Annotated in this window: 197 protein-coding genes, 1 tRNA gene, 4 pseudogenes and 1 riboswitch (2 of these 203 running past the window's edge); of the genes and pseudogenes, 104 read left to right on the forward strand and 98 right to left on the reverse strand. The window is 66.3% G+C overall.

All coding sequences use genetic code 11. The annotated features are described in order from the left end of the window. The 6 genes from tauR to ACTTAI_RS09085 all read left to right on the forward strand — a co-directional run. Positions 1–156 carry the final stretch of a MocR-like taurine utilization transcriptional activator TauR gene (gene tauR / locus ACTTAI_RS09060; protein ID WP_444455406.1) on the forward strand. It extends 1299 nt beyond the left edge of the window, so the window shows 156 of its 1455 coding nt (coding positions 1300–1455); its start codon lies off the left edge, out of view; the stop codon is at positions 154–156. 84 nt (positions 157–240) lie between these two features. Beyond that, positions 241–2004 carry a sulfoacetaldehyde acetyltransferase gene (gene xsc, locus ACTTAI_RS09065; RefSeq protein ID WP_444455407.1) on the forward strand — a complete coding sequence of 588 codons (1764 nt, stop codon included), beginning with the start codon at positions 241–243 and terminating at the stop codon, positions 2002–2004. Positions 2005–2433: 429 nt separating this feature from the next. Beyond that, positions 2434–3660: a radical SAM protein gene (locus tag ACTTAI_RS09070; RefSeq protein ID WP_444455408.1), complete on the forward strand. Its 1227-nt coding sequence runs from the start codon at positions 2434–2436 to the stop codon at positions 3658–3660. A 48-nt stretch (positions 3661–3708) separates the two neighbouring features. Next, on the forward strand, positions 3709–4578 hold the full coding sequence (locus tag ACTTAI_RS09075; RefSeq protein ID WP_444455409.1) for a nucleotide-binding protein: 870 nt from the start codon (positions 3709–3711) through the stop codon (positions 4576–4578). Position 4579: 1 nt separating this feature from the next. Then, complete coding sequence (locus ACTTAI_RS09080; protein ID WP_444455410.1) at positions 4580–5935, forward strand: nitrogenase component 1; 1356 nt, start codon at positions 4580–4582, stop codon at positions 5933–5935. Further along, positions 5935–7257, forward strand: a complete 1323-nt coding sequence (locus ACTTAI_RS09085) for a nitrogenase component 1 (protein WP_444455411.1) — start codon at positions 5935–5937, stop codon at positions 7255–7257. The genes ACTTAI_RS09080 and ACTTAI_RS09085 overlap by 1 nt, the downstream gene beginning before the upstream one ends. A 64-nt stretch (positions 7258–7321) precedes the next feature. Here ACTTAI_RS09085 and ACTTAI_RS09090 read toward each other — a convergent pair whose 3' ends face one another. From ACTTAI_RS09090 to ACTTAI_RS09110, 5 genes are all read right to left on the reverse strand, one after another. After that, positions 7322–7870 carry a hypothetical protein gene (locus tag ACTTAI_RS09090; RefSeq protein ID WP_444455412.1) on the reverse strand — a complete coding sequence of 183 codons (549 nt, stop codon included), beginning with the start codon at positions 7868–7870 and terminating at the stop codon, positions 7322–7324. 250 nt (positions 7871–8120) lie between these two features. Then, positions 8121–8414, reverse strand: a complete 294-nt coding sequence (locus ACTTAI_RS09095; RefSeq protein WP_444455413.1) for a hypothetical protein — start codon at positions 8412–8414, stop codon at positions 8121–8123. A 2-nt stretch (positions 8415–8416) separates the two neighbouring features. After that, on the reverse strand, positions 8417–9460 hold the full coding sequence (locus ACTTAI_RS09100) for an FAD/NAD(P)-binding protein (RefSeq protein ID WP_444455414.1): 1044 nt from the start codon (positions 9458–9460) through the stop codon (positions 8417–8419). A 232-nt stretch (positions 9461–9692) separates the two neighbouring features. Then, positions 9693–10241, reverse strand: coding sequence for an RBBP9/YdeN family alpha/beta hydrolase (locus tag ACTTAI_RS09105; RefSeq protein ID WP_444455415.1), 549 nt, complete (start codon positions 10239–10241; stop codon positions 9693–9695). Positions 10242–10372: 131 nt separating this feature from the next. Continuing rightward, on the reverse strand, positions 10373–10846 hold the full coding sequence (locus tag ACTTAI_RS09110; RefSeq protein ID WP_444455416.1) for an Lrp/AsnC family transcriptional regulator: 474 nt from the start codon (positions 10844–10846) through the stop codon (positions 10373–10375). A gap of 289 nt (positions 10847–11135) precedes the next feature. On the opposite strand from ACTTAI_RS09110, the gene ACTTAI_RS09115 reads away from it, so the two are divergent. The 8 genes from ACTTAI_RS09115 to xth all read left to right on the forward strand — a co-directional run bounded on the left by ACTTAI_RS09115 (position 11136) and on the right by xth (position 17012). Beyond that, positions 11136–11384 (forward strand): hypothetical protein, encoded by a 249-nt coding sequence (locus ACTTAI_RS09115; RefSeq protein ID WP_444455417.1) that lies wholly within the window; start codon positions 11136–11138, stop codon positions 11382–11384. Then, the gene (locus ACTTAI_RS09120) at positions 11381–11572 is read left to right on the forward strand and encodes a hypothetical protein (RefSeq protein ID WP_444455418.1); all 192 of its coding nucleotides are present in this window, start codon (positions 11381–11383) and stop codon (positions 11570–11572) included. The genes ACTTAI_RS09115 and ACTTAI_RS09120 overlap by 4 nt, the downstream gene beginning before the upstream one ends. A 49-nt stretch (positions 11573–11621) precedes the next feature. After that, on the forward strand, positions 11622–11945 hold the full coding sequence (locus ACTTAI_RS09125) for a hypothetical protein (RefSeq protein WP_444455419.1): 324 nt from the start codon (positions 11622–11624) through the stop codon (positions 11943–11945). A gap of 196 nt (positions 11946–12141) precedes the next feature. Beyond that, positions 12142–12489 carry a hypothetical protein gene (locus ACTTAI_RS09130; protein WP_444455420.1) on the forward strand — a complete coding sequence of 116 codons (348 nt, stop codon included), beginning with the start codon at positions 12142–12144 and terminating at the stop codon, positions 12487–12489. Positions 12490–12695: 206 nt separating this feature from the next. After that, complete coding sequence (locus tag ACTTAI_RS09135; RefSeq protein ID WP_444455421.1) at positions 12696–12962, forward strand: hypothetical protein; 267 nt, start codon at positions 12696–12698, stop codon at positions 12960–12962. Between the two features lie 177 nt (positions 12963–13139). Then, positions 13140–14060, forward strand: coding sequence for a CehA/McbA family metallohydrolase (locus ACTTAI_RS09140; protein WP_444455422.1), 921 nt, complete (start codon positions 13140–13142; stop codon positions 14058–14060). A 232-nt stretch (positions 14061–14292) separates the two neighbouring features. Continuing rightward, positions 14293–15957 (forward strand): EAL domain-containing protein, encoded by a 1665-nt coding sequence (locus tag ACTTAI_RS09145; protein WP_444455423.1) that lies wholly within the window; start codon positions 14293–14295, stop codon positions 15955–15957. Positions 15958–16232: 275 nt separating this feature from the next. Continuing rightward, positions 16233–17012, forward strand: coding sequence for an exodeoxyribonuclease III (gene xth / locus ACTTAI_RS09150; RefSeq protein WP_444455424.1), 780 nt, complete (start codon positions 16233–16235; stop codon positions 17010–17012). A 3-nt stretch (positions 17013–17015) separates the two neighbouring features. Here xth and ACTTAI_RS09155 read toward each other — a convergent pair whose 3' ends face one another. Beyond that, the gene (locus ACTTAI_RS09155; protein ID WP_444455425.1) at positions 17016–18224 is read right to left on the reverse strand and encodes an FAD-dependent oxidoreductase; all 1209 of its coding nucleotides are present in this window, start codon (positions 18222–18224) and stop codon (positions 17016–17018) included. Positions 18225–18380: 156 nt separating this feature from the next. Next, positions 18381–18803 (reverse strand): RNA polymerase-binding protein DksA, encoded by a 423-nt coding sequence (gene dksA, locus ACTTAI_RS09160; RefSeq protein WP_444455720.1) that lies wholly within the window; start codon positions 18801–18803, stop codon positions 18381–18383. A 196-nt stretch (positions 18804–18999) separates the two neighbouring features. On the opposite strand from dksA, the gene ACTTAI_RS09165 reads away from it, so the two are divergent. The 3 genes from ACTTAI_RS09165 (at position 19000) to ACTTAI_RS09175 (ending at position 22278) form a co-directional block, all read left to right on the forward strand. Further along, positions 19000–19842, forward strand: coding sequence for an AAA family ATPase (locus ACTTAI_RS09165; protein WP_444455426.1), 843 nt, complete (start codon positions 19000–19002; stop codon positions 19840–19842). A 288-nt stretch (positions 19843–20130) separates the two neighbouring features. Next, the gene (locus tag ACTTAI_RS09170; RefSeq protein ID WP_444455427.1) at positions 20131–22158 is read left to right on the forward strand and encodes an ASKHA domain-containing protein; all 2028 of its coding nucleotides are present in this window, start codon (positions 20131–20133) and stop codon (positions 22156–22158) included. A gap of 46 nt (positions 22159–22204) precedes the next feature. Next, positions 22205–22278 (forward strand) — tRNA-Gly (locus ACTTAI_RS09175). A gap of 131 nt (positions 22279–22409) precedes the next feature. Here ACTTAI_RS09175 and ACTTAI_RS09180 read toward each other — a convergent pair. Continuing rightward, positions 22410–22739: a HesB/IscA family protein gene (locus ACTTAI_RS09180; protein WP_444455428.1), complete on the reverse strand. Its 330-nt coding sequence runs from the start codon at positions 22737–22739 to the stop codon at positions 22410–22412. A gap of 73 nt (positions 22740–22812) precedes the next feature. Between ACTTAI_RS09180 and ACTTAI_RS09185 the strand changes: the two genes are divergently transcribed. Together ACTTAI_RS09185 and ACTTAI_RS09190 are read left to right on the forward strand one after the other, a co-directional pair. After that, the gene (locus ACTTAI_RS09185; protein ID WP_444455722.1) at positions 22813–23961 is read left to right on the forward strand and encodes a deoxyguanosinetriphosphate triphosphohydrolase; all 1149 of its coding nucleotides are present in this window, start codon (positions 22813–22815) and stop codon (positions 23959–23961) included. Between the two features lie 394 nt (positions 23962–24355). After that, positions 24356–24958, forward strand: a complete 603-nt coding sequence (locus ACTTAI_RS09190; protein ID WP_444455429.1) for a VPLPA-CTERM sorting domain-containing protein — start codon at positions 24356–24358, stop codon at positions 24956–24958. A 58-nt stretch (positions 24959–25016) separates the two neighbouring features. On the opposite strand, the gene ACTTAI_RS09195 is transcribed toward ACTTAI_RS09190, so the two are convergent. Then, complete coding sequence (locus ACTTAI_RS09195; RefSeq protein ID WP_444455430.1) at positions 25017–26612, reverse strand: peptide chain release factor 3; 1596 nt, start codon at positions 26610–26612, stop codon at positions 25017–25019. A 206-nt stretch (positions 26613–26818) separates the two neighbouring features. Between ACTTAI_RS09195 and ACTTAI_RS09200 the strand changes: the two genes are divergently transcribed. Continuing rightward, positions 26819–27037 carry a hypothetical protein gene (locus ACTTAI_RS09200; protein ID WP_110805724.1) on the forward strand — a complete coding sequence of 73 codons (219 nt, stop codon included), beginning with the start codon at positions 26819–26821 and terminating at the stop codon, positions 27035–27037. Between the two features lie 6 nt (positions 27038–27043). Here ACTTAI_RS09200 and ACTTAI_RS09205 read toward each other — a convergent pair whose 3' ends face one another. The 4 genes from ACTTAI_RS09205 to ccmI all read right to left on the reverse strand — a co-directional run bounded on the left by ACTTAI_RS09205 (position 27044) and on the right by ccmI (position 30427). Then, positions 27044–28039 (reverse strand): Hint domain-containing protein, encoded by a 996-nt coding sequence (locus tag ACTTAI_RS09205; RefSeq protein WP_444455431.1) that lies wholly within the window; start codon positions 28037–28039, stop codon positions 27044–27046. A gap of 111 nt (positions 28040–28150) precedes the next feature. Then, positions 28151–28402, reverse strand: coding sequence for a DUF1289 domain-containing protein (locus tag ACTTAI_RS09210; RefSeq protein WP_444455432.1), 252 nt, complete (start codon positions 28400–28402; stop codon positions 28151–28153). Next, positions 28395–28838 carry a Holliday junction resolvase RuvX gene (ruvX, locus tag ACTTAI_RS09215; protein WP_394341930.1) on the reverse strand — a complete coding sequence of 148 codons (444 nt, stop codon included), beginning with the start codon at positions 28836–28838 and terminating at the stop codon, positions 28395–28397. The genes ACTTAI_RS09210 and ruvX overlap by 8 nt, the downstream gene beginning before the upstream one ends. 32 nt (positions 28839–28870) lie before the next feature. Next, positions 28871–30427 (reverse strand): c-type cytochrome biogenesis protein CcmI, encoded by a 1557-nt coding sequence (ccmI, locus tag ACTTAI_RS09220; protein WP_444455433.1) that lies wholly within the window; start codon positions 30425–30427, stop codon positions 28871–28873. A 235-nt stretch (positions 30428–30662) separates the two neighbouring features. On the opposite strand from ccmI, the gene ACTTAI_RS09225 reads away from it, so the two are divergent. The 6 genes from ACTTAI_RS09225 (at position 30663) to ACTTAI_RS09250 (ending at position 36909) form a co-directional block, all read left to right on the forward strand. Then, entirely contained in the window at positions 30663–31907 is a 1245-nt protein-coding gene (locus ACTTAI_RS09225) for a sarcosine oxidase subunit beta family protein (RefSeq protein WP_444455434.1), read from the forward strand. Between the two features lie 87 nt (positions 31908–31994). Beyond that, entirely contained in the window at positions 31995–32318 is a 324-nt protein-coding gene (locus ACTTAI_RS09230; RefSeq protein WP_110805717.1) for a sarcosine oxidase subunit delta, read from the forward strand. Beyond that, entirely contained in the window at positions 32315–35269 is a 2955-nt protein-coding gene (locus ACTTAI_RS09235) for a sarcosine oxidase subunit alpha family protein (protein WP_444455435.1), read from the forward strand. The genes ACTTAI_RS09230 and ACTTAI_RS09235 overlap by 4 nt, the downstream gene beginning before the upstream one ends. After that, entirely contained in the window at positions 35262–35816 is a 555-nt protein-coding gene (locus tag ACTTAI_RS09240) for a sarcosine oxidase subunit gamma (protein ID WP_444455436.1), read from the forward strand. The genes ACTTAI_RS09235 and ACTTAI_RS09240 overlap by 8 nt, the downstream gene beginning before the upstream one ends. 201 nt (positions 35817–36017) lie before the next feature. Then, positions 36018–36194, forward strand: coding sequence for a hypothetical protein (locus ACTTAI_RS09245; protein WP_181420841.1), 177 nt, complete (start codon positions 36018–36020; stop codon positions 36192–36194). A gap of 112 nt (positions 36195–36306) precedes the next feature. After that, positions 36307–36909 (forward strand): superoxide dismutase, encoded by a 603-nt coding sequence (locus ACTTAI_RS09250; protein WP_444455437.1) that lies wholly within the window; start codon positions 36307–36309, stop codon positions 36907–36909. A gap of 288 nt (positions 36910–37197) precedes the next feature. On the opposite strand, the gene ACTTAI_RS09255 is transcribed toward ACTTAI_RS09250, so the two are convergent. Continuing rightward, positions 37198–38562, reverse strand: a complete 1365-nt coding sequence (locus tag ACTTAI_RS09255) for a tryptophanase (protein WP_444455438.1) — start codon at positions 38560–38562, stop codon at positions 37198–37200. Between the two features lie 224 nt (positions 38563–38786). On the opposite strand from ACTTAI_RS09255, the gene rarD reads away from it, so the two are divergent. Beyond that, a complete protein-coding gene (gene rarD, locus ACTTAI_RS09260; protein ID WP_444455439.1) occupies positions 38787–39671 on the forward strand; it encodes an EamA family transporter RarD in 885 nt (294 codons plus the stop codon). Positions 39672–39817: 146 nt separating this feature from the next. Here the strand turns inward: rarD and ACTTAI_RS09265 are convergent, their stop codons facing one another. Beyond that, the gene (locus ACTTAI_RS09265; protein ID WP_444455440.1) at positions 39818–40378 is read right to left on the reverse strand and encodes a TIGR00730 family Rossman fold protein; all 561 of its coding nucleotides are present in this window, start codon (positions 40376–40378) and stop codon (positions 39818–39820) included. Between the two features lie 139 nt (positions 40379–40517). Here ACTTAI_RS09265 and ACTTAI_RS09270 point away from each other — a divergent pair, with 139 nt between their 5' ends. The 11 genes and pseudogenes from ACTTAI_RS09270 (at position 40518) to proB (ending at position 52250) form a co-directional block, all read left to right on the forward strand. After that, complete coding sequence (locus ACTTAI_RS09270) at positions 40518–41807, forward strand: LysM peptidoglycan-binding domain-containing protein (protein ID WP_444455441.1); 1290 nt, start codon at positions 40518–40520, stop codon at positions 41805–41807. Between the two features lie 120 nt (positions 41808–41927). Continuing rightward, the gene (locus ACTTAI_RS09275) at positions 41928–43766 is read left to right on the forward strand and encodes an ABCB family ABC transporter ATP-binding protein/permease (protein ID WP_444455442.1); all 1839 of its coding nucleotides are present in this window, start codon (positions 41928–41930) and stop codon (positions 43764–43766) included. A gap of 214 nt (positions 43767–43980) precedes the next feature. Continuing rightward, a complete protein-coding gene (locus ACTTAI_RS09280; RefSeq protein ID WP_444455443.1) occupies positions 43981–44625 on the forward strand; it encodes a hypothetical protein in 645 nt (214 codons plus the stop codon). Positions 44626–44688: 63 nt separating this feature from the next. Next, positions 44689–45996: an outer membrane protein assembly factor BamB family protein gene (locus ACTTAI_RS09285; protein WP_444455724.1), complete on the forward strand. Its 1308-nt coding sequence runs from the start codon at positions 44689–44691 to the stop codon at positions 45994–45996. Between the two features lie 61 nt (positions 45997–46057). Further along, complete coding sequence (gene der / locus ACTTAI_RS09290; RefSeq protein WP_444455444.1) at positions 46058–47491, forward strand: ribosome biogenesis GTPase Der; 1434 nt, start codon at positions 46058–46060, stop codon at positions 47489–47491. Positions 47492–47952: 461 nt separating this feature from the next. Then, positions 47953–48399, forward strand: coding sequence for a 50S ribosomal protein L21 (gene rplU / locus ACTTAI_RS09295; RefSeq protein ID WP_444455445.1), 447 nt, complete (start codon positions 47953–47955; stop codon positions 48397–48399). Positions 48400–48405: 6 nt separating this feature from the next. Continuing rightward, positions 48406–48675 (forward strand): 50S ribosomal protein L27, encoded by a 270-nt coding sequence (rpmA, locus tag ACTTAI_RS09300; protein ID WP_013068008.1) that lies wholly within the window; start codon positions 48406–48408, stop codon positions 48673–48675. Positions 48676–48889: 214 nt separating this feature from the next. Beyond that, entirely contained in the window at positions 48890–49429 is a 540-nt protein-coding gene (locus tag ACTTAI_RS09305; protein ID WP_444455446.1) for a GNAT family N-acetyltransferase, read from the forward strand. After that, positions 49426–49821: pseudogene (locus ACTTAI_RS09310) on the forward strand (GNAT family N-acetyltransferase); the annotation flags it as partial. The gene ACTTAI_RS09305 and the pseudogene ACTTAI_RS09310, both read left to right, overlap by 4 nt. A gap of 300 nt (positions 49822–50121) precedes the next feature. Next, the gene (obgE, locus tag ACTTAI_RS09315; RefSeq protein WP_444455725.1) at positions 50122–51147 is read left to right on the forward strand and encodes a GTPase ObgE; all 1026 of its coding nucleotides are present in this window, start codon (positions 50122–50124) and stop codon (positions 51145–51147) included. Beyond that, entirely contained in the window at positions 51135–52250 is a 1116-nt protein-coding gene (proB, locus tag ACTTAI_RS09320) for a glutamate 5-kinase (RefSeq protein ID WP_444455447.1), read from the forward strand. Before obgE ends, proB begins: the two co-directional genes overlap by 13 nt. Before the next feature lie 103 nt (positions 52251–52353). Here proB and ACTTAI_RS09325 read toward each other — a convergent pair whose 3' ends face one another. After that, positions 52354–52551: a PLDc N-terminal domain-containing protein gene (locus ACTTAI_RS09325; RefSeq protein WP_444455448.1), complete on the reverse strand. Its 198-nt coding sequence runs from the start codon at positions 52549–52551 to the stop codon at positions 52354–52356. Positions 52552–52811: 260 nt separating this feature from the next. Between ACTTAI_RS09325 and ACTTAI_RS09330 the strand changes: the two genes are divergently transcribed. Continuing rightward, the gene (locus ACTTAI_RS09330; RefSeq protein ID WP_444455449.1) at positions 52812–53375 is read left to right on the forward strand and encodes an NADPH-dependent FMN reductase; all 564 of its coding nucleotides are present in this window, start codon (positions 52812–52814) and stop codon (positions 53373–53375) included. Between the two features lie 98 nt (positions 53376–53473). Here the strand turns inward: ACTTAI_RS09330 and ACTTAI_RS09335 are convergent, their stop codons facing one another. Continuing rightward, entirely contained in the window at positions 53474–53953 is a 480-nt protein-coding gene (locus ACTTAI_RS09335) for a hypothetical protein (RefSeq protein WP_444455450.1), read from the reverse strand. A 157-nt stretch (positions 53954–54110) separates the two neighbouring features. Next, positions 54111–54920, reverse strand: coding sequence for a response regulator (locus tag ACTTAI_RS09340; protein ID WP_444455451.1), 810 nt, complete (start codon positions 54918–54920; stop codon positions 54111–54113). 93 nt (positions 54921–55013) lie between these two features. Between ACTTAI_RS09340 and ACTTAI_RS09345 the strand changes: the two genes are divergently transcribed. The 4 genes from ACTTAI_RS09345 (at position 55014) to ACTTAI_RS09360 (ending at position 57766) form a co-directional block, all read left to right on the forward strand. After that, complete coding sequence (locus tag ACTTAI_RS09345) at positions 55014–55184, forward strand: NepR family anti-sigma factor (protein ID WP_444455452.1); 171 nt, start codon at positions 55014–55016, stop codon at positions 55182–55184. Further along, positions 55181–55738: an RNA polymerase sigma factor gene (locus ACTTAI_RS09350; protein WP_444455453.1), complete on the forward strand. Its 558-nt coding sequence runs from the start codon at positions 55181–55183 to the stop codon at positions 55736–55738. The genes ACTTAI_RS09345 and ACTTAI_RS09350 overlap by 4 nt, the downstream gene beginning before the upstream one ends. Beyond that, a complete protein-coding gene (locus tag ACTTAI_RS09355) occupies positions 55735–57504 on the forward strand; it encodes a sensor histidine kinase (protein WP_444455454.1) in 1770 nt (589 codons plus the stop codon). Before ACTTAI_RS09350 ends, ACTTAI_RS09355 begins: the two co-directional genes overlap by 4 nt. A gap of 88 nt (positions 57505–57592) precedes the next feature. Then, positions 57593–57766: a DUF1328 domain-containing protein gene (locus ACTTAI_RS09360; RefSeq protein ID WP_444455455.1), complete on the forward strand. Its 174-nt coding sequence runs from the start codon at positions 57593–57595 to the stop codon at positions 57764–57766. A 56-nt stretch (positions 57767–57822) separates the two neighbouring features. Here the strand turns inward: ACTTAI_RS09360 and ACTTAI_RS09365 are convergent, their stop codons facing one another. Next, a complete protein-coding gene (locus ACTTAI_RS09365) occupies positions 57823–58830 on the reverse strand; it encodes a sensor histidine kinase (RefSeq protein WP_444455456.1) in 1008 nt (335 codons plus the stop codon). Positions 58831–59029: 199 nt separating this feature from the next. Beyond that, complete coding sequence (locus ACTTAI_RS09370) at positions 59030–60406, reverse strand: M20/M25/M40 family metallo-hydrolase (protein ID WP_444455457.1); 1377 nt, start codon at positions 60404–60406, stop codon at positions 59030–59032. Between the two features lie 236 nt (positions 60407–60642). Here ACTTAI_RS09370 and hemA point away from each other — a divergent pair, with 236 nt between their 5' ends. From hemA to ispG, 3 genes are all read left to right on the forward strand, one after another. After that, entirely contained in the window at positions 60643–61872 is a 1230-nt protein-coding gene (gene hemA / locus ACTTAI_RS09375) for a 5-aminolevulinate synthase (RefSeq protein ID WP_444455458.1), read from the forward strand. A 106-nt stretch (positions 61873–61978) separates the two neighbouring features. Beyond that, positions 61979–63199, forward strand: coding sequence for a helix-turn-helix domain-containing protein (locus ACTTAI_RS09380; RefSeq protein ID WP_444455459.1), 1221 nt, complete (start codon positions 61979–61981; stop codon positions 63197–63199). Between the two features lie 83 nt (positions 63200–63282). Beyond that, positions 63283–64404 carry a flavodoxin-dependent (E)-4-hydroxy-3-methylbut-2-enyl-diphosphate synthase gene (gene ispG / locus ACTTAI_RS09385; RefSeq protein WP_444455460.1) on the forward strand — a complete coding sequence of 374 codons (1122 nt, stop codon included), beginning with the start codon at positions 63283–63285 and terminating at the stop codon, positions 64402–64404. Between the two features lie 54 nt (positions 64405–64458). Here ispG and serS read toward each other — a convergent pair whose 3' ends face one another. Then, positions 64459–65748 (reverse strand): serine--tRNA ligase, encoded by a 1290-nt coding sequence (gene serS / locus ACTTAI_RS09390; protein ID WP_444455461.1) that lies wholly within the window; start codon positions 65746–65748, stop codon positions 64459–64461. A 193-nt stretch (positions 65749–65941) separates the two neighbouring features. Here serS and ACTTAI_RS09395 point away from each other — a divergent pair, with 193 nt between their 5' ends. Both ACTTAI_RS09395 and ACTTAI_RS09400 read left to right on the forward strand, forming a co-directional pair. Then, positions 65942–66919, forward strand: a complete 978-nt coding sequence (locus tag ACTTAI_RS09395; RefSeq protein WP_444455462.1) for an efflux RND transporter periplasmic adaptor subunit — start codon at positions 65942–65944, stop codon at positions 66917–66919. Further along, positions 66912–70142, forward strand: a complete 3231-nt coding sequence (locus tag ACTTAI_RS09400) for an efflux RND transporter permease subunit (RefSeq protein WP_444455463.1) — start codon at positions 66912–66914, stop codon at positions 70140–70142. The genes ACTTAI_RS09395 and ACTTAI_RS09400 overlap by 8 nt, the downstream gene beginning before the upstream one ends. Before the next feature lie 533 nt (positions 70143–70675). Here the strand turns inward: ACTTAI_RS09400 and ACTTAI_RS09405 are convergent. Beyond that, a complete protein-coding gene (locus ACTTAI_RS09405; RefSeq protein WP_444455727.1) occupies positions 70676–71050 on the reverse strand; it encodes an ArsR/SmtB family transcription factor in 375 nt (124 codons plus the stop codon). A gap of 84 nt (positions 71051–71134) precedes the next feature. Between ACTTAI_RS09405 and ACTTAI_RS09410 the strand changes: the two genes are divergently transcribed. Beyond that, positions 71135–71494, forward strand: coding sequence for a hypothetical protein (locus ACTTAI_RS09410; RefSeq protein ID WP_444455464.1), 360 nt, complete (start codon positions 71135–71137; stop codon positions 71492–71494). A 9-nt stretch (positions 71495–71503) separates the two neighbouring features. Further along, positions 71504–72472, forward strand: a complete 969-nt coding sequence (locus ACTTAI_RS09415) for a magnesium transporter CorA family protein (RefSeq protein ID WP_444455465.1) — start codon at positions 71504–71506, stop codon at positions 72470–72472. Positions 72473–72648: 176 nt separating this feature from the next. Here ACTTAI_RS09415 and ACTTAI_RS09420 read toward each other — a convergent pair whose 3' ends face one another. Genes ACTTAI_RS09420 through ACTTAI_RS09430 form a run of 3 tightly spaced genes read right to left on the reverse strand, consistent with a single transcriptional unit; the run spans position 72649 to position 74313 of the window. Further along, positions 72649–73224: a retropepsin-like aspartic protease family protein gene (locus tag ACTTAI_RS09420; protein WP_444455466.1), complete on the reverse strand. Its 576-nt coding sequence runs from the start codon at positions 73222–73224 to the stop codon at positions 72649–72651. A gap of 54 nt (positions 73225–73278) precedes the next feature. Continuing rightward, on the reverse strand, positions 73279–73911 hold the full coding sequence (locus ACTTAI_RS09425) for a MarC family protein (RefSeq protein ID WP_444455467.1): 633 nt from the start codon (positions 73909–73911) through the stop codon (positions 73279–73281). A 42-nt stretch (positions 73912–73953) separates the two neighbouring features. Next, positions 73954–74313, reverse strand: a complete 360-nt coding sequence (locus ACTTAI_RS09430) for a helix-turn-helix transcriptional regulator (protein ID WP_444455468.1) — start codon at positions 74311–74313, stop codon at positions 73954–73956. A 155-nt stretch (positions 74314–74468) separates the two neighbouring features. Between ACTTAI_RS09430 and tatA the strand changes: the two genes are divergently transcribed. The 4 genes from tatA to ACTTAI_RS09450 are packed head-to-tail and all read left to right on the forward strand — an operon-like array spanning position 74469 to position 76815. Continuing rightward, the gene (gene tatA / locus ACTTAI_RS09435; RefSeq protein ID WP_444455469.1) at positions 74469–74675 is read left to right on the forward strand and encodes a twin-arginine translocase TatA/TatE family subunit; all 207 of its coding nucleotides are present in this window, start codon (positions 74469–74471) and stop codon (positions 74673–74675) included. A gap of 24 nt (positions 74676–74699) precedes the next feature. Further along, complete coding sequence (tatB, locus tag ACTTAI_RS09440) at positions 74700–75140, forward strand: Sec-independent protein translocase protein TatB (protein WP_444455470.1); 441 nt, start codon at positions 74700–74702, stop codon at positions 75138–75140. Further along, complete coding sequence (gene tatC / locus ACTTAI_RS09445) at positions 75137–75979, forward strand: twin-arginine translocase subunit TatC (RefSeq protein WP_444455471.1); 843 nt, start codon at positions 75137–75139, stop codon at positions 75977–75979. The genes tatB and tatC overlap by 4 nt, the downstream gene beginning before the upstream one ends. Beyond that, a complete protein-coding gene (locus ACTTAI_RS09450; RefSeq protein WP_444455472.1) occupies positions 75976–76815 on the forward strand; it encodes an ATP-binding protein in 840 nt (279 codons plus the stop codon). The genes tatC and ACTTAI_RS09450 overlap by 4 nt, the downstream gene beginning before the upstream one ends. A 159-nt stretch (positions 76816–76974) precedes the next feature. On the opposite strand, the gene ACTTAI_RS09455 is transcribed toward ACTTAI_RS09450, so the two are convergent. The 5 genes and pseudogenes from ACTTAI_RS09455 to ACTTAI_RS09475 form a co-directional block, all read right to left on the reverse strand. Next, positions 76975–78654 (reverse strand): putative transporter, encoded by a 1680-nt coding sequence (locus ACTTAI_RS09455; protein ID WP_444455473.1) that lies wholly within the window; start codon positions 78652–78654, stop codon positions 76975–76977. Between the two features lie 147 nt (positions 78655–78801). Next, positions 78802–80052, reverse strand: coding sequence for a peptidoglycan DD-metalloendopeptidase family protein (locus ACTTAI_RS09460; RefSeq protein ID WP_444455474.1), 1251 nt, complete (start codon positions 80050–80052; stop codon positions 78802–78804). Positions 80053–80148: 96 nt separating this feature from the next. Continuing rightward, positions 80149–80796, reverse strand: coding sequence for a protein-L-isoaspartate(D-aspartate) O-methyltransferase (locus tag ACTTAI_RS09465; RefSeq protein WP_444455475.1), 648 nt, complete (start codon positions 80794–80796; stop codon positions 80149–80151). Continuing rightward, a pseudogene (gene surE, locus ACTTAI_RS09470) lies at positions 80793–81582 on the reverse strand (5'/3'-nucleotidase SurE). Before surE ends, ACTTAI_RS09465 begins: the two are co-directional and overlap by 4 nt. Before the next feature lie 256 nt (positions 81583–81838). Continuing rightward, the gene (locus ACTTAI_RS09475; protein ID WP_444455476.1) at positions 81839–82495 is read right to left on the reverse strand and encodes an SDR family NAD(P)-dependent oxidoreductase; all 657 of its coding nucleotides are present in this window, start codon (positions 82493–82495) and stop codon (positions 81839–81841) included. 252 nt (positions 82496–82747) lie between these two features. On the opposite strand from ACTTAI_RS09475, the gene ACTTAI_RS09480 reads away from it, so the two are divergent. Beyond that, positions 82748–84499 (forward strand): ABC transporter ATP-binding protein/permease, encoded by a 1752-nt coding sequence (locus ACTTAI_RS09480; protein WP_444455477.1) that lies wholly within the window; start codon positions 82748–82750, stop codon positions 84497–84499. On the opposite strand, the gene ACTTAI_RS09485 is transcribed toward ACTTAI_RS09480, so the two are convergent. The 8 genes from ACTTAI_RS09485 to ACTTAI_RS09520 all read right to left on the reverse strand — a co-directional run bounded on the left by ACTTAI_RS09485 (position 84479) and on the right by ACTTAI_RS09520 (position 92403). Beyond that, positions 84479–85681: a glucoamylase family protein gene (locus tag ACTTAI_RS09485; RefSeq protein ID WP_444455478.1), complete on the reverse strand. Its 1203-nt coding sequence runs from the start codon at positions 85679–85681 to the stop codon at positions 84479–84481. The genes ACTTAI_RS09480 and ACTTAI_RS09485 overlap by 21 nt on opposite strands. Further along, positions 85678–88023 (reverse strand): glycoside hydrolase family 3 N-terminal domain-containing protein, encoded by a 2346-nt coding sequence (locus ACTTAI_RS09490; protein WP_444455479.1) that lies wholly within the window; start codon positions 88021–88023, stop codon positions 85678–85680. The genes ACTTAI_RS09485 and ACTTAI_RS09490 overlap by 4 nt, the downstream gene beginning before the upstream one ends. Positions 88024–88091: 68 nt before the next feature. Continuing rightward, entirely contained in the window at positions 88092–88406 is a 315-nt protein-coding gene (locus tag ACTTAI_RS09495; protein ID WP_444455480.1) for a hypothetical protein, read from the reverse strand. Between the two features lie 66 nt (positions 88407–88472). Then, positions 88473–88808 (reverse strand): dihydroneopterin aldolase, encoded by a 336-nt coding sequence (locus ACTTAI_RS09500; RefSeq protein WP_181420837.1) that lies wholly within the window; start codon positions 88806–88808, stop codon positions 88473–88475. Continuing rightward, on the reverse strand, positions 88801–89571 hold the full coding sequence (locus tag ACTTAI_RS09505; protein WP_444455481.1) for an SDR family oxidoreductase: 771 nt from the start codon (positions 89569–89571) through the stop codon (positions 88801–88803). The genes ACTTAI_RS09500 and ACTTAI_RS09505 overlap by 8 nt, the downstream gene beginning before the upstream one ends. Before the next feature lie 96 nt (positions 89572–89667). Next, the gene (locus tag ACTTAI_RS09510) at positions 89668–90765 is read right to left on the reverse strand and encodes a TRAP transporter substrate-binding protein (RefSeq protein WP_444455482.1); all 1098 of its coding nucleotides are present in this window, start codon (positions 90763–90765) and stop codon (positions 89668–89670) included. 227 nt (positions 90766–90992) lie between these two features. Continuing rightward, positions 90993–91814 carry an arginyltransferase gene (locus ACTTAI_RS09515; protein WP_444455483.1) on the reverse strand — a complete coding sequence of 274 codons (822 nt, stop codon included), beginning with the start codon at positions 91812–91814 and terminating at the stop codon, positions 90993–90995. A gap of 142 nt (positions 91815–91956) precedes the next feature. Next, positions 91957–92403 (reverse strand): DUF2852 domain-containing protein, encoded by a 447-nt coding sequence (locus ACTTAI_RS09520; protein ID WP_444455484.1) that lies wholly within the window; start codon positions 92401–92403, stop codon positions 91957–91959. 223 nt (positions 92404–92626) lie between these two features. On the opposite strand from ACTTAI_RS09520, the gene ACTTAI_RS09525 reads away from it, so the two are divergent. Both ACTTAI_RS09525 and ACTTAI_RS09530 read left to right on the forward strand, forming a co-directional pair. Next, entirely contained in the window at positions 92627–95398 is a 2772-nt protein-coding gene (locus ACTTAI_RS09525; protein ID WP_444455485.1) for a glutamine-synthetase adenylyltransferase, read from the forward strand. A 16-nt stretch (positions 95399–95414) separates the two neighbouring features. Next, entirely contained in the window at positions 95415–95684 is a 270-nt protein-coding gene (locus ACTTAI_RS09530) for a hypothetical protein (RefSeq protein WP_444455486.1), read from the forward strand. On the opposite strand, the gene eda is transcribed toward ACTTAI_RS09530, so the two are convergent. Together eda and edd are read right to left on the reverse strand one after the other, a co-directional pair. After that, positions 95685–96338, reverse strand: coding sequence for a bifunctional 4-hydroxy-2-oxoglutarate aldolase/2-dehydro-3-deoxy-phosphogluconate aldolase (gene eda, locus ACTTAI_RS09535; RefSeq protein ID WP_444455487.1), 654 nt, complete (start codon positions 96336–96338; stop codon positions 95685–95687). 94 nt (positions 96339–96432) lie between these two features. Continuing rightward, entirely contained in the window at positions 96433–98253 is a 1821-nt protein-coding gene (edd, locus tag ACTTAI_RS09540) for a phosphogluconate dehydratase (protein WP_444455488.1), read from the reverse strand. Between the two features lie 231 nt (positions 98254–98484). Here edd and ACTTAI_RS09545 point away from each other — a divergent pair, with 231 nt between their 5' ends. From ACTTAI_RS09545 to pgi, 5 genes are all read left to right on the forward strand, one after another. Further along, the gene (locus ACTTAI_RS09545) at positions 98485–99693 is read left to right on the forward strand and encodes an RSP_2647 family RNA methyltransferase (protein ID WP_444455489.1); all 1209 of its coding nucleotides are present in this window, start codon (positions 98485–98487) and stop codon (positions 99691–99693) included. Next, positions 99693–100253: an RSP_2648 family PIN domain-containing protein gene (locus tag ACTTAI_RS09550; RefSeq protein WP_444455490.1), complete on the forward strand. Its 561-nt coding sequence runs from the start codon at positions 99693–99695 to the stop codon at positions 100251–100253. Before ACTTAI_RS09545 ends, ACTTAI_RS09550 begins: the two co-directional genes overlap by 1 nt. 161 nt (positions 100254–100414) lie before the next feature. Then, positions 100415–101890 (forward strand): glucose-6-phosphate dehydrogenase, encoded by a 1476-nt coding sequence (gene zwf / locus ACTTAI_RS09555; RefSeq protein WP_444455728.1) that lies wholly within the window; start codon positions 100415–100417, stop codon positions 101888–101890. Continuing rightward, positions 101887–102558, forward strand: coding sequence for a 6-phosphogluconolactonase (pgl, locus tag ACTTAI_RS09560; RefSeq protein ID WP_444455491.1), 672 nt, complete (start codon positions 101887–101889; stop codon positions 102556–102558). Before zwf ends, pgl begins: the two co-directional genes overlap by 4 nt. Continuing rightward, entirely contained in the window at positions 102558–104168 is a 1611-nt protein-coding gene (gene pgi, locus ACTTAI_RS09565) for a glucose-6-phosphate isomerase (RefSeq protein ID WP_444455492.1), read from the forward strand. Before pgl ends, pgi begins: the two co-directional genes overlap by 1 nt. 161 nt (positions 104169–104329) lie before the next feature. On the opposite strand, the gene ACTTAI_RS09570 is transcribed toward pgi, so the two are convergent. Continuing rightward, positions 104330–105547, reverse strand: coding sequence for an MFS transporter (locus ACTTAI_RS09570; RefSeq protein ID WP_444455493.1), 1218 nt, complete (start codon positions 105545–105547; stop codon positions 104330–104332). Positions 105548–105628: 81 nt separating this feature from the next. On the opposite strand from ACTTAI_RS09570, the gene ACTTAI_RS09575 reads away from it, so the two are divergent. From ACTTAI_RS09575 to ACTTAI_RS09585, 3 genes are all read left to right on the forward strand, one after another. Beyond that, positions 105629–106261, forward strand: a complete 633-nt coding sequence (locus ACTTAI_RS09575) for a DNA-3-methyladenine glycosylase family protein (protein WP_444455494.1) — start codon at positions 105629–105631, stop codon at positions 106259–106261. Continuing rightward, a complete protein-coding gene (locus ACTTAI_RS09580; RefSeq protein ID WP_444455495.1) occupies positions 106258–106920 on the forward strand; it encodes an alpha/beta hydrolase in 663 nt (220 codons plus the stop codon). The genes ACTTAI_RS09575 and ACTTAI_RS09580 overlap by 4 nt, the downstream gene beginning before the upstream one ends. 420 nt (positions 106921–107340) lie before the next feature. Then, complete coding sequence (locus ACTTAI_RS09585) at positions 107341–107907, forward strand: HNH endonuclease (RefSeq protein WP_110805661.1); 567 nt, start codon at positions 107341–107343, stop codon at positions 107905–107907. Positions 107908–107962: 55 nt separating this feature from the next. On the opposite strand, the gene ACTTAI_RS09590 is transcribed toward ACTTAI_RS09585, so the two are convergent. The 7 genes from ACTTAI_RS09590 to ACTTAI_RS09620 form a co-directional block, all read right to left on the reverse strand. Then, positions 107963–110458: a putative bifunctional diguanylate cyclase/phosphodiesterase gene (locus tag ACTTAI_RS09590; protein WP_444455496.1), complete on the reverse strand. Its 2496-nt coding sequence runs from the start codon at positions 110456–110458 to the stop codon at positions 107963–107965. Between the two features lie 111 nt (positions 110459–110569). After that, the gene (locus ACTTAI_RS09595; RefSeq protein WP_444455497.1) at positions 110570–112234 is read right to left on the reverse strand and encodes an amidohydrolase; all 1665 of its coding nucleotides are present in this window, start codon (positions 112232–112234) and stop codon (positions 110570–110572) included. 74 nt (positions 112235–112308) lie between these two features. Further along, complete coding sequence (locus tag ACTTAI_RS09600) at positions 112309–113334, reverse strand: extracellular solute-binding protein (RefSeq protein WP_444455498.1); 1026 nt, start codon at positions 113332–113334, stop codon at positions 112309–112311. A 32-nt stretch (positions 113335–113366) separates the two neighbouring features. Then, positions 113367–114173, reverse strand: a complete 807-nt coding sequence (locus ACTTAI_RS09605; RefSeq protein ID WP_444455499.1) for an ABC transporter permease — start codon at positions 114171–114173, stop codon at positions 113367–113369. Beyond that, complete coding sequence (locus ACTTAI_RS09610) at positions 114166–115074, reverse strand: ABC transporter permease (protein WP_444455500.1); 909 nt, start codon at positions 115072–115074, stop codon at positions 114166–114168. Before ACTTAI_RS09610 ends, ACTTAI_RS09605 begins: the two co-directional genes overlap by 8 nt. Position 115075: 1 nt before the next feature. Further along, on the reverse strand, positions 115076–116137 hold the full coding sequence (locus tag ACTTAI_RS09615; RefSeq protein ID WP_444455501.1) for an ABC transporter ATP-binding protein: 1062 nt from the start codon (positions 116135–116137) through the stop codon (positions 115076–115078). A gap of 87 nt (positions 116138–116224) precedes the next feature. Then, positions 116225–116530, reverse strand: coding sequence for a hypothetical protein (locus ACTTAI_RS09620; RefSeq protein WP_444455502.1), 306 nt, complete (start codon positions 116528–116530; stop codon positions 116225–116227). Between ACTTAI_RS09620 and ACTTAI_RS09625 the strand changes: the two genes are divergently transcribed. Further along, a complete protein-coding gene (locus ACTTAI_RS09625; protein ID WP_444455503.1) occupies positions 116477–117868 on the forward strand; it encodes an aspartate aminotransferase family protein in 1392 nt (463 codons plus the stop codon). The genes ACTTAI_RS09620 and ACTTAI_RS09625 overlap by 54 nt on opposite strands. A gap of 24 nt (positions 117869–117892) precedes the next feature. On the opposite strand, the gene ACTTAI_RS09630 is transcribed toward ACTTAI_RS09625, so the two are convergent. From ACTTAI_RS09630 to ACTTAI_RS09640, 3 genes are all read right to left on the reverse strand, one after another. Next, positions 117893–118555, reverse strand: a complete 663-nt coding sequence (locus tag ACTTAI_RS09630) for a GntR family transcriptional regulator (protein WP_444455504.1) — start codon at positions 118553–118555, stop codon at positions 117893–117895. A gap of 64 nt (positions 118556–118619) precedes the next feature. Then, positions 118620–118958: an AzlD domain-containing protein gene (locus ACTTAI_RS09635; protein WP_444455505.1), complete on the reverse strand. Its 339-nt coding sequence runs from the start codon at positions 118956–118958 to the stop codon at positions 118620–118622. Continuing rightward, complete coding sequence (locus tag ACTTAI_RS09640) at positions 118955–119647, reverse strand: AzlC family ABC transporter permease (protein ID WP_444455506.1); 693 nt, start codon at positions 119645–119647, stop codon at positions 118955–118957. The genes ACTTAI_RS09635 and ACTTAI_RS09640 overlap by 4 nt, the downstream gene beginning before the upstream one ends. 200 nt (positions 119648–119847) lie before the next feature. Here ACTTAI_RS09640 and ACTTAI_RS09645 point away from each other — a divergent pair, with 200 nt between their 5' ends. After that, complete coding sequence (locus ACTTAI_RS09645; RefSeq protein ID WP_444455507.1) at positions 119848–120738, forward strand: bestrophin family protein; 891 nt, start codon at positions 119848–119850, stop codon at positions 120736–120738. 232 nt (positions 120739–120970) lie between these two features. Here the strand turns inward: ACTTAI_RS09645 and ACTTAI_RS09650 are convergent, their stop codons facing one another. The 3 genes from ACTTAI_RS09650 to ACTTAI_RS09660 form a co-directional block, all read right to left on the reverse strand. Beyond that, positions 120971–121600, reverse strand: coding sequence for a DUF1638 domain-containing protein (locus ACTTAI_RS09650; RefSeq protein WP_444455508.1), 630 nt, complete (start codon positions 121598–121600; stop codon positions 120971–120973). Then, the gene (locus ACTTAI_RS09655) at positions 121597–121764 is read right to left on the reverse strand and encodes a hypothetical protein (protein ID WP_444455509.1); all 168 of its coding nucleotides are present in this window, start codon (positions 121762–121764) and stop codon (positions 121597–121599) included. Before ACTTAI_RS09655 ends, ACTTAI_RS09650 begins: the two co-directional genes overlap by 4 nt. A 116-nt stretch (positions 121765–121880) precedes the next feature. Further along, the gene (locus ACTTAI_RS09660; protein WP_444455510.1) at positions 121881–122579 is read right to left on the reverse strand and encodes a corrinoid protein; all 699 of its coding nucleotides are present in this window, start codon (positions 122577–122579) and stop codon (positions 121881–121883) included. Between the two features lie 169 nt (positions 122580–122748). Here ACTTAI_RS09660 and ACTTAI_RS09665 point away from each other — a divergent pair, with 169 nt between their 5' ends. Beyond that, positions 122749–123852, forward strand: a complete 1104-nt coding sequence (locus tag ACTTAI_RS09665; RefSeq protein ID WP_444455729.1) for a PA0069 family radical SAM protein — start codon at positions 122749–122751, stop codon at positions 123850–123852. A 95-nt stretch (positions 123853–123947) separates the two neighbouring features. Here ACTTAI_RS09665 and bmt read toward each other — a convergent pair whose 3' ends face one another. The 3 genes from bmt to ACTTAI_RS09680 form a co-directional block, all read right to left on the reverse strand. Further along, positions 123948–124964, reverse strand: a complete 1017-nt coding sequence (gene bmt / locus ACTTAI_RS09670) for a betaine--homocysteine S-methyltransferase (RefSeq protein WP_444455511.1) — start codon at positions 124962–124964, stop codon at positions 123948–123950. A 69-nt stretch (positions 124965–125033) separates the two neighbouring features. Next, positions 125034–127046 carry a bifunctional lysylphosphatidylglycerol flippase/synthetase MprF gene (locus tag ACTTAI_RS09675; protein WP_444455512.1) on the reverse strand — a complete coding sequence of 671 codons (2013 nt, stop codon included), beginning with the start codon at positions 127044–127046 and terminating at the stop codon, positions 125034–125036. Between the two features lie 225 nt (positions 127047–127271). After that, positions 127272–127586: a DUF1476 domain-containing protein gene (locus ACTTAI_RS09680; RefSeq protein WP_444455513.1), complete on the reverse strand. Its 315-nt coding sequence runs from the start codon at positions 127584–127586 to the stop codon at positions 127272–127274. Between the two features lie 221 nt (positions 127587–127807). Between ACTTAI_RS09680 and purC the strand changes: the two genes are divergently transcribed. Continuing rightward, complete coding sequence (gene purC / locus ACTTAI_RS09685) at positions 127808–128569, forward strand: phosphoribosylaminoimidazolesuccinocarboxamide synthase (RefSeq protein ID WP_444455514.1); 762 nt, start codon at positions 127808–127810, stop codon at positions 128567–128569. Between the two features lie 50 nt (positions 128570–128619). Here the strand turns inward: purC and ACTTAI_RS09690 are convergent, their stop codons facing one another. Next, a complete protein-coding gene (locus ACTTAI_RS09690) occupies positions 128620–129567 on the reverse strand; it encodes a calcium-binding protein (protein WP_444455515.1) in 948 nt (315 codons plus the stop codon). Between the two features lie 245 nt (positions 129568–129812). On the opposite strand from ACTTAI_RS09690, the gene purS reads away from it, so the two are divergent. The 5 genes and pseudogenes from purS (at position 129813) to ACTTAI_RS09715 (ending at position 137362) form a co-directional block, all read left to right on the forward strand. Then, a complete protein-coding gene (purS, locus tag ACTTAI_RS09695) occupies positions 129813–130052 on the forward strand; it encodes a phosphoribosylformylglycinamidine synthase subunit PurS (RefSeq protein ID WP_444455516.1) in 240 nt (79 codons plus the stop codon). Between the two features lie 69 nt (positions 130053–130121). Then, a pseudogene (purQ, locus tag ACTTAI_RS09700) lies at positions 130122–130792 on the forward strand (phosphoribosylformylglycinamidine synthase subunit PurQ). Between the two features lie 111 nt (positions 130793–130903). Then, positions 130904–132637 (forward strand): sensor histidine kinase, encoded by a 1734-nt coding sequence (locus ACTTAI_RS09705; protein ID WP_444455730.1) that lies wholly within the window; start codon positions 130904–130906, stop codon positions 132635–132637. Between the two features lie 3 nt (positions 132638–132640). Further along, positions 132641–133966 (forward strand): sigma-54-dependent transcriptional regulator, encoded by a 1326-nt coding sequence (locus ACTTAI_RS09710; protein WP_444455517.1) that lies wholly within the window; start codon positions 132641–132643, stop codon positions 133964–133966. A 567-nt stretch (positions 133967–134533) separates the two neighbouring features. Next, positions 134534–137362 carry an Rne/Rng family ribonuclease gene (locus ACTTAI_RS09715; protein WP_444455518.1) on the forward strand — a complete coding sequence of 943 codons (2829 nt, stop codon included), beginning with the start codon at positions 134534–134536 and terminating at the stop codon, positions 137360–137362. A 58-nt stretch (positions 137363–137420) separates the two neighbouring features. On the opposite strand, the gene ACTTAI_RS09720 is transcribed toward ACTTAI_RS09715, so the two are convergent. After that, entirely contained in the window at positions 137421–137678 is a 258-nt protein-coding gene (locus tag ACTTAI_RS09720; RefSeq protein WP_444455519.1) for a sulfurtransferase TusA family protein, read from the reverse strand. A 92-nt stretch (positions 137679–137770) separates the two neighbouring features. On the opposite strand from ACTTAI_RS09720, the gene ACTTAI_RS09725 reads away from it, so the two are divergent. Then, complete coding sequence (locus ACTTAI_RS09725) at positions 137771–138529, forward strand: cytochrome c biogenesis CcdA family protein (protein ID WP_444455520.1); 759 nt, start codon at positions 137771–137773, stop codon at positions 138527–138529. A 111-nt stretch (positions 138530–138640) separates the two neighbouring features. Then, positions 138641–141202, forward strand: a complete 2562-nt coding sequence (locus ACTTAI_RS09730; protein WP_444455521.1) for a penicillin-binding protein 1A — start codon at positions 138641–138643, stop codon at positions 141200–141202. A 170-nt stretch (positions 141203–141372) separates the two neighbouring features. Here the strand turns inward: ACTTAI_RS09730 and ACTTAI_RS09735 are convergent, their stop codons facing one another. The 5 genes from ACTTAI_RS09735 to purB form a co-directional block, all read right to left on the reverse strand. Next, on the reverse strand, positions 141373–141999 hold the full coding sequence (locus ACTTAI_RS09735; protein ID WP_444455522.1) for a MarC family protein: 627 nt from the start codon (positions 141997–141999) through the stop codon (positions 141373–141375). A gap of 429 nt (positions 142000–142428) precedes the next feature. After that, positions 142429–143430 (reverse strand): type I glyceraldehyde-3-phosphate dehydrogenase, encoded by a 1002-nt coding sequence (gene gap, locus ACTTAI_RS09740; RefSeq protein ID WP_444455523.1) that lies wholly within the window; start codon positions 143428–143430, stop codon positions 142429–142431. Positions 143431–143568: 138 nt separating this feature from the next. Further along, the gene (locus ACTTAI_RS09745) at positions 143569–143712 is read right to left on the reverse strand and encodes a glyceraldehyde-3-phosphate dehydrogenase (protein WP_444455524.1); all 144 of its coding nucleotides are present in this window, start codon (positions 143710–143712) and stop codon (positions 143569–143571) included. 101 nt (positions 143713–143813) lie between these two features. Further along, entirely contained in the window at positions 143814–144860 is a 1047-nt protein-coding gene (locus tag ACTTAI_RS09750; RefSeq protein ID WP_444455731.1) for a flagellar motor switch protein FliG, read from the reverse strand. 210 nt (positions 144861–145070) lie between these two features. Then, positions 145071–146375 carry an adenylosuccinate lyase gene (gene purB, locus ACTTAI_RS09755; RefSeq protein ID WP_444455525.1) on the reverse strand — a complete coding sequence of 435 codons (1305 nt, stop codon included), beginning with the start codon at positions 146373–146375 and terminating at the stop codon, positions 145071–145073. Between the two features lie 81 nt (positions 146376–146456). Between purB and ACTTAI_RS09760 the strand changes: the two genes are divergently transcribed. Both ACTTAI_RS09760 and mprF read left to right on the forward strand, forming a co-directional pair. Next, positions 146457–146861: a DUF6314 family protein gene (locus ACTTAI_RS09760; protein WP_444455526.1), complete on the forward strand. Its 405-nt coding sequence runs from the start codon at positions 146457–146459 to the stop codon at positions 146859–146861. Positions 146862–147108: 247 nt separating this feature from the next. After that, positions 147109–149715 carry a bifunctional lysylphosphatidylglycerol flippase/synthetase MprF gene (gene mprF / locus ACTTAI_RS09765; protein WP_444455527.1) on the forward strand — a complete coding sequence of 869 codons (2607 nt, stop codon included), beginning with the start codon at positions 147109–147111 and terminating at the stop codon, positions 149713–149715. On the opposite strand, the gene ACTTAI_RS09770 is transcribed toward mprF, so the two are convergent. The 4 genes from ACTTAI_RS09770 to acnA all read right to left on the reverse strand — a co-directional run bounded on the left by ACTTAI_RS09770 (position 149716) and on the right by acnA (position 154716). After that, the gene (locus tag ACTTAI_RS09770; protein WP_444455528.1) at positions 149716–150030 is read right to left on the reverse strand and encodes a TM2 domain-containing protein; all 315 of its coding nucleotides are present in this window, start codon (positions 150028–150030) and stop codon (positions 149716–149718) included. 74 nt (positions 150031–150104) lie between these two features. Beyond that, positions 150105–150680 (reverse strand): CAP domain-containing protein, encoded by a 576-nt coding sequence (locus ACTTAI_RS09775; RefSeq protein WP_444455529.1) that lies wholly within the window; start codon positions 150678–150680, stop codon positions 150105–150107. A 138-nt stretch (positions 150681–150818) separates the two neighbouring features. Then, positions 150819–151838 carry a methyl-accepting chemotaxis protein gene (locus tag ACTTAI_RS09780; protein WP_444455530.1) on the reverse strand — a complete coding sequence of 340 codons (1020 nt, stop codon included), beginning with the start codon at positions 151836–151838 and terminating at the stop codon, positions 150819–150821. A 169-nt stretch (positions 151839–152007) separates the two neighbouring features. After that, positions 152008–154716 (reverse strand): aconitate hydratase AcnA, encoded by a 2709-nt coding sequence (gene acnA / locus ACTTAI_RS09785; RefSeq protein WP_444455531.1) that lies wholly within the window; start codon positions 154714–154716, stop codon positions 152008–152010. Between the two features lie 227 nt (positions 154717–154943). Between acnA and ACTTAI_RS09790 the strand changes: the two genes are divergently transcribed. Next, positions 154944–155957, forward strand: a complete 1014-nt coding sequence (locus tag ACTTAI_RS09790) for a DUF1223 domain-containing protein (RefSeq protein WP_444455532.1) — start codon at positions 154944–154946, stop codon at positions 155955–155957. Between the two features lie 10 nt (positions 155958–155967). Here ACTTAI_RS09790 and ACTTAI_RS09795 read toward each other — a convergent pair whose 3' ends face one another. Genes ACTTAI_RS09795 through tkt form a run of 3 tightly spaced genes read right to left on the reverse strand, consistent with a single transcriptional unit; the run spans position 155968 to position 159841 of the window. After that, positions 155968–156852: a lysophospholipid acyltransferase family protein gene (locus ACTTAI_RS09795; protein WP_444455533.1), complete on the reverse strand. Its 885-nt coding sequence runs from the start codon at positions 156850–156852 to the stop codon at positions 155968–155970. Positions 156853–156857: 5 nt separating this feature from the next. Further along, positions 156858–157826, reverse strand: coding sequence for a DMT family transporter (locus tag ACTTAI_RS09800; RefSeq protein WP_444455534.1), 969 nt, complete (start codon positions 157824–157826; stop codon positions 156858–156860). Beyond that, the gene (gene tkt, locus ACTTAI_RS09805) at positions 157823–159841 is read right to left on the reverse strand and encodes a transketolase (RefSeq protein WP_444455535.1); all 2019 of its coding nucleotides are present in this window, start codon (positions 159839–159841) and stop codon (positions 157823–157825) included. The genes ACTTAI_RS09800 and tkt overlap by 4 nt, the downstream gene beginning before the upstream one ends. Positions 159842–160106: 265 nt before the next feature. On the opposite strand from tkt, the gene ACTTAI_RS09810 reads away from it, so the two are divergent. Both ACTTAI_RS09810 and ACTTAI_RS09815 read left to right on the forward strand, forming a co-directional pair. Beyond that, positions 160107–160688 (forward strand): hypothetical protein, encoded by a 582-nt coding sequence (locus tag ACTTAI_RS09810; protein ID WP_444455536.1) that lies wholly within the window; start codon positions 160107–160109, stop codon positions 160686–160688. Continuing rightward, on the forward strand, positions 160681–161064 hold the full coding sequence (locus ACTTAI_RS09815; RefSeq protein ID WP_444455537.1) for a cell division protein ZapA: 384 nt from the start codon (positions 160681–160683) through the stop codon (positions 161062–161064). Before ACTTAI_RS09810 ends, ACTTAI_RS09815 begins: the two co-directional genes overlap by 8 nt. A gap of 78 nt (positions 161065–161142) precedes the next feature. Here the strand turns inward: ACTTAI_RS09815 and ACTTAI_RS09820 are convergent, their stop codons facing one another. Together ACTTAI_RS09820 and ACTTAI_RS09825 are read right to left on the reverse strand one after the other, a co-directional pair. Continuing rightward, positions 161143–161334, reverse strand: coding sequence for a hypothetical protein (locus ACTTAI_RS09820; protein ID WP_444455538.1), 192 nt, complete (start codon positions 161332–161334; stop codon positions 161143–161145). A gap of 187 nt (positions 161335–161521) precedes the next feature. Continuing rightward, positions 161522–161974 carry an Rrf2 family transcriptional regulator gene (locus ACTTAI_RS09825; protein WP_444455539.1) on the reverse strand — a complete coding sequence of 151 codons (453 nt, stop codon included), beginning with the start codon at positions 161972–161974 and terminating at the stop codon, positions 161522–161524. 229 nt (positions 161975–162203) lie between these two features. Between ACTTAI_RS09825 and ACTTAI_RS09830 the strand changes: the two genes are divergently transcribed. The 4 genes from ACTTAI_RS09830 to ACTTAI_RS09845 all read left to right on the forward strand — a co-directional run bounded on the left by ACTTAI_RS09830 (position 162204) and on the right by ACTTAI_RS09845 (position 167067). After that, the gene (locus ACTTAI_RS09830; protein WP_444455540.1) at positions 162204–162782 is read left to right on the forward strand and encodes a hypothetical protein; all 579 of its coding nucleotides are present in this window, start codon (positions 162204–162206) and stop codon (positions 162780–162782) included. Positions 162783–162916: 134 nt separating this feature from the next. Further along, entirely contained in the window at positions 162917–165661 is a 2745-nt protein-coding gene (locus ACTTAI_RS09835; protein WP_444455541.1) for a methyl-accepting chemotaxis protein, read from the forward strand. Between the two features lie 141 nt (positions 165662–165802). Continuing rightward, positions 165803–166597 (forward strand): threonine/serine exporter family protein, encoded by a 795-nt coding sequence (locus tag ACTTAI_RS09840; protein ID WP_444455542.1) that lies wholly within the window; start codon positions 165803–165805, stop codon positions 166595–166597. A gap of 2 nt (positions 166598–166599) precedes the next feature. Continuing rightward, positions 166600–167067 carry a threonine/serine exporter family protein gene (locus ACTTAI_RS09845; RefSeq protein WP_444455543.1) on the forward strand — a complete coding sequence of 156 codons (468 nt, stop codon included), beginning with the start codon at positions 166600–166602 and terminating at the stop codon, positions 167065–167067. Between the two features lie 12 nt (positions 167068–167079). Here ACTTAI_RS09845 and ACTTAI_RS09850 read toward each other — a convergent pair whose 3' ends face one another. From ACTTAI_RS09850 to ACTTAI_RS09895, 10 genes are all read right to left on the reverse strand, one after another. Continuing rightward, positions 167080–167982 carry a hypothetical protein gene (locus tag ACTTAI_RS09850; RefSeq protein WP_444455544.1) on the reverse strand — a complete coding sequence of 301 codons (903 nt, stop codon included), beginning with the start codon at positions 167980–167982 and terminating at the stop codon, positions 167080–167082. Between the two features lie 268 nt (positions 167983–168250). Continuing rightward, entirely contained in the window at positions 168251–169909 is a 1659-nt protein-coding gene (locus tag ACTTAI_RS09855) for a urocanate hydratase (protein ID WP_444455545.1), read from the reverse strand. Next, the gene (locus tag ACTTAI_RS09860; protein ID WP_444455546.1) at positions 169902–171002 is read right to left on the reverse strand and encodes a DUF917 domain-containing protein; all 1101 of its coding nucleotides are present in this window, start codon (positions 171000–171002) and stop codon (positions 169902–169904) included. The genes ACTTAI_RS09855 and ACTTAI_RS09860 overlap by 8 nt, the downstream gene beginning before the upstream one ends. Beyond that, the gene (locus ACTTAI_RS09865; RefSeq protein WP_444455547.1) at positions 170999–172240 is read right to left on the reverse strand and encodes a Zn-dependent hydrolase; all 1242 of its coding nucleotides are present in this window, start codon (positions 172238–172240) and stop codon (positions 170999–171001) included. Before ACTTAI_RS09865 ends, ACTTAI_RS09860 begins: the two co-directional genes overlap by 4 nt. Further along, complete coding sequence (locus ACTTAI_RS09870) at positions 172237–173619, reverse strand: dihydroorotase (protein WP_444455548.1); 1383 nt, start codon at positions 173617–173619, stop codon at positions 172237–172239. Before ACTTAI_RS09870 ends, ACTTAI_RS09865 begins: the two co-directional genes overlap by 4 nt. Before the next feature lie 9 nt (positions 173620–173628). Then, complete coding sequence (locus tag ACTTAI_RS09875) at positions 173629–174372, reverse strand: ABC transporter permease (protein ID WP_444455549.1); 744 nt, start codon at positions 174370–174372, stop codon at positions 173629–173631. Continuing rightward, the gene (locus ACTTAI_RS09880) at positions 174369–175295 is read right to left on the reverse strand and encodes an ABC transporter ATP-binding protein (protein ID WP_444455550.1); all 927 of its coding nucleotides are present in this window, start codon (positions 175293–175295) and stop codon (positions 174369–174371) included. The genes ACTTAI_RS09875 and ACTTAI_RS09880 overlap by 4 nt, the downstream gene beginning before the upstream one ends. After that, entirely contained in the window at positions 175292–176473 is a 1182-nt protein-coding gene (locus ACTTAI_RS09885; protein ID WP_444455551.1) for an ABC transporter permease, read from the reverse strand. The genes ACTTAI_RS09880 and ACTTAI_RS09885 overlap by 4 nt, the downstream gene beginning before the upstream one ends. A 109-nt stretch (positions 176474–176582) precedes the next feature. Continuing rightward, positions 176583–177494, reverse strand: coding sequence for a glycine betaine ABC transporter substrate-binding protein OsmF (gene osmF, locus ACTTAI_RS09890; RefSeq protein WP_444455552.1), 912 nt, complete (start codon positions 177492–177494; stop codon positions 176583–176585). Position 177495: 1 nt separating this feature from the next. Beyond that, the gene (locus ACTTAI_RS09895; RefSeq protein WP_444455553.1) at positions 177496–179130 is read right to left on the reverse strand and encodes an aromatic amino acid lyase; all 1635 of its coding nucleotides are present in this window, start codon (positions 179128–179130) and stop codon (positions 177496–177498) included. A gap of 102 nt (positions 179131–179232) precedes the next feature. Between ACTTAI_RS09895 and ACTTAI_RS09900 the strand changes: the two genes are divergently transcribed. Beyond that, on the forward strand, positions 179233–180408 hold the full coding sequence (locus ACTTAI_RS09900) for a LysR family transcriptional regulator (protein WP_444455554.1): 1176 nt from the start codon (positions 179233–179235) through the stop codon (positions 180406–180408). Between the two features lie 227 nt (positions 180409–180635). On the opposite strand, the gene ACTTAI_RS09905 is transcribed toward ACTTAI_RS09900, so the two are convergent. The 4 genes from ACTTAI_RS09905 to ACTTAI_RS09920 all read right to left on the reverse strand — a co-directional run bounded on the left by ACTTAI_RS09905 (position 180636) and on the right by ACTTAI_RS09920 (position 186569). Continuing rightward, positions 180636–181538: a bifunctional 5,10-methylenetetrahydrofolate dehydrogenase/5,10-methenyltetrahydrofolate cyclohydrolase gene (locus tag ACTTAI_RS09905; protein ID WP_444455555.1), complete on the reverse strand. Its 903-nt coding sequence runs from the start codon at positions 181536–181538 to the stop codon at positions 180636–180638. 95 nt (positions 181539–181633) lie between these two features. Further along, a complete protein-coding gene (locus ACTTAI_RS09910; RefSeq protein ID WP_444455556.1) occupies positions 181634–182470 on the reverse strand; it encodes an SbcC/MukB-like Walker B domain-containing protein in 837 nt (278 codons plus the stop codon). Further along, on the reverse strand, positions 182388–185348 hold the full coding sequence (locus ACTTAI_RS09915; RefSeq protein WP_444455557.1) for an AAA family ATPase: 2961 nt from the start codon (positions 185346–185348) through the stop codon (positions 182388–182390). Before ACTTAI_RS09915 ends, ACTTAI_RS09910 begins: the two co-directional genes overlap by 83 nt. 3 nt (positions 185349–185351) lie before the next feature. Then, positions 185352–186569, reverse strand: coding sequence for an exonuclease SbcCD subunit D (locus ACTTAI_RS09920; RefSeq protein WP_444455558.1), 1218 nt, complete (start codon positions 186567–186569; stop codon positions 185352–185354). 295 nt (positions 186570–186864) lie between these two features. Here ACTTAI_RS09920 and rplM point away from each other — a divergent pair, with 295 nt between their 5' ends. Next, positions 186865–187329 carry a 50S ribosomal protein L13 gene (gene rplM, locus ACTTAI_RS09925; RefSeq protein ID WP_013066607.1) on the forward strand — a complete coding sequence of 155 codons (465 nt, stop codon included), beginning with the start codon at positions 186865–186867 and terminating at the stop codon, positions 187327–187329. A gap of 2 nt (positions 187330–187331) precedes the next feature. After that, positions 187332–187820: a 30S ribosomal protein S9 gene (gene rpsI / locus ACTTAI_RS09930; RefSeq protein ID WP_444452294.1), complete on the forward strand. Its 489-nt coding sequence runs from the start codon at positions 187332–187334 to the stop codon at positions 187818–187820. A 75-nt stretch (positions 187821–187895) separates the two neighbouring features. Here rpsI and ACTTAI_RS09935 read toward each other — a convergent pair whose 3' ends face one another. The 3 genes and pseudogenes from ACTTAI_RS09935 to ACTTAI_RS09945 all read right to left on the reverse strand — a co-directional run bounded on the left by ACTTAI_RS09935 (position 187896) and on the right by ACTTAI_RS09945 (position 191716). Continuing rightward, on the reverse strand, positions 187896–188417 hold the full coding sequence (locus ACTTAI_RS09935; RefSeq protein WP_444455559.1) for a hypothetical protein: 522 nt from the start codon (positions 188415–188417) through the stop codon (positions 187896–187898). A 323-nt stretch (positions 188418–188740) separates the two neighbouring features. Beyond that, a pseudogene (locus ACTTAI_RS09940) lies at positions 188741–189589 on the reverse strand (calcium-binding protein); the annotation flags it as partial. A gap of 273 nt (positions 189590–189862) precedes the next feature. Then, on the reverse strand, positions 189863–191716 hold the full coding sequence (locus tag ACTTAI_RS09945; RefSeq protein ID WP_444455560.1) for an O-linked N-acetylglucosamine transferase, SPINDLY family protein: 1854 nt from the start codon (positions 191714–191716) through the stop codon (positions 189863–189865). Positions 191717–192099: 383 nt separating this feature from the next. Between ACTTAI_RS09945 and ACTTAI_RS09950 the strand changes: the two genes are divergently transcribed. Further along, the gene (locus ACTTAI_RS09950) at positions 192100–199617 is read left to right on the forward strand and encodes a hypothetical protein (RefSeq protein WP_444455561.1); all 7518 of its coding nucleotides are present in this window, start codon (positions 192100–192102) and stop codon (positions 199615–199617) included. Between the two features lie 490 nt (positions 199618–200107). Here the strand turns inward: ACTTAI_RS09950 and ACTTAI_RS09955 are convergent, their stop codons facing one another. The 3 genes from ACTTAI_RS09955 to ACTTAI_RS09965 are packed head-to-tail and all read right to left on the reverse strand — an operon-like array spanning position 200108 to position 204240. Further along, on the reverse strand, positions 200108–200728 hold the full coding sequence (locus tag ACTTAI_RS09955; RefSeq protein WP_444455562.1) for a class I SAM-dependent methyltransferase: 621 nt from the start codon (positions 200726–200728) through the stop codon (positions 200108–200110). Between the two features lie 21 nt (positions 200729–200749). Continuing rightward, positions 200750–202066 (reverse strand): HlyD family type I secretion periplasmic adaptor subunit, encoded by a 1317-nt coding sequence (locus tag ACTTAI_RS09960; RefSeq protein ID WP_444455563.1) that lies wholly within the window; start codon positions 202064–202066, stop codon positions 200750–200752. Continuing rightward, entirely contained in the window at positions 202063–204240 is a 2178-nt protein-coding gene (locus tag ACTTAI_RS09965) for a peptidase domain-containing ABC transporter (protein WP_444455564.1), read from the reverse strand. Before ACTTAI_RS09965 ends, ACTTAI_RS09960 begins: the two co-directional genes overlap by 4 nt. A 281-nt stretch (positions 204241–204521) precedes the next feature. Here ACTTAI_RS09965 and ACTTAI_RS09970 point away from each other — a divergent pair, with 281 nt between their 5' ends. From ACTTAI_RS09970 to ACTTAI_RS10000, 7 genes are all read left to right on the forward strand, one after another. After that, positions 204522–206366, forward strand: coding sequence for a cation-translocating P-type ATPase (locus ACTTAI_RS09970; protein WP_444455732.1), 1845 nt, complete (start codon positions 204522–204524; stop codon positions 206364–206366). Positions 206367–206814: 448 nt separating this feature from the next. Beyond that, positions 206815–209529, forward strand: coding sequence for a M10 family metallopeptidase (locus tag ACTTAI_RS09975; protein WP_444455565.1), 2715 nt, complete (start codon positions 206815–206817; stop codon positions 209527–209529). Continuing rightward, positions 209459–209731, forward strand: a complete 273-nt coding sequence (locus tag ACTTAI_RS09980) for a hypothetical protein (protein ID WP_444455566.1) — start codon at positions 209459–209461, stop codon at positions 209729–209731. Before ACTTAI_RS09975 ends, ACTTAI_RS09980 begins: the two co-directional genes overlap by 71 nt. Next, on the forward strand, positions 209661–209891 hold the full coding sequence (locus ACTTAI_RS09985; protein ID WP_444455567.1) for a hypothetical protein: 231 nt from the start codon (positions 209661–209663) through the stop codon (positions 209889–209891). The genes ACTTAI_RS09980 and ACTTAI_RS09985 overlap by 71 nt, the downstream gene beginning before the upstream one ends. 77 nt (positions 209892–209968) lie before the next feature. Beyond that, the gene (locus tag ACTTAI_RS09990; RefSeq protein ID WP_444455568.1) at positions 209969–211207 is read left to right on the forward strand and encodes an Hsp70 family protein; all 1239 of its coding nucleotides are present in this window, start codon (positions 209969–209971) and stop codon (positions 211205–211207) included. A gap of 169 nt (positions 211208–211376) precedes the next feature. Beyond that, a complete protein-coding gene (arsN2, locus tag ACTTAI_RS09995; protein ID WP_444455569.1) occupies positions 211377–211907 on the forward strand; it encodes an arsenic resistance N-acetyltransferase ArsN2 in 531 nt (176 codons plus the stop codon). Positions 211908–212035: 128 nt separating this feature from the next. Further along, entirely contained in the window at positions 212036–214021 is a 1986-nt protein-coding gene (locus ACTTAI_RS10000) for a Hint domain-containing protein (protein ID WP_444455570.1), read from the forward strand. Positions 214022–214025: 4 nt separating this feature from the next. On the opposite strand, the gene ACTTAI_RS10005 is transcribed toward ACTTAI_RS10000, so the two are convergent. From ACTTAI_RS10005 to cobU, 3 genes are read right to left on the reverse strand one after another with little or no spacing between them, the layout of a single operon-like run. Next, positions 214026–214793, reverse strand: coding sequence for an adenosylcobinamide-GDP ribazoletransferase (locus ACTTAI_RS10005; protein WP_444455571.1), 768 nt, complete (start codon positions 214791–214793; stop codon positions 214026–214028). After that, on the reverse strand, positions 214793–215797 hold the full coding sequence (gene cobT, locus ACTTAI_RS10010) for a nicotinate-nucleotide--dimethylbenzimidazole phosphoribosyltransferase (RefSeq protein WP_444455572.1): 1005 nt from the start codon (positions 215795–215797) through the stop codon (positions 214793–214795). Before cobT ends, ACTTAI_RS10005 begins: the two co-directional genes overlap by 1 nt. 2 nt (positions 215798–215799) lie before the next feature. Beyond that, entirely contained in the window at positions 215800–216303 is a 504-nt protein-coding gene (gene cobU, locus ACTTAI_RS10015; protein WP_444455573.1) for a bifunctional adenosylcobinamide kinase/adenosylcobinamide-phosphate guanylyltransferase, read from the reverse strand. A 72-nt stretch (positions 216304–216375) separates the two neighbouring features. Here cobU and ACTTAI_RS10020 point away from each other — a divergent pair, with 72 nt between their 5' ends. From ACTTAI_RS10020 to bluB, 5 genes are read left to right on the forward strand one after another with little or no spacing between them, the layout of a single operon-like run. After that, positions 216376–216963 carry a histidine phosphatase family protein gene (locus tag ACTTAI_RS10020; protein WP_444455574.1) on the forward strand — a complete coding sequence of 196 codons (588 nt, stop codon included), beginning with the start codon at positions 216376–216378 and terminating at the stop codon, positions 216961–216963. Next, positions 216960–217757, forward strand: a complete 798-nt coding sequence (locus ACTTAI_RS10025) for a propanediol utilization protein (protein WP_444455575.1) — start codon at positions 216960–216962, stop codon at positions 217755–217757. The genes ACTTAI_RS10020 and ACTTAI_RS10025 overlap by 4 nt, the downstream gene beginning before the upstream one ends. Further along, the gene (gene cbiB / locus ACTTAI_RS10030; protein ID WP_444455576.1) at positions 217754–218698 is read left to right on the forward strand and encodes an adenosylcobinamide-phosphate synthase CbiB; all 945 of its coding nucleotides are present in this window, start codon (positions 217754–217756) and stop codon (positions 218696–218698) included. Before ACTTAI_RS10025 ends, cbiB begins: the two co-directional genes overlap by 4 nt. Next, on the forward strand, positions 218695–219660 hold the full coding sequence (gene cobD / locus ACTTAI_RS10035; protein ID WP_444455577.1) for a threonine-phosphate decarboxylase CobD: 966 nt from the start codon (positions 218695–218697) through the stop codon (positions 219658–219660). Before cbiB ends, cobD begins: the two co-directional genes overlap by 4 nt. After that, positions 219650–220273 (forward strand): 5,6-dimethylbenzimidazole synthase, encoded by a 624-nt coding sequence (gene bluB, locus ACTTAI_RS10040; RefSeq protein WP_444455578.1) that lies wholly within the window; start codon positions 219650–219652, stop codon positions 220271–220273. Before cobD ends, bluB begins: the two co-directional genes overlap by 11 nt. Here bluB and ACTTAI_RS10045 read toward each other — a convergent pair. Then, positions 220270–221715, reverse strand: a complete 1446-nt coding sequence (locus ACTTAI_RS10045; RefSeq protein ID WP_444455579.1) for a cobyric acid synthase — start codon at positions 221713–221715, stop codon at positions 220270–220272. The two genes, bluB and ACTTAI_RS10045, sit on opposite strands and share 4 nt — an antisense overlap. Before the next feature lie 271 nt (positions 221716–221986). Continuing rightward, positions 221987–222637: a cob(I)yrinic acid a,c-diamide adenosyltransferase gene (gene cobO / locus ACTTAI_RS10050; RefSeq protein WP_444455580.1), complete on the reverse strand. Its 651-nt coding sequence runs from the start codon at positions 222635–222637 to the stop codon at positions 221987–221989. A gap of 39 nt (positions 222638–222676) precedes the next feature. Then, positions 222677–222896: riboswitch (cobalamin riboswitch) on the forward strand. Positions 222897–222976: 80 nt separating this feature from the next. Between cobO and ACTTAI_RS10055 the strand changes: the two genes are divergently transcribed. The 3 genes in view from ACTTAI_RS10055 to cobN are tightly spaced (at most 3 nt apart) and all read left to right on the forward strand, a layout consistent with a single transcriptional unit that may run on beyond the window. After that, complete coding sequence (locus ACTTAI_RS10055) at positions 222977–223390, forward strand: DUF1636 family protein (RefSeq protein ID WP_444455581.1); 414 nt, start codon at positions 222977–222979, stop codon at positions 223388–223390. 3 nt (positions 223391–223393) lie between these two features. Next, positions 223394–224440 (forward strand): cobalamin biosynthesis protein CobW, encoded by a 1047-nt coding sequence (cobW, locus tag ACTTAI_RS10060; protein WP_444455582.1) that lies wholly within the window; start codon positions 223394–223396, stop codon positions 224438–224440. Beyond that, a protein-coding gene (cobN, locus tag ACTTAI_RS10065; RefSeq protein WP_444455583.1) for a cobaltochelatase subunit CobN crosses the window boundary here: on the forward strand, positions 224440–225563 show its beginning. Its footprint extends 2113 nt past the window's final position; the window shows 1124 of its 3237 coding nt (coding positions 1–1124); its start codon is at positions 224440–224442; its stop codon lies off the right edge, out of view. The genes cobW and cobN overlap by 1 nt, the downstream gene beginning before the upstream one ends.

Here is a 225563-nt window from a genome sequence, read left to right on the forward strand (position 1 = left end):
CTGGGCCTGCGCGCCGAGGGGGTGCTGATTGAACCCGGAAGGGTGTTCTTTGACCCGGCCCGCGAACGGTGCAATTTCTATCGCCTCGCCTATTCCTCGATCGGCCCCGGCGCGATCCCCGAAGGCATCGCCCGAATCGCCCGGGCGATGCGCTGATCTGGCCTCATCCGAAGCTGCGCTCTGGACCTAAGATTTCGCACCGCTCCGCGGTTGATTGGCCGAAAAGCACAGGAGCGACCGATGCGGATGACCACGGAAGAAGCCTTCGTTAAAGTCTTGCAGCGCCACGGGATCGATACGGCCTTCGGCATCATCGGCTCTGCCTTCATGCCGATCTCGGATCTCTTTCCCCGTGCAGGCATCCGCTTTTTCGACTGCGCGCATGAGGGCTCGGGCGGCATGATGGCCGACGGCTTCACTCGTGCCTCGGGGCGGATGGCGATGATCATCGCGCAAAACGGCCCCGGGGTGACGAATTTCGTCACCGCCGTGAAGACCGCCTACTGGAACCATACGCCGATGCTGGTGGTGACGCCGCAGGCCGCGAACCGGACAATCGGGCAGGGTGGCTTTCAGGAAGTCGAGCAGATGGCGCTGTTTCGCGACATGGTCTGCTGGCAGGAGGAGGTGCGCGATCCTTCTCGCATCGCCGAGGTGCTGGACCGCGTGATCCGCAAGGCGCGTCGGGCCTCCGCCCCCGCGCAGATCAACGTGCCGCGGGATCTGTTCACGAAGATCATCGACATCGACCTGCCGCAGGCCATCGATCTGCCGCCCCCCGCGCCCGATCCCGAGGCGCTGGATCAGGCGGCGGCGCTGCTGTCGGGCGCACGGTTTCCGGTGATCCTGAACGGGGCGGGGGTGGTGCTGGCGGGGGCAATCCCCGACACGGTGGCGCTGGCCGAGCGTCTCGCCGCTCCGGTCTGCGTCGGCTATCAGCACAATGACGCCTTTCCGGGCGCCCATCCGCTTTTTGCCGGGCCTTTGGGTTACAATGGCTCGAAAGCGGCCATGCAGTTGATTGCAAAGGCCGATGTGGTGCTGTGTCTGGGCACGCGGCTCAACCCGTTCTCGACCCTGCCGGGCTATGGCATCGACTATTGGCCGAAAACCGCCGCGATCCTTCAGGTGGACATGAACCCCGACCGGATCGGCCTGACGCGGCCGATCACGCTTGGCATCGCGGCGGATGCCGGGGCGGTGGCGCGGGGCATTCTGGCGCGGCTCGCACCCGAGGCGGGCGAGGCCGACCGGGCCGAGCGGCAGGCGCTGATCGCCACGACGAAAAGCCGCTGGGCGCAGGAACTCGCCTCGATGGATCATGAGGACGACGACCCGGGCACCAGCTGGAACGAGCGCGCCCGCGCCGCGAAGCCCGAGTGGATGAGCCCGCGCATGGCCTGGCGGGCGATCACGGCAGCCCTTCCGCGCGACGCGATCATCTCCTCGGACATCGGCAACAACTGCGCCATCGGCAACGCCTATCCAAGCTTTGCAGCGGGGCGGAAATATCTGGCGCCGGGGCTGTTTGGTCCCTGCGGCTATGGTCTGCCCGCGATTGTCGGTGCCAAGATCGCCTGCCCCGAGACCCCGGTCGTCGGCTTTGCGGGCGATGGCGCCTTCGGGATTTCGGTCACCGAATTGACGGCCATCGGCCGCGCCGAATGGCCTGCGATCACCATGGTGGTGTTCCGCAACTATCAATGGGGCGCCGAAAAGCGCAATTCCACGCTCTGGTATGACGACAATTTCGTCGGTACCGAGCTGGATGTGCAGGTCAGCTATGCCGGTATTGCCCGCGCCTGCGGTTTGCAGGGCGTCGTGGCACGCACGATGGAGGAGCTGAGCGCGGCGTTGCGAGAAGCGCTTGACGCCCAGAAGGCGGGCAAGACGGTGCTGATCGAGGCGATGATCAATCAGGAACTGGGCGAGCCGTTCCGCCGCGATGCGATGACGAAGCCGGTTGTCGTGGCGGGCATCGATCCGGCCGATATGCGGGTGTAGCCGGTCTGACCGGGGCGCCGGTCCCGGGCTTCAGCTTGGCCCGTGATCGGGGCTGAGCAAACCCCGTTTCAAATCCTCATCACGCTGGGATCGCCCGCCGCGAACGCAGGACTGTTCGGCGGGCGATCTTGTGTCGGCGCCCTGATGCAAACACCTTTGCGCGGCGCCGTCGATGCGGCCCGCCGGGTGGCTCCGTGCCGCCGCCGGAAAAACCATCCTCTGCAACGGGTTTCGCGCAGGGCGATCCTTCCCCGAGGGGCGGGCAACTTGGAATGGAATCGGGCCGGGTTCCGTGGCATCTAAATGACGACGGAATTAGCCGTGTATCGGCGCCCGCCTGACCCTGCAGACCGACTCCTCCCGCGCACACGGCCAACCGGCCGTCGGATTCGCGCATCTTGTTGCAACCGCTTTTCCAAGGATGACCCGATGAATGCTCCCGTGATCCCCCGCCAGCCTGGCCTCAAGGATCGGCTCTGGGCCGAACTCGCGCTGAAGGCGCGGCTCAACACCGATGGTGTCTCGATCAGCCCCGAGGCGCTCGCCCACATCGCGCCGGGGATCAAGACGCAAGAGCAGGTCCACACGCTCTTCGAGATGGATTTCGTCGTCCATGAGGACGAGCAACCCAGTTACTTCCGCCTTGATCACGGCCTTGTCGTGCCGTTCCGCTACAATCCCGAGGCCCGCGACCGGATCGAGCTTGACGGCACCCGCACCGTTGTCGTGCGCGATGGCCATCAACTGGCCGAGGCGTTCTTCCCCGACCGGCCCGCCTTCTACGGCAAGAAAACCTCAGACGGGGTGGCGATGTCCACCATCGCCACGCTGGGGTCCGAACGGCAGTTCTTCGTCGCCTATTCGAATGAGTGCTCCTACAAGGCGAAGGGCGAGGACTGCCTGTTTTGCAACATCAATTTCACCAAGGACACCTACGGCGAAAAGACCGGGATCTTCTGGAAAACCGCGAAGCAGATCGGCGAAACCTATGCCGAGGCGCATCGCGCGGGGCTGGTCGATCATGTCAACATCACCGGCGGGGTGATCCCCGAGCGGCGCGAGTTGGAATATTACCTCGATGTCGCGGATGCATTGCGCAAATATGCGGGCGTCGAGGATTTCAACGGCACCGCCGTCGTCGCCGCGCCGATCGATCTGCGCAATCTCGACCGCTTCAAGGAAGCGGGCTACCGCACCGTCGGGCTCAACCTCGAATTCTGGGACAAGGGCATCTACAACGCCATCTGCCCCGGCAAGGCCCGGGATTCGGGCGGTTGGGATCACTGGCTGAAGGCGATCGAATATTCGGTCGGCGTCTTCGGACATGGCAATGTGCGCTCGAATTTCGTCGGCGGCATCGAACCGAAGAAAAGCCTTCTCGCTGGCATCCAGTATCTGGCCGACAAAGGCGCGGTGGGCACGGCCTCGATCTGGTGCCCGAACCCCGGCTCGGACCTTGAGGGCCACCGCGCACCGGAACCCGAGTGGTATCTCGACCTTGGCCACAAGATCGCGGCGATCTGGCAAAAGGCCGGGTTCACCTGGGCGAACCTTTACGACTCGAACGCCGATGTGACGAGCCTGCAGCACGACATCTGGCGGATCGAGGCGGAAACGCTGCCGATCTTCAAGGGCGCCGCCGTCGCCGCCGAATGAGTTCGGGGGCGGCACCGCCCCCCTTTCCGCACCCGAAAGGACTAGACCGTGAGCCTTGAACATCCCCGCCACATCGCCATTTACGGCAAGGGTGGCATTGGCAAATCCACCACCACCTCGAACATCGCGGCCGCTTTGGCCGAAGCGGGCCACCGCGTCATTCAGGTGGGCTGCGACCCGAAATCCGACTCGACCACGATCCTGCGCGGCGGCGCGGAACTGCCCACCGTGCTTGACAGCCTGCGCGACCGCGCCCGCAAACCAAAGCTCGAAGATATCTCGGCGCTTGGCTTCGGCGGGGTTTTGTGCATCGAAGCGGGCGGGCCGGTGCCGGGGGTGGGCTGCGCCGGGCGCGGCATCTCGGCCGCGGTCGATCTGCTCGAAGAGTTGCGCGTCTTCGAAACCTTCGCCCCCGACTATGTGCTTTATGATGTGCTGGGCGATGTCGTTTGCGGCGGTTTCGCCGTGCCGATCCGTGACGGCATTGCTGATCGTGCTTTCGTTGTGACCAGTTCCGATTTCATGGCGATCTTTGCCGCCAACAACCTCTTCAAGGCGATCGACAAATATGCGCCCTCGGGCGGCGCGCGGCTCGGCGGCATCATCGCCAACTCATTGCAGCTCGATCATGCGAAGCCACTGATCGACGATTTCGCCCATCGCACCGGCACCGAGGTCGTGGGCTATGTGCCGCGCTCGGTCGAGGTGGCGCAGGCCGAGCTGTATGGGCAAACCGTGATCGAGGCCGCGCCCTATTCCGAGCAGGCCGAGGTTTACCGCAAACTTGCGCGCCGGGTGACGGGGGATCTCGAAACCCGCCTGCCCAAACCCCTCAACGGCCCCGATCTGAAGGACTGGGCGCGGGACTGGGGCGACCGGATCTTTGGCGCCGAACGCGCCGCGGCGCGGAGCGCGTAACATGGCCCGTCGTCCCAGACTGGAACCGCGCGAGACGCGGCTTGACGCGACGCAGGCCTATCTCGGCCGCGCTGCCGATCTGGCCGCCGAATTCGCCGCAGGGATCCCGCCGCGCCGCATCCGCACCTTTTCCGAGGCCGCGCCCGATGATCTGCGCACCGCGCTGGCGATCTTGTCGGAAATCCCGGATCTTGGCCTTGTCGTGCACGGGCCGCGCGGTTGTGCCGTCCGCGCCCCCGGCGTGGCCCCCCTTGCGGTGACCGATCTTGACCAGCGCGACACCGTGCTTGGCTCGGGCGAGGTGCTGGCCGAGACGGTGCGGGCGCTTGATGCCGCTTATGCCGTGACGGCCATAGCCGTGCTGGGCAGTCCGGTCATTGCGATCAATTCCGATGATATCCGGGCCACGGTGGCGACGCTTGGTCTTGAGTTGGACAAGCCGGTGGTCTGGGTCCGCACCGAGGGGTTTCGCTCGGCCGTGCCCGCGACCGGCGGCGATGCGGCGGCGGATGCGCTGTTGCAGCTGGTCGATGCCGAGGAAACCGAGCGCGAGCCGGGGCTTCTGAACCTGCTCACGAGCACCCGTGGTCCCGAGCTTGCGGCACTGGCACGGCAGATCGAGGGGCTGGGCTGGCAGGTCAACATCCTGCCCGCGGGGGCGAGCGTCGCCGATATCGCGCGCGCGGGCCGGGCCGAGGCGAGCCTGGTTCTGGCGCCCGATCTGCTCGATCTCTTTGCCGAGGGGCTGGAAACCCGGTTCGGCGTCACCCGGCTTGATGTGGCGCTGCCCTTGGGCGCGCAAGCGACGACGGCGGTCTTGCGCCGGGTGGCGGCGCTTGGCGGCGCCGCGGCCCCGCCTGCGCCGCCGCGCAGTGTGTCGAAACCGCTTGCGGGGCGGCGCATCGCCCTGGCCCTGCCGACCTCCTGGGGGCTCGCGACCGCGGAGCTGATCGGCGATCTGGGCGGCGACGTGGCGGCGCTGTCGGTGCCGCATCTTGACCGCAGCCATGCCGCTGCGTTGGCCAGTCTGGCCGAGCGCTGGCCCGATCTGCAGATTCATGTGGGCGAGGGGCAGGGCTTTGAACGGACGGGGTTCCTGCGTCGCAACGCGCTGGATCTGCTGCTTGGCGCCAGCGATGCCGTGGCGGGGGCGCTGCGGCAGGGTCTGCCCGCCGCCGTGCTTGACCCCGCGCGGCTGATTGGCGCGGGCGCGGCCGAGGCGGTGACCGCGGCCGTCGACAGCGCCTTTGCCCGGCTGGCGCTCGCCCGCAGCGCTGCGCAAAACGCGCGGCCGGGCTACACCCCGGGCTGGCTGAAACGCAGCCCCGACTGGCATATCAAACAGGAGGTGCGCTGATGAGCCACCCGACACTTTTTCCCTTTGGCGGCTGCGCTTTGCACGGCGCAATTCATGCGGCGGCGGCGATCCCGGGGCTCACGCCCGTTGTGCATTCCACCCCCGGCTGCGCCCTGCGTGCGGGGCTTGCCGCCGGGGGTGGGCGTTACGGTGCGCCGCCCGGCTTGCCGCGGATCGCCTCGACCAACATGGCCGACAAGCATGTGGTCTTTGGCGGCACCTCGCGGCTGCGCGAAGAGATGAAGAACGCCCTTGCGGTGATCGAGGGGGGCGCGCTCGTCGTGTTGACCGGCTGCCCTGCCGAGATGATCGGCGATGATGTGGGCGCAATGGTGAAGGAGCTGACCGGGCAGGGCGAGCGCGTCGTGGCGGTGCAGACGGCAGGGTTTCACGGCCCCGCGCATGAAGGCTACGCGCGGCTGCTGGCGGGTCTTCTGGCCCATGTCGCGCCCGTGCCGACCCGCGCCGACCGGCCCCTGGTCAACCTTTTCGGCATCGCCCCGGGGCTGGATCCGGGTTGGTTGTCCGAATTTGAGACCCTGATGCGGCTTCTTGAGGGGGTCGGCCTTGCGGCCAATCCGATCTTCGGCCCCGAAGGGGGGCTGGCCGCGCTCGACGCGACGGCGGGGGCGGCGCTGAGCCTTGTGCTCTCGCCCTGGGGCGCGGCGCCTGCCGAGGTGCTGGCAGCGAAACACGGAATTCCGGTGCTCGTGGCGGACGGGCTGCCGGTTGGGGCCGAGGCGGCGGAGGCTCTGGTGCGGAGGCTCTCCGACCGTCTCGGCCATCCGCTGGACGCCACGGCCGAGGCCACTTTGGCGCGCGAACGGGCGCAGCAGGGTTGGCGTTTCGATGCGGTGCTGGAGCGGCTGGCGGCGCTTTCGCCGCGTCGGGTCGTGGTGGCCGATGGCAGCCTGCGCGCCGGGTCTTTGGCACGGTTTCTGGTCGGGACACTGGGGTGGCAGGTGAAGGTGATCCTGACCGACACCCCGCCAGAGGGGCACCGCGCGGCCTTGGCCGAAGCAGGCGTGACACTGGCTGGGGACGGGGCGGAGTTGGCGCGGCTTTTGTCCGAAAGCGGGGCCGATCTCGTGCTTGGCGGCTCGGCTGCGGCGGCGATCGCGGCGGCGCGCGGGATTGCTGCGGTCGATCTGGGCGCGGCTTCGGGGCTCGAGGTTCTGGGCGGCGGTCTGAGCGGGCGCGGCGGGGCAGAGCGGGTCTTTGCGGCGCTTCTCGCGGCGCTCGAGCCGGTGCCGCAGGTGGCGCCTGTGCCGTTGATCCGGGCCGCTGCGCCCGCCGTTTCCTTCGCACAGGTGGCCGAGTAATCCCGCCGCAGAAATGTCAAAACACCCCCCTTCCTGACTGGGAAGGGGGGTGTTTCGTGATTTCTCAATGCAGCCGGGTCCGGCCCGGGGCGGTTTTGGCGGCGCTGTGCAGCTCTGCCAGCGTCCGGGTCTGGCTGGCGACGGCGCCGATCTGCTCGGCCAGCTCGCCGATCCCCTCAGGGCTCCAGCCGCCGGTGGTCAGCGCCAGAAGGCTTTCGCGGCGCAGATCACCCGGGTGCATCACCAGCAGATAGGCGAATTCAAGCGCCACCGAGAGCCGCTCGCCCACCCGCGCACAGAGGGCAGGCGGGATGCGCCAGGGCGGGCCGTCCAGATCCTCGGCGCGCAGCGGGCCGGGGGGGAAGCGGCCATAGGGCCCGGGCCGGGCCGCCGCTGCGGCCTCAGCGCCGATCAGGGCGGCGAGCGCGGCATCGGTCTGGCGCAGCAGGGTGAAGAAGGGGGCAGGCTGGCCCTCGGCGATCAGCAGCCGTTCGACGAAGGCAAGCACCGTGCGACGCTCCAGTTTCGACAGCGCCGGCAGGGCCGAGGTCGCGGCCTCGCCATGCAGATCGGGAAGATGGAGCTGTGGGGGCAGGATTTCCTGACGGGACATGGCGTACCTTTCCTGAACTGTCGAAGCCTGTGTAAGTCCAGAGTGGCAGAGCTTTGCAAAAAAGACGATAAAGTAAGGCGTGTTTTTTGGGGCTGTTGGCGGGCAGGAAATTCCCTTTTGCGCGGCTTTTGGAGAAGGGGATTTCCCGGCCTCGAATCGGGGCAAATGAAACCGCCGCCCCGGAGGGATCGGGGCGGCGGGAACCGGACGGCGGGCGGCGCGGGGGCGCTGTGGTGCTGGCCCGTCCGTCTCAGCGGTTGGCAGGGGTTTGCGCCAGTTCGGCGGCGATCCGGGCGGTCTGGGTCCGGATGTCGGGAATGGCGGTGATCTCCCACAAGGCGGCGCGGGCGGCGGGGCCGATCGCCTGCAGAACCTGGCTCGTGTCGCCCGCGCGGTTGACGATGCGGCCGCTGCGGTCGGTGACAAGGCCAAGCCGGAGCGGGTCGATCTGCGCCAGCCCGTCGTCCAGCAAGTTCCGCAGCAGCGGACCCGCGCCGATTTCCGGATCGCGCCGCACGCCGCGGCAGTCGATGACGGCGGCCACATTCAACACGGCGATGCCGGTTTGCCGATAGGGGCGGTAATGCAGCCAGACGCCGCGCTTGTGCGGCTCGACCCGATCGAAGGCGCCGCGCAGCAACCGCAGCTGACCGCTTTCCTGCGCGGTGGTGATGTGGCTGGCGGTTTCGGGCGGCATGCGGTGGCGATGCACCTCCCACCAGGCGGCGGCGTGGCGCAGGGCGCGGGCGCGCTCGGGGCCGGGCAGGGCGCTCCAGATCCCCTGAATATGCGGACGCAGCCCGTCGATCGCATCGCGCCAGCTGTGCCGCCCGCGATCTCGGCGCGGCGCACCTGACGGCGCAACCAGTGCAGCAGAACCGAGGCCGGAGCGCCGAGCGGCACCTCGCCGAGCGAGGTGGCAAGAGGCGTTCCCGGGCCGTGCACGCGTGGCAGCAGCCCCCGGCGCGACAGGGCAAATATCGTGCCGCGATGCCCGGATTTGAGCAGCGTCGTGACCTGATCCACCATGCTCAGCCCGGTGCCGAGGATCGCCACCGGCAGGTCGGGATCAAGCGGCACCTGCGTCACATCGGCCTGCAGCCCACGCACCGCGACGGGGCGCGGGTGCCCGGTGGCCAAGATCGCGTGATCAGCAATCACCGTTTGCCCATCGTCCAGCGTCAGCGTCACCCGGCCCGGCGGGGCTTCGGTCAGCCGCACCGCCTCGGCTTGCACCAGCCGCAGCCGCGGCCCGGAGGCCCAAGGCGCAAGAAGGCTTTCCAGATAGCGCCCATAGGTCGCGCGCGACACGAAGGAGGCGCCCGAAACCGCCCGGTTCGCCTGCCAGAGCCAGCGCAGGAAATGCTCGGGATCTTCGGGCAGGGCGCTCATGTTGATCACCCGCGTGTTCAGCAGATGGTCCGGATCCTCGGTCGCATAGGCCAGACCGATGCCGATGCCCGGGCTGCGCTCGATCAGGGTGACACGGGTCTCGGAGGCGGCGCGCAGCACATGGAAGGCCATCAGCACGCCCGAAGCCCCGCCGCCGATGACCAGCACATGCCGCCGCAGTGGCGGTTGCGCGGTCATCCCCGCCACCAGCCGGTCAGCAGTCGGCCCAGCCAGCGCGGCAGCGGGCGGATGTCCTCGGCGCGCGGGGCGAGAAGACGGATCAGATCGGGGTCGAGGCGTCCATCGAGCATGTCGGTCTCCTTTCGGGGTCAGTTCAGGAAGATCGCGGCGATCAGGCTGGCCCAACCTGCCAGAAGCAGGCCAAGCACCAGCCAGTCGCGCAGGGTGGGCGGGCGCCAGAACAGTTGTTTCATGCGCTTTTCTCCACCGCTTGGGGCAGACGGCTGAGCAGCCGGTCGCGCAGCGCCTTGCCCGCGGGCCAGGGGCCGAAGCCGGCGGCGACATTGATGTGGCCGGCCGCGCCCAGATCGACGAGATCCGAGCCCCAGGCTGCCGCCAGCTCCGCGGCACGGGCAAAGCTCATCCAGGGATCATTGCGCGAGGCGACGAGCATGCTCGGCACCGGCAAGGGGCGGCGTGAGGGCGCGCCGAAATGGCCGATCCGGCGGGCGCCGCGGGTGTCGGCGGGCGCCACGAACATCGCCGCCCGGACCTCGATCTGCGGCCATTTCGCCAGCATCCGGGCGACCAGCACCGCTCCAAGACTGTGGCCCACCAGCACGGCATTCGGGTGTTGCAGCACCATCCCCGCCAGTTCCGCCTCCCACAGATCGGGCATCGGCCGGTCGGGGCAGGGCAGGTCGACCATGAGCGCAGTCGGGTCGGTGGCGGCCCACCAATCCTGCCAGTGCGGCGCGGGGGAGCCGTCAAGGCCCGGGACGAGCAGCGTCTTGATCATGGGAACCTCTGCGGTCGGGTTGTTGTTCCCTAATATCTATCACGTCTGTCGTGATTGCGGCTTCCAAAGACCCCCGAGGAAAGAGAAGATCCTGCCCTTTTGTGGTGTTTGTGCAGGAGGTTGTTCCTGGCTCACCAGCTTTTGGTGTCGATCGGGTAGGCGGTAGAGAATCTGAGCCGCTCCATGGCGAAATGCGAGGTGATGTTGCGGATCGGCACGGCATCGGTGAGGCGGCGATAGAGCAGGTCATAGGCCGCCATGTCTGGGACCGAGACGCGCAGCAGGTAATCCATCTCGCCCGCCATGCGCCAGACCTCCATGATTTCGGGCAGTTTTGCGACTTCTGTGGCAAAGGTCTCGCGCCAGTCCGGGCTGTGATCGGGGGCCTCGATCGCCACGAAGACCGTCAGCCCCAGCCCCAGCGCCTGCGGATTGGCGAGTGCGACGCGCTTTTCGATCACGCCCGAGGCCTCGAGCTTCTGGATGCGTTTCCAGCACGGCGTCTGCGACAGGCCCACCCGGTCGGCGATCTGCGCCACCGGCAGCGTTGCGTCGCGCATCAGTTCCGCGACGATCTTGCGGTCGATCAGGTCAAGCTGGCTCATCGGGGTCTTCCTTCCGTCTGTGCGACGAGAATGACAGCAAAGAACAAAATGTCTACCGCCATTATAGACAATAGAATGGATTCTGCGCGGGGTCGCCTGAAAGGTCGGTTTCCCCCTGTTGTGTGGCGTGTGCCGCGGCGGGTGTCGCGCGTCGGGCCGGGGGGGCTTTCGGGCTGCGGAGAAGAATTCCCTCAAAACACGATAAACATGGACGAGAATATTCCCTTGAAAACACGACTTCATAAGTAGAGTATTGTCTTCGGATCCGTCCTCAAGGAAAGGAAACGCCATGACCTATGTCCTGCCGATGTCCGTGACCGCCCCGATGCGGGGGCGCCGTCCGTTGCAGATGCAGTTTGCCGCACCGTTTCTGGGGGCGGAGGCCTGTGAGGTCGAGGCCGAGCCCGTGATCCTGCATCGCAGCCGCCCCGTTGCGCGTGCCGCCGACCGTGGCGTGCCCTTCGGTCCTGCCGTTGTCGGGGCAATTTCACTTGGCCTGTTGATCGGGTCCGGGGCGCTTTACTGGGGGGTCGCATGAGATCCTCGGCGCTTTTTGCGGTCACGATGATCGACACCCGGACCGAGGAGCCGCATCGGGTGAATGGTTCCGTGCTCCGCAAGATCACCCATGACCCCGAGACGGCGCGTCAGGAATTTCTGCGCCATCGCGATCCGCAGATCTGGCGGATTGTGGTGCGCTCGATTTCCGGCTCGGGCGCGGCGTGATCGGGTTTGCCGCGCCTTTTGGGGGCCAGGAGTTGCAAAGGAGAAGGTCATGCTGTCGCGTCTGCTTCTTACGTTGAGCACGCGCCGTCCGCGGTATTGGGAGCTGGTGGAGACCGGGCTGAACGGTCTTGCCGCCGATCTGGCGCGTGAGGGCTGGCGGGTGCGCTTTGCCGGACCGCGCTGGGATCTTGTCTGGACGCGGGAATGGCAAATCCCGCAGGCGTGCCGGGTTCTGGTCCTGCCCGATCCGGGGCAGGGGGGCTGGGGGCATGCGCGATGGGCGAACCACTGCCTGCCGCCGCTGCGCACCGGGTGGCAATGGCAATCGCTGGTCAGCCAGCGCCTGCGCTATCGGTCTTTTGCCGCCGTCTGAGACCAACAAGAATGTGCCGCAGAAGGTTTTGCCTGCGGTTTTCGGGAAAAGGGGAGCATGCTGCACGCTTGTCCGGGGAGGGCCGACGCGGCATCAGTGCCCGCCTGTCATCATAATGTCATGAAAACGTTACACTAATTCCGTTGCGCCTTGCGTGTGCGTCCTTACATTGTCGTTACATTTTCAGGAGATCGTGATGGGCAAGAGCAAGGAAAAGAAAAAGGAAAGCCAGCTGGTGATCCGGGTGGAGAAGGCCGAGAAGACTGCCTTCCTTGCCCTGTGCGAGGCGCTCGACACCACTGCCGGGCGTGAAGTGCGCCGCTTCATGCGTGCTTTCGTTGCCGCGAAATCCGCGATCGCAGAGGCCGAAAGCGACCCGGCCGTGCCCTCCAAAAGGGCGAAGAAAACTGCGGTGATCGCGACTGTGCCGGGGGACTCGGCTGCGCCTGACGAAGCCGAGGAGACTTCGGCAGAACCCGAGTCGACGCCGGAAGCGCCGAAATCCGCCAAACGCAGCAGGAAGCGGGCGGCTGATCGCGGCTGATCGTTCAGAAAACGCGTGCCGCTTTTGCAAGCCGGGGTCATCCTGAGGAAAAAACCGGCACGTGTCTTTCGTGTTCCAAGGGCGGTCCGAGTTTGGACCAAGTGTCGCAGCAAAACGAAAATCCTCATTGTGGACAGGACGTTGGTCGTCGCCTTACGGTTCGTGAGGGGAAGGCAAAACGGTTCAGTTCATTTTGTGGGGTGGAAATGAAGAAGCCACGGCCCGCGGTTGCGGCCCTTGTTGCGCGGTTCGCGCGGATGACCAAGATCGACATGGAACGCGCCATTGGCGAGGATGCGGTCGGCATGCTGGTGCGTCTCAAGGAAGAGAGCGCGGCGCTTGACGAGACCGAATGTGTCATCGTCGAACTCAAGCGCGACGGCAGGATTTCAGCGCAAAAGATGGTCGAACTGCTGCGCCGTCACCAGAAGGAAGTCTTCGGGCGCTGCGAACGCCCGATGTCGTTTCGGTGATGGTGATCTTTTGAACGCTGCTGTGCTGGCCCTCCGCGCAGGCTTGCGCGCGAAATCCGCGCGCCGATGCGGGGCGGGCCTCGCCGATGGGGGCATGGCAGGGCTATCCTGCTGGTGCGCCGTGATCCGGTCCATCCCGAAACAGCACGCGCGCCGCAAGATCGAAGGAGCAAGACCATGATCGACACCTTCACCGTCCCCGGCCGGTTCTGGCGGGGCAATCTGCACAGCCATTCCGACCGCTCCGACGGGGCGCTCTCGCCGGAAGAGGTCTGTCGCCGCTATGCCGCCGAGGGGTATGATTTTCTGGCGCTGACTGATCATTTCATCGGGCGTTACGGCTATCCGATCACCGATACCCTGCCGTTTCGCACGAACCGCTTCACCACGCTTCTTGGTGCCGAGCTGCATTCCGGCGCGCTCGAAAACGGCGAGCTGTGGCACATTCTGGCGGTCGGCCTGCCCGCCGATTTCGCGCCCTCGCAGAGTCCTGATTTCAAGCCGGTCGCGGGGCAGGAAACCGGGCCAGACCTGGCCGCGCGGGCGGTGGCGGCAGGGGCCTTCGTCGCGATTGCCCATCCGCATTGGTCGGGGCTGACGTTGGCGGATGCCCGCAGCCTTGCCGCCGCCCATGCGGTCGAGATCTACAATCACGGCTGCGCCATCGGCGCCGACCGCGGCGATGGCGCGGTCATTGCCGATCTGCTGCTGACCGAGGGGCGCAGGCTGAGCCTGATCGCCACCGACGACGCCCACTTCACCGAACCCGATCATTTTGGCGGCTGGGTGATGGTCAAGGCGCCCGAAAACACCCCCGAGGCGCTTCTGGCCGCGCTGAAGGCGGGGCATTTTTATGCCTCGCAGGGGCCGGATTTCCGCGCCATCCGTTTTGACGGTGCCGCGATCGAGGTCGACAGCAGCGCCGTCGTCAGCGTGATCGTGCAGGGTCAGGCCTCGACCGCGGTGGCGCGGCACGGCGCCTCGATGACGCGGGCGCGGGTCGATCTGGACGCCCGGCTTGCCGCCTCGCCCTGGTTGCGGGTGACGCTCATCGATGCGGCAGGTCGTCGCGCCTGGTCGAATCCGCTCTGGCGCTAGGCCGAAGCCCGTCCGGGTTCACCGCTCGTTAAGACGGAACGGCTATCGCGGATGAGATTTTGCGCGGAACGAGAGGCGGGATGAGGGGACGATCTGCCGATCTGGCTTCACAATTTCGACTCTGAGCAGTTCCTCAAAGATGTGGAGCACCATCTGGTCGTTGCGTTGCAACCGATCGTGGAGGCCGGCACAGGGGCTGTCGTGGCGCATGAGGCGCTCATGCGTGGCTTCGATGATCTGGGCTTTCCCAACCCCGGCGCGCTGCTTGAGGGGGGCGGCTGAACGCAAGCGGTTGTTCGAGGTCGATTGCTGCGTCGTCGCCAAGGCCATGGCGGCCCGCGCGCGCCTGCGCGAGATCGAGAGCGGTTCCCTGTTTCTCAATCTCGACGGGCGCAATCTGGAGCATTGGCGGTCCTTGCGCACCTTTCTGGAGCTGCGCTGCGACCAGCTCGGCCTTGGGCCGCATGACATTTGCATCGAGCTGTCCGAAGCGCATCAGCCGCTGGAACCGCTGGCCTTCGAAGAGGCGGTGCACGGTCTGCGCGCCGCCGGGTTCCAGATCGCCATCGACGATTTCGGCACCGGCGTTTCGGGCATGCAGATGCTCTATCAGGCCGCACCCGATTTCATCAAGATCGACAAGTTCTTCATCAAGTCGATGCCGAGCGATGCGAAGAAGCGGCTGCTTGTCGGTTCGATCGTGGATCTTGCGCATACGCTGGGCAGCCGGGTGATCGCCGAAGGCGTCGAAACGGTCGAAGAGCTGAGCTGTTGCCGCGACGCCAATTGCGATCTCATTCAGGGCTATCTGATCGCGCGTCCCGCGGTGGATCCGAGCGAGCTGGAATCCGGTTATGCCGACCGCATCAAGGCCGGTGCTGCGACCGTCGACCCCGGCGACAGTCTGATGATCGAAAAGTTCATCGAGGACGTGCCGACCCTGCAGGAAGATACGCTGCTTGCCGTCTTCTTCGATCAGCTGACGCGCCATCCGGGGCGTAATGTCTATCCGGTGCTCGGGCCAGACGGGCTGCCGCGCGGGGCGGTCCGCGAAAGCGACGTGAAGCAACTGTTGCATTCTCCCTTCGGGCGGGATCTGGCGCGCAACCGGTCGATCGGGATGACGATCAATGATTTCATTCGGCCGATCCCGACGCTCGAAAGCACCTCGCCGATCGCGCAGCGCCTTGATCTGATCGCCGATCGCGCCGAGGATGGCGTCGTCGTCACGAAATCGTTGTGCTATCAGGGCTACCTGTCCTCGGGCGCCTTGCTGAAGCTTGCAAATGAAGTGCGGCTGCAGCAGGTGGCCGCGCAAAATCCACTGACGCGCCTGCCCGGAAACAGCGCCATTGCCGGGTTTCTGGAGCAATGTCTGACGCATGCTGCCGTGCCGCGACTTGTTGCCTATATCGACATCGATCATTTCAAGCCCTTCAACGACCGCTACGGGTTCGAGATGGGGGATCGGGCCATCCTGATCCTGGCCTCGATCCTGAAATCGCTCGAACGCGATCACGCCGCCTTCGTCGGCCATATCGGCGGCGATGATTTCTTTCTGGGAGCAGAAGGCGCGGCCTGCGGCCCTCTGGGCAGGATCCTCGAAACGATCGGGGGACGGTTTGGCCATGTTGCCGAAAGCCTTTACAGCCCCGAAGACCGTGCGGCCGGGTTCATCGAAGGCTGCACGCGCGACGGAAGCTTGACCCGGTTTCCGCTCTTGTCCTGCACCGTTGCGGCGCTGCGGCTGGAGCCGGGATACCGGCCGCAGACGACGCTTGAGCTGACAACGCGGCTGACCACGCTGAAATCGCTCGCCAGAGAGCACAAGGCGAGCCTGCAGATGGAAACTCGAGGCGAGGCATCCGACCCGGCCCTTGCGGGCACGCTCGGCTAGGCTCCCGACTCATTGCGTTTCACAGCCAGAACAAGACGGCCGCACAGGATCTCGATGCGGTTGCGCCGTTTGCACATTCCACCGGAAAGGGCTCGACAAGGCCGATCCATTCCTGTCGCAAAAAGTGGCGAACTTGCCCAAAAATTGAAGCTATGAACAAGCCTTCTGTGAGTGCCCATAGCGCCGCCTGGGCCGGAGGCCGGGCTTCGCGCTTCTCCAACCCGGTTGCGCCTTGCGGGGCTTTCCCCCTACAACCCTTGCAAAGGGAGACGCCCATGAAAATCGCCACGTTCAACATCAACGGCATCAAGGCCCGGGCCGAGGCCTTGCCCGCGTGGCTGCGCGTGGCCGAACCCGATGTCGTGCTGTTGCAGGAAATCAAATCCACCGATGAAGCCTTTCCGCATGAGGTGCTCGACGGCACCGGCTACAGCGTCCACACCCACGGGCAGAAAAGCTTCAACGGCGTTGCGATCCTGTCCCGTCTGCCAGTCGAGGATATCACCCGCGGTCTGCCCGGCGACGACAGCGACGAACAGGCCCGCTGGATCGAGGCGACGGTGATCGGCACCCGCGCGGTGCGGGTCTGCGGGCTTTACCTGCCGAATGGCAACCCCGCACCGGGGCCGAAATACGACTACAAGCTGGCCTGGATGGCGCGGATGCAGGCGCGGGTCGAAACCCTGCTGAAAACCGAGGAACCTCTGGTTTTCGCGGGCGATTACAACGTGATCCCGCAAGACGAAGATGCGGCCAAACCCGAGGCGTGGCGCGAGGATGCACTCGCCTTGCCCGAAACGCGCGCGGCCTTCCGGCGGATCGTCAACCTTGGTCTGACCGATGCCTTCCGCGCCCGCGTGTCTGGGCCGGGGCAGTATTCGTTCTGGGATTATCAGGCGGGCGCCTGGCAAAAGAACAACGGCATCCGCATCGACCATTTGCTTTTGTCGCCACAGGCGGCGGATCTGTTGCGCGATACCGGCATCGACAAGGACGTGCGCGCGGGCGAGAAGCCCTCGGATCACGTGCCGGTCTGGATCGATCTGGACGCCTGAGCCTTACTTGTGCGGCCCCTGCGGATGCGGAGCCGTCACGTCGTGGCCATAGACCCAGTCGAACCGGCCAAGGATCTTGCCCGGCGCGATCGCCGAGGCCGTGCGCAACGCCAGATGGCCGATCACGCGGGCCGGACCCGAAAGGTGATAATTGCGGGCGTTCTCATTCGCCGCCTCGACGATCGCCTCGCAGCGGGCCCGGCGCGCGGATTGATAGGCGGCCAGCCCCGCGGCCTCCGTCTCGGCCTCGGCAAGGCAAGCCGCCAGCACCCAGGCATCTTCGAGCGCCATCACCGCACCCTGCGCCATGAAGGGCAGCGTCGGATGGGCGGCATCGCCGAGGATCGCCGCGCCGCGGCCCTGCCAGACCCGGGCGACGCGGTGGCGGAAGAGACCCCAGAGCCAGGGCTCCTTCACCGCTTCCAGCCAGTCCTGCACCTGCGGGCAGAAGTCTTCGAAGGCGGCCAGAAGGCTCATCGGATCGTCGCGGTGGAACCAGCCCTCGGCCGTCCAGCGCTGGCGTTCTTCGACGGCCACGATGTTGCGCAAGCCCCGCCCGATCGGATAGCTGACCAGATGGCGCCCGTTGCCCATGAAGACCTGCGCCACCTTCGGCTCGCTGTCGTCACAGGGGATCAGCGTGCGCCAGGCAACCTGATGGGTGAAGAAGGGCCGCCCCTCGCCATTCAGCGCGCGCCGCACCCGCGATTGCAGGCCATCGGCGCCGATCAGCAGGCTGGTCTCGATTTCCTCGCCCTTGAGCATCTTCAGCCGCGGCGGATGCATCCCGAGCGTGACCTCGCTCACCCGCTGCTGCAGCTTGATCTCGACGCCCGCCGCGCGCGCACCCTCGGCCAGAAGCTCGATCAGCCGGGCGCGATGCACCAGCCGGTATTCCTCGCCCGGACGCAGTTTCGCCAGATCAAGCCGGGTGACCTGCTTGCCGGTCTCGCCTTCGCGCAGCTCGATCGCCTCGGCCTGCGGACCCGCCTTGGCCAAAGCCTCGCCCAGACCAAGCGCATGCAGCACCCGCGCGCCATTGGGCGAGATCTGCAGACCCGCGCCGACTTCGCGGATCGCATCGGATTGCTCGAGCACCGTCACCTGCGCGCCCCGAAGCGCGAGTGCCCGGGCCACGGCGAGCCCCGCAACTCCCGCACCAAGCACCGTCACCTGCCGACCGATCAACACGACCAGACCCTTTCCGACCAACGGCCCCCGTCCGACCCGGAGACCTCTTTCCAAATAAAAGCACCGGCCCCTACAGGTGCCGGTGTCCCATGTCCTTGCGCGGAATCAAACCCCCTGAGGTGGGGCGTCGCGTCGCACCCCCCTTGAACCGACGCCGCGGCCCCGTGGGCGCGGACGTCAGTCGTCGCGGTGCACGCGCTCGCGGCGCTCGTGTTTTTCCTGTGCTTCCAGCGTCATCGTCGCGATCGGGCGGGCATCAAGCCGCTTGAGCGAGATCGGCTCGCCGGTCATCTCGCAATAGCCGTATTCGCCATTCTCGATCCGCCGCAGCGCCGCGTCGATCTTCGAGACCAGCTTGCGTTGCCGGTCGCGGGTGCGCAGCTCAAGCGCGCGGTCGGTTTCCTCGCTGGCGCGGTCGGCCAGATCGGGCACGTTGCGCGCCGATTCGGCGAGGCCCTCAAGCGTCTCAAGCGACTGTTCGAGCAGTTCCGACTTCCAGGCCATCAACTTGCGGCGGAAATATTCGAGCTGCCTTTCGTTCATGAAAGGCTCGTCCTCGGCCGGGCGGTAATCGTCGGGAAGGAAGGTCTCGGCTTTCATCGCGTCACTCACTGTCGGGCCCTCGGTCGTGTCGGGGTTGCCCCCCGGCACCGCTGGGCGCTCCCATACCCTAACCCGCATGGGTTGTCACCCCCGCTTTGCGGTTGCGGCATCTTTCCTGCGCCCGGGCCGCGCGACGCTTGCGGCGATTTCGGGGCGCGGCTAGGCTTTCGACCAAGCCCGCAAGGAGATGCCCGTGCAGTTCACCTCGACCAAGGATTATGTCGCGCCGCCCGATCTGATCGTGGCGGTCAATGCCGCCGTGCGGCTCGAACGGCCGCTTCTGGTGAAGGGCGAGCCGGGCACCGGCAAGACGGAACTAGCGCGGCAGGTCTCGGCGGCGCTCGGGTTGCCGATGCTCGAATGGGCGGTGAAATCGACGACGAAAGCGCAGCAGGGGCTTTACGAATATGACGCGGTGAGCCGCCTGCGCGACAGCCAGCTGGGCGATGCGCGGGTGAACGAGGTCCGCAATTACATCCGCAAGGGCAAGCTCTGGCAGGCCTTCGAGGCGCCGGGAAAAGTCGTGCTGCTGATCGACGAGATCGACAAGGCCGACATCGAATTTCCGAACGACCTGCTGCAGGAACTCGACCGGATGGAGTTCCATGTCTACGAGACCGGCGAGACGATCCGCGCCGCGCACCGTCCGATCGTCATCATCACCTCGAACAACGAAAAGGAACTGCCCGACGCCTTCTTGCGCCGCTGTTTCTTCCACTACATCCGCTTCCCCGATGCCGAGACACTTAAGGCGATCGTGAAAGTGCATTTTCCGGGCATCAAGGAGGCACTTCTGGCCGCCGCGCTGACCCGGTTTTACGAGATTCGCGAGACGCCGGGGTTGAAGAAGAAGCCCTCGACCTCGGAAGTGCTCGACTGGCTGAAGCTGCTTCTGGCCGAGGATCTGACGCCCGAGGATCTGAAGGCCGATCCCGCGAACCTTCTGCCGAAGCTGCACGGGGCGCTGTTGAAGAACGAGCAGGATGTGCATCTGTTCGAGCGGCTCGCCTTCATGGCCCGGCGGCAGACGCGCTGAGGCGCATTTCGCCCGCTGACGCGGGCGACCCGGAGGGGGGCGCTGCCCCCTCTTGGCCTGCGGCCAATTCACCCCCGGGATATTTGGCGCAAGGTAAGAGCAGGCCCCGCCATCTGTTTTACCTTGCCTCAAATATCTCGGGGGAGTCCCGCAGGGACGGGGGCAGAGCCCCCCTGTTTCGACGGTTGCAGTCTTCACATGCCGCAAAGCTGCGACCCGCTGTCGCACCCGGGCTTTGCCTTCGGGCCCGGTTGCCCTAGAACAGGGGGCGGACAAGGGAAGCGCGCGATGAGTGACGATGCACTGGTGATTTTCACGCCCTCGGGCAAACGCGGTCGGGTGGCGAAGGGCACGCCGGTTCTGGCGGCGGCCCGCGCGCTGGGGGTCGATCTTGATTCCGTCTGCGGCGGGCGGGGGATCTGCTCGAAATGCCAGATCGCGCCCGGTTATGGCGAGTTTCCCAAGCATGGCGTCACCGTCGGCGCGGATGCGCTGAGCCCGATCAACGCCGTCGAGGAACGCTACGACCGCATCCGCGGGTTGAAGGAGGGCAGGCGTCTCGGCTGTCAGGCCTGTGTCATGGGCGATGTGGTGATCGACGTGCCTGCCGAAAGTCAGGTGCACAAGCAGGTGATCCGGAAATCCGCGACGGAGCGGGTCATGGAGATGGATCCCGCGACGCGCCCGCTTTACGTCGAAGTGGCCGAGCCCTCGATGCACGAGCCTTCGGGTGATCTGGAGCGGCTCGCCGCCGCATTGGAAAGCCAATGGCAGATCAAGGGCCTGCAGGCCGATCTTGCGGTGATGGCGCGCCTGCAGCCGGTGCTGCGCAAGGGCAACTGGCAAGTCACTGCCGCGGTGCAGGAGGCGGGCGACGGCACCGCCCCGCGTCTGGTCGCGCTCTTTCCCGGCTACCGCGAGGCACCGCTTTACGGCCTTGCGATCGACCTTGGCTCGACCACCATCGCCGGGCATCTGGTGGCGCTGGACGATGGTCGGGTGCTCGCCTCCTCGGGGCTGATGAACCCGCAGATCCGCTTTGGCGAAGATCTGATGAGCCGCGTCAGTTACGCGATGATGAACCCGGGCGGCGCGGCCGAGATGACCTCGGCGGTGCGCGGCGCACTGGCCACGCTGGCCGAGGCGCTGGCGACGGAGGCCGAGATCGACAAGGCCGCGGTGGTCGAGGCGGTGATCGTCTGCAACCCGGTGATGCACCATCTGCTGCTGGGTCTTGATCCGGTCGAACTGGGGCAGGCGCCCTTCGCGCTCGCGACTGGTCATGCGCTGAACCTGTCAGCTGCCGAAATCGGCCTGACGCCGATCGCCGCTGGGGCGCGGGCCTATCTCCTGCCGCTGATCGCGGGCCATGTGGGGGCAGACTGCGCCGCCGTTGCCCTGTCGGAAGCACCCGAAACGCGCGAGGATCTGTCGCTCATCGTCGATGTCGGCACCAATGCCGAGATCCTTCTGGGCAACAGCACCCGGGTTCTCGCCTGTTCCTCGCCCACCGGTCCGGCCTTCGAGGGGGCGCAGATCTCCTCGGGCCAGCGCGCCGCGCCGGGCGCGATCGAGCGCATCGAGATCGACCCGGTGACCAAGGAGCCGCGCTTCCGCATCATCGGCAACGCGCATTGGTCGGATGATCCGGACTTCGGCACGCCCACGATCACCGGCATCTGCGGCTCTGGCATCATCGAGGCGGTGGCCGAGATGCGCCTTGCCGGGATCGTCGATCCCTCGGGCCTGATCGGCTCGGCCGAGCAGGTGGGCACCGCGCGCTGCGTGCCGATGGGGCGGACGCATGAATATGTGATCCATGACGCCAGCGCCGAGGGCGGGCCGCGCATCACCGTGACCCAGGGCGATATCCGGGCGATTCAGCTTGCGAAATCCGCGCTTTACGCGGGGGCGCGGCTGCTCATGGACGAGATGGGGGTGGACAAGGTCGACCGCGTCGTGCTGGCCGGGGCCTTTGGCGCGCATATCAGCCCGAAACATGCGATGGTTCTGGGGATGATCCCGGATGTGCCGCTTGCGGCCGTCACCTCGGCCGGGAACGCGGCGGGGACCGGGGCGCGGATGGCGCTTTGCTCGGTCGCGGCGCGGCGGGGGATCGAGGCGCAGGTGCGGCGGATCATCAAGATCGAGACCGCGATCGAGCCGCGCTTCCAGGAGCATTTCGTCGCCGCCAATGCGATTCCGCATGCGACCGACCCGTTCCCGGAACTGAGTGCGGTTGTCACGCTGCCCGAGGTCAACTTCAACGCGGGCGGCTCGGGCGATGGCGGCGGGCGACGCCGTCGGCGCGGCTAGATCGGCGCTTGACGACGGGGGTGGCATCGCTTATCTCACCCCCAACGCGGGTGTAGCTCAATGGTAGAGCCGCAGCTTCCCAAGCTGATGACGAGGGTTCGATTCCCTTCACCCGCTCCATCTGACCCCTTTGGGTCAAGCTTTTCCCGTTATCATAGTCGCACGGCCCTTCAGGAGGGCTGACCCGACGTGTCTCGGGCACACCAAGCCACGCCGCCCGTCAGATCGGCGGCAGTGGCAGGGCAGCCGCCTTACATCGAGAAGGAAATCCCGCAGCCGCAGCTTGCCGTCGCATTCGGATTGTTCACCACGAACCGCGCGCCGATCAGTTCTTGCGTGTAGTCGATCACCGCATCTTGCAGGAAGGGCAGGCTCACCGGGTCGATCAGCACCCGCTGGCCTTCGCCCTCGATCACCAGATCATCGGGCGCGGCCTCGGCCTCGAGCTTCAGATCATATTGAAAGCCCGAGCAGCCGCCGCCCTCGACGGCAACGCGCAAGGCTTTGGGCGTGGCTTCCTTTGCGTTCAGCTTCGCCAGACGCTCGAACGCGCGGGGGGTGACTTTCGGCGGCAAAAGCATCGGGTTGGACCTGTTCTGTTGTTCCCTATAGAGTATAGGAGGGGGCATGCCCTGCGACAAGGTGAGGTTCAAGATGCTGCAGCCCTATGCCTGCAATCCCGAGGCCAGCCGCGGTCGGCTGCATGCCGAAAGCTATTCCACCTTTCGCACGCCGTTTCAGCGCGACCGCGACCGGATCATCCATTCCTCGGCGTTCCGGCGGCTCAAGCACAAGACCCAGGTCTTCGTCGAACACGAGGGCGATTATTACCGCACCCGGCTGACCCATACGATCGAGGTGGCGCAGGTGGCGCGCACGATCGCCGGGGCGTTGGGTCTGAACACCGATCTGGCCGAGGCGGTGGCGCTGGCGCATGATCTGGGCCATCCGCCCTTCGGCCATACCGGCGAGGATGCCTTGGCGCTGTTGATGGAGCCTTACGGCGGCTTTGACCACAACGCGCAGGCGCTGCGGATCGTCACCCGGCTTGAACGTCATTACGCCGATTTCGACGGGCTCAATCTGACTTGGGAAACGCTCGAAGGCATCGCCAAGCATAATGGGCCGGTGGAGCAGCCCTGGTCCTATGCGCTGGCCGAGGTGAATGCGGCGTGGAACCTTGAGCTGACGACGAATGCGAGCGCCGAGGCGCAGGTCGCGGCGGTGGCCGATGATTGCGCCTACAACCACCACGACCTGCACGACGGTCTGCGCGCGGGGCTCTTTACTGAAGCCGACCTTTGTGAATTGCCGGTGCTGGGCGAGTGTTTCGCGACGGTGGACAAGCTTTACCCGGGGCTTGATCCGATGCGGCGGCGCCACGAGGCGCTGCGGCGGGTCTTTGGCGTCATGGTCGAAGACGTGATCGCGGTGGCGAAGAACCGGCTGGAAAGCCTGCGCCCGCGGCACGTGGACGAGATCCGCGCCATGCAGGGACCGATCATCCGGTTCTCGAAACCGCTTTATCAGAACATCAAGGCGATCAAGGGCTTCCTGTTCACCCGGATGTATCGCGCGCCGACGGTGGTGGTCGAACGCAAGCGGGTGACGGCGATGGTCAATGCGCTGTTCCCGCTCTTCCTCGAACGCCCCGAACTCTTGCCCGAGGATTGGCAGGCCGATGTGGCCCGCGCGCGGCTGAAGGGGAATTCGGAACTGGCGCGCACGGTGCTGGATTACGTGGCGGGCATGACCGATCGCTTCGCCATTCAGGAATACCACCGGCTTTTCGGCGCGGAATAAGGGGTGCGTAAGCCCGCGCCCGCCTGCGTGGCGCAGGGTCTTTCTGCGCCTTCTTTTGCAGGTCTTCGCTGCGTCTGTGTCGAGTGATTCGCGCATTTTCGCCGAGGGCGGGCGTTTTGGCGTCGCGGCTGTGAAATTCTGTCAATCATATTCTGGAAACAATTGCGGAGCATTGTCATTCCTCTGTAAATCCAAAGCGCTTTAGTTGCGCCTTGGTTGTTTTTTCTGGGCCGAGTAGCCTAAAGAATGAGCTTCGCGTGGCGGTGTCGTTAATTCACTGTTTTGAGATGTGTCAAATTTGTGGCACGTTTGTCCCGTTCGGCAACAGGCGCGCCTGACCCGGATTGGCATTATTTTCGGTGTTCGCAGGTGGGGGCGAGCGCAAGGAGGCGAGATGAAAGTGAATTATTTGGCAACGGCCGCCATTGTTCTGGCCGCAGCAGGTTCGAGTGCTGGTGCAACCACTGTGACTTTCTCCGGCGGAACCACAGCCGGGTCTACATATACGGAAAGCGGGTTCGCCTTTGCGAACTTTACCAGTACAAACGGGCAATGTGGACCTGATGCACCTTGCATGATGCTCAATCCTCAGGCGTCGACCACGATGACCCTGGTCGGTGGTGGAACGTTTTCGCTGACGCAGCTTGGGGTGAACTTTCAGGGCACCGGTGGTCGCAACCCCAGTTCCTTCTCGATCACGGGATACGTCGACTCCACGGTTCAGTCCGTTATCACCATCACTGAGTCGCTGTTTTCTCAGCATCATTATCGCGACATCGATCTTGCGTCGGTATTCAATACCTACTTCTCGCACGTCACGAGTGTCGTCTTCGCAGGTTTGGTGAACGCCAATGTGCGGGTCGACAATATCTTGGCTGAGGCCGATGATAACGACAACAACGTTCCCGAGACGCCGCTGCCGGCGACGGGGCTGCTGCTTGTGGGCGCGCTCGGCGCCGCCTCCGCGCTGCGTCGGCGGCAAAAGACACAAGGCTGAGATCGTTCAGCAGAAAGATCGAAAAGGCGGCCTGCGGGGCCGCTTTTTTAATTCCGTCTTACTGCATCATTTCTTTCGTCGCGCTGAGCTTCACGCCTTCATAGTCGCGCACGACGCGGTCGATGTCCCATTGCAGCCGCGTCAGGAAGACGATGTCGCCATCATGGTCCGTCGCGATATGCTGCTTGTTCACGTTGACGAGCTTCTCGACCAGATCTTTCGGCCCCTGCACCCAGCGGGCCGAGGTGAATTGCGAGGATTCAAACCGCACCGGAATGCCGTATTCGACCTCGATCCGGCTTGCCAGCACGTCAAATTGCAGCGCGCCGACGACGCCGACGATGAAGCCCGAGCCGATCATCGGTTTGAAGACCTTGGCAGCCCCTTCCTCGGCGAATTGCATCAGCGCCTTTTCGAGGTGCTTGCCCTTCATCGGATCGGTCGAGCGCACGGCTTGCAGCAGTTCCGGCGCAAAGGACGGAATGCCGGTAAAGCGCAGCTTTTCGCCCTCGGTCAGCGCGTCGCCGATGCGCAATTGGCCGTGGTTCGGAATGCCGATGATGTCGCCCGCCCAGGCCTCCTCGGCCAGTTCGCGGTCGGCGGCCAGGAACAGCACCGGGTTCGTCACCGCCATCGGCTTGCCGGTGCGGACGTGCTGCAGCTTCATCCCGCGCTCGAAATGCCCCGAGGCCAGACGCACGAAGGCCACGCGGTCGCGGTGCTTCGGGTCCATGTTCGCCTGCACCTTGAAGACAAAGCCGGTCACCGGCTTTTCCTCCGAGGAAATCTGCCGCTCGGCCGCGCGCTGCGGCTGCGGCTCGGGGCCGTATTCGCCCATGCCGTCCATCAGCTCCTTGACGCCGAACGAGTTGATCGCCGAGCCGAACCAGATCGGCGTCATGTGACCCTCAAGGAAGCTTTGGCGGTCGAAAGCGGGCAAGAGCTCGCGCGCCATCTCGATTTCTTCGCGCAGCTTCGCCAGCAGATCGGCGGGCACATGGTCTGCCAGCTTCGGATCGTCGAGCCCGTCGATCTTGATCGATTCCGCAACGCGGTTGCGGTCGGCGCGGTCCATCAGTTCGAGCCGGTCGTGCAGGATGTCGTAGCAGCCGACGAAGTCGCGCCCCATCCCGATCGGCCAAGAGGCCGGGGCCACGTCGATCGCCAGGTTTTCCTGAATCTCGTCGATGATCTCGAACGTGTCGCGGCTTTCGCGGTCCATCTTGTTGCAGAAGGTCAGGATCGGCAGGTCCCGCAACCGGCAGACCTCGAACAGCTTCCGCGTCTGGCTTTCGACGCCCTTCGCCCCGTCGATCACCATGATCGCAGCGTCGACCGCGGTCAGCGTGCGATAGGTGTCCTCGGAAAAGTCCGAGTGGCCGGGCGTGTCGACCAGATTGAAGCGGTAATGGCGGAAATCGAAGCTCATCGCCGAGGCGGACACCGAGATCCCGCGCTCCTGTTCGAGCTTCATGAAGTCCGAGCGCGTGCGTCGCGCTTCGCCCTTGGCCCGCACCTGACCGGCCATCTGGATCGCGCCCCCGAACAGCAGGAATTTTTCAGTGAGCGTCGTTTTCCCGGCGTCGGGGTGCGAGATGATCGCAAAGGTCCGGCGGCGGGCGATTTCGGGCGGGAGGGGGGCACGGTTGCTCATGCGCGGCCTTTACCGCAAGGCGGGATTGCGGGCAAGAAGGACAGGATTTTTCGCACCCAGCCTGCGGCAAATTGATCCGGATCATGGCGGGTTGCGTAGAATCGTTCCAATCTTTGGGGAACGTCGGGCGGGCTTCGTGGGGGAGCCTGTCTTCGGCGGGCAGGGGTCGTTTACGCGCCCGACCCCGATCGGAACAGGAGGCTGCCATGGCAAGGGTCGATCCCGCTGCCGGGTCTTTGGATGTGCGCGAAACGGTTTTGTGCCCCTATTGCGGGGTGCCGCTTTTCACGGCCAAGGACCGCGCCGAGCATCTGGAACTGAAGCTCTGCCGCCATGAAGGGGAGGCGGCTTGGGATTGTGCTGATTGCACCGACCCGCATGCGCGCCCGCAAGGCCGCTGCGACTGCGGGCGTGCGGCGGAATAGGGGGCCTCAGTCCTTCTTGCGAAACAGAGCCTCGCGGCCGACCTGATCGAGCATCTCGCGCCCGGCCTCGGTGCCGAAATGCGGCGTGTGGTTCAGATCAGGTAGCCGCGCCTTGATTTCGGTGCTCAACTCTTCGGGCATCAAGTTCAGCGTTGCTTCGCTGACCTGCAGGCTTTCGACCGGCACGCCCTCGGCATAGACGATCTCGTGGCGGTCGAAGACCAGCGCGAAATAGTCGACATAGCCGCCCTCGCGCCGCCAGACATGTTCGCCATCGACCAGATGCTTGGCCTGCACAAGGATTTCGGCCGTGTCGCCCAGCCGCTTTTCGCCGCGCCGATACAGGAACACGCGGTGATGCGGCGCGACGACGAGATCGCTTTCGTTGCCGAGCGTGCCCGCCGAAATCACCACCGGGGCAAAGGAGCCGAGCGCCCGCAGCGTCGCGCGCGCCACCAGCCGCACCGGCTGGGGTCCGCTGTCGCGCGTCAGCACGCGGTCACCCGGGGCGAGCGTCTCGATCGGGCGCTGTGCGCCGCCCGCCATGGTGATCAGCGTGCCGGTGGTGAAGGCGATGCAGACCAGATCCGACAGCCGCACATCGCCCGGGTCGTCGGTGGCTTCGAGCAGCGTGTAATCGACCCGCGGCGCGATCGGCGACAGCGGCAGGGCATAAAGCGCCTGCGTTTGCTCGTTCCGGATCAACAGGATATCGACCGTATCGCCGTCCGGGGTGATGAAGACATGCCGCGCCATCAGCGCGATCCGGTCGCCCGCCGTGCCCAGTTCCGAGCCCGCGCAGATGCTTTGCCCGGTCTCGGGGTCAGACGCGATCAAGAGCCGCAGCGCCCGTGCTTCGCGTTCCATCTGATAGATGTCGCCGGGCTGGCACAGCCCCGCCAGATCGAGCCCGTCACCCTGATTGGCGCCCGAAGTCACCCAGATCAGATCGGCGTCGTAGACATGAACGACCTGAGGCGGCAGGGAACGCGAGGCAGTCATGGCGGGTCCGGGGAACGAAGGGTTGAGCGACTATTGCAGCATCTGTTGCAAAATCGGTTAATGCCCGCGCCCCCCTTACGTCAACCCGCGGGGCAGGGGGGAGCAGCCCCCTTACTCGGCCTGCCGGGCCGCGCGCCCGCCGCGGCGCTGGCTTAACCGCGGCGCGCGGGCGGGCAATTCGGCCATCACCGCGCGGCGGTCTTCGGGCGTCATCCGCGACCAGTTGCCGATTTCGTCGAGCGTGCGCAGGCAACCGACGCAGATCCGCTCGGTCGGGTGGATCTGGCAGATCTTCACGCAGGGCGTTTCGATTTCCGCCCGTTTCCAGATGCCGTCGGTATTTTTCGGCGTGTTCTCAGCCATTCGCGCGCCCCAGATGCGCAAGGCGGTCCAGTGCGCCTTGCAAAATGAACCCGGCTGCGACGTGATCGACAAGTTCGGCACGGCGCTTGCGGGACAGATCAGCCTCCAGCATGGCGCGTTCGGCGGCCACCGTCGAGAGCCTCTCATCCCAGAAGGTTATGGGCAGCGGCGTCAGTTTTTCAAGGTTGCGCGCGAAAGCCCGGGTCGATTGTGCGCGCGGGCCTTCGGAGCCGTCCATGTTGACGGGCAGGCCCAGCACCAGCCCGATGATCTGCCGCTCGGCGACGATCTTCAGCAATTCCGCCGCATCAAGGGTGAATTTCTCGCGCCGGATCGTGCGCAGGGGCGTCGCGATGCTGCGCAACGTGTCCGAGACCGAAACCCCGATCGTCTTCGTGCCGAGATCGAGCCCCGCCAGCGCGCCGACGCGCGGCATCAGGGCGGCAAAGTCGATGATGTCGGGGCAGATCACGGCGCCACCCCGGCGGATTTCGCGGCGGCCTCGAGCGTGGCCAGCCCGGCGGCGTCGCCGGCCAAGGCCGCCTGACCCTTGGCGAGCATCTCCTTCGCCTGATCTGCCTTGCCGAGCGTCGCCAAAGCCCCCACCGCGCGCGCCCATTCCTCGGCCGAGCCACCCTGCGTGGTCAGCCGGTCGATCAGACGGCCCACCATCCCCTCGATCATCGCCTGACGGTCACTGTCGGACATCTGCCCGGCGGCTTCCACCTGATCGGCGCTCGGCCCCGGCATCGCAGGGGCCGCGGCTTCGGGCGTACCGAGCGGCGTTGCCGCCGCCGCATCGATCTTTGCCAGATCCTCGGCGCGGCCGGTGAATTTCGTCCGGGCTTCGGTCGCAATCACCTCGGCGCGGTCCTTGTCGCCCAGCACCCGCAGCGAGGAGATCAGCTTCGCCCAATCGTCGGACGCGCCGCCCTCGTTCGCCAGCCGCGCGTTCAGGTTCTCGACCATGCCGCGGATCATCGCCATCCGATCGCCCGGGGCCATGCCTTGGGCCGCCTGCATCTGTTCGGCCGAGGGGCCGTTCGGCACCGGCATCGGCGCGGTGTAATCCTGCTCGCCCGCAAGCCAGGCCAGCGCGTCGATGCCCTGCGCGATCTCGGGCACCCAGGGGTCATCGGGGCTCGACACCCGCAGCGCCGCATCCCAAAGCCGGAAGGCGCGGTCGGGGCGGTCGTTCTGCCCCATCATCATGCCGACATAAAACAGCGCCCGCGCGTCTTTCGGGTCCATCTCCAGCGCCTTGGCAAAGGCGGCTTCGGCATCGGCGGTCACCAGCCCCCCGGCCGCGACGGTCTGAAACTCGCCCAGACGGGTGTAATCCTCAGCCTCGGCCTTGTCGCCCTTGAGCGCGATCAGGCGCCGCTGCGCCTCCCAGCCGGCATGGTAATTGCCAAGCGCCATTTCGTTTTGGGCAAGCAGCACAAGGCCTTGCGGATCGTTCGGCCGTTCCGACACCGCCTTGCGCAGCCGCTCCATCAGTTCGACGAATTTCGGATCGGGCTGCGGCACCGGGTGGCCCGCAGCCGCCGCCTTGGCTTCGGCATCCTTGCGGTCGGCCTCGGCCGTCTTCTCGGCGCTCGCCTGATCGGGACGGGCGCGATAGAGCGCATCCGCATCCGCAAGGCGCTTGGCCAGCGGCGCATCGGGCTGACCCGCCGCGCCAAGCTGGTCATAAAGCACGAAGGCCCCCGCCAGCATCGCCACTGTCAGCACCGCCGCGGCCAGCGTTGCCCGCCGCGGCGCATCGCCCCCCGCCACCGCCGCCTGCAACGCCCGGTCCGCCTCGAGCAGACGGCGCGAGATCTCGACCCGGGTGCGCGCGGCCTCGTCGGCCGTCAGCACGCCCCTGGCAAGGTCTTTCTCGATCTCGGCCAGTTGGGCGCGATAGACCTGCAGATCCTGCGCCTCGGCGGGCAGGGCATCGCCGCGCGGGCGGATCAGCGTCAGGGCAAGGGCGAAGGCGATGGCCGCGACCAGCGTCGCGCAGATGATCCAGAACAGCATGGGGTCTCCTATCCTGCATCTCCCATAAGGCTTTTGACCGTCTGCAGAAAGAGACAAGAGCGTGAAAAGACGCCTCACGCCTCTGTGTTGGGCATGTCGGTAACGATGTCGCTTTTTGCTGCCGATTGCCGCATGAGGGGGGCTTTCGGCGCGCGTCCCGGTTCATCTAAGGTGAGAAGAGCCAGACTCGGGGACGCTGCCTTTGGCACCCCCAACCCGAAGCGAGAGAGGGCCGATGAGACGCTATTCGATCTTCGCCGTGGCGCGCGAGGCGCTGCGCTACCACAGCGGTTGGGAAAAGGCCTGGGCCTCGCCCGAGCCGAAGAAACGCTACGACGTGATCGTCGTCGGCGCGGGCGGGCATGGTCTCGCCACGGCCTATTATCTGGGCAAGGTCCACGGCATCAAGAACGTGGCGATCATCGAAAAAGGGTGGCTGGGCGGTGGCAACACCGGGCGCAACACCACGATCATCCGCTCGAACTACCTGCAGGACCCCTCGGCCGCGATCTATGAAAAGGCGCGCTCGCTGTATGAGGGCCTGTCGCAGGATCTGAACTACAACGTCATGTTCTCGCCCCGCGGCCTCTTGATGCTGGCGCAGTCGGAACATGAGATGCGCGGCTACAAGCGCACCGTTTATGCCAACAACCTGCAAAACGTCGAAACCCGCTGGATCGAGCCGAAGGAAGTCAAGAAGCTCGTTCCGATCCTGAACATCGCTGGCCCGCGCTATCCGGTGCTGGGCGCGCTGCTGCAGGAAAAGGGCGGCACCGCGCGGCATGACGCCGTGGCCTGGGGCTATGCGCGGGCCTGTTCCGACATGGGCATGGACCTTTTGCAGAACACCGAAGTCACCGGCGTGCGCACGGCGGGCGGCAAGGTCGTTGGCGTCGATACCTCGCGCGGCTCGATCGATTGCGGCAAGCTCGCGATCGTCGTGGCCGGGCATTCCTCGGTTCTGGCGGGCATGGCGGGCTTCCGTCTGCCGATTGAATCGATGGCGCTGCAGGCCTGGGTGTCGGAACCGATCAAGCCCACCATCGACGTCGTGGTGATGGCGAACCTCGTGCACGGCTACATGTCGCAATCCGACAAGGGGGAACTCGTGATCGGCGGCGGCACCGACGGGTTCAACAACTATTCGCAGCGCGGCTCCTGGCACCATGTCGAGGAAACCACCCGCGCGCTGATCGAGACCTTCCCGGTGATCTCGCGGCTGAAGATGCTGCGGCAATGGGGCGGCATCGTCGACATGACCGGCGACCGCTCGCCGATCCTGTCGAAAACCCCCGTGGACGGCATCTTCGTCAACTGCGGCTGGGGCACCGGTGGCTTCAAGGCGATCCCGGGCTCGGGCTGGGCGATGGCGGAACTCGTGGCCAAGGGCTACTCGCCGCTTGCCGCCGAATTCGGCATGCACCGCTTCAAGGAAGGCCAGTTCATCGACGAAAGCGTCGCCGCCGGGGTGGCGCACTGATGTCCTTCGCCCTTTCATCTTGCCCGAAATATCTCGGGGGTCCGGGGCGCGCAGCCCCGGCGCCCGTCACCAAAAAGGCCTGCTGACATGCTGACACTGACCTGCCCCTGCTGCGGCGTCACCGTCGAGGAAACCGAACTGGCCCCCGGCGGCGAAGCGCATCTGAAGCGTTTCGGACCGGGCTCGACCGATGCCGAATTCGAAACCTACATGTTCGCCCGGAAAAACCCGAAAGGCGTGCATTTCGAGCGCTGGCGCCATGCCTATGGCTGCGGCAAGTGGTTCCTGGCCGCCCGCTGCACCGTCAGCTGGGAAGTCTTCGGCACCTATCCGGCGCAGACCACCGAACCGCCCGCAGAGCTGATTGCCAAAATCAAAGAGAAACGTCCGGGCTGGGAGGGCTGGAAATGAGCCATCGTCTGTCTTCGGGTGGCCGTCTGATCGACCGCTCCAAACCGCTCTCCTTCAAGTTCAACCGCGCCAAGGCCAAGGGTTTTGCCGGTGACACGCTCGCCTCGGCGTTGCTTGGCTCGGGCCGCACGCTGCTCGGGCGCTCGTTCAAATACCACCGTCCGCGCGGCCTTGTGGCCTCGGGCGCGGAAGAGCCGAACGTTCTGGTCAACCTCGGCAAGGGCAACCGCCACGAGCCCGACCAGCGCGCCACCACCACGGAGCTGTTCGAGGGCGCCTGGGCGACTTCGCAGAACCACTGGCCGACGCTTGGCTTCGACATCGGTGCGGTGAACGACTTCGCCTACAAGCTGATGCCCGCGGGCTTTTACTACAAGACCTTCATGCATTCGCTCGAAGCCTGGCACAGCCTCTTCGAGCCGATCATCCGCCGTGCGGCGGGTCTGGGCAAGGCGCCCACCAAGGCCGACCCGGATCGCTACGAGCAGGCCTATGCCTATTGCGACGTGCTTGTTGCGGGCGGTGGCGTGGCGGGTCTTGCCGCGGCGCTGAAGGCCGGGAAAGAAGGCAAGCGGGTGATCCTCGCCGAGCAGACCGCGCATTGGGGCGGCCGCGCCCCGGTCGATGGCGGCCTGATCGATGGCCTTTCGCCCGAGGTCTGGGTGAAGAACGCCCTCGAAGCCCTTGGTGCGATGGAGAATGTTCGCCTGATGACCCGCACGATGGTCGCTGGCCTGCATGACCACGGCTATGCGATCCTTTACGAGCGCGTCGCCGATCACACCCCGGGCGATGGCCGTCCGCGGCATCGTCTGTGGCGCACCCGCGCCGGGATCACGCAAGTCGCGACCGGCGCGATCGAGCGTCCGTTGGCTTTTGCCGGCAACGACGTTCCGGGCGTCATGCTCGCCTCGGCGGTGCGCGATTACATCGTGAACTGGGCCGTCGCGCCCGGGCAGCGCATCCTTGTCGTGACGAACAATGACGACGCCTACCGCACCGCGCTTTCCGCGCTCGATGCCGGGCTGACGGTCGCCGCCGTGGTCGATGCCCGTCCGGCGCCGATGGGCGCGCTGGTCGATGCAGTGCGCGCGCGCGGCGTCAAGGTGCTCGAAGGCCGGGCCGTGGCGAAGGTCAAGGGCGGCAAGGCGGTGAAGGCGGTCGAGATCGCCAGCCACGCCACCGAAGGCAGCGCGGTTGAGGTGATCGACTGCGATTGCGTCGCGATGTCGGGCGGCTGGTCGCCGGTCGTGCACCTTTATTCCCATGCCGGTGGCAAGGTGAAATGGGACGAGGCGGCGGTGATGTTCCGCCCTGATGCCACGAAACCGCCGACCGGTGACAAGGGCCAGCCGATCGCCGCCGCCGTCGGCGCCGCGAATGGTCACCTGACGCTTGACGCGATCTGCGCCGAAGCCGGGATGGTGGGCACGGTCGAAGCCGAAGCGCCGCTGATGCCGGTCTGGGTCATGCCCGCCAAGGCCTCGGAAGCGCTGAAGTTCAAGGCCTTCCTTGACTATCAGAACGACGTGAAAGTCTCGGACGTGCAGCTGGCGGCGCGCGAAGGCTATGCCTCGGTCGAGCATACCAAGCGCTACACCACGCTCGGCATGGCCACCGATCAGGGGAAACTGAGCAACATCAACGGTCTGGCGATCCTTTCGGAGGCGCTCGGGCAAGCGATCCCGCAGACGGGCACGACGACCTTCCGTCCGCCCTACACGCCGATTTCCTTCGGTGCGATCACCGGCGAAGCCCGCGGCGAGATCTTCCAGCCGCTGCGCAAGACCCCGATGCACGCCTGGCACGAGGCCAAGGGCGCACATTGGGAGCCGGTGGGCCTGTGGCGCCGTCCCTATACCTATCCGCGCAAGGGCGAAAAGCACCGCGAGTCGGTCAACCGCGAGATCACCAACACGCGCACCAATGTCGGGCTTCTGGATGCCTCGACGCTGGGCAAGATCGTGGTCAAGGGGCCGGATGCGGGGCGTTTCCTCGACATGATGTATACCAACCTCATGTCCACCCTGCCGGTCGGCAAGTGCCGCTATGGTCTGATGTGCTCGGACAACGGCTTCCTGATCGACGACGGCGTGGTTGTGCGTCTGTCCGAAGATACGTGGCTGTGCCACACCACCTCGGGCGGCGCGGACCGGATGCACGGTCACATGGAAGACTGGCTGCAATGCGAATGGTGGGACTGGAAGGTCTACACCGCCAACCTGACCGAGCAATATGCGCAGGTCGCGGTGGTCGGCCCGAAGGCGCGCAAGCTGCTCGAGAAGATGGGCGGGATGGATGTCTCGAAAGAGGCGCTGCCCTTCATGACCTTCAAGGATGGCGAGTTGGGCGGTTTCCCGGTCCGCGTCTACCGGATCTCGTTCTCGGGCGAGCTGTCCTATGAAATCGCGGTCCCCGCAAACATGGGTCTGGCGTTCTGGGAAGCGGTGAACACCGCGGGCGAGGAATTCGGCGCCATGCCCTACGGCACCGAAGCGCTGCACGTGATGCGGGCCGAAAAGGGCTTCATCATGATCGGCGACGAGACCGACGGCACCGTCATTCCGCAAGACCTCGGCCTTGGCTGGGCGATCAGCAAGAAGAAGGCGGATTACCTTGGCAAGCGCGCGCAGGAACGCGTTCACATGACCGACCCAGACCGCTGGACGCTGGTCGGCCTTGAAACCCTTGACGGCTCGGTTCTGCCCGATGGCGTCTATGCGGTGGACGAGGGCGTGAACGAGAACGGCCAGCGCAAGGTGCAGGGCCGTGTAACCTCGACCTATTACTCGCCGACGCTGAAGAAGGGCATCGCCATGGGTCTGGTCCGCAAGGGGCCGTCGCGCATGGGCGAAGTGCTCGAATTCCCGGCCGATGGCGGCAAGGTCATTCAGGCGCGGATCGTCGATCCGGTGTTCTACGACAAGGCAGGGGAGAAAGCCGATGTCTGAAGCGGTTTCTGCACTGAACGGCGAAAGCCATGTCGGTTTCGCCACCGTGACCGAGGCGGGCGTGACCGGCATGATCACCCTGCGCGCCGATCTGGCGGCGACGGCCACGCGGATCGCGCTGGCGGGGCAGGGGCTGAAGCTGCCCGGCGCCCGCGAGATCGTGGCGGGCGACAAGGGCCGGTTCACCGCCTGGATGAGCCCGGACGAGCTTCTGGTGATCTGTTCCTATGAGGACGCGCCTGGCGTTGCGGCGGGGCTCGCGCATTCGCTGCACACCGAACATGCGCTGGTGGCGAACGTCTCCGACGCGCGGGCGCGCTTCACCATTGCGGGCGCGAAGGCGGATCAGGTGCTGACCAAGCTCTGCCCGGTCGATTTCGCCGCGCTCAAACCCGGCGAGATGCGCCGCACCCGCGCCGCGCAGGTCGCCGCCGCGATCTGGCGCTCGGGCCCCGAGGAGCTGAGCCTGGTCTGCTTCCGCTCGGTCGCGGGCTATGTGATGGGGATCCTTGAGGTCTCCTCGCGGCAGGGCGGCGAGCTTTCCTGACCGGGCAGGGGGGCGCTGCCCCCCGTCCTGCGGACTCCCCCCGAGATATTTGAGGCAAGATGAAAGGCAGACGAGTTTTGTTTCGTCTTGCCTCGAATATCCCGGGGGGAAATGACCGGCACGGGCAAGAGGGGGCTGCGTCCCCTTTTTGCTTGCCTTGCGGCCGGGCTTGCCGCAGATCGGAGGGAAAGGAGACCTGCCATGGACTATTCGAAATCCGGGGGCGCGCGGCCCGACAAGAACAACCCGCGCCATTCCGAACACAATGCCAAGGGCTCGGCAAAGAACCCCTATGGCAAGGGCGCGGCCAAGGACGATCTGATTGCGCGGATGAAGGCCGCCGCCGAGGCGCGCAAGGATGCTGCCAAGAAGCCGTGATGTGCACTTCGGGCAGGGGGGCTGTGCGGGAAAATCTGCCGCCAACCCTTGACCTTGGGGCTTTCAGTGCTTCAATTGGTCGCAACAGAACCCGAGTAAAAGGATCGCTCAAATGGCTTTCGAACTTCCCGCCCTTCCTTACGCGCATGACGCCCTTGCCGCGCTTGGCATGTCGAAAGAGACGCTCGAGTATCACCACGACCTGCACCACAAGGCCTATGTCGACAACGGCAACAAGCTGATCGCGGGCACCGAGTGGGAAGCGAAGTCGGTCGAGGAGATCATCAAGGGCACCTATTGCGCGGGCGCTGTGGCGCAGTCGGGGATCTTCAACAACGCCTCGCAGCACTGGAACCACGTGCAGTTCTGGGAAATGATGGGCCCGGGCGAAGACAAGAAGATGCCGGGCGATCTGGAAAGGGCGCTGGTCGAGGCCTTCGGCTCGGTCGCGAAGTTCAAGGAAGATTTCGCCGCCGCGGGTGCCGGTCAGTTCGGTTCGGGCTGGGCCTGGCTCGTCAAGGACACCGATGGTGCGCTGAAGATCACCAAGACGGAAAACGGCGTGAACCCGCTTTGCTTCGGGCAGACCGCGCTTCTGGGCTGCGACGTCTGGGAGCACAGCTATTACATCGACTTCCGCAACAAGCGTCCGGCTTATCTGACGAACTTCCTCGACAAGCTGGTGAACTGGGAAAACGTCGCCTCGCGCCTGTGAGGCTGAATGAGGGATGAAAGAAACCGGCCCCCGCGGGGGCCGGTTTTGTTTTGACCAACGGGGTTCGGGCGGATCAGGAAAGGCACTGCCTTTCCCCGCCCGGTGCGATCCCGGTGCGGCACGACCGTTTCGGCCCGCGCGACAGAGGCCTGCGTCCCGCCCCGGCGGCGCGGATGCGCCCGCCGATGGCGGGGCGGGCGCAGGCCGAGGGCCTTTGGGCCCTCGGCGGTCATGGGGCAAATGCCGCGTGTGGCCTCGGCGATGGCCTCGGCCAAGTCGACCTGCGCCTCAGAGCTTCTCGAACCGGCAGGTGAAGTGCCGCATCAGCTTCGGCTCCTTGACGATTCTGTAGCCGCGCAGGCTGTCCTTCGTCGCCGCCAGCTCCTCGAAGGCCTCAACGATGTAATCGGCATGGCTCTGCGTATAGGTGCGCCGCGGGAAGGCGAGCCGCACCAGATCCATCGCCGCCGGTTTCTCGGACCCGTCCGGCTGACGGCCGAACATCGCCGTGCCGATCTCGCACGACCGCACACCCGCGATTTCATACAGCGCGACCGCCAGAGCCTGCCCCGGATAGTCCAGCGGCGGAATATGCGACAGCCACGCCCGCGCGTCGATGAAGACCGCATGTCCGCCCGCGGGCTTCACCACCGGAACCCCCATCGCATCCAGCCGCTCGACGATATATTGATGCGTGCGGATGCGGTAGCGCAGGTAATCCTCGTCGACGATCTCGATCAACCCCTGCGCCAGCGCGTCAAGGTCGCGGCCCGCCAGCCCGCCATAGGTCGGGAAGCCCTCGGTCCGGATCAGATGGCCCCGCGCTTCCTCGGCCAGATCATCGTCGTTCAGCGCCAGCCAGCCGCCGATATTGCCAAAGGCGTCCTTTTTCGCCGACATCGTCATGCCATCCGCCACCGCAAAGCAATCGCGCACGATCTCGGGGATCGAGCGCTCCGCCTGACCCTCCTCGCGGGTCTTGATGAACCAGGCGTTTTCGGCAAAGCGGCAGCCGTCGATCACGAAAGGTTTGCCATGCCGATGCGCCAGATCGGCTGTGGCGCGGATATTGGCAAGGCTGACGGGCTGCCCGCCGCCCGCGTTGTTGGTGATGGTGATCATCACCAGCGGCACGCTTTCATGATGCTCGGTCAGATAGGCCTCGAGCCGGGCCAGATCCATGTTGCCCTTGAACGGATGCAGGCTCTGCGGATCTTTGCCTTCCGCAATCACCAGATCGTCGCCAATGGCACCCGAGGCCTCGATATTGCCGCGGGTGGTGTCGAAATGCGTGTTCGAGGGGATGCGCTTGCCCTTGCCCCCGAAGATCGAGAACAGGATCGCCTCGGCGGCGCGGCCCTGATGCGTCGGGATGATGTGCTTGAAGGGCATCAGATTCTGCACCGCCGCCTCGAAGCGGAAGAAGCTGGGCGAGCCGGCATAGCTTTCGTCGCCCTTCATCACCGCCGCCCATTGCAGCGACGACATCGCGCCGGTGCCGGAATCGGTCAGCAGATCGATCAGCACGTCGTCCGAGTGCAGGCCGAAGAGGTTGTACCCGGCTTCGCGCGCCAGTCGCTCGCGCTCGGGGCGCGAGGTGAGGCGGATCGGCTCGACGGATTTGATGCGGAAGGGTTCGATGATGGTTTTCATCGTGGGGCTCCTGACAATGACCCCATGAAACCGTGGCAACCGTCGCACGATGGGGCCGCAGCGTCGCGGTTGCCCGGAGATCCGGACCGCGCTCGACGCCCAAAGAGGTTGCAAGGCCGAATTTCGCAGCTTGCGTCGTTTCCGTCAAGTCAGGCGGTGAGATCAGGATTGACGGGCGCGGCGGGGCGGGGTTCTGTGGCCGCCTTGGCTGACGGGAGACGGGCATGAAGGACGCCACGAAGGGCTTTCTGGCGATGGTGGCGACCTGCTGTGTCTGGGGGCTGTCGGGGATCTATTACAAGGCGCTGTCCGAGGTGCCGCCCTTGGAGGTGCTGGCCCATCGCACGCTCTGGTCGGTGGTGTTTCTGGGCGCCGTCGTCGCGGTGCAGGGACAGTGGTCGACGCTCGCGCGCGCGCTCACGGGGCCAAGCCTGCGCATCCTTGCCGCCGCCGCGGTGGTGATTTCGCTCAATTGGTTCGGCTTCATCTGGTCGGTGCAGAACGGCCGCGCGGTCGAGGCGTCGCTTGGCTATTACATCTTCCCGCTCGTCGCCGTGGCCCTTGGCATGGTGTTTTACGGCGAACGGATGCGGCGCGCGCAGGCCGTGGCGGTGGCGATTGCCGCGATGGCGGTGGGCTATCTGACCTGGGCGCTCGGCGCCGCGCCCTGGATCGCGCTGATGCTTGCGGGCACCTTTGGCTTCTATGGCCTTCTGAAGAAAAAGCTTTCCGTTCCCTCGGTCGTCTCGGTTCTGGCCGAGGTGGTGCTTCTGGCCCCGCTCGCGGCCCTTGTGCTGGCGGCGGCGCATTTCGGCTGGTTCGGCCGCGTGCCCGGCTCGGGGCATTTCGGCAATGACCTTGGCCATTCGCTGATGCTCGCCTTTTCCGGGGTGATGACGGGCGGGCCGCTGATGCTGTTTTCCTACGCCGCGCAACGGGTGCGGATGGCGACGATCGGGCTTGTGCAATATCTCAACCCGACGCTGCAATTCATGGTCGCCGTCGCGGTCTTTGCCGAGCCCTTCACCCGCGCGCATGGCATCGCCTTCGCGATGATCTGGGGGGCGCTGGCGCTTTACTCGGCCGCGGCGCTCCGGACGAAAGGCTGAAGGGGGCGCCGCCCCCTCTGGCTTCGCCATTCACCCCGGGGCGTATTTCGACCAGGAAAAGTGCCGGTTTTTTCTTGGCTCAAATACGCCGGGGGGAGTCCCGCAGGGACGGGGGGCAGAGCCCCCCTTTGCTTCGGTCGGGGCCCTCAGCCGAGGGCGGTTTCCAGCGCGGCTTCAAGCTCGGCCACCGTCGCCACCGTCATCACGCCATCGAGCAGGCTTGCGCCCGCAAAGCCCTCGGCCACGACATGGGCATTCAGCGCCAGAAGCGGATCCCAATAGCCCTCGGTGTTCAGAAGCAGGATCGGCTTCGCATGCAGGCCGAGCTGACGCCAGGTCAGCACCTCGTAAAACTCGTCAAGGCTCCCCGCGCCGCCCGGCAGCACGACAATCGCATCCGAGTTCATGAACATCACCTTTTTCCGCTCATGCATGTTCTCGGTGACGACGAAGGTGGTCAGATCGCGCTTGCCGACTTCGAGCTTGAACAGATGCTCGGGGATCACGCCAAAGGTTTCGGCGCCCGCCGCCTGCGCCGCGCGGGCGACCTCGCCCATCAGTCCCACATCCCCTGCGCCGTAAACCAGCCGCCAGCCGCGCGCGGCGAGCATTTCGCCGGTCGCCCGGGCGTCCTTTGCATAGGCGGGGCGGTGGCCGGGACGCGAGCCGCAGAAGACGCAGACCGAGGGGGCGGGTTTGGCGGACATGGCGTTGCTTTCGTGCTGGAAATCATTGGGGAGGTGTTGCTTTTGGCAGGGATACCGGGTCAGATGGTCGCAAGCAAGCGGCGGACAACGCCGGGGCCGCAGGTTCGCAGGGGCCGGGCCGAAGGGAAGGAAGGACAGCATGGCCGAGGGCAACAGGACGCTGGGCATCGTGGTGGGCGGCGGGGCCGCCTTGGTCGTGGTCGCCGCAGTTGCTTCCTTCTGGTCGCTCGGGCAGGAGGCGCCGAAACCCGAGGCCGCTCAGACGCCAGAACCGGCTGTTGCCGCCCCCGCGCCGGAGACCGCATCCACGCTGGTGACAGAGGCCGCCAAGACGGCGCCGTCCCCGCCTGCGCCCGTCACCGCCGCGCCTGTCACCGCCGCGCCTGTCACCGCCGCGCCCGTCCCCGCCGCGCCCGTCCCCGCCGCGCCCGTGACGCCTGCGCCGGAACCGGCCGCGCCGGTTGCCGAGGTGGTGCCTGCCGCCATTTCCGCCCATGCGGCGCCCCCAACGACACCCGCGCCGCCTCCCGTTGCCCGTTTCGACACGCTGCGCGTCACCCCTGCCGGGGCGCTGACGCTGGCGGGCGATGTTGCCCCCGGCGCAAAGGTCGAGCTGCTGCTGGATGGCCAGGTCATCGACACTGTGACCGCGAATGAGCAGGGCGCCTTTGCCTCGGTCACCTCGGCCGAGCCCTCGGCCGCGCCGCGGTCGTTGCAGCTGCGGGTGACCGGGGCCGATGGCGTGGCGAAGATGTCCGAAGAAAGCCTGACCGTCGCGCCGAGCCCCTTGGCCGTGGCCGAGGCTGCCACCGCCAAGGGCGCGGCCCCCGCGACCGTCGCCGCCGAGGTCGAGGCGGCGCAGGTTCTGGCCGACAAGCCGTTGGTCACCGACGCGACGGGAACGCCGCGCGTTCTGGCGGGCGCCTCTGAGACGCTTGTCATCGACACCCTCTCGCTTGCGCCCGATGGCAAGATCACCATCTCGGGCCGCGGCGCGCCGAAGGGGGCGCTTCTGCGCGCCTATGTCGACAATGCCGAGGTGGGTCTGGTGCAGGGCGGCGCCGAAGGCGGCTTCACCATGCAGCTGCCCGCCGCGAAGCCCGGGCCGCACAGCCTGCGCGTCGATGCGCTGGATGCCGCGGGCAAGGTGCTTTCCCGCGCCGAGCAGGGTTTCGAAGGCATCGCCCCGCCGCCTGCGCCCGCTGCCGCCCCGTTTATGAAAACGGCTGCCGCTGCCGCCCCGGCATCCGCAGCGGTTCCCGCGCCCAGCCGCATCGTTACCATTTCCAGCGGCAACACGCTTTGGGCCATCGCCCGCGAGACCTACGGCGATCCCTATCTCTACGTGCAGATCTTCGAGGCGAACCGCGATCAGATCCGCGATCCCAACCGGATCTATCCGGGGCAGGTCTTCACCCTGCCGAACTGAGCCCGCTTCGGGTCAAATGCGCGCGGGGGCTGGACAATCGCGTCCGACCTCCTAGTTTGCCCGCACGGTCGGGCATTCGCCCCGGCATTCCGGACACTCGAGACTTGGAAGGAGGGGCAGATGGCGCCCTCTCAGATCACGCAGGCGGGCAAGCCCGATTCTTCCGAACGCGCGCGCGGGATGCGCACGATGAAGGCGGTGGCGCCCTATCTGTGGCCCGAGGGCATGCCCTGGGTCAAACAGCGCGTCGTGCTGGCGATGGCCTTCCTTGTCGCGGCCAAGGTGATCTCGGTTCTGACGCCGTTCCTCTACAAGGCGGCGGTGGACAGCCTTGCGGGGCAGTCGCGCGACGAAACCTGGCTGCTGGGGCTGGGCGCGGTGTCGCTGACCGTGGCTTACGGGATGGCGCGGCTGATGTCGGTGGCCTTTGGCGAGCTGCGCGATGCGGTCTTCGTGCGCGTGGCGCAACGCGCGCTGCGGGCGCTGGCGCTCGAAACCTTCCAGCACATCCATGCGCTCTCGCTGCGCTATCACATCACCCGCAAGACCGGGGGGCTGTCGCGCATCGTCGAGCGTGGCGTGAAGGGCGTCGATTTCCTGCTGCGCTTCATGCTCTTTTCGGTCGGGCCGCTGATCCTTGAACTGACGCTTGTCACGCTGATCTTCGCCTTCCTCTTCGACTGGCGCTATGCGCTTGTCGTCGTCGGCACGATCTGGACCTATGTCACCTTCACCTTCCGCATCACCGAATGGCGCGTGGCGATCCGCAAGAAGATGAACGACGCCGATACGGCGGCGAACCAGAAGGCGATCGACAGTCTTTTGAACTTCGAGACGGTGAAATATTTCAGCGCCGAAAAGCGCGAGGCGGCGCGGTATGACGCCTCGATGGAACGCTATGAGGGCGCGGCGGTGAAGACCGGCCAAAGCCTCGCCGCGCTGAACGCGGGGCAGACGCTGATCATCACTGCGGGGCTGGTGGCGGTGATGGTGATGGCCGCGCTCGAAGTGAAGTCGGGCAAGCTGACGGTGGGCGACTTCGTCATGGTGCAGGCCTACATGATCCAGATCACCATGCCGCTGTCGTTCCTCGGCACGGTCTACCGCGAGATCCGGCAGGCGCTGGTGGACATGGGCGAGATGTTCGATCTGCTGCATCAACCGGCCGAGATCACCGACAAGCCGGGCGCGAAACCGCTGGCGGTCTCGGGCGGCGCGATTGCCTTCAAGGGTGTCGATTTCGCCTACAGCCCGGAACGGCCGATCCTGAAGCGCATCGATCTGACGGTGGCGGCGGGGCAGAAGGTGGCGCTGGTCGGGCCGTCGGGCTCGGGCAAATCCACGATCGGGCGGCTGATGTTCCGCTTCTACGAGGTTACGGGGGGCGCCATCACCATCGACGGTCAGGATGTCCGCGAGGTGACGCAGGAAAGCCTGCATGCCGCGATCGGCGTCGTGCCACAGGACACGGTGCTTTTCAACGACACGATCCGCTACAACGTCGCCTATGGCCGGGCCAATGCCACGCAAGACGAGATCGAGGCGGCAGCACGGGCGGCGAAGATCCATGACTTCGTGATGTCCCTGCCCGAGGGCTACGACACTCAGGTCGGCGAGCGCGGGCTGAAGCTCTCGGGCGGCGAAAAGCAGCGGGTTGGCATTGCCCGGACGCTGTTGAAGAACCCGCCGATCCTGCTTCTGGACGAGGCGACTTCGGCGCTGGATACCCAGACCGAACGCGACATTCAGGAAAGTCTGGATGCGATGGGGCGGGGCCGCACGGTGATCGTGATCGCGCACCGGCTTTCGACGATTGCCGATGCCGACCGGATCGTCGTGCTCGAAGCGGGCGAGATCGTCGAGGAAGGCACGCATGAGGCGCTTCTTGCGCGCTCGGGCCGCTATGCCGCGATGTGGGCCGCGCAATCGGCCGAGGAAGCGGCGGCCGCAGCCGAGTAGGGGGGCGCCGCCCCCCTCTGCTTCGCATTCACCCCCCGGCGTATTTCCACCAGGAAAAGGCGCCGGGTTTTTCCTGGCTGAAATACGCCGGGGGGAGTCCCGCAGGGACGGGGGGCAGCGCCCCCCTCCTTTTTCGTGACTGCGGCAATGGTTTCCCGGCCTTGGCAATGGGGCGCCCTTGCGTATAGATAGGCCAAAGACGAGGAGCCCGCGCGTGGATCACACCGACAGTTTCATCGATGAAGTCACCGAGGAAGTCCGCCGCGACCGGCTGTTTGCGGCTTTCCGCAAATATGGCTGGATCGGCGTGGTTGCGATCCTGGGCCTTGTGGGGGGCTCGGCCTATGTCGAGTGGAACAAGGCGCAGGTCCGCGCCCGGGCCGAGGCTTTCGGCGATGGCGTGCTGAGCGCGCTCGAGGCGGAAAACCCCGCCGAGGCCGTGGCGGCGCTGCCCGTCGAAGGGCCGCAGGTCGGGGTGGTCAAGCTGCTGACGGCGGCGCAGGCGGCCGAGGATGGCAAGGCAGAGGCGGCGCTGGCCGATCTGCGCGCGGTGGCCGACGATGCGACGCTGCCCGACAGCCTGCGTCAGCTGGCGCGGCTCAAGGCGGTGCTGGTTGCGGGCAAGGCGATGAGCCCCGAGGAGCGCAAGGCCGAGCTTGAGGCGCTGGCGCAGCCCGGCGCGCCGTTCCGGCTGATGGCGATGGAGCAGCAGGCGCTTGATGCGCTGGCGGGGGGCGACAAGCCGGGCGCCATTGCCAAGGCGCGCGAGATTCTCGCTGAAGACGGCGTGACCTCGGGCTTGCAACAACGCGCGACAGAGTTGATTGTGGCGCTCGGCGGCGATCCGGCCGCGAAATAAGGCGCTGCGGGCGCTTTTGCCCGCGCACGGAAACGACAACAAGGCAGGGAGTTTGCGGTGAAGCTGAGGTCGTCGATCGCCGTTCTGGGCGTCGCCATGGTGCTGGCTGCCTGCGAAAAAGAAGTGCATCTCGAAGGCGAGCGGCTGGATCCGCGCGCGGTGCTGGACGGGGCCACGGTGCCCGGTCCGGTGGTGAACGAGAGCAAGCCGGTGAGCCTGCCGCGTGTCGTCGGCAATGCCGACTGGCCGCAGCGGGCGGGCGGGGCGAGCCACAGCCTGATCAACGCCAGCCTTGGCGCAGGCCAGACGCTGGTCTGGTCGGCGCCGGTCGGCGAGGGGCAATCCTACCGCTATCGAATCGCGGCTGCGCCGGTGGCGGCGGGCGGGCGGATCTTCACGCTCGACAGCCGGGCGCGGCTGACCGCGACGGGCACGAATGGCGCGACGCTCTGGGCGACCGATGTCGCCAAGCCCGGCGATCGCGATGATGACGCGACCGGCGCGGGCCTTGCGGTCGAGGGCGGCCGGGTCTTTGTCACCACCGGCTTTGCCGAGCTGATGGCGGTCGAGGCCGCCTCGGGCAAGGTGCTCTGGCGGCAGGATTTCGACGCGGGCGTCGGTGGCGCGCCCACCGTGGCCGATGGCGTCGTCTATGCGCTGGCGCGGGATGGCTCGGCTTGGGCGATCGATGCGCAGGATGGCAAGGTGATCTGGCAGGTGGCGGGCACGCCCGCCGTGGCCGGGATGTCGGGCGTTTCCGCCCCGGCGATCGCAGGTCCATTCGTGATCTTCCCCTTTGCCTCCGGGCAGATGCTGGCAGTTGATCGCAAGACCGGTCTGGCGGCCTGGGACGCGCAGGTGGCAGGTGGCCGTACCGGGCGCGGCTATGCGATCGTTTCGGATCTGACCGGCGATCCGGTGGTGGTTGGCGGCACGGTCTATGCCGGGTCCTCGGCGGGCAAGCTGGGGGCCTTCGATGCGACCACGGGCGAGACCCGCTGGATGGCCGACGAAGGCGCGGTGAGCCCGGTGCAGGTGGCGGGCAATGCGATCTTCCTGATTTCCGATCAGGCGCAGCTGGTGCGGCTTGATGCGGCGACGGGCGCGACGGTCTGGAAGCAGGACCTGCCCTATTACGTCAAGGAAAAGATCAAGAAGCAGCTGGAAATCCACGTCAACCTTGGTCCGGTTCTGGCGGGCAACAAGCTCTTCGTGGTCTCCTCGGACGGGCTCGTGCGCAGCTTCGATCCGGCCTCGGGCGCGCTTCTGGGGCAGGCCGATCTGCCGGGCGGCGCGGCGACCGATGCCATCGTTGCCGGGCAGACGCTTTACGTCGTTTCGCGAAAGGGTCAGCTTCTCGCTTTCCGTTGACCGAAAAGCGGTGTAAGGGGGCGGCTTCGCGGGCGGCCAATGGCCGCGTCAGGAGCATGCCATGAGTTTCACCCTTGCCATCGTGGGCCGCCCGAATGTGGGCAAATCGACGCTGTTCAACCGGCTCGTCGGCAAGCGGCTGGCCTTGGTGGACGACACGCCCGGCGTGACCCGCGATCTGCGCGAGGGCGACGCGCGTCTGGGCGATCTGCGCTTTGTCGTGATCGACTCGGCCGGTCTGGAACTGGCCGAGGATGACAGCCTGCAGGGCAGGATGCGGCGTCTGACCGAGCGCGCGGTCGAAGAGGCGGATGTCTGCCTGTTCCTGATCGATGCGCGGGTGGGGGTGACCCCGGCCGACGAGATTTTCGCCGATATCCTGCGCAAGAAGAATGCGCATGTGATCCTCGCCGCCAACAAGGCCGAGGGCAATGCGGGTGCGGCGGGCGCGCTTGAAGCCTGGAACCTTGGTCTGGGCGAGCCGATCGCGCTTTCGGCAGAGCACGGGCAGGGGCTTGATGATCTTTACGACGCGCTGCAGCCGCTGGCCGATGGCTTTGCGGCCAAGAACGTCGCGCAGATGCCCGAGGTCGATGTCGATCTGCCCGAGGATATGGAAGACGAAGATGCCCCGATCCGCATGCCGACCGAGGCGCGGCCCTTGCAGCTGGCCGTCATCGGCCGCCCGAATGCCGGGAAATCGACGCTGATCAACAAGATCCTCGGCGAGGACCGGCTGCTGACCGGCCCCGAGGCCGGGATCACCCGCGATGCGATTTCGGTCAGCAAGACCTTCATGGGCACGCCGATGCGGATCTGGGACACGGCGGGCATGCGCAAGAAGGCGCGGGTGTCGGACAAGCTCGAGAAGCTCTCGGTCGCCGATGGTCTGCGCGCCGTGCGCTTTGCCGAGGTCGTCGTCGTGCTGCTTGACGTGAACATTCCCTTCGAGGTGCAGGATCTGCGGATTGCAGATTTCGCCGAAACCGAGGGGCGGGCGGTTGTCGTCGCGGCGAACAAGTGGGATCTTGAAGAAGAGAAGACCGAGAAGCTGAAGGAGCTGCGCGAGAATTTCGAGCGCCTGCTGCCGCAGCTGCGCGGCGCGCCGCTGGTGACGGTCTCGGCCAAGACCGGCAAGGGGCTTGATCGTCTGCACAACGCGATCATGAAGGCCTATGAAGTCTGGAACCGCCGGATTTCGACGGCGAAACTGAACAACTGGCTCGGCGCGATGACCGAGGCGCACCCGCCGCCCGCACCGGGCGGGCGCCGGATCAAGCTGCGCTACATCACCCAGGCGAAGACCCGTCCGCCGGGCTTCGTGATCAAGGCGACCCATACCGACCAGATCCCGGAAAGCTACAGCCGCTATCTGGTGAACGGTCTGCGCGCTGATTTCGACATGCCGGGCACGCCCATTCGGCTTTACTTCCGCGATCAGGGGTCCACCAACCCCTACAAGGAACGCAAGAAGTCGATCCCCTCTCGCGGCTGACGAAACATGTCGAGGCGAAGAAGCACGCAGTGCGCAAGGACAAGGGCCTGCCCTCGAAACCGAAGGGGTGAGTTCGCCCCGGCTTTGCCGGGACGACCCGCGGGGGGCTGCGCCCCCCGCACCCCCCGCCTTGCGTATTTTGCCAAGGAAAAGCGAGGCGATGCGCTTTTCGCTTTATCTTGCCCCAAATATCCCGGGGGGCCGAGGCATCGCCTCGGCGGGGCGGAGCCCCAAGGACGCTTCGGGGTAACCGATGCGTGCGGCTCCCCCGAAATTCCTTGACAGCCCCGGTGCCGCCCCGCATAAGCGCGACACCCGGCGGTGAGTCTGCTCTCCGCCGGGGTATCATTTGCAACAACACCCGATGGGGTGCGCTGTCCGAGGCGGGGAAACCCGGCAACACCGATACGGGGCGAAAGCCTCCGGGGGCCACAGGGCGCGGATGAAAAAGGGAAGAACGCATGTTTGCGGTCCTCAAGACTGGCGGCAAGCAATACAAGGTTCAGGCGGGCGACGTGCTGCGCGTGGAACTGATTGCCGCCGTGGCTGGTGAAAAAATCCAGTTCAACGAGATCCTGATGGTTGGCGGCGATGCCGTGACCGTGGGCGCCCCCACCGTGGCCGGTGCCGCCGTGGTCGCCGAGGTGATCGACACCATCAAGGCCGACAAGGTCATCACCTTCCACAAGCGCCGCCGGAAGCATTCGTCGCAGCGCACCCGTGGCCACCGTCAGCAACTGACGCTGGTGCGCGTGACCGAGGTTCTCGCCTCGGGTGCCGAGAAATCGGGCGTGAAGGAAGCCGTGGGCACCGCTGAAGCCCGTCGTGCCGCTCATGGCGCTGCGGCTCCGGCCGAAGTCCCCGCGAAACCGAAGCGCGCCAAAAAAGCCGCTGAAGCTCAGGAGTAATCCCCCATGGCACACAAGAAAGCTGGCGGTTCTTCCCGTAACGGCCGCGACTCTGCTGGTCGTCGCCTTGGCGTGAAACTATACGGTGGCCAGGCGGCCATTCCGGGCAACATCATCATCCGTCAGCGCGGCACCACCTGGTGGCCGGGCGAAGGCGTCATGATGGGCCGTGACCACACGCTCTTTGCCGTCGTCGAAGGCAAGGTGACCTACAAGAAGGGCCTCAAGGGCCGCACTTTCGTTTCGGTTCTCCCGGTCGCGGAGGCCGCCGAGTAAGCCGAACCGGAACCCGGATCAGTTTGGGGGGGATCGGCCACAGGGCCGGTCCCCCTTTCCGTTTCGAGTGTCGCCGCCGGGCGGCCATCGCGGGGAGGGCGGTGGGCCAATCGGTCGCAGTTCAAAAGGGCCGACGGGACGCCCAAATCCTGTCACATGGCTGTCGAGTTTTACGGTTAAAGGGCCAAAACGGCCGGCGTTTGAGGAGAACGCGATGTTTCAGACGACCATATACAACCAGCCGGTGATCGAGGCCGAGCGGTTCATCCTGCGCCCCTTGCGTCGTTCCGATGCCGGGCTGATTTCCATGTATACCGCCGACAAGCGCCTGGCCGAAGGCACCCGCGCGATTCCGCATCCGCTTCCGCCCGGCACGACCGAGAATTTCATCGAACGCTCGATGGCTGACACCCGCACCGAGGATGTCTGGGCGCTGGACGGCTCGGCGCATGGGCTGGCCGAGGTGCTGGGCCTTGTCTCGCTCACCCGCCACGAGGGCGCGCAATCCGAGGTCGGCTTCTGGGTCGGCCCGGGGTTCTGGAACACCGGCTTCGCCTCGGAGGCGGTGGCGGCGCTGATCGCGGCCAATCCGCATCGCGCCCGCACGCTGATCGCCGAAGTGTTTCAGGACAGCCCCGGCTCGGCCCGTGTCCTGACCCACAACGGCTTTGCCTATCTGGGCGATGCCGAGGCCTGGTCGCTGGCGCGCGGCGCCCGCGTGCCGACCTGGACCTACGTCAAGAAACTCGGGTGAACCTGCCCGCGCATCTGACCACGGAACGGCTCGTCCTGCGCCCGCTTGCTGCCGATGACGAGGCCGCCTGTGTGGCGGCATTGGCCGATTTCGAGGTGGTGCGCTGGCTTGCTCCCGTGCCCTGGCCCTATCGGGCCGGGGATTTCCGGATCTTTCTCGCTGATCCCGTCCCGGCCGCGCGATGGGCGATCACTCGCGAGGGCGTTTTCCTTGGCATGATCGGGCTTGATCAGCAGTTCGGCTATTGGCTCGCGCGTCCGGCCTGGGGGCAGGGGCTTGCCTGCGAGGCCGCGCGGGCGGTTCTGTCGGCCCATTTTGCCGATCCGGCCGCCGAGCCGGTGCGCGCGGGCTATTTCGAGGGCAATACCCGCTCGGCGCGGGTGCTGGCGAAGCTCGGGTTTCAGGACCTCGGCAAGGGGGCCTGTGCATTCGCTGGCGCTGGATGCGGTGCTGCCGCATGTCGAGCTCGAACTGAGCGCCGCCGCCTTTCACGCCGCCTGCGCGGGCTGAGAGGGCGGACGGGAGGGCGCTGCCCTCCCGCACCCTCCCGGGATATTTGCAGCAAGATAAAAGCATGTCCCTTTATCTTGCTGCAAATATCCCGGGGGTTTGGGGGCAGAGCCCCCATGCTTCGCTTGCAGATTGGCGCGCGCGCGCGCGTAATCAGACGCCTTGCGAAAGGGGCCTTTACGATGAAATTCCTCGACCTTGCGAAAGTCTATATCCGCTCGGGCGGCGGTGGCGGCGGCTGCGTCAGCTTCCGGCGCGAGAAATTCGTCGAATTCGGCGGCCCCGATGGCGGCGATGGCGGCAAGGGCGGGTCGGTCTTTGCCGAGGCGGTCGAGGGGCTGAACACGCTCATCGACTTCCGCTATCAGCAGCATTTCTTCGCTCAGTCCGGCCAGCACGGCATGGGCAGCCAATGCACCGGCCGCGATGGCGATGACATCGTGCTGAAGGTCCCCGTCGGCACCGAGATCATCGACGAGGACGAGGAAACCGTGATCGCCGATCTGACCGTGCCGGGCCAGCGCGTGCTGCTCGCCAAGGGCGGCAATGGCGGCTGGGGCAACCAGCGCTTCAAGACCGCAACGAACCGCGCCCCGGCCCATGCCAACCCCGGGCAGGAAGGCGTCGAGCGCACGCTGTGGCTGCGGCTCAAGCTCATCGCGGATGCCGGGCTTCTGGGTCTGCCGAATGCGGGCAAGTCGACCTTCCTCGCTGCCGTCTCGAATGCGCGGCCGAAGATTGCCGATTACCCCTTCACCACGCTTGTGCCGAACCTTGGCGTCGTCGGCATCGACGGCAAGGAATTCGTCATGGCCGACATTCCCGGTCTGATCGAGGGTGCCTCGGAAGGCCGCGGTCTGGGCGATCAGTTCCTCGGCCATGTCGAGCGCTGCTCGGTGCTGTTGCATCTGGTCGATGGCACGTCGAGCACGATCACCAAGGATTACCGCACCATCATCGGCGAGCTGGAAGCTTACTCTGAAGAGCTGTTCGAGAAGCCGCGCATCACCGTCTTGAACAAGGCCGATGCGCTGGACAGCAAGACCCTGTCGAGCCGCAAGCGCGCCTTGGAAAAGGCCTCCGAAGGGCCGGTGCTGGTGATGTCGGGCGTCTCGAAAAAGGGCGTGACCGAGGTTCTGCGCGCGCTCTGGGCCGAGATCGAGGAAGACCGCAAGGGCGAAGAAGAGGTGAAGCCGTGGCAGCCGTGAAACCGCAGGTGGGGCAGGCGCAGCGGCTGGTGGTGAAGATCGGCTCGGCGCTGCTTGTCGGGGCCGAGGGGCTGAAAACCGACTGGCTCACGGCGCTGGCGATGGATGTTGTGGCCGCGAAGAAACGCGGCGCCGATGTGGTGCTGGTGTCCTCGGGTTCGATCGCGCTGGGGCGGCGGGTGCTGGGGCTGCCGCTCGGGCCCTTGCCGCTGGAACAGTCGCAGGCCGCCGCTGCGGTCGGGCAGATCCGTCTTGCCCGCGCCTATGAGGAAATTCTCGCTCCGCATGGTGTGACCACCGCGCAGGTTCTGGTGACGCTTGAGGACACCGACGACCGCCGCCGCTATCTGAACTCGCGGGCGACGATGGAGACGCTGCTCTCGATGGGCGTCGTGCCGATCGTGAACGAAAACGACACCGTGGCGACCGACGAGATCCGCTTTGGCGACAACGACCGGCTGGCGGCGCAGATCGCCGTCACCGTCGGCGCCGATCAGCTGATCCTGCTGTCCGACGTCGACGGCTTCTATTCCGCGAACCCGAAGGAAGACCCGACCGCGGTGCGTTTCGAGGTGGTCGAGCACATCACCCCCGAGATCGAGGCGATGGCGGGCGATCCGATTTCCGGCCTGTCCAAGGGCGGCATGAAGACGAAGCTTCTGGCCGCCAAGACCGCCGTGGCGGGGGGCTGCGCGATGGCGATCATGGAGGGTTCGGTCTCGCGCCCGCTGACCGCGCTTTCCGAGGGGGCGAACTGCACCTGGTTTCTGCCCGAGGGCGACCCGCAGGCGGCGCGCAAGCGCTGGATCGCGGCGATGAAACCGCGCGGCGAAGTGATCGTCGATGCGGGGGCCGTGGGCGCGCTGGCACAGGGCAAATCGCTTCTGCCTGCGGGCGTGACCAAGGTCACCGGCCGTTTTGGTCGGGGCGAGCCCGTGACCATCGCGGGGCCGGATGGCGCTGCACTTGGCAAGGGGCTGGTGCGCTACACCGCCGAGGAGGCCCGCACCATCGCCGGGCATCGCTCGGGCGAGATCGAGGCGCTTCTGGGCTATCCGGGCCGCGCCGCGCTTGTCCATCGCGACGACATGGTGATCGGCTGAAGCCTTGGCCCGTGCCTGCCATGACAAGAAAGCACCGCGGGCAGGGCAAGCCTGCCAGCGGCAAGGGCAGGACGGCGGCAAGCCCGCCTGAATTGTCCGGGGCTCAGGCCGAGGCAGAGGCGGCGCGCGGTCCGGCCAACAGCCAGGCGAAGAAGCCGAGCAGCGGCAGCACAAGGATCAGCAGCACCCAGACGAGCTTCTTGCCCGTCGAGACGCGCGATCCCAGAACCGAGATCAGCGCCCAGAGATCGAGCACCAGAACCAGAAGGCCGCCCAGGCCGGTGTAGGTGATGTGATCCATTTCCCCTCCCTCAGGTGGTTTTGGGACCAACGCAGGGAGCCGCGAAAAGGTTCCGGCATGGTTAAGAAGAAAGCCGAGCGGCGGGTGAATTTTGCGCTCACGGCGAAACTGTTCCCTCTGGCGCCGTCGCGGCCATGCTGCCCGCGCAGCCACATGTTGCCATCCGCATTTTTATGCCGTTCTCTTGAGGTTCGGATATCGCAGAGTATCTGCCTTGAAAGTGTCGCCCCTCTTCGCAACCGTCTCCGAAGGAGCCCCTCATGACCAAGTCCCATGACATCGCCGTCCTTGTCGGTTCGATCCGCAAGGGGTCGCTGAACCGTCAGCTGGCCGAAGCGTTGATCGCGCTTGCACCGGAAAGCCTGCGCCTGCGCCTTGTCGAGATCGGGGATCTGGCGCTGTTCAACCCGGATCTGGACGAGGGTACCCCGCCCGAGGCCTGGACCCGCTTTCGCGCCGAGATCGCCAGCGCTGACGGTGTTCTCTTTGTCACCCCCGAGCATAACCGCTCGATCCCGGCGGCGATGAAAAACGCGCTGGATATCGGCTCGCGGCCCTGGGGCAAGAACGCCTGGGCGGGCAAACCTGCGGCGGTGGTCTCGGGCTCGCCGGGCGCGCTTGGCGGTTTTGGTGCAAACCATCATCTGCGCCAGATCCTTGTCGTGCTTGACATGCCCGCGATGGCGCAGCCCGAGGCCTATGTCGGCCATCTGGGGCAAGCCTTCGATGCGGAAGGCAACCTTGTTTCGGAAAATACCCGCGCGCATCTGAGCGCGCTGATGCAGGCCTTTGCCCACTGGGTTGCCCGTCACCCCGCCCCGTGAGGGAGCCCGGGGGGCTGCAATGATCGTCCCGGTGCAATGAAAAGGGGGGAGAGCCTCGCTCTCCCCCCCGCCGCTGTTTCAGGGTCAGGGCTGCCCGCTTAGTCCAGCCGCGCGGCCACCTGATCCGCGAAGGTGTTGACCATCGCGAGGTAATAGGCCTTGGCATCGGTGAAGGCCCCCTTCTTCAGCTTGCCCTCGGCGTCGAGCGCATTCAGTGTCGTCGCATCCACCGTCAGATCGAAGCTGTCGAACTTCGAATTGTCGGTCTGGCTGGTGATATGCACCTTGCCCGACAACCGGGCCTCGGCCACGTCGGTGATTTCCTCGAAGGTGTTGGCCATCGACAGCTCGTCGATGTCGACGGTCACCTTGGCCCCCTGATCGGCCAGCTGACCGACCAGCCGCGCGGTGATCGCGGCCTTCAGATCCTCGGCCAGATGGCCCCAGTACAGCGCGGCCTTCGGGTTCGAGATTGCGGTCAGATCGGCCTGGACGTCGATTTCCTGCACCGGGGTCGCGGCGATGGCAGCGGTGCCCAGAAAGAGCGCGGTGGTGGCGGCAAGAACCTTGCGGATCATGTTCAGTTTCCTTTCGCATGAATGCCGATGTCTTCGGCGTCAGTGAAGACAGAACGCCTCAACCCCGATCTGGTTCCGGATTTTCTTGCAACTCATTGCCAAAAAACAAAAAACCCGCCGCAATCGGGCGGGTTTCGTGGTCGGTGCAAGGGCACTGTCAGCTGGTCAGCGTCTCGGTCGAGGCAAAGAACATCGCCTGGCTGACGGCCGAACGGACCTGTTCCTCCGAGAAGGGTTTGGTGATCAGGAAGGCAGGTTCGGGCTTTTCGCCGGTCAGCAACCGCTCGGGAAAGGCGGTGATGAAGATCACCGGCACCGGCCCGATTTCCTTCAGGATGTCGTTGACCGCATCGATCCCCGAGGAGGCATCGGCCAGCTGGATGTCCGACAGGATCAGGTCAGGGCGTTGCTTTGCGGCCAGCGTCACGGCTTCGGCGCGGGTGCGGGCGATGCCGGTGACAGAATGCCCGATGCCCGCGACGATATCGGCCAGATCCATCGCGATGATCGCCTCGTCCTCGATCACCATCACCCGGCCCGATATCGCCGCTGTCATCTCGCGGTTGGCGGCGGCGATGAGCTGGGCCACTTCCTCGGGCTCGACCTGCATGATCGCGCCGATCTCGGTGGCATTGAAACCCTCGATCGTGTGCAAAAGCAGCGCTTCGCGCGAGTTCGGGGTCAGCCCCGCCATCAGCGCCTGCGCCCTTGCGGCCAGACCCTCGTCCTGCAGGCTGGTCGGTGCCCCGGCGCTCGCCCAGACCAGATGGAACGCGTGAAACAGCCCCAGCTTCGGACGGGCGGCCGCCTCGATCACCGCCGGATCGAACAACAGGCTTTCGAGCGTTGCCACCGCATAGGCATCACCGCTTTGTTGGTTGCCGGTCAACGCGCGCGCGTAACGACGCAGATAGGGCAGTTCGGCGGCAATCGCCTGCGACAGGTCGAGAGGGGCGGTGCTCGTCATCGTTTTCTCCCAAAAAACGCGGTCTTTCGGGGAACCAACGCTGGTCCCCCGCGTTTGGTTCCGTGAAGACTGGCGCAGGCGGCGAGAAAGAGCATGGCAGAGGACAAGAACACGCAAAAGGGGCGCGAAGTGATGGCCGAAGGGCTGCGCCGCGACATTGACGAGAATCTGAAGCGCGTCTTCGAGTCCGCGCTCGATCCGGAAATTCCTGATCGTTTCAAGGATTTGCTGGCGCAACTTAAAGCGCGCGGAACAAGCCGATGACCCCGGCCGATCCGCGCGACGAGCTGGCCACCCATATCCCGGCACTGCGGGCCTTTGCGATTTCGTTGACCCGCAATGCCACCGAGGCCGACGATCTGGTGCAGGAGGCGATCCTGAAGGCTTGGGGCAACTTCGACAAGTTTCTTCCGGGCACCGACATGCGGGCCTGGCTCTTCACCATCCTGCGCAACACCTTTTATTCGGCGCGGCGCAAGACCCGGCGCGAGGTGGCCGATCCCGACGGGCTGCATGCGGCGCAGCTGGTCAGCCTGCCTGCGCATGACGGGCGTCTTGCGATGGCCGATTTCACCCGCGCCTTTGATCAGCTGTCGCCCGAGCATCGCGAGGTGCTGATCCTCGTCGGCGCGAACGGCTATTCCTACGAGGAGGCGGCGCAGATGATGGGCGTAGCCACCGGCACGGCGAAGAGCCGCGCCAACCGGGCGCGGGCGCGGCTGTGCGAGCTGCTTGGTCTGGCCGAGGGCGAGACGGTGTTGATCCCCGCCTCTGCCAGCGGGGCGGCTGCACCGGGGATGGGGCCGCAAGCGGTATGATCCGGTGGCGCCGCGGTACGGGCGGCCTTGGGCTGCGTCTGACGGTGATCATGGGGGCGGTGCTGACACCGCTCGCCGTGCTCAGCTATGCGCAGACGCTGGCCACCGAGCGCGCCGCCGAAAACCGGCTGCGCGCGGCGATCCTGGGGGAAACGCTGATGGCCGCCACGCCGCAGGTCGATCTGCTGATGCAGGCGCGCGGCACGGTGATGGCGCTGGCCGCCAGCCTGCCGCAACTCGCCGCCGATCCGGAGGCGTGTTCCGCCTATCTGCGCCATGTCGCCGAAGAGGCCGGGCGGGATTATTCCTTTCTCGGCTTCGTGCCGCTGGATGGGCATATCACCTGCGCCTCGACCGGAGCGCCCTATGATCTACACAACAGCGACTGGCTGTCCGACCTGCGGCAAAACCCGCGGCCAAAACTGACCGTGAACCGCGACGGACCGCTTTCGGGCACTGCGATCCTGAACCTGTCGCTGCCCGTCACCGATGCGGCGGGGCGGTTGATCGGCTTTTCCTCGATCTCGATGCCGCAATCCGAATTTCAGTCCCGCGGTCTTGGCCCCTCTGGCAGTGTCGGTCAGCCGCTTGCCGTGGTCACTTTCGACGCGGCTGGCACGGTGCTGACGGCCACGACCGGGCTTGATGACGCCGCGCAGATGGTTCCGGTCGATCACGCATTGGCGGATCTGGCTGCCGACCGGGGCCAGAGCTTTCTTGACCGCGCTCCCGATGGGCAGGAGCGTGCCTTTGCCGTCGTGCCGCTGTGGGAGGGCGAGTTGTATCTGCTCTCCTCCTGGCCCGCCAATGCGCTGGAGGAAGCGCGGCTGCTTTCGGGCTGGCCGCCTTTCGCCTTTCCGGCGCTGATGTGGGCCGCGAGCCTGGCCGTGGCCTGGATCGCCGCGCACAGCCAGGTCTTGGGCCAGATCCGGGCGCTGCGCGCCTCGATCACCGCCTTTGCCGAGGGCGAACGGCGCTTGCCGCCGCTGCGTCTGACCGGTGCCGCGACCGAATTGCGCGACGTCGCCGAGGCTTACGAGCGGATGACACGGGCCGTGCTGCAAGACGAGGCGCATCTGGAAAACGTCATTCACCAGAAGGAGGTGCTGCTGCGCGAGGTGCATCACCGGGTGAAGAACAACCTGCAACTGATCGCCTCGATCCTGAACATGCAGCTGCGCCGCGCCCGGACCGACGAGGCCCGCGCGGCGATGCGCAACGTGCAGGAGCGCGTGCTGAGCCTCGCCACGATCCATCGCGAACTTTACCTGACCTCGGGGCAGACCGATATCCGCGCCGATGAACTCTTGCCGCGGATTGCGGCGCATATCCTCAAGATCGGCACGACGCCCGAGCGGCGCTTCGATCTGGATCTGCGCGTGGACGAGATCCGGCTGGTCCCCGATCAGGCGGTGGCGGTGGCGCTGTTTCTGGCCGAGGGGCTCGACAATGCGCTCAAGCACGCCTGGCGCGGCCCGCGCGGCATCGCCTCGGTGGGTGTCAGCTTCACCCGTGCCGCCGAAGGGCGGGTTGCACTGCGGGTGACAAACACGCTCGCCCCGCCCGCGGAGGGCACGGTGCCGGATCTGGGCGCGCTGCTGCCCGCCTCGGACGGCTTTGGCGAGAAGCTTCTGGCGGCCTTTGCCAGCCAGCTCGACGGCAGTTTCACCCGTGGTCCCGAGGCGGGCCAATATGTGCTGCGGCTGAGTTTCATCCCGGCCGCACTGGAGGCGGGTGAGGAACGCCATCGCCGCGGCGAGAGCTGACGGGAACCCGAAGGCCCGTTGCGCGTTTCCTTCCTGCAGGCGTCAGGGCACGGCGCTGCGGCAACCACCACATCACGGGAGAGACATCATGCTGGGTTGGGCCCTGACATTCATGGTGCTGGCGCTGATCGCCGGTGCGCTTGGCTTTGGCGGGATCGCGGGGGCCTCGGCCTCGATCGCGCAACTGCTCTTCGTGCTGTTCCTGATCCTCTTCGTCGTGGCGATGATCGCGCGTGCCCTGCGTGGTCAGCCGCCGCTCTGACGCGGAATCGGAACCTTGCGAAGGACGCCTCTCCGGCCCCCCGGAGAGGCGTTTTATCAGGCCGAACGGTCGAGCGGGAAGCGCAGCACGACCCGCGTTCCGCCCCCCGCACAGGCAGAAAAGTCAAGCGTTCCATTCAGTTGTGCGCTGAACTGTTGCGCAAGTCGCAGCCCCAGACTTTGCGACTGTGTGGCATCGAACCCTTCGGGCAGACCGCGGCCATCATCGCGGATCTCGACCTCGGCCTGGTCCCCGGCGAGCCGCGTCGACAGGGTGATGGTGATCCGCCCGCCCGCGGGCAGACCATGTTCCAGCGCATTCGACACCATCTCGACCGCGATCAGCGCCACCGGGCTGGCCTGATCGGCGGGCACCGGCAGCATCCCCGGATCGAAGACCAGCCGCACCCGATCCTGCAGGTTCGATGCCGCGACGATCTCGGGCAGCGTCGCCTGCATCAGCGCGCCGATCTCGGTCACTTGCCGCGCCGGATCATGCAATTGCCGCTGCACCGAGGCGATCACGCTCAGCCGCGCGGCGGCCGATTGCAGCGCCCGCCGCCCCTCGGGGTCGCGCATCTTGCGCTCTTCCATCCGCAGGATCGAGCTGATCACCTGAAGGTTGTTCGATACCCGGTGCTGAAGCTCGTGGAACATCAGCCGGTTCTGTTCTGCCATCTTCGCCGAGGCCGCGCGTTCCTGATCAAGCTTGCGCAGCGCAAGGCGCGTCAGATGGATCAGCAGCAGTTCCGTGGCGACGATGAAACCATAAAAGGCCATCGCCACCAGATCTGGGCCGCTCGGCGTCCGCAACCCGCCGGGGGCGACGAAAAACACCCAGGCGACGAGCCCCGAGAACAATGCGGTCACGACGGCCGCGCGGGTGGAAAGGAAAAAGCCGACCAGAAAGATGAGCGGGAAGAAGGTCAGGAACGGATAGCCGGGCGGCAGGCTGCCTTCGAGGGCAAAGCGCAGCGCTACGGCGAGCGCAAATCCCCCTGCGCTGCCGCCCCATTCGACGGATGGGCCGCGTGGTCGGGCCATCAGAGCACGCAGAAGTTTCATTGCACCGATCAAAAGATGTTTTCTCGATGCTTATTCACTTTCTTGCGAAAGTAAATGCTCTCCGGGCCTTGTCGTGGCTGTCCGATTTTCCGGCTGCGCGTGCAGCGCCGGAAACTTCTCCGCACACCCAGACGAAGCGATCGATCGAGACGATCTTCCTCAGCGGGAAACGGAGGCCGGTGGCCTCCGTTTTCTTTTTTCAGCCGACGATCCGGTCCAGAATCCGGGCCCAGCTGCGGATGCCCTTATGGAAGCTTTCGAGGTCGTATTTCTCGTTCGGGCTGTGGATCTGGTCGTCGTCCTTGCCAAAGCCGATCAGCATCGCATCCATGCCAAGGATGTCCTTGAAATAGCCCGCAATCGGGATCGAGCCGCCGCAGCCGACGAAGGCCGCCGGGCAATTCCATTCCTCGGTCAGCGCGGCGCGGGCGGCCTCGAAGGCGGGGTCACTGATTTCCATCACCGAGGCGGGCGAGCCGTTCGGCGCCTTCCAGTCGAGCGTGACGTCGGGGGGCAGTTGTGCCTCGATCCAGGATTTGAACGATGCAAGGATCTTCTCGGGGTCCTGGTTCGACACCAGACGGAAGCTGACCTTGGCCGAAGCCTCGGCAGGCAGCACGGTCTTGAAGCCCGCGCCGGTATAGCCGCCCCAGATGCCGTTGATCTCGGCGGTCGGGCGCGACCAGATCTGTTCAAGCGGCGTGCGGTCGATCTCGCCTGCGGGCGTGGTCAGGCCGACCCCGCCCAGGAAGGACGCGTGATCGAAGCCAAGGCCCTGCCACTGCGCGCGCACGGCCTCGGGCAGGTCCGCCACATCGTCATAAAAGCCCGGCACGGTGACGCGCCCCTGATCGTCGTGCAGCTGCCCGAGGATGCGCGTGAGCACCCGGATCGGGTTGATCGCGGCACCGCCGAACATGCCCGAATGCAGGTCCTTGTCGGCCGCCTTCAGGGTGAATTCGATCTTGGCGAGACCGCGCAGCATCGTCACCACGGCAGGCACCTTGTCGGCGAAAAGCCCGGTGTCGCAAATGAGCGCGAGCGAGGCTTCGCCCAGTTCCTCGGCATTGTCCTTCATGAACGGGATGAGCGAGGGCGAGCCCGACTCTTCCTCGCCCTCGAAGAAGATCGTCAGGTTGCCGGGCAGGGTGCCATGCACCTCTTTCCAGGCGCGGCAGGCCTCTAGGAAGGTCATCAGCTGGCCCTTGTCATCGGCGGCGCCGCGGCCGCGGATCACCACGCCTTTCGATGTCTCCTCAAGCGCCGGATCGAAGGGGTCGCGGTCCCAAAGTTCAATCGGATCAACGGGCTGCACGTCGTAATGACCGTAGAAAAGGATATGCCGTCCGGGGCCCGCGTGCCGCGCCACCACCATCGGATGACCGGGGGTGGGCCGCGCCGAGGCGGTGAAGCCCAGCGATTTCAGCTCCTGCACCAGCCAGGCGGCGGCGCGGGCGCAATCGCCCTCAAAAGCGGGGTCGGTCGAGATCGAAGCGATGCGCAGAAGGTCGAGCAGCCTGTCGCAGGCGTCGGGCAAAGTGTCGTCGATACGGGCAAGAACGGCGTCGAGTGTCATTGAAGGGCCTCCATTCGGCGAAAAGCCTAACAGCCACGGGGGGCGATGGCCAGAGCGGCAGGCGGGGCCGGGAGCCGGATTTCGGCCGTCTTCGCGCAAGAATATTATGCACCGGGATGCGACAATTTAGAACTCCCCTTTCCGGCCGGATCGGACTAAACCTGTGCGCGCCGGACAGGGCCGATGAGCCGACCCGGCGATCCACAACCAAGTGCTAAAAGCCAGGGGTGACAGACATGGACTACAATCTCGCGCTCGACAAAGCGATCCAGAAGCTTCACGACGAGGGACGTTATCGCACGTTCATCGACATCGAACGCGAGAAGGGCGCCTTCCCCAAGGCGCAGTGGAACCGTCCCGATGGCGGCAAGCAAGACATCACCGTGTGGTGCGGCAACGACTATCTGGGCATGGGTCAGCACCCGGTCGTTCTGGCCGCGATGCATGAAGCGCTGGAAGCGGTTGGGGCCGGTTCGGGCGGCACTCGCAACATCTCGGGCACCACGGCCTATCACCGCCGTCTGGAAGCCGAGATCGCCGATCTGCACGGCAAGGAAGCCGCGCTCGTCTTCTCGTCGGCCTATATCGCCAACGATGCCACGCTGAGCACCCTGCGCGTGCTTTTCCCCGGCCTGATCATCTATTCCGACAGCCTGAACCACGCCTCGATGATCGAGGGGATCAAGCGCAATGCCGGGCCGAAACGGATCTTCCGTCACAATGACGTCGCCCACCTGCGCGAACTCATTGCCGCCGACGATCCGGCCGCGCCGAAACTGATCGCCTTCGAATCGGTTTACTCGATGGATGGCGACTTCGGCCCGATCAAGGAAATCTGCGACGTCGCCGATGAATTCGGCGCGCTGACCTATATCGACGAAGTGCACGCCGTCGGCATGTATGGCCCCCGCGGTGCGGGCGTGGCCGAGCGGGACGGTCTGATGGACCGCATCGACATCTTCAACGGCACGCTGGCGAAAGCCTACGGCGTCTTCGGCGGCTATATCGCCGCTTCGGCGAAGATGGTCGATGCCGTGCGCTCCTATGCGCCGGGGTTCATCTTCTCGACCTCGCTGCCGCCGGCGATCGCCGCGGGCGCGCAGGCCTCGATCGCCTTCCTGAAAACCGCCGAAGGGCAGAAGCTGCGCGACGCGCAACAGCTGCATGCGAAGATCCTGAAGATGCGCCTGAAAGCGCTCGGCATGCCGATCATCGACCACGGCAGCCACATCGTTCCGGTGGTCATCGGCGACCCCGTGCACACCAAGGCGGTGTCGGACATGCTCCTGTCGGATTACGGCGTTTACGTGCAGCCGATCAACTTCCCGACGGTGCCGCGCGGGACCGAGCGTCTGCGCTTCACGCCCTCGCCGGTGCATGATCTGAAGCAGATCGACGGGCTGGTTCATGCCATGGATCTGCTCTGGGCCCGGTGTGCGCTGAATCGCGCCGAGGCCTCTGCCTGAGGCATTCTGCGGATGCACCGCCCTCGGCTTTATGCTAGGGATTCGTCAAGAATTCGGGACCGCAAGGTTCGAATCGGACAAACCACACCGAGGGCGGGACAGGCAGATGATCAGGTGGAAGGTCAAACCTTCGACGCAGGTTGAGGCCGCGCAAAAAGGCTTCGACGACTTCGACATGAAGCTTGGCGACATGCTTCGCGGCGAACGTGCGACCCTGTCAAAATCGCTTCTTGATGTGCAGCGCGAGCTGCGCATCAAGGCGGTCTATATCGCCGCCATCGAGAATTGCGACCCCAGCGCTTTCGAAAGTCCGTCCTTCATCGCGGGCTTCGTGCGCTCCTATGCGCGCTATCTGGGGCTTGATCCCGACTGGGCCTTTGAACGCTTCTGCAAGGAATCGGGCTTCACCCCCACGCATGGTCTGGCTGCCGCCGCCTCGGGCCCCAAGGCGCCGCGTCGCACGGCCGATCTGGCCTCATCGCTGGCCAATCCGAATGCTTCCTTCATTCCGAAACAGGCGCCGATCTGGACCAAGATCGATCCGCGCGCCGTGGGCTCGCTCGCCGTCGTCGTGATGGTCGCGGGCGGCATTGGTTATGGCGCCTGGTCGGTGCTGCAGGAAGTGCAGCGCGTGCAGCTGACGCCGGTCGATCAGGCCCCGGGCGTCGTGGCCGAGATCGACCCGCTGCAATCGGTGACCCCGGTGCAGACCGCCGAGGCCTCCGACCTGCCGCCGAGCGCCGCGACCGAGGAAGCCTTCGACCGTCTTTATCGTCCCGCCGCGCTGGAAACCCCAGTGCTGATCGCGCGGGATGGCCCGATCGCTGCGATCGACCCGCGCGAGGCGGGCGTCCTGCCCGGTCAGGCGCAGGCGATGACCGAAACCGCGCCGATGATGCTGGCCGATGCCGGGGCCACGGCCGCTGAACCCGGTCAGGTGCCGGTCGTGCATGCCCTTGGCGCCGCGGCCCCCGAGGTCGAGGTTCTGGCCGTGCGTCCGTCCTGGGTGCGGATCACCGCCGCCGATGGCTCGGTGATCTTCGAGAAGGTGATGGATGCGGGCGAGCGCTTCGCCGTGCCGAAACTGGAAGAACCGCCGAAACTGCGCACCGGGGAATCGGGCGCGATCTATTTTGCCGTCAATGGCGTCGCGCACGGGCCTGTGGGCTCGAAAGGCGCAGTGACGAAGAACGTCGAGCTGTCGGCGCAATCGCTGGACGCCAAATATGCTGTCGCCGACATGTCGGCCGATGGCGATCTGGCGAAGCTGGTCGCGGTGGCCGATGCCTCTTCGGTCGTGCCCGGGGCCGCGACGCCCGAGCAGTAACAGTCTTTCGAACGCGACAAAGCGGCCGTTGCCCTTGGGCGGCGGCTGTCCTATTTCTGGGGCAGCAATCCGGAGGCCTTCCCATGTCGCTCAATCCCCATCGTCCGTGGCGGAACATCACCCGCCGTCCCTCGCGCAAGATCTGGGTCGGCAAGGTGCCGGTGGGCGGCGATGCGCCGATCTCGGTGCAGACGATGACCAACACCATCACCTCGGACGTCAAGGCGACGCTGGGGCAGGTGCTGCGCGCCGCCGATGTCGGCGCCGATATCGTCCGCGTCTCGGTGCCCGATGAAGACGCGACCCGCGCGCTGAAGGAAATCTGCCGCGAAAGCCCGGTGCCGATCGTGGCCGACATCCATTTCCACTACAAGCGCGCCATCGAGGCGGCCGAGGCGGGCGCGGCCTGTCTGCGCATCAACCCCGGCAACATCGGCGATGAAAGCCGCGTGCGCGAGGTGATCAAGGCCGCCAAGGACCACGGTTGCTCGATGCGGATCGGGGTGAATGCGGGCTCGCTGGAAAAGCACTTGCTCGACAAATATGGCGAGCCCTGCCCGGAGGCGATGTTGGAAAGCGGCATGGATCACATCAAGATCCTGCAGGACAACGATTTCCACGAATTCAAGATTTCGGTGAAGGCGTCGGACGTCTTCCTGGCCGCCGCCGCCTATACGGCGCTGGCCGAGGCCACCGATGCGCCGATCCATCTGGGCATCACCGAAGCCGGTGGGCTGATGGCGGGCACGGTGAAATCGGCGGTCGGCCTTGGCAACCTGCTTTGGGCGGGGATCGGCGACACGATCCGCGTCAGCCTTTCGGCCGATCCGGTCGAAGAGGTGAAGGTCGGCTACGAGATCCTGAAATCGCTCGGCCTGCGCACCCGTGGCGTGCAGATCATCTCCTGCCCCAGCTGCGCGCGGCAGGGTTTCGACGTGATCAAGACGGTGGACGCGCTGGAGCGTCGGCTTGAGCACATCAAGACGCCGATGAGCCTGTCGATCATCGGTTGCGTGGTGAACGGCCCCGGCGAGGCGCTGATGACCGATATCGGTTTCACCGGCGGCGGCGCGGGCTCGGGCATGGTCTATCTGGCGGGCAAGCAAAGCCATCGGCTGTCGAACGATCAGATGATCGACGAGATCGTGCGGATGGTCGAAGATCGTGCGGCGCAGATCGCGGCCGAGGAGCAGGCGGCGGAATAACTCCCGCCCGGGCGGATTTCACGGCGCGTCCCGAAAGGGGCGCGCCGTTGCGTTTCAGACCAGCGCGCCGTCGACGAGACGGGTCTTGCCGCCCAGATAGGGGTGCAGCACGGCGGGCAGGGTGACCGAGCCATCGGCTTCCTGACCGTTCTCCAGCACCGCGATCAGGCAGCGCCCGACCGCCAGACCCGAGCCGTTCAGCGTCGCGACGAATTCGGGCTTGCCGCCCGCCGCGGGTTTGTAGCGCCCGTTCATCCGCCGCGCCTGGAATTGCCCGCAGGTCGAGACCGAGGAGATTTCGCGGAAGGTGTTCTGCCCCGGCAGCCACACTTCAAGGTCGTAGGTCTTTTGCGAGCCAAAGCCCATGTCGCCGGTGCACAGCACGATGCGGCGATAGGGCAGGCCGAGCGCTTCCAGAACCGCCTCGGCGCAGCCGGTCATCCGCTCGTGTTCCGCAATCGCGTCTTCGGGGCGGCAGATCGTCACCATTTCGACCTTTTCGAACTGGTGCTGGCGCAGCATCCCCGCGGTGTCCTTGCCCGCCGAGCCCGCTTCCGAGCGGAAGCAATTCGTATGCGCGGTCATCCGGCAGGGCAGGGCGGCCTCGTCCCAGATCTCGCCCGCGATGAAATTGGTCAGCGTGACTTCCGCCGTCGGGATCATCCACCAGCCGTTCGTGGTCTCGTAGCTGTCCTCGGCGAATTTCGGCAGCTGCCCGGTGCCGAGCATGGTTTCGGCGCGCACCAGAACCGGGGTGATTGCCTCGGTCAGGCCGTGCTTGTCGACATGCAGATCGATCATGAATTGCGCCAGCGCCCGGTGCACGCGGGCGACGCCGCCGCGCAGCACGACGAAGCGGGCGCCCGAAAGCTTCGCCGCCGTCTCGAAATCCATCGCTTTGCCCACGGCGGAAAGCTGATAATGTTCAACGGGTTTGAAGGTGAAGCTCGGGATATCGCCCCAGCGCTTCACCTCGACATTGCCCGCCTCGTCCGCGCCTTGCGGCACTTCGGCAAGCGGATTGTTCGGGATCCACATCAGCTTGTCGCGCAGCTCGGCATCAAGCCGCCCGGCCTCGGCCTGCATCGCCGCGACTTCGGATTTCTTTTCCGCCACCAGCGCACGCAGCCGTTCGAATTCGGCCTCGTCGCCCTTGGCCTTGGCGGCGCCGACCTCTTTCGCGGCGGCATTCTGCGCCGCCTGCGCGGTCTCGGCCGCCAGGATCGCGGCGCGGCGCCGCTCGTCAAGCGAGAGCACCTCGGCCGACAGCGGTGCCAGCCCGCGGCGGGCCAGATCGGCATCGAATTGAGCGGGGTTTTCGCGGATCGCGCGGATGTCGTGCATGGGGCTCACCTGTGATCGGGGTTGCCCCCGCGTTTAGCACAATTGCGACCCGAGAAAAGCCCCGGCTGCGGCCCGGATGTGACGTTGGCGCTTCGGGGCGTTGCCTGTCCTGTTTATCCTGATTTACGGTTTGACATATTCAAATCACGGAATGTAAAAGGGATCAACCGATCGCCAAAAGGGAGATGCCGCAATGAAAGCTATCGTCTGGGTTCTGGCGCTTTGCGCGCTGGGGCTGCCGCGACTGGCCCTTGCCGAGGGTCCCTTCAAGGTGGCGCCGACCGAGGTCACCGACTGGAAGACCGTTTATGGCCAGATCGAGGCGAAGGACATGATACCGGCGCGGGCGCGGCTTGGGGGCACGTTGGTGTCGCTTGGCGTCTCCGAGGGGGACGTGGTCGCGGCGGGGCAGGAGCTCGGCAAGGTCGTCGATGCGAAGATCGCCTTTCAGATCAACGCCATCGATGCGCAGATCGCGGCGCTCGACAGCCAGCTTTCGAATGCGAAAAGCGATCTGAACCGGGCCGAGGCGCTGCGGGCGCGCGGGGTGATGACGGCGCAGGCCTATGACGCGCTGAAAACGCAGGTCAGCGTGCTGGAGCAACAGATCGAGGCGCAAAAGGCCTCGCGGCAGGTGACGGAGCAGGCCGCGACCGAGGGGGCGGTGCTGGCGCCGATCGCGGGCCGTGTGCTCGATGTGCCGGTGGCGCGCGGCGCCGTGGTGATGGCGGGCGAGACCGTGGCGACGGTGGGCGGTGGCGGGGTGTTCCTGCGCCTCTCGGTGCCCGAGCGGTTTGCGGCGACGCTGCACGAAGGCGACGCCATCGCGATCGAGGCGGCGAGCGGCGCGATCCGTGGCAAGCTGGCCAAGGTCTATCCGCTGATCGAGGGTGGCCGCGTCAATGCCGATGTGGAAGTGCCTGATCTGAAATCCGATTTCGTGGGCGAGCGGGTGCTGGTGAAACTGCCGCTGGCGCGCCGCCAAGCCTTCATGGTGCCCGCGAACCTTTTGCATACCCGCTCGGGCCTTGATTTGTTGCGGCTGCGCGACGGCGAGGCCGTGACCGAGCGCACGGTGGTGCCCGGTCCGAAGCAAAGCATCGACGGCGTCGAGATGGTCGAGATCGTCTCGGGGCTCTCGGGCGGCGAAGAGGTGGTCGGCGATGAGTGACCCGCATCAGGACGATCTGCCGACGGCGGGCCTAGGCCTTGCCGGGCGGCTGACGAAAAGCTTCATCGGCTCGGCGCTGACGCCCTTGTTCGTCATGGCGGCGCTTGCCGTCGGGCTGGTGGCGCTTGGCGCGCTGCCGCGCGAGGAAGAACCCCAGATTTCCGTGCCGATGGTCGATATCCACCTGCAGGCCCCCGGCCTGAAGGCCGAAGACGCGATGAAGCTCGTCACCGAGCCGATGGAGACGATCATCACCTCGATCAACGAGGTGGAACATGTCTACAGCCAGACGAATGACGACAGTTCGCTGGTGATGGCGCGGTTCATCGTCGGCACCTCGTCGGATGCGGCGATCCTGCGCGTGCATGAAAAGGTCAAGGCGAACCTCGACCGCATCCCCAAGGGCATCCCCGAGCCGATCATCGTCGGGCGTGGCATCGACGATGTGGCGATCATGTCGCTGACGCTCTCGGCCAAGCCCGGGGGGCAGATCGGCGCGGGCGATCTGACCCGGATTGCGCGCGAACTGCAGACCGAGGTGACGAAGATCGAAAACGTCGGTCTGACCTATATCGTCGGCGAGGCGCATGAGGAAATCCGCATCTCGCCTGACCCGGAGCGGCTGGCGCTTTATGGCATCACGCTGCAGCAGCTCTCGAACAAGGTCGAGCAGGCGAACCGCAGTTTCAACACCGGCAAGCTGCGCGATGGTGGCGAGCAGATCGACCTTGTGGCGGGCAAGACGCTGACGGCACCGGCCGAGATCGCGGGGCTTTTGCTGACCGCGCGCGATGGGCGGCCGGTCTATGTCGCCGATGTGGCGGATGTGTCCTATGTGCCCGATACGTCGGAACAGATCGTCTCGAATGTCACCCGTGACGGCGACAGTCTCAACCGCACCCCCGCAGTGACGTTGGCCATTGCCAAGCGGGCGGGCGCGAATGCGGTGATCGTGGGCGAAAAAATCCACGAGCGGCTTGCCGAGCTGGAAACCAGCTTGATCCCCGACAGCGTGCAGGTGCAGTTCACCCGCGACTATGGCGAGACGGCGAATGAAAAGGCCAATGAACTGCTGTTCCACCTTGGCCTTGCGACGATCTCGATCATCGCGCTGGTGTTCTTTGCCATCGGCTGGCGCGAAAGCATCGTCGTCGCCATCGTCATTCCGGTGACGATCCTGCTCACGCTCTTTGCCGCCAATGCGATGGGCTTCACGCTGAACCGGGTGAGCCTGTTCGCGCTGATCTTCTCGATCGGCATTCTGGTCGATGACGCGATCGTGGTGATCGAGAATATCGCGCGGCACTGGGCGATGCCGGGGCCGGGATCGCGGGTCAGGAAGGCGATCGAGGCGGTGGCCGAGGTCGGCAACCCGACCATCGTCGCCACGCTGACCGTGGTCGCGGCGCTTCTGCCGATGCTGGCCGTCGCCGGGCTGATGGGGCCTTACATGTCGCCCATCCCCTCGGTCGCCTCTGCGGCGATGGTGTTTTCGTTCTTTGTCGCGGTGATCATCACGCCCTGGCTGATGGTGAAGATCGCGGGCCGCGCCGACATGTCGGCGCATGAGGCGATGGCCCATGCCGATGCCCATGCCCATGGCGGCAAGCTGGGCGCGATCTATGCCCGCGTCGCGCAGCCGCTGCTGGCCACGAAGCGTTCTGCCTGGATGTTCCTGCTGGCGACGATCGTGCTGTCCTTCGGCTCGCTCGGCCTCCTTTACACCAAGGATGTCACGGTCAAGCTTCTCCCCTTCGACAACAAATCCGAACTGAGCGTGGTGATCGACCTGCCCGAGGGCTCCTCGGTCGAGGCCACCGATGCCGTCGCGCAGCAGGTGGCGGCGGCGGTGACGCGGCTGCCCGAGGTGATCTCGGTGCAGACCCATGCGGGCACGGCCTCGCCCTTCAACTTCAACGGGCTGGTGCGCCACTACTATCTGCGCGGCCGCCCGTGGGAGGGCGACGTGCAGATCAATCTGGCGGGCAAGGATGCGCGCGACCGCACCAGCCACGAGATCGCGCTTGAGGTCCGTCAGATCGTGACGAAGCTGGCGATGCCCGCGGGCACGGTGCTGAAGACGGTGGAGCCGCCGCCCGGGCCGCCGGTGATCGCGACGCTGCTGGCCGAGGTCTACGGGCCCGATGCCGAGACCCGGCGCGCGGCGGCGGGGCAGATCGAGCAGGCCTTCCGCTCGGTGCCCTTCATCGTCGATGTGGACACGAGTTTCGGGCAACAGGCGCGGCGGCTGCGCGCGACCATCGACCCGGACAATCTCGAATTCTACTCGGTCGAGGAAAGCGATGTCTTCGACACGCTCGGGCTCTTGAACGGGCAGACCACGGTCGGCTATTCGCATCGCGGACAAGAGCGGATGCCGCTGCCGATCGTGATGGAGCGGGCGAAGGGCGAAAAGGTGATGGATGCGGCGACGCTCTCCACCCCCATTCCCGCCAACGTTCTGCCCGGCGCGCGCGGCGTGGTTGAACTCGGCGATGTCGTCACGGTGAAACCCGAACTGACCAGCTTCCCGATCTTCCGTCACAACGGCCGCGAGGCCGAGATGGTGACGGCGGAACTGGCGGGCAGCTTCGAGGCGCCGCTTTACGGCATGCTCGCCGTCGATGATGCGATCGAGAAGATGGATTGGGCGCCGGGCACCAAGCCCGAGATCAGCCTGCATGGCCAGCCCGAGGATGAAAGCCATGTCACGCTCTTGTGGGATGGCGAGTGGGAGGTGACCTGGGTGACCTTCCGTGACATGGGCGGGGCCTTCGGCATCGCGCTTGTCGGCATCTACATCCTTGTCGTGGCGCAGTTCGGCAGCTTCCGCTTGCCGCTCGTCGTGCTGACGCCGGTGCCGCTGACCTTTCTGGGCATCATGCTGGGTCACATGATGTTTTCGGCGCCGTTTTCCGCCACCTCGATGATCGGTTTCATCGCGCTGGCGGGGATCATCGTGCGCAACTCGATCCTGCTCGTCGATTTCATCCGCCATGCGGATCGCACCGGCAAGACCGAGATCGAGATCCTGATCGAAGCCGGGGCGATCCGCTTCAAGCCGATCCTGCTCACCGCTGTGGCGGCGATGATCGGGGCGGCGGTGATCCTGTTCGATCCGATCTTTCAGGGGCTCGCCATTTCGCTGCTCTTCGGGCTGCTCAGCTCGACCCTGCTGACCGTTCTGGTGATCCCGGCGATCTATCGGATCTTCAAGACCTGAGGCCCCGAAAAGACCCTCCGGACAAACTCCACAAGCGCCCCCGCAGCCCGGGGGCGCTTGTCTTTCCTGACTGCGACACTCAGACATTCCCGCCAAAAGACATGTGACGGAATGTCGCATGCGATTTTTGTGCCGACTCTCGCGCAAAGGCGTAACGTAGTCTTATCGCACGCAGGCGATGTCATGATGGAGGCTTGATGGATATGAAGAATCTCAATCCGGTTTCTGTCTCGGCGCTGATGTTCAAGGGCGCTGCCCTGCGGTAACAGGCTGATGCCTGACCGGTTTGCACAAGCTCGATGGCTCGAAAAGACGGCGCGTCAGACTATGCATGAGGCTTTTTCATGCAGGCGTGAGGGAGTCGATTCGGCTCGGCCGCAGACGCGGTAAATGCCCGGCGATGCCGCCTGCGACGTGGCGAACAAGACAGTCACCCGGATGAGTCCGACACAGGGGGCCGGTCCCGGCGACGGGATCGGCCTTTGAATTTTGATCGGGTCATTGCACTCTCGAAACGGCCATCGCCGTTCGGATCAGTCCTGCGAGCAGAACTGTTCGTAGACGGTCTGCACCACGCGGGCCGCGCGCGGGTCGGCAAGCGAATAGAAGATCGTCTTGCCCTCACGGCGGCTTTGCACCAGCCCCTCCAGACGCAGCCGCGCCAGTTGCTGGCTGACCGCCGCCTGCCGGGTTTCGAGCCGGGTTTCGAGCTCGGTCACCGATTTCTCGCCAGACGCAAGATAGCACATGATCATCAGCCGCCCCTCATGGGCGAGCGCCTTCAGAAGGTTGGCCGCAGCGCGCGCCCGGGTGGCCATCTCCTCGGCGTCAAGCGCGGCACAGCGCTCGTCGGTCTCGGCGGCGGTCTCGGGGTCAAAGTCTTCGTGCGGGTCTTGGGCAGTATCCATCGCCAAGGCGGCTTCCTCGTGGTCGCAGATCAAGGGCATCTGACTGCAATAACACGGCTGCGTTCGTGAAGCGAGAGAAGCTTCATGCAGGGGCTGCCTGCTTGCGGTCGTGCGCAGCCTGAAACCTGTTCAGGCTTCAAGAGGATCGCGCCCGGCGGGGCGGGGGGACCGCAGGCGACGCAACCGGGCTCCCGCCTCGCGCAGCGCCACGAACAGGATGAAGCCAACCGCGAGCGCATCGAAACCGGGGAAGTCCATGTGATCCCTGCCTTTCTGTGGGTTCCGTTCGTTCCTGCGGCGCAAATGTGGCGCAAGCGGGGCGGGGATTGGGAAAAACGACGTCAGATCCGGTCCGGCCCCGGGACCGCGCTGCAGAAGGGCTTGACCGAGGCCGCGGAGGCTTGCTTTCTGAGGCCAAGCCGCCCCGACCGGGTGCCTGCCTGACGAGGGACCATGCTGCACGCCTACAAACCATTGCCGCGCGGGCTTGCCCGACTTGGCCAGCAGAGCCCGACCGAGATCGGCGTCGATCTGGAGCAGGCGTTCTGGATCGATCTTTACCGTCCGCTCGACAGCCAGGTGGCGGCCGTGGCGGCGCTGGGGATCGAGGTGCCGACGCTCGCCGACATGGAAGAGATCGAAATCTCGAACCGGCTCTACCGCGAGGAGGGCTCGGATGTGATGACGGTGGTGCTGCCCGGTCACACGCCCTCGGGCGAGCATATCTCGGGGCCGGTCAGCTTCATCCTGTCGGGGGTGCGATTGGTGACGGTGCGCCACCACGCGCCGCGCAGCTTCGTCACCTTCCCCGAGCGCGCCGGGCGCACGACTGCGGGCTGTCGCACGCCCGAGCGGATCTTTCTGGGCCTGATCGAAGAGATCGTCGCCCGGCAGGCCGACCTGCTCGAGGGCTCGGGGCGGGCGCTGGATCAGGTTTCAGCGCGGGTTCTGGGAGAGGCGCGTTCGGTGGAGCTGAAAGCAGCCTTGGGTGAGGTCGGCAAGCAGGGCGAGCTGCTGGGCCATATCCGGCTGGCGTTGCTGACGCTCGAACGCGCGCTGTCCTTCTACGACCAGACGCTCGCCGCGCATCCGCAAGGCGCCGAGCTGCGCCCGATCGCCAAGGCGCTGATGCGAGACATCACCGCGCTCGCCGTGCATAACGATTATCTGTCGTCGCGGGTGTCGCTGACCGTCGACGCGACGCTCGGCATGATCAACCTCGCGCAGAACAACACCGTGCGGATCCTGTCGGTGGTGACGGCGCTGTTCCTGCCGCCGACGCTGATCGCCTCGTCCTACGGGATGAACTTCGCCAATATGCCGGAGCTGAGCCAGCCCTGGGGCTATCCCTTTGCGCTGGTGTTGATGGTGGCCTCGGCGCTGGTGTCCTGGGCGTTCTTCAAATGGAAGGACTGGCTCTAGGCATTGCGCCCTCGCGCGGCTCGGGCGCCCGGGAACGAACGGGGGGCTGCCGCCCCCCGGCCCCCGCTTTCGGGGGACGATGTCCCCCGGACCCCCTTGCGTATTTTGGCCAAGAAAAAGCCGAGCGTGTTTTTTTCTTGGCTCAAATACGCCCTTTGCGCGGGCGGCGGCGGGGCTCAGCGTTCGAGGGTCATGCGGCGGTCGTCGAACTGCACCTTGCCGAAGCGGGTGAGGTAGCTCATGCCCAGAAGCGAGGTATCAAGATCGCCCCGGTTCACCACGGCCGCGACGTTGCTGTCGGTGAAGGGGCCGACCGTCAGGCTGTCGAGCCGCACCGGGGCGGTGGCCACTTCGCCATTCGCGGTGAAGGCGCTACCGATATAGGCGAGGTTGCCGGTGTCGATCCCGGCCCGTGCCGCATCGGCGCGGGTCAGAACGATCTGCGAGGCGCCGGTGTCGATGACGAAGTCGATCTCGGCGCCGTTCACCCTGGCTTTCAGATAGTAATGCCCGTCCGCCTGCACCGGCAGCTCGATCCGCCCCGACGCGCTCACGGTCTGTGCGGGCAGGATTGCTGAGCGTACATCGGGCCAGATCCCGGCCACGGCGGCGATGCCCAGAAAGATCAGCGCCCAGATCATCAGCTGTTGCAGCGCCTGTCCGGGGCGGCGGCGCAGCGAAGCGACCAGATAGCCGCTGAGCGCAAGAAGCAGCAGCAGATAATAGATCACGCGGGGGATATCGGGTTCCATGACGCCTCCTGCCCCCGATGTAGGGGCCGCAGGCGCCGCTGTCACCCCCCGAGGTCAGCCACCCAGCGGCAGGGCGATGATCCCCGCCCCGCGCAGCCCGTCGAGGATGAACTGCACCGCGAGCGCAGCGAGCAGCATGCCCAGCAGCCGCGTCACCACCATCGTGCCGGTCCGCCCCAGCGCGCGCTCGAGCGGCGTTGCAAGCAGGAACAGCACGAAGACGCAGCCCAGCACCAGCGCCATCACAGCCATGACCGCGGCGATATGCAATCCGCCCGTGCCCGATCCCGCCAGCAGGATCATCGTCGCCATCGCCCCCGGACCGGCCAGAAGCGGCGTGCCGAGCGGGAAGACAGAAGGGTCGGGCGCATGCGGCTCGGCCGATTGCCCCTCGCGGCGCTGGGTGCGGCGCTCGAACAGCATGTCGAGCGCGGTCAGGAACAGAAGCACCCCGCCCGCGATGCGGAAGGCGGGCATCGAAATGCCGATCCCCTTCAGCAGCGCATCGCCAAAAAGCCCGAAAGCCGTCAGCAGCACCGCGGCCACGACCAGCGCGCGCAAGCCGATGGTACGGCGCATGCTGGCGCTCATTCCCTGCGTCAGCGCAAGGAACAGCGGCACGAGGCCGATCGGATCGACCACGACGAAGAGGGTGACGAAGGCGGTGATGAATTCGGGCGTGCTCATGGCCGCTTCCTATCCTGTTGCGTCCGGCCGCGCCAGTGGGGCTCAGATCGGCGCGTCATCCTCGGGGTCGGGCGGCATCACCGCCCGGATCTTTGCGGCCAGCGAGCGGGCGCCCGATCCGATCCGGGTGTCCACATGCGCCTCGGCCAGACGCAGCAGATGGCGCAGCGCCGCCATCTCGTCATGGGTCAGCACAAGGGGCGGCAGGGCCACCGGGCGGCGCAGGATGTAGCCCACGCCGCGTTCGCCCTCGATCGGCACGCCGTAATCGACAAGCGTGGCCATGTCGCGCCAGATCGTGCGCTCGGAGACCCCGAGTCGCGCCGCCACGTCGCGGGCCCGGATCAGCTCGCCGTCGCGCAGCAGCATCAGAATCTGCTCGAACCTTTCGTTGCGTGTCATGGCTCCTCCGGAGCCCGGTATCGCATATCCGGGGGCAACTGACAAATAACTGTCAGTAATCCCGGGGCGGGGCAGGGGCTGCGGCGGGATTGAACCTTGTCAGCCGGTCGGGCTGCGGGAAAGATCGGCGCAAACCCCTGGATAGGAGAATTGACATGCAGATGGGTCCCTGGCAGCTGCTTCTGATCGCCGTCGTCGTGCTGGTGCTGTTCGGCCGTGGCAAGGTCTCTTCGCTGATGGGCGAAGTGGGCAAGGGCATCACCGCTTTCAAGAGGGGCGTGAGCGAAGGCACCAAGGAAATCGAGGAGGCCGCGGCCGAGCCGAAGACCACCGAGACGACCCCGGGCAAGGACAAGGTCTGATCCCTGACCAAAGGCGGATAACGCATGTTCGACATCGGCTGGAGTGAGCTTTTGCTCATCGGCATCGTCGCCCTCATTGTGGTGGGGCCGCAGGACCTGCCACGCATGTTTAAGGCGCTGGGGCGGTTGACCGCCAAGGCCAAGCGTCTGGGCCGGGACTTCACCGCCGCCATGGAAGAGGCGGCGCGCGATACCGGCGTGAAGGAAGCGGCAGACAGCCTGAGCGATCTGAAATCGCTGACCACGAAGAAGGGGCTTGGCATCGACGCGCTCGAGCGCGCGACCGAGCGGTTCGAGAAATGGGATCCGAAGTTGCCGACAGAGGCTGCGGCGGCGAAAGCCCCCGTGCTGACGCCGGATCCGGAGCTTGCGGCCGATCTGGATGCGGCCGAACTGGAGCATGAGCCCGACGTGGTTGCCAAGCCTGCCGTGAAACGCGCCGAAGGGCCGGGAGGGTCGGCATGACCGCGGATCATATCGAAGAAACCGCAGCGCCGCTGATCGAGCATCTGGCGGAGCTGCGCACGCGCATCCTTTATGCGCTCTCCGCCTATGTGGTGGCGGTGGTGCTGTGCTATATCGTCTGGCATCCGATCTTCACTTTCCTGACGCATCCGATCTGCGACGCGCTCGCCTCGCGCGGGCAGGCGTGCCAATTGTCGCTGATCAAGCTGCAGGAAGGCTTCTTCGTCGCGATCAACATCGCGATGCTGGGCGGTTTCGCGCTGGCCTTCCCGATGATCGGCTTCCAGCTTTGGCGCTTCGTCGCGCCGGGGCTTTACCGCAACGAAAAGCGGGCCTTCCTGCCGTTCCTGATCGCCTCGCCAGTGATGTTCTTCCTGGGCGCGGCCTTTTGCTATTACATCATCCTGCCGATGGCGTTCCGCTTCTTCCTTGGCTTCCAGATTTCCGATGTGGTCGCCGGAACCGAGGCGGCCGATCCGGCCAACAAGATGGCGGTGATCGGTTTCACCGGCTCGATGGAGGAATATCTCAAGCTCACCACGAAGTTCGTCATGGCCTTCGGGATCTGCTTCCAGATGCCGGTGGCGCTGACGCTGATGGGCAAGGCGGGGCTCGTTTCGGCGGAAGCGCTGGCCTCGGTGCGCAAATATGCGGTAGTGGCGATGCTGACCGTGTCGGCGATCGTGACGCCGCCCGATGTGATGTCGCAGGTGATCATGTTCGCGGTGATCTATCCGCTTTACGAGGGCTCGATCTTCCTCGTGCGCCGGATGGAAAAGACCCGCGAAGCCAAGATGCGTGCCGAAGGCACCTGGGTCGACGAGGAAGACGACGAATGACCGATCCGATGACGCGGATTGCCGAGGCGCTTGAGCGCCTCGCCCCCGCGCCCGCAGCTGCCCCCGCGTTTGCGGGGGCGGATGCGTTTTTGTGGCACGCTGCGCCGGACCGGCTGGTGCCGGTCGCGCAGGTCTCGCGCGTCGATCTGGGGCTGTTGCGCGGCATCGACCGGGCGCGCGATACGCTTTTGGCGAACACGCTCCAATTCGCCCGCGGCCATGCGGCGAACAATGCCCTTCTCTGGGGCGCGCGCGGCATGGGGAAAAGCTCGCTCGTGAAGGCGGTCCATGCCGAGGTGCTGCGGCAGGGGCTGAGCCTGAAGCTGGTCGAGCTTTCGCGCGAGGATCTGCCCTCGGTCGGGCGGCTTTTGAACCTGCTGCGGGCGGCTGCGGATCAGCGCTTCGTGCTCTTTTGTGATGACCTCAGCTTCAGCCACGACGATCAGCATTACAAGTCGCTGAAGGCCGTGCTCGATGGCGGGATCGAGGGGCGCCCGGCGCATGTGATCTTCTATGCCACCTCGAACCGGCGCCATCTGATGCCGCGCGACATGATCGAGAACGAACGATCGACGGCGATCAACCCCTCGGAAGCGGTCGAGGAAAAGGTCTCGCTCTCGGATCGGTTCGGGCTCTGGCTGGGCTTCCATCCCTGTGATCAGGACGAATATTTCGCGATGATCGAGGGCTATGTGGCCGCCTATGGTCTGGTGATCGACGCGGAGGTGCTGCGCGCCGAGGCGGTGGAATGGTATCGCACCCGCGGCTCGCGCTCGGGGCGCGTCGCTTGGCAGTTCTTCACCGATCTGGCCGGGCGCCACGGGCTGGCGGTGTAAGGGGGGGCTCTGCCCCGCCGCGGCGATGCCTCGGCCCCCCGGGATATTTGTGGCAAGATAAATGAAAAAGGCGTCCGAGACCGGGCGCCTTTTCCGTTTTGCTTTATCTTGCCCGAAATATCCCGGGGGGTTCGGGGGGCAGAGCCCCCCGGCCTTCGGTCACATCAGAAGCAGCACGATGATCTGCGGCGCAAGGATCCGCATGCACATCACCAGCGGATAGACCGAGGCATAGCCGACCGAGGCCGCGGCCGAGGTCGACATGCCATTGGCAAAGGCGAGCGCGGGCGGGTCGGTCATCGAGCCCGCGAGCACGCCCGAGAGGCTCAGGTAGTTCACCCGATAGACCGCGCGCGCGATGAAGCCGACGATCATCAGCGGCACCAGCGTGATGACGATGCCATACATCATCCATGTGAGCCCCGGCCCGTGGATCAGCGTGTCGACGAACTGACCGCCCGCCTTCAGCCCGACCGCGGACAGGAACAGCACGATGCCCAGTTCGCGCAGGGCATGGTTCGCCACCGGCGGCATGAAGAAGACGAAGGGGCCAAGGAAGCCGATCCGCGAGAGCAGGATCGCCGCAACGAGCGGCCCGCCCGCCAGACCCAGTTTCAGGGGCGCCGGAAGGCCCGGGAAGGTGATCGGGATCGAGCCGAGCAGCACGCCCAGAAAGATCCCGAAGAACACGCCCGAGAACTGCACGAGTTCAAGGCTTTTGACCTGATCGCCGAAGAGCGGCTTCACCGCCTCGATATCGCCCGGGGCGCCGACCACGGTCAGAATGTCGCCAAATTGCACCGCCAGATCCGGTTCCACCGGCAACTGCGTGCCCGCCCGCGTCACCCGCGAGATCGAGACCGACCGTTCCTCCAGCCCCAGATCGCGGATATGCTTGCCCAGAGCCCGTTGCGAGGTCACCGCCACCCGCTGCCAGCTCAGCTGCGTGCCCTTGGTCGAGGTGATCGAGACATCGACCTCTTCGCCCAGGATCAGCACCATCGCATGCAGTTTCTCGGCCGGGCCGACAAGGTGCAGCACGTCGCCCATGTGCAGCGCCATCGAGCGCAGCGGATGCATCAGCACTTCGCCGCGCTTCAGTCGCGACACCACCACACCCTGATCGTAAAGATCGGGCACCTCGCCCAGCTCCAGCCCCTCAAGGTTCGCATTGCGCACGACGACGTTGATCGCGGGCAGTTCCTTGGTGCCGCCGCGGGCGCGGGAGGCCTCGAAATCCGCCTCCTCGCGTTCGATGCGCACGCGCAGCACCTGTCGCACCGCGATCATCGTCAGCAAGATGCCAAGGATGCCGAACGGATAGGCGACCGCATAGCCGAGCGAGGCTTCCGAGATCACCTCGGAAGGCACGCCCGAGTCCTTGAGCACCTGCGTCGCCGCGCCCAGACCCGGGGTGTTGGTGACCGCACCCGACATCAGCCCGACCAGCGCCGGAACCGGGATCCCGGCGATGAAATGCAGCGCGACGGTGGTCAGAACGCCCAGAATGACGATCGAGGCGGCGATGATGTTGAACTGCAGCCCGGCCTTCTGCAGCGTTGCGAAAAAGCCCGGCCCGACCTGGATGCCGATCGTGAAGACGAAGATGATGAGGCCGAATTCACGCACGAATTCAAGCATTTCCGGCGACAGGTGAAGCCCCGCGACCGAGGTCCAGTGACCAACGAAAAGCCCCGCGAACAGCACCCCTCCGATGCCGAGCCCGATGCCGCGCCAGTTCAGTCCCCCCAGTAAAAGTCCCAGTGCCCCGGCCAGTGCCAAGGCCGATGCCGCCAGCCCGACCGGCGAGATCGTGTTCAGAAAATCCAAAAGAGCCATGGCCCCCCCCTCCTGCAAGGGTTCCCCCCGCCCCGGCGAAACTGCGCTTCCCCGTCCGAGAGGTCAAGTTCTTGTTACCGGTTGGAAAAAGGGGGCAGAAGCCCCCTTTTCGCGCAATCCGTTATGCCTTGGCCGCGGGCGTCGGGCTTATTCCAGATAGGGCATCGGATCGACCGAGTCGGAGCCTTTGCGGATCTCGAAATGCAGGAAGCCCTGATCGCCGGAATGGACCTTGGCGATGGTCTGGCCGCGGCTGACCTTGGCGCCCTTGGCCACGGTGATGCCCTCGATATTGGCGTAGACCGTCAGGAGCCCGCCCTCGTGGCGCATGACCAGGATCTGCACATGTTCGGTGTCCTGGGTGATCGCCGCCACCGTGCCCGCATCGGCGGCTTTCACCGCCGTGCCGGGGGCGGCCTTGATGTCGACGCCGTCGTTCTTGCCCTTGGCATAGGGGCGCATGATCGCGCCCGGAACCGGCATGACGAATTTCGAACTGCTCGACGCGGCCGTGCGCGAGGCCCCAAGATTGGGCGCGGCCGAGGTGTCGACCGGGGCCGAGGCCTTCGGGGGCACCTCTTTCGGCAAGGGCTTCGCGGCCGAGGGCGGCTCGGGCGTGGGCGAGCCTTCGCCCGGTTCGGTCAGCGTCGCGGTGGCGGGCACCGGCGCCGCCCCGGTCGCGACCGGGATCATCAGCATCTGGCCTTCGCGCACGCTCAGATCGGCGGGCAGGCCGTTCCATTCCGCCAGCGACTTCGCCGAGACATTGTAGTAGCGCGCGATCGAATAGGCGGTCTCGCCGCGGGCGACGCGGTGGCGCACCGGCTCGGTTCCGCTTGCCGCCGGGGTTGCGGGTTTTGCCGCGGGTGTCACGCTCGGCGTTGCCGGGCGCGGCGTGGCGGCCGTCGTCGTGGGCGTCGTCTTCGGGGCCGGATGGCTGACCTCGGCGCGGTCGATGGCGCTTGAGGCCAGCGAGGTGATGTCGATCCGTTCGCTGCCCGTCGTTGCACCGCCAGCGCCGATCACGCCCCCCACCGGCTCGCTCACGCGTTTGGGCAAGGCCAGAACCTCGCCCTTGCCCAGCGGCGTGTTCGGCTCAAGCGCGTTGTAGCGCGCGAGTTCCGCCGCATCGAGACCCAGCCGCGAGGCGACGGACCCGATCGTGTCGCCCTGCCGCGCCACCGCGACCTGATAATTCGGATAGGAGATCACGCCGCGCGCATCGGGGGCAGGGCGGTCGGCGGTGGCCTGACGCACGGCATCCGTGGTGTCAAAGCCGGTCTTGCCGAAATGGCGCAGGTCGGCATCGAACTTGCCGTCCTCGCCGCAGCCAGCCAGAGCGGCCAGCGCGACGCCGGTCATCAGCACGCGGGTCAGGCGGGAAAGGGGGGCTTGCATCGCTCGTCCTCGTTCAGTCTTTTTGGCTCGTTCGGTCTTTTTGTCTTCGCGTCGTCATCTTGCAGCGTCGTCGTCGGTCGTCAGCCCGTCGGGGGCTCAGTCTGAAGCCATGCCCTCGACCAGCGGCACGAAGCGCACCGGGCGCAGTTCCTCGTAATCGAAGCCGGTTTCGAGCCTTGTCACCCGGATCAGGCTTTGCACAGTGTCGGACTGACCGACCGGAAGAACCATGATACCGCCGATCTTGAGCTGCGACAACAGGGGCCCCGGCGGGTCTTCTGCCGCAGCGGTGACCAAAATCCGGTCAAACGGCGCCTGATCGGGCAAGCCGCGGGACCCGTCCGTGGCAATGGCCACGATATTGGGCAGATGCAGCGCCTCGAACACCGCCTGCGCCTCGCGCACAAGGCGGCGGTGCCGATCCACCGTATAGACCCGGCGGCACAACAGCGAGAGCACGGCAGCCTGATAGCCCGAGCCGGTGCCGATTTCGAGCACCCGGTCGCGCGGCCCGACCGCGAGCGCCTGCGTCATCAGCCCCACGACCGAGGGTTGCGAAATCGTCTGCCCGCAGGCAATCGGCAGCGGCATGTCCTCATAGGCGCGCTCGGCAAAGATCCCGCGCACGAAGGCGCCGCGGTCGATCCGTTCCATTGCGGACAGGATCCGGGCATCGGTGACGCCCTTCGAGCGCAGCGCGTAAAGGAACTGCATCTTGATCCGCGCGGCCTCGTCTTCGGTCATGCGAGCCGCGCCTCGAGATCGGCCAGCACGTCATGGGCGGTCAGATCGGCGCGCATCGGCGTGACGGAGATATGGCCCTCAAGGTTGACCATCGCATCGGTGCCGGGCGCGGTGGCGCCATGCTGCGGGCCGCCCTTGATCCAGAGGAACCGCCGACCATTCGGCGAGACCGCGGGCTCGACGGTGAAGAAACTGTCGGTCCGGTAGCCTTGCGCCGCGACCTTGGTGCCCTTCACCGCGGCGGACAGAACCGGCGGGAAGTTGACGTTGTAGAAGACACGATAGGCGCCGTCGTCCCAGATGCCGTTTTCCCAGAGCTTGCGCACCAGCGCCGGGCCATGCACACGCGCCGCCTCGAAGGGATCAAGGCCGGGGCCGATGCAGGCCGGGCCGAGGAACTGGCTCAGCGCGATCGCCGGAATGCCCTGCAGCGCGGCTTCCATCGCCCCGCCCAGCGTGCCGGAGTAAAGCGCATTCTCGGCCGAGTTGTTGCCGCGGTTGACGCCCGAAAGCACCAGATCCGGCCGCCCGTCGGTCAGCACGTCGTAAAGACCCGCAAGCACGCAATCGGCCGGGCTGCCCTCGGCCGCATAGCGGCGCGGACCCAGCTTCGCGATCGACATCGGCCGGTTGTAGCTGATCGCATGACCGACGCCCGATTGCTCGAAGGCGGGGGGCGACGATCCAGACTTCACCCTCGGGGCCGGCCAGATCGGCCGCGACGGCCTCGAGCACCTCGAGCCCCGGCGCGTTGATGCCGTCGTCATTGGTGATCAGAATGCGCATGGTCCCTCGTACCCCCCGTTTCGTTCTGATTAGCCGCTGCGCCGCACGGGAACAAGCAAGGTGCTGCACTTGGCGCGAAGGTGTGCCCTCGCGGACCCGGTTGCGATGAAAATGAATGGGGCAGGGGGCGCTGCCCCCTCTTGGCCTTCGGCCAATTCACCCCCGGGATATTTGGGGCAAGATAAAACCATGCCCCTTTATCTTGCCGCAAATATCTCGGGGGGGAGCGAAGCGGGGCGCAGAGCCCCCCTTTCCGTCAGATCTCTGCCAGAAGGCGTTTCGCCTCGACGCGGCAATCGATCAGCGGCGCGCGGTCTTCCGAGGGGAAGAAGCGCGCCCGCACGGCGGTCGCCATCGGGCGCGGTGACAGGATGCGCACCTTCGGGCCGATCTTCGCGGTTTCCACGGCATAGCTGCGGGCGAGCGCGATCTGCGCCGCTTTCGTCGCGCCATAGGAGCCGAAATAGGGCTGACCCGCGCGATCATCCTCGAAAAAGACCGCCGTGCCCTCGCCTTCACGCAGAAGCGGATCGATCAGCGGGATCAGCGTCGCGGTGCCGGTCAGGTTCGTCGCCACCGATTTCTCCATGTCCTTCGCATCGGAATGCGCTGCAGGCGAGAGCGGCGCGGCATGGACCGCGGTGTGGATCCAGAGTTGCAGCCCGCCCCAGCGGCCAAGGATGCCGTTGGCGAGGGTTTCCATTTCCTCGGGCTTGGTGATGTCGAGAGGCGCAAGCGTCGCCGAGCCGCCCTTGGCCTGAATGACGTCATCAAGTGCCTCGAGCCCGCCCACGGTGCGCGCCACCGCCATGACGTGCCAGCCCTGTTCCGCCAGGTCCTCGGCGATGGCAAAACCGAGCCCGCGCGAGGCGCCGGTCACAAGGGCGAGTTTCTTGAAGGCGGTTCCGGTCATGGCGCAACTCCTGAGCGTTTCGCGCGGGTTTTAGGCGCCGTCAGGCTGCGGCGCAAGGGGCGCATTGGCGCGGGTGCCCGGCAGTGCTGCGCCCGATCGCCGCTTTTTGTAGCCCCTTGGCCAATCGGTGGGCAGGGTGGTAACCGGCTGTTTGCCGTTAGCGCCGATCCTCACGAGAAATCGCTTCACCTCGGGTTGCGCCCGGCGCGGTTTGGCGGTTCTGTAGGGCGCAGCCCCAAACAAGGTTCCGGAATGACCGATCTGACGCCCGAAACCGATCCGACCCCCGGCCTGTTCGGGCAGCTGGCCGATCTGGGCCGCATCCTGCGCACGGTGCGCAGCGGGCGGCGGATCATCTGGCTGGTGGGGGGGCTCGTCGCGGTGATCGCGGTGACGGCGGCGGCGCAGATCCTGCTCAATGCCTGGAACCAGCCCTTTTATGACGCGCTGACGCGCAAGGATTTTCCGGCTTTCGTGGTGCAGCTTGGGGTCTTTGCCGTGTTGGCGGGCGGGCTGCTGGCACTGAACGTCGGGCAGCTCTGGCTTGATCAGACGCTGAAGTTGACGCTGCGGCGGGGCATTTTCACCGCGCTCTTGCACGACTGGATGCGGCCCGGTCAGGCGCTGCGGCTGTCGCGCGCGGGCCGGATCGGCGAGAATCCCGATCAGCGCCTGCAGGCCGATATCGACGGGCTCTCCGATCTTTCCGTGGCGCTCGGCGTCGGGTTGTTTCAGGCGGGGCTGCTGCTTTTGTCTTTCGTCGGCGTGCTTTGGCACCATTCCGATGGCCTCTCGGTTCCGCTTCTCGGGCGCTCGGTCGAGATTCCGGGCTTCATGGTCTGGTGTGCGCTCTTCTACGCCGGTCTGGCCTCCTTGCTGAGTTGGCGCGTCGGACGGCCGCTGGTCGCGATGAGCGCCGAACGTGCTGCCCGCGAGGCCGATTTCCGCTTCGAGATCGTCCGTGTCAGCGAAGCCGCCGAGGCGATCACGCTCGAACGCGGCGAGCGGGTCGAGGCCCGGCGGATCAAGGCGGCCTTCGGGCGTCTGGTCGAGGTGATCCACGGCGTGATCCGCGCGACCGTGGGGCTGACCTGGGTCACCGCAGGCTCGGGCTGGTTCAACACGGTGGCGCCGATCCTGGCCGCCGCGCCGTTCTATTTCAGCTCCGACATGACGATTGGCGAGCTGATGCTGGTCGTCGGCGCCTTCAACCAGGTGCAGGGCGCCTTGCGCTTTTTCATCAACAATTTCGCGGGCATTGCGACCTGGCGGGCGACGCTGCATCGGGTGATGACTTTCCATCGCGCGATGCGCGATCTCGCGCGCGAAGCCTGCGATGATGCCCCCGACCGCATCCGCCGCGAACCGGCCGAGGGCGGGGTCGAGATCGAGGGGCTGTCGATCGTCACCCCCTATGTTTCGGTCACGCTGTCGGAAGACCCGATCCGGCTGGCTCCGGGGGAGCGGCTGCTGCTCAAGGGCTCGTCGGGCTCGGGCAAGACGATCCTGTTCCGCACGCTTTCGGGGCTGTGGGATCGCGGCTCCGGCCGGATCGCGATGCCGCTTGCGGGGGCGGTGATGTATATGCCGACGCGGGCCTATGTGCCGCCGGGGCGGCTCATCGACGTGCTGGGCTATCCGCATTCCTCGGCGCATTTCCCCCGCCCCGAGGTCGAGGCCGCGCTGCAGACGGTGGGGCTTGGTCATCTGATGGCGAGCCTTGATACCGAGGAACATTGGGAAAAGCTGCTCTCGGAAAGCGAAAAGCACTGCGTGAGTTTTGCGCGGGTGATCCTGAACCGGCCGCAATGGCTGGTGATGGACGACACGCTGCCGCAGCTGGACCCCGAGGCGCGGGCGCGGATCGTGACGCTGCTCAAGGGGCCGCTGGCGCATCTGGGCCTGATCGACATCGGCAATGGCGGCACGCCGCACGGGGTCTTTACCCGCACGGTCGAGATTTTTGCCGGTGAGGGCGTCGCCTCAGCCGAGGTGCGGGCCTGAGAAACCAAGCTGGCGCAGCCCCGTCTGCACCTCGGGCGCGGACATGAAAAGCCGCCACAACAGCCCCGTGCGGGCGTTTTCGATCATGCCCACGATCGGCCCCTGATCGATGGCGAGGTGGCTTTGCGCGACCCAGCCGCGGCTGTCGTCAAAGGCGTCCACCATGCCATAAGGCCCCCAGAGTTCGGGCCGTTCGGCCATCGCCCGGGCAGCTGCAAGGCTCGCCCGCGGCAGATAGGGCAGCGCCGAGAGCGCCGCGGTGGGGGCGATCACCCCCTTGTCGTTCGCGGGCGAGAAGGCGTTGTAGCCATCCGGCCCGTCGCAGGCGGTCAGGCCCCAGAAGGTCCCGTAACCCGCGAATTTGCCGGGGTTTTCCAGGCAATGTGCGTGGTTGATCCGGGTCTGGGCGCGGTTTTGCGCGAAATAGTCGATGCCGTCTTCGACCAGCCCGCGCGGATCGAGGCCGAGGAAGGAATAGTGGCCGAAGAACAAAGGCCCGCCCTCGGCTGGGCCAAGCGGCAGGCGGATGCGGTGGTAATGGTTGCCGTTGCGAAACCCGGGGCTGTGCTTCCAGCCGTCCGTGTAGGCGGCCGGGTCGATCGGATGGGTGGGCGAGCCCGCGCCAAGGATGAAGGCGATCAGCCCCTCGTGCCAGCCCATCAGGGCGAGACGGCCAAAGCCGTGATTGGGGCTCCAGTGCCAGTGCAGCCGGTCGGGGGTCGGGCAGAAGCCCGCCCAATCGACCGCCCACCAGAGCGCCTGAATCCGCGCGGCCAAGGCGGGGGCAAAGGGCGCAAGCCATTGCCGCACCGTCAAAAGCCCCATCATCAGAAAGGCGGTCTCGACGATGTCGCCGCCGTCGTCATGGGGAGAAAAGGCGATGGTGGCGCCGGTTGTGCCATGCATCCAATGCGGGAAGGCGCCGCGATGGCGGGGCGCGGCTTCCAGATGGGCGACGATCCGATCAATCTGCGCAAGCACCGCATCGCGGGCGACAAAGCCGCGCTCGGCGCCCACGATCAGCGCCATCAGCCCAAAGCCGGTGCCGCCCGTGGTGACGGTGTCGAGCCATCTGTCATCGCCGTAGCGTTCGCGGGCCATGCCGCTGACCGGATGGGCGAAATCGGTGAAATAGCGCAGCGTCTCGGACTGAATGCGGTCGAGCAGCGCCGCCGTCCTCATTTCGTCCACCGGATCGAAATCTCTTGCGTCTCAAGCGCATGCGGGCCGAGGCTGACCTGGAATTCGCCGCCCTCCCAGTCGCGGCGCATCTGCGCCAGATCCGGGCCGCGGTCGTAGCGTAGATCCTCGGCGGTCAGGCGGAACTGTGCGGTGCCGGTTTCGCCGGGGGCCAGCGTGAGGCGCGCGAAGCCCTTGAGCTCGCGGATCGGTCGCGAAATCTCGGCGACCGGATCACGCAGGTAAAGCTGCACGGTTTCCGTGCCTGCCCGTGCCCCGGTGTTCGTCACTTCGATGGTCACTTCCAGCACGGCATCGGCGCCCTGCACCTCGGTCGCGCTGACCTTGGGCGGGCCGTAGCTGAAGCTCGTGTAACTCAGCCCGAAGCCCGCCGGGTAAAGCGGCAGATGCGGGCCTTCGAGGATGCAGGCGGTGGTGAATTTGCGGAAGACATGCCGCCCGGTCGCGTCGGTCTCGTCATCGCCAAAGACATCGACGCCGATCGCCTCGCGCGGGCGGCCCGAGGGCAGGTCTTCGATCCGTAGCGGCAGTTGCCCGACGTGACGGGGCAGCGAAATCGAGAGCCGCCCTTCGGGGGAACGGTCGCCGAAAAGGATTTCTGCTATGGCCGGGCCTCCCTCGGCGCCCGGGTGGCCGGTCCAGATCAGCGCATCGGAAAGCGCGGCTTCCTCGGTCAGAGCCAAGGGGCGGCCCGAGATCACCAGCAGGATCAGCGGGATGCCGCGAGCTTTCGCGATTTCGGCCATTTCGCGGACAAGCTGCGGCTGCGCGCCGGGAAGGGTGATGTCCATCCGGGTCGAGCTTTCGCCGGAATGCTCCTTGGCCTCGCCAAGCGCCAGCACGATGGCATCGGCCTTGGCGGCGGTGGCACGCGCTTCGGCCAGCATCTCGTCGAGCGACCGGCTTTCCGGCGGGACCGAGGGCATGTGCCGGTTGTGCACATTGAGCCGCGCCGCCAAAGCCGGGTCTTCGACGATCGAGCAGCCCTTGGCGATCAGAACCTTGGTGCCGGGGCCTGCGACGGCGGTCAGCCCTTCGGCAATCGTCACGCTGTCGAGCGGGTTCACATCGATGGCCCAGCTGCCCTGCATGTCGATCCGATCCTCTGCCAGAGGGCCGATCAGCGCAAGCGTGGCCCCGCGGGCCAGCGGCAGAACCCCGGTGTTCTTCAAAAGAACCAAGGATTTCGCGGCGGCCTCGCGGGCCAGCGCGATGTGATCGGGGGCGCGGACAACCTTTGCCCGCAGAGCCTCGTCAAGCCCGAGGAAGGGATCAGCGAACAGGCCGAGCCGTTCCTTGGCCCGCAGCACCTCGCGACAGCGGGCGGTGATCTCGTCCTCGGTCACCGGCCCCCAGCGCCGGGCGTCAGGGGCGGTCTTGCCCTCCTCGACCAGAGGGGCGAGGTGATGCAGGAAGGCACCCGACACCAGATCGACGGCGACGCCCGCCTTGAAGGCGAGATAGGCGGCCTCGCGCGCGTCGGCGGCAATGCCGTGGTTGATCAGCTCGGGGTCGATGGCGGTGAAATCGGTGACGATCATGCCGTCAAAGCCGAAACGCTCGCGCAGGATGTCTTGCAAGAGCACCCGATGCGCGGTGGCGGGAATGTCGTTCAGCGCGGAAAAGGCCACCATCACCGCGCCGGCCCCGGCCGCGACGCCCGCCTCGAACGGCGCCATGATCCGCATCAGCGTCGAGGCGCTCGCCTCCACTGCCGCATAATCGCGCCCGGCGATGGACAGGCCGTAGCCCGCGAAATGCTTCAGGGTGGCCATCATCCGGTCCGGCCGGGCCATGTCGCCATCGGCGCCCTGATAGCCCGTCACGATTGCCCGCGCGATGGCGGCGCACAGATGCGGCAGCTCGCCATGACCTTCGGCAATCCGGCCCCAGCGCGCATCGTAGCTGATATCCAGCATCGGCGCCCAGGTCAGCGAGACACCATCCGCCCGGGCTTCGCGCGCGGTCATTTGCGCGATGCGGGTGATCAGATCAAGATCCCAGGAGCACGACAGCGCCAGCGGGATCGGCCCGCAGGTGATGTAGCGCTGCAAACAGTCGCGGGCGAAGAAAAGCGGAATGCCATGCGGGCTTTCCTCGAGCGCCATGCGCTGCAGCACCCGCCGCTCGGCGATGTTCGCGCCCGCCGAAGTGCCGCAGAGATGACCGCGCCGGATCAGGGTTTCGGTATCGGCCCCCGCGGCCGCGCCGGTGGTGGGCAGGCCCGCGGCATGGGGAAAGTTGAGCTGTCCGATCTTGTCGGCCAAGCTCATCCGGCTGAGAAGATCGTCCAGAAAACCCTTGTCTTCCGAAGACTTGCGCATGGTCTGCCCCCCCCCCGTTTGCCTTGGGTCAGATTACTCCCGAAGGGGCGCAGCGCAAGCGGAAAGGGTCAGGCGCGGGCGGGCAGGCGTTCGCGGGCGGTGCGGGCCGAAACTTCCTGCAGCCCGTGGACAAGCGAGATGCCCATGAAGCCGTGATAGATCACCGAGCCGCCCAGAATATGCAGGATATAGATCCAGCCCTCGGCAAAGCCGCCGATCACCAGAACGACGAGCGATCCCACCGCCGAGACCAGCAAGGACAGCAGCATGGCCCGGCCGTTCGGCCCGCGGCGGCGCGCGACGATAGCGCGGCGTTCGAGTTCCGCAGCGCCAAAGAGCAGCCCAAGCGAGAGGATCATGTAAAGCGCGATGACGTAGAACATCGGGGGGGCCTTTCGGGGTGGTTGCGCAAAGGTAGCAGAACCGCGGCAGGGTCGCAACGCGGCGGGTTAGCCGCGCAGCACCACGCCCACGGCTTTCGCATCCGGGTAGACATCGGGTTTCTTCGAGGAAATCGCCGCATGGGCGACGCCTTCGAGCCCGTGCACGAAGGCATGGATGCGCGAGACGAGTTCCTCCTGCGTGTCGATCCGGCTGCCGTTGAAGGAGCGGATGAACTCGGCCACGCGGTCGTAATCGAAGAAGCGCCCGGCCTGCCAGTCAGTGCCGGTCACGGTGATCTCGGCCGAGACGAGAACGCGCTGCATGCGCGCGCGCTCGAAGTCGTGGATGCCCAGAAACATCGTGATTTCAAGCTCTTCGAGGCGGATGATCAGATCAGCCATGCACATATCCCTCTTTCACCAGAAAGGCCACGTCGCGCGGCAGCTGCCACAGCGTCTGGCCGCCATCGACCGCGATCACCTCGCCCGTCACGCCCTTGGCCTCCCAGAAGTAAAGCGCCGTGCGCACCAGATCGGCCGGTTGAACCTGAATGCCCAAGGGGTTGATGCGGCTTGATTTCTCGAAATTCTCCGGGGTCTGCTTGCCGGAAATCAGCGTGATCGCCGGGGCGATGCCATTGACCCGCGGGCAGCCGCCAAAGCGCATCGCCAGCATCTCGGTCGCGGCATGCAGCGCGGCCTTGGACAGCGTGTAGGAAAAGAAATCCGGGTTCAGCGCCAGCACCTTGTTGTCGAGCATGTTCAGGATCAGCGCATCTTCGCCGCCCATGTCCTGCGCCGCCATCCGCGCGGCGAGCGCCAAGGGCGCCTTCAGGTTCACCGCGAAATGCGCGTCCATCTTTGCATCGCTCAGGCTGAAGATGTCGTCGTTCATGAAGTTCGAGGCGTTGTTCAAGAGCACATGCACCCGGCCCAGAAAGCCCTCGGCCACGTCGAAAACCCGCTGCACTGCCGCCGCGTCGGACAGGTCGGCCTGCACTAGACGGCAGATGTCGCCCGAGTGGTTCAGCTCACCCGCCAGCGCCTCGGCCTCGGTCGACGAGCTGTTGTAGTGCAGCACCACGCGAAAGCCGCGCGCGGCGAACCCCCGTGCCATCTCGGCGCCGATCCGCTTCGCGCCGCCGGTGATCAGAATGCCGGGCATGGGGTCTCCTTTCCTGTCTTCGGCCTATCTAGGGCGAGGGGGCGAAAAGAAAAAGGCCCCGAGGTTTCCCCCGGGGCCGATCGGTTGCAGGCGGGCTCAGATCTTGCCGTTGCGCTGCTGGATCATCATGAAAGTGTCGTAGTTGTATTCGGCGACCTGCGTCCACAGGTAGTGGTCGGCGCGGAAGGCCACCATCGAGTCGTAGATCTTCTTGAAGGCCGGGTTGGTCGCGGTCATTTCCGCATAGACCTCTTGCGAGGCGTTGAAGCAGGCCTCAAGGATCTCCTGGCTGAACGGACGCAGCTGCGCGCCATTGGCCACGAGCGATTTCAGCGCCGCCGGGTTCTTCTGGTCATACTTCTGCAGCATGTCGGCGTCTTCGGCCTGGCACGCGGTGCGCAGAAGCGCCTGATAGGCCTTCGGCAGGCCCTCATAGGCGGCCTTGTTGAACATGAAGTGGACGGTCGGGCCACCTTCCCACCAGCCGGGATAGTAGTAGTAGGGCGCGACCTTATAGAAGCCGAGCTTCTCGTCGTCATAGGGGCCGACCCATTCCGCGGCGTCGATCGTGCCCTTTTCGAGCGACGGATAGATGTCGCCGCCAGCCACCTGCTGCGGCACGAGGCCGAGCTTTTCCATGACCTTGCCGGCAAAGCCGCCGATCCGCATCTTCAGGCCCGACAGGTCGGCCACGGTGTTGATTTCCTTGCGGAACCAGCCGCCCATCTGGGCGCCGGTGTTGCCGCCCGGGAAGCCGATCAGGCCCTTGGTCCCGAGGAACTCGTTGTAAAGATCGATGCCGCCGCCGTGGTATTGCCAGGCGTTCATGCCGCGCGCCGAGAGCCCGAACGGCACGGCCGCGCCCAGCGCCCAGGCCGGGTCCTTGCCCCAGTAGTAATAGCCGACGGTGTGGCAGGCTTCGACGGTGCCCGCGGCGGTGGCGTCAGCGGCCTGCAGGCCGGGGACGATCTCGGCAGCTGCAAAGACCTGGATCTGGAAATTGCCATCCGAGGCTTCCGACACCATCTTCGACAGCACTTCCGCGCCGCCATAGATCGTGTCGAGCGATTTCGGGAAGGACGAGGTCAGGCGCCACGTCACTTTCGGGGTCGATTGCGCGAGCGCGGGCGTTGCGAGCGTGGCCGCAGCCGCGCCGCCGACCGTGGCCTTGGTCAGAAATGAACGACGATCCATTGGGTTCTCCTCCCGTTTGTTTCCGTCTGGTTCTGTCATGCCGCCCGTTTTCGACCGGGCGATCCGGGGCTCAAACTGGCACCCCGGCGCGGCTCTGTCCAGACGTTGCGCAGGAAAATTGCGCAAATCGGTCCGAAAACATGACCAGATGAATGTTTGTTCGCGTCTGAGTGGAAGGATCTGCGCCAAGCTGCCGCATCTGCAGGCACTGCAGGGCAGCGTTTCGCTCAGCGCATGTCGGGCAGCTGGATTCGCGCGACCTGTTCGGCGATCGGATCGACCGAGAGCGGATGCGTCTCGCCCGAGTGATCCTCGGGGTCGCCGATCGGTTGCCAGCGCCCGGCCTTGAAGATTTCCAGCGCCGAGAATTTCGCCTTGTAGCCCATCTTGCGCGAGCCGGGGACCCAATAGCCCAGATAGACGTAAGGAAGCCCGGCGCGCTTGGCGATGGCAACGTGATCAAGGATCAGATGCGTGCCAAGGCTCATGTCGGTCTGGTCGGGGTCGTAAAAGCTGTAGACCATGCTCACGCCATCATCGAGCACATCGGTCAGGCAGACGGCGGTGAGCGGGCGGGGGCCGGTGTCCACCCGGCCATCACGATATTCGATGACGCGGGTCTTCACCGGCGTTTCCTCGATCATCGCGGCGAATTCGAAGATATCCATGTCGGCCATGCCGCCATCGGCATGTCGCGCGTCCAGATAGCGGCGGAACAGCGCGAATTGCTCTTCGGTGGCCCAGGGGCTGGTCGCGGTGCGCTTCAGATGCCCATTGCGGTTGAGCACCTTGCGCTGGGTCCGCGTCGGCTCGAAATCCGCGACGCGGATTCGCGCCGACAGGCAGGCCGAGCAATCGGCGCAGGACGGGCGGTAAAGCACGTTCTGCGAACGGCGAAAGCCTTGCCGGGACAGCGCGTTGTTCAGCTTCTCGGCGCCTTCGCCTTGCAGTGCCGTGAAAAGCTTGCGCTCCGACCGCCCGTCCAGATAGGGGCAGGGCTGCGGGGCCGTCACATAAAATTGCGGTGCAAGCGGAAGCGAGTGGCGCATGAGGTCCGGGGGTTGACGCGCCGAAGGCGATCGACGCGAGCCCAAGCTATCAAAGCACGCGCCGCGCGCCAAGGATTTCCTTCGAAAGCCAGGAAACGACCCCGCCCCGGGGGGCGAGGTCAGCAGAGGGGGGCTTGGCGGCTCACGCCTTCGGCCTGTCCGCCTCATCGGCGGGCACCGGGGCCGCGGCGGCGCGGGCGCGTTCTTCCATGTATTGGTCGAACTCGGCCTTGTCGCGGGCTTCGCGCAGCCGGATCAGGAAGGATTCGAACTCTTCCTGTTCGCGCTCAAGACGGGCCAGCATGTCGGAGCGATAGGCGTCGAAAGCGGCATTGCCGGTCGGGCGCATCGCGTGGAAGGCATAGCCGCGGCCAAAACGGGGACCAAACCCGGCGCGGGCGCGGCAGCGGGCCGAACGGAAGCGACCGGTCATCAGGATGAAGCCCAGCACCAGAAGGCCGAGCGGACCGGCGAAGATGAAGGAGCCGATCATCACGACGATCCAGCTCATCGGGCCGCGGTCGTCGAGCCAGTTCAGCGTGCGGGTGATGGCGCCGGGGTTGTCGGGGGCGGCGGCGGTGTAGGTCATGGATCCCTCCGGGGTTAGATGTGAAAGTGTTTCACATTGGGTAAGATGGGAAGGGCTGCGTCCGCTTCAAGAGTGCATGTAAATCTTTTTTACATTTGAGGCGGGCTTTGGTGAGGCGATGGGGGAGGTTGCCTCCGCCCGCCCCCCTTTGCGTATTTTTCCAAGGAAAAGCGCGGCCTTTGCGCCCCATTGACCGGCGCCTTGCGCTGGCTAGTCTGGCGCCATGAGCCTTGCATCCCGCCTGACCCGCACACCCATCCCCTTTGATCCCGCCCGCGGCGCCGATGTCGTCGACCGTTATGGCGATTTTCCTCCCGAGATCCGGGCATTGATCGCCGGAACGGCGGGCTGTTCGCCCTTTCTTGCGGGGCTGCTGGAGCGCGAGGCGGATTGGGCGCGCGCGGCGCTGTCGGGCGAGATCGAGACCGCTTTCGCCACCGAGATCGCCCGGCTGCAGGAGGTCGAGCTTGAGGCACTGGGCGCCGAGTTGCGCCGGGCGAAGCGGCGCTTGGCGCTTTTGATCGCGCTTGCGGATCTGGGCGGGGTCTGGTCGCTCGAGCGGGTGACGCAATCGCTGACGACGCTCGCCGATACGGCGGTCGATCTGGCGCTGCGCCGTCTCGTCGCCGACGAGATCCGCCGCGGCAAGCTGCCCGGCAAGGGCCCGGACGATGCCGCCCGCGCCGGGGGCATGGTGGCTTTGGCGATGGGCAAGATGGGGGCGTTCGAGCTCAACTATTCCTCGGACATCGACCTGATCTGTCTGTTTGACGAGACGCAATTCGCCCCCGATGACCGGATGGAGGCCCGCGCCTCCTTTATCCGCGTCACGCGGAAGATGTCGGCGCTGATCAATGACATCACCTCCGAAGGCTATGTGTTCCGCACCGATCTGCGGCTGCGCCCCGATGCTTCGGTGACGCCGGTCTGCATCTCGATGGGGGCGGCGGAGCTTTATTACGAGGCGGAGGGCCGGACCTGGGAACGCGCGGCCTATATCAAGGCGCGGCCCTGCGCGGGCGACATTGCGGCGGGGGAGAAGTTCCTGAAAGCGCTGACGCCCTTCGTCTGGCGCAAACATCTGGATTTCGCGGCGATTCAGGATGCCCATGACATGCGGCTGCGGATTCGCGCCCACAAGGGGCTTGGCGGCGCGATCGATGTGGCCGGGCATAACATGAAGCTTGGGCAAGGCGGCATCCGCGAGATCGAATTCTTCACCCAGACCCGGCAGCTGATCGCGGGCGGGCGCGATGCCGATCTGCGGGATCGCACCACCGTCGGGGGGCTGGCAAAACTCGCCGTCAAGGGCTGGGTGCCGCCCGATGTGGCGCGCGAGCTGACCGAGCATTACCGCGAGCACCGCGAGATCGAGCATCGCATCCAGATGGTCAATGATGCGCAGACGCAGCTGATGCCGACCTCGCCCGAGGGGATCGACCGCATCGCGCGGATGATGGGCGAGGGCGATAGCGAGGCTTGGGCCGCGCGGCTGAAAGCACGGCTGATCCGGGTCGAGGCGCTGACGGGCGCGTTCTTTGCGCCTTCGGAGGGGGCGGTGCGGCCCGACCTCAGCCCCGAGGCCGAGACGATCGTCGAGGGTTGGCAGCTGTATCCCGCGCTGCGCTCCGAACGCGCGCAGGCGATTTTCCGGCGCATCGAGCCCGAGATCCTGAAGCGGATGGACCGCGCGGCGAGCCCCGAAGAAGCGCTGCGCCAGTTCGACGGCTTTCTGGCGCGTCTGCCCGCCGGGGTGCAGCTGTTTTCCCTGTTCGAGGCCAACCCGTCGCTCATTGATCTGATCGTCGATATCTGCGCCACCGCGCCGGGGTTGGCCGCGCATCTGAGCCGCAATCCGGGCGTTCTGGATGCGGTGATCGGCGGCAGTTTCTTTGCCGCCTGGCCGGGCGCCGAGGCTTTGGCCGAAAGCTTCCGCACGACCCTTGCGGCGGTGCCGGATTACGAGAAAAAGCTTGATGCGGCAAGGCGTTGGGCAAAGGAATTCCGGTTCCGCGTCGGCGTGCATCACCTGCGCGGGCTGGTCGACGCGGCCGAGGCGGCGAAATGCTATGCCGATATCGCCGGAACGGCGGTGTCTTGCCTTTGGCCCGAGGTGGTGGCGGAATTCGCCCGCAAGCATGGGCTGCCGCCCGGCCGGGGGGCGGTCGTGCTGGGCATGGGGTCACTTGGCGCCGAGCGGCTCAATGCGGCCTCGGATCTTGATCTCATCATGATCTATGACGCGCAGGGCGCGGAAAGCTCGGAGGGGCCGAAGCCCCTGGCGACGCGGCAATATTTCGCCCGGCTGACGCAGGCCTTCATCACGGCGCTGACCGCGCCGATGCCCGAGGGGCGACTTTACGAGGTCGACATGCGGCTGCGGCCCTCGGGGCGCGGCGGGCCGGTGGCGGTCTCGCTCGAAAGTTTCCGAGACTATCAGAGGACCGAGGCCTGGACCTGGGAGCATCTGGCGCTGACGCGGGCGCGGGTGCTGGCGGGCGATGCGCGCCTTGGCGCCGATGTGGAGGCGGTGCGGCTGGCGGTTCTGGCCGAAAAGGGCGGCGACCCCAAGGTGATGCCGGATCTGGCCGAGATGCGGGCGCGGATCTTTGCGGCGAAGGCCCCCGATGGCGCCTGGGAGGCGAAGATCGGCCCCGGCCGGTTGCAGGATATCGAGCTTCTGGCGCAAAGCTTCGCGCTGCGTGCCGCCGAACCCGCCCGCAAGGTCGAGGCGCAGCTGCGCATCGGCCCGCGGCAGGGTTTCGTCACCAAGGAAGAGGGCGAGAGGCTCGCCTCGGCCTATCGGTTGTTGTGGCGCTTGCAGGCGGGCGGGCGGCTTCTGACCGACAAGCCGCTTGATCTGGAGGCGGTGGGCGAGGGCGGGCGGGCGTTTTTGTTGCGCGAAGCCGGGGAAGACAGTCTTGCGGCCCTTGCCGAACGGCTCGATCGCACCACATCCGAAGTTGCGGCGCTCGTCGAGAAGGCGCTCACCTGACATGGGAAGACGTGTGATGGATCTGAAACTGGCCGACCCCAAGGGCCTTATTCGCGAAAGCTACCGGATCGACGGGATCGGCGCCGTCGAATGTCGCTCGATCTTTCTGGACTGGGCGCTGAGCCTTGCGCCCGGCACCGACCAGACCGAGGCGATGCGGGTGGTTCTGTCGCATTATGGGGCAGAGGCCAGCCATCCGATGTCGGCGGTTCTGGCCGAGGGGCTGACACGCGCCGAAGCGCCGCCCGCCCGGCGCGGTGGCCGGGCAGGTCGTTTGTCGGTCTGATCAGCCCAGAGTGGCGCGCGAGAGCGCGGCGGCATCGGTCGCCAGCGCCTCGATCGCGGCCCAGTTCCCCGCGCTCATCATGCCTTGCGGCGCCACCCAGGAGCCGCCGACGCACATCACGTTCGGAAGCGTCAGGTAATCGCGCGCATTCTTCAGGCTCACCCCGCCGGTCGGGCAGAACGAAACCTTCGGCAGCGGTCCGGCAAGGGCTTTGAGCGCAGCAGCCCCGCCCGAGGTTTCGGCGGGGAAGAATTTCAGCATGTCGAAGCCGAGTTCCAGCGCCCGCATCACCTCGGACGCGGTGACGGCGCCGGGCAGAAGCGGCAGTCCCTCGTCCTCGCAGGCCTTCACAAGGCTTTCGGTCAGGCCCGGGGCAACGCCGAACTGCGCGCCCGCGGCTTTCGCGGCTTTCACATCGGCAGGCGTCAAAAGCGTGCCCGCGCCCACGACGCCGCCTTCGACATCGACCATGGCGCGGATCGCCTCCAGCGCACAGGCGCTGCGCAGCGTCACTTCCAGCGCCTTCAGGCCGCCCGCGACCAGCGCCTTGGCCAGCGGCTGGGCATGGGCGACGTCCTGCACCACGATCACGGGCACGATGGGGGCAAGCGCGCAGATTTCGCGCGCTTTCGCGGATTGGGCGGTGGGGGTCATGAGGGGCCTCCTGAGGGGATTGAATCTGGCTAAGTGCGTATTTTCGCCAAGAAAAAGCTGCGGTCTTTTTCTTGGTCCAAATACGCTTCTGCCGTCACACTATCACGGACGCGCCGGAGGTGGCAGGGCCGGTGTTGCGGCGGAACGTCTCGAAAAGTTCACGGCCAAGACCCGTGCGATTGGCGCTCAGATCCGGGGTTGCCGGGGCGCGGCTCTCGAAGCCTTCGGTCAGGCAGGTGAGCGCGCCAGTGTCGGCATCGAGCCGGATCAGATCGCCGTCGATGAGTTTTGCCAAAGGCCCGCCACAGGCGGCTTCGGGGCTGACATGGATCGCGGCGGGCACCTTGCCCGAGGCGCCCGACATCCGGCCATCGGTGACCAGCGCGACGCGCAGGCCGCGGTCTTGCAGCACCGAAAGGGTGGGGGTGAGCGAGTGCAGTTCCGGCATGCCGTTCGCCTGCGGCCCCTGAAACCGTACGACGACGACGGTATCGGAGGTGAATTCGCCGCGTTTGAAGGCCTCTTTCACCGCGTCCTGACTTTCGAAGACGCGGGCCGGGGCCTCGATCACATGGCGGTCCGCAGCGACGGCCGAGACCTTGATCACGCCGCGCCCGAGATTTCCTGCGAGTTGTTTCAGCCCGCCCGTCGCCGCGAAAGGATCGGCGGCCGGGCGCAGGATGCGGTCGTTCAGGCTCTCCTCCGGGCCTTCGACCCAGGTCAGGCGGCCCTCGATCAGTTTCGGTTCTTGGGTGTAGCGCGCAAGGCCGGGTCCGGCGACGGTGTTCACATCCCCATGCAAAAGCCCCGCGCGCAGCAGGTGGCGGATCAGGAATTGCAACCCGCCCGCGGCGTGGAAGGCGTTCACATCGGCGAGCCCGTTCGGATAGACCTTGGCCATCAGCGGCACGACAGCGGAAATGTCGTCGAAATCCTCGAGATCGAGCTCGATCCCCGCCGCGCGGGCCATCGCGGGCAGGTGCAGCACAAGGTTGGTCGAGCCGCCCGTGGCCATCAGCCCGACAAGGCCGTTGACGAAGGCGCGCTCGTCCAAGAGATGCCCGACCGGCAGTGCGTTTTCCCCAAGCGCGGTGATTGCCGCCACCCGATGCGCGCCCGCCACCGTCAGCGCATCGCGCAGGGGCGTGTGCGGGTTGACGAAGCTTGATCCCGGCAGATGCAGGCCCATCACCTCCATCAGCATCTGGTTCGTATTCGCGGTGCCGTAAAAGGTGCAGGTGCCCGGCCCGTGATACGACGCCATCTCGGCCGCCATCAGCTTGTCGCGGCCGACTTCTCCGGTGGCAAACTGTTGCCGCACCTTGGCTTTTTCATCATTCGGCAGGCCCGCCGTCATCGGCCCCGCGGGCAGGAAGATCGACGGCAGATGGCCGAAGGTCGCCGCCGCCATCACGAGGCCCGGCACGATCTTGTCGCAGACGCCAAGGAAAATCGCCGCGTCGAAGGTGTCGTGACTGAGCGCCACTCCGGCGGCGAGCGCGATCACGTCGCGCGAGAAAAGCGACAGCTCCATCCCCGCGCGGCCCTGCGTGACGCCATCGCACATCGCAGGCACGCCGCCCGCGACCTGCGCCGTCGCCCCGATCTCGCGCAAAGCCGCCTTGATCTGCGCGGGGTAATCCGCATAGGGCGCATGGGCCGAAAGCATGTCGTTATACGCCGTGACGATGCCGATATTCGGCCCGCGCCCCTCGGCCAGCGGCGTCTTGTCCGGCCCCATCGCGGCATAGGCATGGGCCTGATTGCCGCAAGCCAGATGCGCCCGCGCCGGACCCTGTGCCATTGCCGCATCGATCCGCGCCAGATAATCGCCGCGCCGCGCGGCCGAGCGGGCGCGGATGCGCTCGGTCACCCGGGCGATCGTGGCGTTCAGCGGTGCGGCAGTCTCGGTCATGGTCGGATCCAGCTTTGGCGAAGGCTCGGCATGCCTTGATATAAGAAGTTAGCGCTAACAAATCAATCCTGCTTTCTTCTCTTGCGCAAGGGCGGGGGGGTGTCCAGCCGATTTTGTGCAAAATCCATCGGGTGTGGCACGGATCGGGCAAGGGCCGTGCCGATGCGGGCTTTGCGCGGCGCGAAACTCGGGATAGAGGGGGCGCAACACCCTTTAGCACCGAGGCCCGCCATGACCGAAGAAGAAGCGCCGAAGTCCCGTCCCGTCGTGCGGCTGCGCCCCAAGGCCGAGGCCCGCGCGATCCGGCACGGCTTTCCCTGGGTCTATGCCGACGAGCTGGTGACGGATCGGCGCACGCAGGGCCTGACCCCCGGCGTGATCGCGACGCTCGAAGATGCCGAGCGCCGGGTGCTGGGCACGGTCACGGTGAACCCGAAATCGAAGATCATCGCGCGGATGCTGGATCGCGACGCCGATGCGGTGATCGACCGCGACTGGCTGGCGGCGCGGCTTGCCCGCGCGCTTGATCTGCGCTCGCGGTTGTTCGATCAGCCTTTCTATCGCCTTGTCCATGCCGAGGCGGACGGCCTGCCCGGCGTCATCATCGACCGTTTCGGCGATGTCGCGGTGGTGCAGCCGAACGCCGCCTGGGCCGAGGCACTGATCGGCGATCTTTGCGCGGCCCTCGTCGCGGTGACCGGGGTCACGACGGTGATCAAGAACGGCTCGGGCCGCTCGCGCGGGCTCGAAGGCCTGCCCGAGGAAACCGTGGTGCTGTGCGGCGCCATCGACGGCCCGGTGCCGGTCGAAATGAACGGCGCGACCTATATGGCCGACGTTCTGGGCGGGCAGAAGACCGGGCTTTTCTTCGATCAGCGTCCGAACCATGAATTCGCCGCGCGGCTGGCGCGGGGGGCGCGGGTGCTGGACGTGTTTTCCCATGTCGGCGGCTTCGCGCTGGCCTGTCTTGCGGGCGGCGCCGAAAATGCACTGGCGGTCGATGCCTCGGCCGCAGCTTTGGACCTTGCGAAGAAGGGCGCCGAGGCGATGGGGCAGGGCGCCCGCTTTGCCACCCGTCAGGGCGATGCCTTTGCGACGCTTGAAGCCTTGGCCGCCGAGGGCGCGCAGTTCGAGGTGGTGATCTGCGACCCGCCCGCCTTCGCGCCGAACAAGCAATCGCTGGAGGCCGGGCTGCGCGCTTACGAACGCATCGCGCGGCTGGCGGCGCCCTTGGTTGCGCCGGGCGGCTATATCGTGCTCTGCTCCTGCTCGCATGCCGCCGATCTGGTCGCCTTCCGCAACGCTTCGGCCCGCGGTCTTGGCCGTGGCGGGCGCCGGGCACAGCTTCTGCACACCGGCTTTGCCGGGCCGGACCATCCGATGCTGCCGCAACTGGCCGAATCGGCCTATCTGAAATCGCTGGTCTTCCGGCTCGACTGATGCGTGCGGCGCCGGGGAAAGTCCTGCTCGACGCCTGCGTGCTTTACCCGACGGTCTTGCGCGAAATCCTGACCGGCTGCGCGGCCGAGGGGCTGTATGCGCCTCTCTGGTCCGAGCGCATCTTGGAGGAATGGGCGCGGGCGGCGGCGCGGCTTTCAGTGGGCGACGAGGCCTATGCGCGGGGCGAGATTGCGACCCTCAAGGCCCGCTTTCCACGGGCGAGCGTCGCCCCCCGCCCGGGCCTCGAATCGCGGCTGCATCTGCCCGATGAAAACGACATCCATGTGCTGGCGGCCGCCATATCTGGCGGGGCCGAGGCCATCGTGACGCAAAACCGGGCCGATTTTCCGCGTGGTGTGCTGGCGGGCGAGGGGCTTTCGCGCCTTGATGCCGATGCCTTCCTTTGGGCGCTGGCCGCCGATCACCCCACGCAGGTCGCGGCCGTGGTCGAGCGTGTCCGCGTCAAGGCCGAGGCTTTGTCCGGTCAGTCCTGGCCCCTGCGCGCGCTTTTGAAAAAGGCCAAGCTCTTTCGCCTGGCCCGTGCGCTCGAAACCGCCTGATCTGCGCCCGCCTCGCCAAACCGCTTTGAGTTCGCCCGACACCGGGCTAGACTTGGGCTTGGCGCCACGGTAGAAATCACGTATGTTACCGCTAACATATGTAACTAGGACGGCGCATCCGGAGGAGGGCGCCAGTCATGCCAAGAATCGGAGCCAGTCCCATGGTGTCGCGCGTCATTCCGGTGGACCTTTTCGACCTCGTGATCTTCGGAGCCACGGGCGATCTTGCGCAGCGCAAGATCCTGCCCGGACTTTACCGCCGCTTTCATGCCGGGCAGATGCCCGAGGGCGCGCGGATCATCGGCGCCGCCCGCTCCGAGATGGATGCCGAGGGCTTCCGGGTGCAGGTGACGAAGGCGATCGCCGATTTCGTCGATCCGGCGAAACATGACGACGACACGATTGCGGCGTTTCTGCAAAGCCTCGATTACGTCTCGGTCGATGCGACGGGTGAGGGCGGCTGGGATGCGCTGAAAGCCAAGGTCGATCCGGCGCGGATCAACGCCTTTTACTTCTCGGTCGCGCCGGTGCTGTTCGGGCCGTTGGCGGATCGTCTGAAATCGCATGGCATCGCGGGCAAGGATTCGCGCATCGTCGTCGAGAAGCCCTTCGGCCGCGATCTGGCCTCGGCCAAGGCGCTGAACGCGACGCTTGCCGCGCATTTCGAGGAAAGCCAGATCTATCGGATCGACCATTATCTGGGCAAGGAGACGGTGCAGAACCTGATGGCGGTGCGGTTTGCCAACATCTTGTTCGAGCCCTTGTGGAACGCGCAATACATCGATCATGTTCAGATCACCGTCGCCGAGACCGTGGGTGTCGGCGGGCGCGGCAGCTATTACGACAAGTCGGGCGCGATGCGGGACATGGTGCAAAACCACCTGATGCAGCTTTTGTGCCTGATCGCGATGGAGCCGCCCTATCACTTCGACCCCGATGCGGTGCGCGATGAAAAGGTGAAGGTTATCAGGGCTTTGCAGCCCGTTCCTGCGGCCGACATCGTGCGCGGCCAATATCTTGGTGTGAAGGCCTCGGCTGGCCGGGCCGAGCAGCCGGGCTATCTGGCCGACAGCGAAAACCCCGACAGCCGCACCGAAAGCTATATCGCGCTGAAGGTGCAGGTGGCGAACTGGCGCTGGCAGGGCACGCCCTTTTATCTGCGCACCGGCAAGCGGCTGCGCGGCCGGGCCAGTGAAATCGCCATCACCTTCAAGGCGCCGCCGCATTCGATCTTTGATCAGGAGGAAGCCGCGTGGCGCGAGAACGTCCTTGTCATCCGGCTGCAACCTGACGAGGGCATGAACCTGAAGGTGATGATCAAGGAACCGGGTCCGGGGGGGATGCGTCTGGTGCAGGTGCCGCTCGACATGTCCTTTGCCGAGGCTCTGGGCGAAGACGGTGCCGACATTCCCGACGCTTACGAGCGGCTGATCATGGATGTGATCCGCGGCAACCAGACCCTCTTCATGCGCGGCGACGAGGTCGAGGCCGCCTGGGCCTGGACCGATCCGATCATCGCGGGCTGGGAGGCGCGGGGCGACCGGCCGCGGCCCTATGACGCCGGGTCTTCGGGGCCGGAAGATGCACTGATGCTGATGCACCGCGACGGCCGTCGCTGGCGGGAGATCCGCGAATGAACCTGATCGACTATCCGGACCGCGAATTGATGATGCTGGCGCTCGCCGACAAGGTCGCCAGTCAACTGCGCCGCGCTTTGGAAGTCGAGGAGCGGGTGACGCTGTGTGTCCCCGGCGGCACGACGCCCGGTCCGGTGTTCGATATCCTCTCGGGCCTCGATCTTGATTGGGCGCGTGTCTGGGTGCTCTTGAATGACGAGCGCTGGGTCGATGAGACGAGCCCGCGCTCGAACACCGCCCTTTTGCGCAATCGGCTGTTGCGCGGGGCCGCGGCGCTCGCCCATCTGGTGCCGCTTTACGCCCCTGCCGAAACGCCCGAGGAACGGCTGGACGAGCTGTCCCATGGCATCCGCGCCGCGCTGCCGCTCACCGTGCTGATGCTCGGCATGGGCGCCGACATGCACACGGCCTCGCTTTTCCCCGGCGCCGACCGCCTGGCCGAGGCGCTGGCCCCCGATGCCCCGCCGGTTATGGCGCTGCGCGCCGAGGCCGCGGGCGAGCCGCGGATCACGCTGACGGCACCGGTGCTGCGCTCGGCCATGCATTGCCATCTTCTGATCACCGGTGCAGAAAAGCGCGCAGCACTCGAACGTGCCGCAAGCCTTCCCGAAACCGAGGCCCCGGTGCGGATCGTCCTTTCCAACGCCACCATCCATTGGGCTCCCTGATGAACCGTTTCGATGACCTTCTTGCCCATGCCGCGACCCTCAAGGACCGGCATATCCTCGATCTTTTCGCTGCCGACCCCGCCCGCGCCACAGCTTTCAGCGCCGAATTCGGGTCGTGGTTCTTCGACTTCTCGAAAACGAACATCGACGCCGCGGGGCTGAAGCTGCTGGTCGATCTGGCCGAAAAGACCGGCGTCGCGGCGCGTCGCGACGCGATGTTCGCGGGCGAGAAGATCAACGAGACCGAGGGGCGCGCGGTGCTGCATGCCGCCTGGCGCAATGCGGCGGACAGGATCACCGTCGACGGCCACGATGTCATGCCCGCGCTGCGCGAGACGCTCGGCCGGATGCAGGCCTTTGCTGCAGATGTGCGCGAGGGCCGCTTCACCGGGCAGGGGGGCCGCATCACCGATGTGGTCAATATCGGCATCGGCGGGTCGGATCTTGGGCCGGTGATGGCCTCGATCGCCTGCACCTCCTTCGCCGACGGGCCGCGGCTGCATTTCATCTCGAACGTCGATGGCGCGCATGCGCATGACGTGCTTTCGGGGCTCGACCCGGAAACGACGCTGGTGATCGTGGCCTCAAAAACCTTCACCACGATCGAGACGATGACCAATGCCGAAACCGCCCGCGCCTGGATGGCGGCGAAGGTCGCCGACCCCGCGGCGCAATTCGCCGCGATCTCGACCGCGACCGACAAGACAGCCGCTTTCGGCATCCCGACTGAGCGCGTCTTCGGCTTCGAGGATTGGGTCGGCGGGCGCTATTCGGTCTGGTCGCCGATTGGCCTCAGCCTGATGATCGGCATCGGCCCCGAAGGCTTTGCCGAGTTCCACGCCGGGGCCGCCGCGATGGACCGGCATTTCCGCGAGGCGCCGCTTGCGCAGAACCTGCCAGTGCTTCTGGCGCTGGTCGGTATCTGGCACAATCAGGTGCTGGGCCATGCGACCCGCGCCGTGCTGCCCTATGAACAACGCCTTGCCCGGCTGCCCGCCTACCTGCAGCAGCTCGAGATGGAGAGCAACGGCAAGCGCGTCTCGATGGACGGCGCCGATCTGCCCTATCACTCCGGCCCCGTGGTCTGGGGCGAGCCCGGCACGAACGGCCAGCATGCGTTCTATCAGCTGATCCATCAGGGCACGCGCGTCGTGCCCTGCGAATTCATCCTTGCCGCGCGCGGCCGGGAACCCTATCTCGAACACCAGCACCTGCTTCTGGTGGCGAATTGCCTTGCGCAATCCGAGGCGCTGCTGCGCGGCCGCTCGCTCGAAGAAGCCACCGCGCTCATGGCGAAAAAAGGCCTGACCGGCGCCGAGCTTGAGCGGCAAGCCCGCCACCGCGTCTTTCCGGGCAACCGCCCCTCGACGACATTGCTGATCGAGATCCTGACTCCCTTCACGCTCGGCGGTATCGTCGCGCTTTACGAACACCGCGTGTTCGTCGAAGGCGTCATCCTTGGCATCAACAGCTTCGATCAATGGGGGGTGGAGCTGGGCAAGGAACTGGCCTTGGCGCTCGCCCCGGTGCTGGAAGGAACGTCAGAGGGCGCGGGCAAGGACGGCTCGACCCTCGGGCTCGCCAAGCGCATCCGCGCCGCGCGCGCCTGACCGTGCAGGGGGGCTCTGCCCCCCGTCCCTGCGGGACTCCCCCGGAGGTATTTCGGGCAAGATGAAATCAGCTCGACTGTCTTTTCATCTTGCTCCAAATACCTCGGGGGTCCGGGGGCAGAGCCCCCGGCGGGTCGCCTCGCATCGCGAGGCGAAATTTCTTACCGGGTTTCCTTCGGGCGCAGGATCAGCCAGATCAGCGCCGCACCGGCGAGCGTCAGGAAGGGCAGCATGGCGAGGTTCACCGCCTGCCAGCCCGCGACCGCATCGCCCGAGGCGCAGTTCATCAGCCCGCCCGAGCTGAGCGAGGCCAGAAACACCCCGCCGAAGACGACGAAATCATTCATCCCCTGCACCGTGCCGCGCTCCTCGGGGCGATGCGCGGAGGCCAGCATCGCGGTCGAGCCGATGAAGCCGAAGTTCCACCCCAGCCCCAGAAGCATCAGCGCGATGAAGAACTGCTCAAGATTCACTCCCGTCAGCGCAACCGCACCCGCTACCGCCAGGATGAACAGGCCAATCCCCACGATCACCTCGCGCCCGAAGCGCGCGATCAGATGGCCGGTGAAGAACGAGGGCAGATACATCGCCAGCACATGCGCCGAGACGATATCGGCCGCATTCGTCGTCGTGTGACCGCAGCCGACCACCGCCAGGGGGGTCGAGGTCATCACGAGGTTCATCAGCGCATAGGAGACCATGCCGCAGACCATCGCGACAAGGATCACCGGATCGCGCAGCAATTGCGCCCGCGTCCGTCCGGCCGCCTGTCCCTTGGCCCGTCGTCCGGGCGCGGGGATGCGCAGGAAGGCAAAAAGGAGCGGCCCCGCCAGATTGATCGCGATGATCGCAAGGTAAGTGGCCTGAAACGGCACCACCAGCGCCTGTGCGGTCAGCTTCACCAGCTGTGGCCCCAGCACCGCCGCCGCCAGGCCCCCGGCCAGAACCCAGGAAATCGCCTTGCTCTGATGTTCGGACGCGATGCCGTCGGTCGCGGCGAAGCGGTAAAACCCCTGCGCGGACATGTAGATGCCCGCCAGCATCGAGCCGAGGCAGAAAAGCGCGAAAGAGCCGATGGCCAGCGCATGGGCGGAAATCGCCGCGCCAATGCCCCCGGCCGCCGTCGCCAGAATGAACCCGGCCCGGCGCCCGTAGACTGCCATGAACGACGACATCGGTTGCGCCGTCAGCACGGAACCCAGCACGATCAGCGAGAGCGGCAGCGTTGCCAGACAGGGGTTCGACGCCAGCGACTTGCCCGCCAGCCCACCCACGGTGAAGATCATCGACATCTGCGCGCCCAGAAACGCCTGGGCCGCGACCAGAACGATCAGGTTGCGAAGCGGAAGCGGCGGGGCGGGCAGGGCGGTCTCGGTCATGTCCAAGGCCTAGCGCGCCCCGATCAGGCTGGCAAGCATTCGGGGCTGGCGCGGCGGGCGAAAACCGGGCAGGCTGCCCGGATGGTCGGACGCATCATAGACACCGAAGACGATGTGGCAGAGGGCGCGGCATGGCTTGTCGCGGCCGAGCCGCGCTTTGCCGAAGCCCTTGCGCTCACAGGCCCCTGGCCGCTCCGGCGCCGCGAGGACGGGTTCGAGGCCCTGCGTGATGCGATCCTTGGCCAGCAGGTCTCGACCGCTGCGGCGCGCTCGATCCGGGGCAAGCTCATTGAGGCGGGTTTCGGCGCCGCCCCCGCTCTGGCCGATGCCAGCGAGGACGATCTGCGCGCCTGCGGGCTGTCGCGGCAAAAGGTGCGCTACCTGCAGGCGCTCGCCCGCTCGGGCGTCGATTTCCCCGCCCTGCGCCATTTGCCCGACGCGCAGGTGATCGAGACGCTTCTGCCCTTGCCCGGCATCGGCCGTTGGACGGTCGAGATGTATCTGATGTTCGCGCTTGGTCGCGCCGATGTTTTCGCCGTCGACGATCTGGCCTTGGCCGAGGCGGCGCGGATGCTGTTTGACCTGCCCGAGCGGCCGAAGCCGCGGGCCTTTGGCACGCTCTCTGCGCCTTGGTCGCCCTGGCGGGCGGTTGCCGCGCGCGGGCTTTGGGCCTATTACGCGGCGATGAAGGATCGCGAAGGAGTGGCGCCATGACACGGATCAACAAGGTGGGGCGGGTCGAGGCCCGCTCGGGCAAGGCAACTTCTGCGGTGATCTTCCTGCACGGCTATGGCGCGGATGGCGACGATCTGCTGGGTCTGGCCGAGCCGCTGGCCCCGCATCTGCCGAACACGCTGTTCCTCGCGCCCGATGCGCCCGAGGAATGCGTGACCAATCCCTTTGGCCGGCAATGGTTCCCGATCCCGTGGCTGGATGGCTCCGCCCCCGAAGACGCTGCCGCGGGGCTGGCGCGCGCGTCCGAGGATCTGAATGCCTTCCTCGATCAGGTCATCACGGCCGAGGGTCTTGCGGCGTCGCAGATCGCCTTGGTCGGCTTTTCGCAGGGCACGATGATGTCGCTGCAAGTGGCGCCGCGGCGCAAGCAGGCGTTGGCCGGGGTGGTCGGTTTTTCGGGGCGGCTCTTGCGCGCCGATCTGCTGGCGGCCGAGGCGGTGACGAAGCCGCCGATGCTGCTTTTGCACGGCGATGTCGATCAGATCGTGCCCTTTGGCGATCTGAAACAGGCGGCCGATGCGCTGACGGCGGCGGGCTTCGACGTGCGCACCCATGTGATGCGCGGCACCGGGCATGGCATCTCGCCCGACGGGCTGGGTCAGGCGCTCGCCTTCCTCAAGGCGCATCTGCCCGCCTGAGTCGCTGCCCTGCTGAGTCGCCCCCCGTCTGCCCGATTTCCGGGCAACCCGTCACATCGCCGTTGCAAAGGCATGCAATGCCTGTGCGCACGGGCAGGTTGCGCAGATCGCGGGCCTTGTCCTGTGCGAGACGCGAGATATAGTAGAGCTGTGGCAGAGGCGGGGGGCTTCTCCGCCGCGCTGTCCGCTCGGAACATGACGGGGAAGGACGATGTGCGGATCGGATCGAGGGGGCGAGAGGCGACGACCGGCCAATGACCGGCGCAACCGGGTGTCTGCTGACGGCGGCTTTGCCTGCCCGCCGCTTCCCTGCACCGGTGGTTCCGTGACGGCTTCCTCTTCTTCTTCGACCTTGCGAAAGCGCGTGTATCCCACGCGCTTTTTTCTTTGCCTGCAAGGCCTTGCCGAAAGGAGGCAGGGATGAACGTCGCAATCGGAAATCTGCGCACGCTCGTGCTGAATGCTGACATGCAGCCCCTGTCCTGGGCTCCGCTTTCGGCCTGGAGCTGGCAACAGGGGCTGGTGGCGGTGCTGCAGGAGCGCGTCATTCAGGTGAAGACCTACGAGGGGCTGCGCGTCTCCTCGGCCAACCAGAGCTTCGAGATTCCGGCGGTGGTGGCGCTCAAGACCTATCGGCGGCGCAAGAAAGTGCCTTACACCCGGTTCAACGTGTTTCTGCGCGATGAATTCCGCTGCCAATATTGCGGGCGGCGGTTCCCGGTGTCGGAGCTGACCTTCGACCATGTGATCCCGCGCGCGCGTCTTGGCGGCAGCCGCTGGACGAATATCGTCACCGCCTGCGGCCCGGACAATCTGCGCAAGGGCTGCCGGACCCCGAAAGAGGCCGGGATGCGGCTTCTGCGAGCGCCCTTCGAGCCCAGCCCGCGCCAGCTTGACGACATCGCGCGGCGGCTGCCGATGGCCAAGGATGGCCTGCATCAGACCTGGCTCGATTTCCTGTATTGGGACAGCGAACTGGAAGAATGACCTCGCCCGCGTGCAGGACGTTCAAAACGCGGCGGAACTTGCCCGCGGCAAGCGATCATCTCACATCGGCGCAGGCGAGCCGGTCGAGCAGCGCCGGGACATTGGCCGCCGGAACCGGCTTGCTGAACAGATAGCCCTGCGCCTCGGTGCAACCCTCGCGGTCAAGTGCGTCAAGTTGCGCCTCGGTCTCCACCCCCTCGGCGGTCGAGACCATGCCAAGGCTCAGGCACATGCCCGTCACCGCCCGCACGATCGCCGCGCTTTGGCGCGAGTGCCCCAACCCCGCGGTAAAGGCGCGGTCGATCTTCACCTTGTCGAAGGGGAAACGTTGCAGGTTGCGCAGCGAGGAATAGCCCGCGCCGAAATCATCCATCGCGATGCGCAGCCCCAGTGCCTTGAGCCGTTCGAGCGTGGCCAGCGTCGCCCGCGTTTCCTTCATCATCACCGTTTCGGTGATTTCCAGCTCCAGCCGGTCCGCCGCAAGCCCGGTGCGGGCGAGCGCTGCCGTGATCGCTTCGGCCAGACCGATATGGGCCAGCTGCACGGGCGAGAGGTTGACCGCCACCCTCAGCGTCTCGGGCCAGGTCATTGCCGCCGTGCAGGCTTCGCAGAGCACCCATTCGCCGATCTGCACGATCAGCCCCATCTCTTCGGCCAGCGGAATGAAGGTCTCGGGCGAGACCCAGCCGCGGTCGGGGTGATGCCACCGCAACAGCGCCTCGAGACAGGAGACGCGGCGGGTCTTCATGTCGATGATCGGCTGGAAGAACAGCTCGAAATCGCGCGCCGCCCAAGCCCGGCGCAGATCGCTTTCCAGCGCGCGGCGCTGCTGCATCCTTGTGTCGCTTTCGGGCTCGAAGAAGCGCAGACAACCCGAGCCGTCTGCCTTCGCCCGGTAAAGCGCCACATCGGCGGCCTTGACCAGCGCCTTGGCGCTGAGCCCGTCCGAAGGGGCCATGGCAATGCCGACGCTGGCGCCGATGCTGATCGGGCGGCCATCGATCTGAAACCCGGTCTCGACCGTGCTGATCAGCCGCTCGGCCAGCGCCACCGCGACGCGCGGATCGTCGGTTTCGGTCAGCAGCACCGCGAATTCGTCGCCGCCAAGCCGCGCCAGCGTGTCTGCCTCGCTCACCTCGGCGCGCAACCGTTTCGTCACCGCACAGAGCAGCGCATCGCCTGCCGGATGGCCAAGCGTGTCGTTCACTTCCTTGAAGCGGTCGAGATCGATCAGCAGCACCGCACAGCCCGGGCCACGTCGAACCCGCGCCAGCGCGGCCTCCAGCCGGTCAAGAAACAGCGCCCGGTTCGGCAGCCCCGTCAGCCCGTCGTGATGGGCCAGATAGGCGATGCGCTCATGCGCCACGAAGCGCTCGGTGACATCGAAGGAGATGCCGTTGATGATCTGCGCCCCGCCTTGCGCATCACGCTCGATCCGTCCGAAGCTTTCGATCCAGCGCGGGCCGCCGACGCGCTCGGGCGCGATGCGATACTGCATGCAGTGATCACGGACCTGCGCCTGCAGCGCCGCCTGGACCGAGGCCTCGGTCGCGGCGCGATCGTCGGGGTGCAGGCTGGCAAGCCAGTCGGCGAAACAGACCGATGACTGCGCCGGATCAAGCCCGTGCTGGCGCAGGAAGGCTTCGGAACATTCCGACGTGTCCGCTGACGAGTTCCATCGCCACGGCGCCGCTTGTGCCGCTTCCAGCGCGAAGCGCAGTGTTTCCTCGCTCTGGCGCAGCTCTTCGAAGATCTTCATGCTCTGGCTGATGTCACGAAAGATCGCCGAGATGCCGACGACTTCCCCTGCCGGGTCGCGGATCGGCGAGAGCGTGAGCGAGACATCAAGCACGCGGCTGTCCCTGGTGCGCAGTTGTGTCGGGAAATGTTCGATGGCTTCTCCCATGCGCAGACGGGCGCGCAGCGCATCGTGGTTCTTGTGGAGTTCCGCACAGAGGTCATGCACCGGGCGACCGATCATGTCGCAGGCCTGATAGCCGAGGATCCGTTCCGCCGCCGGGTTCCAGGTCGTCACCTTTGCGTCCAGCGTATAGGTCACGACAGCATCGTTCGAGTATTCGATCACCGCCGCATTCAGCCGCTCGATCGCCGTGGCCCGTCTTTGTTCCTCCCGGGCCGTCTCTTGCGCGCGAAAGAACATTTCCGCCAGTAGCACGGTAAAGGCCGACGAGCCCAGATAGATGATCTGCGCGATGTCATGGCCCGACCCGGATTGCGGCACGAAGACGACATGGATCTGCAATGCGGTCAGGGCGACGACGGTCAAGCCGATTTCGACGCGCAAAAGCGCCGCGGTCAGGGCCACTGCAGGCATCAGCGGCAGGTAATTGAGATCCGCCCCGAGCGCGTGCAGCCCGTCGCGCAGGGCAGCGGCCGCCACGATCAAACAGATCCCGACCACGCACTGAGCCCAGAGCGTCGCTTCTGCCCGCCAGCGCATCACGCCTTGCCATGCGCCATACATCAGTTTCGACGGCGCGGCCCTGTGGTCCGCGGCCTCGGCTGATAAGGGCATGAGCGGTGCGGTCATGCTGTCTCCGGTGCGCGCAACGCAGGGCGGTATCCATCCCGGTTCGGGACTTCTCGGGAAGGATACAGGGTTTCCCCCAAATTCAAAGCGGCGCTGTGTCGCTGGCCGGGGTCAGGCCCCCGCCTGCCACAGAATGCGCCCGCCGCAAATCGTCAGGGCGATGCCAAGATCGGGGATCGCCGCGGGCGCGCAGGTTTCGATATCGCCGCCGAGCATCACCAGATCGGCCGCCATGCCGGGTTTGAGCGTGCCGGTTACATGGTCGCGATGCGCGGCCCAGGCGCCGCCCGCCGTATAGGCGCGCAGCGTTTCCATCAGGCTCAGGCATTCGTCGGCGCAACCCTCGAAGGGTTTGCGCGTCACCCCGGCATGGATGCCGCGCAGGACCGAGACATCGGTCACCGGCCAGTCGCTCGAATAGGCGATATGCGCGCCGCCCTCGGTTGCGAGCGTCTTCCACAGATAGGCGTCCGGCCAGCGCGCCTTGCCGATCCGGGTCAGCGTCGGTTCGAGCGGAAACTCCATCGCGCCGGGCGGGTGGGGCGGCTGCAGGCTGGCGGTGATGCCAAGTGCGCCAAGGCGGGGAATGTCGGCACGGTCGATCAGCTCGATATGTTCGATGCGGTGGCGGGCGTCGCGGGCGCCATTCGCGGCCCGCGCGGCTTCGATCCCGTCGATGGTGGTGCGCACGGCGCCGTCGCCGATCGCATGGACGGCGATCTGAAGCCCGCGCCTGTCGATCTCGGTTGCGATTTCCTTGAAGGTCTCGGGCGCAAAGAGCGGGAAGGAGCGGTGCCCGGGCTGGTCGACATAATCGTTGATCATGTAGGCGGTGCGGCTGTCGACGACGCCATCCATGAACATCTTGACGAAGCCCGAACTGATCCAGGCGCTGTCGAAATCGCGCATCATCGCCGAGGCGCGTTCGAGCGCGGTCAGATCCATATGCGGCTTGAAGTGGAAGGGCACCTTGACGCGCAGCAAAAGCGTGCCCTCGGCCTGCATTTCGGCAAGCAATTCCAGCGTGTAGCGGTTGCCGTCCATGTTGACGAGGCTCGTCACCCCGTGTTTCGCGCAATGCTGCATCCCCGCCAAGATCATCGCCTTGTCGGCGGCGCGTTCCTCGGCCGTGGGCGGGGTCGCGGGTTCTTCGCCCGTGGCGATGCCAAGGTTGATCCGCGCCTCGCCGCCGAGCGTGATGAGCGGCCCGAAGGCCTCGAATTCGCGCAATTCGCCGGTGGCAAGGCCATCGGCATCCAGAACAACCTCGTGCCCGTGCGGCATCGGTGCGCCATGCATCAGGCCGGTGGCTTGCAGCGCCGCGGTATTCGCCCAGACCGTGTGGTGGTCATGCGACATCATCGCGATCGGGCGGTCGGCGATGATCGCATCCAGATCGTGGCGGCTGATCGGATGGCCGAGCATGCCGTAATCCGCGCCCTGCGCCATCAGAAGCGGCCGGTCGGGATGGGTGGCGGCAAAGGCGCGGAAGGCCGCCGTGATCTCTTCGATGCCGTGCAGATGGTCGAGATGCAGATGCGCCAGTTCCGCCCCGCCAAGACCCAGATGGACGTGACCCTCGAAGAAGCCGGGCAGGACGGTGCGACCCCCGGCATCGATCACCCGGGTCGAGGGGGTGGCGAGCGCCAGTATCTCGGCCGTGGTGCCAAGGGCAAGGATGGTCTCGCCCGAAAGCGCAAGGGCTTCGGCGGTGGGGCGCGCGTCGTCCATCGTCAGGATGCGGGCGTTGGTCAGGATCAGATCGGGGGTCGGCATGGCAGGCGCTCGGGCATGAGGAAAGGGCCACGCCCCGGGCGTCGGGGCGTGGTCGGGCAAGCGGTGTCAGAGGCTTACTTCTGCAGCTCGGTCCAGATCGCGTTCTGGTAGTCGAGCGCCTTGCCGGTGCAGATCGTCACGAACTGCCCCTTGTCGGCAAATTCCGCCGGCGGGTTCAGCTCGGGCGCGCCCTTCATGTCCTCGGGCAGGAAGGCTTCCGAGCCCGCGATCCCGTTCGCATAGCGCGCAAAGGCCGAGAGCATCGCGGCGTTTTCCGGCTGCAGGATGAAGTCCATGAACAGATAGGCGTTATCGACGTTCTTGGCGTCCTTCAGCAGCACGACGTTGTCCATCCAGAGGCCATAGCCTTCCTTCGGATAGCCATAGGCCACGTCCTTGTTGCCCAGCCGCGCCCGCATCGCCGAGCCGTTCCAGTCCACGGTCGCCGCATAGTCATTGTTCGTCATCTTCTCGACGGTCGAATAATCCATCGACAGCCATTTCGGCTTCGCCGCCAGAAGATCGTCGCGCACCTTCTTCATGATCGCCGGATCATCCGAGCAGACCTTGCCGCCCTCGTACATCGTGGCCAGCGCCATCACGTCGCCCATTTCGGGAATGACGTTGATCTTGCCCTCAAGCTCCGGCGGCGGGTTCATGAAGATGGCCGAGGTGTTGATGTCGCCCCCGTAAACCTTGGTGTTGACCGACATCCCGGTCGAGCCCCATTGCCACGGGATCGACCATTCCCGGCCCTTGTCCCAGGCGACATCCATCCATTGCGGGGCGATGTTCTTGTGGTTGGGCAGGCGCGACAGGTCCAGTTTCTCGATCAAGCCCTTTTCGGCATAGATGCCGACGAAACCCGCCGAGGGCACGACAAGGTCAAAGCCCGAGGCCCCGGCCTCGACCTTGGCAAGCGCGGTGTCGTTGCTGTCGAAATCGGTGATCGTGACCTTGACCTTGTAGGTCTCTTCGAACTTCTTGATCAGATCGGGGCTGGTGTAGTTGCCCCAGTTATAGAGGAACAGCTCCCCTTCGGCGGCGGCAAGCGTCGCAGAGCACAGAAGCATGGCAGAGGCGGCAAGCAGTTTCTTCATTGGGTCTCTCCCGGTTGGTTCGTTCATTCGTCTCAGCTCTTGCGGCGGCTGAGCAGGAAAAAGCCCGACAAAAGCACCAGCGTCAGCCCCAAAAGGGCGGCAGACAGGGCGTTGATGTCGGGGGTCATGGCGCGGCGCAGCTGGCCGAGCATGTAAGTGGGCAGGGTGTCCTGCCCGGGCGATTTGATGAATTCGGTGATCACCACATCATCAAGCGAGGTGACGAAGGCGAGCATCCAGCCCGCCAGAATGCCCGGCGCGAGCTGGGGCAGGGTGACAAAGCGAAAGGCCTGCCAGGGGCTTGCATAAAGATCGGCGGCGGCGGTTTCCAAGGTCAGGTCCATCCCCTCGAGCCGCGCGCGGATCGGCAGATAGGCGAAGGGGATGCAAAAGGCCGTATGCGCGACGACCAGATAGCCCAGCCCCGCATAGCCCGTGGCGGCCTTGATCGCGGCGACGACGATCAGCAGGGCGACGGCGGTGACGATCTCGGGCACCATCAGCGGCTGGTTGATCGCGGCATAAATCGCGGTGATGCCGAAGAAGGCCGGGCGGCGGGTGGTGCCAAGCGCGGCCAAGGTCGCAAGCCCGGTCGAGAGCAGCGCGGCCAGCGTGGCGACGATCAGCGAATTGGCCGCCGCATTCATCACCGCGGCATTGCTCCAGGCCTTCAGATACCACTCGAAGGTGAACCCCTCCCAGGTTGCGACCGAGGGGGAGGCGTTGAAGGAATAGATCACCAGCGTCAGGATCGGCGCATAAAGCCCGGCAAAGACGAAAAGCGCGGTCGGGCCGACGCCCGGCAGGTCGGCGACATGAAAGGCCCGAGGATTAGCCATCGCGTTTCTCCCCGTTGATCGCGCGGACATAGACCAGAAGCGCCGCCATCACGATCACCAGAAGCACGATCGAAATCGCCGCGCCAAGCGGCCAGTTCCGGCCCTGACCGAATTGCAGCTCGATGAAATTGCCCAGCATCATCAGCTTGCCGCCCCCCAGAATCCGCGGCGTCACATAGGCGCCAAGGCAGGGCACGAAGACAAGGATCGAGCCCGCGACGATGCCGGGCCGCGCGATCGGCAGCACAACCCGCATCAGCACCTGCCAGCGCGAGGCGTAAAGATCGTAAGCCGCTTCCAGCAGCCGCAGATCGAAGCGCTCAAGCGAGGCGTAAAGCGGCAGGACCATCAGCGGCAGATAGACATAGACCATGCCGATCAGCAGCGCCCCCTCGGTATAGGTCATCTGCAGGGGGGCGGAGATCACGCCCAGATGCAGCAGGATCGTGTTCAAAAGCCCCTCGTTGCGGATGATCTGGTTGATCGCGAAGGTGCGGATCAGCAGGTTCGTCCAGAACGGCAGGGTGATCAGGAACAGCCAGAAGGCGCGGTGTTGCGCCGGGCGGGTGGCGATGAACCACGCGGTCGGAAAGCCCGCGAAGAAGGAGAGGATCGTCGTCACGAGCGACAGGCTGACCGAGCGCCAGAAGATCGTCAGATGCGCCTCGGCCAGATGCAGGCTGTCGTCGAAGATATCGCGCTCGACCGCCACCTTTTGCCAGCCATCAAGCGAGAAGCTCCAGACCACGTTGCCGTAATCGCCGGGGGTCAGGAAGGAATAGATCAGAACGAGGACCAGCGGCCCGATCGCTGCCGCCATCAGCACGACAAGCGCCGGGATGACCAGCAGCCAGGCGTTCCGGGTTGTCTTGGCGCGCTGCGCCTGTTCGGCGGCGCTCATCTCAATCCCTCAACATCTGCGCGGCGCCCGGCATCGGCAGCACGCCGACCCGATCGCCGATGGAAAGCCCGATATCGCCGCTGGCCGGGCTTTGCAGCCGCGCCGTCAGCGCCGTGCCATCGACGAGCGCCATGTGGCAATGCGTGTCGGTGCCGAAATAGACCAGATCGCGGACGGTGGCCGCAATCGCCCCCGCGGTGGCGGGCGCCACCAGCCGCAGCTGCTCGGGCCGGATCGCCACGGTGACGGGGCCGTGCAGCACGCCCTCGACCGGGATCAGATCGCCCGTCGTCAGCCGCGCGCCGCCGGTTTCGCCCACCGCATCCAGAAAATTCGTCTCGCCGATGAAGGCGGCCACGAAGCGGTTGATCGGATGGGTGTAAATCTCCTTCGGCGTGCCGACCTGCTGCAGCTTGCCCGCGCTCATCACCGCGATGCGGTCCGACATCGTCAGGGCTTCTTCCTGATCATGCGTCACGAAGATGAAGGTGATCCCGGTTTCATGCTGCAACCGCTTGAGTTCGATCTGCATTTCCTTGCGCAGCTTCAGATCGAGCGCGGAAAGCGGTTCGTCGAGCAGCAGCACTTTCGGATGCGGGGCGAGCGCGCGGGCCAGCGCCACGCGCTGTTGCTGGCCGCCCGACAGCTGGGTGATCTTGCGCCCGGCCATCGCTTCGAGCCGCACAAGGGCCAGCATCTTCGCCACCGTCTCGTCGATCTCGGCGCGCGGCTTGCCCTGCATCTTCAAGGCAAAGCCGACGTTTTCCGCGACGGTCAGATGGGGAAACAGCGCATAGCTCTGAAACACCGTGTTGATCGGGCGGCGGTTCGGCGGCAGCACCGTCACATCCTGACCATCCAGCAGGATCGTCCCGGCGCTGGGCATCTCGAACCCGGCGAAAAGCCGCAAAAGCGTGGTCTTGCCACAGCCCGAGGGGCCGAGAAGCGTGAAGAACTCGCCCTGCTGGATATCGATCGAGACCGTGTCAAGCGCACGAACGGCGAAATCGCCCGTGCCGAATGCCTTCACCAGATTGCGTGCCGAGATGACGGGAGCTGCCACGCCAGATCCTTTCGGATTTGATCATATTGAGTCGAGTTTTGTGGCGATCCGTCGCGCTGGCAAGGGTTTCTTTTGGCTGGCGCGAAATCATTGATCGAATGCACATAAATTCAGCAGGTTGTTGCGGGGCGCGGTTTGGGGCGCTCCCGTCAGGGTTGCGCGTGGCGCCGAAAGGCGAATCGGTTCGGCTGACGTCGCGGCGTGAAAGCCAGGCTCAGACAGCGGATTGACGCTGACGAATAATTTGATCATATTTTCGATGGGGGCGATCCCGCCCATGCTGCGCCGATCCCGGCGCGACGTGCCGCGCGGCGGCACCCAGACCGGAAAGGACAGCCGATGTTCGAAAACCACCTTCCCACTGCGGAATTGCAGGCGCTCGATGCCGCCCATCACATGCACCCGTTCACCGATGGCGACGGGCTGGCGAAGAAGGGCGCGCGGATCATGACCAAGGCCAAGGGCGTCTGGGTCACCGACAGCGAGGGTCAGGAGATCCTTGACGGCATGGCCGGGCTCTGGTGCGTCAACGTCGGCTACGGCCGCGACGAGCTGGTCGAGGCGGCGGCAAAGCAGATGCGTCAGCTGCCCTTCTACAACACCTTCTTCCAGACCTCGCATGTTCCGGCGATCCAGCTGGCGAAACGTCTGGCCGAACTGGCCCCGGGCGATCTGAACCATGTCTTCTTCAACGGCTCGGGCTCGGATTCGAACGACACCAACATCCGCATGGTGCGCCGCTACTGGCAGGCGCTCGAAAAGCCCGAGAAGAATGTGATCATCTCGCGCTGGAACGGCTATCACGGTTCGACGATGGGTGCCGCGAGCCTTGGCGGGATGAAGGGGATGCACGCGCAGGGCGGGCTGCCGATTCCGGGCATCGTGCATATCGATCAGCCCGACTGGTGGTCCGAGGGTGGCGACATGAGCCCCGAGGACTTCGGTCTGGCCCGCGCCCGTCAGCTTGAGGAAAAGATCCTCGAAATCGGCGCCGAAAACGTTGCGGCCTTCATCGGCGAGCCGGTGCAGGGCGCGGGCGGCGTGATCATTCCGCCCTCGACCTACTGGCCCGAGATCCAGCGCATCTGCCAGAAATACGACGTCCTTTTAATTGCCGACGAGGTCATCACCGGCTTTGGTCGCACCGGCAACTGGTTCGGCTGCCAGACCTTCGGCATCACCCCCGACATCATGACCGTGGCCAAGGGGCTGACCTCGGGTTACATCCCGATGGGCGCCTCGATCGTCTCGGACCGGGTGGCCAAGGTCATCAACGGCTCGGATGAATTCGCGCATGGTTACACCTATTCGGGCCATCCGGTCGCCGCGGCCGTCGCGCTTGAGAACCTGCGTCTGCTGGACGAGGAAGGCATCGTTGCCCGCGTGGCCGCTGAAACCGCGCCGTATCTGAAGGCGAAATGGGAAAGCCTGACCGCGCATCCGCTGGTGGGCGAGGCGAAGATCGTCGGCATGATGGGCTCGATTGCGTTGACGCCGAACAAGGCGACGCGGGCGAAGTTTGCCGCGAAATCGGGGACGGTGGGCTACATCTGCCGCGAGCGCTGCTTTGCCAACAATCTTGTCATGCGCCATGTCGGTGATCGCATGATCATCTCGCCGCCGCTGGTGATCACCCCCGCCGAGATCGACATCCTGATCGAGCGGGCGTTGAAATCGCTCGATGAAACGCTGGTTCGGATCAATGCCGAAGGGCTGAACCAGAGCGCCTGACGCAAACTTGCGCGGCCCGGTGGATCAACCGGGCTGCGCCTCTATCAGAAGCTCGCGGACGTTTTCCATCCCCTGCAGGATGTCGAGCCGGATCGCCTCGGCCACGCCGTCGGGGTCATTCGCCCGCATCGCCGAAAGCGCTGCCTGATGCATGTCGGGCAGGTTCGACGTGCCAAAGCGCCCGCACATCACCCGCAGCGCGGGCGCCGAGCGTAGCCAAAGCGCCTCCACCACCGGCAGGATCACCTCGGTCCCCGCCAGCGCGTAAAGCGTCATGTGAAAGCGGTGGTTCTGCACCATGTATTGATGCGTGTTGCCCTGCGCGATGGCGGCGGTATGGGCGGCGTCGATGGTCTCGAGCGCGTCGATATCGGCGGTGCTGGCCCGCAGCGCGCCTTGCCGCGCCAGCTCGGGTTCGAGCGCATTGCGCGCAAAGATCAGCTCGTCGACCTGCGCCACGCTCAGCACCGGCACGGTGACGCGGCGGTTGTCGTGAAACTGCAACGCCCCTTCCGAGGTCAGCCGCCGGATCGCCTCGCGCACCGGGGTCACGCCCGCATCAAGACGCGAGACAAGCCCTTGAATCGTGACCGGATGGCCCGGCGCCAGATCGCCCGACAGGATCAGATCGCGGATGCCGCGATAGACGCTCAGATGCGCGGGTTCTTTCGGGGCGAGACTGTCCACAGCGATCCTTTCGGGGGTCCGGATCGGGGCAGGATAGCCGGTTTTCCGCAATCGCGAAAGATGATCAAATTCCGGGGGCGCCAAGCCCCGCGAAGGTCGCAAGCCCGCAGGCCGTTGCCCCCGCAAGCGTCGCCAGAACGACAGAGTGGCGGGCAAACCAGACCAGCAGCACGGCGGCTGTGCCAAGGATCAGGGGCAGGGGGGCGGTGCCCGGGCTTTGCAGCATCGGCAGCACCGAGGCGGTGAAAAGCGTGGCAATCGCCGCGGGGCCGGTGGCGGCAAAGAAGCGCCGCAGCCGCCCGTCCGGGGCGCCCTTGCCCAAGGGCAATTTCGTCGGCACGACGCGGAAGGCCCAGGTGGCCAGACCGGTCAGCGCTGCCAGGGCAAGAAGTTCAGCTCTCATGCGCGGCCTTTCTGCAAGGTTCCGGTGGCGGCGCCTGCCGCGATCCCGGCGAGGATGCCAAGGGTGGGGCTGAGCATCAGGCTGCCCAGAACCGTCGCGCCGATCGCCACCGCGACGGGGCCAAGCTGGCGCCGGTCGAGGATCGAAAGGAGCAGCGCTAGGAAGAGCGCGGGCAGCATGAAGCCAAGCCCGGCATCAAGCGCCGGGAAGGCCTTCAGCGCCTCGCCCCCGGTTGCGGCGCCAAGCGCGGTTCCGGCGATCCACGACAGATAGGCGCCCAGGCCAAGCCCGCCGATGAAGCCCTCGGAAAAGCCTTGTCCGCGGGCCAGCGCGCCAAGGCTCGCGCCGAAGACCTCGTCGGTCAGGCACCAGCCCCAGGCCCAGGAAAACCGGGTGCTGGCAGCCTTGCCCGCCTTTTCCAGAAGCGCCGGGCCATACATCACATGGCGCAGGTTCATCGCCGCCAGGGTAGCGGCGGAAACGAGCACGGGGGCGCCGCTTGTCACCAGCGCCAGTGCCAGAAACTGCGCCGCCCCCGCGAAGATCACGACCGAGAACATCACCGCCTCGGCCGGGCTCAGCCCCGCGCGAATGGCCGCAACGCCAAACGAGAAGGCGATGGGAAAATATCCCAGGATCAAGGGGATGGCGGCCAGTATTCCGTCACGAAAACGGGGGGTGTCGGTCATGCGCTCCTCGCGGCGTGGCCTTGTCGATCCGGCCGGGACGCCTGCGGTATAAGGAACGGCGGGTCGCAAATCAATCGCATCTGCTCAGGATTTGGGCAAAGGCGGAGGCTCGCGCATTCGTGGGCAAGCGTGAAGGGGCGTGGGCTTGCACGGCGGGGCGGATGCGGCCCAAGAGGGACAAAGCCTTGAAAGGACGTACGATGATCCTGCGTGACAAGCCAAGCCCCCTTGATCTGGCCTTTGCGCTCAAGGGTTCGATCGTGCCCGCGGTGGTGCGGCCGGTGGCGGTGGTGGCGGTGGCGGCGACGCTGCTCACGGGGCTTGGCCTGCGCTTTGAGGTGCTGCCGGTGGTCGATCCGGTGGCGGTGACGGTCTTCGGTCTGGCGCTGTCGCTGTTTCTGGGCTTTCGCAACAACGCCGCTTACGAACGCTGGTGGGAAGCGCGGCGGCTTTGGGGCGGGTTGCTCGCCGATCTGCGGATGCTCGCGCGCGAGGCCGAGGTCTTCATCGCCGATCCCGTCCTGCGCGCCGAGGTGCTGCGCGATGCCCTGGCTTTCGCGCATCTGCACCGGGCGCGGCTGCGCGGGATTGCGGCCGACCCCGAGTCGCTGCGGCGCGCGCCCGATCTGAGGGACGCGCCAAACCCGCCCTGTGCGGCGCTGGACCGTCTGACGGCCCGGATCGCTTCGGCGCATCGCGGCGGGTGCATCGACGGGTTCGGGGCGCGGGCGTTGACGCAGCGGCTCGCGGCGATCACGCTGGCGCAGGCGGGCAATGAACGCATCGCGGGCACGCCCTTGCCCTTTGTCTATTCGCTGCTGATCTATCGCACGATCTATATCTACTGCCTGCTGCTGCCGGTCGCGCTTTTCGCGGCGGCGGGCTGGCTGACGCCCGTGATCGTGGCGATCGTCGCCTATGTGTTTCTGGGGCTGGCCGAGGTCTCCGAGGAGATGTCGCATCCCTTTGGCACGGCGCCGAATGCGCTGCCTTTGGATGCGATCTGTCGGGCGATGGAGATCAGCCTTGCACCGCATCTGGGCGAAGAGGCGCCAGAGCCGCTGGCGCCGGTCGAGTATCTGTTGAGTTGAGGGGGCCTGTTCAGGCCGAGGCCATTGCCGAGGCCCCGCGCGACATCTCCCCTTGTCAGGCCGCGGCCCAAAGGCCGCCGGCCAGCGCCCGCCCCGCCCATGGCGGGCGCTTCTCGCCCGCCGGGACGGGCGCCAGCCTCTGTCGTGCTTGGGGCTGACGGTCCAGCGACACGCGGCGCGCGGCCGGGCGGGGAAAGGCAGTGCCTTTCCTGATCCGCCCGAAACCGGTGCTTCAAACCCGCGCCAACTCCGTCGCCAGATCGCCATAGCCGGTGAAGCGCCGCTCATAGGCAAGCCCGAGCTTCGCCGCGCTCTCTGCGGCCTTGGCATCCAGCGCCGCATCCTCGGTCTGCGCCAGATAGACCAGCTTTTCGTAATTGCCGAACATCATCGGAATGAGGCTCGGATGCCGGTCAAACCCCATCGGGCGCCAGACGAAGGCGTCGAACTGCCGGACCAGAAAATCGGTCAGGTAAAAGGCGGTGATTTCGCTTTCGGCATGGGCGGCGAAGGTCTCGTTGCCCTCGAAGAAGGCGTAGCAATGCGGCCCGGGCACCAGCGCGACGCCGAGCCGCGCGCAGGCTTCGGCCAGCTGCCCGCCGGTGCCGCAATCGGCATAGACGACATAGATGCCGTCATAGGCGGCGCGGTGCTTTTCCACCGCCTCGATCACCGCGGCGGTGATTTTCTCGGGCCACAGATGCAGCTTCGCGGGCAGACAGGTCAGGTCGAGATGATCCCAGGCGTTCGCTGTCTTCAGCGCGAGGATTTCATGCGCCAGCGCACCGCAGGCGATCAACAGCACACGGCCGCGCCCCTCGGGGGCGAGCCCCGCCTCGGTCAACCCATCGTCTGAGATCATTCCACCCGCGCCAGAACCCGCATCAGGCCCGCGCCGATCAGCGCGCCAAGACCCAGCGCCGCCATCGGTAGACCGGCCTGAACCGCCAGAAAGATCGTCAGACCCGCTGCCGCAATCACGGCCAGGATCATCGCAAGGAAATGGGGAAGGGGCATCTGCTGCATCGGTCATTCTCCATATCCCTCATATGGGGGGCACGTCGCAAAAGAAAAGGCCCCGAACCAAGGTCGGGGCCTTTCGAAGTCTGTCGCGCAAGGCTCAGGCGCCCATTTGCCCAGCCTCAGGCGCCCATTTGGTTGTGCTTGCGCGCCACCATCGCCTTGGCCATCTCCACCGTCACGGCGGCGTCGCGGCAATAGGCATCGGCGCCGATCGCCTTGCCGAATTCCTCGTTCAGGGGCGCCCCGCCCACCAGAACGATGTAGTCGTCGCGAATGCCCTTTTCCTTCATCGTGTCGATCACGACTTTCATGTAGGGCATCGTGGTGGTCAGCAGCGCCGACATACCAAGGATGTCGGCCTGTTCGCGGTCCAGCGCTTCCAGATAGTTCTCGACCGGGTTGTTGATCCCGATATCGACCACTTCGAAGCCCGCGCCTTCCATCATCATCGCCACAAGGTTCTTGCCGATGTCGTGGATGTCGCCCTTGACGGTGCCGATCACCATCTTGCCCATGCGCGGCGCGCCGGTTTCCGCCAGAAGCGGCTTCAGGATGGCCATGCCGCCCTTCATCGCGTTGGCGGCCAGAAGCACTTCCGGCACGAAGAGGATGCCATCGCGGAAGTCGTTGCCGACCACGGTCATGCCCGCCACAAGCGCCTTGGTCAGGATGTCATAGGGGGTCCAGCCGCGCTCGATCAGGATGTTGACCGCCTCTTCGATCTCTTCCTTGAGGCCATCGTAGAGGTCGTCGTGCATCTGCTGCACAAGCTCTTCGTCGTCGAGTTCCGAAAGGATGATATCGTCTTCATCGGCCATGGCTGTCTCCTGAGCGTGCTTGACTTTGTGATGCGGAAAAAAGGCTTCGATTACTTGCCGTTTTGCGACATGCGCCGGTCCGTCCCCGACGCAAGGGGATTCCGGGCCGAATTGGCATCGGGCGAATCTCTTGCGAAATGTTCTCATTTCGTTCTATTTTTCGCCCATGATGCACGCTTTGCCCCTGCCACTCGACCTGCCGCCCGCCGATCCGCGCCAGCGTTTGCGCGCGCGGGCCGCGGCTGCGAATCCGGTCGGGCGCTTCGAACCCTATGCAAGGATTGTCGACTCCGACGGCTGGGATCTGGTCGAGGACGAGAAACTTCTGCGCACCGAAGTGAGTGTGGAGCGGCCGAAGTCGGTGATCACGAAAAACCAGAGCCCCGATGTGCCCTTTGATCGGTCCGTGAACCCCTATCGCGGCTGCGAACATGGCTGCATATACTGCTTCGCGCGGCCGACGCACGGGTTCCTGGGCCTCTCGGCCGGGCTCGATTTCGAGACCCGGCTGATCGCGAAACCCGAGGCGCCGGACCTGCTGGCCCGCGAACTCTCGAAACGCGGCTATCAGGTCGCGCCGATCGCGCTTGGCACAGCCACCGACCCCTATCAGCCGATCGAGGCGGACTGGGGCCTGACCCGCGGCCTGTTGCAGGTGCTGAGCGATTTCAACCATCCCGTGCTCCTCACCACCCGCGGCGCCGGGGTGCTGCGCGATCTCGATCTGCTCGGCTCGCTCGCCAGGCGCAATCTCGTGCATCTGGCGGTGTCGCTGACGACCCTCGACGAGGATCTGGCACGCAAGCTCGAGCCGCGCGCGCCGACGCCGCAGACCCGGCTGCGGATCATCCGTGAAGCCGCCCGTGCGGGAATTCCCGTGCGGGTCATGGCCGCGCCGATCATTCCGGGGCTGACGGATCATGCGCTCGAAGCGATCCTGACCGAGGCGCGGCGCGCAGGTGCCAAGGCGGCCGAGATGATCCCGCTGCGCCTGCCGAACGAAGTGGCACCGCTTTTCGCCGACTGGTTGGCGCGCCACTACCCCTTGCGGGCGGAAAAGGTGCTGAACGCCATCACGGCTTTCCGCAGTGGCAAACTGAACGACCCGCGCTTCACCACGCGGATGGAGGGCGAGGGGACCGAAGCCGAACTGCTCGCTCGCCGCTTCGAGGTCTCCTGCCGCCGTCTCAGCCTGGCGGCAGGGTTGCCGCCGCTCGATTGCACACGTTTTGCCGTGCCCCCCCGCGCGGGCGAGCAGCTCGAACTGTTCTGACACCTGCGCCTCCGGCAGCGGGGGATGCGTATTTGCACCAAGAAAAAACCCATCGGCTTTTTCTTGGCAAAAATACGCCCTTTCAACGGGTTGGATCAGCCGCGACGGCGGCCTTTGCGCTCGCGGGTCGGGCCGCCCTCGTCATCGCCGGTGCCATCCGAGGCCGAGGAGAAAGCGCCCAGTTTCGCGGCGATTTCCTCAAGGCTCGGGCGCGGGCCGCGCGGGCGGGTCGAAAGCGCCTCGTGCATCGCCTTCAGGTGCACCGGCATCGTGCCGCAGCACCCGCCGATGATCGTTGCCCCGGCGTCGCGGGCGAGACAGGCGTAATCGCCCATCAGTTCGGGCGTGCCGTCGTAATGGATGTGGCCATCGTGGTATTTCGGGATGCCCGCATTGCCCTTGGCGATCAGCGGCCGTTCCGTGCCGGTGGCGACGAAGCCCATCAGCGTGCGCATCAGATCGGCCGCGCCCACGCCGCAGTTCGCCCCGAAGGCCAGCGGCGGGTTCGGCAGTTTTTCCACCAGCGCCGCCATCTGCGCCGAGGTGACGCCCATCATCGTGCGCCCGGCGGTGTCGAAGCTCATCGTGCCGCACCACTCCATGCCCGCCAGTTTCGCGGCTTCGGCGGCGGCCTTGTATTCCTCGGGCGCCGAGATCGTCTCGACCCAGAGCACGTCGGCGCCGCCTTCCTTCAGGCCCTCGGCCTGTTCGTGGAAGATTTCGACCGCCAGCTCATGCGTCAGCGTGCCCATCGGCGCGAAGATCTCGCCCGTCGGCCCGACCGAGCCGCAGACGGCGACCGGACGGCCCGCCTTGTCGGCGACATTGCGGCCGATCTCGGCGGCGATGCGGTTCAGTTCGCGCACGCGGCCCTGCGCATTGTGCAGCTTCAACCGCGCGGCGTTGCCGCCAAACGAGTTCGTCAGGAACAGGTCCGAGCCCGCCTCGACCGCGAAGCCGTAAAGCTTCGCGATCCGGTCCGGATGCTCGACGTTCCACATTTCCGGCGGCTCGCCCGAGCTGAGCCCCATGTTGAACAGGTTCGTCCCCGTGGCCCCGTCAGCAAGCAGCCAGTCGCGGGATTTCAGCAGGCGGGAAAGCGTGTTGGTCATGGGGCCTCTCCTGAACCAAGGTCGGCTTCTCCCTGCCATGGGGCGGGGGAAAGTGCAATTTCCTTTCGTTCAAGATGATCTTGAGGCGAAGACGAGGTTGGGCTGCAATTCCGCGGCGGTCTCGGGCGCGCTCTCTGTCGCGATCGCCGGGCCGGGCAGGGGGGCTGGACGGTGGATGGCGCGGGCGATCTCGGCCGCGGCGAGCATCAGCGCCGCCGGGCTGCGCGCGGCGATGTAGCGGGGGGAAAGCTGCGGGCCAAAGCCCATCTTGAACTGGCGCAGACCGGCCGCGCCCTTGCCCTTTTCGGCGCGCCGCCACAGTGCCGCCGCGGGTCCCGCGCTGTCCTCCGACCGCGGCGGCAGCGCGGCAAGCGAGAGCCGCTTTGCCCCGGCCTTGGCTGCTTCGGTGATCGCGGTGGCGATCAGCGCCTGCATCGTGCCATCGGGCGCATCGGGGGCCGGGCGCATCAGATCAAGCCCCCATTCCGTCGCAGTGGCATGGAAACTGGCGAAACCGACCAGACGCCCCTCGGCGTCACGGGCAAGCAGAACCTGCTGCGCCGAGACGTAATCTTCGGCAAAGCGACCCATCGAAAAGCCGCGCTCGCCGCCATGCGCCGCGGCCCAAGCGCAGGCGAGGTCGGTCATTTCGGCCAGCGGCAGCAGCCCCTGCGCCCGCACCACCTGCAGCCCGGCTTTCTCGGCCTTGCGCAGCTTGCGCCGCAGCCCGGCACGGGCGGGTGTGGTCAGATCGAAGCGGGCGGGATCGAGCCAGACCTCGGTCGCGACGGGGGCGACGACCCAGCCTTCGGCCCGGGCGAGCGCGGCGACGCGGGAGGAAATCTTGTAAAGACAGGCGGTGCGACCCTCGGCCCGGGCCGAGCTTTGCAGCCGTTCGAGCAGCACCGGCACGGGGGCGGTCCCGAACGGGTCAAGCAGCGCCACCAGCGCCCGGCCGCTGCGCCCGACCATCCAGCCGCCGTGGCCGCAATCGGTGGGCAGGAGCCCATGTTCGCCCTGCCGCAGCAGGCCAAGCTCGGACTGCGGGGCGGCAAGGGCGCTGCGCAGCAGGGCGGTCGGGGCCTCGGCCGCGCTCAGCACGGTGCTTTTGCGCAGCACATGCGCCGGGCGCAGCAGCACCAGAGCCACCGCGACCAGCGCCGGCAGGCCGTAATAGACGATCCGCCAGGCAAGGATCGCCGCGATCAGTTCGGGTTGCGAGGTGGCGGGCAGAAGCGAGACGAGGGTGATCTCGAACGGGCCGACGCCGCCCGGAGTGTTTGACACGAGCCCGGCGCCTTGCGCCAGCAGGAACGCCGGGTAAAGCGCGAAAAACGCAAGGGTTTCCGTTTCCGGCAGCAGAGCCCAGAGCGCCGCGGCGGCAAAGGCGGTGTCGAGCGCGGCAAGGCCGAGAATGCGCGCCATCACCGCGAGCGGCGGCAGGCGCAGGGTGAAGCGGCCCAGCCGCAGCCCCTCGGGCAGCACGAGCGTCGTCAGCGCAAGGCCGCCGCCCATGACGAGACCGAGGATCGCGAGCCCCTGCACGGCCATCACCGGCAGATGCGGATGGTTGATCGGCGCGATCAGCAATACCGCGGCGGTCAGCACCGACCAGCCCGCAAGGAAGGTGGCGGCGACGGTCGCGGTGATCTTGCTCGCCTGCGCAAGCGAGGTGTCGGGCAGCATCCGCCAGCGCACCAGCGCCCCCGAGACAAGACCGAAACCAACCGTTTGTGACAGGGCAATCGCAGTCCAGCCGCCGCGCCGGGCGTGGCCGGGCGCGGTTCCGGTGGCCAGCGCCCGGTGGATCAGCGCGTCATATTGCGCGAGCGCCGCGAAAGAGGCGATGGTCGCGCCGATGGCCAGCGCCCAGGACAGGCCATCCACCTGCGCCAGCGCGGCGAGAATCGCCTCGGTGTCGAGATGGGCGAGCTTGTCGCGCAGCACCCAGAGGAAGACAGCCAGAAGGGCGAGACCCAACAACTGCTTGCGTGCCGCGGCGGCAAGTTTCATCCCCTCGGGCAATACGAGGCCCCGCGCCGCGAGCCTTGCCGCAAAGGTCTTTTCGCTGTGACTGGACATGCTGCTCCCCCTCGTGTGACACGTGCGGCAGGATGCAGGGCAAGGGTTAGCAAGCGGTGAAAGGTCGCAGTTTTCCGGCAGGGATGGTTGCCGTTTGTTAACCCTGCGGTTGCGTGGCGTGCGGCCGGGCCCCGGTCGCAAATGAAAACACCGCGCCTTCGGGGAAGGGCGGTGTCACGCATGTCGGAGGCGCCTTGCGGCGCCGCCGATGGATATCCGGAGTGGTTACTCGGCGCTGGCGAGTTGTTTCATCGCTTCGCCCATCGCCTTTTGCAGGGCCTCGCGGATCGTCGACTCGTCGGCCTTGCCCGCCAGATCGGCGACGAGCTTGCGCACGACATCCTCTTTGCCGGCCTCTTCGAAATCGGCGGCCAGAACTTCGGCGACATAGGCCTCAAGCGCGTCGCCGGTCTTGCCCAGCAGCCCGGCCGCCCATTGCGCCGCGATTTTCACCGACCGGGCCTCGGCCTTGAAACGCAGATCGGCGTCATGCGCGAATTTGGCTTCATAGGCATGTTCGCGGTCGTCGAAAGTGGTCATGATTTCCCCCCTTAGTCAGGCTCTCCTCCTCAGATATGGGTTCAACCGCGCCCCGCTGCAAGGATTAATCCGGCCCGTCCGGCCCGGTTGCGCAACCATTGCGCGCGTGGAATGGCGCGCGCGACCGGCTTTGCCTTGCGGGACGGGCGCTCTTGCGCTAATGGGCGCGAAGGCAGTGACCGTGTGCCCCGCACGGCCACCCGTTCGATATTGGAGAGCCCATGGCACCGCGTCGCAAGAAAATCTACGAAGGCAAGGCGAAGATCCTTTACGAAGGCCCCGAGCCGGGAACGCTGGTGCAGTATTTCAAGGACGATGCGACCGCCTTCAACGCGCAGAAAAAGGCGACGATCGAGGGCAAGGGCGTGCTCAACAACCGCCTGTCGGAATTCTTCATGACCGGGCTGACGAATGTGGGGATTCCGAACCACTTCATCCGCCGCCTGAACATGCGCGAGCAGCTGATCCGTCAGGTCGAGATCGTGCCGCTCGAAGTCATCGTGCGCAACTTCGCCGCCGGGTCGATCTCGAAACGTCTGGGGATCGAGGAAGGCACCGCGCTGCCGCGGCCGATCGTCGAATACAGCTACAAGAACGACGCGCTGGGTGACCCGCTCGTTCCCGAGGAATACATCATCGCCTTCGGCTGGGCGAACCAGCAGGATCTGGACGATATCGTCAGCCTCGCGCTGCGGGTGAACGACTTCCTGTCGGGCGTGTTCTTTGGCGTTGGCATCAAGCTCGTGGACTTCAAGATCGAGATCGGCCGGATCTGGGATGGCGATTACATGCGCCTGATCGTGGCAGACGAGATCAGCCCCGACAGCTGCCGTTTGTGGGATGTGAAGACGGGCCAGAAACTCGACAAGGACGTGTTCCGCCGCGATCTGGGCTCGCTGACCGACGCCTATACCGAAGTGGCGCGGCGGCTGGGCGTGATGCCTGCCAATGCGACGCCGATGAAGCCGACGCTGATCAACTGATCCCCCGCAAGGGGCGAGAGGGGCGGTCCTGCGGGGCCGCCCTTTTGGTTTTACAGCACGAAGTCGCTGGCCGTCAGCGTGACAAGACCATCAAGCCGGATCACCGCCTCGGCCGCGGTGTCGCTGTCGGTGTCGAGATAGACGAGCGTGAAGTCGTTCGCGGTGCCCGCGGCATCGGTCTGGGCGAAACGGATCTGACCGCCGCTTCCCGTGCCAAAGGCTGCGGTTCCGGCGAAGCTGAAGCTGTTGTTGCCCGAGCCGATGGTCGAGGCGTCGATGGCGCTCAGATCGATACGGTCGGTGCCGTGGGTGAAATCGGTGATGCGATCGGCGGTGGCGCCGGTGTTCCCGGTCTGGTTGGTCGCGGTGAAGATGAAGCGGTCCGCCCCGGAATTGCCGGACAGCAGGTCTTTTCCGAGGCCGCCCGTCAGAAGATCGTTGCCCGCGTCGCCCATCAGAGTGTCATTCCCGCCCTGACCCAGGATCGTGTCATTGCCCGCAAATCCGCGCACCTGATCGGCCTGGTTCGACATGGTCATCAGGTCGTTTGCCGAAAACATCGATGCAAGCAGCGCCCTGTCGTCGGCGGTATCCGCCGTCAGCATCGCATGCGCCATATCCGAAGCGTTCAGTGATAGGCCACCGATCACGAAAGTCGGCACTTCCGCGACAGTGCCCGGGCCGGGGTCGTCGGTGGTGTATTCGGCGATATAGTTGATCGTGCCACGCGCAGAGCCGGTTGCTTCGTTCAGGCTGAGGTTCGAGCCGACCATGAGGAACGAATACCATGCTCCGCCGTCATCCCAGATCACCTCTCCGAAACTGTTGATCGCCGGATGTGTTCCGTTGGTCCAGCCCGAAAGCCCGATGCTGCGCAATTCGGACGCGAGTTCGGTCCATGACATCGCGCCTTGGTTCAACTCTTGCGCGCCGTCGTTGATGTCGTTGAAATTTGCTCCGGAGATGTTGAAGGCAGAGAAAGCTACAAGGTTTGCCATAGCCGATAGAACTCCAAGGTTGTCGAAAGAACATGCGTTACCACCAGAAGGAGAGTTTTCGCCCGCATTGTGGCGTGTTTCGGCTCTGAAAAACGGCAAAAGACTCCATCTTTAGCGACCGGCTGTCTGGGGATTCGGCATCGATCCGAACGCTGCGCGCTTGCCCAAGGGCAGGGCTTGGGCTATCAGAACCGCAACGGCGGGGCGCGTCCTGCCTGTGCGATGCCCAAGCGAGGAGATCCCGAATGAAAGCCCGTGTGCATGTGATGCTGAAGGATGGGGTGCTCGATCCGCAAGGCGAAGCGGTGCGGCATGCGCTCGGCCATCTGGGCTTCACCGGCGTCGAGGCCGTGCGTCAGGGCAAGGTGATCGAGCTGGATCTGGCCGCCACCGACAAGACCGCCGCCGAAGCCGAGGTCAAGGCGATGTGCGAGAAGCTGCTCGCCAATACCGTCATCGAGAAATACACCGTCGAGATCTGCTGAGGCGGCCGGGGGGCGCTGCCCCCGGACCCCCGGCGTAGTTGAGCCAAGAAAAGCAGGAGCCCTTTCGCGATGAAAGCCGCCGTCATCACCTTTCCGGGGTCGAACTGCGACCGTGACCTTGCCGATGCTTTCGCGAAAGCGGGTGCCGAGGTGGTGCGGGTCTGGCACAAGGATACCGAAATTCCGGCGGGCACCGATGTGATCGGCGTGCCGGGGGGGGCTTCTCCTTTGGCGATTATCTGCGCTGCGGCGCCATCGCCTCGCGCAGCCCGATCGGGCAGGCGGTGGTGGATTTCGCGGGCCGCGGCGGCCATGTGATCGGCATCTGCAACGGCTTTCAGGTGCTGACCGAAATGGGCCTGCTGCCGGGGGCGCTGATGCGCAATGCCTCGCTCAAGTTCCGCTGCCGTTCGCAGAAACTGAAAGTGGCCACGACCGACAGCCCCTTCACCCGGCTTTATGCGGCGGGCGCCGAGGTGACCTATCCGATCGCGCATCACGACGGCAATTATGTCATCGACGCCGAGGGGCTGAAGCAGCTCGAGGGCGAAGATCGCGTTGCCTTCCGCTACATCGACAACCCGAACGGCTCGACCGCCGACATCGCGGGCGTGCTGAGCGCGAACCGTCGCGTTCTGGGGCTGATGCCGCACCCCGAGCGTGTCGTCGAAGATGCGCAGGGTGGCACCGACGGGGCGGCGCTTTTCCGCGCGCTCACCGACATGCTCGCGGTGGTGTGACCGCCGCGCCTTGTTGGGGGCGGCGGCTTCGCCTAAGCTGAGCCCATGACAGCCCTTGCTCCGCGCCCCGATCTGCTTGCCGCTTCCGAGGCCCGTCGCCGCTTTCGCCGGATGGCCTATCGCGCGCTCGCGGCGCTCATGCTGCTGGCCACGGCTTTGGGGGTTTGGCTGACCAACACCTGGCTGACCGAGCGGTTCACCGAGACCACCCGCATGCGCACCGAGCTGCGCCTCGCGCTCTATTCCGGCAACATCCTGTCGGAGCTGCAGCGCACCTCGGTCGTGCCGCTTTTGCTCGCCCGCGACCCCGAGTTGACCAAAGCCTTGGCATCTGGGGATTTTTCCACAACCTCGGGGCTCCTTATCGCTGCGCGCGAAGAGGTGGGGGTGGCCTCGATCCGGCTTCTGGATCTGCAGGGCCGGGTGGTGGGTGCCACCGACCGCAATGTGCTTGGCACCGTCTTCAGCGATGCCGCCTTTTTCGTCGATGCGCAGCGCACCCGCGAAACCGTGTTCTCGGCGGTCGAGGGGATCACCGGCGCGACCGAATTCGTCTATTCGCGCGCGGTTCTGGCCGATGGCAAGCTGGTGGGCGTGATCGTCGTCGGCGCGGATCTGGCGCGCTATGAACGCGCCTGGGCGGGAATTTCCGATGCGGTCGCGGTGCTCGACAGTTCGGGCAAGATCGTTCTGGCGACCGAGCCGCGCTGGCGCGGCCTGACGATGGAAGAGGCGTTGGCGGCGCGTTCGGCTCCCTCGGCGATCGAGCGGGCGTTGCAGGCCACGGCCGACTGGGCGAATGATCCGCCCGATGCCTGGGTGCTGGGCCAAGCCGTGATGCGGACCGAGGCGCGGGTGCCGTTTCGCGGCTGGCGCATGGTCGCCTATACGCCCTATTCCTCGGTGCGTGACCGGGTGAATGCGGTGATTGCGCTTGAAATCATGGGCTTCGCGATCCTTCTGGCGCTGGGGTTCTATCTGATTTCCCGCCGCGCCAAGGTGCAATCCGCCGTCTACCGGCGCGAGTCGGCCGAGCTTCGGGCGCTGAACGCGCGGCTTTCGCGCGAGATCGCTGAACGCGAGCGGGTGCAAAAAGACCTGTCGCTGGCCGAACAGACGCTCGAGCAAAGTTCGAAACTCGCCGTTCTGGGCGAGATGTCTGCCGCTGTCAGTCACGAACTCAATCAGCCCTTGGCTGCGATGAAGACCTATCTGGCCGGGGCGAAGCTGCTCCTGCAGCGCGAGCGCGTGCCGGAGGCGCTGTCTTCCTTCCAGCGCATCGACGATCTGATCGAGCGCATGGGGGCGATCACCCGGCAGCTGAAATCCTATGCCCGCAAGGGGGGCGATGCGGTCGAGCCGGTCGATCTGCGCGCGGCGCTGTCTTCGGCGCTGGCGATGATGGAGCCGCAGCTGAAGGCGCGCACGGTGAAGATCGTGCGCAACCTGCCGCGCGGGCCGGTGATGGTGCAGGCCGACCGCATTCGTCTGGAACAGGTCTTCATCAACCTTTTCCGCAATGCGCTGGATGCGACCAAGGGCTTGCGGGCACCGCGGATCGAGATCACGCTGGTCTCGGCGGACGAGATGGCGGTGCTGACGCTCTCGGACAACGGGCCGGGCATCACCGATCTGGAAAAGCTCTTCGAGCCGTTCTGGACAACGAAGAAACCCGGCGAGGGAACGGGGCTGGGCCTTGCGATTTCCTCGTCGATCATCGGCGATTTCGGAGGCCGGTTGACCGCGCGCAATGGCGAGACGGGCGGCGCGGTCTTCGAGGTGCAGCTGCCGCGACTGACGGCAAGCAGACAGACGCCCGCTTCGGGGCGCAGAGGGACGGAGTAGACCATGGCACGAATGATGAAAGTGGCGATCGTCGATGACGAGGAAGACATTCGTCAATCGATCGGACAGTGGCTGGCGCTTTCCGGCTTCGACACCGAGACCTTTTGTTCGGCCGAGGAGGCGCTGAAGGTGATCGGGCCGGACTGGCCGGGCGTGGTGATTTCCGACATCCGCATGCCGGGCATGGACGGAATGACGTTTCTCAAGCGCCTGATGGGGCTCGACAGCGGCTTGCCGGTGATCATGATCACCGGGCATGGCGACGTGCCGATGGCGGTCGAGGCGATGCGGCTCGGCGCCATGGATTTCATGGAAAAGCCCTTCAACCCGGACCGGATGACGGAACTTGCGAAACGCGCGACGCAGGCGCGGCGGATGACGCTGGATGCCCGCGCGCTGCGCCGCGATCTGGCCGAGGGCTCGGCCGTGGTGGGCAAGCTGATCGGGGTCTCGGCGGCGATGGAGCGGCTGCGTGAAGACGTGCTCGACATCGCGCAATCGGATGGGCACGTGCTGATCGACGGCGAAACCGGCACCGGCAAGACGCTGGTGGCGCATGCGCTGCACGCCGCGGGCACGCGGGCGGGGAAGAAATTCGTCACCATCAGCTGCGCCGCCTATACCGAGGAGGCCTTGGCTGAGAAGCTCTTCGGCCCGGTGGCCGAGGGGCTGCCGCTGGTCGAGGAAGCCCGCGGCGGCACGCTGGTGCTCGAAGATATCGAGGCGCTTTCAACCGGGTTGCAGGCGCGTCTCTTGACGGTCTTGAACGAGCAGGGCACGCCCGCCGAAACCCGGGTAGTTGCGATCTGCAACGCCCATGGCGAGGGGCGCACGCTCGAAGACGTGTTGCGGCCAGATCTGTTCTTCCGCCTCGCGGCGCACAAGCTGACGCTGCCGCCCTTGCGCGCGCGCGGCGAGGATGTGCTGACGCTCTTCACCCGCATGACCGAGGCGTTTGCCGATGATTACGGCTGCGAGCCGCCCGAGGTCAGCGCGCAGGAAGCGGCGCAGCTTTTGCAGGCGCCCTGGCCCGGCAACGTGCGCCAGTTGATCAACGTCGCCGAACGCGCCGTGCTGCAGGCGCGGCGCGGTTCGGGCTCCATCGCGTCTTTGCTGATGGCCGAGACCGACGAGGCGGGCACGGCGATGACGACCGAGGGCAAGCCGCTGAAAGAATATGTCGAAAGCTTCGAGAAGATGCTGATCGACAACACGATGCGCCGCCACAAGGGTTCGATTTCCGCGGTGATGGAAGAGCTGTGCCTGCCGCGCCGCACGCTCAACGAAAAGATGGCGAAATACGGCCTGAGCCGCGGCGACTACACCTGACCGGGGCGGGGGGGGCGCTGCCCCCTCTTTTGGCTGCGTCAAAATTCACCCCCGGCGTATTTCGACCAGGAAAATCCACGCTGCTTTTTCTTGGTGCAAATACGCCGGGGGAGGCCGCTTGCGGCCGGGGGCGGAGCCCCCCGCGCGCGGGTCCGATTTAGCGTTAACCGTTTCTTGACGAAAAACCGATTGTGTTTGTGTCATTTGCGTTGATATTGTCGCAGTGTCGGCAGGACTCTCATCCTGCTCACGGAATTCGCTGATTTCCGGGTCTGAGCCTTCGCGAGCGCGAGGCGGGCCTTGGATCATCCGATTGGTCGCAAGACCGCACTCTTGCCCCCGGGGCTTTGCTGTCAGGGGGGTTGCAAATCGGCGCGGGGCGGCAAGCCCGGCGCTTGGGAAGAACCGCGATGGGTTGCACGGCAACGGGATGGGTGATGACGGGCGGGCCGCTGACGGCCGCCGCCGCCCATGACTGTGTTTGCACCCGAGCCTCAACGACAAACCATGCCCCGCCCGCCTTGTCCGCAAGGCCAAGGTGCGACGCGGCGTGCGGAAACAGGATTAATGGCAAAGAAGATGCTTATCGATGCCACCCACGCGGAAGAGACCCGCGTGGTGGTGGTGGACGGCAACAAGGTCGACGAGTTTGACTTTGAAACAGTAAACAAACGGCAGCTCGCCGGGAATATCTATCTGGCGAAAGTGACACGGGTGGAGCCTTCGCTTCAGGCTGCCTTTGTCGATTACGGCGGAAACCGCCACGGCTTCCTCGCCTTCGCCGAGATCCACCCGGATTACTACCAGATCCCGGTCGCCGACCGTCAGGCGCTTCTGGAAGAAGAACGCCTCGCCGCCGAGGCTGAAGAGGCTGAGGAAAACCGCTCGCGCTCGCGCCGGTCGCGCTCGCGTTCCGGCTCTTCCCGCTCGGGCGGTCAGCAAGCCCGCGCCGAAAAGGCCGCAGGCACCGACGCCGTCGTGCGCTCGGAAGACATTCCGGGCATGGCGGTGATCGACGAAGCCGCGCCGGGTGAAGAGGCCGAGACGCTCGAAGGTTCGGTCGTTGAGGTCGAGGCCGTCGAGATTGTCGAAGCGGTGATCGAAGAGACCGTCGCCGTCGAAGAGATCGAGGACGCGGCGGACGCCGAGATCGAAGCGGTCGAGGAGGGCGAAGAGGCCCCGCGCGAGGCCGAAGAAGATCACGACCACGAGCATGACCACGATCACCACGTCCACCCGGTCGATGACGAGATCGAGTCGGTGGCCGAAGAGGACGTGGCCGAGGAAATCCACGCCCCCCGCCGTCCGCGCGCGCGTCGCTACAAGATCCAGGAAGTCATCAAAGTCCGCCAGATCATGCTGGTGCAGGTGGTCAAGGAAGAACGCGGCAACAAGGGCGCGGCACTGACCACTTATCTCTCGCTCGCCGGGCGCTACTGCGTCTTGATGCCGAACACCGCCCGCGGCGGTGGCATCTCGCGCAAGATCACCAATGCCGCCGACCGCAAGAAGCTGAAGGAAATCGCGTCCGAGATGGAGGTGCCGCAGGGCGCCGGGCTGATCATCCGCACTGCGGGCAGCCAGCGCACCCGCACCGAGATCCGTCGCGATTATGAATATCTGATGCGGTTGTGGGAACAGATCCGCGAGCTGACGCTGAAATCGATCGCGCCTGCGCCCATCTACGAGGAAGGCGACCTGATCAAGCGCTCGATCCGCGATCTTTACTCCAAGGACATCGACGAGGTTCTGGTCGAGGGCGAGCGCGGCTATCGCGTCGCCAAGGACTTCATGAAGATGATCATGCCGTCCCACGCCAAGAACGTGAAGCATTACAACGAGCAGCTGCCGCTCTTTGCGCGCTTCCAGGTCGAGAGCTATCTCGCCTCGATGTTCAACCCGGTGGTGCAGCTGAAATCGGGCGGTTACATCGTCATCGGCGTGACCGAGGCGCTGGTCGCCATCGACGTCAACTCGGGCCGCGCCACCAAGGAAGGCTCGATCGAGGAAACCGCGCTCAAGACCAACCTTGAAGCCGCCGAGGAAATCAGCCGTCAGCTGCGCCTGCGCGACCTGGCCGGTCTGATCGTCATCGACTTCATCGACATGGAAGAGCGCAAGAACAACGCCGCCGTCGAGAAGCGTCTGAAAGAAAAGCTGAAAACCGACCGTGCGCGGATTCAGGTGGGGCGGATCTCGGGCTTTGGCCTGATGGAGATGTCGCGTCAGCGGCTGCGTCCGGGGATGCTGGAATCGACCACGCAGCCCTGCCCGCATTGCCATGGCACCGGGCTGATCCGTTCGGATGACAGCCTTGCGCTGCAAGTGCTGCGCGCGATCGAAGAAGAGGGCACGCGCAAGCGGAGCCGCGAGGTGCTGGTCAAGTGCCCCGTCGCCGTCGCCAACTACCTGATGAACGCCAAGCGCGAACATATCGCCTCGATCGAGGCGCGGTACGGCATGGCGGTGCGGATCGAGGCCGATCCGACGCTGGTCAGCCCCGATTACAGCATCGAGAAGTTCAAGACCGCGACCCGGATCGTGCCCGAGGCGCATAGCGCCGTCGTGCATGCCAGCGCCGAGCTGATGGCCGAGATCGACGAGGAAGAGATCGTCGAGGAAGACGAGGACGAGGTCGAAGAGGCCGAAGCCCCGGCGACCGCGGCTGCCTCGGGTGAGCCGGGCGAAGGCTCGCCGAAGAAGAAAAAGCGTCGTCGTCGGCGGCGGAAGAAATCGGGGGCTCCGGGCACTGGCGCCGAGGCTTCGGCCGAGGGCGACGAGTCCGATGATGGCGAAGACGACGGCGAGGACGAGGGCGACGACACCTCGGACGAGGATGCCGCCGAAGACGCCGCCCGCGCCGCTGCGGCTGCGGAACTGGCCGATGTGAGCCTGCCTGTGGCTGATGCGGAAGCTGACGCGCCGGTCGCTGAAGAGCCCGCCGCGGAAGCCGCGCCGGAAGAAGCTGCCCCGAAGACGAGCCGCTCGCGGTCGTCGCGGTCGCGGTCGAGCAAGGCGAAGAAGGAGGCCGAGGCCACCGAGGGCGCCGAGCCTGCGGAAGCGCCGGTGAAGAAGACCCGCACCCGCACGACCTCGAAGGCGAAGAAGGAAGCTGAAGCGGCGGCAGCCGCGGCGGCTGCGGCCGAAGCGGAGGCGCCTGTTGCCGAGGCTGTCGAGGCTCCGGCCCCGGTCGAGGCGGTGATCGAAGCCGCCCCGGTTGTCGAAGCGGCCCCCGAGCCGGTGGCGGAACCGATGCCCGAGCCGGTCATGGAAGTTGCGCCCGAGCCCGTGGTCGAAACGGCCCCGGAGGTCGCGGCTGAGCTTGAGGCCGAAACCGCGCCGACGGAGCCCGAAGATCCGAAGCCGAAGAAACGCGGCTGGTGGTCGCTGGGCTGAGCCGAGCGAAGAGACAAACGAAACGCCGGGCCTTGGCCCGGCGTTTTGCTTTATCGGATCAGGTGTCGGGATCGGGACGGTCCGGGCCGCGGGCGACGCGATAGACCAGCACGCCCGCCACATCCTCGGCCGAGACGAGCCGATGGCCACTTTGGGAACAGAAATGCGGCACGTCGATCCAGCTTGCGCGGTCGGTCGCCTGCATCTCGACCACCGCGCCTTCGGGCAGGGCGCGCAGGGCTTTTGCCAGCCGCAGCACCGGCAGCGGGCACAGAAGACCGCGCAGATCGAGCGAAAGGGCAGGGGGCGTCGTCATGCCCTCGGCCTAGCGCGGCCCCGCCTGCCTGTCCACGTCAATGTGACCCGTTCCCCGGTGACGACGGGCCGCAGCCCTGCTAGAGAAGGCCCATGACGCCGACGGATCTTCTTTTCGATGCGGGCTTCCTGACCGCAGCCGCAACCGCCTTCGTGGCGGGTTTGCTGTCGTTCCTCAGCCCCTGCGTGCTGCCGATCGTGCCGCCCTATCTTGCCTATATGGGCGGGGTGACGGTGAGCGAAATGGGCGGCGGGCACTCCGCCGCGCGCGGCCGGGTGCTCTTGGCGGCGCTGTTCTTCGTGCTTGGCCTCTCCACCGTCTTTCTGATGATGGGGCTCGGCGCCTCGGCGCTGGGGCATGCGCTTGGCGCCTGGAAGGACACGCTGGCGAAAATCTCTGCCATCGTCGTGATGATCTTTGGGGCGCATTTCATCGGCGTCTATCGAATCGGCTTTCTCGACCGCGAGATGCGTTTTGAGACCGGCGATCAGGGCGGCTCGGCCTTTGGCGCCTATCTGCTTGGCCTTGCCTTCGCCTTTGGCTGGACCCCCTGTCTTGGCCCGGTGCTGGGCACGATCGCCTCGATGGCGATGGCCGAGGGCACGATCGGCCGCGGCATGGGGCTGCTTGCGGCCTATGCCGCGGGGCTTGGTCTGCCCTTCCTTGCCGTAGCGGCCTTCTTCCCGAGCCTTGGCGGCGCGCTGGCCTTCATGCGCCGCAACATGGGCCGGATCGAGAAGATCTCGGGCCTGCTTTTGTGGACCATCGGCCTGATGATGCTGACAGGACAGCTGTCGGATCTGTCGTTCTGGCTTCTCGACACCTTCCCGTCGCTGGCAGAGCTCGGCTGATCCCGGCGGGTTCCCGCAACAGTTTCATGGTATACAGGAACTTGCTTTGACCCGCTGCGCGCCCCGCGCTATAGCGGCGGCAACGGGCCACATGGCCTTAGGGGGTGCTCCTTGATCCGCTTCTTCCTGTCTACGCTCGGGGGTATCTTCTCCTGGATCGTCACGGCGCTGGCCTTCGTGGCCCTGACGATCGGCGGCATCTTCTACATGTATTCGCGCAACCTGCCGAGCCACGAGCAGCTGGCGCAATATACGCCGAAGACGATCAGCCGGATTTATTCGGGCGAGGGCCGCCTGATCGACGAATTCGCGCAGGAGCGCCGGATTTTCGTTCCGATTCAGGACATTCCCGATATCGTCAAGGAAGCTTTCGTTTCCGCAGAGGATCAGAATTTCTACATCCACAAGGGCTATGACGCGCAGGGCATGCTGTCGGCCGCCTTCGCCGCGATCAAGTCCGGTGGCAAGGACATGCGCGGGGCCTCGACGATCACCCAGCAGGTGATGAAGAACTTCCTGCTCGACGGCTCGCGCTCGGCCGAGCGCAAGATCAAGGAACTGATCCTCGCCTCGCGCGTCGAACAGGCGCTGTCGAAGGATCGCATCCTTGAACTTTACCTCAACGAGATATTCCTCGGGCAGAACTCCTATGGCGTGGCGGCTGCGGCCCAGACCTATTTCAACAAGCCGCTGACCGAGCTGACGATTTCCGAAGCCGCCTATCTGGCGGCGCTGCCGAAGAAGCCGGCGGAACTGCATCCGGTGCGCAACTACGAAGAGGCGCGGCTGCGGCGCAACTACGTGCTGCGGCGCCTCTATGAAGACGGTCACATCACGAAAGAGCAGATGGAGACCGAACAGGCGACCGAGTTGCGCTCGGTGCAGCGGGGCGATTACGAGACCTTCCGGCAGGCGCTGCCGCCGCGCGACTATTTCACCGACGAGATCCGACGCCAGCTGTCGAAAAGCTTCGGGCAGGATGAATTCTTCGGCGGGGGTCTGACGATCCGCGCCACGGTCGATCCGAAGCTGCAACGGCAGGCGGCGAAGGCGCTGCAGGATGCGCTGGAGAAATACGACCGCGGGCAGGGCGTCTGGCGCGGCACCGGGGTCAAGATCGCGGCCGACAAGCTCGACGACGAAGCCAGCTGGCGTGCGGCGCTGGCAGAGGTGCCGACCGACAAGGCTCCGCGTGATGTCGAGGGCTGGCATGCGGCGGTGGTGCTGGCGTTGACCGACAAGGAGGCCCGCATCGGCATCGAGGGGGTCGAGGAAACGGCCGAGGGTCACTTTATCCCCGCTGCCGACGTGACCTGGGCGCGCAAGCGCCGGGCGGGCGGCGATCTGGGACCGCGGGCGAAACGCGCCTCGGATCTGGTCGAGGTCGGCGATGTGGTGCTGGTGCGCGCGGTGACCAAGGACGAGGACGGCAGCTTCCAGCGCTGGTCGCTGCGGCAGGTGCCGATCGTCGGCGGTGCCTTTGTCGCGATGGACGTGCACACCGGCCGCGTGCTCGCGATGCAGGGCGGCTTCTCCTATCAATCCTCGGTCTTCAACCGCGCGACGCAGGCGATGCGCCAGCCCGGTTCCAACTTCAAACCCTTCGTCTATGCGGCGGCGCTGGACAGCGGCTTCTCGCCCGAGACGATCGTGGTCGACGCCCCGATCGAGGTGAATACGCCGCAGGGCCTGTGGAAACCGAAGAACGCCTCGAACAAGTATTACGGCCCGACGCCCTTGCGCACCGGGCTTGAGCAGTCGCGGAACCTGATGACGGTGCGGATCGCGCAGGAAGTCGGCATGGATGTCGTCGCGGGCTATGCCGAGCGGTTTGGCGTCTACGATCCGATGGGGCAGTTCCTCGCGAACGCGCTCGGCTCGCAGGAAACCACGATGTACAAGCTGATTTCGGCCTATGCGATGTTCGCCAATGGCGGGCAGCGGGTCGAACCGACGCTGGTCGACCGGGTGCAGGACCGCTGGGGGCGGACGATCTATCGCCATGATGCGACGACGACCTGCCCGGATTGCGGCGATCCGAACCTGGCCGCCGGGCTTGGGCCGCGGGTACGCTCGGACCGCGAGCAGGTGATCAATGCGATCACCGCCTATCAGATGATTTCGTTGATGGAAGGTGCGGTGAAACGCGGGACCGGGACCGGAGTCAACCTGCCGGTTCCCGTGGCGGGCAAGACCGGGACGACGAACGATGCGAAGGACGTGTGGTTCACCGGCTTCACCTCGAACATCGTTGCGTCTTGCTACATGGGCTATGACCAGCCGCGCACGCTGGGCCCGGGGGCTTACGGTGGCACGCTCTGCGTGCCGGTGTTCAACGAATTCATGCAGGAAGCCGTCAAGGACTATGGGGGCTCGGCCTTCAAGGTGCCGCCGGGCGGCTACTGGCAGAATTACAACCGCTTCACCGGCGAGAAGCTGCCCGAAGATGCGAGCGGTGATTTTGTGCAGGCGGAATATCTGCGCGAGGGGCAGGAGATGCGCTCGCTCGGCCAGATCGTCGATGGCGGCTTTGCCATGGGCGAGAACCTGCCACTGTTTGCGCAGGGCGAGACCGACAACGACACGACGGCGGTGACGACCGCGACCGGCGCGCAGAAGGTGATCCCGAAGAAGGCGACTTTCGGGTCGCTCTCGGCTGGCGGTCTTTACTGAAGGGGTTCGCCGCGGCTGTGCCGCGACGACTCTGGCGAGGGCTTCGCCCCCGCACCCCCAGCGTATTTGCACCAGGAAAAAGCCCGGCCCCTTTTGGGTTGCGACGTCTGGGGCGCGGCTTTTGTCGTGCGCCAATTCCGGGGGGCGGGGCGAAATCTTGCGGCGCAGGCTCAGAACGCGGGCAGCACCCCGATCGACACGAAGCCGCGCAGCACCGCATCGACCGCGACGGCGGCCAGAACCATGCCCATCACCCGGCTGATCACCGCTTCGCCCGTTGTCCCAAGGATGCGGTGCAGCGGCGCGGCCGCGAGCAGGATGACAAGGGTGCAAGCCAGCACAGCGCCCATCAGCGTTGTCGTCATCGCCTGATGCGCGAAGGAAAAGCGGTCATTGTCGGTCAGGATCACCACCGTCAGCATCGCCCCCGGCGAGGCGATCGAGGGGATTGCGACCGGAAAGACTGCCGTGCGGCGCACGCGCTCGGCTTCGGCGATTTCCTCGGCAGGTTTCGAATGACCGAAGATCATCGTCAGCGCGAAGAGGAAGAGCACGATCCCGCCCGCGATCTGGAACGAGGGCAGGGCCAGCCCAAGCGCCTCCAGCACCACCTGACCAAGCCCGATGAAGAGCGCGAGCACCCCGAAGGAGATCAGCACCGCCCGCAGCGCTACCGCGCGTTTCTGGGCGGCGGTAAGCCCGGTGGTGACGGCCAGAAACACCGGCAAAGTGCCGATCGGGTCGATGACCACCCAAAGCGTGACGAATTCCTGCAAGATCTGTGCGGGCGAAAGCACGGGCACTCCTTTCCATTGAGGGTAGATGTCCGCAGCATACTGCAAATGCGCGGCAGCACTACCTTTCCGCCGGTCACAGCCACGTCAGAGCGCGAAAAAGGGGCCCGAAGGCCCCAGGTTTCGCGACGATGCGAAGGGAGTTCAGTAACCTTAGATTGCGCGATGCGCCAGATCACCGGCATCCTCGGAGGCAATCCCGAGATCGCTGCGCAGCCGCGGGCTCAGGCGGGAGAGGACGCGTTTCATGGTCAGTCACGGCAGGATGTGGTCATTTTTGTTGACCGAAAGATGCGCTTCCTGAGCGCTTTTCTCAACTGCCGATCCGGCAATGCCGCGATGCCGCACATGCAATGGTTGCAGATGCCGCATCTCCTCCATGCAAAAGGGGCAGCCCTGCGGCTGCCCCTTTGGTTTTCCGGGATCTCTCGATCAGATCAGCTTGCCCATCGCCACGGCGGTGTCGGACATGCGGTTCGAGAAGCCCCATTCATTGTCGTACCAGGTCAGGATGCGGACCATCTTGCCGTCCATGACCTTGGTCTGATCCATGTGGAAGATCGACGAATGCGGGTCGTGGTTGAAGTCCGACGAGACGTTCGGCTGATCGGTGAAGCCAAGGATACCCTTGAGCGGGCCATTGGCGGCAGCGCGGATCGCCTCGTTCACTTCGGCAACGGTGGTGTCGCGCTTGGCTTCGAACACGAGGTCGACCACCGAGACGTTCGGCGTCGGCACGCGGATCGCGACGCCATCCAGCTTGCCCTTCAGTTCCGGCAGCACGAGGCCGACGGCCTTGGCGGCGCCGGTCGAGGTCGGGATCATCGACAGGGCAGCGGCGCGGGCGCGATACAGGTCCTTGTGCATCGTGTCGAGCGTCGGCTGGTCGCCGGTGTAGCTGTGGATCGTGGTCATGAAGCCTTTTTCGATGCCGATCGCATCGTTGAGGACTTTCGCCACCGGGCTGAGGCAGTTCGTGGTGCAGGACGCGTTCGAGACGATGATGTCGTCTTTCGTCAGCGAGCCGTGGTTCACACCGTAGACGATGGTCTTGTCGGCATTGTCGCCCGGGGCCGAGATCAGAACGCGCTTCGAGCCGTTCTGCAGGTGGGCGGCGCATTTTTCCTTCGAGGTGAAGATGCCGGTGCATTCCATCGCGACATCGACATCCCCCCAAGGGAGTTCCGCCGGGTTGCGGATCGCGGTCACCTTGATCGGGCCGCGACCGACGTCGATCCAGTCTTCGCCGGTCGTCACCGTGGCCGGGAAACGGCCGTGGACGCTGTCGAACCGCAGCAGGTGGGCGTTGGTTTCCACCGGGCCGAGATCGTTGATCGCCACGACTTCAATATCGGTCCGCCCCGATTCGATGATCGCGCGCAGCACGTTGCGCCCGATGCGTCCGAATCCGTTGATCGCCACCTTCACCGCCATCTCAGCCTCCTTTGGCTCGGTCCTCAAGTCGCCGCTACCTTGGTCAAGATGCAGGAAAGGTCAACAGAAGAAACCAATTCTGACACAATTTCGACCGGGGCGGGGGCCCCGGCAAGGCTGTTCGCGCTCGCGCAAGCGCTAACGCCAGAAAGCGATCCAGTCGATCAGCAAAAAGGTCTCGCGGGCGAGGAACAGGAAGCCCTCGCCATGCCGGAACACCGCATCGAACAGGATGGCAAGCGTGACAAGCAGCCCCAGCCGGATCGCGATGGTATTGGTCATGCTTTGCCCTCAGCCGTGGGCGGCCGGTCATGCCCCGCCGTGGCGGCCAGAATAGACGAGGCCACGGTCGGGGTGAAGCCCGACCGGTGCCAGAGGCTGGGTCACTCGGTCTCTTCGGCGACGAGGAAGATCTCGCCGCGCGATTCGAGGTCGCGGATCGCGGTGACGATTTCGTTCATCGCCTCCTCGACGTCCTTTTCCTTGACCTTGCCGAGGTTCTTCATCTCGTCGCGCAGGTTCTGCGCCATCCGTTGCGACATGTTCGCGAGGATGAATTCGGCCGATTTCGCATTGTCGCCCTTGGACCCGGCAAGGGCGAGGATGAGCCGGGCCTGATCGACGGCGCGCAGGATCTTCGGAATGTCGCGCGGTTCGATGCGCGCATGGATGTTGGTGAAGGTGAAGATCGCCTTGCGCACCTGTTCGGCGAATTCCTTGTCGTCTTCCTCGAGGCCCTTGAGAACAGAGTCGCGGGTGACGGCGGGCGAGAAGTTGAGGATCGCGCCGACGCGTTCCACCGGGCCGGTGTCGAAGGCCTTGACCGGGGCGGCATCGAGCTGATCGGCCAAGGCCGCGCCGATGCGCTGCACGGTTTCGGGCGCGACATTGCCGGTCAGCGACACGGCATAGGTCAGCCGCCGGGCGCGGTCCGAGGGCATCTTGCCCAGAAGCTCCGCCGATTTCGAAACCGAGAGTTTCGAGAGCATCACCGCCCCCACCTCGATGCTTTCTTCCATCAGAACCGGCAGCAGCAGATCGGCCGAAAGGCCGGTGACCCGTTCCCACGGATCGGCGCGCGAGGTGCCCGAGGCCATGCGTCGGATCCGTGTCGCGGCCGAGGCCGAGAGCTGCCCGTCGAGTAGTTTCAGCGCACCATCCAGCCCACCCGGGAAGGCAAGGCCGACCGCTTCCAGTTCGGCGCAGAATTCCTCCACCACCTCATGGAGGGTTTCCCGGTCGATCAGCCGCATCTGCGCGATCGATTCGGCGAGCTGGGTCTGCTGATCGTCGGACAGCTCCATCAAGGGCAGCTTTTGCCCTTCGGAGGACAGAAGCCGCACGATGATGGCCGCCTTTTGCCGACGGGAGAGCACCGGTCGGGATTGCCCCGGTCGGGCCAGTTGCCCAAGCGGCGATCTGGGGGTGATGGCGTTCACGCAACTCTCCGTCCGTATCTTTTCGGAGACTGTCGCATGCAGCGGTTAAACCGCGGTTATCAGGACCCGGGCAGGTGCAAAAAACCTGCCCGGGTCAATATCTTCAATCCGTCGCTTAAGCGCCGAAAACGCATCTTTTCCGTTTTGCGCTTCGTCGCTTAAGCGCCGAAAACGCATCTTTTCCGTTTTGCGCTTCGTCGCTTACGCGCCGAAGACGCGGGCAAAAATCGTGTCGACGTGCTTCGTATGATAGCCCAGATCGAATTTTTCCTCGATCTCGGCGGGGGACAGCGCGGCGGTCACTTCCGGGTCGGCCAGAAGCTCGGTCTTGAAATCGGCGCCCTGTTCCCAGACCTTCATCGCGTTGCGTTGCACCAGACGATAGCTGTCTTCGCGCGACACGCCCGCCTGCGTCAGCGCCAAAAGCACCCGCTGGCTCATCACCAGGCCTTTGAACTTGTTCATGTTCTTGAGCATGTTCTCGGGGTAGATCACCAGATTCTCGATCACGCCCGCCAGACGGTTCAGCGCGAAATCAAGCGTGATCGTCGCATCCGGGCCGATGCCGCGCTCGACCGAGCTGTGCGAGATGTCGCGCTCATGCCAAAGCGCCACGTTCTCCATCGCCGGGACGACGCACATCCGCACGAGGCGGGCGAGACCGGTCAGGTTCTCGGTCAGCACCGGGTTGCGCTTGTGCGGCATCGCCGAGGAGCCTTTCTGGCCCTTCGAGAAAAACTCTTCCGCTTCAAGCACTTCGGTGCGCTGCATGTGGCGGATTTCAATGGCGCAATTCTCGATCGACGAGGCGATGACGCCAAGCGTCGCAAAGAACATCGCATGACGATCGCGCGGAATGACCTGCGTCGAGATCGGTTCCGGGATCAGGCCCAGTTGCGCGCAGACATGTTCCTCGACCCGCGGATCGATGTTGGCGAAGGTGCCGACGGCCCCCGAAATCGCGCCAGTGGCGACTTCGGCGCGCGCATTCACCAGACGGGCGCGGTTGCGGTCCATCTCGGCGTAGAAGCGCGCGAAGGTCAGGCCCATCGTGGTGGGCTCGGCGTGGATACCGTGGCTGCGCCCGATCCGCACCGTGTCCTTGTGCTCATAGGCGCGCTTTTTCAGCGCCGCCAGAACGCGGTCCATGTCCTTCAGCAGAATGTCGCAAGCCCGCACCAGCTGGATGTTCAGCGTGGTATCAAGCACGTCCGACGAGGTCATGCCCTGATGGACAAAGCGCGCATCGTCCGAGCCGATATGCTCGGCCAGATGCGTCAGGAAGGCGATCACGTCATGCTTCGTCACCGCTTCGATCTCGTCGATGCGGGCGACGTCGAATTCGACGTCCTTCGCGCGCCAGACCGCTTCGGCATTGGCCTTCGGGATCACGCCAAGCGCGGCCTGAGCGTCGCAGGCATGGGCCTCGATCTCGTACCAGATCTTGAACTTGGTGGCGGGTTCCCAGATGTCGACCATCTCTTTGCGGGCATAGCGCGGGATCATGGGCAGGCCTCTTGCTTGTGACGGGGTTGCGGGGTGCATAGACTGAGACCCTGTTTGGGGCAAGGCAAAGGGCGGGTCAGGATGCCGCAATTGAACGATTTCACCGGTATCTGGGCGCTTTCGCGGTCCATCACGCAGGCAGACGGGCCTGAGGGCCGCTTCACCGGGCAGGCGGTCTTCACCGCTGAGGGCGCCGGGCTGCGCTATCACGAGGCGGGGCAACTGGTGCTGGACGGCGAGACGGCGATGCAGGCCGAGCGCGATTACCTGTGGTTGGCGGAGGGCGATCAGATCGTCGTGCGGTTTGACGACGGCCGCGACTTTCACCGCTTCACCCCCGCCGCGCCCGCCGCCACGCATTGGTGCGACCCGGATGATTACCGCGTCACCTATGACTTTTCGCACTGGCCCGACTGGTCCTCGGAATGGCGGGTCACCGGGCCGCGCAAGGATTACGTAATGATCTCGCATTACACTCGCGCCTGAGGGGCAACCCTCCTTTGCCGCCCGGCGAAGTCCCCCCGGAGTCCTCCGGCCCGAAGCTGACGGGGTTTGCGTCTTCTCCGGCTTCGGGATCAAAACCTCCGGGGGGAGGTGGCGGGCCGGTTTTTGCCAACCGCGCCGAAAATGCCTGCGCTCAAGATGAAATCCCGCGTTGCAAAGCTTGTAACCGTCTTGAAAACCTGCAAATCAGGGACAGGATAGCCGGGGGACGGAATGCGAGGGAGGCGCCATGACGAAGCGTGAGGCCGCGGGGCCAGGCCCGGGGCGGCTGCGTCATCTGGGGCCGCTGATCATCGGCTTTTCGCTCCTCGGACTGGGGATTTTCGCGCTTTATCACCTCCTGAAACCCGTCGATTTCGCCGATGTCATCGCGCAGATGCGGGCCACCCCGAAAGAGACATTGGCGATCGCCCTTGGCGCCACCGCGCTCGGCTATGGCGCGCTGATCGGCTATGACTTCTGGGCGCTGCAATATCTGGAAAAGAAACTGCCGCTGCGGGTCGTCGCTTTGGGCGGGTTCCTTGGCTATGCCTTTGGCAATACGATCGGAATTTCGGTCCTGTCGGGTGGCGCCGTGCGCTACCGGATCTATTCCGCCTTCGGGCTGAACGCTTTCGAGGTCGCGGCGCTCGCCTCCTATATCGCGCTGGCGATGGGCACGGGGTTGTCGCTCGTCGGCGTTTTCGCGCTGGCGCTGCACCCTTCGGCGCTGACCGGCCTCTTGCCGCTGTCGGAAACCACCGTCCGCGCGCTGGCGCTGACCGGGGGCCTTGGCACGCTCGGTCTGCTTTACGCGCTTGGCATCTCGGGGCGCGTCCTGCGCGTCGGCCGGTTCGAGATCGCGATGCCGCGCCCGCGCATCCTGACCGGGCAGATGGTGATCGCGCTTTTCGACAGCTCGATGGCGGCGCTGACGCTGTATGTCCTGCTGCCCCCCGGGGCGCCCGATTTCGTGACCTTCCTTGCGATCTATGCCACCGCCACGATGATCGGTGTGATCACCCACGTTCCGGGCGGCGTCGGCGTCTTTGAAACCGTCGTCATCGCCGCCATGCCAAAGGGCACCGCCGTGGGCGAGGTCGCCGCGGCGCTTTTGATGTTCCGCATGACCTATTACCTGCTGCCCTTCGGCCTTGCCTTCGTGATCGTGTCGCTGAACGAAGCGCGGCTCGCAGGCGGTTGGGCGCGCAGGCTTTTTGGCGATATCTCGGAACCGATGCGGCCCGCCTTCAAAGCGATCGCCGGGATGGTGCCGTGGCTTTCCGGCGCCTGGGCTTTCGGCTTTGGCGCTTACCTGATGGCGGTCTCGATCCTGCCCACGGTCCGCCCCCTGCATGATCCCGATGATCTGGTCGGGCTGATCCTGCTTGAGGGCGGCTCGCTTGTTTCCGCCGTGATGGGGGTCATTCTGGTGATCCTGTCGCATGGTCTGATCCGCCGCGTGTCCGGGGCGTTCTGGTTCACGCTGCTCACGCTCGGCGGTGGCATCGTCGCGGTCATGCTGCGCAGCTTCGACACCGAAAGCGCGGCGCTGCTGGCGCTCGGGGCGCTGGCGCTCTGGCCGTTCCGGCGCGAATTCTACCGGCAAGCCAAGATCACCGAAGGCGTGCTTGGCCCGGCCTGGATCGGCCTTGTCACTATTGTCATCGCGGCGGTGGGGCTCTTTTTCGTCTTCATCCATGCCGCGACGCCCTATTCGCACATGTTCTGGTTCGACTTCGCCCAAGATGCCAGCGCGCCGCGCTCGCTGCGGGCGGGGGTGACCGGCTCGGCCGTGCTGGTGATCTTCACCATCTTCCTCGCGCTCAAACCCTCGTCGAAACAGCGCCCGCAGACGATGGCGCAGGCGCTGCGGCTGGCGTCCGACGTCGTCGCGAGCCAGTCCGATCCGCAGGCCTGTCTGGCGCTCTCGGGCGACAAGGAATTCCGCTTTGCCGACAGCGGCACCGCCTTCCTGATGTTTTCGCGCCGCCGCAAGTCCTGGGTCTGCATGGGTGATCCGGTGGGCGACATGCGCTATTTCGACGATCTCGGCTGGGGATTTGTCGAGGCGGCGCAACAGGCCTCGTGCCGTCCGGTGTTCTACGAACTCTCCGAACGTCACGTCCCCTTCATGATCGAAATGGGCCTTGCCGCGCACAAGATGGGCGAAGAGGCGGTGGTGAACCTGACCAAGGCCTCGCTGTCCGGCACCCGTCTGGCCAGTCTGCGCACCGCTTACGAACAGGCCCGGCGCGAGGGGCTGAGCTTCGAAGTGCTCTCGCCCCCGCATGCGCCCGAGCTGATCGCGGCGCTGAAGCCGATCTCGGAAAGCTTCCTCAAGCATCGGATCGGACATGAAAAACGTTTCTCGGTCGGGCGGTTCGATGCGGCCTATCTGAACCGGTTCCCGCTTGCGGTGATGCGGCGCGGGGCCGAGCCGGTGGCCTTTGCCGCGATGCTTGCGCCGGGGGCGGGCAAGCGCGTCGCCATCGACGTGATGCGCTACCGCCCCGAGGATGCGCCCGCGTTGATTGGCTTTATGTTCTTCGCGCTGATCGATCACTACAAGACCGCGGGCGCGGCGGAGCTGAGCCTTGGCCTCGCGCCGCTCTCGGGCCTTGGCACCCGGCGCACGGCGCGGCTTTGGGATCGCTTCGGGCCGCTGATGTTCCGCCACGGCGGCGCCTTCCGCAGCTTTGACGATCTGCGCGCCTACAAGGCGCAATTCGGCCCGGAATGGCGGCCGCGCTATATCGCCCTGCCGGTCGGCGTCTCGCCGATGGCGGCGATGGCCGATGTGGCGGGGCTCATCGCGGCCGGTCGGGGCGGGCTGTTGCGGCGCAAGTCCGGCTGATCAGTCGTCGTACCCCTGCATCAGCCGGAACCTCAGCCAAGCATTGTCCGAGGCGATCATGCCCGGTATCAACAGCGCATCAAGCGCCCACCAGAGCGCAACGAAGGCCAGCGGCAGATAGCCGATCAGCACGATGGAAAGCGCCGAGCCGATGCCGAAGAGAAACAGCATCAGCAAGCCCGAGACCCAGCGCCCCAGATAGAAGCGGTGCACGCCGAAAAAGCCGAGGAAGAACCACAGCAGATAGGCGACAAGGGCCGAGCGACCCTCATTTGCCACGCGTTGTTCGATGTAAAGCGACCGGGTGTCGTTCATGTTAACCTCCGTAACATGAACGACATATGGGGGCAGGGGGGGCCGCAATCAAGGGCCCGGCCAGATCGCGGGGCTCAGCGCGCGTAGACGGCGGTCCAGAAAGTGGTCTTGCCATCCGCGGCGGTAGCGGTGCCGATGCCGAAATCCTTCAGATAGGGGATGGTGATGTTCGCCCGGTGCTTGGGCGAGGCATTCCATTGCGCCAGCGTCCCGTTCAGCTCGAACCGGCCTGCGGCGATGTTTTCAGCAATCGTTTGCGGGCGGTAGCCCATCTGGCGAGCCCGCGCCATCGGCCCGGTGGTGCTGGCGCCCTTGTGGGTCATCGTGCCTCGGTTGGCCATGTCGCAGGCATGGGCGGCGGCCACGCGGTCCAGCGTGGCATTCGCGCGCAAGGGCGGCAGGCCCGATTGCGCCCGCGCGGCATTCGTCGCGGCCAAGCCCGCGGCCGCCATTGCGGCGCTGGTCGCGGGGCAGCTGGCCCGGCCCGAGGCGGCGACGGCAATGTCGCCATGCCCATCGGTCCAGACCACCCGACCGGGCAGACGCGGCCCCGGGCTGGAGATCACCTCCTGCGGCGGCGTGGTTGAGGTGGCACCGCAGGCGGCAAGGCACAGCAGGGCAACAAGCGCTGCGGGGCGGATGAGCATCATGACCTCCGGTCTGGACTGGCACGAAGGTAAAGCAACCCCTCGCGTGAACAAAATGGGATTTAGCAGCAAGACGATGCTAATGCGATACAAGTCTTTCAAGGCAGCGGTATGCGTGGGGGAAACGGCCTGAGGCCCCCTTCAGAGCCGCTCGACCACCCCGAACCAGCCCTTGCCGCGCCAGGTTTCAAAGCCCTCGGTACGGTGAAAACCCATCAGCCCGGGGCCGCGGGTGCACCAGCCGTTGGCTTGCTCGCCGGGCAACTCGATCTGGGTGATGCGCTCGGCCCCCGGGCCGCGCGCGGCCAGAACCCGGCCCCGCGCATCGACCAGATAGCCGCGCATCTCGCCATCCTCAGTGCAAAAGCGCAGGCTTTTCAGCACCGCTTCGGCCTGCGGCGCCCAGTCGAACTGCGTCACCAGAAGGCCGATCGCCTGACCGTTCCGCGCCCCGCCCATCCGCACCGGCGTGGCCCAGGCCATTGTCGCCTTGCCGCCCAGATGGGTTGACGTCTCCACATCGCCCGCCACGAAACCGTCGCCGTCCCGCACCGCCATCGCGGCGGAAAACCAATTCGCACCAGAGACTTGCGCCCCTGTCACCGGAAAACGGCCCGGCCGTCCGTTCGCCAGAACGCGGCCGTCGAGCCCGACCAGCCAGATGTCCGAATAGACCGTATAGGCATCCAGGATCACGCCGAGCCGTTGCCCCGCGCGGCGCAGCGCGTCGCGCTCCTGACTTTGCGCGGCCGCGACCAGATCGGCATCGGTCGCCCACCAGCGCACGTCGCAAGAGCGTTCATAAAGGTTGCGGTCGATCAGATCGATGGCGTTGAAGGCGCAGTCGACAAGCCGCGTGCCCGTCGCCGCGATCGACAGCTGCGAGACCATCTGTTCCAGCCCCGAAAGCCGCGCCTTCAGCGTCTCGCCCAGCTCGCTGGCGATATTGCCGATCTGCCCCGAGACCTTGCGCACCTCCTCGGCCACCAGCGCGAAGCCCGCGCCTTGCTGGCCCACGCGCGCCGCCTCGATCCGGGCGTTCAGGCCCAGAACGTTCATCTGCTTGGTGATCTGCGCGATCCGCTCCACCGTGACGCCGGTGATTTCGGAAGCATCCCGCGTTTCCGATGCGATCGAGGCAAGGGTTGGGGCAGTGGTCATGGTTCCTCGAAGATGTTGTGGTCCGCTGCAGTTAGGCGTCGCATCCTTAATCCCGGGTGAATCCTTTCCGGCCGCTGAACGGCCCTGCCAAAATGCCGCAGAAACGAAAACAGGCGACCCGAAGGCCGCCTGCTTGGGCATCTTGCCCGCAAAACGCGCGGTCTGAAAATCAGGCCTTCGCCAGATTGCGCAGCACGTAATGCAGCACGCCGCCGTTTTTCAGATATTCGATCTCGACCTCGGTATCGATCCGGCTCTTGATCATGATCTTGGTCAGCGTGCCATCCTTGCGCAGGATCGTGCAGGGCACGAGCGAGAGCGGCTTGATGTCGCCTTCCAGGCCTTCGATCGTCACCACCTCGTCGCCGGTCAGGCCGAGCGACTTGCGGTTCTGACCTTCGGTGAACTCGAAGGGAATGACGCCCATGCCGATCAGGTTCGAGCGGTGGATGCGCTCGAAGCTTTCCGCGACCACGGCCTTGACGCCCAGAAGGTTCGTGCCCTTGGCCGCCCAGTCGCGGCTCGAGCCCGCGCCGTATTCGATGCCGCCGAAGATCACCAGCGGGATATTCGAGGCCTGATAGGCCATCGAGGCGTCGTAGATCGAGGTCTGCACCCCGTCCGGACCCTTGGTGTAGCCGCCTTCGACGCCGTCGAGCATCTCGTTCTTGATGCGGATGTTGGCGAAGGTGCCGCGCATCATCACTTCATGGTTGCCGCGGCGCGAGCCGTAGCTGTTGAAGTCCTTCGCTTCGACGCCGCGCTCGGTCAGGTATTTGCCCGCCGGGGTCGAGGGTTTGAACGAGCCCGCCGGGCTGATGTGGTCGGTGGTGATCATGTCGCCCAGCACCGCCAGCACATGCGCGCCGACGACGTTCGAGATCACGCCCGGTTCCTTGGCCATGCCGCGGAAATAGGGCGGGTTCTGGATGTAGGTCGACTGCGCTGGCCAATCATAGGTCTCGCCGGTGGTGGTCTTCACGCCCTGCCAGTTCGCATCGCCTTTGAACACATCGGCGTATTTCGCGATGAAGGCTTCGCGCGTCACGCATTTCTCGACCAGTTCCGCGATTTCCGCATCGGTGGGCCAGATGTCCTTCAGGAACACCGGCTTGCCCTCGGGCGTGGTCGCGATGGCTTCGTTCGTCAGGTCGATGTTCATGTCGCCTGCGATCGCATAGGCGACGACGAGCGGCGGCGAGGCAAGGAAGTTCGCGCGCACATCGGGCGAGATCCGGCCTTCGAAGTTGCGGTTGCCCGAGAGGACGGCCGCGGCCACAAGGTCGTTCTCGTTGATCGCCTTCGAGATTTCCGGCGTGCCGAGCGGACCCGAGTTGCCGATGCAGGTGGTGCAGCCAAAGCCGACGATGTTGAAGCCCATGGCGTCAAGATCGTCCTGCAGGTTCGCGGCTTTCAGATATTCTTCAACCACTTGAGACCCGGGTGCGAGCGAGGTCTTGACCCACGGTTTCGCCTTCAGCCCCAGCGCGCGGGCCTTGCGGGCCACCAGCCCCGCGCCGATCAGCACATAGGGGTTCGAGGTGTTGGTGCAGGAGGTGATCGAGGCGATCACCACCGAGCCGTCGCCGACCTGATAGTCCTTGCCATCGACCGAGACGGTCTTGACCGACGTATCGGCCGCGCCCTTGGCGGTGCGATAGTCCGCGACGACCTTCGCGAAGGACGATTTCGCATCGGTCAGCGGCAGGTAATCCTGCGGCCGTTTCGGGCCCGAGATCGCCGGAACGATGGTCGACATGTCGAGTTCGAGCGTCGAGGAATAGATCGGCGCGTAATCGGCGCCGCGCCAGAAGCCGTTTTCCTTGGCATAGGCTTCGACGAGCGCGATGCGCTCTTCGGTGCGGCCGGTCTGGCGCAGGTAGCGCAGGGTTTCATCGTCGATCGGGAAGAAGCCGCAGGTGGCGCCGTATTCCGGGGCCATGTTGGCGATGGTCGAGCGCTGCGCCAGCGGCAGCTTGTCGAGGCCTTCGCCCCAGAATTCGACGAATTTGCCGACGACGCCGTGTTTGCGCAGCATCTGCACGACCTTGAGCACAAGGTCGGTGCCGGTGCAGCCTTCACGCAGCGCGCCGGTCAGCTTGAAGCCGACGACTTCCGGGATCAGCATCGAGACGGGCTGGCCGAGCATCGCGGCCTCGGCCTCGATCCCGCCCACGCCCCAGCCCAGCACGGCCATGCCGTTCACCATCGTGGTGTGGCTGTCGGTGCCGACGAGCGTATCCGGGTAAGCCACCAGATCGCCGTTCTGATCCTTGTCGGTCCAGACGGTCTGGGCGAGGTATTCGACGTTCACCTGATGGCAGATGCCGGTGCCGGGCGGCACGACGCGGAAGTTCTCGAACGCGCCTTGGCCCCATTTCAGGAACTGGTAGCGCTCCATGTTGCGCTCGTATTCCAGCTCGACGTTGCGCTGGAAGGCGCGGGGGGTGCCGAATTCGTCGATCATCACCGAGTGGTCGATGACCAGATCGACCGGAACCAGCGGGTTGATCTTTTTCGCGTCGCCGCCAAGCGCCTTGATGCCGTCGCGCATCGCGGCAAGGTCAACGACCGCCGGAACGCCGGTGAAATCCTGCATCAGCACGCGGGCCGGGCGGTAAGCGATTTCGCGCGGGTTCTTGCCGCCGAGTTTCGCCCAGTCGCCGAAGGCCTTGATATCCTCGACCGAGACCGAGAAGCCGCCGTCTTCAAAGCGCAGCAGGTTTTCCAGCACCACCTTCAGCGAGGCGGGCAGGCGCGAGAAATCGCCCAGACCCGCAGCTTCGGCGGCCGGGATCGAGTAATAGGCGTAGCTCTGCGCACCGACCTGAAGCTGGCGGCGGGTTTTGGCGGTATCCTTGCCGGTGACGACGGTCATCTGGGTGGGCCTCCCGTGGCTGAAAGAATGCGTTATCGCGTGTTTGCCCGATGCGGCGGAGTCGTTCAAGGGGGGGATCACAAAAATTGTATACCATTGCACACCGATTTGCCGTCGCCCGCCGCGGCAGGGCGTCGCAATGCAACCTTTAGGCACATCGCAAAACCTTGATTGGCTCTGATTGCGTCCTCGGTTTAGGAGGAGGACTGCAGTTACAGCGAGGCATCATGGCACGCGCGACCTTTAGCGCCGCGATCGAAGGGATGATCCTGTCGGGCCTTCTTGCCGTTGCTCCCGTGGTCGCATGGGCGCAGGCGGGCCCGGTCGATTCCTTTGGTGCGGGCATGATTGACGGGGGCATGGTCAGCGGAAGCGCCGCCTTCGCGGGCGGTTCGACCTCTTCCCCGGCGGGGTCGGATCTGCGTCTGGCCGATGCAGAACCTGCTTCGCCCGCGCCCGGCTCCTTGCCCGGTGCGTCGCTGGTCGAAAGTCTGAACCGGGCGCTTGAGCGCGCGATCGGGCAAAAGACCGTCGCCAAGCCGCAGGCGAATACGCTGATTGCGCCCTCGGCCGCGCCCGCGCCCTCGCCGGTGGTGGTGGAGCTCTTCACCTCGCAGGGCTGTTCCGCCTGTCCGCCCGCCGATGCGGCGCTGGCCAAGATCGCGGCCCGGCCCGATGTGCTCGCGCTGTCGCTGCATGTCGATTACTGGGATTACCTGGGGTGGGAAGACCCCTTTGCCCAACCCGCCTTTACCGCCCGGCAAAAGGCTTACGCCCGGGCCGCGCATCTGCGCACGCTTTACACGCCGCAGGTGATCGTGGCGGGCACACAATCGCTGGTGTCCCCCGCCGATCCGGAACTGGATGCGGCCATTGTTGCGGCGGCGTCCGCGCCGCCCACCGTGGCGATGACCGTCAGCCGTGGCGCCGAACCCGGTCAATATGCGATCGATCTGGCCGCGGCCCGTCCGCTGAAACAGGGCACGGTGGTGCAGATCGTGCGCTATGTGCCGCAGGCCCGGGTCGAGATCCTGCGCGGCGAGAATGCCGGTCAGGTGCTCGACTTCGTCAATGTGGTGACGGCCTGGCATGCGGTCGCCGAATGGGATGGCAAGGCGCCGGTGCGGCTGAATGCAAAGATCGAGGGCGAAGAACCTGCGGCGGTGATCGTGCAGACCGCGCTGCCGGGCAAGACCGTGCCGCTGCCCGGTCCCATCCTTGCCTCGGGTTGGCTGCGCTGAGGCGCGCCGCCTAGCGGATCTTCCAGCGCCGGTGAATCCAGAACCATTGCTCGGGATGGGCGCGCACCCGCGCCTCGAGCCGGTCGTTGAACGCCTGACACATCGCTTCGGGCGTGCCTGTCGCGATTGGTTCTTCCACTTCGAGCGCGAAGCTCAGACCGTCCGGCTGACGCGTCGCGAAGATCGGCAGCAGCGGCAGGTCGTAACGCAGCGCGATGTCCGCCGCCGAAAGCGCGGTGCGGGCCGTGCGGCCGAAGAAAGTCAGATCCGTGCCCGCGCCCAGATACTGGTCGATGGCCAGCCCGATCATCCCGCCTTCGCGCACGAAGCGCATCATCTTGGTCATGCCGCGTTTGGAGCGCGGAAACAGCGGCTGCGCCACCCGCTCGATCGCATCGACATAACGGGTGTTGAAATCGCGGTTCCGCATCGGCCGGTAGAGCCCGCCAATGTTGTAGCCCCGCCCGGACAGGCCGCCGCGAATGGCGTCGTAATTGCCGAAATGCCCGGTCACCAGAACCGCGCCCTTTCCCTCGGCATGCAGCTGTTTGAGCAGCGCCGCCCCGGGCCCCTGCAGCGGCAGATCGCGGCAGCGCGCGACGAATTCCGGCCCCGAGAACATTTCAGCCAGACAGCGGCCGACATTATCGGGCACGGCGCGCACGAGCCGCTCGACCTCGGCCTCGGGCAAATCGGGCAGGACCAGAGCCAGATTGTCCCTGATCCGGCGCCGCCAGCCCGCCAGAGGCGCCACCACGCCGGTGAAGAACCGCCCCGACAGCTCCACGCGCGGGCCATAGGGCAGCAGGCGCAAGCCTGCCATCAGCGCCGTGAAGGCGGCGGCAGTCAGCCGGTCGGTCAGCGAAGGCGCTGGAAAACGGTCGGTATCAGCCATCGTGCTCACCTGTCCGAAGCGGTCGGTTCGGCGGCACGCCGAGCCTCGGCGCGCTCGCGCGACCAGACATAGACACCCGCCGCCGCGATCACAACTGCCCCCAGAACCGTGTAGCGATCAGGAAGTTGTGCGAAGAAGGCCCAGCCCCAGAGGCTGGAGAAGATCAGATCGGAATAGCCGAAGGGCGCGATCGAGCCCGCCTCGGCTTTGCGAAAGGCGACGATCAGCGCCGCTTGTCCCACCGCGCCAAGCGCGCCCACCGCGATGAAAAGCGGAAAGTCGATCGGCGCCACCTCTTGCCAGAAGAAGGGCAGGGCGAGCGAGGAAAGCCCGGTGCCCACCATCGCCGACCAGATCACCGAAGTGGCGGTGGAATCAAAGCGCACGACGCGTGTCAGCAGCGCGCCGCCCGCATAGGTGAAGCAGGCCAGAAGCGCGAGGATCGCCGCCGGATGCATCACGCCCGTGCCCGGGCGCAGCACGATGAGCGCCCCCGCGAAAGCCGCGACAATGCCGATGATCCGCCCCGCGCCGAGCCGCTCGCCCAGAAAGAGCGCCGCGCCAAGGGTGATCAGCACCGGCGACAGCGCCCCCAGTGCTGCCGCATCGGCCAGCCCGATATAGCGGATCGCCAGAAAGAACAGCGCGACGGTGCCCATCTGGAAACAGCCGCGCAGGAACTGCAGCCCCGGTTGCTTCGAGCGCACCAGCGACACGAACCGGCCCCGGAACAGCAGCGAGACGAGCGCAAGGTTCACCGCGAAGCGCGCCCAGATCACCATCGCGGGCGGATAGTCCTGTGCCAGTTTCTTCGCCGCCACATCCATCAGGCCAAACAGCATCAGCGCGATCAGGAACAGCCCGATGCCCTGCGCGGTGGCCTTGGCCTTTGCCTCGGCGGCCAGCCGAACGGAGGAGGGGGCCGTTTCCGGCCCCCCCGCTTGTCCCGCCGCGTTGTCGCGAAGATCGCTCACAGCAGGCTCTTGACCTTGGCGGCGATGGCTTCGGGCGTGATGCCGAATTCCGCGTAAAGCCGTTCCGCCGGAGCCGAGGCGCCAAAGCCCTCCATGCCGACGAAACCTGCCTTGCGCTCCATCCCGCGTTCGCCCAGAAGCCAGCGGTCCCAAGGTTGACGGATTGCGGCTTCCACCGCAACGCGCACGGCGCCCGCGGGCAGGATGCGCTTGCGGTAAGCTTCGTCTTGCGCCGCGAACAGCTCCATGCAGGGCATCGAGACGACGCGGGTGCCGATCGCTTCCGCCTGAAGCAGGTCGCGCGCCTTCAGCGCGATCTCGACCTCGGAGCCCGTCGCCATCAGGATCGCCTGACGCTTGCCTTCGGCCTCGGCGATGACATAGGCGCCCTTGGCGGTCAGGTTCTTCGCGTCATGCTTGGTGCGCAGCGTCGGCAGGTTCTGACGGCTGAGCGCCAGCACCGAAGGCGTGCGTTCCGACGACAGCGCCAGTTCCCAGGCCTCGGCGGTCTCGATCACGTCGGCCGGGCGGAAGGTCCAGGTGTTCGGCGTCGCGCGGCAGATCGCCAGATGCTCGACCGGCTGGTGCGTCGGGCCGTCTTCGCCCAGACCGATGCTGTCATGCGTCATCACGTAGACGGTGGGCACGCCCATCAGCGACGACAGCCGCATCGCGCCGCGCGCATAGTCGGTGAAGCAGAAGAAGGTGCCGCCATAGGGACGCACGCCACCATGCAGATACATGCCGTTCATCGCCGCCGCCATCGCATGTTCGCGAATGCCGTAGCGCATGTAGCGGCCCTTGTGGTTGTCGGGCATGAAATCCTCGATATCCGAGGTTTTCGTCAGGTTCGAGCCGGTCAGGTCGGCCGAGCCGCCGATGGTTTCGGGCACGACCGGGTTGATCGCGGCCAGAACCATTTCAGAGGCCTTGCGGGTGGCGACCTTCGGCGCGGCTTCCGACTGCGCCTTCTTGAAGGCGCGCACGGCCGCAGCCAGCTTCGGCGCGACGCCGCGGGCCATCTGACGCTCGAATTCGGCGCGCTTGCCCGCGGGCAGGGCGGCCAGACGGGCCTCCCATTCGGCGCGTTCGGCCGCGCCGCGCGACCCGATCGCTTCCCAGTCCGCCTTGATGTCGGCCGGGATCACGAAGGGACCATGCTCCCAGCCGTAAGCCTCGCGGGTCAGCTTGATCTCGGCATCGCCCAAGGGGGCGCCGTGCACGGCATAGCTGTCGGCCTTGTTCGGGCTGCCGAAGCCGATCAGCGTCTTGCAGTCGATCATGACCGGACGCTTGGCCTTTTTCGCCGCGGTGATCGCGCGGTCGATGTCTTCGGCATCATGACCGTCGCAGGACAGCACATCCCAGCCCGAGGCGGCGAAGCGCGCTTTCTGGTCGGTCACGTCCGAGACCGTCACCCGGCCGTCAATGGTGATGTTGTTGTTGTCCCAAAGCACGATCAGATTGTCGAGCTCCTGCTTGCCCGCCAGACCGATCGCCTCTTGCGAGATGCCTTCCATCAGGCAGCCATCGCCCGCGATGACATAGATCTTGTGGTCGACAATCTTGCGGCCAAACCGCGCCGCCATCGATTTTTCCGCGATCGCCATGCCGACGGCGGTCGAGATCCCCTGACCCAGCGGCCCGGTGGTGGTTTCGACGCCCTCAAGGTGACCATATTCCGGGTGACCCGCCATCCGCGCGCCCCACTGACGGAAGTTCTTCACTTCCTCAAGCGTCGATTGTTCGTAGCCGGTCAGGTGCAGCAGCGCATAAAGCAGCATCGAGCCGTGGCCCGCCGACAGCACGAACCGGTCGCGATCCGCCCAGTTCGGCGCTTTCGCGTCGAATTTCAGGTGGTTGCGGAACAGCACGGTGGCAACGTCGGCCATGCCCATCGGCATGCCGGGGTGACCCGAATTCGCCGCCTGCACGGCATCGATCGCCAGCACGCGGATCGCGGTGGCAAGCTTCCAGTGATCGGGGTTCTTGGCCCGCAGAGCGGCGATATCCATGGGGTGCATCCTTTGTTGCGCCGAAATCTTCGGCCCCCGTGATATCAGGGATCGGAGCAGATTCAAGCTTGCGCCCCAAGTGCTTGATGCAAAAAGGTGGGAGGAGCCGCGCCATGCCGCTAGAATGGGGCGTGAACCCGTGCGGACGCGATTCGCCACGGCGTGTCGTCATACCCTTGCCTGCACGGGCCGCGTTGACGACAGCGACCGGATGAACGAGACGAACGACAAGAACGAAGACCAAGGGCAGTTAGCGAGGGATGGGATGACCGAACTGGTCGAATATGAGCGCCGCATCGCCTATGCGCTCGAACGCATCGGGCGGGGCGTCGAGACGCTGTCCGAGCAGCGGGCTGCGGCGGCGCAATCCGTTGCCATGGCTGTGCCAGAGCCGCTGCCGGAACCGGAGCCGGAACCAGAGCCTCCCGTCGAGACCGGCCCTTCGGAAGACGTGCTGGCGCTGCAGGCCGAGCTTGAGGCCGAACGGGCGGCCAGCGCGCAGTTGACCGAACGGGTGCTCGCGATCCGCGAAAAGCAGGAAACGACGCTCGCTGCGCTTGAAAAGCGGCTCAGCCAGGCGACCCGCGCCCTTGAGGCGGTGCAGGTCGAGGCGAACCGGCTGAAGCGCGCCAACAACGATCTGATCGAGGTGAACCGGCAGCTGATCGACGGGGCGGGGCGGATCGATCCTGCCTTGGTCAACCTGTCGATGCAGGCGGAACTCGAAGCTTTGCGCGCGGCCCGGGCCTGGGAGGCCTCGGAGCTGTCGGATATCGTCAGCGGGCTGGCCCCGATCGTGGCGGCGCATGTGAAGGGACAACCGGCGGGGGGCTCGGACAATGGCTGAATTGCGCATCACCATCGGCGGGCGCGATTTCGACGTGGCCTGTCAGGAGGGCGAGGAACAATATCTGAAAGCCGCGGCCGCGATGCTCGACAACGAGGCACAGGCGCTGTCGGTGCAGCTGGGCCGCATTCCCGAGGCGCGGATGCTGCTCATGGCTGGTCTGATGCTGGCCGACAAGGCCGCCGGGGCCGAGGACAATGTCCGTGTGCTCAGTGCCCGCGTCGAAGAGCTGGAGAGGCAGCTGGCGGTGGCGAGATCCAACCCGGTGAAGATCGAAGTGCCGGTGGTGCCGCCTGCGGTGACCGAAACCCTGGCCGAGATCGCCGCCCGGGCCGAGGCTCTGGCCGATCGGGTCGAAGAGGCGGTCAGCGCGTAAGTCGCGCCGTCCGGCAAGCGAAAAAAAAGGGTGTGACGGGCCGACCGTCACACCCTTTGTCATGTCGGGGTCTGGTGTTCAGGCGAAGCGCCACAGGAACACGCCCGACCAGAGCACGACCAGAATCGCCGTGGTCAGCAGATGCGAGGGCGGCACCTCGCGCAGTTGCGCCGCAAACCCACGCGAGAGTGCAGGCATCTTGTGCCATTGCGGCGCGGCGTCGGGGCGCATCGGGGCGAAGGCTTGAGCGGCAGTCGTGGCAGCGGTCATCGGGGCGGCTCCTGTCCTGAGGGATCGTTGGAGAATGCCATTAAAATCTACCGCATAAGTCGAGTATTGCAAGGGAATTCCCGCGTCTCTTTTGGGGATGACTTTGGGAAAATCTTCTCCGTCGCGACAAGCTGGATGACGCGCCAAACCTGTGTTTGGCGCGTAAAGTCTTGAAAAGTGGATGAAATCAGCTTTCGAGCAGCTTCGCAGCCGGATTTCCGGCGCGCAGCATGTCAGCCAGCGTCAGCGACTCGATCAGCACCAGATAGGACCAGAAGACCTCCGCAAAGACCTTGCGGATTCGGCATGCCGCCTCGTCCTCGCAATCATCGCAGGGCTGATAGGCGGTACGCGACAGGCACGGCAACGGCGCAATCGGCCCATCGATCCGGCGCAGCAGATCCGAGAGCGAAATCTCCTGCGGGGCCTTGAGCAGGGTGTAGCCCCCCGACCGGCCGCGGATCGAGGCCACGACCCCCGCCTTGCGCAGATCAAGAAGGATATGCTCCAGAAACCGCTTCGGCGTGCCCGAGCGGGTGGCGATCTCCTCGATCGTCAGCGCTTGCGGGCTTTCCCGTCCGGCTTCGTCGGCCAGCTCCAGCAGCGCTTTGAGCGCGTATTTCATCTTCTGCGTGATCATGATTCAGCCTTACGGGCGACGGCCCGGTTTATCAACGTCGATCTTGTCGAGTTTTCAGGCAATTTGCGCCTGTGCGACGAAAAAAACCGGACGGCGGTGCGGGAAGCCCCAGGAACCGTCTCCGAAGGTCACGTTGCGCCGCGTCCACGGCTTTTCGACGCGGTCGCCCGTTGCCAAGCGGATCGATTGCGCCTAGCTCAAAGGGTGCTTTTCAGGATCCCGCTTCAACATGACACTTCCGGCCTTCACCCTTGCCGTGCTGGCGCTGCTGCTGGCCCCGGGGCCGACGAATACGCTGATGGCGGTGGCCGGGGCGAGCCACGGGCTGGGGCGGGTGCTGCGCCTGCTGCCGGTCGAACTGGCGGGCTATCTGACGACGGTGGTGCCGCTTGCCCTTCTTGGCGCGGGGCTGGCCAGCCATGCCCCCCGCGCGGCGCTTGCGCTGAAGCTTGTCGCGGCGCTTTGGGTGATGGTGCTGGCGGTGCGGCTCTGGCGCTCGGGCGGGGCGGGGGGCAGCGGATTTCGGATCGGCGCGGGGCGGATTTTCATCACCACGCTTCTCAACCCAAAGGCGCTGATCTTCGGTCTGGTCCTGCTGCCCGCGCCCGCGCTTGCCGATTTTGCCGCGCGGCTTTCGATCTTCGCGGCGCTCGTGCTGACCGCTGCCCTTGTCTGGGGCGGCTTTGGAGCGCTCAGCCATGATCCGGCGCAGGCGGCGGGGGCGCAGCTTGGCCGGTTGCGTCGGCTTGCATCTGGCTGGCTGGCGCTTGTCTCGGTGTCGCTGCTTTGGGGCGTTTTGCGCAGCTGACCGGAGCGCATTAATCGCATCGCAAATTTTGCCCGCCAATCCTGTGCGCCGACGCGACAGGAGGCCCCGATGCTCTTATCCCGATTCTCCGACCCGTGGTGCCTGCAGCGGTGTCCGATGCGCGAGGCAGGGCGATGACCCGGCTGACGGCGCTTGGGTCGAGCCTGACGGTGAAGATCCTTGGCCTCGTGCTGGCGCTTGTGACCGTGACGGCGCTTGCGGTGGGGATCAGCCTCGCGGTCTTTCAGCAGGCCGATGCAAGCCTGCGGGATCTGGCGGGCAAGGATGTGCCCGCCCTGCGCGCGGCGATGGGGTTGTCTGCGGCGACGGGCGGGGTTGGTCAGCAGATGCTGGCGATCGTCTCGGCCGAAACCACGGCCGAGCTTGCGGCTGCGCAAGCTGCGCTGCAGGCGACGCTCGCCGATCTTGTGGCCGCCGTTCAGGCGCAGGGGGATGTGGCGCCCGTGGCCTTGCGCGACGCCGTGACGAAGATGGGGGCCGAGGCGGGCGATCTGGTGGCCGCGCGGCAGGCAAGCCTTGCCGCTGCCGCCACGACCGAGCAGGCGGTGGGCGGCATCTTCGACCTTGACCGGCGCTTGTCCGAGGCGCTGCGCAAGCGCGCCCCGCAGGCCCGCAGCGATCTCGTCCGGGCGGGGGCTTCGGCCGCGGCCGAGGTTTCGGCGCGGCTTGACGGTCTGCTTGCGCGCGATGTGGCGCAGTTGGGCGACGCGCTGGCGCTGCGGGTGGAAGTGGCGCAGCTGCGCGGGGCGGTTCTGGCGATGACGCCTGAGCTTGATACGGCCGGACGGGTGATCGTGCGCGACAGCGCCGCGGCGGCCGAAATGCGGCTGCACGAAAAGATCGCCACCATCCCGGCAGAAAGCCCCCTTGCGCCGCTGCGTCCCGATCTTGAGCGGCTGGCGGGGCTTGCGGCCGCGCTCGCAACCCCGGAGGGCTTTGCCGATCCGCGTCTGCCGCCGCAGATCCGCGGCCTTGCGGCGCGGATCGAGGCGCGGCTCGGCGCTGCGGCCGATGGCCTGTCCTCGACGCTGGCACTTGATGCGATTGCGGCGCACAAGGCCGATGCGGCAACCATCGACCGGCTGATCGCCCGTGACATTGCCCCGATGATCGAGGCCGCCCGGATCGAAGCGCAGGCCCGCGATCTGATTGCCGCCGCGCTCGCCCTTGCCTTGAGCCGCACGCCCGAAAGCCAGGCCCGCGAAAGCGCCGCGCTCGAGGCGGCGCGGGGCACTCTGGCGGGGCAGATGGCGCAGGTGCCGCCCGATCTGGCGCCACTGCTCACGGATCTTCTGAGCCGCACCGCGCCCGAAAGCGCGCTTCTCGCCGCGCATCGCGACGATATCGCGGCCCGCACTTTGGCCGCGAGCCGTTTCGAGGCGGCGCAGGCGGCGATGGCGGATATCGTCACCAGGGAGGCGGCGCTGGCCGCGACCGTGCTGGCCCGGATCAACGGCGCCAGCGTCATCGTGCAGCAGCATACGGCTGCGGCGCTGCCGACGATCCTTGCCGTCGCGGCGCTTGCGGGGGTTCTTGGGCTTGCGGTCCCTGCGCTTGCATGGCTTGGCGTCGTGCGGCCTTTGCGGCGGGCGACGCAGGCGACGGCGCGGCTGGCCGCAGGTGACAGCGAGGCCCTCACAGGACTGCGTGCTGGCCCGGGCGAGATCGGTGCGCTGATCGGGGCGCTGGCGGTCTTTCGCGAGGCGCTGCGCGCGCGTGACCAGCGCGAGGCCGCGGATCATGCCCACGCCGCGGCGCAGATCGCGGCGGAACGCGCGGCACGGCAGGCCGAACAGGCCGCAGCCGCGGCCGAGCGCGCCCGTGTCGAGCAGGAACTTGCCCGGCAGGAGGTCGAACGCGCCGACCGGCGGCAGCAACGTGCCCGCGCCGAGGCCGCGCAGGCCGCACAGCTGCAGGAGCAACAGCAGGTCGTCTCAGAGCTTGCCCGTGCGCTCGGGGCGATGTCGGCGGGCGATCTGACTGCCCGGATCGAGACGGTCTTTCCCCCCGCCTACGAGAGGCTGCGCGCCGATTTCAACCATGCGGTGGCGCGGATGGCCGATCTTCTGGGCGAGATCGTTCGGGCCAGCGGCACGGTGCAATCCGAGGCGCATCAGCTGGGCGCGGCCTCGGGCGAGCTGGGGCGCCGCACGGAAACGCAGGCGGCCTCGCTTGAAGAGACGGCGGCGGCGATGAACCAGATGGCGGCCTCGGTTGCGCAGGCGGTGGCGGGGGCGCGCGCGGCGGCACAGGCCGTGGGCGAGACCCGCGCCACCACGGCCGAGGGGCGCGATGTGGTGCGCCGGACCCTGCAGGCGATGAACGACATCGCACAAAGCTCCGAGCAGGTGTCCCGCATCACCTCGGTGATCGATGACATCGCCTTCCAGACCAATCTTCTGGCGCTGAATGCGGGCGTCGAGGCGGCGCGGGCGGGCGAAAGCGGGCGCGGTTTTGCCGTGGTCGCCTCGGAGGTGCGGGCGCTGGCGCGGCGCTCGTCGGAAGCCGCGCAGGAAATCGCCACCCTGATCGACACATCGGTGCGGCAGGTGGGGGCGGGGGTGGAGTTGGCCAGCGGCTCGGATGCCGCGCTTGGCCGGATCGAGGATCTGGTGACCCGCCTTGATCAGCTTCTGGCCGCGATCGAAACCGGCGCGGGCGAGCAATCGGCGGGCATTTCGGAAATCACCACGGCGGTGAACCAGCTTGATCAGCTCACCCAGCACAATGCCGCTATGTTCGAGGAAAACGCCGCCGCGACCCAGGGTCTTCTGGACGAGGCGCAGAGCCTGCGGGCGCTGACCGCGGTGTTCCAGATCGGCCAGGATGTCGCGCAGCCCTTGCGGCGGGCCGGGTGATGCCCATATTTAAATCAGAATATCAAGCTCTTGCCCCGCAGCCCATGGCCTCGCTCATAGCTGTTATGCAGGGGGGACTCGGCAGTTGCCGCGCTCTCTTGGGGCTGTTAGGGCGAGGCAGTTGCAAGGAAGGGGACCATCATGGGGACCGTGGATGATCCGGTGGTGGTGCGCCACCGCGAACTTGAACGCTATGCCACAGTGGCGCTGAAGGCGGGCAGGATCATGATGGAAAGCGGGGCCTCGGTCAGCGTCGTGCACCGCGGCATCACGATGATCGCGCGCGGCTTCGGCGTCGAGACGATCGGGCTGCGCTCGGGCTACACCTCGATCGCGATGACGGTGCATGCGGCGGATCAGACGATCACCCGGATGCTGCAGGTCGGGCGGCTGGGGGTGAACCACCGGCTCGATCTGGCGGTGCGCGAACTCTGCTCGCGCGCGGAAAAGGGCGGCATGACCGTCGAGGCGATCGAGAGCGAACTGGCGCGCCTCGTGCGAGAGACCCCGCGCCATTCGCCCTGGTTCACCGCCATCGCCGTCGGGCTGGCCTGCACCTCTTTCGGTCGGCTTCTGGGCATCGACTGGCTCGCCTTCGGCCCGGTCTGGATTGCGGGCGCCATCGGCCAATATATCCGCCACCACCTGCTGCATCGCGGCGTGAACATCTTCATCGTCGCGGGGGCGATTGCCTTCCTGTCGGCAACGCTTGGCGGGCTTGGCTCAATGGCGGTGCAAAGCGGCACCGTGCAGCTGGCGATGATGGCATCGATCCTGCTTCTTGTGCCGGGGGTGCCCTCGACCAACGCGCAGACCGACATCATGGACGGCTATCCGACCATGGGCAGCGCGCGGGCGGTCTGGGTGCTGATGATCATGCTGTTTGCCGCCACCGGCATCTGGTTCGCCGAGGAACTTCTGGGGATGAGGAGCTGATCATGTGGGAATTCCTGCCGCATTTTCTTCATCAGGCACTGTTTGGCGCCGCTGCTGCCGCGGGCTTCGGCGTTCTGTTCAACTTCGGCCTGCGGGCGCTGCCTTGGTGTGCGGCGGCGGGCGCGCTGGCGCTGATGGTCCGCACCGGCGGGCAGGAACTGGCCTGGAGCCTTGAGGGCGCGACCTTCGCCGCGGCGATCGTAACCTCCTGCGCGGTCTCGGCCCTGCGTGGCCAGCTTGGACCGGCCTGCAACGCGGTGGCGCTGGCGGGCTGCATCCCGATGGTGCCGGGTGCTTTCTTCGGGCAGGCGCTGCTGGGCTTCTTCGCGCTCACTGCGCCGCACCCGGTCGATGCGGTCGACACGTTCGTGAGCGCCGCCGAGAACATCATCCGCGTGATCTTCACCCTTGCCGCGATGGGGGCGGGTCTGGCGATTCCGGCGCAGCTGCTGAGAAATCAGGATTTCTGAGGCGGCAGGCGGTTACTTCTCGCCTTCGCACATCAACCTGCCGGGGTCGTCTTCGGCGATCTCGGGCAGGGCATGCGGACTGTCCCCGGGCATCGGCTCCTGCTGGCGCGCGCCCCGCACCGAGGCGCCGAACTTGCGCTCGATCTCCGCGTGCGGGGCGGAAAACACATAGGTTTCGCGAAAGGCAGTGGTGCCGATCTCGGTTTCCAGACGCAGCGCCACGAGTGCAAGGCCCAGATACGTCCCGCGCAGGGGCACGTCGATCTGTTGCACCACGCCCGTCTTGCGCGACCGCAGGGGCTGCGCGGGCGGGGGATTGCCCGGCGGCCAGAGGATCTCGCCCCCCGCGCCGGAGAGGCTGCGCAGCCCGTCGGGATCCGTCGCCGTGATGGGAAAGGCCGCCCAGAGGCTGCGCGTGAAGGCCTGATGATCTTCGGTGAAGCTGCACGCTTCGATGCCGCGCAGAAAATCGTCGAGCACCGGCAGCACCGGCGCGGGCTCGGCATCGGCGGTCCCCGGATCAAAGCGCAAAAGCGCCCCTTCCGCGGTGGCGATCACCAGCTGTCCGCGCTTGTCCATCGCCAGAAATTCGGCGTCGCGATCCTGAAACCGGGGCGGGCAGACGATGTCCTGCCCCTGTTGCACGACGGCAAGGCCGACGCCGGGGAAAAGCACTTCATAGCGCAGGTAATCGCAGCGTTCGCCCGCGACATCACGGGTTTCTGGGCGGCGGGTGATCACGCAATCGCCCGCAAACAGCGTCTCTCCCTTGGCCGAACTCATGCTGCAGGCGCCCTCATGCACTTTGACACCGTCGGCCTCGCCCGCGGCCGCAGGGACGGCGCAGGGCAGGGCGGCAAGGCTCAGAAACAGCCCCGCCGCGGCAGGCATGGAGGATCGGTGAAACAAGGCCATCGCGCAAACCCCGAATGAGCGACATTGGCGGTGACTATCGTGGCCGAAGGTGAAGGCGATCCTAAGGCGCGGCGGATTTCTGCCCCCGTTTCGGGATTTGTGCCGAACTGCCCGGAAAACGAACAGGCTGATTTCCGTTTGCGCGCAAATGAAGGGCGATCTGGACAGGGGGGCGAGCCGGGCAAGGCGCGCGCTGTTTGCCCGGCTGCCCAAGACAAAGGGGCACCCTTGGGTGCCCCTTGCCGTCACTGCGCAGTCGTCGCAACGCTCACAGGCGGATATGCCCCACCGCCTTTTGCGCGGCCTCGTCAAGGGCATCCGCATAGCCTGCATCGGCATAGCGGATCACCCCAAGGGCCGTATCGTTCGTCAGCGCCATGCGCAGCCGGGTTTCGGCCGCGGCACTACCCTCGGCGATGATCGTCACACCGGCCGAAGTCATGTAACCCGCATAGCCACCGCCGCCCGAATGCACGGTCACAAGATCGGCGCCGGAAGCGCACAGTGTCATCGCGTCAAGCAGCGGCCAGTCGGCAATCGCATCCGAGCCGTCGCGCATGTTTTCGGTCATGATGTTCGGATGCGCCATGCCGCCCGCATCCAGATGATCGCGCGAAAAGGCGACAGGCCCGGCCAGCTCGCCCGAGGCCACCATCCGGTTCACCGCCACCGCCAGATCGGTGCGTTCGCCATGACCCAGCCAGGCGATCCGCGCGGGCAGCCCCTCGAAGGGGACGTTTTCGCGCGCAAGGCGGATCCAGTTCGTCACGATCTGATTGTTCGGGAACATCTTCAGCACCAGATCGTCGATGCGGCGGATGTCGTCCGGGTCACCCGACAAAGCCATCCAGCGGAACGGCCCGATGGCACGGCAAAAGAGCGGGCGCAGATAGGCCTCGGTGAAGATCGGAATGTTGAAGGCATTCTCGACCCCGCCCTGTTTTGCCTGCGTGCGGATCAGGTTGCCGTTGTCGAAAACCTCGGCGCCGCGGCTCTGGAATTCAAGCATGGCAGAGACGTGACGGGCGATGCTGGCCCGGCCTGCCTCGATCAGCTCCTCGGGGTTTTGCTCGCGCAGGCGGCGCACGCGGGGCAGATCGTAGCCCGCGGGAACGTAGCCGTAGACAAGATCATGTGCCGAGGTCTGGTCGGTGACGATATCGGGGGTAATCCCGCGCGCGGCAATCTCGGGGTAGATCTCGGCTGCGTTGCCGATCAGCGCAACCGAGGTCGCCCGCCCCTCGGCCCGCGCGGTGTCGATCATCGTAAGCGCGGTGTCCAGATCGGGGGCGATGGCATCGAGAAAGCCGATCTCCTGCCGCATCTTCGCGCGGGCTTCATCGACATCGACGCACAGGATCGCCGCCCCGGCCATCCGCCCCGCCAAGGGCTGCGCGCCGCCCATGCCACCCAGCCCCGCGGTCAGGATGAACCGGCCCGCCAGCGAGCTGTTGAACCGCCGCTCGGCGATCCGCATGAAGATTTCATAGGTGCCCTGAATGACGCCCTGCGAGCCGATATATTGCCACGCGCCCGCGGTGAGCCCGCCCCAGCAGATCAGCCCCTTGCGTTCAAGGTCGTAGAACACCTCGGCCTTCGCCCATTGGCCGACGATGTTGCAATTCGCCATGATCACCATCGGCGCGCCGGCATGGGTCTTCAAGATCCCCACCGGCTTGCCGGATTGGATGATCAGGGTCTCGTCTTCCTCGATCTCGGTCAGGCTTTTGACGATGGCCGCATGGGCGGGCCAGTTCCGCGCGGCCTTCCCCAAAGCCGCGTAAACGATCAGCTTTTCGGGCGCCTCGCCAACGGCAAGGACGTTTTCAAGAAGCCTGAGCAGACCCTCGGACCGCCAGTTCTTCGCGCGCAGATCCGGCCCCGAGGGGATCGGGAAATCCGGGTGACGGGGGTTATCTTTAGGCATCTTTCCCCTCCAGCGCGTATTTCGCCAGTTCAATCCCCATCGCCTTTTCGCAGGGCGGATAGACGGCGGGGTCCAGCACGCCCGCGCCCAAGGGGATCAGGCGTTTGGGCACATGCAGGATGTGAATGCGCATGCCTTCCTGCAGTTGTCCGACCGAGAGCGGCTCGGCCTCGGGCGAGAGCGTGGTGATCACATCGGGGAAAGAGGCGATGCGATTGCCGCCCGCATCGTCGATGGCCATGTATTCGTTCATAACATGGAGCGTGATGGCCGTGTCGCCCGTGCCCACGGTGACGGTGCCGATATCGAAGGCCTCTTTCGTGTAGGTCACGGATTTCTTGGTGATCACGCCCTCGGCCATCAGCACGCCGCCGGTCTTGGCTTGAATGGCATCAAGGACCGCCCCCGGCCCCTTCGGCTCGGCGGCAAGGATCGCATGGCCGAGATCGAGCGCCATCGAAATCCCCCCCAGCGCCGCATGGCGCGCCACATAAGACGCGCGCAGCGGGTTGCGGGCTGAGGCGATGAAGCCCCCCGACATGTCGGACGCCGTGCGCAGAATGGGCGAAACCTTGGCGGTCGCGCCGCGCGTGACCAGCTCGATATACCGCCCCTCATCGCGGTTGCCGCCGACCGCGGTCTGGATCATCTGTTCCGGGCTGCCCGCCATCCCGATCGAGCCCATGTCGCCGGTCGGATGGGCGCGAATATCGCCCACCGCATCGATCACCTTGCAGCCCAGAACGGCGGCCGGAAGCCAGCCGTTCAGCGTCGAGGATTTGCCGTTCTGCCCCACCATCAGCCCGGCCACCGGGGTGCCCAAAGCCTCGTTCAGAAGCTGCACCGCCTTGACGTAATCGATGCCGCGCATCTCCCAGTTCGTGGTCGAGGCCGGGGCGCCGATCGCCGCCGCCGTCGCCACGAAATCGTCAGGCGAGAGTTCGTCGATCGACACCAGCTCCGGCTTGCCCACGCCCACGGCGGCGCGGCCCAGCATCCGGCCGTGGTCGGCCCAGCCGCCGCCGCCCGCCGCATAGACCGATCCGCCGCGCACGGCGGGCTCGATATCGGCTTCGGTCAGGATGCGTTTCATCTGTCTTCTCCTTGGGTTGCCGCGTCGAAGGCAAGCACGGCCTCGGCCATCACTTCCGCCCCAAGCGCAATGTCGTCGGTTTCCGCCCATTCCTCGGGGCAGTGCGAGCGTCCCTCCTTGCAGGGGACAAAGATCAACGCGGCAGGTGCGATCCGGGCGAGGAAAGCCGCGTCATGCCCCGCGCCCGAGGCCATGCGGATATGGCTTGCGCCGCAGGTCTCGGCCGCGGTTTCAAGCCGCGCGATCAGGCCCTCATCCATCGGCGTCGGCAGGTTGTCCGACAGGATCCGGCTTTGCGCCCCGATCCCCGCAGGCAGGGTCTTGAGAGCGGCTCGAATCCACTCCAGAAAGCCCTCCATCTGCGCGCGCTCGACCGCGCGGGCGTCGATCAGCAGCCGCGCGCCGCCCGGCACCACATTCGCCGCGCCGGGGGTGATCGAAAACTCGCCCACCGTCGCGGTGAAATGCGCGCCCTTTTCGGCCTCGGCCCGGGCCTTCGCCTCGATCGCCGTCACCAGCTGCGCGGCCCCGACCAAGGCATCGGCACGCAGGTGCATCGGCGCCGTGCCCGCATGATCGGGACGGCCGGTCAGGATCACCTCGATCCGGGTGATCCCGGCAATGGCCGTGACAAGGCCAAGATCCTTGCGGGTGCTTGCCAGCACCGGGCCCTGCTCGATGTGCAACTCGAAAAACGCTTTGATGTCAGTGCGCTGCGCGGAGATCTTCGCGTCACCGCCAACGTCGTAAAGCGCCTGTTCCAAAGTCCGCCCCTGATGCGTCAGCGCCAGCCATTCGGGCGGGCGCAACCCCGCCATCGCGCGCGAGCCGATGCAGGAGACGCCAAAGACCGAGACTTCCTCGGCCAGAAAATCCGCCACGCAAAGATCGTGGCGCAGGCTGAGGCCGCGTTCGGAAAGCATCCGCGCGACTTCCAAGGCGACGATCACACCGGCCACGCCATCGAACCGCCCGCCGTCCGGCACGGTGTCGGAATGACTGCCCAAAAGGATGGTCCCGCAATCGCCAGTGCCCCGACGCGTGCCCAGCAGGTTGCCGCCCGCATCGGTGGTCACGCTCAGACCAGCCTCGGCAAAGCGGGTGGCCAGCCATGCCCGGCCCTCGTCGAAGCGGGGCGAGAACGCCCGCCGCGTCCAAGGCTGGCCCGGATCGGTGATCGCCGCGAGCGCCGCGATATCGGCACCGATGCGATCGGTACTGACGCGCAGGTTCCTCATCCGTGCACCGCCTGACGGAGGGGAAGCGGGCGGGTCGGGCGCACGAACCGCCCGGTGCCCGGCGCGGCGACGGTGTTCCCGTCAAAGACCTGCTGCCCGCGCAGCCATGTCCCTGAAACCGTCCACGGCAGTTCGATCCCGTCATAGGGCGACCAGCCCGCGACGGAATGGCGGCTGGCCTTGGCGTCATAGCGCTTCGCCACGGGTTCCAGCACGGTCAGATCGGCGTCACGCCCCAGCGCAATGCCCCCCTTGGCCGGATCGAGCCGGAAATGCCGCGCCGGGTTTTCCGCCAGAAGCCGCGCCGCCCAAGTGAGCGACACCCCCCGCGCCAGCGCGCCCTTGACGAACAAGGGCACCATCACCTCCAGCCCCGGCACGCCCGAGGCGTTCTTCAGCATCTCCGGGTTGGTCTTGCGATCCTCGGACCAGCTGACGTGATCGGTCGAGACCATCGAGACATTGCCCGCCGCCACATGGCGCCACAGCGTCTCGACCTCGGCGCGCGGGCGGATCGGCGGGTTGATCTTCGCCTTGCCGCCCAACCGGGCGACGTCGTTTTCTTCGTCGAGCGTCAGATAATGGATGCAGGCTTCAATGGTCGCGTGATGACCCTCGTCGCGGTAGCGCTTGGCGATCTCGTAACCGCGGCCAAGCGAGCAATGCACGACATGGGCCGGGCAGCCGGTCGCGGCGCCGGTCTCGTAGATCTGCAACAGCGCCAGAATTTCCGTCATCGGCGGACGCGACATCCCATGCGCGCGCCAATCGGTGATGCCCGAGGCCTCGACCGCCGCGATGGCGTCGCGCACGAAGGCGTCGTCTTCGTTATGCACGCCCGCGGCCAGACCGGTCTTTGCCACCTCGGCAAAGCAGGCCATCAGGAGCGCGGGCGGGATGCGCGGAAAGCGCTTCGGATCGGTGCCGAAGGTCGAGAATTTGAAGCCGCAGACCCCGGCCTCGGCCTGTTCGGCGATGCGGGCGGGGCCTTCGGTCGGATCGATGGTGCCATAAAGCGCAACATCGACGCGGGCCTGCGCCGCGGCCTCGGCGGCCTTGATCTCGACCGCCTTGGCCGAACAGACCAGATTGCCCTCGTCATAGGGCATGTCGACGATGGTGGTGACACCCCCCGCGGCCGCGGCGGCGGTCGAGGCGGCAAAGCCCTCGGCGCCCTTTTGCGACAGCGAATGCACCTGCGCATCGACGGCGCCGGGCAGGATCAGCGCCGTGCCCAGATCGTGACGGTCGCGCGCGGCAGGGGCCGTGCCCTCGCCGATCAGCGCCACACGGCCATCGCGCACGGCGACAAAACCGCCCTCGACCTCGCGGTCGCACAGGATCACGCGCCCTTTGAGGACAAGATCGAAATCGGACATGGTCTCTCCTTACTGCGGCCGGATCAGGCCTGCGCGATGCGCAGACCAGTTCTCAAGCCTTTGGAATGCTTCATAGATCAGGATAGCGAGAAGGCCGGTGATCAGCCCGCCCTGCACCACGAAGGCGGGATTGGCGGAGAGAAGCCCCGCGATGATCACCTCGCCCAGCGTTTTTGCCGCGACCGTCGAGCCAATCGTGGCGGTGGCCAGCGAGATCACCGCCGTCAGCCGCACCCCCGCCAAGATCACCGGCAAGGCCAGCGGCAATTCCACCTGCCAGAGCCTTTGCCGCCGCGTCATCCCCATGCCGCGTGCGGCCTCCAGCACCGAGGGCGGCAGGGTCGAAAGCGCGGTCAGTGTGTTTTCGAACACCGGCAAGAGGCCGTAGAGGAACAGCGCCACCAGCGTCGGCCCGGCGCCAAAGCCCATCGCGGGCACGGCCAAGGCCAGCACCGCGACCGGCGGAAAGGTCTGCCCGACCGAGGTGATCGTGCGCGCAAGCGGCAGAAATTCGCGCCCGGCAGGCCGCGTCACCAGCACGCCACCCGCGACGGCGACAAGGGTCGAGGCGGTGACGGCGATGCCCACAAGGGCGAGGTGGGAGAGCGTCAGGCGCAGCAGGCTCGTTTGCAGATAGACCGGCGGGGCGTTGTTGTGGGTGAGCGGCCGGAACACCTCGGTGAAGCTTTCTGGAGTGAGCAGCAGGGCCGCCAGAAGCGCCGCGGCGAGCGTCAGGAACAGCTTTGCGATCATCGGCTTGACCCCTCGGCCCGAGCTTGCAGCGCGGCCAAAGTGACGATGCCGCCCCCCGCCACGGGCAGCGCCGCGCGGCCTTCCCAGAGGCACAGCGCCAGCGCCTCGCGCAGGCTCATGTCGGGGGCGATGGGCGTGCCCGGGGCCTCGCCTGCCTCGCGCAGGGCGTCGACCGTGCTGAGCGACAACAGCCGGAACGGGCGTTCGGCCGCGCCCACCAGCGCCTCGACAAAGGGGGTGGCGGGGGCGGTCAGGATCTCGGAGGGCGGCGCGAATTGCAAGAGCCGCCCCTTGTCCATCACCGCGATGCGGTCGCCAAGCTGGATCGCCTCCTCCATGTCATGGGTGACGATGACGAGGGTGGTGCCCAACTGGCGCTGGATCGCGCGCAGATCGGCCTGCGCCTTTGCCCGGATCACCGGGTCAAGCGCGCCGAAGGGCTCGTCCATCAACAGCAGTTCCGGCCGCGCCGCCAAGGCCCGCGCGACCCCCACCCGCTGTTGTTGACCGCCCGAAAGTGCATGGGGCAGGCGGTCGCGATAGACGGCGGGATCAAGGTCGAAGAGATGCATCAGCTCGTCGATGCGGGCGGAAATCTCGGCCTCGCGCCAGCCAAGGAGCCGCGGCACGATGGCGATGTTTTCGCCGACGGTGCGGTGCGGAAACAGCCCATGCCCTTGAATCGCATAGCCGATCCGGCGGCGCAGCAGATGCGGTTCGAGCTTTGCCGCGTCCGTCTCGCCGATCCAGACCCGGCCCTTGGTCGGTTCCACCAGCCGGTTGATCATCCGCAGAAGCGTCGTCTTGCCGGAGCCCGAGGTGCCCACCAGTGCCGCGATCTGCCCGGTTCCCACGGTCAGGCTGACATCCTCGACGACGGCGCGGCCGGAATAGAGCTTGCTCAGATGGTCGAGGCGGATCATGGCGCGCTCCGGTCTTTGGGTCGCGACAGCGTCTCGATCACCAGATCAAGGCCGATGCCCGCGACGAGGGCAAGGAAGATGGTGGGCAGGGCGCCCAGAAGGATCAGGTCCATCGCGGTCTGATTGAGGCCCTGAAAGACGAAACTGCCAAAGCCGCCGCCGCCGATGAGCCCCGCGATCACCGCCATGCCGATGTTTTGCACCAGCACGATGCGCACCGCGGCCAGCACCACGGGCAGGGCCAACGGCAGCTCGACCTGCCTCAGCACCTGCGCGGGCGTCATGCCGATGCCCAGTGCCGCATCGCGCACCGCGGGCGCGACCGAGGACAGCCCGACCCAGGTGTTCGAAACGACCGGCAAGAGCGCGTAAAGAAAAAGCGCCATCAGCGCCGGGAAGGGGCCAATGCCCGCCACGCCCAGATCGGCGGCGCCCGGCACATGCGCGGCGACCCAGCCGAAGATCGGGATCATGATCCCGAACAGCGCCAGCGACGGGATGGTCTGCAGCATGTTCAACACGGTCAGCACCGGCTTGCGCAGCGGCCGCGCCATGAAGATCGCGATGCCCAGCGGCAGGCCGACGATGAAGGCAAGCCCGAGCGAGCCGAAGGCCAGAAGCAGGTGTTGCCAAAGCGAGCGCGAGAACATCTCGGCGCGGGCGGCATATTCGATCATCACCGAAGTGCGGTCGAGCCAGCCCGAGGCAAGCACCCCGGTCCCCGCCGCGACCGCGCCCGCAAGGATCGCCGCGCGGGTTCTGATCCCCGGGCGCAGCCGCGCCAAAGCATCGGTCGCCATCAGCGCAAAGGCCAGAAATTGCAGCCAGAACCCCGCCGCGGGCGAGACGCGGGCCATGCGGTTGCCCTCGGGCATCAGGCCGCGGGTGGCCAGGCCAAGGGCGAAAAGGCTGAAGCCAAGGCCCAGCACAGCGAGGCCCAGTCGCAGCCCGAGCCCGTGCCGCGCGCCAAGACCAAGCGCAAGGATTGCGGCCATGGCCGCGGCCAGCGTCCAGCCCGCAGGCCCGGGCAGCGCCGCAAGCAACTCGACCCCCTGTCCGGCAACGATGCGGTTTGGCTTGAACTGTACCAGCGGCAGCCAAAGACCGATCGCCCCGGTCAGTGCAAAAAGCAGACCGGTGGGCGAGAGGGCCGCGAGGGGGGGCAGGGCGAAACGCATCTGTCACCTCGGTCGGATGGAAGAAGGTCGGCGGTGCGCGCAACGCGCGAATGGGGCGCGCACCGCCGGGGGAGGAAAGGAGGGCGTGAGGGGGCCCGCCTTTCGGGGATCACTTCAGAAAGCCTTTGGAGGTGAGATACTCCTTGGCTACCGCTTCGGCGGGTTCGCCGCCCACCTGAATCCGACCGTTGAGATCCTGCAGCGTCGTCAGGTCGAGCGTGGCAAAGATCGGTGCCAGCACCTCGGCAATCTTCGGATTGGCTTTCAGCACCTCTTCCCGCACGAGCGGCGCGGGCTGGTAGACCGGCTGCACCGACTTGTCGTCTTCCATCACCGTCAGGCCAACCGAGGCGATGGCGCCATCGGTGCCATAGACCATCGCGGTGTTCACGCCCGAGGTCTGCGCGGCGGCGGCGGCGATGGTGGCGGCGGTATCGCCCCCCGAAAGCTGCACGATCTGATCGGGTTTGAGGGTGAAGCCATAGGTGGTCTGGAAGGCGGGCAGCGCGGCGGGCGCAGTGACGAATTCGGTCGAGGCGGCGAGCTTGATCGTGCCGCCGCCCGCGATGAAATTGCCCAGATCTGACATGGTTTTCAGATGGTTGGGCTCGGCAACGTCAGAGCGCACGGCAATCGCCCAGGTGTTGTTGGCGGGCGCGGCAGGCAGCCAGACGATGTGGTTCGCCGCCAGATCAAGCTCCGCGGCCCGGGCCGCGCCTTTGGCCGCGTCCTTCCAGACCGGGCTGTCGGCCTCGTTGAAGAAGAAGGCGGCGTTGCCGGTATATTCCGGATAGATGTCGATCTGCCCCGAGATGATCGCATCGCGCAGGATCGGCGTGCCGCCCAGCTGGACCTTGTTTTCCACCGGCAGCCCGGCGTTTTCGAGCGCCAGATAGATGATATTGCCCAGAAGGCCGCCTTCGGTGTCGATCTTCGAGGATACGGTGATCGGATCGGCCAGCGCCGCCCCTGCGCTCAGGCTCAGGGCGGCAGCAAGGGCAAGGGATTTCGTCGGGGTCATTTCAGGTCTCCTGTTGGAAAGGATGCGGTGTCGCAGGTCGCGAGGTTGGTTGATCCAACTTCTTGAAACCATTCTTTTCTTTGTGTCGGTCTTGGGAGTTTTCCACTGTCGCGCCGGGCCGGAACGGAAGAAGCTCCGCCCCCGGAAGCCAAGCCTGCGGCGCTTCGGTTGCAAGGGTCGCGTGCAGATCGGCAAGCCGTCGGCTTAGCGGAATGTCGCCCGTAAAGGGCGGCACATGACGGCGCACGAGCGTCGTCATTCGGGCGGCAAGGCCGGTGACGGGCAGGTTGCGCAGGGCGATCGCCTGCACCGAAAGCAGCGCCGTGAGGGTCAAAAGCCAGCCCAGAGCTTCGGCCTGTTCGGCCAGCCGTTCGGCGGTGAGCGGCAGAAGCAGCGCTTCGTCTTCAAGCCCAGCCGCCAGGGTCAGCGCATGCGGCGCGACGGGGGCGGCGGCTGTGGCGATGCGGGCGGATTGTTCCATCGCAAGTTTCATCAGCGGCCCGTAGCCCGTCGCCACCACGCCTTCGGGCACCAGATTGACCGGCAGGCCCGGCAGTTGACCATTCGTCAGCATCAGGCAGTGATTGAAGAGATTGCGCCCGAGCATCGCGAGCGCTGCCTGCACCGTGCCAAGCCGCAGCGCCAGTGTTGCATGATGGCTGCCGCCCGAGGTCACGATGCGACCATCGGGCAGAACGGTCGGGTTGTCATCAACCTGAGCGCTGGAAATCTGAAGCAGATCAATTGCTTCGTTGGCGACTTTCACACAGGGCGCAAGCACTTGCACCAAGAACCGCGCGGAAAGCGCATCCTGCACGCCATCCCGCGCGGGCCAGAGCATTTGTGCCGCGGTGGCGTCGCTCAGCCACTGCGCGACGGCGGCCTCGCCGGGGATCAGGCTGGCCTCGGCCGCCTGCCAGACTGCGCGGTCCACCCCCCAGGCGAGCGCCGTCACCGGCGCCTGGGCCAGCGCCTGCGCGATCCGGGCCTGCGCGGTGAAAACGGCCGAGGTGGCCGAGGCCAGCCCGAAACTGTTCGAGGCGACGGCTGCCAGACCTTCGCGCGGGCGCATCTCATGCGGCGCGAGCCCGGCGGTGGCAAAGGCTTCGGCGGCGGGCATCTCGCGACCGCGATGGATCACCGTGCCGACCCCGGTCATCGCCGTCGCAAGCTGGCCGAGTTGGCCCAGATCGCCACAGCCGACGCTGCCATGCCGGGTCATCCGCGGCAGGATGTCATGATCGAGCATTCCGGCCAGACAGTCGGCAAAGGCCTCCGACACGCCGACGCGGCCCGTGGCCACGGTGTTGAGCCGCGTGACCAGCGCCAGCCGCACGATGCCGGGGGCAACGGGAGCGCCCACCGCGACCTCGTGGGCAAGGCCAAGGCTGTGGTTGAACGCGGCCATCGCCGTGCCCTCATGGCACTGATGCTTCATCGCGCCGACGCCGGTGGTCATGCCATAGATCGGCTGGCCCGCCGCGGCGGCGGCGTCCAGTGCCGTGCGGCCCCGCCGCAGCGCCCCGCGCGCGGTTTCGCTCAACTCCACCCGCACCGGCCCGGTCAAGGCTGCGGCCAGACATGCCAGCGGCAGCGGCGTGCCGTCGATGCGGATCGGGGCTGGGGCGTCGGTCATGGGCGGCGAGTCTCCGGTCACGAAGGGAAACGATAGGCAATTGCCCCGGCTTCGGACATATGTTTTTTTCTGCACAGCCGATGCGGGACAACTGGTGAAAAAATGCGCAGTTCAAGTCTGATCCTGGCCGAGGCAGCGCTGCGTCTGGGCTCGGTGCGACTTGCGGCACGCGAAAGTCGGCAGCCCTCTTCGACCTGTTCACTGGCGCTGCGGCGGCTCGAGGAAGAGCTGTCGGTGACGCTCGCACGGCGCAACACCGATGGGTTGGCGCTGACGCTGGAGGGGCGGCGGGCGCTGCCGGGGCTTGCCCGTCTGGCGGCCGGGCTGCGGGCGTTGCAGGGCTGCGGCCCGGAGGCGGTGCCCGCGCGTCCGCTGACGCTGGAGACGCTCTTTCGCGTGGCAGAGGCCTTGCGGGCGGGCTCGATCCGCACCGCGGCGCGGCAGCTGGGGATCGGTCAGCCGCAGCTCTCGCGTCAGCTTGCTCTGGTGGAAAATGTTCTTGGTCAAGGCCTTGCGGGGCGAAGTGATGCGGGGCTGGTGACCACCCCCGAAGGCCATCTGTTCGAAGCGCAGGTCGCCGCGCTGCAAGCCGACTGGCGCGCGCTCTGTGATCCGGGGCAGGGCGCGGCGCCGGTGCGGGCGCGTGCGCCCGTCAGCATCGGCACCGTCCTTCCCGCCACGCCCGACGGCGATCTGGCGCGGATGCTGGGCGGGCTGATCCGCCGTCTGACCGAAAGCCATGCGCTGAATTTCACCCTTGTCGCGACGCTGGCCGAGGATCTGCTGACCGGGCTCGACACCGGGCGGTTCGACTGCGTCTTTCTCGATGCGCGGCTGCGCGACCGCTATTACAGCCAGATCGAGTTGCGCCGCTCGCAGGTGGCTCTGTGCGGTCTGCCCGAGGGGTTGGTGCGCGCGGGGGCGATGATCGAGCCCGCGGTGCTGCGGAAACTGCTCGAAACCCATCCGCTGGTGCTGCAATCGCGCCGCAGCGGTCTGCGCCAGCGCGCCGAGGCGTTTTTCGATGCGCATCTGGGGCCGGACTGGCGCGGCGCAGCGCGGGTGCTGGAGATCGACGCGCTGCCGATCATCGTCAATGTTCTTGCGGGGGACGGCTATGTCAGCGTGCTGCCTGAACATGTCGGGCGCACGAATTTCGGCGGGCGGCATGTGATCCTGCCCGATGCCTATGACCAGCGGCTGATGCTGACCTGGCGCCAGTCGGGCCGCGCGCGCCGGATCGCGGAGCTGATCGCCGGGGATCTGGCCGAGAATTAAGGGGCGGTTCGGGCGAAAGAGGGAAAAGCACCGCTTTTCCCCGCCCGTCACGCCACCGTTGTCGCAAGACCGTTTCTGCAAGCGCGACAGACGCCTGCGTCCCGCCCCGGCGGCGCGAATGCGCCCGCCGATGGCGGGGCGGGCGCAGGCCGAGGGCCTTTGGGCCCTCGCCGGTCACGGGGCAAATGCTGCGCGTGACCTCGGCGATGGCCTCGGTCAATCTCGCCTTACGCCCCGACCGCCTCCAGCCACCCGGCCGCCACCTGACGGCGATGCGCGGTCAGCGCGTTGCGCATCAGCATCGCCACGGTCACCGGCCCGACGCCGCCCGGAACCGGGGTGATCCAGCCTGCCACCTCGCGCACGGCCTCGGTGTCGACATCGCCCAGAATCCGCACCTTGCCCGCCGCATCGGTGACCTGATTGATCCCGATGTCGATCACCGCCGCGCCGGGCTTGATCATCTCCGGCCCGATCAGATGCGCCTTGCCGACAGCCACGATCACCACATCGGCGCGGCGCGAATGCATCGCGACCGAGCGCGTCATGTGGTGACACACCGTCACCGTCGCCCCCTCGGCCATCAGCATGAAGGCGATCGGCTTGCCGACGATTTCCGAATGGCCGATCATCACCACCTCAAGCCCGGGCATCGACAGCCCCGTCGCCCGCACCATCTCCACCGCCGCCGCCGCCGTGCAGGGCGCGAGCGCGATGTCGTTGTAAACGATATTGCCGATCGAGGCCGGGTTCATCCCCTCGACATCCTTCAGCGGATGGATCGCCGATTGCAGCGAGCGCACATGGATATGCGCGGGCACCGGGCGTTGCAGGATGATGCCCAGAACCGACGGGTCGTCGTTCAGCGCCGCGATCTTGCGCTTGCAGTCCTCCTGCGTCGCCTCCGCGGGCCAGATCCCCTGCTCGAAGGGCAGACCGGCCTCGGTCGCAGCGCGGGCCTGATTGCGGACATAGACCTCGATTTCCGGCGACGGCCCGATCGAGATCGACACCAGCCGCCCGACCGGATGAGTCTTCGCCGCCGCCTCAAGCTCGGCGCGGATCTCGACCAGCAGACGGTGCTGCACCGCCTTGCCATCGATGATCCGGTGATCGCGTCTGTCGGCCATGGCGTTTCCTTTCGCGCTGAGCGGGCTTGGTCGCACCATCGCACGGCCCGGCCGCCCGCCGCGCATCGGCGCCGACGCATCGTTTCAGAAAAACGTCAGACCCCCGGGCCTTCGACGCGCAGGCTGGATCTGCCGCCGCCTTCCTTGCGCACGGCGATGCGGGTGGCGATGCGGGCCTGCATCGCCTCGACATGGCTGATCACGCCGACCTGCCGCCCCTGCGATTGCAGCGTCTCCAGCGCGTCGATCGCCAGATCGAGACTGCCCGCATCAAGTGCGCCAAACCCCTCGTCGATGAACAAGGTGCCCGCAAAGGTGCCCTTGCCGCCCATCTGCGAGAGCGCGAGCGCGAGCGCCAGCGAGACCAGAAACCGCTCGCCCCCCGAAAGGCTGCGCGTCGCGCGCGGGCTGTCGCCCATGTCGCGGTCCTCGACCTGAAGCGCCAGTTCGGCGGCGCGGCGCAGCCGGTAGCGCGGGTTCAGATCGGCCAAATGGCGGTTGGCATGCTCGACCAGCACATCCAGCGTGATCGCCTGCGCGATGCGGGCAAAGCGGTCGCCCGAGCGCGCGCCGATGGCCTTGTTCACCGCCTCCCAGACCTCAAGCTCGGCCCGCGCGACCTCGGTCTCGGTCGCCAGATCGGCGAGCGCCGCCCGCGTCTGCGCATCGCGGGCCAGATCGGCTTGCAGATGCCCGATCTCTTGCGCCCGGGTCTCGATCTCGGCTTCAAGCGCAGCAAGCTGCGCCGCGAGTGTTTCGGGGCTGTCTTCGGGAAGTCCCTCCACCTCAAACGCTTGCAGGTCGGTCTTGCGCGCGGCAAGGGCCGAGCGCGCGGCCGTTACCGCATCTTCAAGGGCGCGCAATTCGGCCCGCAGCACCTCGGCCGTCTCGGGTGGCAGGGCGATCAGCGCGGCCAAGTCCGCCGCGGTCATCTCGGCGGCGCTCAGGGCCGCGGCGAGCGCGGCTTCGGCCGCGGTCTGCGCCTGCGCGGCCTCGGTCGCGGTGCGGGCGGTCTCCGCCCCGCGCATCGGCGGCGGCAAGGGCGGCCTGCGCCTTTGCCACCGCCGCGGCGGCGGTTCGGTGCGCCTCTTGCGCCGCCAACCGGCTTTCGTTGAAACGGCTGCGATGCGCGGCGGTGGGCTCGCCGTCCAGAAGCGGCGCCCGCGCGGCGCTGAGCCTGTCCAAAGCCTCGGCCCGGTCGCGCGCCGCCTGATCCGCGGCCTTGGCCTGCGCGGCCGCCGTCTCGGCCCCGCTGTGCGCGGCGGCCAGCTGCGGGGCGAGCGCCGTCAAGGCCTCGGTCGCAGCTTGCAGCGCCGCGCGCGCCGCGCCCACAGCCGAGACCTGCTGGCTCAGACGTTCGACAAGCCCCGGATCGGCAAGGTCATGTTCCCCCGCCGCCGCGAGCATCGGCGCCAGCGTCGCGGCAAGCCGGTCGCGCTGCGCCGTGGCCTCGGCCCCGCGTTCCTCGGCGCGGGCGCTCTCCTGCGCGATCTCGGCCGCTGTCGCGGCCAGACGCTCGCGCGTGGCGCGGTGGGCGGCGAGGGCGCGGCGCAGGCTGTCGCGGGTGCGGCCGATCTCGGTCAGGCGGTTGCGCAAGGTGGCGATCTGCGCCTGCGCCGCGGTTTCGGCCGTTTGCAGGGCGCGGATATGGTCCTGCGCCGTGGTCAGCGCTTGGGCGTCGGGCGTGTCGGGCAGGGGCGGGCAAAGCGGTTGGGCTGCGAGCCGGGCCTGCCCCTCGGCCCAAAGCGTGCGGGCGGCGGTGGCACGGGTTTGGGCGCGGGTCTGGTCTTCGGTCGCCTGTCTGGCGCGGGCATCTGCCGTGGCGCGGGCGCCCTGCGCCGTCGTCAGCGCGTCGCGCGCGGTTTGCGCCGCGGCGCGGGCGGCGGCCTGATCGGCGCGCAGCCGCTCGGCCAGATGCACAAGCCCCGCTTCGGCCGGGGTCGGATGATCGAGCGCGCCGCAGACCGGGCAGGGGTTGCCGTCAGCGAGCTGCGCGCGCAGGCTGCGGGCGGCGTCGGAGAGTGCAAGATCGGCCTGTTCCAGCGGCGCCGTCAGCGCGGCGATCTGCACCTCGGCGCGTTCAAGTGCCTGTTTCGCGGCGCTTTCCTGCGCGCTTGCCTGCGTTTCCTGTGTCTGAGCGACCTGCAACGCGGTGTCGGCCGACGCCTGCAATGCTGCGGCTTCGGCCGCCTCGCACAGGGCGCGGGCAAGCTCGGCCAGATCGGTTTCGATCCGCGCCAGATCGCGCACGCGAGCGGGCGGATGCGCGGCCTCAAGCGGTGCAAGCTCTGCCTGCGCCGCCTCGGCCGCCTGCGCCAAGGCCGTCTCGGCGGTTTGATCCGTGGCTTCGGCCTTGGCCGCCGCGTCGGCTTCCTGTGCAAGCGCCTGCGCCCGGTCGCGGGTCGAGATCAGGGATTTCGCGGCCGTCTGCGCCGCGTCGGAGGCCGTCCGGTGCGCGTCCAGATCGCGGCGGATCGGCCCCCAGGCGTCCGCCAGAGGCACGCAGGCGGCCAGCTCCGCAAGCGTCGTTTCGGCCGTGGACTCGGCCGTCCGCGCGCGGGTCTTGGCGGCGACAAGATCGGCGTGCTGCCGGGCGGCGGTCTCGGCCGCATGCCGGGCGGTGGCCGCCTGTGCCTGCGCGCTGTCCGCCTCGGTCGCCGCGGTCGCGATCTGGGCGTCGAGCTCGGTGGCGCGTGTCCAGATCGGGCCGAAGGCCTTGAAGGCCTCTTCGCGCTCGGTGACGGCGGCAGCGGCTTGCTCGGCCAGCTTGGCCTGTGTGTCGCGCGCTTGCGCGGCGTCGCTGCGCGCCGAGACGGCCGCCTCGGCCGCGGTCCGGGCGCTGGTCAGACGGCTGCGCGCCTCGGCTGCCGCCTGCCACGGTAGACGCAGCGGCGCAGCCCGGTCGAGCCGGTCAAGCTGCGCGCGGGCGGCGCCGGCCTCGGCCTGCCGGGTCTCGGCTTCGCTCAGGGCGATGGCGGCGGTCTGCACCTGCGCCGCGGCCTCGGCATGGCGGCGGTGGCGGGCGAGGGCCTCGGTCAGACGGCTGCGTTCGGCCGCGGAGGTCGCATTCGCCTCGGTCTTCGCGGCGATCTCGGCCGTGAGCGCGGTGCGGGCCTCGTCAGTCAACAACCGGTGCTCGGCCGCGCGGGCCAGAAGCTGAGCATGGGCGCCCCGCGCAGCCTCGGTGCGCTCGTAAACCCGGATCGAGACGGCGCGGTAAAGCCCTGTTCCGGTGACCTTTTCCAGCAGGTTCGCGCGCTCGCCGGTGTCGGCGCGCAGGAAAGCGTCGAAATCCCCCTGCGCCAGCAGGACGGTGCGGCGGAACTCTTCGTAAGAAAGGCCCGTCAGCGCCTCGACCTGCTCGGTCACCGCCTGCGTCTGCGCGGCCAGCACCTGCCCGTCCTCGGCGCGCGCAAGGCTGCGGGCGACCGATTGCAGCTTGCCCTCGACCCGGTCGCGGGCGCGGCGGGCCTGCCAGCGCGCGATATATTCGGCGCCGTCGCGGGCGGCAAAGCGGACCTCGGCCCAGCCCGTCGCCGCGCCGCGCCGCAAGATCGCGCGGCTGTCCGAGGCGCTGATTTCCTCGCCCGCCGCATCGGGCACCTTGTCGCTGCGCGCCCCCGCGGCCAGCCGCGGCGCATCGCCGTAAAGCGCCAGACACATCGCGTCGAGGATCGAGGATTTGCCCGCCCCGGTCTCGCCGGTGATGGCGAAAAGCCCGGCGCCCGCGAGCGGCGCGGTGGTGAAATCGATGCGGAAGGGCGCGGCGAGGCTGGCGATATTCTGCCCGGAAATCGAGAGGATACGCATGGGTCAGACCTCGGAAAGCGCGTCGCGGAAGGCGCTGAAGTGGCGCGGTTCGGGATCGGTGCCGTGCAGATCGCGGAAGGCGGCGGCGAAAAGCGCCTCGGGGCTGGTCTGGGTCAGCCCCTGCGGGGGCGCGGCGCTGGGGGCGGCGGTCTCGGGGCGGGTGATCGTCAGCCCGGCGAGCCGCACCGGCAGGGGATCGAGCGCCGCATCCAGCGCCGCGGTGATCTCGGTCACCGGGCGGTCGGCGGCAAGGGCGAGGTAAAGGAACGGGCCTTCGGCGCGGGGCGTGTCGGTCCGGGGCAGGGCCTCGAGCGCGGCAAGGATCTCGGGCAGGGGGGCGGTGCCCTGCGCGGGCAAGCGCAGTACCGGCACCGGGCGCGGCAGCGGGATGTGGCGGGGGGCGGCACCGGTTTCCAGATCGAGCAGCGTCACGCCGTGCTCATAGTTGATCTCGCTGGCCGAGAGGGGGAAAGGCGAGCCGGAATAGCGCACCCGCCCGCCGTCGAGCGATTGCGGCCGGTGCAGGTGGCCAAGCGCGACATAGCTGAGCGCGGGCGGAAAGACCTCGGGGGGCACGGCATGATCGCCGCCGATCAGGATGCGCCGCTCGGCGCCTTCGCTTTCAAGCCCGCCCGCGCAGGTCAGATGCGCCATCGCGACGAGCGGCACCGCGCCCGCAAGCGCCTCGGCCCGCGTCACCGTCTCGGTCAGAAGCGCGCGCAGGGCGGCGGTGACCGCGCCCTCGGTCCCGTCCTCGGCGCCCAGACGCAGGCCCGGCAGATCGGCCTGCCGCAGGAAGGGCAGCGCCAGAACCTGCGCCCGCACCTGTCCAGAGCCATCGCGCAGCGGGATCAGATGGCGGGCCAGATCCACCCCCTCGGCGCCGCGGGTCAGCGTGCCGAGCACATGCACGCCCAGTTCGCGCAGCACCGCCTCGGGCGCTTCCAGCCTTTGCGCGGGGTCGTGATTGCCCGCCGTCAGCACGATCTGCAGCGCCGGATTGGCGCGCAGATAACCCGCGAGCGCCGCGTAAAGCAGCCGTTGTGCCTCGCCCGAGGGGTTGAGCCCGTCAAAGACATCGCCCGAGACAAGCAGCGCATCCACCTGTTCGGTCACAAGAATTTCGCCCAGATGGGCGAGGAAGGCGCGATGCTCGGCCTCGCGCGACCAGCCGTTCAGGGTCTGTCCGATATGCCAGTCGGCAGTGTGCAAGAGGCGCATCAAAGGGCTTTCGTCAGGGGCTTCCGGTCAAGGCGCGGCGGAATTGGCGCTGCCGCCTCAGACTATCGCGGGCGGGTGCCGGGGGCCACCCGTAAGCCGCAGTCCGGGCGCCCCATATCGGTCCGAACCGGGGCGGCGGGCGAGGATTTGACCTTCTTGCATGTGGTATTTAGATACCTATTTTATAAACCATTGGAATTGTTTGGAATAATTCCGCTTTGTTTGCTTGATTTGTTTTTGGAAAGCGCGGATAAGCCCGCATCCAGTTTCCCAACCCTTCAAAGGGCGATCGACAATGAAAACCTATACCGCGAAACCTGCGGAGATCGAGAAGAAGTGGATCCTGATCGATGCCGAAGGCGTCGTTCTGGGCCGCCTCGCGACGATCGTTGCCATGCGCCTGCGTGGCAAGCACAAGCCGACCTTCACCCCCCACATGGACATGGGTGACAACGTGATCATCATCAACGCCGACAAGGTGCAGATGACCGGTGCCAAGCGCGAAGACAAGCGCTACTACTGGCACACGAACCACCCGGGCGGGATCAAGTTCCGCACCGCGCGTCAGGTTCTGGAAGGGGCGCATCCCGAGCGCGTGGTGATCAAGGCGGTCGAACGCATGATCTCGCGCAACCGTCTGGGCCGTGCGCAAATGTCGAACCTGCGCGTTTACGCCGGGGCCGCCCATCCGCATGAAGCCCAACAGCCCGAAGTTCTGGACGTGAAAGTCCTGAACAAGAAGAACACCCGGAGCGCCTGATCATGTCCGATATCAAATCCCTCGACGATCTGAAGTCGGCCGTCTCTGGCACCCCGGCGGCGGCGGTGGCTGCTGTGGTGGAGCGCACCCCGGTGCGTGACGCGCAGGGCCGCGCCTATGCGACGGGCAAGCGCAAGAACGCGATTGCGCGGGTCTGGGTGAAGCCCGGCACGGGCAAGATCACGGTGAACGGCAAGGAGATGCCGGTTTACTTCGCGCGTCCGGTGCTGCAGCTGATCGTGAACCAGCCGTTCGGCGTTGCTGGCGTCGAAGGCCAGTACGACGTGATGGCGACGGTTGTGGGTGGCGGTCTTTCGGGTCAGGCCGGTGCGGTGAAGCACGGCATCTCGAAGGCGCTGCAACTGCACGAGCCGAGCCTGCGCGCGGCGCTGAAAGCCGCTGGCTTCCTGACCCGTGACTCGCGCGTCGTCGAACGGAAGAAATACGGCAAGGCCAAGGCCCGTCGCTCCTTCCAGTTCTCGAAGCGCTGAGGTCAGCCTTTCGGATTTTGCAAACGGCCTCCCTTTCGGGGGGCCGTTTCGTTTGTGGCAGCCGTGGGCGTGCGTTCAGCTGAACAGGAAATCGGCCGCGTTCACCGTCGATGCTGCGACCCCCGTCAGCAGGATCGTCGTGCCGCAATCGAGCGTGATCAGCGTGTCGTGGCCACTGTTGACCGAGGCGATCGCCACATCCGCCATCGAACCGCCCGCCAGCACGATGCGGTCGCCACCAAGGCCGAAATCCTCGATCCTGTCGGCGCCCTCGTTCGACAGCCGATCGAAGAGGAAGCGATCTGCCCCGGCTCCGCCCGCCAGAATGTCGCTGCCGCCGCCCGCCGCGATCGTGTCGGCGCCGCCGCCGAGCCGGATGATGTCGTCGCCCCCGGATCGATCGGTGAAGGAGATCATCTCGATTCCGGTAAAGCGGAGGTCATTGCCGCCCATGCCGTCAATGGTGCCGACATAGCCGCCCGCCGCATCCGCGCGCAGATCGGTGAGCCAGACCCCGTTCGAGGTCACGTCATAAGTGACGATCAGCCGATCCGCACCCGCGCCGCCCGCCACCGAATCCGCGCCCCCCATCGTCATCGTGACGATGTCATTGCCCGCACCGCCGTCGACCCGGTCGCGCCCGCGCCGCCATCAGCCAGATCGCTGCCGCCGTCGTGGAAGCTGAGCGTGTCATTGCCCGCACCCGCGTGCATCACGTCGTTCATCGCCACGTTGAAGCGCGCGGTCAGGCTGTCATCGCCACTGCCCGTGGTGACATCCATGCCTTCGATGTTGACGACGCTCGCCCCCGCTGCCGGGGTGGAGGCGGTGTTCAGATTGATGACCACATCGGTGCTGAGCGCCGAGAGATTTCCCTGCCAGTAATCAAGCTGACCGTAGCCGCCATTGATCTGATCGCGTCCCGCGCCAGAGCGCAGCGTGTCGTTGCCCGCGCCGCCGTTCAGCGTGTCATTGCCCGCGCCGGTGTTGATGATGTCGTCGCCGCCGTCCCGGTCGGTGAAGCTGAAGCGCTCGATGCCCGAAAAGGCGATATCATTGAAGCCATTGCCGTTGAACGTGCCGCTGTAACCGCCGCCGGGCGTTGCCGAAAGATCGGTCAGCCAGACTGTGCCCTCGTCGATGCCGCAGGTGACGATCAACACATCGCTGCCCGCGCCGCCCTCGGCGATATCCGAGCCGCCCATGAACATCGTCAGCGTGTCATTGCCCGCGCCGGTGGCAAAATGGTCGCTGCCGACAGCGGTGGCGTGGTTCATGATCCGATCATTGCCGCTGCCGGTGGTGATGTCGAGGCTTTCAAGGTTGCGCAGGATCCCGCCATTGCCCAGAAGCGACTCTTTGTTGAGATTCACCAGCACCGGGCCGCCATACCAGGCGATGCGGATCTGGCCGTGGTCGATCCCCGCGCCGCCGTCGATCGTGTCAATGCCGCCCCAGCCGCGCAGGTCGTCATTGCCCGCGCCGCCATCAAGGCTGTCATTGCCATCGCCGCTATAGATGATGTCATCCCCGCCCGAGCGGTCGCTGAATCCGAAGCTGCCGAAGCCCGAGAAATGGCAGTCGTTAAACCCCATTCCGTCGAACATGCCCGAATACCCGCCCGCGGGCGTCTCGGCGCCGCTGCCGGGCAAAGAGAGATTGTTTAGCCAGACACCATTGGTTGTTGCGGTGTAGATGAAGTCAAGTCGATCCGTAACGCCGCCGGTAATGGTGCCGCTGTAACTGTTGGTCACCGTAAAGGTGGTCATGGTCGCCCTCCGATCCCGCCTCCGGCTGCAACAGCCGAGGCCCTTGCGGGGCGCAGTATAAACCTTGGTTGATGCGGCCCCTTTGCGGCAGATCAATATGCGGCATGGGACTGGTAGGCCTGATCCGGGCGATCGGGGAAGGGAAGACCCGCCGTGACGCAGGCCTTGTCCGCGGCGCGATCTGTGTGTGCGGCGGCGGCTTTGCGCGATCTGCGGTCTGAGGCGGACCAAACGATGGCGCCGGGTTCAAGACTGGAACCCGGCGCGACCGGGTCACAAAGCGGCGCGACCTGCCAGAAGCGCGGCTTCGAAGCGGCGGGTGAAATCCTCGGCATCGCCGAGCGTGCGCTCCCAGGCGCCGGTGGCCAGATGCGCCTTGATCCGCGCGAGCCGCGCCGGGTCGGTGGCGATGGCAACGGCCAGATCCTCGTAGCCCTGCAGATCCTCGGCGATGCATTCGGGCAGGCCGATCGCGGTGAGCAGGCTCGCCCCCATCCGCGCGGCAAAGGCACGGCCCCGGGTGGTGATGATCGGCAGCCCCATGCGCAGCGCGTCCGAGGCGATGGTGCCCGCATTATAAGGAGTGGTGTCGAGGAAGAGATCGGCCAGCGCCAGCCGGGCGCGGTAGCGCGCGGGATCGGTGCGGGTCGCAAAGACCAGCCGCTCGGGCGCAAGCCCCGCCGCCGCCCAGCGCGCCTGCAGCGCCACATGCGATTCCGGGTTGTCATTGATGATCCAGAGCACCGCATTCGGGACACGGCTGACGATCCGGCACCAGCGGCTCCAGACCGCTTCGGTCAGCTTGTAATGGTGCGAGACGCAGCAGAAGACGGTGGCGGTCTCGGGCAGGCCTTCCTCGGCGCGGCTGACGCTGGGCAGCTCCGGCACGCGGCCGTCATTGGCTTGATAGCAGCCCGTCACGCGCAGCGGCCGGGGCTTGTATTCGGCATCCATCTCTTCGGGGATCGTCACCGCGTCGCAGATCAGATAGTCGAGTTCGGGCAGCGACACCGGACCGATATAGCCCAGATAGGTCACCTGCATCGGCGCCGGTTTCTGGCGCAGGATCGCCGGGCGCGCGCCCTTGGTCAGGCCGTTCAGATCGACGAGGATGTCGATCTCGTCGGCGCGGATGCGTGCGGCGACGGCATCGTCGGTCATCGTGTGGATCGGAATGTGGTGATCGAGCGCGCCCAGCACGCGCGCGCGGATATCGCTGCCATCTTCGGGCGACATGTCGTAGCCGTAGATCTCGAAGCGCGAGCGGTCATGGCGTTCGAGCAGTTCGGCGATCAGGAAGCTCATCGCGTGGCGGCAGAAATCCGACGACAGATAGCCCAGACGCAGACGGTCGTGCTGATAGCCCTCGACCGGGGACAGACGCGGCGGGGCGATCGGCACCTTGCGGTTGATCCAATGCGTGCAGATCTCGCTTTGGCGCCGCGGATCGTCGACCAGTGCCAGCGCTGCCAGAGGTCCGGCATGCAGTTCGGCCATGTCATCGCTGATCCCGGGCACATTCAGCGTGCAGGGTGGCCAGGAGGTGGTGCGCTGGCGGTTGTGCACGAGATGCTGGATCGCATCGGCTTGCGTCGGGTCGATCAGCAGGGAGGCGCGTGCCTCCTCCATCGCCGCGCCCAGCATGCCGCGATCCTCGAAGAGCCGCGCCATCTGGATGTGGATCTGACGCCGGGCCTCGGCGGGGGGAAGCACTTCGCGCCAGGCGGCAAGAGCGGCTTCGGGGGCGCCCGCCGCTTCAAGCGCCAGACCGCGGCCAAGACCCGCCTGCCACAGACCCGGACGCAGGCGCAGGGCGGCTGCCAGCGCCTCCGCCGCTTCGGCGGCATGGCCAAGGCGTTGCAGCGCCACGCCGAGATTGTGCCAGACCGGCGCAGCCTTCACGCCGCGATCGGGGCCCGCGAGCCAGGACCGGTAAAGCAGGGCCGCATCGGTGGGATCGGCAGCCTCGGCGATGTTGACGAGTTCCTCGAGTTCGAGCGCGATCACCGCGCGCGCCATATGCGGCGCCAGAACCCCCTGCGCACCAAGACTTCCGGGTTGGCGCAGTGCCGAGAGGATGGTCTGGGCATCGCCCGGCAGCGGCAGGAACGGAACAACGGATGGCAAGGCAAGGCTCCTTCTGGATATCGGCCCGCATGAGAGGCCTCGGGCGGACTTTTGCACGGCAGGGTAAAGGTGCGGTTAATGCGTCTCGTCTCCTGCCGATTGGTGCGCTTTTGCATAGTGCCTGGCAGGTTTTGCGCATTTTTGTGCGCTAACCCGGAGAATGGGGCCGCGAGGGATGTCCCAAGGCTGTCGGAAGGGCCTTTGCTCTAATCTTAGCTATTTGCGACGATGCATTAACCAGATTTGGGGGATCGTCTTCACGATCGAATAACCAGTAGGGCCTACGGTCGGCTTCACGCGTGGCTGGAAAACCCGGCCGCTGCCTGTCGGGTGAACCTCGTCAGGGCAGAGTGTTCGTTTTTTTTCATCTCCGGGAACGCAAGATGACCTCCATCGCCACAATGACCACCGCCGAGATCGCAGCGCTGAGTGCCACCGAGGTTGCCGCCCTGCGCCCTGCCGATGTCAAATCCTGCACCAGCCAGCAGATTGCGGCTTTCACTTCCACACAATTTCCATCCTTGACGACCGGGGTCATTCAGGCCTTGTCCGCCACGCAGCTCAAGGGGCTGACGACGGCGCAGATCGGCGCGATGACGACCGCGCAATTCACTGTTTTCACCGCTACCCAGATCGCCGCCCTGTCCTCGACGCAGGTTGCGGCCCTGTCCACGGGACAGATCGACATCATGAGCTCGGCGCAGATCGCGGCGATTTCGAGCGCGGCCATCAAGGGGCTTGATACGGCCGATATCGCGGCGCTCGACTCGGCGCAGGTCAAGGGCTTCGGCTCGCAGCAGCTCAAGGCGCTGTCGACCGAACAGCTTTCGGCGCTGTCCTCGTCGTTGATCGACGATCTTTCGACCTCGGCGGTGGCCGGGCTGGGCTCGGCGCAGGTTGCGGCGCTGACCTCGGTTCAAATTGGCGAAATGACCTCGTCGCAGATCGCGGCGCTGACCAGCGCCGCGGTCAAGGGTCTGCAGACCGAAGACATTGCGGCACTTGACTCGGTGCAGGTCAAGGGGCTTAGGGCGGCACAGATTGCGGCGCTTTCGACCGGCAGTATCGTCGCTCTGGGCTCGGATGTGATCGATGACCTGACGACGACGGCGATCAAGGGGCTGACCTCGACGCAGATCGCCGCGATGAGCTCGGCCCAGATCGGGGCGCTGACGACGGCGCAGCTGACCCAGTTGAGCGCCTCGGCTTTCGCCGGTCTGTCGACCGCGGACATGGGGGTTTTCGACACGGCCGATATTGCCGCGATGAGCACGGCGCAGATCGGGGTGCTGACCTCGGCGCAGGTTGCCGCGATGACCTCGACCCAGATCGGGGCGCTGAGCGCTGCGCAGCTGCGCGTGCTCTCGACTGGCGCGATCCGCGGCCTTGAAACCAGCGATGTTGCAGGGCTGACCTCGACGCAGGTCGCGGCCCTGACCTCGGCGCAGATGGCGGTGTTCTCGACCGGCGATATCGCGGCGCTCGGGTCCGGCGTGATCGACGATCTGACGACCTCGGCGGTGGCCGGGCTGGGCTCGGCGCAGGTTGCGGCGATGACCTCGGTTCAAATTGGCGAACTGACCTCGTCGCAGATCGCGGCGCTGAGCAGCGCCGCGGTCAAGGGTCTGCAGACCGAAGACATTGCGGCACTTGACTCGGTGCAGGTCAAGGGGCTGAGGGCGGCACAGATTGCGGCGCTTTCGACCGACACTATCGCCGCTCTGGGCTCGGATGTGATCGATGACCTGACGACGACGGCGATCAAGGGGCTGACGGCGGCGCAGATCAAGGCACTGAGCTCGGTGCAGATCGGTGCGCTGACCACGGCGCAACTGGCACAGCTCACGGCGGCGGGGATTGCCGCGCTTGAAACCGAGGACATGACCGTCTTCTCGTCGACCGACATCGCGTCGCTGACCACGGCGCAGATTGCGGCGCTCTCGTCGCTGCAGGTGGCGGCGCTGTCGTCGAGCCAGATCGATGCCATGACGTCGGCGCAGCTTGCCGCGCTGACGACCGCGGCGGTGAAGGGGCTGGAAACGGCGGATGTTGCGGGGCTCACCTCGACCCAGGTGAAGGGGTTCAGCTCGGCGCAGATCGCTGCGATGTCGGCGGCCAATGTCGCCGCGCTCGGGTCGGATGTGATCGATGATCTGACCACGGCGGCGGTCAGCGGCCTGACCGCGGCACAGGTGACCGCGTTGAGTTCCGTGCAGACGGGCGCGATGACCTCGGCGCAGCTTGCCGCGCTCACGACCGCAGCGATCAAGGGCCTGGAAGTGGCCGATTATGCCGGCCTCTCTTCGGCTCAGGTGAAGGGCCTCACCTCGGCGCAAATTGCGGTGCTTTCGACCGATGGCATCGCGGCGCTGGGCTCGAGCGTGATCGATGACCTGACCACTGCGGCGGTGTCCGGGCTGCGCCTCGCGCAAGTCGCGGCGATGACCTCGACGCAGATCGGGCAATTGACCACGGCACAGCTTGCCGTTCTGACCACAGCGGCGATCCGCGGCCTCGGGAGCGAAGACATGGCCGTCTTCGACTCGTCGGATATCGCCGCCTTCACCACGCTGCAGATCTCGGCACTGACGCAGGCCCAGGTGGCGGCGCTGTCGTCCAGCCAGATCGATGCGATGACCTCGACGCAGCTTGCCGCGCTGACCACGGCGGCGGTCAAGGGGCTCGAGACGGCAGATATGGCCGCGCTGGACTCGACCCAGGTCAAAGGTCTGACCGCGGCGCAGCTCGGCGCGATGTCGGCGGCCAATATCGCGGCGCTCGGCTCGGACGTGATCGACGATCTTTCGGCGGCAGCGATTGCCGGGATGAGCTCGGCGGCGATTGCGGCGATGACCTCCGTTCAGGTTGGTGCCCTGACCACCGCACAGCTGGCGCAGCTGAGCACGGCTGCGATTGCCGGCATCGAAACCGCGGATATGGCGGTCTTTGCTTCGGGGGATATCGCGGCGCTTGGCACGGCGCAGATCGCGGTGCTGTCTTCGGCGCAGGTCGCCGCCATGAGCTCGTCGCAAGTCGATGCGATGAGCTCTGCCCAGCTCGCGGCGCTGAGCACCGCAGCCATTGCCGCGCTCGAGTCCAGTGATGTCGCGGGCCTCAGCTCGACGCAGGTTGCCGGGTTCACCTCGACGCAGATCGCGGCGATGTCGACCAGCGCGATCGCGGCGCTGGGCTCGGGGGTGATCGACGATCTGACGACGACGGCGATCAAGGGGCTGACCTCGGCGCAGATCAGCGCGATGAGCTCCGGCCAGATCACCAACATGTCGACGGCGCAGATTGCGGCGTTGAGCACGGCCGCGATTGCCGGGCTTGAAACCGCGGATATGGCGGGGCTTGGCTCCGCCCAGGTTGCGGCGCTCAGCTCCAAGCAGATCTCGGCGCTTTCGACTGCGAATATCGCCGCTCTGGGTTCGAGCGTGATCGACAATCTGTCGACTGCTGCGGTGGCGGGGCTTTCCTCGGCACAGATCGCTGCGCTGAGCTCGGAACAGATCGGCGAGATGACCTCGTCGCAGATTGCGGCGCTCAGCACCGCTGCTCTTGCGGGCCTTGCAACGGCGGATGTTTCGGGTCTCGACTCCGGGCAGGTTGCGGGTCTGAGTTCAAAACAGATCTCCGCGCTTTCGACGGCCAATATCGCGGCGCTGGGCTCGGATGTGATCGACGATCTGACGACCGCTGCCGTGGCCGGTCTGACCGCGGCACAGATCACCGCGATGAGCTCGCAGCAGGTTGGCGCTTTGACCACCGCGCAGCTTGCGCAGCTGACGACGGCGGCGATTGCGGGGATCGCGGTCGAAGACTTTGGCGGCTTCAACTCCGCCGATATCGCTGCGCTGAGCACGGCGCAATTTGCGGCCCTGTCCTCGGCGCAGGTGGCGGGCTTCAGCTCGACCCATATCAGCGCCATGTCTTCCGCTCAGCTGAGCGCGCTGACCACGGCCGCGATTGCGGGCCTGGAATCGGCCGATCTTGCCTCGCTCACCTCGGGCCAGGTTGTGGGGCTCAGCTCGCTGCAACTCGCGTCGCTCTCGACCGCCCAGATCAGTGCGCTCGGTTCGGGCGTGATCGATGACCTGACGACCGCGGCGATCCGCGGGCTGACGGCGGCGCAGATCACCGCGATGACCAGCGATCAGATCGGGGCCTTGACCACCGCGCAGCTGGCACAACTGACGACGGCGGCGATCACCGGGCTTGCGGCCGAGGATTTCGGTGGCTTGAGCTCGTCTGACATTGCTGCGCTGAGCACGGCGCAGTTCTCGGTGCTGTCGTCGACCCAGGTGGCGGCGCTCTCGTCCGATCAGGTCAATGCCCTGACTTCGGCGCAGATCGCGGCGATCAAGCGTGGGGCGCTTGCCGGATTTGACTCCGCGGATATCGCCTCGCTCGACTCTGCGCAGGTCGTGGGCCTGTCCTCGACGCAGATCGCGGGTCTGTCCACCGCGGTGATCTCGGCGCTTGGCTCGGACGTGATCGACAACCTGACCACGTCCGCAATCCTGGGGCTGACTTCGGCGCAGATCACCGCGATGAGCTCGACCCAGATCGGGGCCTTGACGACCGCGCAGCTGGCGCAGCTGACGACCGCGGCGATCGCCGGGCTTGAAGCGGATGATATGGGCACCTTCGGTTCGGCCGATATCGCCGCGCTGGGCACGCTGCAGATTTCGGCGCTCTCCTCGACCCAGGTGGCGGCCCTGACTTCGGACCAGATCGATGACATGACCTCGACCCAGCTTGCCGCGCTGACGACCTCGGCGCTGGCGGGCCTCGGCTCGGAAGATCTGAACGCGCTCGGGTCGGCACAGGTGGCCGGGTTCACCTCCACCCAGCTCGCCGCGCTGTCCACGGCGAGCCTTGTCGGGCTGGGCTCAGGGGTGATCGACGATCTGACCACCGCGGCCGTCAAAGGCCTGACCTCTGCGCAGATTGCGGCGCTGAGCTCGTCGCAGATCGGGCACCTGACATCGGCGCAGATCGCCGCCCTGACCACCGCGGCGGTCTCCGGGCTTGAGGCTGACGACGTGTCCGGCTTCAGCTCCGCACAAGTTGCGGCGCTGAGCTCGCAGCAACTGGCCGCCTTGTCGACGGCTGCGATTGCGGCGCTGGGCTCGGGCGTGATCGACGATCTGACCACTGCGGCGGTCAAGGGGCTGTCCTCGGCCCAGATCTCCGCGATGAGTTCGGTGCAGATCGGGCAGCTGACCTCTGGCCAGCTTGCCTCTCTGACCACTGCCGCGATTGCCGGTCTGGATGCCGATGACGTCTCCGGCCTGGACTCGGTGCAGGTTGCCGGGTTCAGCTCCACGCAACTTGCGGCGCTCTCGACGGCCAATATCGCGGCACTTGACTCCTCGGTCATCGACAACCTGACCACGACGGCGATCAAGGGCCTGTCTTCGGCGCAGGTCGCGGCGATGAGCTCCGAGCAGATCAGCGCCCTGACCACTGCCCAGCTGGCGCAGCTGACCACGGCGGCGATTGCCGGGCTGAGCTCCGAAGGTCTTTCGACATTCGGCTCTGCCGATCTCGAGGCGCTGTCGACGGTTCAGATCGCGGCCTTGTCCTCGGCACAGGTTGCGGCCCTCTCGACCAGCCAGTTCGATGTCATGACCTCCGGTCAGATCGGGGCCCTGACGACGGCCGCCCTCGCGGGCATGGAATCGGCGGATCTTGCTGCGCTCGACTCCGTACAGGTGGCCGGCATCACGTCGACACAACTCTCGGCGCTGTCGACCGCGACCATCGTGGGCCTTGGCTCGGATGTGATCGACAATCTGACGACCACGGCGATCAAGGGGCTGACCTCGGCGCAGATCACTGCCCTGACGTCAACCCAGATCGGCGAGATGACCTCGGCGCAGATCGCGGCTCTGACCACGGCGGCGCTGGCCGGTCTGCAGTCCGAAGATGCCGCAGGCCTTGACTCGGTTCAGGTGGCGGGCTTCACCTCCACCCAGATCGCGGCGCTGTCGACTGCCAGCGTTGCGGCACTTGGCTCGGATGTGATCGACAATCTGACGACCTCGGCAGTCGCAGGGCTGACCTCGGCGCAGATCTCGGCGATGAGTTCGGAACAGGTCGGGGCCCTGACCTCGGCGCAACTGGCCAAGTTGTCGACCGCGGCGATTGTCGGCTTCGCGACCGAGGACATGGCCACTCTTGGCACGGCCGATATCGCGGCCCTGTCGACGGCTCATGTTGCGGCTCTGTCCTCGCTGCAGGTGCAGGCACTTGCCGCCACGCAGATCGACGCGATGACGTCTGCCCAGATCGCCGCCTTGACGGCCTCCGCCATCGCGGGTCTTGAATCGGCGGACTTCGCCGCACTCGACTCGACGCAGGTGAAGGGCTTGAGTTCGAAGCAGATCGCAGCGATTTCGGCGACCAACCTGATCGGGTTGGGCTCGGATGTGATCGACGATCTGACGACGACTGCCGTCAAGGGGCTGACCTCGGATCAGATCGCCGCGCTGAGTTCGGATCAGGTCAACAGCCTGACCACCGCCCAGCTGGCGCAACTGACGACGGCCGCGATCACGGGCTTGGCGACCGAAGACATCACGCTGCTTGGCACAGCAGATGTTCTGGCGCTCTCTGCCGCGCAGATTGCGGTTCTGTCCTCGGCGCAGGCCCGGGCGCTTTCGACGACCCAGGTCGATGTGATGACCACTGCCCAGATCCGTGCCCTTTCGGCAGCGGCGATGGAGGGTCTTGAATCGGCTGATCTGGCGACACTGAGCTCGGGTCAGGTGGCCAGCCTGAAGTCGGTGCAAGTCGCGGCGCTCTCTGCGACGAACTTCGCCGCGATCGGCTCGGGCGAGATCGACAACTTGGCGGCTTCGGCCGTCGCGGTGTTGACCTCCGATCAGATCGCGGCGCTGAGTTCCGAGCAGATCGGCGAGTTCACCTCGGCACAGATCGCGGTTCTGACGACGGCTGCGCTGGCGGGTCTGGGGGCAGACGATGTTTCCGGCCTCGACTCGACGCAGGTGAGTGCGCTCACTTCGGTTCAGCTTGCGGCGCTGTCGACGACCAACATCGCTGCGCTCGGCTCGGACGTGATCGATAACCTCTCGACCGCGGCGGTCAAGGCGCTGAGCTCCGAGCAGATCGCGGCGATGAGTTCGACGCAAATCGGCGAGTTGACGGCGGCACAATTGTCGAAGTTGACGACCTCGGCGATCACCGGTCTGGCGACCGAGGACATCACCACCTTCGGCACGGCCGAAATCGCGGTGCTGACGACGGCGCAGATGGGTGTCCTCTCCTCGGCGCAGGTGCGGGCCCTGAGCACGACGCAAGTCGATGTTCTGAGCACGGCGCAGGTCGCAGCACTTTCCGCGACGGCGATCGTCGGGCTCGAAACGGCCGACATTGTCGCCCTGGACACGGCGCAATCGGCCGCCCTGAAGTCGGCGCAGATCTCGGCGATGGGAACCGAGCTGGTTGCGGCTTTCGAAAGTGCCGATTTCGCCGCCCTCAGCACGGCAGCGATCGCGGCCTTGACGACCGCGCAACTTGCGGCGCTGACCTCGGCGCAGGGGCAGGGCTTCACCACGGCCGAAGTGGCAGCCCTCAGCGCTTCGCAACTCGGGGCCATGTCGACGGCGGCCTTGACCAAACTGACGGCTGCGGCGATCACCGCCTTCAGCACGACGCAGGTTGCAAGCTTGACCACCGGCCAGATCTCGGCGTTCACGACGGATCAGGTTGCCGGGTTGACCACCGGTCAGATCGTTGCGTTCACGACCGCCCAGATCTCGGGCTTCGAGACGGCCGACCTTGCGGCACTGAACGCGACCCAGGCGGCGGCCTTCACCACCACGCAGACGGCCGTGATGACCACGGCGCAGATTGCGGCGCTATCGTCCTGATCCTGCTGCCGGGGGGGGCCCCGGCAGGAGATGAGGATCATGAAGGCCACCCTTCGGGGTGGCCTTTTCCTTTCGCACGAACCGGGGAGCTGGTGTCACTTCTTCGGTTCCGCGCAAAGCAGTGCCGAGGCGCCGGTGGTTTGGGGAATTCAGACGGCAAGACGCCAGACGACGGGCGGTGGCGATGAACGTGGTGCCGGAGGCACCGTGACTTGCGCAGGTCAAGGGGCGCCGTCCCGTCACGACAGGTTCTGAATTGTCTGGATCGGGAACGGCTTTGCGAATTCGGAACGGTGGCCTGGCTCTGGCAAGGCTCTGTGAATTCGGGAGGACTGCGGCGGATACAAGGCGCCAAGACAGTGCCCGGGGGCAAGCTGCGTTCGGCATCCTAGCGTGATTCCGAGGATGCGGGGGGCAATCAGGCCAGCCCGCGCAGCGTCGGTCTTTGGCGACCGATGCCACGGCAGGGCTTGTTGTCAGGGGGGTGACCTCAGGATTGCGGTCCGACCGGGCGCGTCCCGACGCCCCAAAGTGCGAAATTTCCGTCGCTCTCGATCTTCACGGCGGCAAAGCCCGCCACCGTCAGATGTTCGGCGAGCGAGCGGGCGGTAAACCCGGTACGCGGGGCAATGCCGGTCTGTCCCGCAGCCAAGGCGGCGCGATGGCCGTAAAGAATGTCGAGGGGCGTGATCGGGCCCGCAGGCGAGATATACACCGGCTCTTCAAGCTGTCCTTCGGCGATATGTTTCGCAATCTGCTGCAGGTCGGGCAGGGTGACAAGAAAGAACCCGCCCGGTTTCAGCACGCGCAGGAACTCTGCAAGCGCCAGCGGGACTTCGTGCGAGGCAAGATGCGTAAGGCTGTGCGACGACCAGATCGCGTCGATGCTGGCGGCTGCGATCCTCGACAGATCCGTGAGCGGCGCAAGGATGTCGGGCGCCACGCCGGGGTCGCTGTCGAGCCGCAGCTCGCGCCAGTCCGAAAGCGGAAAGTAGCTCTCGGGCAGTTTCGAGGGATGTGCGACGCCGCAGCCAACATGCAAGACGGTTCTGCGCTGTTCTTGCGCTACCGGCTGCGCGGCAGTGCCATCGATCGGGGTTGCGTCCGTCATGGGGGTCTCCTTCATGATCTGTCACGGGTCGCGCAGGGCTTCGGAAAGACCCCGGACGATGGGGTCGAAGAATTTCTCCAGCACCGAGCGGGTGCCGACATGGATCTCTGCCGAGAGTGTCATGCCCGGAAGCAGGGCCGCCGACTCGGGGAGATTGGTCAGATGCGTGCCGGGATCGAGTTTGACATGCCCGGAATGGACCGATTCCGTCGCGCCTTCGGGCCGGAAACTCGCATGTCCGACATCGGTCAACGTGCCCGACAGCTTGCCATATTGGCGCCAGGGAAAGGCATCGACCTTGAGCGTGACGGCATCCCCGGCAACAGCGCGTCCGGCATCGGTCGAGCGCAGACCGATCTCGGCGATCATTGGCACATCGGTCGGAACGAGCACCACGACCGGATCCCCCGAGGGGATCAGACTGCCGACGCCGCCTTCGGCCACGCGCAGCACCACGCCCGGACGCGGGGCGACGAGATCGGACATTTGCCGCAGCGAACGCGCCTTCGCCAGTTGTTCGTCGACCATTTCCAGCTGCGGGCGTGCTTCGGCAAGCTGTTCGGTGATGCTGCGCTTCAGCCCGGTCTCATACATTTCCAGTTCCGAGACCGCGCGTTCACGACGGTCACGCAATTCGCTCAGCCGGGACAGGTGCGATCGTTCGTCGGCTTCGGCGCGCAGCCGCATCAGCCGCGCGTCAAGCACGGCAAGCTGCGAGCCGCTTTGCCGTTCCATCAGGGTCGTGCGCATCGTCTCGACCTCGCGCAGGATGTCGAGCTGTGCCGTAAGACCCTGACCATTCTCGTTTTCCGCCGCAATCATCGTTTCGGCCGAGGCAATCTCGGCGCGCAGCGCCTCGCTGCGTGTGCGGCTTTCCTGACGACGCTCGGCCAGCACCTTGGCCTCGGCCCGCAAAGCGGCCGTGTCATCCCCCAAGGGGCTGCCATCAAGCTCGGCCGAAAGACGGGCGATCTTGGCGCTCAGCGCATCGCGTTCGGCACGCAGGGCCGAGACATCGGCCTCGGGCATCGTCGGGTCCAGCCGGGCGAGGATCTGGCCCGCTTCGACGACGTCGCCGGGCCGCACGAGGATCGCATTGAGACGGGCCGCGGCGGCCGAGCGCAGCAGCATCGGCGCCTCGGCGCCCGTCAGTTGGCCCGAGGCCACGACGACGATATCGACGCGCAGAAATGCCGACAGTGCCACCAGCACGACCATCATCCCGGCAGCGATATAGGGCCAAAGCCGCAGCAGCAGCGGCACGGGTTCCGCCTGAATCCGGTCGAGTTCATCCTGAAACGCGATCGCATCGCGGTCGAGGGTACCGAACTGGCTCATTCCGTCTGTCCCGCCTGTTGCAGCCAAAGGTGACGATAGGTTGCCGAGCGCGTCAGCAGCACGCCATGGGGGGCGAAATCCTCGATCCGGCCGCGGTCAAGCACGAGGATCGCATCGGATTTGGCGAGCGAGCTCATCCGGTGCGAGACGACGATTACGGTGCGGCCCTTGGCGATCGCGGCGAGGTTGCGGTTCACCACCGCTTCGGATTCGGGGTCAAGCGCGCTCGTCGCCTCGTCCAGGATCAGGATCGGCGGATCGGCAAGCAGCGCGCGGGCCAGGGCAATGCGCTGACGCTGCCCGCCCGACAGGTTCGCGCCGCCCTCCTCGACCTTTGTATCAAGACCCTGCGGCAGGCGGGAGATGAACTCGTCCGCGCCGGCAAGGGCGGCGGCGCGCAGCACCGCGTCGTGGCTTGCGTCGGGGCGGGCCAGCGCGATGTTTTCGCGCAGTGTGCCGCGGAAAAGCACGTTTTCCTGCAACACGATGCCGACCGAACGCCGCAGATGATCAAGGTCGATATGGCGGGTGTCATGGCCGTCATAAAGGATCCGCCCCGATTGCGGCGCGCCGATGCCCTGCAGAAGCCGCGTCAGCGTGGTCTTGCCCGAGCCGGAGCGTCCGACGACGCCGATCACCTGTCCGGCGGCAATGTCGAGCGTCAGCCCGTCCAGCGCCGGGGTGGTAGTGCCCGGATAGGTGAAATGCACGTCCTCAAGCCGGATCGCGCCGCGCAGCGGTGGGCGCACGGGCCGCACCTCGGGGCCGCGTTCGGGCGGGTGGTCCATCACGCCGCGCAGCGTGCGCACGGCGAGCGCGGCTTCTTGCCATTCATTGATCAGCCCGACGATCTGCACGAGCGGGCCGGTGACCCGCCCCGATAGCATCGAAAAGGCGACGAGCGTGCCGACGCTGATATTGCCTGCCAGCACTTGCTCGGCCCCAAGGCCCAGCACCGAGACCTGCATCACCCGCTCCATCAGCGAGGTGAGCGCGCTGACGGTGGCAGCAAGGCCGCCGACATTCCATTGGCTGCGGATGGTGCGCCCGAGCGCGGATTCCCACAGGCCGCGACGCGTGCCCTCAAGCACCAGCGCCTTGACCGTGCGCATGTTGTGCAGCGTCTCGACCAGATGCGCCTGCCGCCCGGCTTCGGCATCGTAAAGGGCGGACAGACGCCGTTGCAGCGCGGGCAGGAACAGTGCGAGCAACCCCGCGATCACCAGCGCGAAGCACAGCACGACCAGCGTCATCAGGCCCGAAAGCATCGCCATGAGCGTCAGCAAAACTGGCAGCAGCGCCGCGTCGAGCATCGTCTGAAACAGTCGCCCGACCAGAAAATGCCGAATTTTTTCCGTCAGTTGCATGTTGCGGGCCAGAACGCCCGCCGCCGTCGTCTCGAACACGGCCAACGGAAGCGACAACAGATGCGCATGCACCGCCGCGCCGATCCGCGCGTCAAGCCTGCCGCCGCAGATCTGCATCAGGCGCTGGCGCACATAGTTGAAACCCGCGTCGAAGAGCACCAGAAACACATAGACCGTCAGCACCGCCGTGAGCGTGTTCCAGCTGTGCGAGGAAATCACGCTGTCGATCATCACCTGCGTCAGGAAGGGCAGGGCGAAGCCGATGAGGTTGCTCGCCACCACCGCGATTGCCACAGCGGCAAAGATCCGCTTTTGTTCGAGCAACGCTGGCAGAAACCAGCCCAGACCAAAGGGCCGCCGCGCGCCCTGTTCGGTCTTGCGCAGCCGCGCGAGGATCAGCCGCCCGGACCAGCGCGCCTCGAACTCGGCGCGGGAGAGGAACAGGATCCCTTCGCCCTCGCGCGCGGGGTCGAGAATGGCGGCATGGGGGCCGGTGGGCAGCTCGACCGTATGCGCCAGAATGAACCAGCGGCCGTCCTTGCCCTCGCACAGCGCCGGATAGGCCGAGCCGAGGCCCTTCGCGGTGCGCCATGTCCCGTCGGTGATCTGTCGTGCCTTGAAGCCCGCGCGCTGAAAGGTCGCTTCCAGTCGGGGGGCAATGCTGCCCTCTTCCAGCGCGGGCAATTCGGTCACCGGCAGGGTGACACCGTGATGCAGGCAAATCAGGAACAGGCCCCTGAGCGCCGTCATCTGCGGCGAGCCGAGGGCAAAATCTTCCTGTTGGCGGGGCGAAAGGGCATGTGTCATGCGGGCAAGCTACGCGAGCTTGATTAACAGCTCCTTTCCAAACGTAATAAATTCCCTCTTATCAAGGCCTCTGCGGCCTCGGCCTCCCATGACCGAAAAGTGCTTTTGCCAGCTTGCGGGGCTTTGCCGCGTCTTCCGCTGTTGTGTGCCGGGCCAATCGCGCTAAGAGGGGCAGACTCCGTGTCTGGCACGACGCCGGACGCGATGCGTGCCAGAACGGAATGATCACGATGACCGAGGACACGAGCAGGCTGGTTCTGACTTGGGCGACGATCGCGACGATGGCGATCGGTGCCGTGGCGCACTGGGTCTTTCCCGGTCTTGGCGGCGGCTGGGTCGAGGGTCTGGCGATGCTCTCGGTCTTCCTGACGGGCGGCGTTCCGGCGGCGATCCGGGCGGGCGGCGCGCTGATCGAGGAGCGCCAGCTCGACATCGACCTTCTGATGGTCGTCGCCGCCCTTGCCGCCGCCGCCGTTGGCGCCGCGCTTGAAGGGGCGGTGCTGCTGACCCTTTTTAGCCTGTCGACCACGCTCGAACACCGCGCGATGGGCCGCACCCGCCGCGCCATCGAGGCACTGATGGACCTGCGCCCCGACCGCGCGCTGCGGCGCGTGGGCGACACCGTCACCGAAGTCGCCGTCGAAGAGCTGCATCCGGGCGACATCGTGATCCTGCGCCCGGGCGCGCGCGTGCCGGTCGATGGCGTCATCCTCGAGGGCGAGGGCGCGATCGACGAAAGCACGATCACCGGCGAATCCGTCCCCGTGCACAAGGCGCCCGGCGCGCAAGTCTTTGAAGCGACGGTCAATCTTCACGGTGTCCTCGCCATCGAAGTGCGCCGCGAACTCGGCGAATCCACCGTCGCGCGGATGATCGCGCTGGTGACCGAGGCGCAGGCGGCCCGGGCGCCCTCGGAACGCTTCTCGGAATGGTTCGGGCAGCGCTACACCATCGCGGTGCTCGTGGGCGCGATCCTCGCCTTTGCCGTCTTTGCCGCGATGGGCCTGGGCTGGCAGGCGGCGCTCTACAAGGCGGCAACGCTGCTTGTCGCTGCAAGCCCTTGCGCCATCGTGATTTCCGTCCCGGCGGCGATCCTCTCGGCGCTCTCGGTCGCGGCCCGCGGCGGGGTGCTGTTCAAGGGCGGCGCGGCGCTCGAAACCTTGGCGCAGGTCGAGACCTTCGCCTTCGACAAGACCGGCACGCTGACCACCGGGCGGCAGGAGATCGTCGACATTCATTGCGAGGGGTCCGAGGACGCCTTCCTCGCCCGGCTGGCGGGCATCGAGGCGCAGTCCGAACATCCGATCGCCGAGGCGATCCGGCGTCTGGCCGAGACCCGCGGGCTGACCCCCGTGCCGGTGCGCGAGGCGAAGGCGGTGCCGGGCGAAGGCATGGTTGCCGTCGATGACGCGGGGGTGATCTGGGCGGGCAATGCGCGGCTTGCGGCGCGGATGGGGGCGCGGGCGGGCGCGGATCTGGCGCTGCCGCCGGTTCTGGAAAACGCGCCGCGCACGCTGGTTCTGCTGGGGCGCGGCGCGAAGATCCTTGGCGGGGTGACCTGCGAGGATCGCCCGCGCGCGACGACGCCTGCGGGGCTGGCGGCGCTGCGGGCGGGTGGCGTCGGTCACATCGCGATGCTGACCGGCGATCGCCGCCCGGTGGCGGAGCGGATCGGGGCGGAACTGGGCATCGGCGCGGAGGAGATCCACGCCGATCTGCGCCCCGAGGACAAGGTGCGTCTGGTCGCCGATCTGACCGCGAAGGGCCGGGTGGCTTTCGTGGGCGACGGGGTGAACGACGCGGCGGCGCTGGCGCGGGCCGATGTGGGCATCGCGATGGGCGCGGCGGGCTCGGAGGTTGCGTTGCAGGCGGCCGATGTGGCGCTTCTGGCCGATGACATCGCGCGTCTGGCCGAGGCGCATCGGCTGGCGCGGCGCACGGTACGGATCATCCGGCAAAACCTGATCTTCGCGATGGGGGCGATGACGGTCCTTGTGACGACGGGTCTCTTCTTCCACCTGCCGCTGCCGATCGCGGTGATCGGCCACGAGGGCGGCACGGTGCTTGTCGTGCTCAACGGCCTGCGGCTGCTCACCGACCCGATCCGAAAGGGAAAGGACGGCTGAGCGGGGGGAAGCCGAGCAACGCCGGTTTCACGATATCCGGTCCCGCGCCGATTGCGCGCGGCGATTCGAGGCCGCAGCTGGCCTTTCCCGTGCTGCCGTCACTGCCGCTGCGGCGCCACGCTTTGGCCATCATGCGCCGTCCCCGCCGCAGCGCCGTCACGCGCCTGCCGTAACCGTAAACATCGATCCGGGATATCGCTTCCAGATTAAGAGAATATTCATCAAGTAACAGAAATTAAACAGGATTATTCCAATTCCTGACCTTGCCGCGGTGCTGTTGCTGCCGCTATTTCTGGCAGGGAAGCGGATCATCCGGCGGCCATGAAAGGCCCGATCTTCCTGCCGCGCCCGAAGGCGCCCCTTGTTCCCCCGCAGACCAGCGTTCGCCCTGCCTTGCGCCCAGTCTGCGTCGCGCTTTGTGGCGCAACACCCGAACAGGAGTGCCCGGATGACCCTTCCTACCTTCACCGAAGACCAGGCGGTCGATCAGATCATCCGCGGCTATTTTGGGGGCTACACTTACGGCTGGAACCTGAACGGTGCCCGCACATTGACCTATTCCTTTTCCGCGGCGCTGAGCACGGCAGAACGCACGATCATTGTGGCTGCGCTTGACGCCTGGAGCGATGTGTCGGGCATCCGCTTCGTGCAAACCGCAAGCGGCGGGCAGATCGCCTTTCAAAACAGCGCCTCGGGGGCCTATACCTCGATGGCGGGCGATGGCGTGCATATGTCTTCGGCCACGGTCAATGTCTCGAGCGCCTGGTTCACCAGCTACGGCGGCACCATCGGCAGCTACAGCTATCAGACCTATGTGCACGAGATCGGCCATGCGCTCGGCCTCGGTCACACCGGCAATTACAACGGCTCGGCCACCTTTTCGCGCGATGCGCTTTATGCCAACGACAGTTGGCAGACGTCGATCATGTCCTATTTCGCGCAAAACGAGAATCCGAACACCAATGCGTCTTATGCCTATCTTCTGACGCCGATGTCCTTTGACATCGCCGCCATGCGCGCGCTTTACGGAACGCCGAGTGCGGCGCATGCAGGGGACACCACCTATGGCGTGGGCTCGACCGCGGGCGGGGCGCTCGACCTTCTGGGCACGGCAAACCACCGCGCCAATGTCGCCTTCACCCTGATGGACAGCGACGGGACCGACACGCTCGATTTTTCCGACCGCTCCGAAGCGGCGCGCATCGATCTGACCCCGGGGGCGGTCTCGGATTTGTTCGGGCTGCGCGGCAACATGGTGATCTACACCGGCACGGTGATCGAGAATGCACGCACCGGCGCGGGGGCGGATCAGATCACCGGCAACAGTGCCGACAACCGGCTTTTTGCGGGCGGGGGCAATGACACGCTTGCGGGTGGGGCGGGGGCCGACACGCTTGCGGGCGAGGCAGGGAACGATCGGCTTGCGGGCGCGGCGGGCAATGATCTTCTGACGGGCGGCGAGGGGCTCGACATCTTCATCTTCGCCACCGGGTTCGGCACCGATACGGTCAGTGATTTCGTCGCCAGCATCGATTACATCGACATTTCCGCGCTGACGGCGATTGCCGACTGGTCGGCGCTGCTGGCGCTGATGGCAGACACCGCTGCGGGGGTGTGCATCGCTACTGCCGAGGGCACGATCCTGCTGGCGGGTCTTGTCACCTCGATGCTGGATCCGACCCATTTCCTGTTCACCGATGCGGGCGGCGGTTCGGGCGGCGGCGTCGGGCAGAGCCTGCAGGGCACTTCCGGCAGCGACTCCCTGACCGGCGGGGCGGGGGCGGATACGATCGACGGGCTTGCTGGCAACGACAGCCTTGCCGGTGCGGGTGGCGACGACAGCATCACCGGTGGTGCCGGCAATGACCTGATCACTCTGGGGGGCGGCAAGGATGTGTTCGTCGATGGCACGGACAGCGGTGCCGATCAGGTCTGGGGCGGCGAGGGCGCCGATACTCTGGTCAGTCGCGGCGGCTCCGATCGGTTTTACGGCGAAGATGGCAACGATCTGCTTGCGGCGGGACCGGCGGGCTGCACCCTTTCTGGTGGCTTGGGCGACGACACGCTGACCGGGGGCGCAAGCGCCGATACGGTGGTCGACAGCGGCGGTTCCGACGTCATCGATCTGGGGGCGGGCAATGACAGCTATACCGCCACAGGCGACAGCGCTTCGACGGGGGACAGCGTGCGTGCCGGCGACGGCAATGACCGGATCACCACCGGCGCAGGCAATGACACGGTCAACGGCGGGGCCGGGCGCGATATCCTTGCCACGGGCGACGGCGCAGACAGTGTTGCGGGCGGCGCGGAGAATGACCGCATCGATCTGGGGGCGGGCGACGATATCTTTGCCGACAGCGATGATGCGGGCTGCGACACGGTGCTGGGCGGGCTTGGCAACGAGGTCCTGACCAGCCTTGGCGGGCGCGACAGCTTTGACGGCGGCGCAGGCGACGACAGTCTGACGGCCTCGGCGGCGGGCAGCGTGCTGGCGGGGGGGCTTGGCAATGACACGCTGACCGGCGCGGCCGGAAGCGATACGACGAAAGACACGGGGGGCAACGATCTTGTCAGCCTTGGCGCGGGCAACGACAGCTACACCGGCACCGGCGACACTTCGGCCAATGCCGATACCGTCTTTGGCGGCGACGGCAATGATGCTCTGGTAACCGGGGCCGGGGCGGACAGCCTTGACGGCGGGGCGGGCAATGACCGGCTGACCGGCAACGAGGGCAATGACACGCTTCTGGGCGGCAGCGGCAACGATACGATCACGGCAGGCGCGGGCAATGACAGCGTGGACGGTGGCGCGGGCAGCGACCGCATCGATCTGGGCGCGGGCAATGACCAGTTCACCGACAGCGCCACTGCCGAGGCCGACACGGTCATGGGCGGCGATGGCAACGAGGTTATGACGAGCCTTGGCGGCATCGACAGTTTCGATGGCGGGGCGGGCAACGACAGCCTGACCGGCTCGGATGCGGGCAGCCGACTTGCGGGCGGCATGGGCAATGACACGCTGACCGGCGGCGCCGGGGTCGATACCGTCACAGACTCGGGCGGCAATGATCTGGTCAGCCTTGGCGCGGGCAATGACAGTTACACGGCCTCTGGCGACAGCGGGTCGAACGCCGACACGATCTCGGGCGGGGCGGGGGAATGACCGCATCTCTGCCGGGGCGGGCAATGACCTGATCCTTGCCGGCGATGGCAACGACTGGATCAGCGCCGGCGCCGGCAATGATACGCTCACCGCCGGGGTAGGCGCTGACACTCTCGCCGGGGGGCTCGGCAATGACCTTTTTCATCTTCGCCAGCGCCGACGCGGCGGACCGGATCACCGATTTCCGCGCGGGCAGCGATGATATCGACCTGACCGCCTTTGCCGGGCTCGACAGCTTCGCCGATCTCAGCAGTCACATGACGCAATCGGGCCGGGCGGTGGTGATCGAGGTCGACGGCTTCCGCCTCACGCTCGACAATGTCACCCTTGGCACGCTGAGCGGTTCCGACTTCCTGCTCTGACGCGCCCGGCCGCGCAGCCCCTTGCCAGCGCGGCCGAAACCCTGTAGCGGGCCTGCTTTGCTTTCATGGGCCCCGCGATGACCGACCTGACCCTTGCGATCGACTTCGGCACCTCGAACTCCGCCGCTGCCATCGTGCAAGACGGCCGCCTGCGCCGCCTGACGCTGGATGGCGCGGCCGATACCCTGCCTACCGCCGTCTTTTTCCCGACCGAGACCGGCCCGATGCGGATCGGCGCCGAGGCCGTCGCCGCGCTGGTGGCGGGCGAGGAAGGGCGGTTCATGCGGGCGCTGAAAAGCGTTCTGGGCACGCCGCTTTTTCACGAGGCCCGCCCGATCGGGGGGCGTCGCCGCACTTTGGCCGATGTCGTCACCGCTTTCCTGCGCGAAACCAAGGCGCGGGCAGAGGCGCAGACGGGTCTGACCTTCACCCGCGTCCTGTCCGGTCGTCCGGTGCATTTCCACGCCGATCCCGCCCGCGATGCGAAAGCGGCCGAAGACCTGAGCGCCTGCCTTGCAGCGGCGGGCTTCACCGAGATCGGCTTTTGCCCGGAACCCGAGGCCGCCGCCCGCGCCTCGGCCGATCTCAGCGGTGCGACGCTGGGGCTGATCGTCGATATCGGCGGCGGCACCTCGGACTTTTCGCTGTTTCGCAGCCATGCGGGCCGGATCGAGATCCTTGCCAGCCACGGCATCCGGCTGGGCGGCACCGATTTCGACCGTGCCATCGCGCTTGACCATGTGATGCCGCATCTGGGGCAAGGTGGGCAGCTGAAACGCGAATTCGGCCCGGGCCTTCTGCCGATGCCGAACGAGATCTTCGTCGATCTGGCGACCTGGGCGAAGATCCCCTTTCTGTACACCCGCGATACCCGCAACGCGGTGGCGCATCTGGCGAAATTCGCCGTCGAGCCGCGCCCGATCGCGCGGCTGGCGCGGGTGATCGAGGACGAGCTGGGCCATGATCTCGCCTTTGCCGTCGAGCGCGGCAAGATCGAGGCGAATGCGGGCAAGCCGGGCGCGATGATCCGCATGGGCAAGATCGAGCGCGGCCTTTATGCCGAGATCGACGCGGTTTCGATGGCCGCTGCGCTGACCCGCGCCCGCGCCGAACTGGATGCGGCTCTGGCCGAGACCTGCCGTCTGGCGTCGATTGCCCCGGAGGCGGTCGAGACCGCAATCCTTGTCGGTGGTTCGAGCCTGATGGGCCTTGTCTCCGACGCCGTCACCGCCGCCTTCCCGCAAGCGCGGCAGGCACAGGGCGACGCCTTTACCGCAGTTGTCGATGGCCTTGCATTAACTGCAACCGAGGGTTGATCGATTGAGCGCTTGACCCTGTCCCGTCGCAGTCGCACACTCGTCACAGTCTGCACGGGTGTTTCGCAATGGACCGCAATCGGGCCTTCCGTCTCGTCGCCAGTCGCTCCCTTGCCGCGACCCAAGTTGGACTGTTTTCCGCATTCCCCCTTGTCACAGGAGCCGCCTGATGCCCGAGGTCATGGTCCTGCCTGAACTGACTGCGAAACCGATCCCCGGCTCCGATCCGGGGCTGGTCGAGGCGCTGGCCGCGGCCCGGCTTCCGACCGAGGATCTATCCGACCCCGGCCGTAATTTCTTCGCGTTTACAGACACATCCGGGGCGATTTGCGGATATGGTGGCTATGAGATGTTCGACGGTCATGCGCTGATCCGCTCGATGGTCGTGGCCGAGCCCGCGCGTGGTCACGGCATCGGTTCGTCGATGCTGACGGCGCTTCTGGCGACGGTCGCCGCGGCCGGGGCAGCCGATGCCTGGCTTTTCACCAAACATGCGGCGCAGTTCTTCTCGCATCGCGGGTTCCGTGCCCGCGCCCGCTACGAGGTGCCACCAGCCGTTCTTGCCTCGAAACAGGCCAGTTCGGTCTGCCCGATCACGGCCGTCGTCATGAGCCGCGCACTTCCCGCCTGCCCCCCCCCTCTGGCGCAACAGCCTTTTGAAATTTTCTCGTGCGCTGAGGGTGTTGCGGGCGGCGCCTAACTTTTGCCACATTTATTGCGTTACCGTTAACCCTGAAAAGCGGGTCGCACTGCAGGCACGGGCGGCACCGGGGGCAAAAGCCTTGGCACAGGCAGGAGCAGGCATCAGACCTGCACACGGGCAGAACGATGGCGACTTACACGATCACGGGCTATTCCGCCGCGTCGATCACCACCACGGCCGGAACGACCTTTTCGCTGGATGCGGGCTACGAATCGTCCGCGCAGGCGATCACGATCACCGTCACTGACAACGACCTTTATTTCAGCGGCTCCGCGACAGGCCAGCTCGACAGCAACCAGACGGCGGTGGTGACGAGCGCCACCGGAACGGTGCTGGCCTCGGGGGCGGTGCGGCTTGGCACGGCCTACAGCTACACCACGACCGCGGGCACGACGGCAAAGTTCTATGATGTCTATGTCGGCAATACGCTGGTCGGCTATGTCTCGACCTCGGCGCTGACGCCGGGCGTGGTGATGACGGTCACGAGCAGCGCCTCGGCGACCACCAACGGCCAGCTCTACAGCGGTCTGGCCAGCACGAGCTATGCGTCCTCCGCGGCCTCCTCGCTGGTGGGCGGTTCGGGCAATGACACGATCCGCGCCGGGGCAGGCAATGACACGGTGACCGGCAATGCCGGCAATGACAGCATCGACGGCGGCGCGGGCAACGACCGGCTGAGCGGCAATGACGGCAACGACCTGATCCTTGGCGGCACGGGCAATGACACGCTTGATGGCGGCGCGGGGGATGACACGCTGGCGGGCGGGGCCGGGGCGGATTGCATCATCGGCGGCGCGGGCATGGATTATGCCGATTATTCGGCCTCGTCCGGTGCAGTGACGATCGATCTGTCAAGCTGGAGCGCCTCGGGGGCGGATGCGGCGGGAGACACGCTGACAAGCGTCGACGGGGTGATCGGCTCTTCTTATGGCGATCTGCTGATCGGTTTCGATGACGCCTCCTACAGCGGCTCCGACATCTACACCAACATCTTTTACGGCGGCGGCGGCAATGACACGATCGACGGGCGCGGCGGCAACGACATCCTCTATGGCGGCGATGACAACGACTCGGTGATCGGCGGCACTGGCGACGACACGCTTTATGGCGATGCGGGCAACGACACCCTGCGCGGGGGCGATGGCGCCGACAGTCTGAGCGGCGGCACCGGCAATGACGTGCTGGCGGGCGGCGCCGGGGCGGACACGTTGACCGGCGGTGCGGGGGCCGATACCTTTGTCTTCGACGGCACGAGCGGCGCTGACCGGATCACCGATTTCGATATGACGCTGGTCGATGGCCATACGCTCGATCAGCTTGATGTCTCGGGGCTCTACGACGATCAGGGCAACCTGGTGAACTGGGACGATGCGGTGATCGGCACCGATGCCAATGGCAATGCCACGATCACCTTCCCGACCGTCACCGACGGGCCGGTGATCACGCTGGTCGGCTTGACCTTTTCCGAGGTCAGCCGTTCCCTTCTGCATGCGATGGGGGTGCCCTGTTTCACCGCGGGAACGCTGATCGACACGCCGCGCGGCCCGGTTCCGGTCGAGACCCTCCGCCCGGGCGATCTGGTGATGACCCGCGATCGCGGGGCGGTGCCGGTGCTTTGGGCGGGCGGGCGGGTGCTTGGCCCGGCCGAGCTTGCGGCCGAGCCGGGGCTGTTGCCGGTCGCGATCCGCGAAAATGCGCTGGGGCGGCATGGGGCGCTTCTCGTCTCGCCGCAGCATGCGGTGCTGGCGCTGACCGATCAGGGCGAGCGTCTGGTGCGGGCGCGGCATCTGGCCGAGTTGCACGACCCGCGCTTTCGCATCGCGCGCGGCAAGCGGCGGGTGAGCTATCACCACATCCTGCTGGAGCGGCACGGCATTGTGACGGCGAACGGGCTGGCTTGCGAGTCGCTTTACCCCGGGCCGATGGCGCTGGCTGCCCTTGGTCCGGCGGCGCGTCTGTCGATTGCGCAGGCACAGCCCTGGCTTTCGGGGGTTGTCCTTGGCTCGCAAGAGGTCGCCAAAGTCTATGGCCCGCTGGCACGGCCGTTGGCGCTGCGGCGCGGTCTGCGGCTGATGGCGCCGCGCCCGCTTGGCGGTCTGCGCGTCGCCTGATCGCTCAGGTCAGCGCCGCCGCCAGCACCAGCCAGCCGCCGATCTCGGCCAGTTGCTGCGCCGTGCCCAGCACGTCGCCGGTCTGCCCGCCGATCTTCGCCTTTGCCACCTGTGCCAGACCCAACACCAACCCGCCTTGCACAAGAAGCAGTGCACTGACCGGCAGGCCAAGGCCAACCGCCGCGCCGATGCCGATGGCCCCGCCCGCGATCACCCGCCGCCAGGATGCGCCCGCCGCATAGCGGCCCATGCCGTCCGGCCGCGCGGGTGGCAGCGCGGCCATCAAGACGCCACAGGCCGCTCGCGACAGGATCGCGAGCCCGATCAGCCCCGCCATCGCCAGCGCGGGCGAAGCCGCGGCCAGCGCCGCAACACCCTGCCAGCGCAGACCCAGCGACAGCACCAGCGCCGCGACCCCATAGGAGCCGATGCGGCTGTCGCGCATGATTTCCAGCCTGCGCGCCACCTCGCGCCCGCCCCAGAAGCCATCGGCCACATCGGCCAACCCGTCTTCATGCAACGCGCCCGTGATGACGACCTGCACCGTCACCGCCAGCCCCGCCGCCAGTGCGGGCGGCAGGCCAAGCGCCATCGTGGCAAAAAGGGCGAGGGCGGAGATCGCCCCCACCACCAGCCCGGCCAAGGGATAGGCCCAGACCGATTGCGCCAGCGTCGGCGCCGGATCGGCCAGACGCGGCATCGGCAGGCGCGTCAGCAAAAGCACCGCCAGATGCGCCTCGGTCAGCCGCGCCTTGATCCAGCTCCGCTCCATCAGGCGGTGATACCCGCTTCGGCGTAAGTCACCATGCCGTTGTGGCATTCCAGCGCCGCCCGCACGACGCCAAGCGCCAGCGCCGCGCCGGTGCCTTCGCCCAGGCGCATCTCCATTTGCAGAAGCGCGCGTTTGCCCATCGTGGTCAGCACCTTCTGATGCCCCGGCTCGGCCGAGGTATGGCCGACGACGCAGTGATCCAGCAGCCGCGGATCGACCTTGAAGAGGGTCGAGACCGCCGCGGTCGAGATGAAGCCATCCAGAATGACCGGGATTCGCGCCGCGCGTGCGCCCAGAACAGCCCCGCACATCGCGGCGATCTCGCGCCCGCCAAGCGCTGCGAGCGTCTCCATTCCGCCCAGACCGCCATGCAGCGCCAGACCCTTGTCGATCGCCGCGATCTTGCGCGCGATCCCCTCGGCATCCGAGCCGGTGCCGGGGCCGACGAAATCCTTGGCGGTGCCGCCATAAACCGCCGCCGCCAGCGCCGCTGCGATGGTCGAATTGCCGATCCCCATCTCGCCGATGATCAGCGCATCGGCCGTGGTGTCGACCGCCGCCGCGCCGGTGTTCAGCGCCGCCACCGTCTCGGCTTCGGTCATCGCCGGGCCTTGCGTGAAGTCCTGCGTCGGCTTGTCGAGATCCAGCGAGATCACCTGCAGATCGGCGCCCGCGGCGCGGCAGAGCTGGTTGATCGCCGCCCCGCCCATCTCGAAATTCTTCACCATCAGATGCGTGACTTCCTGCGGGAAGACGTTCACGCCCTGCGCGCAGACGCCGTGATTGCCCGCAAAGCACAAAGCCTGCGCCTTGGTGATCGTGGGCCGCGCCGTCGCCCGCCAGGCTGCCCAATGCAGCGCCAGCTCCTCCAGACGGCCGAGCGAGCCCACCGGCTTCGTCAGGCTGTTCTGCCGCTCAAGCGCCGCGGCGCGGGCGGTCTCGTCGGCCACGGGCAGACGGTCGGCCAGGGTAGAAACCTCGGCAAGGGAGTTGAGCTGAAGCATACCTATTTCACCTTCATTGGCAGGCCCGCGACGGTGAAGACGACTTCGTCCGCCGCCGCTGCGACCCATTGGTTGAGATGGCCCGCGTTGTCGCGGAACGCACGGGCGAGGCGGTTGTCGGGCACGATGCCCAGACCCACCTCGTTGGTGACAAAGACGACCGGTGCCGTCAGTTCGGGCAGAACCGCAAGAAGCCGCTTTGCCGCAGCCTCCCAGTCATGATCGCCCAGCATCAGGTTGGTCAGCCAGAGCGTCAGGCAATCGACGAGCCGGGGGGCATCATCGGTCTCGCGCAGCGCCGTCACAAGATCGAGAGGTTCGGCCCGCGTCACCCATTCCGGGCCGCGCCGGGCCTGATGCGCCGCGATCCGCGCCGCCATTTCCGCGTCCCAGATTTCCGAGGTGGCGATGTAATGCGCGGGCTGACCCAACGCCAGCGTGCGGGTCTCGGCATAGGTGCTTTTACCCGAACGGGCGCCGCCGGTGACGAGAAGGGTGAAAGCCATGCCGCGTTGCCTCTTGTTCCTTGCGGCGGAAAAAAGCAGAAACGGCGGCGGACCGAAAGGAGAAATGCGCGGATGCAGAGGATTGGGCAGGCGGATGTCACGACCGAGCTTTGGCTGATCCGCCATGCGCCCGCGCGCCACGAGGGGCGATTGGCCGGGCGGCGCGATGTGCCCTGCGATCTGCCGGGCGCGGAGGTGCTTGACGCGGTGCGGGCCGCGGTGGGCATGGCAAGCGTCCTCTGTTCGCCCGCGCTGCGCTGTCAGCAGACGGCGGCGGCGCTGTGGCCGGGGGTCGAGCCGCAGCTGGAGCCGCGGCTGTGGGAGCAGGATTTCGGCGCCTGGGAAAACCGCCCGTTCGAAGAGCTTCCCGACATCGGTCTGATGCCGCTGAACGACCTTGCCACGCATCGCCCGCCGGGCGGCGAGAGCTACGCGGAGCAATGCGCCCGCGTCGCCCCGGTGCTGCGCGATCTTGCGGGGCAGGGCGGGCGGATCGCCGTCGTCGCCCATGCGGGCGTGGTGCGGGCGGGGCTGTCGCTGGCGCTTGGTTCCGTGCCTGCGGGGCTTGCCTTTCAGGTTGCGCCCTTGTCGGTCACGCGGATGATCGCGGTGCCGGGGGGGCTGTGGTCCATCGCGGGCGTCAACCGGGTCTTCGGATGAGCCGTGCCTTGCATATTCCCGGCCATTTCGGCGAGTGGCTGCAAGGCCGCCTGGGCGCCGAGGGGCCGGTGGTTCTGGTGACCTTGCCCGCGCCTGCGCTTGGGCTTGATCTGCGGTTTCGCCCCGGCCCGGGGCTGAGGCTACATGGCGCGGGGCTGACGCCCGCGCGGGCGCGGCAGTTTCTGGCGCCGCTGGGTCTGGACTTGCGTGGCCGCATCGTGCTGCGCCCGGTGGTGGCGCCGGGGCTGGGCACCGGGGTTTCGACCGCCTCGCTCGTTGCCTTGGCGCAGCTGGCGGGCTGGGATGGTCCGCCCGAGATTCTGGCGCAGGCCTGCGTCCGCGCCGAGGGGGCCTCCGATCCGCTGATGTTTCCTGCGCCCGAGCGGCTTCTTTGGGCCTCGCGGCAGGGGCGGGCGCTGGCGCTTTTGCCTGCGCTGCCGCGCTATGAGATTCTGGGTGGCTTCAGCGGCGCCCCGGCCCGGACCGAGGCCGCCGACAGCGCCTTTCCCGATGTGACGGACCTTGTCGCCCGTTGGCAGCGCGCCGAAACGCTCGCCGATCATGCCGCAATTGCCTCGGAAAGTGCCGCCCGGTGCAGCGCGCTGCGCGGCCCGGGGGACGAGACTGCCCCCGATCTTGCCGCGCGTCTGGGCGCGCTTGGCTGGGTCCGGGCGCATACCGGGGCGGCGCGCGGGCTGATCTTTGCGCCGGGGCAGGTGCCCGAGGGGGCCGTGGCGGCTTTGCGCGCGGCGGGCTGGCGCGGCATCCTGCGTATCAGGGGGGGCGGGCGATGAATTTTGCTGCGATGATGGTGGTGGCGATCGCGATCGATCTGGCGCTTGGCTGGCCCGATGCGCTTTACAAACGCATCGGCCATCCCGTGACCTGGATCGGCGCGCTGATCGCGCGGCTCGAAAAAGGCTGGAATTTCAAGGGAAGGCTGCGGCGCCTGCGCGGGGTTCTGGTCGCTTTGGCGGTGATCGGCACGACCGCTGTGATCGCGGCTTCGGTGCAGATCTGGCTGCCGTCGGGCTGGCTTGGCATCCTCTTGGGCGGCGTCCTTGCCTGGCCCTTCGTCGCGCTGCGTTCGATGCATGATCACGTTGCGGCCGTGGCGAAACCGCTCATCGCGGGGGATCTGCCCGGCGCGCGACAGGCCGTGTCGATGATCGTCGGGCGCGACCCCTCGCGCCTCGATCAGCCGGGGGTTGCCCGCGCGGCACTCGAAAGCCTGGCCGAGAACAGCTCGGATGGAATCGTTGCGCCCTTGTTCTGGGGTTGCGTCGCAGGTCTGCCCGGCATCGCCGCCTACAAGGCGATCAACACGCTCGATTCGATGATCGGCCACCGCACCGAGCGGTATGAGGACTTCGGCTGGGCCTCGGCGCGCATCGATGATGTGGTGAACCTGATCCCGGCACGGCTCACGGGGCTCTTTTTCGCGCTGGCCTCCTCCCGCCGCCGCGCGGCCCTTGCGGTGATGGCCCGCGATGCCCGCGCACACCGCTCGCCCAATGCGGGCTGGCCCGAAGCCGCGCTGGCCGGGGCGCTCGACATTCGTTTGTCCGGGCCGCGCATCTATGCCGACCGGGTGGCGAAGGAACCGTGGCTGAACGGCACCGCAGCCGATCCGACGCCCGAAGACCTCGGCCGTGGGCTTGCACTTTACCGCCGCGCGATGGCAGGGATGGGGTTGGTTATCGGCCTTGTGGCCCTTTTGTGGAGTTTTTCATGACCCGCGATCACGGTGGGAACATCGATGCCGCCAGGAGTCAGTACGGCGGCGATGACTGGATCGATCTGTCCACCGGAATCAACCGCCAGCCCTGGCCTGTGCCCGATCTGCCCGATCGCGTCTGGACCGATCTGCCCACCGCCACGGCCAAGGCTGCGCTGATCGAGGCGGCCTGGGCTGCCTTCGGCACCGAAGCCCCCGGGGTCGCGCTGGCCGGGGCGCAGCAGGCGATCCAGCTGATCCCGCGGCTGTGGGCGCCGGGCCGGGCGCGCGTGCTGGGTCCGACCTACAACGAACATGCGGCGGCGCTGCGGGCGGCGGGCTGGCAGGTCGATGAGGTCTCGACCCTTGGCGCGCTTGCCGGGGCCGATCTGGCCGTGGTGGTCAATCCGAACAACCCCGATGGCCAGCGCCATCCGGCGGCGGCGCTGCGCGCGCTCAGCCTGCAGGTCGGGCGGCTGGTCGTCGATGAAAGCTTCGCCGATGCCTCGCCCGAGGCCTCGGTCACCGCCAAAGCCAGCCGCCGGATGCTGGTGCTGCGCTCGTTTGGCAAGTTCTACGGCCTTGCGGGGCTGCGGCTTGGCTTCGTCTTCGCCGATGCGGCGACGGTGGCGGCGCTTTCGGAAATGGCCGGTCCCTGGCCGGTCTCGGGTCCGGCGCTGGAGATCGGCCGCCGCGCGCTTGCCGATCGCAACTGGGCGGTGGCGACGGCGCTGCGGCTGGGCGCCGAGACGGTGCGGATGGATGCCTTGGCCGCGCGTCTGGGCTGGACGCTGGTCGGCGGCACGGCGCTCTTTCGCACCTATGCCACGCCCGATGCGGCGGCGGCACAGGACCATCTGGCCCGCGCGCGGATCTGGAGCCGTGTGTTCCCCTATTCGCCACACTGGCTGCGCCTTGGCCTGCCGGGGGGCGAGATGGAATGGATGCGACTGGAAAAGGCACTGACTGATGGACTTTGAGCAAACCCACCGCGACGCGCTGACCGAGGTGCTGCGCTGGCGCCGCGACGTGCGCCATTTCCGCCCCGATCCGATCGCGGAAGAGGTGATCGAGCGGCTGCGGGCGACGATGGACATGGCGCCTTCGGTCGGCAATGCGCGGCCCTGGCGGGTGATCCGGGTCGACAGCCCGGCGATCCGGGCCGAGGTGCTGGCGAATTTCAACGCCGCGCGCGACGCGGCCGGGCAGGGCTATGCGGGCGAACAGGCCGAGGCCTATGCGAAACTCAAGCTGCAGGGCATCGATCAGGCGCCGCTGCAACTGGCGGTCTTCACCCATCGCGATCCGCTGGCCGGGCACGGTCTTGGCCGCGCCTCGATGCCGGTGACGCTGCAGCAATCTACGGCGATGGCGATTCACACGCTCTGGCTTGCTGCGCGAGCGGAAAACCTTGGCCTTGGCATGGTTTCGGTGCTTGATCCGAAGGCGGTCGAGCGGCTTCTGGACGTTCCGCCCGACTGGGAATTCGTCGCCTGGCTCTGCATCGGCACGCCCGAATTCACCGATGATACGCCGCTTCTGCACCGGGCGGGCTGGCAGGAAAACCTGCCGACCACCTGGGAGGTGCGTTAACGCGCGAGCGAAAGCAATCCGGTCACGTCGAGATGCGCCTCGATGTGATCGGCCAGCGCCTCGAGCGTGTCCTCAACCCCAGCCGCATGGCTCTGCCCCGAGGCCTTGATGCCAAGGCCGCTCAGGAACGCGGCGCGGAAATCATCGGCGCCGAAGAGCCCGTGCAGGTAACTGCCGATGACCTTTCCACTGGCCGAGATCGCCCCTTCGGGCTGCCCGTCGATCAGCGCAAAGGGCCGGGCGCGGTCGGCGCCCTCGGTCCGGCCGATGTGGATTTCATAGCCCTCGACCGCGAGCCCGCTGCCCGCATGGGTCGCTTTCGTCCGCGTGAGCCGCTTGTCGGGTGTCATCACCGTCTCGACGTCGAGCAGGCCCAGACCGGGGGTGGTGCCCGCGGGCCCCTCGATCCCCTCGGGGTCGGCGACCGAGCGGCCGAGCATCTGATAGCCGCCGCAGATCCCCAGCACATGGCCGCCGCGCCGCACATGGGCCAGCAAGTCCACGTCCCAGCCCTGATCGCGCAGGAACGCCAGATCGCCGCGGGTGGATTTCGAGCCCGGGATGATGACAAGCCGCGCCTCGGCCGGGATCGGCTGGCCCGGCTTCACCATCACCATCCGAACCCCGGGCTCCGCTGCAAGCGGGTCGAGATCGTCGAAATTCGCGATGCGGGACAGCGTCAGGCAGGCAATCACCGTGCCCGCGGTCGCGGGGCCGGAGGCAATGTCGAGCGCATCTTCCGCGGGCAGCTTGTGGGCAAGCGGAAACCACGGCAGCGTGCCGAAACCGCGCCATCCGGTGCGGGCCTCGATCAGCCGGTAACCATCGTCAAACAGCGTAACATCGCCGCGGAACTTGTTGATCAGAAATCCGGAAATCATCTCGGCGTCGGTGGGGTCGAGCACCGCCTGCGTGCCGACGATCTGCGCAATCACGCCGCCGCGGTCGATATCGCCGACCAGCACCACCGGCACGTCGGCCGCGCGCGCAAAGCCCATGTTGGCAATGTCGCCCGCGCGCAGATTGACCTCTGCGGGGCTGCCCGCGCCCTCGACGATCACCAGATCATGGGTCGCCTTGAGCCGGTTGAAACTCTCCAGCACCGCGCCCATCAGCTGCGGCTTCAGCTTCGCATAGTCGCGCGCCCGGGTGGTGGTGAGCCGTTTGCCCTGCACCACGACCTGCGCACCGACATCGCTTTCGGGCTTCAAGAGGATCGGGTTCATGTCGGTGACCGGCTCAAGCCCGCAGGCGAGCGCCTGCAGCGCCTGCGCGCGGCCGATCTCGCCGCCATCCGCGGTCACCGCGGCATTGTTCGACATGTTTTGCGGCTTGAATGGCGCCACCGACAGCCCCCGCCGCCGCGCCGCCCGGCACAGACCGGCAACCAGCATCGACTTGCCGACATTCGAGCCCGCGCCCTGGATCATCAAGGATGTCATGATTTCCTCCGGCTGCGCATGTTGAAACTGCGGGAGCCTCCGGCGGAGGTATTTGTTGGCAAGATGAAAGCGCAATCGCAAGGGAGGGGGCGCCGCGCCTTGGGCCGCCTGCGCGGGGAAGACGCGGCGCTTTCACCTTGCACGGTCATCGGGACCTCTCCCTGTACCGTAACCCAAGGATGCCCAAACTTGGTTACCAATCCCTTAATCCCCTGCTTTCATCTTGCCGAAAATACCTCGGGGTCCGGGGGCAGCGCCCCCGGCCTTGGGCTCAGAACTCCACCCCCGGCTGGCCCTTGATGCCCGCGCGGAACGGGTGCTTGATCTGCCCCATTTCGGTCACCAGATCGGCCGCCTCGATCAGCGCCTCGGCGGCGTTGCGGCCGGTCAGCACCACATGGGTCATCTCGGGTTTCTCGTCGCGCAAAAACGCCAGCACCTCCTCGACATCCAGATAGCCATAGCGCAGCGCGATGTTGATCTCATCAAGCAGCACCATGCGGATCTGCGGATCTCGGATCAGCTCCTTCGCCTTTTCCCAGCCCGCGATGGCCGCCGCGATATCGCGCTCGCGGTCCTGGGTTTCCCAGGTGAAGCCCTCGCCCATCGCGTGGAACTGGCACAGCGCGCCGAAATGCGTCGTCAGCAGGCGCCGCTCGCCGGTATCCCAGGCGCCCTTGATGAACTGCACCACAGCGCAGGGCATCTCATGCGCGATGCAGCGCAGAATCATCCCGAACCCGGCCGAGCTTTTCCCCTTGCCCGATCCCGTATGGACGATGATCAGCCCCTTTTCCCCCGATTTTTGCGCCATGATCTTGTCACGCGCGGCCTTCTTCTTCGCCATCTTCGAGGCATGCCGCGCCAGTTCGTCGGTGCCTTCGGAGGAAGCTTCGGCGGGGGTGTCGTTTTCTGGCGTCATCGGGGCGGTCCTCGCGCTTGACAATAGATCGCGTCTTGGCCACTCAGGGCGGGCGCTGGTTTCTGTCCTATGACAGGCGAAGAGGGAATGTGAAGGGAATTGCGACGGCTTCGCCGCGAAACCCGACCGCAGCCGCCCCCGCGACCGTGACCGGAGAGGGCGCCCGAGGCCACTGGCAAAAGCCGGGAAGGGGGGCGACCGTGAGGGGCATCCCCTCGCATCCGCAAGCCGGGAGACCTGCCAGCGCATGGATTTCGGGCGGACGGGGTGTTCCGCGACCGGGGGCAGGGCGTCTGCGCTCTCACTCTGGCCGTTCCCCCAAACCCACAAGGAGGGGCGATGGCCACCACGCTGCATGTTTGCACCACCTGTCGCGGCACCGCTGCGGCCCCCTTGGGCTGCGAAGGGTGCACGGTGGGCGCCGCGGGCTGTGGCGCCTGTCCGCTGGCCGAAGGCGCGACCACGCGCCCGGGCGAGCGTCTGGCCCATGCGCTGGCCGCGCTGCCCGTGCCCGAGGGGGTGAAGATCGTTCCGGTCGAATGCCTCTCCGCCTGCGGTCAGGGCTGCACCGTCGCGCTGTCCGGCCCCGGCAAATGGTCCTATGTCTTCGGCCGTCTCGACGCCCGCGACGCCGAGACGATCCTCGCCGGTGCCGCCCAGTTCGAGGCCGCCGCGAACGGCCTGATCCCCTGGCGCGAGCGCCCCGAAATCTTTCGCAAGCAATGTCTTGCCCGTATCCCCCCGCAGGAGTGACCCATGTCCGATCTCGTCAAAATCCCCGTCACCGTGATCACCGGCTTCCTTGGGGCGGGCAAGACCACGCTGATCCGCCACCTGATGGCGAACCCGCAGGGTCGCAAGCTGGCCGTTCTCGTCAATGAATTCGGCACCGTCGGTGTCGATGGCGAGATCCTGCGCCAGTGCGCCGATGAAAACTGCCCCGATGAAAACATCGTCGAGCTGGCGAATGGTTGCATCTGCTGCACCGTCGCCGACGAATTCATCCCGACGATCGAGGCGCTGATGGCCCGTCCCGTCCGCCCCGATCACATCCTGATCGAGACCTCGGGCCTTGCGCTGCCGAAGCCGCTTTTGAAGGCCTTCGACTGGCCCGCGATCCGCTCGAAGATCACGGTGGATGGCGTGATCGCCGTCGCCGATGCCGAGGCCGTCGCTGCGGGCCGCTTTGCCCCCGATGTGGAGGCGGTCGATGCGCAGCGTCTGGCCGATGACAGCATCGATCACGAAACGCCGCTTTCGGAGGTTTTCGAGGATCAGATCGCCTGCGCCGACATCATCCTTCTGTCGAAGGCCGATCTGGCCGGGGAAGAAGGCGTCGAAGCCGCCCGTGCGCTGATCGAGGCGGAAGTGCCGCGCAAGCTGCCGATCCTGCCGCTGACGGAGGGTGTGATCGATCCGAAGGTGATCCTTGGCCTTGGTGCCGCCGCCGAAGACGATCTGGCGGCGCGGCCGAGCCATCACGACGATCATGGCGAACATGAGCATGACGATTTCGACACGGTGGTGATCGAGATCCCGGAAATCACCGATCCGGCAAAACTCGTGGCCGCGATCGAGCGTCTGGCACGCGAGCAGAATATCCTGCGCGTCAAGGGCCATGTCGCCGTTGCTTCCAAGCCGATGCGCCTGCTGGTGCAGGCCGTGGGCGAGCGCGTGCGGCATCAATACGACCGGCCCTGGGGCGCCGACACCCGCCGCTCGGCGTTGGTCGTCATCGCCGAGCATGACGATGTGGACGAAGCCGCGATCCGCGCCGTGCTGCTGACCGGGGTCGCCGCCTGATGCATGTCGTCTTCCGCGAAAGCCACGGGCTCGAGGAAACCGCGGTGCCGACCGATCTCGGTCAGCGCCCGGCCGACCTTGTGGTGCTGTCGCTCTCTGACAGCGATCTGGGCGCTTTCGCGGCGGGCTGGAAACGAGCCGGGGGGCGGCTGCCGACGCTGCGCCTCGCCAATCTCGTGGCGCTGAAACATCCGATTTCGGTCGATACCTATGTCGAAAACACGCTGTCGGGCGCCAAGGGCATCCTGATCCGGCTGATCGGTGGCGAGACCTACTGGCCCTATGGGCTTGCCTCGGTGCAGGATCTGTGTCGGCGCAAGGGCATTGCGCTGGCGGTGCTGCTGGCCGATGGCCGTCCCGATGATCGGCTGGACGAATTGTCGACCCTGCCGGTTTCGACGTTGCGGCGGCTGAAGGAGCTCTGCGATGCGGGCGGCGCGGTGGCGGCACAGGCGGCGCTGGCGCAGCTGGCCTTGGCATCGGGTCTTTATGCGCCTCCGGTGCCGGGCGACAAGCGCTTGCCCGACTGGGGGTTTTACGACCCGGCCAAGGGCGTGATCCCCGCGCCCGAGGGCGACGGCCCCTTGGCGCTTGTGTCCTTTTACCGTTCTTATCTGACCTCGGCCGATACCGCGCCGATCGATGCGCTGATCGCAAGTCTTCGGGCACGCGGCTTCGCGGCTTGCGGTGTCTTTGCGGCCTCGCTCAAGGCCGAGGGGCTGGGCGATGCCCTGCAAGCCCGGCTCGACGGCCGCGCCCCGGCGCTGGTCATCAATGCCACCGCCTTTTCGGCCCAAGGCGCCGATGGCACGACCCCCTTTGACCGCTATGACGTGCCGGTCTTCCAGGTCGCGCTCTCGACCGCCCGCAAGCGCGATTGGGCGCAGGCCGACCGCGGCCTGTCCCCCGCCGATCTCGCCATGCATGTCGTCCTGCCCGAGGTCGATGGCCGTCTTTTCGCCGGGGTCGTCTCGTTCAAGGCGCCCGAGCCGCGCGACCCCGATCTGGAATATTCCCGCTTCGCCCATCGCGCCGATCCGGCCCGGGTCGAGGCGGCGCTGGATCGCATCACCGGTTGGCACCGGCTGGCCGAAACCCCGGCTGCGGCGCGCAAGCTGGCTGT

Source organism: Rhodobacter capsulatus, from assembly GCF_052363175.1.
GTDB lineage: Bacteria > Pseudomonadota > Alphaproteobacteria > Rhodobacterales > Rhodobacteraceae > Rhodobacter > Rhodobacter capsulatus_D.

Excerpts from the sequence above, each read along its gene's own strand:
- ACTTAI_RS09145 (WP_444455423.1), top strand. The coding sequence starts at position 14,293 with ATGATCTGGGCTTTCCCAACCCCGGCGCGCTGCTTGAGGGGGGCGGCT.
- ACTTAI_RS09655 (WP_444455509.1), bottom strand. The coding sequence starts at position 121,764 with ATGCAGCAGATGCCCCTTCCCCATTTCCTTGCGATGATCCTGGCCGTG.
- mprF (WP_444455527.1), top strand. The coding sequence starts at position 147,109 with ATGACGAAGCGTGAGGCCGCGGGGCCAGGCCCGGGGCGGCTGCGTCAT.
- ACTTAI_RS09970 (WP_444455732.1), top strand. The coding sequence starts at position 204,522 with ATGGCGATCGGTGCCGTGGCGCACTGGGTCTTTCCCGGTCTTGGCGGC.
- ACTTAI_RS09130 (WP_444455420.1), top strand. The coding sequence starts at position 12,142 with ATGGGCAAGAGCAAGGAAAAGAAAAAGGAAAGCCAGCTGGTGATCCGG.
- ACTTAI_RS09205 (WP_444455431.1), bottom strand. The coding sequence starts at position 28,039 with ATGACTGCCTCGCGTTCCCTGCCGCCTCAGGTCGTTCATGTCTACGAC.
- der (WP_444455444.1), top strand. The coding sequence starts at position 46,058 with ATGAGTTTCACCCTTGCCATCGTGGGCCGCCCGAATGTGGGCAAATCG.
- ACTTAI_RS09600 (WP_444455498.1), bottom strand. The coding sequence starts at position 113,334 with ATGAAGAAACTGCTTGCCGCCTCTGCCATGCTTCTGTGCTCTGCGACG.
- ACTTAI_RS09850 (WP_444455544.1), bottom strand. The coding sequence starts at position 167,982 with ATGGCCTTGTTTCACCGATCCTCCATGCCTGCCGCGGCGGGGCTGTTT.
- ACTTAI_RS09240 (WP_444455436.1), top strand. The coding sequence starts at position 35,262 with ATGTCTGAAGCGGTTTCTGCACTGAACGGCGAAAGCCATGTCGGTTTC.
- ACTTAI_RS09190 (WP_444455429.1), top strand. The coding sequence starts at position 24,356 with ATGAAAGTGAATTATTTGGCAACGGCCGCCATTGTTCTGGCCGCAGCA.
- obgE (WP_444455725.1), top strand. The coding sequence starts at position 50,122 with ATGAAATTCCTCGACCTTGCGAAAGTCTATATCCGCTCGGGCGGCGGT.
- cbiB (WP_444455576.1), top strand. The coding sequence starts at position 217,754 with ATGAATTTTGCTGCGATGATGGTGGTGGCGATCGCGATCGATCTGGCG.
- ACTTAI_RS09480 (WP_444455477.1), top strand. The coding sequence starts at position 82,748 with ATGACCGATCTGACGCCCGAAACCGATCCGACCCCCGGCCTGTTCGGG.
- pgi (WP_444455492.1), top strand. The coding sequence starts at position 102,558 with ATGAACCGTTTCGATGACCTTCTTGCCCATGCCGCGACCCTCAAGGAC.
- ACTTAI_RS09665 (WP_444455729.1), top strand. The coding sequence starts at position 122,749 with ATGCACGCTTTGCCCCTGCCACTCGACCTGCCGCCCGCCGATCCGCGC.
- ACTTAI_RS09225 (WP_444455434.1), top strand. The coding sequence starts at position 30,663 with ATGAGACGCTATTCGATCTTCGCCGTGGCGCGCGAGGCGCTGCGCTAC.
- osmF (WP_444455552.1), bottom strand. The coding sequence starts at position 177,494 with ATGACCCCGACGAAATCCCTTGCCCTTGCTGCCGCCCTGAGCCTGAGC.
- ACTTAI_RS09955 (WP_444455562.1), bottom strand. The coding sequence starts at position 200,728 with ATGACGGACGCAACCCCGATCGATGGCACTGCCGCGCAGCCGGTAGCG.
- ACTTAI_RS09915 (WP_444455557.1), bottom strand. The coding sequence starts at position 185,348 with ATGCGTATCCTCTCGATTTCCGGGCAGAATATCGCCAGCCTCGCCGCG.
- ACTTAI_RS09770 (WP_444455528.1), bottom strand. The coding sequence starts at position 150,030 with ATGAACGACACCCGGTCGCTTTACATCGAACAACGCGTGGCAAATGAG.
- edd (WP_444455488.1), bottom strand. The coding sequence starts at position 98,253 with ATGACCGAGACTGCCGCACCGCTGAACGCCACGATCGCCCGGGTGACC.
- cobW (WP_444455582.1), top strand. The coding sequence starts at position 223,394 with ATGTCCGATCTCGTCAAAATCCCCGTCACCGTGATCACCGGCTTCCTT.
- rplM (WP_013066607.1), top strand. The coding sequence starts at position 186,865 with ATGAAAACCTATACCGCGAAACCTGCGGAGATCGAGAAGAAGTGGATC.
- ACTTAI_RS09395 (WP_444455462.1), top strand. The coding sequence starts at position 65,942 with ATGAAAGCTATCGTCTGGGTTCTGGCGCTTTGCGCGCTGGGGCTGCCG.
- ACTTAI_RS09965 (WP_444455564.1), bottom strand. The coding sequence starts at position 204,240 with ATGACACATGCCCTTTCGCCCCGCCAACAGGAAGATTTTGCCCTCGGC.
- ACTTAI_RS10055 (WP_444455581.1), top strand. The coding sequence starts at position 222,977 with ATGGCCACCACGCTGCATGTTTGCACCACCTGTCGCGGCACCGCTGCG.
- ACTTAI_RS09345 (WP_444455452.1), top strand. The coding sequence starts at position 55,014 with ATGGCAGAGGACAAGAACACGCAAAAGGGGCGCGAAGTGATGGCCGAA.
- ACTTAI_RS10025 (WP_444455575.1), top strand. The coding sequence starts at position 216,960 with ATGAGCCGTGCCTTGCATATTCCCGGCCATTTCGGCGAGTGGCTGCAA.
- ACTTAI_RS09920 (WP_444455558.1), bottom strand. The coding sequence starts at position 186,569 with ATGCGCCTCTTGCACACTGCCGACTGGCATATCGGACAGACCCTGAAC.
- ACTTAI_RS09070 (WP_444455408.1), top strand. The coding sequence starts at position 2,434 with ATGAATGCTCCCGTGATCCCCCGCCAGCCTGGCCTCAAGGATCGGCTC.
- acnA (WP_444455531.1), bottom strand. The coding sequence starts at position 154,716 with ATGACCGTCGTCACCGGCAAGGATACCGCCAAAACCCGCCGCCAGCTT.
- ACTTAI_RS10045 (WP_444455579.1), bottom strand. The coding sequence starts at position 221,715 with ATGACATCCTTGATGATCCAGGGCGCGGGCTCGAATGTCGGCAAGTCG.
- ACTTAI_RS09975 (WP_444455565.1), top strand. The coding sequence starts at position 206,815 with ATGACCCTTCCTACCTTCACCGAAGACCAGGCGGTCGATCAGATCATC.
- ACTTAI_RS09840 (WP_444455542.1), top strand. The coding sequence starts at position 165,803 with ATGGGGACCGTGGATGATCCGGTGGTGGTGCGCCACCGCGAACTTGAA.
- ACTTAI_RS09380 (WP_444455459.1), top strand. The coding sequence starts at position 61,979 with ATGATCAGGTGGAAGGTCAAACCTTCGACGCAGGTTGAGGCCGCGCAA.
- ACTTAI_RS09110 (WP_444455416.1), bottom strand. The coding sequence starts at position 10,846 with ATGAGCCAGCTTGACCTGATCGACCGCAAGATCGTCGCGGAACTGATG.
- ACTTAI_RS09170 (WP_444455427.1), top strand. The coding sequence starts at position 20,131 with ATGAGTGACGATGCACTGGTGATTTTCACGCCCTCGGGCAAACGCGGT.
- ACTTAI_RS09880 (WP_444455550.1), bottom strand. The coding sequence starts at position 175,295 with ATGATCCGCCTCGACCATCTGAGCAAGCTCTATTCCGGCCGCGCCGTC.
- ACTTAI_RS09115 (WP_444455417.1), top strand. The coding sequence starts at position 11,136 with ATGACCTATGTCCTGCCGATGTCCGTGACCGCCCCGATGCGGGGGCGC.
- ACTTAI_RS09620 (WP_444455502.1), bottom strand. The coding sequence starts at position 116,530 with ATGGGCGGCATCGAGCGCCTGCAATTCCGCAGTGGGAAGGTGGTTTTC.
- ACTTAI_RS09720 (WP_444455519.1), bottom strand. The coding sequence starts at position 137,678 with ATGACGACGCCCCCTGCCCTTTCGCTCGATCTGCGCGGTCTTCTGTGC.
- tkt (WP_444455535.1), bottom strand. The coding sequence starts at position 159,841 with ATGGATATCGCCGCTCTGCGGGCCAAGAACCCCGATCACTGGAAGCTT.
- ACTTAI_RS09505 (WP_444455481.1), bottom strand. The coding sequence starts at position 89,571 with ATGCCCGGCATTCTGATCACCGGCGGCGCGAAGCGGATCGGCGCCGAG.
- ACTTAI_RS09605 (WP_444455499.1), bottom strand. The coding sequence starts at position 114,173 with ATGGCTAATCCTCGGGCCTTTCATGTCGCCGACCTGCCGGGCGTCGGC.
- ACTTAI_RS09360 (WP_444455455.1), top strand. The coding sequence starts at position 57,593 with ATGCTGGGTTGGGCCCTGACATTCATGGTGCTGGCGCTGATCGCCGGT.
- ACTTAI_RS09080 (WP_444455410.1), top strand. The coding sequence starts at position 4,580 with ATGGCCCGTCGTCCCAGACTGGAACCGCGCGAGACGCGGCTTGACGCG.
- ACTTAI_RS09980 (WP_444455566.1), top strand. The coding sequence starts at position 209,459 with ATGACAGTTACACGGCCTCTGGCGACAGCGGGTCGAACGCCGACACGA.
- ACTTAI_RS09275 (WP_444455442.1), top strand. The coding sequence starts at position 41,928 with ATGGCGCCCTCTCAGATCACGCAGGCGGGCAAGCCCGATTCTTCCGAA.
- ACTTAI_RS09515 (WP_444455483.1), bottom strand. The coding sequence starts at position 91,814 with ATGCGCCACTCGCTTCCGCTTGCACCGCAATTTTATGTGACGGCCCCG.
- ACTTAI_RS09520 (WP_444455484.1), bottom strand. The coding sequence starts at position 92,403 with ATGACCTACACCGCCGCCGCCCCCGACAACCCCGGCGCCATCACCCGC.
- ACTTAI_RS09350 (WP_444455453.1), top strand. The coding sequence starts at position 55,181 with ATGACCCCGGCCGATCCGCGCGACGAGCTGGCCACCCATATCCCGGCA.
- ACTTAI_RS09760 (WP_444455526.1), top strand. The coding sequence starts at position 146,457 with ATGCCGCAATTGAACGATTTCACCGGTATCTGGGCGCTTTCGCGGTCC.
- ACTTAI_RS09230 (WP_110805717.1), top strand. The coding sequence starts at position 31,995 with ATGCTGACACTGACCTGCCCCTGCTGCGGCGTCACCGTCGAGGAAACC.
- ACTTAI_RS09400 (WP_444455463.1), top strand. The coding sequence starts at position 66,912 with ATGAGTGACCCGCATCAGGACGATCTGCCGACGGCGGGCCTAGGCCTT.
- rplU (WP_444455445.1), top strand. The coding sequence starts at position 47,953 with ATGTTTGCGGTCCTCAAGACTGGCGGCAAGCAATACAAGGTTCAGGCG.
- ACTTAI_RS09985 (WP_444455567.1), top strand. The coding sequence starts at position 209,661 with ATGACCTTTTTCATCTTCGCCAGCGCCGACGCGGCGGACCGGATCACC.
- ACTTAI_RS09675 (WP_444455512.1), bottom strand. The coding sequence starts at position 127,046 with ATGTCCAGTCACAGCGAAAAGACCTTTGCGGCAAGGCTCGCGGCGCGG.
- ACTTAI_RS09725 (WP_444455520.1), top strand. The coding sequence starts at position 137,771 with ATGACGCCGACGGATCTTCTTTTCGATGCGGGCTTCCTGACCGCAGCC.
- tatC (WP_444455471.1), top strand. The coding sequence starts at position 75,137 with ATGACCGCGGATCATATCGAAGAAACCGCAGCGCCGCTGATCGAGCAT.
- ACTTAI_RS09865 (WP_444455547.1), bottom strand. The coding sequence starts at position 172,240 with ATGAGGAACCTGCGCGTCAGTACCGATCGCATCGGTGCCGATATCGCG.
- ACTTAI_RS09265 (WP_444455440.1), bottom strand. The coding sequence starts at position 40,378 with ATGTCCGCCAAACCCGCCCCCTCGGTCTGCGTCTTCTGCGGCTCGCGT.
- ACTTAI_RS09125 (WP_444455419.1), top strand. The coding sequence starts at position 11,622 with ATGCTGTCGCGTCTGCTTCTTACGTTGAGCACGCGCCGTCCGCGGTAT.
- zwf (WP_444455728.1), top strand. The coding sequence starts at position 100,415 with ATGGTGTCGCGCGTCATTCCGGTGGACCTTTTCGACCTCGTGATCTTC.
- ACTTAI_RS09775 (WP_444455529.1), bottom strand. The coding sequence starts at position 150,680 with ATGATGCTCATCCGCCCCGCAGCGCTTGTTGCCCTGCTGTGCCTTGCC.
- ACTTAI_RS09905 (WP_444455555.1), bottom strand. The coding sequence starts at position 181,538 with ATGGCCGACAGACGCGATCACCGGATCATCGATGGCAAGGCGGTGCAG.
- tatA (WP_444455469.1), top strand. The coding sequence starts at position 74,469 with ATGCAGATGGGTCCCTGGCAGCTGCTTCTGATCGCCGTCGTCGTGCTG.
- ACTTAI_RS09530 (WP_444455486.1), top strand. The coding sequence starts at position 95,415 with ATGGATCTGAAACTGGCCGACCCCAAGGGCCTTATTCGCGAAAGCTAC.
- ACTTAI_RS09745 (WP_444455524.1), bottom strand. The coding sequence starts at position 143,712 with ATGACCAATACCATCGCGATCCGGCTGGGGCTGCTTGTCACGCTTGCC.
- ACTTAI_RS09690 (WP_444455515.1), bottom strand. The coding sequence starts at position 129,567 with ATGGCAAACCTTGTAGCTTTCTCTGCCTTCAACATCTCCGGAGCAAAT.
- ACTTAI_RS09245 (WP_181420841.1), top strand. The coding sequence starts at position 36,018 with ATGGACTATTCGAAATCCGGGGGCGCGCGGCCCGACAAGAACAACCCG.
- ACTTAI_RS09635 (WP_444455505.1), bottom strand. The coding sequence starts at position 118,958 with ATGAGAGCTGAACTTCTTGCCCTGGCAGCGCTGACCGGTCTGGCCACC.
- ACTTAI_RS09105 (WP_444455415.1), bottom strand. The coding sequence starts at position 10,241 with ATGATCAAGACGCTGCTCGTCCCGGGCCTTGACGGCTCCCCCGCGCCG.
- ACTTAI_RS09090 (WP_444455412.1), bottom strand. The coding sequence starts at position 7,870 with ATGTCCCGTCAGGAAATCCTGCCCCCACAGCTCCATCTTCCCGATCTG.
- ACTTAI_RS09490 (WP_444455479.1), bottom strand. The coding sequence starts at position 88,023 with ATGCGCAAGTCTTCGGAAGACAAGGGTTTTCTGGACGATCTTCTCAGC.
- ACTTAI_RS09085 (WP_444455411.1), top strand. The coding sequence starts at position 5,935 with ATGAGCCACCCGACACTTTTTCCCTTTGGCGGCTGCGCTTTGCACGGC.
- ACTTAI_RS09415 (WP_444455465.1), top strand. The coding sequence starts at position 71,504 with ATGCTGCACGCCTACAAACCATTGCCGCGCGGGCTTGCCCGACTTGGC.
- ACTTAI_RS09545 (WP_444455489.1), top strand. The coding sequence starts at position 98,485 with ATGACCGAAGAAGAAGCGCCGAAGTCCCGTCCCGTCGTGCGGCTGCGC.
- ACTTAI_RS09650 (WP_444455508.1), bottom strand. The coding sequence starts at position 121,600 with ATGATCTCAGACGATGGGTTGACCGAGGCGGGGCTCGCCCCCGAGGGG.
- ACTTAI_RS09500 (WP_181420837.1), bottom strand. The coding sequence starts at position 88,808 with ATGGCTGATCTGATCATCCGCCTCGAAGAGCTTGAAATCACGATGTTT.
- ACTTAI_RS09960 (WP_444455563.1), bottom strand. The coding sequence starts at position 202,066 with ATGAGCCAGTTCGGTACCCTCGACCGCGATGCGATCGCGTTTCAGGAT.
- ACTTAI_RS09180 (WP_444455428.1), bottom strand. The coding sequence starts at position 22,739 with ATGCTTTTGCCGCCGAAAGTCACCCCCCGCGCGTTCGAGCGTCTGGCG.
- ACTTAI_RS09910 (WP_444455556.1), bottom strand. The coding sequence starts at position 182,470 with ATGACCGCGGCGGACTTGGCCGCGCTGATCGCCCTGCCACCCGAGACG.
- ACTTAI_RS09950 (WP_444455561.1), top strand. The coding sequence starts at position 192,100 with ATGACCTCCATCGCCACAATGACCACCGCCGAGATCGCAGCGCTGAGT.
- ACTTAI_RS09870 (WP_444455548.1), bottom strand. The coding sequence starts at position 173,619 with ATGTCCGATTTCGATCTTGTCCTCAAAGGGCGCGTGATCCTGTGCGAC.
- ACTTAI_RS09935 (WP_444455559.1), bottom strand. The coding sequence starts at position 188,417 with ATGACGATGGGGGGCGCGGATTCGGTGGCGGGCGGCGCGGGTGCGGAT.
- ccmI (WP_444455433.1), bottom strand. The coding sequence starts at position 30,427 with ATGCTGTTCTGGATCATCTGCGCGACGCTGGTCGCGGCCATCGCCTTC.
- ACTTAI_RS09420 (WP_444455466.1), bottom strand. The coding sequence starts at position 73,224 with ATGGAACCCGATATCCCCCGCGTGATCTATTATCTGCTGCTGCTTCTT.
- ACTTAI_RS09570 (WP_444455493.1), bottom strand. The coding sequence starts at position 105,547 with ATGACCGAGACCGCCCTGCCCGCCCCGCCGCTTCCGCTTCGCAACCTG.
- ACTTAI_RS09235 (WP_444455435.1), top strand. The coding sequence starts at position 32,315 with ATGAGCCATCGTCTGTCTTCGGGTGGCCGTCTGATCGACCGCTCCAAA.
- ACTTAI_RS09405 (WP_444455727.1), bottom strand. The coding sequence starts at position 71,050 with ATGGATACTGCCCAAGACCCGCACGAAGACTTTGACCCCGAGACCGCC.
- ACTTAI_RS09140 (WP_444455422.1), top strand. The coding sequence starts at position 13,140 with ATGATCGACACCTTCACCGTCCCCGGCCGGTTCTGGCGGGGCAATCTG.
- ACTTAI_RS10005 (WP_444455571.1), bottom strand. The coding sequence starts at position 214,793 with ATGGAGCGGAGCTGGATCAAGGCGCGGCTGACCGAGGCGCATCTGGCG.
- ACTTAI_RS09370 (WP_444455457.1), bottom strand. The coding sequence starts at position 60,406 with ATGACACTCGACGCCGTTCTTGCCCGTATCGACGACACTTTGCCCGAC.
- ACTTAI_RS09820 (WP_444455538.1), bottom strand. The coding sequence starts at position 161,334 with ATGACCGCTGCCACGACTGCCGCTCAAGCCTTCGCCCCGATGCGCCCC.
- rpmA (WP_013068008.1), top strand. The coding sequence starts at position 48,406 with ATGGCACACAAGAAAGCTGGCGGTTCTTCCCGTAACGGCCGCGACTCT.
- ACTTAI_RS09585 (WP_110805661.1), top strand. The coding sequence starts at position 107,341 with ATGAACGTCGCAATCGGAAATCTGCGCACGCTCGTGCTGAATGCTGAC.
- ACTTAI_RS09645 (WP_444455507.1), top strand. The coding sequence starts at position 119,848 with ATGATCCTGCGTGACAAGCCAAGCCCCCTTGATCTGGCCTTTGCGCTC.
- ACTTAI_RS09365 (WP_444455456.1), bottom strand. The coding sequence starts at position 58,830 with ATGAAACTTCTGCGTGCTCTGATGGCCCGACCACGCGGCCCATCCGTC.
- ACTTAI_RS09410 (WP_444455464.1), top strand. The coding sequence starts at position 71,135 with ATGCAGGGGCTGCCTGCTTGCGGTCGTGCGCAGCCTGAAACCTGTTCA.
- ACTTAI_RS09815 (WP_444455537.1), top strand. The coding sequence starts at position 160,681 with ATGGCTGAATTGCGCATCACCATCGGCGGGCGCGATTTCGACGTGGCC.
- purC (WP_444455514.1), top strand. The coding sequence starts at position 127,808 with ATGGCACCGCGTCGCAAGAAAATCTACGAAGGCAAGGCGAAGATCCTT.
- ACTTAI_RS09450 (WP_444455472.1), top strand. The coding sequence starts at position 75,976 with ATGACCGATCCGATGACGCGGATTGCCGAGGCGCTTGAGCGCCTCGCC.
- ACTTAI_RS09510 (WP_444455482.1), bottom strand. The coding sequence starts at position 90,765 with ATGGATCGTCGTTCATTTCTGACCAAGGCCACGGTCGGCGGCGCGGCT.
- rarD (WP_444455439.1), top strand. The coding sequence starts at position 38,787 with ATGAAGGACGCCACGAAGGGCTTTCTGGCGATGGTGGCGACCTGCTGT.
- ACTTAI_RS09430 (WP_444455468.1), bottom strand. The coding sequence starts at position 74,313 with ATGACACGCAACGAAAGGTTCGAGCAGATTCTGATGCTGCTGCGCGAC.
- ACTTAI_RS09795 (WP_444455533.1), bottom strand. The coding sequence starts at position 156,852 with ATGGCTGATACCGACCGTTTTCCAGCGCCTTCGCTGACCGACCGGCTG.
- ACTTAI_RS09135 (WP_444455421.1), top strand. The coding sequence starts at position 12,696 with ATGAAGAAGCCACGGCCCGCGGTTGCGGCCCTTGTTGCGCGGTTCGCG.
- ACTTAI_RS09990 (WP_444455568.1), top strand. The coding sequence starts at position 209,969 with ATGACCGACCTGACCCTTGCGATCGACTTCGGCACCTCGAACTCCGCC.
- ACTTAI_RS09715 (WP_444455518.1), top strand. The coding sequence starts at position 134,534 with ATGGCAAAGAAGATGCTTATCGATGCCACCCACGCGGAAGAGACCCGC.
- ACTTAI_RS09900 (WP_444455554.1), top strand. The coding sequence starts at position 179,233 with ATGCGCAGTTCAAGTCTGATCCTGGCCGAGGCAGCGCTGCGTCTGGGC.
- ACTTAI_RS09550 (WP_444455490.1), top strand. The coding sequence starts at position 99,693 with ATGCGTGCGGCGCCGGGGAAAGTCCTGCTCGACGCCTGCGTGCTTTAC.
- ACTTAI_RS09710 (WP_444455517.1), top strand. The coding sequence starts at position 132,641 with ATGGCACGAATGATGAAAGTGGCGATCGTCGATGACGAGGAAGACATT.
- purB (WP_444455525.1), bottom strand. The coding sequence starts at position 146,375 with ATGATCCCGCGCTATGCCCGCAAAGAGATGGTCGACATCTGGGAACCC.
- bluB (WP_444455578.1), top strand. The coding sequence starts at position 219,650 with ATGGACTTTGAGCAAACCCACCGCGACGCGCTGACCGAGGTGCTGCGC.
- tatB (WP_444455470.1), top strand. The coding sequence starts at position 74,700 with ATGTTCGACATCGGCTGGAGTGAGCTTTTGCTCATCGGCATCGTCGCC.
- hemA (WP_444455458.1), top strand. The coding sequence starts at position 60,643 with ATGGACTACAATCTCGCGCTCGACAAAGCGATCCAGAAGCTTCACGAC.
- ACTTAI_RS09835 (WP_444455541.1), top strand. The coding sequence starts at position 162,917 with ATGACCCGGCTGACGGCGCTTGGGTCGAGCCTGACGGTGAAGATCCTT.
- ACTTAI_RS09780 (WP_444455530.1), bottom strand. The coding sequence starts at position 151,838 with ATGACCACTGCCCCAACCCTTGCCTCGATCGCATCGGAAACGCGGGAT.
- cobU (WP_444455573.1), bottom strand. The coding sequence starts at position 216,303 with ATGGCTTTCACCCTTCTCGTCACCGGCGGCGCCCGTTCGGGTAAAAGC.
- ACTTAI_RS09580 (WP_444455495.1), top strand. The coding sequence starts at position 106,258 with ATGACACGGATCAACAAGGTGGGGCGGGTCGAGGCCCGCTCGGGCAAG.
- ACTTAI_RS09335 (WP_444455450.1), bottom strand. The coding sequence starts at position 53,953 with ATGATCCGCAAGGTTCTTGCCGCCACCACCGCGCTCTTTCTGGGCACC.
- ACTTAI_RS09790 (WP_444455532.1), top strand. The coding sequence starts at position 154,944 with ATGGCACGCGCGACCTTTAGCGCCGCGATCGAAGGGATGATCCTGTCG.
- ACTTAI_RS09525 (WP_444455485.1), top strand. The coding sequence starts at position 92,627 with ATGAGCCTTGCATCCCGCCTGACCCGCACACCCATCCCCTTTGATCCC.
- ACTTAI_RS09810 (WP_444455536.1), top strand. The coding sequence starts at position 160,107 with ATGACCGAACTGGTCGAATATGAGCGCCGCATCGCCTATGCGCTCGAA.
- xsc (WP_444455407.1), top strand. The coding sequence starts at position 241 with ATGCGGATGACCACGGAAGAAGCCTTCGTTAAAGTCTTGCAGCGCCAC.
- ACTTAI_RS09825 (WP_444455539.1), bottom strand. The coding sequence starts at position 161,974 with ATGATCACGCAGAAGATGAAATACGCGCTCAAAGCGCTGCTGGAGCTG.
- ACTTAI_RS09455 (WP_444455473.1), bottom strand. The coding sequence starts at position 78,654 with ATGGCTCTTTTGGATTTTCTGAACACGATCTCGCCGGTCGGGCTGGCG.
- ACTTAI_RS09210 (WP_444455432.1), bottom strand. The coding sequence starts at position 28,402 with ATGGCTGAGAACACGCCGAAAAATACCGACGGCATCTGGAAACGGGCG.
- ACTTAI_RS09475 (WP_444455476.1), bottom strand. The coding sequence starts at position 82,495 with ATGACCGGAACCGCCTTCAAGAAACTCGCCCTTGTGACCGGCGCCTCG.
- serS (WP_444455461.1), bottom strand. The coding sequence starts at position 65,748 with ATGCACGACATCCGCGCGATCCGCGAAAACCCCGCTCAATTCGATGCC.
- ACTTAI_RS09185 (WP_444455722.1), top strand. The coding sequence starts at position 22,813 with ATGCTGCAGCCCTATGCCTGCAATCCCGAGGCCAGCCGCGGTCGGCTG.
- ACTTAI_RS09465 (WP_444455475.1), bottom strand. The coding sequence starts at position 80,796 with ATGACCGAAGACGAGGCCGCGCGGATCAAGATGCAGTTCCTTTACGCG.
- arsN2 (WP_444455569.1), top strand. The coding sequence starts at position 211,377 with ATGCCCGAGGTCATGGTCCTGCCTGAACTGACTGCGAAACCGATCCCC.
- ACTTAI_RS10020 (WP_444455574.1), top strand. The coding sequence starts at position 216,376 with ATGCAGAGGATTGGGCAGGCGGATGTCACGACCGAGCTTTGGCTGATC.
- ACTTAI_RS09305 (WP_444455446.1), top strand. The coding sequence starts at position 48,890 with ATGTTTCAGACGACCATATACAACCAGCCGGTGATCGAGGCCGAGCGG.
- xth (WP_444455424.1), top strand. The coding sequence starts at position 16,233 with ATGAAAATCGCCACGTTCAACATCAACGGCATCAAGGCCCGGGCCGAG.
- ACTTAI_RS09270 (WP_444455441.1), top strand. The coding sequence starts at position 40,518 with ATGGCCGAGGGCAACAGGACGCTGGGCATCGTGGTGGGCGGCGGGGCC.
- eda (WP_444455487.1), bottom strand. The coding sequence starts at position 96,338 with ATGACCCCCACCGCCCAATCCGCGAAAGCGCGCGAAATCTGCGCGCTT.
- ACTTAI_RS09845 (WP_444455543.1), top strand. The coding sequence starts at position 166,600 with ATGTGGGAATTCCTGCCGCATTTTCTTCATCAGGCACTGTTTGGCGCC.
- ACTTAI_RS09595 (WP_444455497.1), bottom strand. The coding sequence starts at position 112,234 with ATGCCGACCCCCGATCTGATCCTGACCAACGCCCGCATCCTGACGATG.
- ACTTAI_RS09255 (WP_444455438.1), bottom strand. The coding sequence starts at position 38,562 with ATGAAAACCATCATCGAACCCTTCCGCATCAAATCCGTCGAGCCGATC.
- ACTTAI_RS09875 (WP_444455549.1), bottom strand. The coding sequence starts at position 174,372 with ATGATCGCAAAGCTGTTCCTGACGCTCGCCGCGGCGCTTCTGGCGGCC.
- ACTTAI_RS09640 (WP_444455506.1), bottom strand. The coding sequence starts at position 119,647 with ATGACCGACACCCCCCGTTTTCGTGACGGAATACTGGCCGCCATCCCC.
- cobT (WP_444455572.1), bottom strand. The coding sequence starts at position 215,797 with ATGCTTCAGCTCAACTCCCTTGCCGAGGTTTCTACCCTGGCCGACCGT.
- ACTTAI_RS09460 (WP_444455474.1), bottom strand. The coding sequence starts at position 80,052 with ATGCAAGCCCCCCTTTCCCGCCTGACCCGCGTGCTGATGACCGGCGTC.
- ACTTAI_RS09625 (WP_444455503.1), top strand. The coding sequence starts at position 116,477 with ATGTTCGAAAACCACCTTCCCACTGCGGAATTGCAGGCGCTCGATGCC.
- ACTTAI_RS09485 (WP_444455478.1), bottom strand. The coding sequence starts at position 85,681 with ATGAGGACGGCGGCGCTGCTCGACCGCATTCAGTCCGAGACGCTGCGC.
- bmt (WP_444455511.1), bottom strand. The coding sequence starts at position 124,964 with ATGACCAACACGCTTTCCCGCCTGCTGAAATCCCGCGACTGGCTGCTT.
- ACTTAI_RS09610 (WP_444455500.1), bottom strand. The coding sequence starts at position 115,074 with ATGAGCGCCGCCGAACAGGCGCAGCGCGCCAAGACAACCCGGAACGCC.
- ACTTAI_RS09885 (WP_444455551.1), bottom strand. The coding sequence starts at position 176,473 with ATGCGTTTCGCCCTGCCCCCCCTCGCGGCCCTCTCGCCCACCGGTCTG.
- ACTTAI_RS09590 (WP_444455496.1), bottom strand. The coding sequence starts at position 110,458 with ATGACCGCACCGCTCATGCCCTTATCAGCCGAGGCCGCGGACCACAGG.
- ruvX (WP_394341930.1), bottom strand. The coding sequence starts at position 28,838 with ATGCCGCGCGTCGGCGCGCTGGCGGGGCTCGATCTCGGCACGAAGACG.
- ACTTAI_RS09120 (WP_444455418.1), top strand. The coding sequence starts at position 11,381 with ATGAGATCCTCGGCGCTTTTTGCGGTCACGATGATCGACACCCGGACC.
- ACTTAI_RS10000 (WP_444455570.1), top strand. The coding sequence starts at position 212,036 with ATGGCGACTTACACGATCACGGGCTATTCCGCCGCGTCGATCACCACC.
- ACTTAI_RS09705 (WP_444455730.1), top strand. The coding sequence starts at position 130,904 with ATGGCCTATCGCGCGCTCGCGGCGCTCATGCTGCTGGCCACGGCTTTG.
- ACTTAI_RS09660 (WP_444455510.1), bottom strand. The coding sequence starts at position 122,579 with ATGGCCGATGAAGACGATATCATCCTTTCGGAACTCGACGACGAAGAG.
- ACTTAI_RS09200 (WP_110805724.1), top strand. The coding sequence starts at position 26,819 with ATGGCAAGGGTCGATCCCGCTGCCGGGTCTTTGGATGTGCGCGAAACG.
- ACTTAI_RS09575 (WP_444455494.1), top strand. The coding sequence starts at position 105,629 with ATGGTCGGACGCATCATAGACACCGAAGACGATGTGGCAGAGGGCGCG.
- pgl (WP_444455491.1), top strand. The coding sequence starts at position 101,887 with ATGAACCTGATCGACTATCCGGACCGCGAATTGATGATGCTGGCGCTC.
- ACTTAI_RS09325 (WP_444455448.1), bottom strand. The coding sequence starts at position 52,551 with ATGGATCACATCACCTACACCGGCCTGGGCGGCCTTCTGGTTCTGGTG.
- ACTTAI_RS09680 (WP_444455513.1), bottom strand. The coding sequence starts at position 127,586 with ATGACCACTTTCGACGACCGCGAACATGCCTATGAAGCCAAATTCGCG.
- gap (WP_444455523.1), bottom strand. The coding sequence starts at position 143,430 with ATGGCGGTGAAGGTGGCGATCAACGGATTCGGACGCATCGGGCGCAAC.
- ACTTAI_RS09340 (WP_444455451.1), bottom strand. The coding sequence starts at position 54,920 with ATGACGAGCACCGCCCCTCTCGACCTGTCGCAGGCGATTGCCGCCGAA.
- ACTTAI_RS09895 (WP_444455553.1), bottom strand. The coding sequence starts at position 179,130 with ATGACCGACGCCCCAGCCCCGATCCGCATCGACGGCACGCCGCTGCCG.
- cobD (WP_444455577.1), top strand. The coding sequence starts at position 218,695 with ATGACCCGCGATCACGGTGGGAACATCGATGCCGCCAGGAGTCAGTAC.
- ACTTAI_RS09495 (WP_444455480.1), bottom strand. The coding sequence starts at position 88,406 with ATGTTCTACGTCATCGCGCTTTACATGATCCTCTCGCTTGGGCTGCTC.
- cobO (WP_444455580.1), bottom strand. The coding sequence starts at position 222,637 with ATGACGCCAGAAAACGACACCCCCGCCGAAGCTTCCTCCGAAGGCACC.
- dksA (WP_444455720.1), bottom strand. The coding sequence starts at position 18,803 with ATGAAAGCCGAGACCTTCCTTCCCGACGATTACCGCCCGGCCGAGGAC.
- ispG (WP_444455460.1), top strand. The coding sequence starts at position 63,283 with ATGTCGCTCAATCCCCATCGTCCGTGGCGGAACATCACCCGCCGTCCC.
- ACTTAI_RS09425 (WP_444455467.1), bottom strand. The coding sequence starts at position 73,911 with ATGAGCACGCCCGAATTCATCACCGCCTTCGTCACCCTCTTCGTCGTG.
- ACTTAI_RS09195 (WP_444455430.1), bottom strand. The coding sequence starts at position 26,612 with ATGAGCAACCGTGCCCCCCTCCCGCCCGAAATCGCCCGCCGCCGGACC.
- rpsI (WP_444452294.1), top strand. The coding sequence starts at position 187,332 with ATGTCCGATATCAAATCCCTCGACGATCTGAAGTCGGCCGTCTCTGGC.
- ACTTAI_RS09100 (WP_444455414.1), bottom strand. The coding sequence starts at position 9,460 with ATGACCGCGCAACCGCCACTGCGGCGGCATGTGCTGGTCATCGGCGGC.
- purS (WP_444455516.1), top strand. The coding sequence starts at position 129,813 with ATGAAAGCCCGTGTGCATGTGATGCTGAAGGATGGGGTGCTCGATCCG.
- ACTTAI_RS09860 (WP_444455546.1), bottom strand. The coding sequence starts at position 171,002 with ATGAAACGCATCCTGACCGAAGCCGATATCGAGCCCGCCGTGCGCGGC.
- ACTTAI_RS09355 (WP_444455454.1), top strand. The coding sequence starts at position 55,735 with ATGATCCGGTGGCGCCGCGGTACGGGCGGCCTTGGGCTGCGTCTGACG.
- ACTTAI_RS09855 (WP_444455545.1), bottom strand. The coding sequence starts at position 169,909 with ATGCCTAAAGATAACCCCCGTCACCCGGATTTCCCGATCCCCTCGGGG.
- ACTTAI_RS09250 (WP_444455437.1), top strand. The coding sequence starts at position 36,307 with ATGGCTTTCGAACTTCCCGCCCTTCCTTACGCGCATGACGCCCTTGCC.
- ACTTAI_RS09330 (WP_444455449.1), top strand. The coding sequence starts at position 52,812 with ATGACCAAGTCCCATGACATCGCCGTCCTTGTCGGTTCGATCCGCAAG.
- ACTTAI_RS09830 (WP_444455540.1), top strand. The coding sequence starts at position 162,204 with ATGACACTTCCGGCCTTCACCCTTGCCGTGCTGGCGCTGCTGCTGGCC.